This window comes from Sphingomonas sp. DMC8, from assembly GCF_056314185.1.
The window spans coordinates 1-227,751 of sequence record NZ_JBQUYV010000003.1 but is presented as its reverse complement, the minus strand read 5'-3'; the positions used below and the strand labels follow the sequence as shown (position 1 = coordinate 227,751).

Here is a 227,751-nt window from a genome sequence, read left to right as displayed (position 1 = left end):
GCACCGGAGCGTACCGCATGCCGAGTTCGCAAGGCTGCGTCGCGAATCCCCGGTTGCCTGGAACGAACGGCACGACGGCCATCGCGGCTTCTGGGCCGTGGCCGGCTATGAAGAGGTCACGGCCGTTTCTCGCGACACCACGCGCTTCACCTCGCGCGAGGGCGTGATCAGCCTTGACGATTTCGACGCGACGCAAAGCGATGCGCGGCGGACGCTGCTGGAAATGGACCCGCCGCAGCATGGCATCATGCGCGAGATCACGGCCAAGGGCTTCGGTCCCCGCGCCATTGCAAGGCTGGAAGACGACATCCGACGCCGCACTGTTGCGCTGCTGGACGAACTGGTCGGTTCAGGCCCGTTCGAAGCCGTCAGCCGTCTCACCAAGCAGATTCCGATTGCGACGCTGTGCAGCATCCTCGGTGTCGCGGACAGCCGCCGCGACGATATGATCCGCTGGAGCGATCTGCTGATCGGCTCGGATGATCCGGATTTTGACGATCCGGCCTATGCTGATTTTCCAGACGAGCAGCGCCGGCTTCTGCCGTTCGGGCATCCCGCCTCGCTCGATGCCTTTGCGCTTGGGCGTGAGCTTGCCGAGATGCGGCGGCGCGAACCGCAGGACGATATCGTCACGCTGCTGGTCCAGGGGCGCGTCGGCGATCGACCGCTCAACGACGACGAATATCTCAACTATTTCCTGATGCTGGTCGTCGCGGGGAACGAAACGACGCGGCACACCATGTCGCACCTGCTGGTCGCGCTGGCCGAGAATCCCGCTGAGTGGGAACGCTTCCGCCGCGATGGGCTCAATCCGCGCCTGGCCGTGGGTGAGGCGCTGCGCTGGGCCACGCCGGTCCATTTCGTCCGCCGGGTGGCGACACAGCCAATGGAACTGGGCGGCGCGCAGATCGCAGCGGGTGACAAGGTTGCGATGTATTTTGCGTCGGCCAATCGTGCCGAGCAGTGGTTCGACGATCCGTCCGTTTTTTGCATCGACCGCCAGAAGAACCCGCATCTGGCCTTTGGCGGTGGCGGCGCGCATTTCTGCCTCGGCAATTTCGCGGCGCAGTTGCAACTGCGCGTGCTGCTCGAAGAAATGGCGCAGCGGGTCGGGTCGATCGAACTGCACCAGGCGCCGGATCGCTTGCGCAGCAATCACGTGCACGGCATCAAATCGGTATCCTTGTCGCTGCACCCGGCCTGACCACAGGCTTGTCGGGTGGTCGCGCGGTTCGCGGACATGTTTTCAATGCGACTCTGCGACCAGCTCCCGCGCCGACTGTCCCAAAGGGCTGTTGACAATTCGAAACAGAAAAATATCCTGATCAAACATTGTTCACAAAAAGCGTCCTTGTCGCGATGCGGGAAGGGTGGCGCCGAACGTGAGAGGACGGTCACCATGCAGGTAGCGGTTGAAGCCATCTCGTCCTTCCCGGCCGCAGGGCTGCCTTCCCCAGAAGAGATCGTAGCTCGCGCTCGATCGCTCGTGCCGGTGCTGCGTGAGCGCGAGGCTGACGCCATTCGTAACCGGCAGGTCTCGGCCGAGACGATCGCTGCCTTCCAGGAAGCCGGATTCTTCAAGATCCTGCAGCCCGCGCGCTATGGCGGCTATGAAATGTCGCCGGCGGTCTATTGCGAGGTGGCGAAGACGCTGGCCGAGGGTTGCATGGGTAGTGCCTGGGTCTATGGTGTCGTCGCCGTCCACAACTGGCAGCTCGCCTTGTTCGATCCGCGGGCAGCGGAAGAGGTTTGGGGCGAGGATCCTTCCGTCCTGATCAGCTCGTCCTACATGCCGGCTGGCAAGGTCACCAAAGTCGATGGCGGCTATCGGTTGAGCGGGCGCTGGGCCTTTTCCAGTGGCTCGGCGCATTGCCATTGGGTCATCCTCGGTGCGAACATGGTCGCCGACGATGGGGATGGCCAGCCGGAGCCGTACAACTTCCTCCTGCCGCGGACCGACTATGCGATCGTCGATACCTGGCACACCATGGGCCTGTGTCCGACCGGTAGCAACGACATCGTCGTCGACGACGTGTTCGTGCCTGCCTATCGGGTGCTCCGCGAACGCGACATGTTCGAGCTGGACTGCCCAGGCCACGCCCTGAACGACGGGCTGCTCTACCGCATTCCGTTTGCCCAGCTGTTCAACCGCACCGTTTCCACCACGTCGCTCGGCGCGCTCCGACGTGCGCTTGACGCCTTCGTGACGACGACGCGGGAGAAGCGGACCACCTACACTGGGCTGCGAGTCGCGGAAGACAGCGCGATCCAGGAGGCGGTGGCGGACGTGATGCTGACGCTGAACGACCTCGAGCTTCGTCTGTCGGCAGATCTTGCCGAACTGGACCGCCGGGCCGCCACCGGCGACTGGCCGATCGAGCGGCGTGCCCAGCTAGGGCATCACACCACGGCGATGGTTTCCCGCTGTGTCAAGGCGATCGACACGCTGATGACCTTTGCGGGGGGGAAGGCGATCTATCTCGGCAATGCCATCCAACGCGCCTTCCTCGATCTGCATTGCGCGCGGGCGCATGTCGCGAACAATCCGGCGCCCTATGCGCGCAACCTGGGGGCAGTCGCCTTCGGGTTCGAGAATGGCTGCCTCGACCTCTGAGTAGCTTGATGCGTGTGGAGCTCAGCCAAGTCGCGCATCGCGCGGCGTGGCTGAGCGCGTTCCGGACTCAGATCGCAGTGGCGAGGCCCAGTACCGCTACGCCGCGGCCGGATTCCTGCTCGTCGCGCATTTCCTCGCGTACGAAATCAACAAAGGCACGTACCTTCGAGAGGCCGTAGCTCCCGCGCTGGAACATGATGTGCAGCGGAATGCTCTCGGTCACCACATCGGAAAGCAGCGCCACGAGGCGCTTCGCCGCAATGTCTTCCTCGACGAGGAAGCGCGGCAGATAGCTGACGCCCAGCCCCTCCAGCGTCGCCTCGCGCGCCATGCGCACCGAGTTGGTGGTTAGCGGCCCGCGATTGACAGCGATTGTTACATCCTCGGACAGCCGCCATTCGCCGACCTTCGACAGATGCGTCTCAACGATGCAAGTATGTTCCTTGAGGTCGTAGGGAGTCGAGGGAACGCCGGCACGCTCGAGATAGGCAGGCGCTGCAACCAGCACCATTGGGTAGGAGCGGAGCTGCACCGTTTCGAGATTCGCGTCGAAAGGATCGCCCATCCAGAAGGCCACGTCGAACCGGCCCTTGAGCATGTCCACCTTGCTGTCCGACAGGTTAAGGAACAGCCGCACATCGGGATAGCAGTGCAGGAATTTCGGCATGATAGAGGTCAGGTCGAAGAGCGACGAAACGACGGGCGCGTTCACGCGAAGGTCGCCGCGTGGCTTGGCGATCATGCCGGTGATGACCTGGTTCGCCTCGTTCACCTCGTCGACAATGCGGGCGCAGCGGGCATACATTTCTCGTCCCGCCGGCGTGAGCGCTACGGATCGGGTGGTGCGATCTAGCAGGCGAACGCCGATGCTCTGTTCCAGCTTGGCGATCTGCCGACTCACGGCGGCCTTGGAGTATCCCAGCATCTTCGCCGCGCTCGAAAAGCCCCCGGTGCTTACTACGGCGGCAAACGACATCATCGCCATGACGTTGCCCAGGTCCGGTCTGTCTTCCATGCTTGCTCCGTCCCGTATGTGCATAGGGATGTCAATTCAAACTGATCCCACTTGGTGGGCTTGTACGAGCCGTGACCGACACAATTGTTGCCCTAGAGCAAAAATGCGCCCCATTTAAACTGCACTGTTGCGTCTAAGTCGAGTTTGCTTCACAACCGCCGAATTGGATGCTGAGCCGCGGGAGCGCGGCGAAACAGGAGGTTCCATCTTGTCCACTCAGATTTCCGAGCGTGCCCGGCAGGACCAGCGCAGCCAGTTCCATCCCTTCACCTCGATCAACGACCTGAAGGCCGAGGGGCCGACCGTTATGGCGTCGGGATCCGGCGTGCGCGTGCGTGACATAGACGGCAAAGAGTATCTGGATGGCATGGCCGGGCTGTGGTGCGTGAACCTTGGCTATGGTCGCACCGAGATTACCCAGGCGATCGCGCGGCAGAGCGAAAGGCTCTCCTTCTTCCACACCTTCAACGGCATGAGCACCGACGTCGTCGCCGAATGTGCCGAGGCACTGCTGGCGCGTGCGCCAGTGCCGATGTCGCGCGTGTTCTTCGGCGCTTCGGGCAGCGATGCCAACGAAACCCAGCTCAAGCTGATCTGGGCGTACAACAATCTTCGCGGCCAGCCGCAGAAGAAGAAGATCATCGCGCGCCGCAACGCCTATCACGGTTCGGGCGTCGCGACGGCGAGCCTTACCGGTCTGGTCGGCATGCACACGCTGTTCGATCTGCCGCAGGGGCCGATCCACCATGTCAGCGCGCCGAACTATTATCGCAATGCCCCCGCCGGCATGTCAGAGCGCGACTTCTCGCGCATGCTCGCGAAGGAGCTCGAGGAGCTGATCGAGGCGGAAGGCCCCGAAACCATCGCTGCCTTCTTCGCCGAGGCCGTGATGGGCGCCGGCGGGCTGATACCGCCGCCCGAGGGCTATTTCGATGAGATCGGCCCGATCCTCAAGAAGCACGATATCCTGCTCGTCGCCGACGAGGTTGTGTCCGGCTTCGGCCGCCTCGGCACCTATTGGGGCAGCCAGACCTATGGCTATGAACCGGATCTGATCACGTCGGCCAAGGGCGTCACCTCGGGCTATTTCCCGATGTCGGTCGTGTTCATCTCGCCCAAGGTGTGGGATGTGCTGGAAGGCGGGGCCGATCAGGTCGGCGTGTTCGGCCATGGCTATACCTATTCCGCCCACCCGGTGGGTGCGGCGGCTGCGCTGGCTGCGCTGAAGCTCATCGACGAGCTTAAGGTAGTGGACAATGTCGCCGATGTCGGCCCGTACATGATGCAGGGGCTGCGCGATCGTCTGGGCCAGCATCCGCATGTCGGCGACATCCGCGGCAAGGGGCTGATGCTCGGCATCGAGTTGGTGAAGGACCGCGAGACCAAGGAAGCATTCCCGATGGCCAACCGCACCGGACGACAGGTGCTGAAGGCGTCGGCCGAGCGCGGGCTTATCACGCGCGCGCTGGGCGACACGCTGGTGTTCGCGCCCCCGCTCGTCATCAATCGCGCGGAAGTCGACGAAATCGTCGACAAGTTCGCACTGGCAGTGGACGATGTGCTCAAGGCGTGACGGGGCGGGGGACGCAGCGCCTGTGAAATGAACCAGAGAGGTCCGAAGGGGAGAGGGCGTGGAACTGAATACCGCGATCGCCGGCATGGCCGAAGCCGAAAAAGGCGCGTCCCGCCTCTCCCGAGGGGGGCTGGTCAGCGCCACGCTGGTGGGATTGGTGGGGGCGGTGGTGATCTTCATCACGCCCGGATTTCTCGCCCTCATCGCCCAGAAGACCGGGTTCAACGACGACCAGCTTGGCTATCTGGCGGCGTGGGACATCAATGCGATGGGCGTCGCCATCGGCCTGAGCACCTTTGCCCTGGCACGGGTGCGCTGGCGGCTCGCGGTCGGCGTGGCGCTCGGCCTGATCGTCGCGGGCAATCTCCTTACCGCTGCGGTCGCTAGCTTTCCGGCGCTGGCGGCTGCGCGCGTCCTCGCCGGGGCGGGCGAGGGCATCGCGATCGGCTTCAGCTTCGCGGCACTGGGCCGGGCGGCCAATGCGGATCGTGCCTTCGCCATCTATCTGGTGGTCGGTGCGCTGCTCAGCGCCGCGTTCCTCTATGCCCTGCCAGCAATCCAGGCGGCCATATCGCCCGAGCTGGCCTTTATCGCCTTCGCGGTGTTGACGGCGCTTGTCCTGCCGTCGCTGCGATACTTTCCGGACGGAAGCCGCGACGAACCTGATATTTTCGCCGGTGGCGGCAAGCTTGACTGGAAGCTAACGATCGGCGCGCTTTCGAGCGTGTTCCTGCTATTCTTCGCTATCAGCGCTGCGTGGAGCTATTCGGAGCGCATCGGGCAGGCCAGCGCGCTCGCCGGCACCGTGGTCGCCAAGGGGCTTTCGCTCGGCACCATGGCCGGCGTCGTGGGCGCCGGACTGGCGGGGGTGCTGCCGCGCCGCTGGGGGCGATCCTGGCCGTTGGCTATTTCGGGAGTGACCGGCGTGATCAGCTTCGTGCTGTTCATGGGGCATGTCTCGCCTGGCGCCTTCGTGCTGGCTGCGGCGCTGCTGATGTTCAGCTGGAACTTCGCGCAGCCGCTGATGTCGGGCATGTGCGCCGAGGCATGCAGCCGCGGACGTGTGGTGTGTGCGATGGGATCGATCCAGACCTTCGGAACCGGCCTTGGCCCCGCCGCCGGGGCCGCCACGCTCTTCACCGGGTCGTTCAACCTGATGCTCGGCATGAGCGCGGCGCTGCTCGTGCTCAGTGTTCTGATCGGCGTGTGGACGATCTTCGCCGAAGGGCAGCGGGCGGGGCACTGACGCGGTCTCGGCAGGCTGCGAGTTTTCCGGACCTTCGTTGAGCAGGCGCTATTTTGATCGCGCTAAATATCTAGCTTTAACGGCCGAACGAGCGGCGAAACCCGCGGTTTCGACGCTCGTCCAGCCCCTCAGCTTCAGAGGAAGACGGCGCGCGAAAGGCCGCCGTCGACCGCGATCGACTCACCGGTAATGCCGCTGCCAAGCTTCGAGCAGAGGAACACGATCGGATCCGCTACTTCCTCGACTTCCAGCATGCGCTTTACGGCCGCCGGGGCTGCCGCTTCGCGCTCGATGATGGCGTCGACACTGGTCCCTTCTTCGGCGGCGATTTCCGCGAACCATTCCTCGATATGCTCGGTGCGGGTCACGCCCGGGTGGATGATGTTCACGGTAATGCCGTCCTTGCCCACTTCGTCGGAAAGGGTCTTGGTGAAATGCACCAGCGCAGTGTTACGCATGCCCGACAGTGCCTCCGTGCACCGCGCAGTCAGACCGCCGACATTGACGATGCGCCCCCAGCCGGCCTTGCGCATGTGCGGCACGCAGGCCTTTGCCGTGCGGAAATAGCCGAACAGCTTGGTGTTGAGGTCGAGCATCAACATGTCTTCGTCGGCCAGTTCGATCGCGTTGCGCACCAGCCCGCCCGGCGCCGCCGCGCAATTGACGAGGATGTGGACGGCGCCGAATCGCTCCACGGTGGCAGCGACCAGCGCCTCCACTGATTCCTTCGAGGTGGTGTCGGTGCTGACCGCCAGGACTTCTCCGCCGGTCGCCGCCCGAAGCTCTTCCGCCGCGGCATCGAGCTTGGACTTGGTCCGCGCAGCGATCACCACCTTGGCGCCCGCCAGCAGGAGCTTGCGCGCCGTTTCCTTGCCGATCCCGACACCGCCGCCGGTGATGATGGCGACCTTGTCCTTCAATCCCAGTTCCAGAGACATTCCGCTTCTCCTATCAAAGTCGTGCATCGAGCATCACACGCGCCCCGTCCACATCGCCGAAGCGCACGCGGATCGTGTCGCCGCTGGCGATCTCCGTGGCACCGGTGCAGGTGCCCGAAGCGATCAACTGTTCCCGCTTGAGTGCGTAGCCCTCATGCTCCCGCAGCCAATTGGCGAGCCAGACCAGCGCGTCCAGCGGATCGTTCAGGACGGCGGCGGTGGAACCTTCGACCGGGGCATCGGCGTTGCGGAGCAGGCGGACGGGCATGTCCGCAAAGCGGTCTTCCCAAGTGTCGGCCAGCTTGCGCCCCCATACCAGGCCGTGCGCCATCACATTGTCCGCAACCAGCTGCTGCAGCGACAGCTCGCTCGACTCGAACCGCGTCCGGACGATCTCGATGCCCGCATAGATGCCCTTCAGGGCTCCGCTCAGATCGTCGCGCGTATAGGGCCTGTCTTGCTGGGGCAGGTCTTTACCGAGCTCGAAGACGAGTTCCGCCTCGGCATACATTTCGCCGCCGAGAGCGCGGATGGTGCTGCCGTCCGAGTAGATCGCGCTGGCCGGGAGGCGGCCGATTACGGGTTCATGGGTGCCGAACGCCGCCCGTGCGCCCGCGCTGGTGACGCCCAGCTTCCAAAGCATCACGGGAAGGCCGTTCCGCCCCGCAAGGCGGCGCTGCACCGCATAGGCGGCCGTAAGGTCTGGAACCAGCATCGCGTTCGACACCGGGCTGCCGGACGCGCCGTGCGCGGCGCGGAGCGCTTCTTCCAATGTCGTCAACTCATCCGCCACGCTGCGCCTCCTCTGCCTTTCTTATTGTCCATCCTGTGCAACAACGAAATATGAAAATCTAGTATTGTTTACACGAAGTGGATGCGTTAGGCAGAGATTGAAAGCGGCGGCGCATGCAATCGCGTCGCCCACGCAGCTAGTCGAGGGGTGAGGCCATGAACGATCTGTCTCCAGCATTCGCCAAGGCAGAGGCAATCGGTGCCAGGCTTGCGCAGCGGCCTCTGGGCCTCATCATCGATGGCAAGTCGGTGCAGGCCCAATCGGGCAAGACCTTCGCGACGGTCAATCCGGCGACAGGCAAGGAGCTCTGTCAGGTTGCCGAAGGCGGCGTTGCCGATGTCGACCTCGCGGTGCAGGCAGCGCGCCGGGCGCTGAACAACCCGGTGTGGCGTGACATGAGTGCGGTCGATCGTTCGGCGCTGCTCAACCGGCTGGCCGATCTGATCGAGCGGGACGCCGCTGAGCTGGCCGTGCTAGAATGCATGGACAATGGCAAGCCGGCGACGCTCACCCAGGCGGTGGAGATCGAGGGCTCGATCAAGACCTTTCGTTATTTTGCCGGCTGGCCGACCAAGTTCGGCGGGGAGACCCTGCCGGTGTCTCCGCGCAGCGGCGCCAAGATTCTCAACTACACGTTGCGCGAGCCGGTTGGGGTCTGCGGTCTGATCGTGCCGTGGAACTATCCGATGTCGATGGCGGCGTGGAAGGTTGCGCCGGCGCTCGCCGCTGGCTGCACGGTCATCCTCAAGCCCGCCGAGCAGACGCCGCTCACTGCGCTGCGGCTGGCCGAGCTTGCGCTGGAAGCTGGTGTGCCGGCTGGCGTATTCAACGTCATCACCGGCTTCGGTGAGGCGGGCGCGGCGCTGGTCGATCATCCGGGCGTGGACAAGGTTGCCTTCACCGGCTCGACCGAAGTCGGGAAAGCGATTGTCCGCGGCTCGACGGTCAACCTCAAGAAGGTCAGCCTGGAACTGGGCGGCAAGTCGCCGCAGATCGTGCTCCCCGATGCCGATCTCGATGCGGCGGCGGCGTCGATTGCAGCGGGCATTTTCTTCAATCAGGGGCAGACCTGCACGGCGGGCTCTCGGCTTTATGCCCATGCCTCGATCCATGACGACCTGCTGGCCCGGGTCGCCGATCATGCTGCGCGGCTGACGATCGGCAACGGCCTCGATCCGACGGTCAATTTCGGCCCGCTCGTCTCGCAGGAGCAATGGGACCGGGTGAGCTCCTATGTGGAGATCGGTCAGAATGAAGGGGCTGAACTGGTCACCGGCGGTGGCCGGCCGGCGGGGCTGGACGAGGGCTTCTTCTTTCAGCCGACGATTCTCGCCAATGCCGGGCGCGACATGCGCATCGTCAAGGAAGAGATTTTCGGCCCGGTACTGAGTGCGCTGTCCTGGAGCGACGTGGAGGATCTGGTCGATCAGGCCAATGATTCCGATTTTGGCCTCTCTGCCGGCATCTGGACCAACAACCTGAAGCAAGCGCATCGCATGGCTGCCGCGGTCAAGGCCGGCACCGTGTGGGTCAATTGCTTCAACATGGTCGACAACGCCACGCCGTTCGGCGGCTTCAAGCAATCCGGCTGGGGACGCGAGCATGGCCGCCAGGCGATGGAACTCTACAGCGAAATCAAGAGCGTGTGGGTGAACCTCAGCTAAGGCAGCACGCTGCCGCACGACCTCACGAAACGAACAGGAGCGGACATGAGCAGGACGATGATCGTCGCCACCGATGGCCAGGCGGTGATGCGCACCCATGATGACGGGAAGAGCTGGTATCGGATCAACATCCGGCAGGACCTGGAATATGATGATCGTGTCCGCTGCCTGCTGGTCGATCCTGCCAATCCGGAAGCGCTCTTCGCCGGCGCGGAGAAGGGACTGTTCTATAGTGCTGACCATGGCGTCCACTGGAAGCGGATCGACTGTGCGCTGAACGGCTATGCCGTTTGGAAGCTGGTGGCCAGTGAGAGCGACCCCAAGATCCTCTATGCTGGCACCGGCGCGCCCTCGCGATCGATCCTGTTCCGCTCGAAGGACGGTGGCCAGACCTGGGAGCGTACCCCGCTGGAAATGCCGGAGTTCTGTGCCGGCGTGAATCGGCCGCGGATGCTCGCGCTCGCTGTCGATCCCGACGATGCGATGGACGTTTGGGCCGGCGTGGAAGAGGGCGGCCTCCACCGCAGCCGCGACGGCGGCGACAGCTGGGAGCGGATCGACACCAGCTGGAGTGAGTTCGGCGGTAATTCCGACATCCACGATATCGTGATCCTGAAGCAGGACGATGGATCGCGCGTGCACCTCGCCCTTACGGTGATCGCGCTCTATCGTTCGACCGATGACGGCAAGACCTGGACCCGCACCGTCGCCAAGGAGGCATGGGGCCTGCGCTATTCGCGGCTGCTGATGCGCAAGCCGGGCAGCAATCGCGAGATCGCCGTGGGCATCGGCGACGGCACGCCGGGTACGACGGCAGCGATCCTTAACTCGGTGGATGCTGGCGAGACCTGGACGCGCGCCGAGCTGGACCGTCCGTCCAACTCGTGCATGTGGGCCTTTGGCAATAATCCCGCCGATCCCGATTTCCTGCTGGCCGCCAGCAAGTTCGGCTATCTCTATCGCTCCACCGATGGCGGTCGCACCTGGGCCAAGGAGTGGCGCGAGTTCAACGAGATCACCGATCTGGCCTGGGTGCCGGGTGTTCCCTCCGATCTGGGGCTGCCGCATGTCACAGCATGAGACCTCGCCGATCCACATCGACCGGATCGCCCATATCGTTCTGTTCGTGAAGGATCCCGAAGCCTCGGCCAAATGGTACGCCGAGGTGCTGAACATGAAGCTCGTCGCGCGTGCGGCGGACGGCCCTTACAAGGGTGGCGTGTTCATGAGCTTCGGCCTCAGCGATCACGACATCGCGCTGTTCCCCTCCGAGGAGGGTGCGAGCAAGGGCAAGGAGTTCGAGCATGTCGGCCTGATGCTGGCCGGCACGAGCATGGACGATCTGCGCCGCAACTATGAATTTTTCCGTGCGCGCGGGGTGGAGATTGCCGAGATCCTGGATCACGGCGTCTCGACCGGCATCTATTTCTATGACCCGGACGGCCACATGCTGGAGGTCATCTGCCAGCGCGTGCCGCAGGCGGATGGCGCTGCGCAGGCGGAACTCGGCCGGAATCAGGGCCAGGCCGATCCCGTCGATCCGGCCGCACTGTGAAATGCCCGCTGCGGCAGACATTCTAGGGAGAGTATCATGACGACCTATGCGCCGAATTTCGGCCCGTTCCACATTCGCAAATGGTTCAGCCAGGTCGAGGAAATCTGGGCCGGCGAAACGGGCGCGGCGGCGGACGGTTCACCGCTGTTCAAGTATATGATCGGTGCGTGCATCAAGAACCCCTATGCGGGCCAGTTTGTCGAGGATCTCTCCGCCTGGATCGAGGCATCGCCTGCGCTGGGCGTCGAGATCGGCCGGCGGCTGAATGCGCTGTCGGGCGGCGCGAAGATCGAAAGCTATGGCAAGGCGATTCTGGTCGGCATCGACGGCGAATATGAGCATGGCAATGCGCTGCTGACCAATCCGGCCGCCAATCCGGTGCGCGATGCGGTGGGGGGCGGTGCTTCCTGGGTGCCGTCGACCGGCAAACGCGGCGTGCCGGGGACCATCCTCGACATTCCGTTCGGCCACAAGGATGCGCTGTACGTACGCTCGCACTATGACACGATGAGCGTCTCGTTCGACGACGCGCCCAATCGCGATGAAGTGATCGTGTGCTGGGTGTTTGCCACCCGCGGTCGTCTCAATGCGCGGCTCGGCGGCCTGAAGGCCGAAGACGCCGAAGGCAACGGGCTGACCTGAGCCATGACCACCGGGCCTGCCGTCTCCGTTGCGCCGCCGCAGCCGATTCCCCTGCTGGAGGGGGAGAAGACGCAGCGGATCGCCAATGGATCGATCAGCCTCAATGTGCGCGTGTGGGGGGACGAGGCGGCGCCCGCCATCGTCCTCCTGCATGGCCTGCGCGGCTATTCCGGCACCTGGCGCGGCCTTGCTGCATCACTGTGGGATCGCCGCCTCATCGCCTTCGATGCGCGGGGGCGGGGGGAGAGCGACTGGGACCCGGATCGCAACTATTATACCGACGCCTATCTCTCCGACCTGGAGTGCGTGGTGGATACGCTGGGGCTGGAGCATTTTATCCTCCTTGGCCATTCGATGGGAGGGACGACCTCCTATTGTTACGCGGCGCGCCATCCCGATCGGCTCGATGGCCTGATCGTCGAAGACATTACTGCCGGTTCCTCCGCCTCGGGCGCGGGCGCGGAGCGGATCAAGCGCGAAATGGCCGCGCTGCCGATCCGTTTTGCCGATTGGGGTGAGGCGCGCGCCTATTGGCGGGCGCTGCGGCCCAATGTCGCCGATGCGGCGATCGAGGAGCGGCTGTTCGAATCGATGCGCGCCGATGCCGATGGCGGGGTCGTGTGGCGCTATGACGCGGAAGGCATCGCCGCCACGCGGGTGACGCCGGACCCGGCACGGGTGGTGGATCTCCAGCCGGTGATCGAAGCGATTCGTACGCCGACGCTGGTCATTCGCGGCGGACGATCGGATTTCTGCAATCTGGCGATGGTTCAGCAGCTTGAATCGCGTAACCCTGCCCTGACCCATGCCACCGTCGCTGAGGCATCGCACTATGTGCATGACGACGCGCCGACGGCGTTCGAACGCCTGGTGGAGGGTTTCCTGGCCGGGCTCGATGCCTGCCGCGGCGCCCCGTGCAGCTAGAAGAGGTATATCGTGAACAGCCAAACTGCCGTCGAAGCGCCGCCCGCCCAGCGGTTGGGCGCCGATCTCCTGATTGACAGCCTGTATCGCGGCGGCGCGCGCATCTGCTTCGCCAATCCCGGTACGACCGAACTCGGGCTGGTCAGCGCACTGGCCCGCGACGGACGGCTGCGCTGCGTGTTGAGCCTGTTCGAGGGCGTGTGCACGGGCGCGGCGGATGGTTATGCGCGCGTCTCCGGCGAGGTGCCGCTCACCCTGCTGCACCTGGGTCCGGGTTTCGCGAACGGCATCGCCAATCTCCACAATGCGCGCCGGGCGGGCTCGCGCATCGTCAACTTGATCGGCGACCACGCCACCTGGCATCTGGCCGCCGATGCGCCGCTCACGTCCGACATTCGCTCGCTGGCCTCGCCGGTGTCGAAGGAAGTGATCTATCTGGGCAAGGTCGCGGACATCGAGACCGGGGTGACCGCAGCCTTTGCCGCGACGCGCCGGGACGGCGGCGGCGCCGCGACGCTGGTGATCCCAACCGATGTCGTCGATGCGGCGGCGCCGAACGAGGTTGCACCTGCTGCGGAGGCCGTCGCAGGGCGGGCTGCGGTCGCGGACGCGGTGATCGAAAATGCCGCGACCGGGCTGGCCGGGGCGGGCGAGGTGCTGGTGCTCCTCGGTGCCGATGCGCTGTGCGAACGCGGCATCCGCGCCGGCGCGCGCATCGCGGCGAAGCTCGGCGGGCGGCTGCTCATGGAGCCCTATCCGCCCATCGTCACCCTGGGCGGCGATCTGCCGGTAGTGGAACGCCAAGCCTATTTCCCCGACGACGTCACCGCCCAGATGGGCAATGCGACGGTTCTCTTAGCCGGTGCGCGCGCGCCGATCAGCTATTTCGGCTATGAGGGCTGGCCGAGCCAACTGGTGCCGGACTCGCGCCTGGTGACGCTCGCCGCAGCCGGAGACGACGCCGTCGATGCGCTAGAGCGCCTTGTCGCGGCGATCGGCGCTACGGACGCAGTGATAGCGTCCGTGCCGGCAGCAAAGCCGGCCTCGAACCCGCAAGATGCGCTTTCCGCAGCGTCGGTCGTCGAGGAACTGATCGTCCAGCTGCCCGAAGACGCGATCATTTCGCTCGAGGGCTCGACGCTCGGCGGCCCATGGCTGCGCAACGCCCATCGCGCGCGGCAGCATCGGGTGATGACCAATACCGGCGGTGCGATTGGGCAGGGCCTGCCCTGCGCGGTCGGCGCGGCACTCGCGGCACCCAACCGGCGGATTGTGTCGCTCCAGTCCGATGGCAGCGCGCAATACACGCTCCAGTCGCTATGGACGATGGCGCGCGAGGGGCTGAAGGTGACGGTGATCATCGCCGCCAACCACCGCTATGCGATCCTCCAGACCGAGCTGACGCGCGCATCGGTGCCGCTCGACGACGCTGTCACTGCCGACCTTACCCGGCTCGACAAGCCGCGGATCGACTGGGTTGCGCTGGCGACGGGTTATGGCGTTGAGGCGATACGGGCGACCACCAATGCGGAGCTTGCGGCGGCGCTCGAAAAGGGGCTGGCGCTCGATGGCCCGCTGTTGATTCAGGCGGAGCTGCCATGAGCGACGCGCACCCCGTCGCCATCCTGACCGGCGCCAGCGGCGGCCTCGTTCCCGGCATCGCCGATGCGCTGGCGCGGGCTGGCTTCGCTCTGGTGCTGACCGCCCGTGGGCTCGACCGTCTGCAAACGGCGGCGGCGGCGCTTGCCGCCGCGCATGCGGTCCCGGTGACCGCGATCGCGTCTGATGCCTGCGACAGCGGCTCGATCCAGGCGCTTGTGCGCCAGGTGCTCGACCGTTTCGGCCGCATCGACGTGCTGGTGAACGCGGCGGCGAGTTCTACCCCGATCGGCGGACCGATCGAGGGAATCGATGTGGACCTGCTGATCGAGGCTATGGACGTCAAGGTCGGGGGCTATCTGCGCTATACCCAGGCGGTCGTTCCGGCCATGAAGGCGGCGGGTCGCGGGCACATCGTCAACATCGGCGGACTCACCGGCCGCTCGAGCGACACGCTGAGCGGGCTGCGCAACGCGGCGGTGTCGCACCTCACCAAGGTGCTGTCGGACCAACTCGCCCCGGCCGGCATTTCAGTCAACACGGTGAACCCCGGCATCGTGCGCACGCCGCATCTGGCGGAGCTGTTCCACGAAATGGCCGAGGAGCGCGGCCTTTCGGCGGCGGACATCGAGGGAGAATTTCTGGCGGACATTCCCGCCCGCACCATTCTCGAGCCGAGCGACATCGGCCGCATGGTGGCGTTCCTGGCGCTGGCCGAGGGGCCGCTGGTTACGGGCGAGTCGCTGACGGTGGACGGCGGCTATTCGCGCGGTGTCTATCTTTGAGGGGGAGCATGGCAATGCAGGACCGACAGGGACAAGCGACCGAGAAATACCCGCTTTCGATGCGCGTGCTGCACTGGCTTCGCGCAGCGATCATCCTCAGCTTGATTGCATCGGGCTGGTACATGACTCGCCTGCCCGAGAGCACCACGCCGCAATGGGTTTATCAAATTTTCTATCCCAATCACAAGCAGTTCGGCGTGCTGGTCTGGCTGCTGGCGATCGTCCACCTGCTGTTACGCTGGCGCTATCGCAAGCTGTTGCCGCACGAGCCCGAGGCACTGAAGCCGTGGGAAAAGATGCTGTCGCACATCGTCCACCGGCTGATCATGGCGTTCACCCTGCTGATCCCGATGCTCGGTTATGCGATGTCGTCGAGCTTTACCCAGAGCGACGGCGTGCCCTTCTTCTTTTTCGGGCAGGTGCCCGAGCTGCTGCCGAAGAACGACAAGGCATTCGCGGTGTTCGACACGCTGCATGCCTATAGCGCCTATATTCTGCTCGGACTGATCGCGTTGCACGTCGGTGGGGCCATCAAGCATCGACTGCAGGACCGCAACGGCCCCACCGATGTCCTGCGCCGCATGTTCTGAGGCCTACCACCCAACACCCACGGGGATTTGAGATGACCAAGGACGATGCCCTGCAGCTGCTGCGGCAGGACCATTTCGACGCAGCTGGCCTGCCGGTGCAAAATCCCGCCGACGGCAGCCTGGTCGCGACGGTCCGGCGCTATGATGTTTCCGCGTTGACTGGCATCATCGAGCGAGCCGACGCCGCCCGGGTGGAATGGGCAGCGCGCACGGCAAAGGCCCGTAGCGACGTGCTGCGCGCCTGGTACGACCTGATCGTCGAAAACACCGAAGCGCTGGCACTGCTGATGACGCTCGAAAGCGGCAAGCCGCTGGATGAGGCGCGGGGCGAGGTGCGCTACGGCGCGGCGTTCGTCGAATGGTTTTCGGAAGAAGCGCGCCGCGCCTATGGCGAGGTGATCCCCTCGCACGCGCCCGGCAAGCGCATCGTCACGCTGCGGCAGCCGGTGGGTACCTGCGCCGCGATCACGCCGTGGAACTTTCCCGTGGCCATGATCACGCGAAAGGTCGCGCCCGCCCTGGCGGCCGGCTGCTCGATCATCGTCAAGCCAGCCGAACTGACGCCGCTTTCGGCGCTGGCGCTGGAAACGCTGGCGCAGCGGGCAGGCGTGCCGCACGACCTGTTCCGCGTGGCGCCGGCGGTTCGTTCGGCCGATGCCGGCGACCTGTTCTGCACCCATCCGCTGGTGCGAAAGATCAGCTTCACAGGATCGACCCGGGTCGGCAAGATCATCATGGCCAAGGCAGCAGGCCAGGTGAAGCGGCTGAGCCTCGAACTCGGCGGCAATGCGCCCTTTATCGTGTTCGACGATGCCGATCTGGACAAGGCCGTGGACGGCGCAATCGCTTCGCGGTTCCGCAATGCCGGCCAGACCTGCGTCTGCGCGAACCGCTTCCTCGTCCAGCAGGGCGTGTATCAGCAGTTCATCGAGAAGCTTTCGGCGCGTGTCGACGCGATCCGGGTGGGCGACAGTGTGTCCTGTCCGGCGGCCATGGGCCCGCTGATCACCGAGGCCGAGGCGCAGCGCGTTGCCGAACTGGTGCGCCACGCCGAAAGCGAAGGGGCGGTCGTGGTCGGATCGCCGCCCGCGGTGCCGGCCGGTGGCGCGTTCCACCCGCCGGTCGTGCTCGCCGGTGTCACGCCCGGGATGACGATCGCGCACGAAGAGATATTCGGACCGGTCGCGCCGGTGCTTGCCTTTACCGACGAGCAGGAAGCGTTGCGCGTCGCCAACGATACGCCGTTCGGCCTGGCTGCCTATGTCTACACCGGCGATACCGCGCGGCAGTGGCGCATGATGGAGGGGCTGGAATATGGCATGGTCGGCGTGAACGACGGCCTGATTTCCACCGAAGTGGCACCCTTCGGTGGCGTGAAGGAATCAGGCTTCGGGCGCGAGGGCTCGCATCATGGGCTGGCCGACTATCTGTCGATCAAATACTGCCTCATCGGCAATCTCTAGAACCTGCGAAGAGGCGAGCCATGGCAAGCGATTCCGAACGGTTCGAACAGGGGCTGGCGCTGCGCAGTGAAGTGCTGGGCGCCGACTATGTGGCCACGTCGCTGGCCAATGCCGATGATTTCACCCGCCCGATGCAGGAGCTGTCGACCCGCTATTGCTGGGGTGACATCTGGTCGCGCGACGGCTTGTCGCGCCGCGATCGCAGCCTGCTCAATCTGGGCATGATCAGCGCGCTCAATCGTCCGCATGAGTTGAAGCTGCACGTCAAGGCTGCACTCCGCAACGGACTGACGCGCGAGGAAATCTGCGAGGCAATGCTGCAGGTCGCGGTCTATTGCGGCGTTCCGGCAGGCATGGATTCAACGCGCATCGCCCGCGCGGCGATCGCGGAGTTCGACGCCGAACAGGCCGGGAGCGGCACGGCGGAGTGACGATGGAGGGGGCGTAGGTGCCCCCTGCCTTACGCCGCTCTCGCATGTGGCCGGAAGGCGCAAGCAGCGAAATATCAGCCATCGCCCTGGCGGAAGCGGGGAAAAAAGAGGTCTTCGATCCGGCGCGATCGTCCTGCACTGACGCGGGCCGGGATCCTCGGCCTTGCCGGTCGCCGAAACGACGTCGTCGGCTGGGGTACACCCGGCCGAAGATGCGCCAGATACCGCATTGTGGCCGGCGCTGACCCCTGGGACGGGATCAGCGCCGAGCACTCAATATTTCCAGCCGAGGCTGGCGCCGATCCAGCGCGGCCGGGCATAGGTGCTCTGCGCCGAACCGAGCGACAGGCTATTGTCAAGGTCGTAGACCCGGTAGCGGCGATCGGTCAGGTTGTTGACAAAGCCTGCCACGGTCCAGCTTCCCCGCGTGAAGCTGATCCGCGCGTTGCCCACGACGTGGCTGCGCTCGAAGTCGATCGGCGCGTTGAACGTCGAGAAATAGGACCCGCCGTCATACCGCCAGTCGGTGTCGATCGAGGCCTGGCCGCCTGCGACGGCGAAGCTGTAGCCTGCGTTCCAGCCAACGCTCCATTCGGGCGCCTGCGGCATAACCCGGTCGGTGACGCGACCGGACGGCAAGGCTACGTTGCTGATCTTGGTGTCGAGATAGGTGACGAACGCACCGAGGCGCATTCCCTGTAGCGGGCGGGCGTTCAGCTCGAGCTCGGCTCCCGATACCTTGGCAGGCAGATTGGTGATCACCGCCGTCAGGCCCTGAATGATGAAGGCCTGATAGTCGCTATAGTCGTAATGGAACACGGCGCCGGACACATCCAGCTTGCGGTCGAGCGCCGAGATCTTGAAGCCGGCTTCGTAGCTGGTCAGCACTTCCTGGCGATAAGGGATCGTCTCGACCAGATAGCGGGCGTTGGCATCCTGGATCAGGAAGTTCGGAATGTCGAACCCGCCGCTCTTGGTGCCGCGGTTTGCCGAGGCGTAGAACAGCACGTCGGTCGCCGGACGGAACTCCAGGCCCGCCTTGCCGGACCAGTTCCGATAATATTGCACGGCCAGCGGGTTGTTGTCCGGATTGAAGGTGACGTCGACGCCATTCAGCGTAACCGGGCCGGTGGTATAGCCATAGCTGCCGACCACCGAGTGGCTGTACCAGTCACTCTTGCGATCCCAGCTGTAACGCGCGCCTAGCGTCAGCGTCAGCTTGGGTGTCAGCTTATAGTCGAGCTGGCCGAAGGGCGCGAAGGACTGGGTGTGCTGCGGCCCGCCGGCCTGCAGCCGGCCGACGAGGAAGCCGGGGATGTTGCCGTCGATCGTCGCGCGGGCATTCGCATCGATGTAGAGCCCGTACAGACCGGCAACCCAGGTCAGGCGGTCATATTTGCCGGTCAGCCGCAGCTCCTGCGACACCTGCCACTGCGTCTGGTTCTGGTAATAGTTGAAGATGTTCAACGGCGTGCCATCCGTGTCTTCGCCGTAGAATTTCTTCACGCGCTGATAGTCGCTGATCGAGGTCAGGTCGATGTGATCGGTCAGCGGTTGTTCGTAGCGCGCCGTCGCGCTCCAATAGGTGCGCCGGAAGCGCGGTACGTTGTTCAGCGCCTGGCTGAACGGACCGCCGGTATTGATATAGCCCAGATTGTCGGTGGAGCCCGGAGCGGGGACGCCGAGGCCGTCCGCGTTCGGCTGCGCTGCCAGCCAGGAATAGGGCGCGCTCGTCTCGCCGCGGTTCTGGAGATATTGCAGCTTCAGGCGGAACAGGCCGGCATCGCCGACATCGCTTTCGATCTGGAAGCGCCCGGCGAGGAAGTGGCGGCTGCCCACGTCGTCGCCGATGCGGTTCTCGATATAGCCGCCATAATGATCGGTGCTCACCGTCAGACGCGCGCGAACGCGATCGCTCAACGGACCGCTGACGAAGCCGTCGACGCCCACCTCGCCGAACGACCCAACGGTCACGGTGGCACCTGCCTGCAGATCGCGCGTCGGCTTGGCAGTGATATACTGCACAAGACCGCCCGTGGCGTTGCGGCCGAAGAGGGTGCCCTGCGGGCCGCGCAGCACTTCGATCCGTTCGAGGTCGAAATTCTGGCCGCTGATCGCCGAAAGGGCGGCGCCATAGACTTCGTCGTTATAGAAGGCGATCGGCGCCTCCTGACTGTCGGCAAAGTCGTTCTGCGAGACGCCGCGGATGTTGAACGAGACCGTCGTAGGGCTGAACTGTTGCACCTGGAAGCTGGGCACATGGTTGACCAGCGCGGTCACGTCCTGATGGCCGACCGCCTTCAGCCCTTCCTGCCCGATCGCGGAAATGGCGAGCGGCACGTCGCGCAGGCTCTGCTGGCGCTTTTGTGCAGTCACAATGATTTCGGAGTCGGGAGCCGGCGCGGGGGCTTCCTTGGCGGAGGTCTGCGCATTGTCTTGCGTGGAGGAGGCAGTTTGCGCGCGTGCTGTCGCCGTGAACGGCAGCAGAGAGACTGCGGCAAGCAACACAAGGCGAACACGGTGGGTTTGTTCGGACATAGCTCCCCTCTTCGCGAATAGGCGACTGCCGCGAACGTGCGGCGCGATTCCTGCTGCGGACTCCTCCGTTTACCCGGAGGCAATTATTACTGTTTGTGGGGCAGCATTGTTGCGATGATTCAATAAAAACGCAACGGGAAACTTGAGGGGGCGTATGCTGGTGTCGAAGACACCTCGCCTATCACGCGATTATCTATATTACATTGATATAAAACGAAATTATTCATTTTAATGAGTTGCAAATATGTAACAATGTCAAGAAAATGAGTGAGTGATGTGCACTAGGGGAACGGGGTGAGTGATGCCGCGCGAATCGGTTTTCACGACCTCGCCGCGCGGCATCGCGCCCGCTACGTGGCTGCGCCGGCAAGTCAGGCGCGTGCGGCCACCACATCGATTTCGACGAAATACTCCTCGCTTGCCAGGCGCGGCACGAACAGCATCGTAGCAGCCGGTTTGATATCGCCGAACACCGAGTGGCGCATGGTTCGCAGCGATACCGGATCGATCGGTTTGGTAACGTAGGTCGTGAGCTTGACGATATTCTCCGGCGACAGGCCTTCTGCCCGGAGGATTGTGGCAATCGTCGTGATCGTCTGCAGATATTGGTCGTCAATGGACGTGGAAACGGTGCCATCGGGCCGTTCACCGACCTGGCCGGACAGGAAAATCAACTCCGTCCCGGCGCGGACTGCGGCAACGTGCGAATAGGGCCCATAGGGCGGGGTAACGCCATCGGGACTGCTGAAGCGGATGCAATGAGGCAAAGTGGTTCTCCCTCGGAACTGAGCACGGAGGAAGGTGACATGGAATTGAACGATACGCAACAACGGAGGTTAAAACGCTATTATTGTTGCAAATGATCAATAATGTCCTTACTGGGGTCATCGCCAGCTAGGGATGGAGATGGTTGGCTTTCGCTTGACATCGGGGAGGTGAGTTTGCGCAGCACGCAGTACGACATTCTGTTCGAGCCGGTGCAGATCGGGCCGGTCACCGCACGCAACCGCTTTTACCAGGTGCCGCATTGCAACGGCATGGGCCACCGGGCGCCGTCGGGCATGGCGGCGATGCGGCGGGTCAAGGCGGAAGGCGGCTGGGCTGTCGTCTGTACCGAAGTGTGCGAAATCCATCCTTCGGCCGACATCTCTCCGCACAACGAGGCGCGGCTATGGGACGACCGTGACATTCCGGCGCTCGCGCGCGCCGCCGATGCCATTCACGAATTCGGCTCGCTGGCCGGCGTGGAGCTCGGCCATCACGGCTTTCGGGCGCAGAACCGCATTTCGCGCGAAGTGCCGCTGGGGCCGTCGTCGCAGCCGGTGGTTTCCTATGATCCCGTTCAGTCGCGCGCGATGGACAAGGAGGACATTCGCAATCTCCGGCGCTGGCATCGCGCTGCGGCGCTGCGCGCGAAGCAGGCGGGGTTCGACCTGATCTATGTGTACGCCGCCCACGGCCTGACCACGCCGATGCAGTTTCTGTCGCGCCGCTACAATCAGCGGATCGACGAATATGGCGGCTCGCTCGAGAACCGCGCGCGGTTGCTGCGCGAGCTTATCGAGGAGACGCGCGACGCGGTGGGTGGCCGCTGCGCGGTGCCGGTGCGAATTTGCGTCGACGAACTGATCGGTCCGGCCGGCCTCTGTTCGGACGGCGAAGGCCGCGATGTAATCGAGATGCTCGCCGAAATGCCGGACCTGTGGGACATCACCGTCGGCGACTGGTCCAACGATTCACGCCCGTCGCGCTTCGGGCCTGAAGCACTGCACGAAGACTATGTCGCCTTCGTCAAGAAGGTGACCAGCAAGCCGGTAGTGTCCGTCGGGCGCTTCACCTCGCCCGATACGATGGTATCGCAGGTGCGTCGCGGCGTACTCGACATGATCGGCGCGGCGCGGCCATCAATCGCCGATCCGTTCCTGCCGAAGAAGATCGAAGAAGGCCGGCTCGACGATATTCGTGAGTGCATCGGGTGTAATATCTGCGCGGCGGCCGACAACACGTACACGCCGATCCGCTGCACCCAGAATCCCACCATGGGTGAGGAGTGGCGCCGCGGCTGGCACCCCGAGCGCATCCCCACGCAGCAGAGCCAGGATCGGGTGCTCGTTATCGGCGCCGGCCCGGCAGGGCTGGAATGCGCGGTGTCGCTGGGCAAGCGCGGCTACGAGGTCGGCCTAGCCGAGGCGACCACCGAACTGGGCGGTCGCGTGCTGCGCGAATCGCAACTCCCCGGCCTTTCCGCCTGGGGGCGCGTGCGCGACTACCGCATTGCCCAGCTGCACCAGCTTCCCAATGTCGAAGTCTATCTCGACAGCCGGATGGCAGCGGGCGACCTGCTCGAAGCCGGTTTCGATCGTATCGTCGTCGCAACCGGCGCGCACTGGCGGCGCGACGGGGTCGGTCGGTACCATCGTCAGGCGCCCGGTGGCTGGGATGCGGGCGCAATCTATACCCCCGACGACATCATGGCCGGCAGAATTCCGGAAGGGCCGGTGCTGCTGTTCGATGACGACCATTATTACATGGGCGGAGTTATTGCCGAGCGACTGCGCGATTTGGGCCGGGAAGTAACGTTGGTTACGCCGGCGGCGTTGGTTTCGAGCTGGACCGCAAACACGCTAGAACAGCCCCGCATCCAGGCACGCCTGCTCGAGAAGGGTGTCGAAATTCTCGCCAACCAGGGCGTCACTGCATTTGCGGAGGGGGCCGTGACATTGGCCTGTACCTTTACCGGCCGCAGCCGGCAGTTGCCGGCACAGTCGCTCGTGCTGGTGACGTCGCGCACAGCGGACGACGCTATTTACAGCGAGCTGACTGCCGATCGCGATGCGCTGCACGCGGCGGGGATCAAGTCGGTATCGCGCATCGGCGATGCGCTGGCGCCCGGGACGATCGCCGCAGCGGTATTTGGTGGCCACCGCTATGCTCGCGAATTCGAGTTTCCCGAAAACGATGCGGTGCCCTTCCTGCGCGAAATCTCCGAACTGGGACCGTGGGAGGTCTGCAGTCCGCAGTAAAGAACGACACGCCAGGCCCCCTCCCTAGTCGGCGCCCTGGCACTCATCGGTTCAGCGAAGGGATCAAGCGGATGGTGGGAGAATTCAAGCAGGCGATGCGGCGGCTGGCCAGCTCCGTCGCAATCGTAACGGGGGGAACCGGCGACGCATGGGCAGGCATCGCTGCCACTGCGGTCATGTCCGTGGCGGCCGACCCGCCGACGATCGTCGTTTCCATCAACCGGGAGTCGTCGCTCTTCCGGGTATTGCAACGGGGCGAGCGCTTCTGCGTGAACCTTCTCGCGACCCGTCACCAGGAAATGGTTCAGGCCTTTGGCGGTGCTTTGAAGGGCCGGGAACGGTTTGCCATCGGCGATTGGCAGCCGTCGGAAACCGGGCTCCCCGTCCTGCAAGATGCCGCAGCCTCTCTGGAGGCGCGGATCATATCGCGGATCGATGTCGCAACCCACACGCTGTTCGTCGGCGAAGTGGAGGCGATCGTCAATCATCCGGCGATCGATCCCCTAATCTGGGCAGACGGCCGCTCGGCTGCGCCCGCCTTTCTGGGCTGAAGGGCGCTTTTCCGCTGATCAGTTACAGGGTTTCCGCATGTCCGTGGTCGACCTGATGTCTGTTTTCTAACGTTCGGAACGTGGTAACATTATCCCGAAAACGGAGCGGTTGCGATCGCGCGCGTAGGTCGCATCGCCGCAATGCGCGCGCGCGATAGCGCGTACGACTGCCAGACCCAGTCCCGTGCCCCCATGTGCGCGCGTGTCCCGGGCGAATGGATCAAAGGCGCGCCCTTGGAAATCCGCACGAAGTCCAGGGCCTTCGTCGATGACGCGGATGGCGGCAAATGTCTGGCTGAACGCAAGTTCAATCCGGAGCACACAGGGGTCTGCATGGCGCCGGGCGTTGTCGACGAGTGCGATCACGGCCTGGCGAAGGCGGGCCGGATCGGCCCGCACCGATCCAGGCAGCAGGTCCAGCGCCAGGTTGAAACCTGCGGGCGTCAGCATCGACGACAGGCTAGGGGCCAGCGCCTGCAGTTCGCCTGCAAGATCGACGTCCGTCAGCATCAGCTCTAGGCGGCCGCTTTCTGCCAGGCTGACGCTGCGCAAATCCTCGACGAGCCTGGTCAGACCGTCGACTTGCAGCAGCAGCCCACCGATCAGTTGCGCATCGAGGGGAAAGACACCGTCTTGCACGCCTTGCAGCCGCCCGCGCAGGATTGTCAGCGGGGTGCGCAGTTCATGGGCGATCTGGGCGTTCCATACCGACACGTCGTCCGACATGCCCTGCAGCCGCGCGGCCATGGAGTTGAAGTCGGCGATCAACGTTGCTGTCTCGCCATGCGCTTCGGGTATCGGGTCGATCCGGGTCGCGAGGTCGCCTCCGGCGATCCGCCCTGCCGCGTCGCCGAGGACGCGCAGTGGACGAACGATGCGTCGCGAAACCCAAAGTGCAATCGCCAGCGCGAGTAGCGCGCCGAACAGGCAGCCGGTGAGCGTTATAGCCAGATCGAGGCCCGTGAAGGCATTAACGCCGGGGGGCAGCGGCGTTAGGATATGCAGTCGCTCGAGCGCGGCGTAGACGATGTAGAAAATGGCCGAGGTGGCGACGATCGCCATGCTGGCCAGCACCGCCATCGCCAGCGCGAGCTGTCGTGCCAGGCTGATCCGTTTTTTCATCCCCGCGACCATAGCCGGTAGCCGACGCCGCGGACGCCCTCCGGCATGTCGGGTGCACCCGCTTGTTCCAGCTTGCGGCGAAGCTTGCTGATATGGCTGTCGACGGTGCGATCGAGCGCATCCGATCCGGGCAGGCAGGCATCAAGGAGTTCGCCTCGGCTGAACACCCGGGCAGGCGTGCGCGCCATATGGGTCAGCAGCCGAAATTCGGTGAGCGTCAGCGCCACATCACCGTGAAGGGTGCGAACGATGTGCGCGATCGTGTCGATTTCGACCGGGCCGACCCGCAGCACGCCGCCCGCGGCGCCTGGCCCCGCACGGCGCAGCACGGCCTTCACCCGCGCCACGACTTCCACCGGATTGAACGGTTTGACGACATAGTCGTCGGCGCCGATGCGCAGCGCCTGTAGCTTGTCGATATCCTGATCGAGCGCGGTGAGGACCAGAACCGGCGTGCTGCCGCGCCGCCGCAACTCGGCCAGCACTTCCCACCCATCGACCAGCGGCATCGAGATGTCGAGCAGCACGACGTCGGGCTTGAGCGCCAGATGCAAGTCGAGCGCGGTGCGGCCATCACCCGCCTGGACGGTGCGAAATCCCTCGCGCTCGAGATAGGCACGAAGGATGTCAGCGATGTCGCGGTCGTCCTCGGCGATCAGCGCGAGCGAGTTCATTGGATCAGCACTCCAACATGCATCCCCAGTCCTCTAACCGTGAACCCTGAACTGCCGCCAGTGCAACTCCACATAATCTCCACACAATCTCGACCTAGGTGCAACCGAAGGCGCGGATAGGCGCTGCCATGATACGCCGAACATTTTTCCGGGCCCTGCCGCCGGTTCTCCCCGCCATGCTGGCAACAGCTTTCGTGCTGGGCGGGTGCTCCAGTGAAATGGATTCTGAGCCACCGGCCCATACGGTTGAAGTACTGACGGTACGTGTTGCCCCGCGCGCGGTCATCGCGACCGACGAACTGCCCGGACGGGTGGTGGCGTTCCGCACAGCCGAGATTCGGCCGCAGGTCGGCGGCATTCTCCAGCGCCGGCTGTTCGATCAGGGAGCTGAAGTCCGCGCGGGTCAGCTTCTGTTCGAGATAAGCCCGGCGCCCTTCCATGCCGATGCCGATCTTGCCCGCGCGAGCTTGCAAAAAGCGGCCGCTGCCTATGCACGCGCTCGAACGCAGGCCGATCGGCTGAAGCCGCTGATGGCGGCCGACGCGATCAGCCGCCAGAGCTATGACGATGCCGTCGCCGCGCGCGATCAGGCGGCGGCCGAGCTTGCCGAGGCGCGCGCGACGCTGCGCCGTCGCCGGATCGACCTTGGCTTCGCCCGCGTCACGTCGCCGATCTCCGGCCGGATCGGCGCCGCGAACCTGACCGAAGGTGCGCTGGTTACGGCGGCGGACACCAGCGCGCTCGCCACCGTGCAGCAGATTGAGAAGGTGTATGTCGACATCCGCCAGCCGGCGGAGCGATATGCTGCCCTCCGGGCTGCGGGGGCAGCCGTGGGGCCGGTTGAGATCGTTTCCGCGTCTGGCGTGGTGCATCCGGCCAAGGGGCGCATTCTTTTCTCGGGTGTAGCAGTCGATCCCGGCACCGGCGATGCACTGGTCCGCGTTGAAGTTGCCAATCCAGGCGAGCGGCTTTTGCCAGGCATGTTCGTCCGCGCGCGTTTGCCGCGTGCGCCCATGCCTGCGGCTCTTGCCGTGCCGCAACAGGCCGTCACGCGCGCCGATGATGGCGCCGCCCGGCTGGCAGTGGTCGACTCCCAGAACCGGGTGCAATTCCGCCACGTCCAGTTGGGGCCGCTCGTGGACGGCCGCTATGTCGTCCTCTCCGGCCTTCGCGCCGGCGAGGTGGTGGTCGTAGTGGGGCAGGACCGCGTGCAGCCGAACACCCGTGTCCGGCAGCTTCGCTGGCGCGACCGCTAAGGGGCCCGCCATGCCGCAGTTCTTCATCGATCGTCCAGTCTTCGCCTGGGTCATTGCCATCGCCATCGTGTTGATGGGCGCGCTCGCCATTCCGCAGATGCCGGTCGCGCGCTTCCCCAATGTCGCACCACCCACTGTCAGCATTTATGCCAGCTATCCGGGCGCCACGCCGCAGACACTCAACGACAGTGTCGTGTCGTTGATCCAGCGCGAGCTTTCGAGCGTGAAGAACCTGCTTTACTTCGAGAGTTCGGCCGACACTTCCGGTTCCGCCACCGTCACCGCAACCTTCCGTCGCGGCACGAATCCGGAAATGGCGCAGGTCGACGTGCAGAACCGCCTCAAGGCAATCGAGGCTCGCTTGCCACAGGTGGTGCGTCAGACCGGTGTAACCGTAGAATCGGCATCTTCCGGCTTTCTGATGATCGTCAGCCTGCTTTCGGACGCGCAGCAGAACGAAGTGGCGCTATCCGATTATATGACGCGCAACATCGTCGATGAACTGAAGCGCGTGCCCGGCGTCGGCCGGGTCCAGAATTTCTCGACCGAGCGCGCCATGCGGATTTGGATCGACCCGGCAAAGCTTGCCGGTTTCGGTCTCACCGCGAGCGACGTAACGAGCGCCATCGCCGAGCAGAACGTACAGATCGCCCCCGGTGCGCTGGGGGCGGAGCCGACCGCTGCTGGGCAGCGCGTGCTGGTGCCGCTGACCGCGGACGGTCAGCTCAAGACGGTCGAAGATTTCGCCGGCGTGATCCTGAAGGCGAACACCGACGGATCGAGCGTAACACTCGACAAGGTCGCACGGATCGAGCTCGGTCGACAGAGCTTCGGCAATGCCACCCGCGAGAACGGCAAGGTCGCCGCCTCCGCCGCTATTCAGCTGAGCCCCGGAGCCAATGCCGTTGCAGTATCGCAGGGCGTGCGAGCGCGCATGGCCGAACTGGCGCGGGCTTTGCCAAACGGCATGAGCTGGTCGGTACCAGTCGACTCTGCTCCGTTCGTCCGCATTTCGATCGAGAAGGTGCTACACACGCTGGCCGAGGCGATGCTGCTCGTCTTCCTGGTGATGTACCTGTTCCTCCAGAAGATCCGCTACACGCTGATCCCGGCGATCGTCGCGCCTATCGCGCTGCTTGGTACGATCGCAGTCATGCTGGCGACCGGCTATTCGATCAACGTGCTGACCATGTTCGGCATGGTGTTGGCCATCGGCATCATCGTCGACGACGCGATTGTCGTTGTCGAGAATGTCGAGCGGCTGATGCACGAAGAAGGGCTGGCCCCCCGCGAGGCAACCCGCAAGGCGATGCGTGAGATCACGCCTGCGGTGATCGGCATCACCCTGGTTCTCTCGGCCGTATTCATTCCCATGGCGTTCGCCGCGGGCTCGGTCGGTACCATCTATCGCCAGTTCTCGATGGCGATGGCGGTCTCCATCCTGTTCTCCGCATTTTTGGCGCTCACGCTTACGCCCGCGCTTTGCGCCACGCTGCTCAAGCCGTTGGACAAGGAACCGCGCAAGAACCGCTTTTTTGCCTGGTTTGATCGGCAGTTCGATCGTGCGACGGCGCGCTACCAGGGCTGGGTTCGCGCGCTGCTGAAACGAAGCATGCGGATGATGCTGGTTTTCGCCGCGATTCTCGGTCTGCTCGGGGGCGCCTTCAACCAGCTGCCGTCCTCGTTTCTGCCGGAAGAAGATCAGGGTTATTTCATGACCAGCTTTCAGCTTCCCGCCGACGCCACGGCCAGCCGCACACAGGAAGCCGTAGAGGCGTTCGAACGACATATCGCCGGCCGGCCGGGCATTGAGCGGACGGAGGCGATCCTCGGCTTCGGCTTTTCGGGCTCCGGCCCCAACGCGGCGATGATTTATACCATGCTCAAGGATTGGGGCGCACGCGGCGGTACCGATGTGCGCAAGGAAGCCGCCGCCGCCGATGCAGCGATGCAGAAAGCGGTGCACGAAGGCCGGGTGATGAGCATGTTGCCGCCGGCGATCGATGAGCTGGGCACGTCTTCGGGTTTCGCCCTGCGGCTGGAGGATCGCGCGGGCAAGGGGCGCGACGCGCTGTTCGCCGCTCGCGATGCGCTGATCGCCACCGCTGCACGCAGTTCCAAGCTTGCGGGTGTGTATGCAGAGGGGCTTCCCGCCGGCACCAGCGTGCGGCTGGACGTGGACCGTGCCAAGGCTCGCGCACTCGGCGTATCGTTTAGCGCGGTGAGTGACATGATCGGTACCGCGCTCGGCAGCAGCTATGTCAACGATTTCCCGAACAAGGGCCGGCTTCAGCAGGTGATCGTTCAGGCTGACGCGAAGGACCGGATGAACCTCGATGATGTGCTGCGGCTGCGGGTGCGCGGTGCCGAGGGGAAAACGGTGGCGCTCGCTGAACTGGTGACGCCGGTCTGGAGCACCAGTCCGCTGCAGCTTTCGACCTATAACGGCTATCCTTCGGTCAGCATTACCGGCACGGCAGCGGCGGGCACATCGAGCGGCGAGGCGATGCGCGAGATGGAGCGTCTGGCGGCACAGTTGCCGCCGGGCTTCGCGATCGAGTGGACCGGCCAGTCCCGACAAGAGCGTGACGCGGGTGCCCAGACGCCGATGCTGCTTGTCCTGTCGATGCTGGTCGTCTTCCTCGTCCTGGCCGCCCTGTATGAGAGCTGGTCGATCCCGGTTGCGGTGATGCTGGTGGTGCCGCTGGGACTGATCGGCGCCGTTTCCGCCGTGGCGCTGCGCGGACTGACCAACGACATCTTCTTCAAGGTCGGGCTCATTACGATCATCGGGTTAAGCGCGAAGAATGCGATTCTGATCGTCGAATTCGCCAAACAGTATCGCGCGAACGGCAGTAGCTTGGTTGAGGCGGCGGTCGCGGCTGCTCGGGTACGGTTGCGACCGATCGTGATGACCAGCCTGGCCTTCACGCTCGGCGTACTGCCGCTCATGCTGGCAGTCGGGGCGAGCGCCGAAACGCAGCACGCGATCGGCACCGGCGTGTTCGGCGGGATGATCACCGGTACCATACTTGCCCTGTTGTTTGTGCCGGTGTTCTTCGTGGTGGTGGTGGGGCTAGCGGAAGGCTGGCAGACTCGCCGTACGGGGAAGGGGGCATGACGATGCGCCGACTTCCACTCGTGCTGCTGCTGGCAACCACCGCCTGTTCGATGACGCCCAAGCTCTCCCTGCCGGCGCCGCCGGTCGCCGACACCTATCCGGTCGCCGATGGAGGAGAGGGGATGCCGGAATGGCGCGGCATGTTCGGCGATCCTCGCCTGCAACGGCTGATCGCATTGTCGCTCGACGCCAATCGCGACCTGCGCATAGCGGTGCTGAATGCCGAGGCGACCTATGCGCAGTTGCGAGTGCAGCGGGCGCAGGCGCTTCCCGCGCTGAATGCCGAGGGGAGTTATACCCGTCAGCGCCAGCCTTCCTCAGTCGCTGGTGCGGGCGTCGGCCTGCAGCCCGGGGGTAGCGCCAGCGGGTTTGAGTTCGGCCAGTTTTCCACGCAATTAGCATTGACCAGCTTCGAGCTCGACCTGTTCGGTCGGGTGCGTGCGATGAACGAAGCGTCACTGCAACGCTGGCTGGCGTCGGTTGAAGCGCGGCGTGCGGCGCGGCTCGCGGTAATCGGGGCGGTGGCGGATGCCTATTGGAACGAGCGCTTGGCGGACGAGCAACTGGCGCTGACCCGCGCGACGCTGGATGACTGGCGAACCGCGCTCGAAATCACCCGCCAGCGGCGGACGGCAGGACAGGCGAGCGGCACCGATCTTGCCCAGGCGGAGGGCTCGGTCCGGCAGGCACAGGCCGATCTCGCGCAGCGCGAACGCGAGCGCGTGCAGGCGATGAACGCGCTGACGCTGGCAGTCGGCGCGCAGCTCCCGGGCGATCTGCCGCCCGCGATGCCGCTTCTTGATCAGCCGGTCCGCAGCGCACTCGCCGCTGGTGCACCGTCGGAGCTGCTTACCCGCCGTCCCGACATCGCCCAGGCGGAACACGAGCTGCGCGCCGCCAATGCGGATATCGGCGCGGCCCGAGCAGCCTTTTTCCCGCGCCTCTCGCTCACCGGCGCGTTCGGCTTTGCCAGTCTGGGTCTGGAGAGCCTGTTTCGCGGCGCGAACCGCAGCTGGTCCTATGCGCCGGCGATCAGCGTGCCGATCTTCCGCGGCGGCGAGTTGCGCGGCAATCTCGATCTTGCCCGGCTGCGCACCTCGACCGCGGTCGCGGGCTATGAGAAGGCGATCCAGATCGGCTTCCGCGAAGTCGCCGACGGGCTGGCTGCGCAAGCGACCTATACGGCGCAGCTCAGCGAACAGCAGGCCGCCGCCACCGAGGCCGAGCGCAGGCACACGCTGGCGGCAATGGCCTATCGCGCAGGGCAAACCAGTCGATTGGAACTGCTCGATGCGCAGCGTGCCGCATATGCCGCGCGGCAGGCCGTTTTGGCGGTGCGTCGTGAGCAGCTTGCAGCGGCAGCCGCACTGTATCGAGCACTAGGCGGGGATACGGGCCTCGAAAGGATCCCTTGAGTCGGCTTGGCTGCTGTCCGCCATCTGGAGCGGGTTTCGGCTGACGGTGTCGCGCAGACCGGCCGATCAGGCGAGCGCGGCCGGCTCGCGGAGTCGTTCGATCATCCAGCGCAGGCCTTCGTCGTTCTTGCGGCTGCTGTGATATTGGATCATTTCGCGCATCGGCTGAAACGGGAAAGGGATCGGCGCGGTGCGCAACGGGAAGGCGGTCAGCACACGCCGGGCGAGCCGTTCCTGCATCAGCGCCAGCCGCTGCGACCCGACCAGCAACCACGGAACGACCGTGAAGGAAGGGGCCTCCACCTCGATCCGGCGCTCTATTCCCAGTTGCCGGACCTGACGATCGGCGAAGGAATAGTCGCGTGGACCACCCAGCCGCACGGCGATGTGGCCGGCGCTGCTGAAATCTTCCAGCGTCAGCACATCGTCGAACAGGGGGTTTTCGGCCCAGCCGACCAGAACATAGCGCTCCTCGCACAGCAACTCGCTGGGGTGGTCGCTGAAAATGAATTGCTCGGGCGCAACGAACAGGTCGGCGCGGCCTTCGCGCAGTTCGATGCCGGCCTCGGACCCCGGCAGGGTGATCTCCAGCCGTATGCCGGGTGCCATCGTCGCTACGGTCTGCAGCGCGGGGGCGAGCACGGCGGTCATCACATAATCGGACAGGATCAGCCGGAAGCGCCGCTGGCTCGTCCCTGGATCGAACCGGCCGGAAGTGACCAGCATCGATTCCACCACATGGAGACATTCGCGCACCTGCGGCACCAGCGCCTCGGCATAGGCGGTGGGGTACATGCGCTTGCCTTGCGGGATGAGCAGCTCGTCGCCGAAAAATTGGCGCAGTCGCGTCAGTGCGGCGCTCATCGCAGGCTGGCTGAGGTTCATCTGGCGCGCGGCGGCCGAAACGCTGCGCGTTTCCAGCAGCACGTCGAACGCACCAAGCAGATTCAGATCGAGGCCCTTGAACCGCATGGCATTCCTCTTTGCAGGGTATTTTCGTCGTTTTGATCGATGCTATCGATAGATAGCTGTCCCTGCAAATCGCGGATCAGCCGCTCACGGCCTAAAGATGCTCTTTCCGGCCTCCCCGCGGATGGGGCCGCTGGCCGACGCCAAGCCGTCGTTCATTTACGCAACCCCAGGAGCTGGCGGTTGGCTTCGGCATCGACGCCGCTTGCCGCGAAATCGTCGAAGGCGCGTTCGGTGACGCGAATGATGTGGTCGCGGATGAAGGGCGCACCTTCGGCGGCACCCTGTTCAGGGTGTTTCAATGCGCATTCCCATTCGAGCACGGCCCAACCAGCAAAGTCATATTGGGCCATCTTCGAAAAGATCGCTCTGAAATCAACCTGACCATCTCCCAGCGAGCGGAAGCGGCCGGGACGGTCCTGCCAGCTCTGATAGCCGCCATAGACGCCGGATCGGCCATTCGGACGAAACTCAGCGTCCTTCACATGGAAGCATTTTACGCGTGAGTGATAATCGTCGAGAAATGCCAGATAATCGAGCTGCTGCAGCACGAAATGGCTGGGGTCGTAGAGAATGTTCGCCCGGGGATGCTGATCGATTGCGTCAAGGAAGCGCTCGAAGGTCACGCCATCGTGCAGATCCTCGCCCGGATGAAGTTCATACGCGCAATCGACGCCGGCGTCCTCGAACACGTCGAGGATGGGCCGCCAGCGGCGCGCCAGTTCGGCGAAAGCCTCTTCCACCAGGCCAGCCGGCCGTTGTGGCCAAGGGTAGACATAGGGCCAAGCGAGCGCACCGGAAAAGCTGGCATGCGCGCTGAGCCCAAGACGGGCGCTGGCGCGGGCGGCAAGCTTCACCTGCGCAATCGCCCATTCGGTTCGCGCAGCGGGGTTGCCTCGAACTTCGGGCGCAGCAAAGCCATCGAACAGCGCATCATAGGCAGGATGGACTGCGACGAGCTGGCCCTGAAGATGAGTCGAAAGTTCGGTGATCTCAACGCCGTGCGCGCGCACCCGACCAAGCAGGTCGTCGCAATAGGTACTGGAGGTGGCCGCCTGTTCCAGATCGATCAGCCGAGGGTCGCAGGGTAGCTGAATGCCCTTATAACCTAGCCCGCCGGCCCAGGCGGCCAGACTGTCCAGAGTGTTGAACGGAGCAGCCTCTCCGAGAAACTGGGCGAGGAAAATGGCCGGTCCCTTGATCGTCTTCATACGCAAGCCTCCGTCCCGTCGAGCGACACCCAGGCCATGCCTGCGCGGCTCGCTTCCACTGCACGCTCGACGAACAGCATCGAGCGAACGCCTTCCTCAATGTCGGGCAGTTCTGGTGCGGCGTCGCCGCGAAGGCACTTGGCGAAGTCGCGATACAGATTGGCAAATGCTTCAAGATACCCTTCCGGATGCCCCGCCGGCAGTCGGGTCGCCGCTGTCGCGGCAGGAAGCAGGCCGACGCCTCCCGCTGTCAGAATCTCGGTGCGGCCGGAAAGGTGATGGAGAAACAGTTGGTTGGGGGTTTCCTGGCGCCAGGCGATCGCCCCCTTGTCTCCATAGACGCGCAGGGACAGGCCGTTGGCCTCGCCAATCGCAACCTGCGACGCGAGCAGGGCGCCGCGCGCGCCACCGGCAAAACGCAGCAGCACGCTGCAATCATCGTCGAGCGCGCGCCCCGGTACGACTGCGGCAAGGTCGGCATTGATTGCCTCGACGCGCTGGCCGGTTACGAATTCCGCGAGGTGAAAGGCATGCACGCCGATGTCGCCGATGGCGCCGCCGACGCCGGACTTGCCGGCGTCCGTGCGCCATTCTGCCTGTTTGTTACCGGCGCGTTCGATCGGTGCAGCAAGCCATCCCTGAAGATACTCCACCAGCACCTTGCGCACCGTGCCGATGCCGCCCGAGGCGATCAATGCTCGCGCATGCCGCACCAGCGGATAGCCGCTATAGGTGTAACTCAGCGCATAGGGGCGCGACGTGTTTCGCACCGTGCCGGCCAGTTCCAGCGCCTGGGCGAGGGTCGCCGTCGCCGGTTTGTCGCTCATCACTGCGATACCCGCCTCCAGCGCTGCCTTGGCGATCGGCAGATGGGTGTCATTGGGCGTCGCGATTGTCAGGAAATCGATGCCGTCAGGCCTGGCGCACTCCTGCTCGATCATCTCCGACCAGCTTGCATAGCTGCGCTCAGGCGCGATGCCGTAATGGCGGCCCGCCTGGAAGGACCGTTCGGGCGCACGGCTGAAGGCCCCGGCAACAAGTTCGATCTGCCCATCCAGCGTTGCCGCAATGCGGTGGACCGGGCCGATGAAAGCGCCGAGCCCACCACCGACCATTCCCATCCGGAGGCGCCGCATCAGGCAATGCCTCTGTGAAGGTGCGTGTTTGAACGAGGCGGGTGGATCATGCCCTTGGTCTCTCCTTTGCCGGCCTCTTGCGGGCCCGGCTTCGTGATAGCCATTCGAGGAAATATTGGAAATTTATTATCCAGATTGATTTCCATCCAATTTGTAAATTATGGGTCCTTTGAAATCCATGCGGTCTATTTGAAACGATAGAAACAATCTATTTTTCATATCGCAGTTTATCGACGTAGATTTCTCCCAGAAGCGACAGGCCGTTTTGGGCGGCCCCAAGATCGCTCGATTGCGAGAGGAGTGTCGAAATGCAGCCAGCGATCCCGCGCCCACCGGCGCCGATAGACCTCTCTGCCAAAGGCGCTCGCGTCTCCATCCTATCCTTTGATGTCCGTCCTCGCGCCTGGGTTTTCACCATGGCGCAGGGCGTGGCCCTTTGTCGCCTGTAACTCACGGAGCCATCGTGTCGAAAATCCAGCGGGGCGTGAGCCTCTACAGCTACCAGGAAGAGATGTTCCTCGGCCAGATGACGGTCGAGGACGCGATCGCCCATGCGGTGTCGCTCGGCGCCAAGGGTATCGAAATCCTGCCCGAGCAGAACATGCCGACGTTCCCGAACATCGACGATGCGGAAGTCGTGCGCTGGCAGGAAATGCTTGCCCGCCACGGCGCGCATTTCACCTGCTACGACATGTTCCTTGATACCAAGCTGCGCAAGGGCGAACTGCTCTCGGACGACGAACAGGTCGCCAGCATCCGCCGCGACCTGGTGCTGTGCAACCGGCTCGGCATCAGGAACATGCGCGTGCTGGTGTTTGTGCGTCCCGATATCCTCGCGCGCTGCGTGCCGTACGCCGAGGAGCTGGACGTGCATATGGGGGTGGAGGTCCACGCGCCATGGCATCTGGAGCATGCCTGGATCCTGCGCACGATAGAGGTCGCGGATCGGCTGAACACCCGTCACCTCGGCATCCTGCCCGACATGGGCATCTTCATGAAGCACTTTTCGCCGGTCCATCGCGCGCGCTTCGAGCGTCAGGGCGCGCGGCCCGAGGTCGCCCAGTTCATCGTCGACCAGCACGAGGAAAAGGTGATGGCCGAATACACGATCTACGAAGTTGCGGTGAAGCGGGGGGGCAACAAGGCGGAAATTGCTATGGCCGAAACGCTGCGCCACTCGCCCTATGCCAATCCCAAGCGGCTGAAAGACTACGCCCCGTATTTCCGGCACATCCAGGCCAAGTTCTACGAGATGAACGAAGACTGCACCGATCCGGCGATCGCCTATGACGAGGTGATCCCGGAGCTGGTGAAGTGCGGCTGGGAGGGCACGCTTTCCAGCGAATATGAGGGCAATCGCTGGATCCAGGACGTGATGGAGGTGGACAGTCGCGAACAGGTCCGCCGCCAGCACGTGATGTTTGATCGCCTGATCGCCCAGGCCGAAGCCGCGCTCGGCGCCGAGAAGGAACCCGCCTGATGATGTTCGACAAGTATCTGATCGAAGCCGACAGCGTGCGTAACACCGGCCCGGCTGAAGCGCCGACCGGCTTCGCCTTCGAAGCCAAGCTCGGCTATTATCGCGGCCTGACCTTGTCGATGGTCGAGAAGCTCGACGTCGCGATCGACGGCAATCTGCTGCCACGCGAGGCGGTGCGGTTCGACGAGGGGCGGGGACCGCTAACCCTCGACGAAATGGAAACCGCCTATGACCGGCGCTGGGCGTTCGGCGCCAAGGCGACGATCCTGGTCGAGCGTCCCGGCGGCTTCCCGGCCGGCGAGCATGAGCTGTCGCTCACCGAGCAGCTGCGCATTTCTTATCTGCCCTTCCCCGCCGTCAACGGTGATACCAAGCGCGTGAAGCTGGCCGAGGCGGCCGATGCCGCCGCTTGATATCCTGATCGTCGGCGGCGGGATCGGCGGGCTTACCGCGGCGATTGCGCTGGCGCCGCAGGGCCACCGGCTCACGGTGATCGAGCGCGATCCGAAATGGTCTGTCTACGGCGTCGGTATCATCCAGCAGGCCAATGTGGTGCGCGCGGTGGCGCAGCTTGGGGTTCTGGACGAATATATCGCAGCCGGGGTCGGGTTTGACGCGGTCGAGATATTCGCGCCGGACGGTGCCAAGGTCGCGCGCGTGCCCTCGCCCAGACTGGCCGACGGCTTTCCCGCCAATGTCGGTATCGGTCGTCCGGCGCTGCACAAGGTACTGGGGGACCGCGTGCTCGCCGACGGCGCCGACGTTCGGCTGGGTATCACCGTCAAGACGATGGTCGATGACGGCGAGTGCGTCGCGGTGACTTTCTCCGACGGCACCAGTGGCATCTACGACATGGTGATCGGCGCCGACGGCGTCCATTCGCAAACGCGCGCCGCCATCCTGCCTGAGGCCGAGAAGCCCGAATATACCGGCCAGGCGGTTTGGCGGTACAATTTCCCGCGCCCGGCCGGCATGGACGCGCTCCAGGTCTATAACGGCCGCACGGGCCTGGGGCTGGTGCCGATCAGCGAAGACCTGATGTACATGTTCGTGACCACGCCGGAGCCGGGCAACCCCCGGTATCCACGCGAGGGCCTCGCCGCGACCATGCGCGCCAAGCTGGCCGACTGTGCGCCGGCAATCCGCGAGCTGGCCGAGCAGATCATCGACGATGACGGCATAGTCTATCGCCCGCTCGAAGGCATGCTAGTCACCGGGCCGTGGCACAAGGGCCGCATCGGCTTGCTGGGCGATGCGGTACACGCCACCACGCCGCATCTGGGGCAGGGCGCGGGCATGGCGATCGAAGACAGCCTCGTCCTCGCCGACGAGCTCGCCAAGGCCGACAGCGTGGAGGCCGCCTTCACCGCCTATCGCGCCCGCCGCTACGAGCGCTGCGCCTACATCGTCAACGCCAGCCTGGCGATCTGCATGGGGCAGCTCGGCAAGGGCCCGGCCATCGATAACCACAAGGCGACCGCCGAGATGTTCGCCGTCACCGCCCAGCCTATCTGAGGAAACCGAAATGAGCCGTGTTACTGAAATCCGCTATGTGGGCTACGGGGTGAAGGACCTCGAGGCCGAGCGCGCCTTTTATACCGAGCAATGGGGGCTTGAGCCGGTGCCGAGCGAGGACGGCATGGCCTGGTTCAAGACCCAGGGGCATGACGAACATCATGTCGTCCGCCTGCGCGCGGCCGACGAGAACCGTGTCGACGTGATTGCGCTTGCCGCCGACAGCCGCGCCGATGTCGATGCGCTCCACGCCAAGGTGAGCGAAGTCGGCTGCCGCACCGTCGGTGCGCCAGCCGACCTGACTAGCCCGGGTGGCGGCTATGGCTTCCGATTCTTCTCGCCCGACGGCCTGTTGTTCGAGGTGTCGAGCGACGTCGCGCGCAGCCCGAAGCGCGAGCTTGCGCGCTGGGAAGGTGTGCCGCTCAAGATCAGCCATATCGTGCTGCACTCGCCCGACCATCAGGCGGCGGTGAAGTTCTTCACTGACGTGCTGGGCTTCAAGGTGAGCGACTGGCTCGGCGACTTCATGTGCTTCCTGCGCTGCAACTCGGCGCATCACCGCATCGCGCTACTGCCCGGGCCGCCCTGCCTCAACCATGTCGCTTATGACATGCTGAGCGTGGACGACATGATGCGCGGCGCACACCGGCTGAAGCAGCACGGCACCGGCATCGGCTGGGGTCCCGGCCGCCATACCGCAGGTAACAACACCTTCAGCTATTTCGTGACGCCGAATGGCTTCGTCGCGGAGTACACTTCGGAGCTGGAGGAAGTCGATTTCGAGACTCACCAGCACAAGGTCCATGTGCCGGCACCGTTGGTGATGGACCAGTGGGGCATCGGCACCGGTGGCCCGCAGACGCTGCCGCATCCGGCGCCGAACCCCGGCCTATTCACGGCCGTGGAGGCCTGATCCATGGCGCTGTTCGAAGTCTTCCCCAATTATATCTGGAACCTCTCGGTCGCGATCGCGATGGAGAGCGGCGGGCAGATCGGCGAGATTGTCGACATGTGCCAGCCGATCAAGGATGCGGCGGCGAGCGGCGCGGATGCCGGCACGCCGCAGTTCATGGCGCAATGGGCGGCGATGGGCGACAAGCTGATCGACCTCGCCGCCGAGGACGAGGCGCGGGGCCGCGCCTTCTCCGCTGCGACCAAGCTGGAGCGCGCGGCGCTCTATCTGTTCACCGCCGAGCGGATGCAGGGTCATGGCCATCCTGGCCGCAAGGAGACCTATGCCAATGCACGCAGCGCCTTCGACAAGGCGACGGCGCTGGGCAAGATCAATCGCGAGCGGGTGGAAATTCCGCTCGAGAACGGTACCATGCCGGCGCTCTACACCCGCGCACCGGGCGACGGACCGAAGCCGGTCGTTGTCTATTGCAACGGCCTCGATAGCTGCAAGGAACTGCTCTACTGGTCGCGCCTGCCCGAGGCACTGGCCCGGCGCGGCGTCTCCACCCTCTGCGTCGACCAGCCCGGCTCGGGCGAGGCGCTGCGGCTGCAGAACTTGCCGGTCGATCCGCATTCGGAGCATTGGGCATCGAAAGCTGTTGATTGGCTGGAGCAGCAGGCGGATGTTGACCCCAAGCGGATCGGTATGACCGGCATTTCGCTTGGCGGCCATTTCGCGCCGCGAGCGGTGGCCTATGAACCCCGCTTCGCCTCGGGTGCCTGCTGGGGCGCCAACCACAATTGGGCCGAGGTGCAGCAAAAGCGCGTGAAGCGCGAGGGCGAAAACCCCGTGCCGCATTACTGGGCGCACGTCATGTGGGCGTTCGGCGCCAAGGACATGGACGACTTCTTCGCGCGCGCTGAGGCGATGAACCTCAACGGCCATATGGGCGGCGTGAAGGTGCCGTTCCTCGTTACCCACGGGGCGAACGACCGGCAGATCAGCGTTCAGTACGCGCATGACTGCTACGAGCAGCTGGTCAACAGCCCGAAGCGCGAGCTAAAGATCTTCACCGCGCGCGAAGGCGGGGTGGAGCATGTCGGCGCCGACAATATGGCGTACGGCCGCGACTATATCGCCGACTGGTTCGCCGAAACCCTCAGCGGCCACACGGCCTGATTTCCCGGAGACCTGCCATGGCCCGCCGCTTCATCGACCTGTCCATCACCCTCGAGAACGAGGTGATCACCGATCCGCCCTTCATGCGGCCCAAGATCACCTATCAGACGCACGCCGAAACGGTGGGCGAGCTAGGGCATTTCTTCCCCGGCGTCACCCAGGAGCAGACGCCCGACGGTGCCGGGTTTGCGGCCGCCGAATGGGTGACTCTCACCACGCATAACGGCACGCATCTCGACGCGCCGTGGCACTTCCATCCGACGATGGACGGCGGGAAACGTGCGATTACCATCGATGAGGTGCCGCTCGAATGGTGCTTCCAGCGCGGGGTGAAGCTCGATTTCCGCCATTTCCCCGACGGCTATGTCGTCACCGCGGCGGACGTCGAGGCGGAGCTGGCGCGGATCGGCCATGATCTCCAGCCGCTCGACATCGTGCTGGTCAACACCGCCGCCGGCGGCGCGGTGGGCAATCCCAACTTCGTCAATATCGGCTGCGGCATGGGCTATGAAGCGACCATGTACCTTACCGAGCGCGGCGTGCGGGTGACCGGCACCGACGCATGGAGCTGGGACGCGCCCTTCGCCTATACCGCGGAAAAGGTGAAGGAAACCGGCGATACCTCGCTGATCTGGGAAGGCCACAAGGCCGGCCGCGACATCGGCTATTGCCACCTGGAGAAGCTGCACAATCTGGAGGCGTTGCCGCCGCACGGCTTCACCGTCAGCTGCTTCCCGCACAAGATCAAGGGCGCCTCGGCCGGCTGGACGCGCGCCGTCGCGATCCTGGAGGACTGACGCGATGCGGCTCGCTACCCGCGCCAACGGCACGCCCGACGGCGAATTGATCGTCGTCTCGTCCGACAGCACCCGCTGCCTGTCGGCGGGGGGCGTCGCTCCAAACCTGCTGGCGGCGATCGAACGCTGGGACGCGGTCGCGCGCCCGCTCGCGGCGCTGGCCGAACGGCTGGCGGCGGGGCAGGGCGAAGCGATCGACCCCACCTTGCTGCGCGCACCGCTGCCGCGTTCCTGGCAATGGCTCGACGGTTCGGCCTTCGCCAATCACGGCGAGCTGATGCAGATCGCGTTCGGGCTCGACCCGATCGATAGCGACCGGCCCCTGATGTACCAGGGCATGTCCGATCGCTTCTACGGCCCCGGCGACCCGATCCCGTTTCCGGACGAGAGCCTGGGCATCGACTTCGAAGGCGAGTTCGGCGTGGTCGTCGATGCCGTGCCGATGGGCATATCCGCAGAAGCGGCAGCGCAGCACATCAAGCTGATCGTGCAGATCAACGACTGGTCGCTGCGCGCGGTCGCGCCGATCGAGATGAAGACCGGCTTCGGCTGGGTGCAGGCCAAGCCGGCGTGCAGCATGGCGCCGTTCGCGGTGACGCCGGCGGCGCTGGGGGACGGGTGGCAGGACGGCCGCGTCTGCATCGACCTGCTGGTCGAATGGAATGGCGAGCGCTTCGGCCGGGTCAACGGACGGGAGATGGCTTTTTCCTTCCCCGAACTGGTCGCCCACGCCGCCCGCACCCGTGATCTAGTCGCGGGGACGATCATCGGTTCGGGGACGGTTTCCAACCGCGACTATGCGACGCTGGGATCGGCCTGCATTTCGGAGCGCCGCGCCATCGAAATCATTGCGAAGGGCGCGCCGGAGACACCGTTCCTGAGCTTCGGTGACACGATCCGGATGGCCGGCATCGATGCGACCGGAGCGCAACCTTTCGGTGCGATCGAACAACGGGTGGCCCGAACGAGCTACTAGTTTCGACGAAGCGCGCCTTGCGCGGCAGGGATTTATACAAAGGTGCATGGGTGGCGACTCATCCCGCTTCCCTCCGTCAGCCCGGCGGAAGCCGGGATCCATTTGCCTCTCCTTCTCAGCAAGAGCCGATAGCGAGACCCCAATGGGCCCCGGCTTTCGCCGGGGTGACGCTTGGTGAAACAGCGATGGGTTCTTATCAACGCAACTAGGTATTAGTTATGCTCGCGCAGATAGGCGAGGCACATCGTGGCGAGCTCGCGCTTCAACAACTCCCAGTCGTAATTGCGTGCCGACTCCGCCGTTGAGCCGAGGCTCAGTTCGCGTGCGAGGGTCGCGAAGATGATGTGATAGGCCGAATTGGCCTTCAGCGCCGGGTCTCCGCCGATTTCGTCGACGAAGCGCAGCATCGCGCGTTGCGCACCCGCCGCAGAGCGATCGGCGACCTGTTTGCCCGGCGCCGAGATCAGCGGATCGAATGCGGCGCGGCGCATCGCCAGGCGCAGCAGGGGCGCATTGACGCGCAGCACCTCGGCATATTCCTCGACATAGCGCCGTACGAATACCCCGAGATTACCGGCATCGTCCGCCAGCCGTTCGAACATCGCCTCTTCGGACGAGACGATTTCCTCCAGCGCCTCGCAGATCACCGCGCGCACCAGATTGTCCTTCGACTCGAAGCGCAGATAGATCGAGCCGATCGAAACATTGCCGCGCTGGCTCACTTCGATCAGCGTGAATTCCTCGTCGCCACGCTCCAGCATCAGTGCGCGCGCGGCCGCGAACATGCGCTCATAGGAGGCCTTGCTGCGGCCCTGCTGCGGCACACGGCCCACCTGCTCCACGGCAAGGGGGGCACGCACTTTCTTCTTGGTCGACTGGGTTGACATTGCGTTCGCACAAACTCTATCAAAATAGGAACGTCAATTCTAATTGTCATGGGCGCGGAGTAATCGCCTGGACGGTGGGAGAGGGTAATGCGCTTCTCGGTTTTTCTGAATGCACGCTCGACGAGTCCTGAGCAGGATGGCCGGCTGATCACCGACCTTATCGACCATTCGGACCGGGCAGCCGCTGCCGGCTTCGAAGCGATTTTCATGCCGGACCATCACTTTAACGGCTATATGCCGGTGGCGAGCGACAGCTTCATCCTCGCCGGCTATCTCGCCGCCAAGCACCCCGATCTGCATTTCGGCTTCTCGGTGGTGTCGGTGCCGCTGCACCATCCGGTGCGCTTTGCCGAGCGGGTGAGCATTCTCGATCATTTGACCAAGGGCAAGCTGCTGGTCGGCGTCGGATCGGGCACCACGCCTGAGGAAATGATCGGCTTCGCGGTCAACTACAAGGATGCCGGCGCGATCGCCGAGAAGAACCTGGCGCTGGCCGAGGCGCTGTGGGCCAAACAGATGGACGATCCCGCGATCGAGATCGACAATGGGCCGCACCAGGGCCGCGTGCTCCAGCGGATCACGCCTTCGCCTTATGGCGAGAAGCACGCGCGGCTGATGCCGGTGGCGATGAAGGAATCGAGCGCGCGCCGGGCCGCGGTGAACGGCTGGCCGGCCTTTATCCCGGCCTTCACCCCGCCGCAGATCTACGGCACCGAGCCGTACACGCATGTGAAGAAGTATTTCGACACCTATAAGGGCATGCTGCTTGAGGCCGGGCATCCGGACGCGGTGGTGGCCGATGCGTTGAGCTGGAGCACGCACAGCTACCAGTGCGTCCATCTCGCCGAGACCGACGAGCAGGCGCGCGAGGAGCTGGAGATCATCCTGAAAGGCTATCAGGACGCGGTTGATCGTGAGAACGAGTTCAACCGCCGTGCCGAGACCGATGCGGCCAACAAGAAGACCGACATCAACATCAACGCGCTGGATGATGGCTGGATTGGCACCTGGTGCCTCTATGGCTCGCCCGAGACGGTGATCGAGCATCTGCGCCCCTATGCCGAACTCGGCATCGGCAACATCCTGTGCGGCACCACCACTGGTCCGCTGACAGAGCAGCGGCTGGCCTATGCCAACCAGACGCTCGACCTGATGTCGCGCAAGGTGATGCCCGCGTTCAAGGGGCGCTGAGCGATGGCGCGCAGGATCGTCGGCATCGGCGGCACCCTTCGTGCCAATTCGTCGAGCGAATTGCTGGCGCGTGCGGTGCTCGCCGAATGCGCGCGGCTGGGGGCGGAGACGCGGATGTTCGGCGGGCCTGCGCTCGCCGAATTGCCGCACTTCAACCCCGAGGAACCGACGCGCAGCCCGGCCCAGGCGGAGCTGGTCGCGGCGGTGCGCGCGGCCGATGCGCTGGTGATTACCACGCCCGGCTATCATGGCGGCGTTTCGGGCGTGGTGAAAAATGCGCTCGACCTGCTGGAGGACACGCGCGGCGATGCGCGGGTCTATTTCGACGGGATGCCGGTGGGGCTGATCGTCTCGGCCGCCGGTTGGCAGGCGGGCGGGGTGACGCTGGCGGCGCTGCGCGGCATCGTCCATGCGATGCGCGGCTGGCCGACGCCGGTAGGCATCGCGATCAATTCAATCGAGCAGAAGCCGTTCGGCCCCGATGGCACGATCGTCGATGCGGGTGTTGCCCAGATGGTGGCAGTGCAGGCGCAGCAGCTGATGGCGTTCGCGCTCGCCCCGATTGCCTAGAAAGAGGTACCAAAGGATGCGCGAACCCAGCTTCGAGGAGCGCTGTGCGCTAACCGCAGGCGCTGCGATGTGGCAGAGCGTCGCGGTGCCGGAGGCGGGCATTCCCGCCTTCACCATGGCCGATGGGCCGATGGGGGTGGCCAGCGGCAATGTCGACGAGCGGGACGTCTCGCTGCTGACGCCGTGCCCCACTTCGCTTGGCGCCAGCTGGGATCGCGAAACGGCCCGGGCGATGGGGCAGGTGGTCGGCAGTGACGCGGTGGCGCGCGGAGTGGATGCGCTGCTCGCGCCCAATCTCAACCTTGCCCGCAGCCCGCTCGCGGGGCGCGCCTTTGAATATTTCTCCGAAGACCCGCTGCTCGCCGGCGTGCTGGGCGTTGCCTGGATCGACGGGTTGCAATCGACCGGCACCGGATCGGTGGCCAAGCACCTCGTCTGCAACGACAGCGAGACGGCGCGCGACACGGTCGACGCACAGGTCGACGAGCGGACGCTCCGCGAAGTCTATCTGCTGCCGTTCGAACTGGCGGCGGCGGCCGGCTGCGCGGGGATGCTGGCGGCGTATAACAAGCTCAACGGTGCCTGGTGCTCCGAGCAGGCGCATGTCCTGACCGACATCGTAAAAGAAGAGTGGCGCTTCCCGTATCTCATCATGAGCGATTGGTTCGGCACCCATTCGACGGAAGGGACCATCGCTGCCGGGCTCGACCTGGAAATGCCGGGTCCGGCGCGGTTCATGGGGCCGAAGGTTGCCGCGGCGGTATCGTCGGGCGCCGTTTCCGCCGAGCGGGTTGCCGATGCAGCCGCGCGCGTCGCAGCGACGGCGAAGCGCGTGACCGGGGCGAAGGCCGAGCCGCTGCCTGCAAGCGCCGCCGCGGCGATGCTCGAGGACGCGGCGGCAGCGGGCTTCGTGCTGCTGCGCAACGAGGGCAACCTGCTGCCGCTGGCGCCGGGCAGCGTCCGCAGGATCGCAGTGATCGGGCCGAACGCCGCAGCGCCCTGTTATCAGGGCGGCACCTTCGCCAAGATCGCGGTGGCGCCCGACACGCCGACGCCGATCGAGGCGATCCGGGCCCGCTATGGCGATGCCTGCGAGATCGTCTATGAGCCCGGCGTCGATCCGCAGCCGCGGCTGCCCTCGATGCCGGTGCAGCCCGCGCGCGACCTGGGCGATGGCTGCACCAGCGGCATGACGCTCGACTATTTCCCCACCACCGATTGTTCGGGCGAGCCGCTGTCGAGCGAGACGCGGGCGACCAATTCGCTCGTCTGGTTCGTCGGGGTGCACAATCAGGGACGGTTCAACGAACCCGGCTCGATCCGCGCGAGCGGCCGTTTTACGCCGGTCAGCGACGGCGTGCACCGCTTCTATCTGGGCGGCACCGGCGTTGCGCGGATGCTGGTCGATGGCCGCGAGGTGCTGCGCGCCGGCCGTGAACTGGCAGCGGGCGACGTGATGGGCGTGCTCAAGGCCGGCGACGCGGATTCGGCCGAGGTCATGCTGGAGGCGGGGCGTGAGGTGCTGGTGACGGTGGAGTTCCACTATGTCGCCGCGCGCGTGCAGGGTCTGTGGTACGGCATCCGCACGCCCGACAGCCCGGAGGCGATGCTCGCCCGTGCCGTCGAGGCGGCACGGTCGGCCGATGCGGTGTTCCTGGTGATCGGCGAAACCTCCGATTCCAGCGTCGAGAGCAAGGATCGGCCCGATACGAGGCTCGCCCCCGAGCAGCTTCGGCTTATCGAGGCGGTGTGCGCCGCCAATCCGCGCACCGCGGCAATCGTGAATGTCGGCCACGCCTTCGACGCCGAATGGGGCGAGCAGGCGGCGGCGCTGCTGGTTGCCTGGTATCCGGGGCAGGGCTTTGCCCCCGCGCTGGCCAGCGTACTTGCCGGCGAGCGCGAGCCGGGTGGGCGGATGCCGGTGTCGATCGCCCGCGCCGAGGCCGATTATTGCGGCTACACCGTCACGCCTGCAGCCGACGGCAGGCTCGCCTATGCGGAAGGAACCACGCTCGGCTATCGCGGGCTGATCGCCAACGGTACGCCGGCGCGGCACGCGCTGGGCAGCGGTTTCGGCTATGCGCGGTTCGACTGGGCTGATGCGGCGGCTGCGGACGACGCGGTGACGGTCACCATCACCAACATTTCGGATCGCGCCGGCGCCGAGGTGGTGCAGGTCTATCGCGACGCGCCGGAATGCGCACTGGTCGGCTTCGCCAAGCTGCGGCTGGCTCCGGGCGAGCGGCGGGCAGTGACCGTGCCGATCGAGCCCCGCACGCTGCGCATCTGGCAGGAGGGGGAAGGGTGGCAGGCGCTACGTGGCGCAATCCCGCTCCGCGTGGCGCGTTCGGCGGAAGATCTGGGTATGGCGGTGACGCTGCACCGCTGAGGCGCTCCTGCACGCCATTTTCGCACCGAAGGCCGGGGGCATCCCGGGCTTGCGAAGTTTAGGAAGTTTAGGCTTGCGCGCGGTTTTCCGGCTTGCGTGCCGGGCTGCCGACGGCGTGCTAAGTTTAGGAAGTTTACGCTCAGGCGCGATTGCGCGCGTGTCGAAGGACCGCGCGCGATGCGAGAAATTGACCCGTTCAAAGAGCAGCCCTCGGTTTCACCGGGGATCGAAACATATAGGGAACATGGCGGCGGCCGCAAGGATGCGTCGCACGCCCGTGCAACGTGGACCGTCAGGGCGTTTACCGCGGCGCGCGGCAATGCGGCGCTTGCGCAGCGGACCAGTATGGTCATACGGCGACATGCCGACCGTCGTATAGGTATCTGCGCAGGTGGAGCGTCCGATAAGGGGCGTCGAAGATGCCAGGGGAGGAGGCGGGCGGGGCTTGCCGGGACCGGCCTGGACGGCTTTCCGGGGCGTCAGCACCTCACGACGGATAATGTTGGGTAATAGAGATGATCTGGGTTCCGATTTTATTGGGTACATTCAAGGTTGCCGTGTTCGGAACCGGCATGTTCTTTGCCATCAAATGGCATTACGATCAGGGCAAGAAGAAGAAGGAAGAGGACCGCGCGCGACAGGAAGCCGCCACGCAAGAGGCTGACGCCTCGGAATAGCAGCGCCTTCGACGATCGCTTCTCGGCGGCATCGGAGGACGGCGCGCGCCGATGGCTGCGCGCCTCTCCGGCTCAGGCCGCGGCTGCCCGCAACGGTGCGCGCGTGCCGAGGCCGAAGCCGATAGCCGCGGCGGCAACCGCAACCAGTCCCAGCGCCAGGAATGCCCCCTGCATTGATCCTACCCCGCCGGCCACGCTGCCGACGATGATCGGCGAGATCGCCTGACCGAGGAAGAAGGCGCTGGTCCAAACGCCCATGCCGCGGCCGCGATGGGCGAAGCCGAACTTGGTTTGTGCCCAGGCGATCAGCGCGGGTATCGCCATGCCGGCGCCGGTCTGCTGCAGCGTCATCGCGAGCTGCATCGAGCTCACCGAGCGGGCGAGGCCGATGCCTGCGAGCCCGATCCCGAGAATGCCCAGGAACGCCGCGATCTGCACTGCATTGTTGAAGCGCGAGACGATGCGGAACAGGACCGAGCCGACGACGATGAATAGCGCCGGGATCACGGTGAGCGTGCTTACCTGCAGCGGATCGGTGATGCCGATCTCCTTCCAGGCGATACTGCCGTTCACGATGAACACGTAATAGAGGATCGAAGCGAACAGCGTCACCGCGCCGACCAGCACCGCCGCGCCGATGGGGAACGGCCCCGGCGTTTCGATGGCCTGCGCGCCTTCCTGCGCCAGCACCTGTTCGCGCTTGGGCTCGAACAGGAAGAAATACATCGACAGGAAGATCGGGAAGGCAATGAGATAGACCAGGAAGCCGCCGTTCCAGCGTACGGCGGCGACGCTCGCCACCAGCACGAACACGCCGGGCTGCAGCGCCGGCCCGACAATTCCCTGTAGCATCAGCCAGTTGCGGCGGCTGCGATCGACCCAGTAATCGGCGATCAGCGTGTTGACGATCGTCAGAATGCCGGCTTCGCACACGCCCAGCGCCAGCCGGGTGGCGATGATCGCATCGAGGCTTTCAAGGAAGAAGGGTGCGGTCCCCGCTACGCCGTAGAAGAAGGTGCAGGCAAGCAGCAGCGGCCGCCGGCCAAAGCGATCGCACAGCACGCCCGCAAAGGGCGCGAGCAGCGCGATGGCGTAGCCCGGCGCAGTGACCATCGCGGGCACCTTCATCGGTGCATTGGGATCGTCATGGAAATGGCCGATGATCGCGGCGACCACCGGAAACATGGCGATGATCGCGAACACGGGCAGGAACCCTGCGATGATCATCGTGAAGCCCTGCGGCTTGAGCGTGAGCTCGTCCCAGAACGCGCGAATCGCCTTCATCATCTCTCCAATCGCTGGTGCGCCGATTTAGCGTGCGCTTCCTAGTCCTTGCGGAATATCAAAATAGAATGCGCGTTTCAAAATCAATTTTCCAGCCGATAGGGTGCGCGCGCAAAAAAAAAACGGGCGCCGCCGGCAAACCGGAGCGCCCTGAGGAGGAGATATGGACGCGCTTCAGGCGGCGAGCGCGAGTTCCTTGGTATCGCGGGTGGTCGGGACGAAGGGCAGGTAGCTGACCCGCATCCGCACCGCGAAGGTGATCTTGTGGGCCCCCGGGGCGAGGCCTCCCGGTTTCAGCGCGACGATCCGCGCCTTCTCGCCGAAGTTCCAGCGATCGTCATAGACGGTTTCCATCTCGTCGAGCGTGTAGGTCTTGCCGCGCACCGAGAAGCGGATTGCGTCGCGGGCGATTTCCTCGCCGTCGACGCTGACCTGGATGTCCTCGATCATCGACAGGCCGAGCCCGCGATAATAAGGCAGCCGCCCCAGAAAGGCGAAGCCCACCGTTTCGCCGCCTTCGACCACATTCTCGAACAGGTCGGTGCAGATCATCTTGTTGTCCATCATGGGGACGGCTCCTCAGGCAGCGATGGGGGTTTTGAGCGACGGCACGGTGGCTTCGCCGAGCAGCTTTGCCAGCATCACCTGCTGACGACGGACCTGTTCGACCGAGTCGGGTTCCTCGGCATCCTCAATCCAGCGATTGCCCTCATATTCGGAGCAGATATAGCCGGTGTAGCCGCCCTTCTGCAGCACCGCGACGATCTCGTCATAGGGGATCGACGGCTCCACATAGTCCGCGGTCATCTCGTAGAACTTGCCGTGGATGTTGTGGATGCGGGGCATATAGTCGAGCATGCGCTTCGGCTCGAACGCGGCATTGTGGCGCATCACTTCGGCCATGGCGATCGCCGGGCCGGTGCCGCCCATCTGCTGGACGTTGAGGATCACATATTCGGAGAGGACGCGATCCTCATAGGCCTTCACGATATAGTCGGCGATGTTATGCGGCACGCCGACGCGCAGGAACTTTTCCTTCCAGACGCGCGGATAGGCGTGGAGAAACATGCCCATGTCGGGGAGGAAGCCGAGCGCGTCCGAACCCGATTTCTCGAAGGCTTCGGCATGGCGGATGATCCAGGGATGGTCGAAGTGCAGCGGCGCGTGCACCTCGATCAGGATCTTGATGTTCTTTTCCTCGGCATAAGGCGCGGCGGCGACCAGCACCTCGGGCGCGATCGAGACGAGCGCACGGATATATTTCATGCCCAGGCGCGCGCCGAAATCGATGTCCTTCTTCACGCTCGCCACCTGCTCGTCGAAGGGCATTTCGCGGCCCTTGTAGCGCTTGTAGTCGAGCATGAAGTCGTGGCTGACCGGGGTGGTGCCATAGGCCTGCATCAGCCGGTGCCATTCGGCGACTGCGGCATCTTCCACGCCCACCTCGGGCCAGCCCCAGAAGGTCTGCTCGCCGATGATCTCGATACCGTTTGCGCCCAGTTCGGCGCAGGTCCGCACGCAATCCTCCAGGGACATCTTCCCCTGAAACGTCTCGTTCTGAAAACTGTAGAGGCTTACGCCCCGCTTGATGCTGCTCATCGCATTCACCTCTTCAAAAGCATCGGGTGCACTTTGGTGAAGCGGGGGAGGTGGCGAAACCCGACCGGGCGGCAAGCGCCGCGCCGTTCATGAACCTCTCCCCTGGGGCCTGAAAGCCCTAATTAGAATGTCCATTCTTCTTAAAGCGGTTTTTGGTCTGACGCAACGCCGGGCGGCTCATTTCGTCGGATAGTCCTTGGCATCTTCTGCCAGCGGCAGAGTAACGTTGCCCGATCCCGCCCATTCTGCTCCGCGCAAGATCAGCGACTGGAGCGGCTGGAAGTGCAGCGAGACTTCGTCATGGCCCAGCGTGATCGAGAAGACACGGCCCTTGCCATATTCCTGTGTCCAGACCTGCGGGTGATCGGCGTCCATGCCCTGCATCGCCTTCAGCTTTTCCGGCGTGTAGGCGGCGGCGGGATATTTGGGGCCGGCGAGCTTCGGATCATAGCTGGCAGACGAATCATGCGCAGTTGCCAGCACATGGATCTTCGCGTCGGGGGCGAAGCGCATGTTGGTGTACATGTCGTCATTGTAGGTCCAGATGAACTCGCGCATGCCCCGGGTGATCGGGTTGTCGCGGTCGACGATATGGACCGGGAACGCCCCGGGCGGTGAACGGCGGCTGGAGCCGGGATCCATCACTGCGCCGACCAGCGCGCGATAGGCTGGCCAGTTATAGCCCCAGGTGAAGGACGAGTGGTAGGCGACCAGCCCGCCGCCTTCGCGCACATAGTCGAACAGGGCCTGTTCCGCGTCCGGCGACCAGCGATGCTCGGTCTTGTCGTCATAGACCCAGCGGCTCGAATAATTGAGCAGCACGACGTCATAGGCCTTGAGCATCGCGAGGCTGCCATGGTCGAAATCCTCGGTCACGCGCACGTCGAACCGGCCGCTGTCCTGCATCAGCGTGCGCAGCAGGTTGTTCACGCCGGTCCAGTCGTGCTCGTAGCTGTTCTGGCCGCTGATGATCAGCACCTTCAGCCGCTTTTCCTGCGGGTCCACCGGAATGGCGACGCGCTGCACCGTCTCGGGCGGCCGATAGGCGGGGTGCACGATCACCTGGCCACGCGCCGGCAGCGCGCCGGCGGCGATGACCAGCAAAGCGCAACGACAGGCGAGCTTGAGCATTGATCCTCTCCGTGCGGTTTTTCGTTATACGGTGGCTACCTGCGAGGCAGGGCGGTCTTCCGGCCAGAACAGGATGCACAGCGCCTGCAGCGACAGCAGCAGCAGCGGGGCGCCATAATAGCTCCATCGTATCGTCTGGACCGCCAGCGGGGTCACGGCGCCGGGCGTGTAGGCGGTATAGGCAAGCGCATAGGCGATCGCAGCCGTGCCCAGCGCCATGCCGATCTTGGTCGCCAGGCTGACGCCGGCCGACAGCAGCCCTTCGTTACGGCTGCCGAACCGCGCCTCGTGATACTCGACGGACTCGGCGATCATCGTGAAGATGGCCGTGATCGTGACCGAGGTTGCTACCGAAGCGCTAAGATACAGCGCGAGAAAGGCGACCGGCGATGCCTCGGCCAAGGGCAGCAGCGCGAACAGCACGAGCGACAACCCGAGCGCGCCGAGCGAGCCGCCCCGGATACCGGTACGCGACAGGATCGGCGGCGCGATGAAGGCAGCGAGCAGCAGCATACCGGAGATGGCGGGTAACATCACCGAGATCATCCAAGGTCGCTTCAGCACCTCGATCGCGAAAAACGCCGCAACCGAGATCATCGCGCCGAACCGGACGAAATAGAGCAGCGTAAACAGGAAGCAGACCCACCAGGCGCGGTTGCGGAGCATCTCGCCCACCGCCGCGGCGGCCGGGGCGGGCGCGGCTGCATTGCTCCCGACATGGCGTTCGCGGCAGTTGCGGAACAGCGCCAGCATCGCCGCCAGCGCCAGCACGCCGAAGAGCAGCGCGGTAAGCAGGAAACCTTTGCGCTCGTTGCCGCCCCCGAACAGCCCGACCAGCGGCATCGTCGCGGCAGTGCCGAGGATCACCGAAACCGAGGTGCCGATCGAGCGCATCGAGCCGAGCTTCAGCCGCTGGTCGGTGTCCGCCGTCATCATCGGCAACAGCGCGGTATAGGGAATCGACCCGAAGGACATCAGCAGCCCGAGCAGGTTGAACGTAACGAAGGCCCAGGCGAGTTGCCCGTTCACGCCCCAGCCCGGCATCATGAAGATCGCGACGAACACTGCCGCATAAGGGATCGAAGTGAACAGGATGTAGGGGCGTGCGCGGCCCCAGCGGGTGCGCGTACGATCGAGCAGCACGCCGACGCCCAGATCGACCACGGCATCGAACAGCCGGGCGGTCAGAAAGATCGTGCCCACCGCCGCAGTCGGCAGGCGCAGTACGACGGTGTAGTAATAGAGGAGGAACGCGCCCACCATGTTGTACGGCAGGCTGTAGCCGAAGTCGCCGAAGCCGTAGCTCAGCCGTTCGACCAGCCCAAGCCGCGGTGCGGACGGGTTCGCGGCGGGGCGCATGCCGCCCTCAGAGCCCGAGCGCCGCCCGGGTCGCTGCGAGCGACTCGGCCGGCGGCAGGGTGGGGCGATATTCGAGCCCGATCGCGCCGGTATAACCAAGGTCGCGCAGTGTCTGCATCGCCTTGGCCCAGTCGATCGTGCCGGTGCCCGGCTCGTTACGGCCGGGCATATCGGCAACCTGGACGTGGTGGACCAGGTGCATGCGGCCGCGCAGCACCTCTGCCATATCCTCGCCCATCACCTGCGAGTGATAGACGTCGTAGAGCAGCCGCAGATGCTTGCTGCCGACCGCTTCGACCAGATCGAGCCCCTTGGTCGTCGAGACTAGCCACATGCCGGGATGCTCGACCCGGTCGTTGAGCGGCTCGAGCACCAGCATGACATCGGCGGCTTCGGCGAGCGCTGCGGCGCGCTTGAGCGCGGCGACGGCGGCGGCGAAATGCTCCTCCTCGCTCACCCCTTCGCGCGTGAAGCCGGAGGCGATGATCATCGGCGGCGAACCGATCGTCTTTGCTGCCGCCAGGCTTTCCTCGACGGCTTGAACGAATTCGTCGTGCTGTGCCGGGTCGACCAGGCTGCGCCGCGGATCGACACAGGCACCGGTCAGCCGGGCGCCAGTTTCGCGCAGGGCCGCAGCCACGGAGTCGAGGTTCTTGTCCCGCCACAAATGGAATTCGCCCGCTGCATATCCTGCCTGGGCAGCGGCGCGGATGCGGTCGCCCATGTCGGGATCGGAGTCGGCAAACATCCATTCGATGCAAGGGGATAGCTGCATATCATCCTCTCCGGTCCGGTGCGCTTCCGGGTTCTGTGTGCGCTGCGTGTGCCGCCGAATCGCGACGATTTGATATTAGAACAACAATTCTCTTTGTTCCAAGTCAACGCATTTTTCCGGAATTGCGAATGGCCATTCGAATCCGCTTGACAAAGATCAAAACCGAAGCTGTTTTAGAACGCAGATTTTACTTCAGGTGGCAACATAGCCATCGTTGTGGGAGAGTGATCATGAAGGGCAGGATCGTGCTTGCGTTGATGGCGAGCGCCAGCGGAATTGCAGGTGGTGCCGCGCAGGCGCAGACGGTGCAGCAGGCAGCGCCCGCAACAGGGCTGCAGGACCAGAGCGCCACGGATGAGATCATCGTCACCGCGCAAAATCGCGCGCAGAGCGTGCAGAACGTGCCGATCGCAATCTCGGTGATCTCTGGCGATGCACTGAAGGACAAGGGTGTTACCGATTTCACCTCGGTGCAGAAGGTTTCCCCCGCGCTGCAGGTGACCAACGACACCAACAACACGCGCGTCTCGGTGCGCGGCGTCGGTTCGCTGACCAACAACGAGGCACAGGACCAATCGATCGCGGTCAATATCGACGGCGAATATATCAACCGCCCGACCATCCTGAACGCGGCGATCTTCGACCTGGATCGCGTCGAGGTACTGCGCGGCCCGCAGGGCACGCTCTATGGCCGCAACTCGACCGGCGGCGCGGTGAACTTCATCACCCGCAAGCCGGGCGACACCTTCGCGGTGAATGCCTCGGCAACCCTTGGCAATTTCGCCCAGGTGCTACTCGATGGCGGCGTGGATCTGCCCTTCGGTGATGTAGGCGGCATCCGCGTCGCCGGTTTCTACCGCTCGCACGATGGCTACACCACCCATCCGAACACGCCGTTCAGTCCAAGCCCGGCTTTCACCCCCAGCAAAACGACCGAGAGCGACACCGATAATACCGGCGGCGGCCGCATCAGTTTGCGTCTCAAGCCGGCTGCGGGCTTCACGGTCGACGCGGCGGTGGAACATGTCGAGCAGACGCTGATTCCGGCCGCGCAGGCGTGGCAAGACATGAGCAGCGCCGCCAACAATCCGGGGTCGAGCACGACGAGCTGCGGCAATGGCTGGGCCACTGCCTATACCGTGCCGGGCGGCATCGGCTGCATCCCGCAGAATACCAATACGCTGTCGAAGATCGACCGCAGCAACTATGCCTCGCCGCTGATCGGTGTTGGCTCGCTACACCAGATTTCGACGGCGGTGCGCGGCCGCATTGCCTATGATTTCGGGCCGGCGACGCTGACCTATACCGGCGGCTATCGTACCACCAAAAACACGGGCGCCAATACGCTGTCGCCGGCATTCGAGTTCACCAATTTCGGCGGGCGGGTGAAGACGCAGAGCCACGAGCTGCGCCTGAACGGAAATGCCAATGGCATCGAATGGCAAACCGGCATGTTCTACTTCCGCGAGAAGCAGGACACCAATGGCGGTCTGTACAGCCCGTTCATCGGTCCCAACGGGTCGTATGTGAACTATTTCCGGCATCCGACCCTCAGCGAAAGCGTGTCGGGCTTTGCTCAGGTCGAAGTACCGTTGACCGCGCAGCTCACGGCGGTGGGCGGCGCGCGTTATACCCATGATGTGCGGAGCGCGGCCTTCCAGAACTATTTCTTCGCGTTCAACAGCGGCCCGATCGAGCTGACCAACCAGCCCTCTTCCAGCACGCCGCTCCATTATTCGGGCAGCAAATTCACCTGGCTGGCCGGCCTCAACTACAAGCCGAATGCCGACACGCTGCTCTACGCGAAGGTTTCGACCGGGTATAAGGCGGGTGGCTTCGACGGCACGGGCAAGACGTTCAATCCGGAGAACAACACGGCCTATGAAGGCGGTGCCAAGCTGCGGTTTGCCAGCAACAATACCCTGAACATCGCCGGCTTCTACTATGACTACAAGGATTTGCAGAACGACGTGCTGCTCAATCCGGCCGCGGGTGCGCAAACCTTCAACGCCGGTAGCGCGAAGATCTACGGCGTGGAGGCCGAAGCCAATCTGCACCCGTCGCGCGCGGATACGGTGTCGATCGCGGTGAACCTGATGCACGCCACCTATCGCAAGTTCGAGGCGAGCGTGGCGGCCTATACCAACGGCGTCGTCCCGACCACGCCGCAGACGTTGCAGCTGGGCGGCAACCGCCTGCCGCAGGCGCCGAACGCGATCATTTCGGTCGGCTGGGACCATGTATTCGATCTGGGCAGCGCGGGCACCATCACGGCTTCGGCCTTTTCGCGCTACAAGGGCAATTACTACCTCGATTTCTACAACTACAACGACTCGAAGCAGATCGGTCACACCCAGAGCGATTTCAGCCTGGAGTATAAGCCGGCCAACAAGCATTACAGCTTGCAAGCGTTCGTGCGGAACATCGAGAATTATCGCCTGATCGCCTATGCCGGCAACACCGTGGTCCCGGGTGTCGCCAATATCTACAACTGGCAGTTCTCCCCGCCCCGGACCTATGGTGTCCGGATCGGCGTCGATTTTTGACCCGTCTGGGGCGGCGCGGTGCGTCGCCCCATTTTTTGCGTGTGAGGGGTTCGCGTCATGGCGGAACAACAGGCGGCCGGGTGGAGCCGCCGCGACTTTTTCGGCGGTGCCGCGCTGTTCGCGATGGCGGTCGGGATACCGGTCGCCGCGCTCCATTATTCCAATCTCGATCCGTCGGACGAACCCACCGACCGCCAGCGGGCGATGATCGCCGGTGTTTCGCAACTGGTGATCCCGCGCACCGACACCGCCGGGGCGGGCGATGTGGGCGTCGGCGATTTCGTGATCCTCGCGCTCGCCCATGGGCTGGAGGGATCGCGCACGCCATCGGCCGCTGCGGCCATGCCGAACCTTGCGGCCTATCGCCGCGCGGACGGTTCGCTGCGCCATCTCGACTGGCTGGAAATGCAACTCGACGCGCGCGCTGGCGGGGATTTTCAGAAGGCCGATCCAGCCCGGCGCGTGGCAGCCTTGACGGCAATGGACGGTGAAGCCTTTGCCGACGGGGTGCGGGAGCATCCTTGGCGGACGATCAAGGCGCTGATCCTCACCGGCTATTACACGTCTGAAGTCGGCGGATCGAAGGAACTCAATTACGAACTGGTCCCCGGCCGTTGGGACCCGGACCTTCCGCTCAAGCCCAGCGACCGGGCCTATTCGAGCGACTGGACGGCAGTGGATTTCGGATGATGTCGGGGGAAACGGTGCAATTCGATGCGATCGTAGTCGGCTCCGGCATCACCGGTGGCTGGGCGGCCAAGGAACTCACCGAGGCGGGCCTGCGCGTGCTGATGGTCGAGCGCGGCCGCAACATCCGCCACCAGCAGGATTACGAGACCGAGACCAAGGCGCCATGGGAAATGCCGTTCCGCGGGCTGGGGGACACGGCGATGTACCAGCAGGAATATCCGGTGCAGATGCTCAACCGGCATTTCACCGAGTTCACCCAGGGCCATTTCGTCAACGATCGCGAGAATCCCTACGCGACTGCCGATGGCACCGATTTCACCTGGTTTCGCAGCTACCAGCTTGGCGGGCGGTCGCTTACCTGGGGGCGGCAATCCTATCGCTGGTCCGATTATGATTTCGGCGCCAACAAGCGCGACGGGCACGGTACCGACTGGCCGATCCGCTATGCCGATCTCGCGCCCTGGTACGACCATGTCGAAAGCTTCATCGGCGTCTCCGGCGCGGCGGAGGGGCTGAAGCAGCTGCCCGACGGCAAGTTCCAGCCGCCCATGGCGCTGAACGTCGTCGAGCAGCATGTCCGCGGCGTGCTCGCGGAGAAATTCCCTGGCCGCTGCCTGACCATCGGCCGCACCGCCAACCTGACCGAGGCGAAGCCCGAGCAGGGCAGGGCGCATTGCCAATATCGCAGCATCTGCGCGCGCGGCTGCTCCTATGGTGCCTATTTCTCCACCCAATCCTCCACGCTGCCCGCGGCGCAGAAGACCGGGCGGCTGACGGTGGTGACGGATGCGGTGGTGGAAAAGATCGACTATGATCCCGTCACCCGCCGCGTAACCGGGGTGCGCTGGATCGACACCGGTTCAAACCAGCGCCGGTCGGCGACGGCGCGGATCGTGTTCCTGAATGCAGGTGCGTTCAATTCGGTCCACCTGCTGCTCAATTCGGCCAGCGAGGCGATGCCGCACGGCCTCGCCAACGAGAGCGGCGTGCTTGGCACCCACATCATGGACCATGCCAACACCCTGTCGGCCATGGCGATCATGCCGGGGTTCGAGGCGCATACGACCTTCGGCAACCGCCCGACCGGTGTGATCGTGCCGCGCTATCGCAATATGGACGTGATGGACGGCGTGGGCCACACCCGCGGCTTCTCTTTCCAGGGCGGTGCGCTGCAATCGACCTGGACCGCCGGCAAACGCGAGGCGGGCATCGGCGCCGACTACAAGGCCAAGCTGCGTCAGGTGGGCCCGTGGAAGATGGTGCTGGTCGGCTTTGCGGACTGCGTGCCGCGCGCGACCAACCGGCTGACGATCGATTCGACCAAGACCGACGATCGCGGTATCCCGCTGCTCAACGTCGCCTTCGCCTTCGGCAAGGAGGAACAGGCCGCGCTTGCTCAGGCGAAGGCGGATGCGGCGGAGATGCTGACTGCCGCGGGCGGCCATGTGATCCTTGGTTTCGACCGGCCGGGGCCGGGCGGTACGGCCATCCACGAAATGGGCGGTGCACGGATGGGCTGGGACCCGGCGAGTTCGGTGCTCAACCGATTCAGCCAGGCGCACCACATTCCCAATTTGTTCGTTACCGACGGCGCGCAGATGAGCAGTTCGGCGTGTCAGAACCCGTCGCTCACCTATATGGCGCTCACCGCGCGGGCCTGTAACTACGCCGTCGAGCAGCTGCGTGCCGGCGCGATCTGATCACGCCTTGCTCTCCGAGCGGCAGAAGAGCCTCGCCTTCTTCACGCTGATCATCGCGCTGGTGCTGGAGATCGTCGATGTAACGATCGTCAACACCGCGCTGCCTTCGATCCAGGCCGAGTTCGGCGGGTCGGGGGCGTTCGCGCAGTGGGTCGTCGCAGGCTATGTATTGCCCTATGCGCTGTTGCTGATGCTGTCCGGCCGGCTGGGTGACCTGTTCGGCAGCCGGACCTTGTTCCTGATCGGCGTGGCCGGGTTCACTGCCGCCTCGATCGGTTGCGGCCTCGCCCCCAGCGGCAATGCGCTGATCGCGGCACGGGTGCTACAGGGTGCGGCGGGTGCACTGATGGCGCCGCAGGTGCTGGCGGTGATCCAGCAGCTCTACACGCCGGTCGAGCGGATCGGTCGGCTCGCCTGGTTCGGCGTGATCGGCGGGCTGTCCTCGATCGCCGGGCCGATCCTGGGCGGGTTTCTGATCGCGGCGAACATCGGCGGTCTCGGCTGGCGCACGGTGTTCCTGATCAACGGGCCGATCGGTCTCCTTGCGCTGCTAGCCGGATGGTGGCTGTTGCCGCGCAGCCGGGGCAATATCGCGACCCGCATCGATTGGCTGGGCACGCTCAGCTTCGGTGTCGCTATCCTCGCCTTGCTCTTCCCGCTGCTACAGGCCGAGAAGGGCGGACTGCAGGGGCTGTCGCTTGTCCTGCTGCTGGCCGGCGTACCGCTGTTGCTGACCGCCTGGTGGATGCTCAGGCGGCGTTCGGCGCAGGGCGGGGCGGTGCTGTTTCCGCCGCATTTGCTCGGCAATCGCGTCTTCCGCGCCGGTATCGTGCTGTTGCTCTTGTTCTCGGCTGCGAACACCGGCTTCCTCTTCCTGTTCGCCTATGCGTTGCAGCGCGTCGCGCATTTCTCGGCGTTTGAGACCGGGCTGATCCACATGCCGTTCAGCATGGGAGTGATGTTGGGGATGGGCGTGATCGGCCGGCGACTGGCGCGGCGGGCGGAGAAGTGGATTCTCGTCGCGGGCTATGTGTTGCTCGGCCTGTGCGCAGGGGGCGCGCTCGGTTGGATTGAGCGGGGTGGCCTGTCGCTTGCGTTGCTGGTGCCGGTACTGCTCGTCGCGGGGATGGGCATGGGGATGGGCGCCGGGCCGGCGACGCCGCTTATCCTGGCGCAGGTCGACCGTGCCGATGCGGGATCGGCGAGCGGCATCATCAAGACCGTACAGCAGGTAGGCGGCGTGACCGGCGTCGCAATGCTCGGCGCATCCTATTTCGGGCTCGCGGCCGGGCATAGCCTTATCGCACCCATCGCCCTGGTCGTGGCGCTTCTTGGCGGGGCGGCGCTTCTCGCAGCGCAGCTGCCCGCACGGATATATGCCGACTAAAGTGCTTCCTTGAGCTCGACGCGGTTGCCATCGGGATCGCGCAGATAGAGCGACCGGCCGGTTCCCTGCGCACCATAGCGGGAAGCGATCGGCGGCTCGATCGCCACGCCCAGCGCCGTAAGATGCGCGACCAGCGCGCCCTCGTCGAATGGCGCGATCTGCAGGCAGAAATGATCGACATTGCCTGCAGCGAGGAGGGGCGCGTCCGCGACGACAAGGTCGATCATCGCGGTTCCCGCGCGCAGATGCACGAGTCCGAATTCCGGCCGCCGCCTATCAACGCTGCAGCCAAGGGCGGCGCAGTAAAAGGCGATGCTGCGCTCCACATCGGTCACGCGCAGGACAACGTGATCGATTGCACGTAATTGGAAGGGGACAGGGGTGTCTGGCTGCATCGTCCAACTCCTCTCCAAGCCAATAAGGACGTAGTTCCTGATCGATACCCGTCCCTTCGGCCGTGTGGCAGCGGGGTGGGCCTGGACGAATGCGGCCGCGCCAAGCGGCCACGCGGCGTTATGCTGCGACGCACGTAGAAATCGGCGAGAGCGGAAGTGGCAGGGGAGCTCGGATTCGAACCGAGGGCCTTCGGTTTTGGAGACCGACGCTCTAACCAGCTGAGCTACACCCCTGTGCGGTGAGCGGCTTTAGCCGCTGGTTCGGCTGCGGGCAAGAGGGGGCGGTGCCATTTCTGCTTTGCGCCGCACACTTCCCTGAACGCCCGTGTCCCGTCGTTGGAAGAGAGCCTGATACGGTAAGGACAGGGTGTGGATCAGGCTGGGTTCGCGCTGCGCTCAGGCGGCGATGCTGTCGCGCTGACCGGTGAGTGCGCGGACTTCCTCCACCGGGAGAGGGCGGCCGAAATAATAGCCCTGTACCTTCGAGCAGCCGAGCTTCTGTACCATCTGATGCTGGTCTTCGGTCTCCACGCCTTCGGCGGTGGTCGCCATGCCCAGGCTGTCGGCAAGCGCCACCACGGCGCGAATGATGGCGATCGATTCCTTGTTGCCGCGGGCTGCGCTCTGCACGAAGCCGCGGTCGATCTTGATCGAGCTGAACCGGGTGTGCGCCAGATAGCCGAGCGAGGAATAGCCGGTACCGAAATCGTCCAGGCTCAGTCGCACGCCCAGATCCAGGATCTTCTCCAGCACACGCACCGCCATGGTGCCCTCGCGCATGAAGACGCTTTCGGTGACTTCCAGTTCAAGCCGCTCGGGCGGCAACCCCGACTTTGCCAGCGCATTGGCGACGACATTGACGAAGGCAGGATTGTGGAGCTGCTCCGGGCTTACATTCACGGCGATGCGGGCAGGGAACGCCCAGCGCGCTGCTTCGGCGCAGGCGGTGCGCAATACCCATTCGCCAATGGGCGCGATCAGTCGTGCTTCCTCGGCAAGCGGTACGAACTTCTCGGGCGAGATCGGCCCCAGTTCGGGGTGCGTCCAGCGCAGCAGCGCCTCGAACCCGGCGAGCGCGCCTGTGCTGGTATCGACCACCGGCTGGTAGGTGAGGTGCATCTGGCCCTGTTCGACGGCCGCGCGCAGGGCGATTTCGAGTACGCGCCGTTCTTCGGCCGCAAGGTGGAGCTGCGGTTCATAGGCGTGGAAAACGCCGCCGCCGACATCCTTGGAACGGTAAAGTGCCAGGTCGGCGGAGCGGATCAGCATTTCCGCCGTACGGCCGTCGCGCGGGCCGATCGCAAGACCGACCGAGGCGCCGATATAAAGCGTGTGCTGGTCGACCTCATAGGGGCGCGACAGGCTGTCGATGATGGTCTGGGCGAGCTGTTCGACACGCGAGGAATCACTGGCATCGCGCACCACGACGGCGAATTCGTCGCCGCCCAGCCGGCCGATGATCTCGTTTTCGCTCATCAACTGCTTCAGCCGTTCGGACACGCGGCTGAGAAGCCTGTCGCCCACCGGATGCCCCAGCGTATCGTTGACCGCCTTGAAGCGGTCGAGATCGATCATCATGAAGGCGCAGCGCGAGCCCCACTTCTCCGCCTCGGACATCGCGCGGGCCAGCCATTCGTTGATGTGCAGCCGATTGGGCAGGCCGGTCAGCGTGTCGAACCGCGCCATACGGTTAATCTTGTCGGCCGAACGGCGTTGTTCGGTTACGTCCGAGCCGACACCGCGGAAGCCGATGAAGATGTTGCTTTCGTCGAAGCGCGGGCTGGCGGAAATTTCCCACCAGCGCTCTTCACCTTCGACATAGACCGGCAACAGCACGTCGCGGAACGGCTCGCGCCCTTTCAGCTTTTCGGCAAGCTGGCGCAGGCCGGTCGCGAAGTTGCCGGTTTCCCAGGTGGGGCCTGCCAGTACCTGCAGGAAGGGCATGCCGTTGATCGTCTTCGGATCGACGCCCAGTGACAGGGCGAAACGGGGATTGGCTCGAACAACGCGGCGTTGCGCATCGATTTCCCACAGCCAGTCCGAACCGGCATCCTCGAATTCGCGGAGCAGCAGACTTACTGTATGGTCGCGTTCCGCCAGCGCCAGCTCCCCGGCGCGGATCACGACAAGCGCCTTGCCGCGCGCGAAGGTCGCCATGCCGAGCAGCAGCGTGAACAATCCTGCGGCGGCGGCAAGCACCGGCGAGGGGATCAGCGCAAGCGTTACCGCCACCGAGGTACCGATGATGCTGATGAATAAAATGGTGGCGAGTGGCAGCGCGGCCATCGCGACAGCGGAAGCCGTCATCAGCAGCGACAATACCACCCACAGCCCCAGCGCAGCTTCGTCTGTTGCGTTCACGCCGAAGGCGAGCGGCGCAATCGACCAGACGGTGCCGAGAGCGATGCCGTCGATTGCCGTCCCGCGGACTTCCTGGATGGTGGCGGTCACGGCATTGCCATAGCGCGTCGAAAGCCGGCGAAAGGCCACCGAAGTCGCGATGGCAGCGACCAGCGCACTCCAGCTTGCAAGCTGCCACAGCGGCACCAGTCGCGCGAGAGTCAGCGTCGTCATCGCGGCGCCGATCACATTGGCCGCCAGCATGAACAGCGCCAGTTGCCGTCCTGCATTGAGCTGGGCGGCGCGGATCGGTCCCCATTCGGCCGTGTCTGCGGGGTCGCGCAGGCCCAGCAGGGCGAGCACGTCGATATGGGGGCGATGAAACTGCGAGGTCGTCTGGCTGGTCACGCGCCGGCAATAGCCCGGCGGAAGTTAGCGACTGGTTAGAAGCCAAGCGATTTTGGTTAAATTCGTCCGTTTTGGACGGTGTTTCGTTCCGCCCCCGACTGGAACGGGGGCGGAACGGGTTCAGGCAGCGATCGCGTAGGGCTTGATCTCGCCGTTCAGATAGAGGTTGCGGGCCTTCGCACGGCTCAGCTTGCCCGAGCTGGTGCGCGGCAGGGTGCGGGGCGGCACCAGTTCGACCACGCAGTTCATGCCGGTGACCGAACGGACCCGCTCGCGGATCTCGTCGCGCAGCCGCAGCCGCTCCTGCTCATCGGAGGTGCGGCACTGGACCAGCACCGCCGGCGTTTCCTCACCACCGGGGGTGGTGATCGCGAAGGCGGCGATGTCGCCCTGCTTGAAGCCCGGCAGTTGCTCGACTGCCCATTCTATGTCCTGCGGCCAATGGTTCTTGCCATTGACGATGATCATGTCCTTGGCGCGGCCGACGATATACACGTAACCGTCTGAGATGTATCCCATATCGCCGGTGTCGAGCCAGCCGTCGACCAGGCAGGCGTCGGTCGCTTCCTGATCGCGGAAATAGCCGACCATTACCGACGGGCCCTTGCACCAGATCTTGCCGATCGCCTTTTCAGGAAGCGGCGTGCCGTCTTCCTCGCGGATTTCGATCTGCATGTCGCGCGCGGGCTTGCCGCAATTGACAACAGCGCGGAAACGCTGCGGGCGGTCGGCGCGCGAGGTGCCACCCGAAAGCTGCGTTTCCTCGACCAGCTCGACGACGATCCCTTCGCCCGGCGGCATGATCGACACCGCCAGCGTGGCTTCGGCCAGGCCATAGCTGGGCAGGAAGGCGCTGGCCTTGAAGCCGGCGTCGGCAAACGCATCGACGAAGCGCTGCATCACGTCCGGACGGATCATGTCGGCGCCGTTGCCGGCGATACGCCAGCGGCTGAGGTCGAAGCGGTCGCTCGCCTTGGTCTGGCTCGACATGCGGCGGGCGCAGATGTCGTAGCCGAAGGTCGGCGAATAGGAGATGCTGTTGCCCGGATTGCGGCTGATAAGATCAAGCCAGGCAAGCGGGCGACGCGCGAAATCCTCGGTCTTCAGATAGTCAGTCGAAACCTGGTTGGCGACGACCGACAGGAAGCAGCCGACCAGGCCCATGTCGTGGTACCAGGGCAGCCAGGAGACGCAGCGGTCGTCGGGGCCGACTTCCATGCCGTGGCTGTGCGCAGCAAGATTGTTGAGCAGCGCCTGGTGCGTAATCGCCACGCCATGCGGAAAGCGGGTCGAACCGCTGGAATATTGCAGATAGGCGATGTCACCTGGCTGCGCCTGGGGCAGCGGGGCCTCGGGAGCGGAGCGTTCGCTGAACACGGCCCAGTCGGTGGCATCTACGTCGGTAAGCCGTGCCGCTTCCGCGCACATTGCGCCGATTTCGGGCGGGTAGATCAGCAGCGCCGGATCGCAGCTTTGCAGCTGGACGCTGAGCTGGTCGATATAGGACTGCGCACCGCCAAAGCTGGTTGGCAGCGGCAGCGGCACGGGCCAGGCGCCAGCATAGACGACACCAAAAAACAGCGAGGCGAACTCCGGACCGGTTTCCGCGATCAGCGCAACGCGATCGAGCGGCTTGATACCGGCCGCGATCAGCCGATGTGCCTGGGCCAGCGCATCCTGGCGGAGTTGCGAAAAGCTGTAGGAGAGCGCGAGGTTGCCGCGTGCGTCATGAAAGTTCAGCCCGCGCGCGCCTTGGGCGGCATAATCCAGTGCAGCGCCAAGCGTTTCGAAATCGGCGAAGCGGCGCGGGAGCTGGTCGTCCGTGGGCGTGGGCGTGAGGAGTGCCTTGTCCACCGTTGCGAGTGATCCCGTTTCGTCCAATACCATTCTTTGTCTCGAGCCCCTATGAGGTAGCAGTTCGTCTTGCCCCCGTCACGCGTATGTTAGCGTCCGGCTCTGCTACGCAGTATCGTTCAAAATCGGTTGGCAGTGTGGCACAATCATGGCGCATGCCACCTAGCCATCGCCCCAAGCCGCCACTGGAGCCCGCCGACCTCGACCGTCTGGCCCTGCGTTATGTCGAGCGTTTCGCGACAACCCGTGCGCGGCTGACGGCCTATCTTGCCCGCAAGATACGCGAACGCGGCTGGGCAGGGGGGAGCGCTGCAGATCCCGAGGCAGTGGCCGAGCGGATGGCGGAACGCGGCTATATCGATGATCGTGCTTTTGCCGAGGCGCGCGTGCGCTCCATGGCGCGGCGGGGCCTAGGCGTTCGGCGGGTCCAGGCGACGCTGCGCCATGACGGCATCGAGGCGGAAGACAGCGCCGCGCTGGCCGAGGCCATCGCAGACGGTGCCACCGCGAGTGCGTTCGCCTTCGCCCGGCGCAAGCGGATCGGGCCGTATGCGGCGGAGGCGGCGGACCGGCCGCGGCGCGAAAAGCAGCTGGCGGCCATGCTGCGTGCCGGCCACCCGCTTGATCTGGCACGTAGAATTGTCGGGATGGCACCCGGCGAAGAGGTCGAAGACCTGCCCAATCCGGGACTCCGGTGACAATAACAAAGCAATTCCCAACTTCGACAATGCTGTGTTAATGTTACGTGGTTGGGGGAAATTGAAGAATGCGTGCTGAGCATCAGCTTGCGTCAAACCACTATGCGGTCGCACCAAAGGACGGGGCGCAGTTCGAAACCGTGGCCGAGGAAGAAGGCCAGGTTTATTGGGGCGTAATCAAGTGGTTCGACGTGACCCGGGGTTTCGGGTTCCTTGTCGCGGACGATAGTGCCGTCGGCGACATTTTGATACATTTTTCGGTGCTGCAGGATCATGGCCGGCGCAGCCTGCCGGAGGGTGCGCGGGTCGAGTGCGTCGCGGTGCAGCGGCAGCGGGGGCTGCAGGCGCGCGAAATCCTCTCCATTGACCTGAGTGAAGCAGTCGAACCGGTAAAGCGGAGCAGCGATCGCGGCGAGCGGCTGAAGCTGATCGAGGATGCGGGGCCGTTCGAGCCCGTGGCAGTGAAGTGGTTCAACCGGCTGAAGGGGTACGGATTTCTCGTGCGCGCCAGCGATACTGCGGATATATTCGTCCATATGGAGACGCTGCGTCGTGCCGGTATCGAGGAAGTCGAGTCCGGCCAGCCGCTTAAGGCACGCATCGTCGCGGGCGAAAAAGGGCCGCTGGCTGTAGCGGTCGAAAGGACCGATTGAAGCGATGATCTCTACTGGCATGTGGCGTGCGGCATTGGCCGCCGCGGGGTTGTTCGTCTCCACCGCATGCCAGGGGCAAGCCGAACGGCCCGCCAGTGCCGCGGCGGAATCGGTCAAGCCGAAACTGGCATTGACGATCGAGACGCATGGCGGTCCGCGCCAGTTCATGGTGGAGCGCGCCGAAACCCCCGCCGAGCAGGAGCGGGGGCTGATGTTCCGCACCAACATTCCGGCCGATGGCGGCATGTTGTTCTACCCCTATCCCGCTGATGGCGGTGGCCCGCGCGAGGCGAGCTTCTGGATGAAGAATACGCCCAGCGCGCTGGACCTGATCTTCATTCGGCGGGACGGGACGATTGCGCGCATCGCCGCCAATGCCGCCCCCTTTTCCGAGACGCCGATCAAGTCCGGCGAGCCGGTTGCCGCCGTGCTGGAGATCAATGGCGGCCGGGCGGCCGCGCTGGGTATTGCCGCCGGTGATCGCGTTACCTGGGAGGGCCGGGGCCGCTGAGCCCAAGTGTCTTGCGAAGCCCTTTGATTCGATATAATGATGATATCATCATTATGCGGAGGGTTTCGCGATGCGCGGATTTCGGGTTCTCGGCCTTGCGGCGGTTGCGCTGCTGATGGCCGCAGGCGCGGCGCACGCGCAGGGCGCTGCCGGTGCTGGCGTGACGATCGAGACGCCGGGGCCTTCGGGGCCGTTGGCCGGCACCTTTGTCGATGCCGGCAAGGGCAGCCCGGTGGTGCTGATCATCCCCGGTTCGGGGGCGATCGACCGCGACGGCGGTGTCCCGCAAAGCTATCGCCTGCTCGCGGAGGCACTGGCCGCGCGGGGAATCAGCAGCGTCCGGATCGACAAGCGCGGCATGTTCGGCAGCCATGCGGCGGTGCCCGACGCGAATGCCGTGACGATCGGCGCCTATGCCAGCGACGTGCACAACTGGGCGCGTACCATTCGCGCCCGCACCGGCGCGCCCTGCGTGTGGGTGGTGGGGCATAGCGAGGGTTCGCTGGTGGGCTTGCAGGCGGTGCAGACACCGGCCGACCTGTGCGGGCTGGTCTCGCTGGCAGGCATGGGGCGTCCGGTCGGCGTTCTGCTCCCTGAACAGCTCCGCGCTGCTGGACTAGGTGAGGCCGATCTCGCCGCGGCCGATGCCATCATCGCCTCGCTTAAGGCGGGGAAGCGAGTCGAGGCAAGCACTGTGCCGCCGAGGCTGATGAGCCTGTTTCATCCGGCGGTGCAGGCGTATCTGATCGATTTCCTCTCCTATGATCCCGCCCGTCTGGCGGCCGCATATCGCGGGCCGTTGCTGATCGTGCGCGGCACCCGCGACATTCAGGTGCTCCAGGCCGATGTCGATGCGCTCCACGCCGCTCGCCCCGACGCGCCGCTGCTGCAGCCCGAGGGGATGACGCATGTGTTGAAACACACCGACGGCGAAGATCGCGCATCGAACCTGAAAACCTATTTCGATCCCGGTTTGCCGCTTCAGGCCGGGCTGGCAGATGGCATCGCGGCCTTTGTGAAGGCGCATCCGTCGCACTGAATGCAGCAGACTGTTGCCCGGCGCCGCGCTTGGCGGTATCGGCGGGCCATGGGACTTCCTTTTCCGATCTTCACCTGGTGGAACGGCGCCACCTTCGGCACGCTCATGGGCCTGCGCGGCAAGAAGCGCGTAGGTGAGGATGCCGAGGGCAATGTCTATTATGAAGGCGGGCGTGACCCGAACGGGATTCCGCGCCGCTGGGTGATCTACAAGGGCGCGAACGACGCCAGCCGCATTCCGCCGGACTGGTTCAGCTGGCTGCACCATCAGATTGCCGATGTGCCCGATCAGGCCCTGCCGCCGGTCCGCGCATGGCAGAAGCCCTGGGAGCCCAATCAGACGGGCACCGAGCTGGCCTATCGTCCGCCCGGCGCGCTCGAAAAGGGTGCGCATCGTGCCCGCGCCACCGGCGATTACGAGGCGTGGACGCCCGACGCATGAAGCACGCCGCGGCGGCGCTGCTGGCGCTGGCGCTCGGCGCCTGCTCGGGCGGCGCCGGCAAGCCGCCGGGCGGCGATAATGCGGGCGATGAACTGGTAATCACCGGCGCGGCGGACAATGGTGCCGCCGGGGCAGAAGTGATTTCGGTCGGCCCCGATTCTGCCACTGCCAATGCCGCCGCCACGCCGATGAAAGATCGCGTGGCGGTGCTGGGCGTGCTCAACAAGCGCAACGGTGCCGAGCGCGAAATCCGCCTGAAGCCGGGCGAGGCCGCACGCATCGACGGTGACGTGACAGTGCGGCTGCGCGCCTGCGACCGCACGGCGCCCTGGGAGCAGGATCATCTGACCGGCGCCTTTGTGCAGGTGGATGTGCGGCGGCAGGACCGGCGCTGGTATCGCATCTTTTCGGGCTGGCTGTACAAGGAACAGCCGGCGTTGAACGTGGTGCAGCACCCAATCTACGATGTGTGGCCCAAGAGCTGCGAGATGACTTTCCGCGACAGCGGGCCGGATACGGTACCGGCCGGTACGCCGTCTGCGGGATCGTCGAGCGCGAAGAAGTCGCCATCGACCGAAGGCGACCCGAACGCCACACCCGCCGAAGAGGCGCCCAGCGCAGCGTCCAGCAACGCGACATAGTCGTCGCGGGGAATCTCGATCGCGCCCATCGAGGCGAGATGATCGGTGATGAACTGGCAGTCGAGCAGACGAAACCCGCCAGCCTTCAGCCGTGCCACCAGATAGGCCAGCGCGACCTTTGAGGCGTCGCGTACGCGCGTCACCATCGATTCGCCAAAAAAGGCGCGCCCCAACGCCAGGCCGTAGAGGCCGCCGGCCAGTCGATCGCCGTCCCAGCACTCGATCGAATGGGCAAAGCCCAGCCGGTGCAGTTCCAGAAACACGCGCTCGATCGGGCCGCTGATCCAGGTATCGGGCCGGTCGGGCACGCTTTCGGCGCACAGCCGCAGGATTTCGCCAAAGGCGGCGTCGGCCGTGACGCGGAAACGTTCCGACTGGATCGTCTTGCGCAGCGAACGCGAGAGGCGAAAACCGTCGAGCGGCAGCACGCCGCGCAGCTTGGGTTCCACCCAATAGACACTGCTGGCAGTGCGGTGATCGGCCATGGGAAAGACGCCCATCGCATAGGCGCGCAGCACCAGCCCAGGATCGAGCGCTTGTTCCGGTGCGTGCGGCCGGCTCACTTCGCTCCGCTGCGCCGCGCGAGGCGCTGCTCGATCGACTGCCAGATATCGGCAAATGCACGCGCGGCGGCGGTGCGCGGCGCGAAGGCGCCCACCGGCAGGCGCCGCGCGGCGACCGATTCGATCACACTCGCCATCGGAATGACCGGCCAGTCGGCGTGCCGCTCGACGGCCTCGACATGCAGGCGCCGGCGGCGATCGACCATGGCATGCACGGGCATCAGCGGCACTTTCGATCCCCTGGCAGCAAGATGTGCCTCCACTTCGGCAAAGGCACGTTCGGAAAGCGGGGAGGGAACGACCGGGACGACGATCAGGTCCGCAGCGCGCATCACCTGCTCGCTGGTCTCGGTCAGCCCCGGCGGGCAATCGAGCAGGATGCGATCATAGTCGGCGGCCAGATCGGCGAGCAGCTTCTGCAGCCGCTTCTTCTTGTCCAGATCGTGGAAGAACTGGTCGAGCCCGCGTAGCGAGGTATCGGCGGGCAGCAGTTCCAGCCGGGCGAAGTGTGTGGGCAGGATCAGCCGGTCGGCCGCCACATCGCGCGAGAAGATCGCTTGCGCCTGGCGCGAGGGGGCCTGGTCGTTGCCGAGCAGGAATGTGGAAGCTGCTTGCGGATCGAGATCCCAAAGCAAGGTGCGCCGCGCCGATCGTTCGGCGGATGCCCATGCCAGGTTCACCGCCAGGGTGGTTTTGCCCACACCACCCTTCAGGCTGTAGATCGCAATCGTGGCCACGCGCTGCTTCCTCCTCTGGCTGCAACGCATACAGCAAAAAGGCCCGACGGGAATCCCGCCGGGCCGATTTCTTGCAGCAAATTGCGAAAGGGGCCCGGTTCAGGCCTTGCAGGTGTGTGTCGAACCGTCGGCCAGCGTGATCGTTGCGGCCTTGGCATTGCCGGCCACCTTGTAGCCGCCTTCGCCGACATAGGGCTGGCCCGCTTCCGGCGCCTTGAGCAGGATGGACTTCATCGAGTCCTTCTTCTCGCGCAGGGTAGCCATCTTGTCGCCGTTGAAGAAGTCGACGAACAGCAGGGTGTTGCCCGGCTGGCAGCGGAAGGTGACGCTGGCAGCGATCGTGGGCGGCGCTTCCTTCGGCGCGGCGTTGGCGAGCTGCGAGGCCATCGGGTCCGGCGAGCGGCTGTCCACTACTTCGGGCTTGTTGTTGCAGGCGGCAAGCGCGAGCAGCGCTGCGGCGGAAAGGGCGAGGGGGAGGCGGTTGTTCATAGCGGGGTGTGCTTTTCCTTAGGACGCAACAATCGTCAAGGGGAATCCCGGATATAAGGTCACAGCTCTTTGTGCGCCGCAACGGGAATGTTATAATGTTGCCCTTTTGGGCATATCCAAGGCTATTCTGGGTTTCTCCGTTACGTAGAACGCAACAATTGCGAAACCTCCCGCGATGCGAAATGGCGAGCTACTGCTTGTCTCTGCCCGGTGAGTTGGCCGCCGGGGCCGACTTGACGTTGCCCGGTGCGCCCGTGCAGGGAGCGGCAGGGAGACTGGCGATGAAATCCGTGCTTTCGCTATTGGCGCCTTTGGTTCTGTTGGCCGGTTGTTCGTCGCACGATGAGGCGGACGAAGCGGACAATGCTGCCCGGCGCCTGACGATCAAGCCCGGGCCCGTCTTTGCTGGTTTCGACTTGTCGAAGCCGCTCCGGTTGCGTGGAAGTGACCCAAAATGGGAACTCGATCTGGCGCCCGGCCGCATTCAGTATCGCGCGGCGGGCGGAGCCGAGACGCCCTATTATCCGGTCTCCCCGCGGCTGGAACAGGGCAAGGCACTCTATCCCACCCAGACGCCGGCGGGCGAGCCGGTCACCATCACGCTGATGGCAAATGCCTGTCCGGGCGTGGCTGGCAAGTCGCTGTCCGCCGAGCTGCGGATAGGGGCGCGCCGTTTCGCAGGATGCGCAACTCCGCTCCCCATCGAACAAATCCGCTATGATATGTACAACGAGGCGGAAGCGGTGCCTTATAACGCTGCGCCCTGAATGGGGTTGAGGGATCGAAAATGACAAAGCGGGTCGTGCGAACTGCAATTGCTGGGCTGATGGCGTGTGCGGCGATGATGCCGGCCGCGAGCCATGCACAAGGCGTTACGCCGCCTGCGTCGCCGTGGCTGCCGGGCGGTGGGGAACAGATTGCGCTTTGGCCCAAGGGCCTCGCGATCCTGCGCCCCGAAGTGACCGGCCCGGAAAAGGTGATGGCGGGGACCAGTCCCGTTGCGGGACGGCCCTGGACCTATCTCACCAATGTGTCGCGGCCGACCATGACGATCTTTCCGCCCAAGGGAAAGAATAGCGGCGTCGCGGTAATGGTGTTTCCCGGCGGCGGCTATCAAGGGCTGGCGGTCGATCTGGAAGGGACCGAAGTCTGCGACTGGCTGACCGGCCAGGGCATTACCTGCGTGTTGCTCAAATATCGGACGCCGCAGGACTGGCACAAGGGCGGCAAGGAACGCGCGCCAAAGGTCCAGCTAGCGCTGCAGGACGCGCAGCGGGCGATGGGACTGTTGCGCCAGCGTGCATCGACGCTGCGGATCAATCCGCGCAAGATCGGTGTGATCGGTTTTTCCGCTGGCGGGCATCTGGTGGCGGCGGTCAGCAATGCCGAGACCCGCAGCTATGCTGCCATTGATGCGGCAGACCGGGAATCGTCGCGGCCGGATTTCGCGATCGCGCTCTATCCCGGCCATTTATGGGCGGGGCAGGGGCTGGGGCTGCAGCCTTGGAACGTGATCAGCCGCGCAGCGCCGCCGACCTTCCTGCTCCAGGCCATGAACGACCCGGTCGATGATGTGCATAACGCGGTAGCCTATGCGATGGCGCTCCGCGCCGCGAAGGTTCCGGTGGAGTTGCACCTCTATGCCGAAGGCGGCCATGCCTTCGGGGTGCGGCCGTCAAAATTCCCCGTCTCCGGCTGGCCCAGGCTGGTCGAGGCGTGGCTTCGCGCGATCCACATGCTGTAAAGCGTGCGGCGCCGGCGGCGTTAGCAGCTGATCGGTAGCGTGAAGGTGAAGGTGGCGCCGCCACCCGGCGTTTCGCTCACCCAGATCTGACCGCCATGGCCTTCCACCAGGCTGTGCGAAATGGCCAGCCCCAGCCCCATGCCGTGATGGGCGCTGGCAAGGCCGGGCTGGAACAGGATTTCGCGCAATTCAGACGCCACGCCGGGACCGTTGTCGGCAACGCTGATCTCTACTTCGCGCTCGCTATGGAGTGCGGTCTTGACCTTGACGCGCGCATGGGGCCGGCCATGCGTGGCCTGGGTGGCGTTGCGCAGCAGATTGGCGAGAACCTGGACGATCTGGATATGATCGAACTGGGCGTGCGTGGCACCGTCGCCGATTTCCACCTGAATATCGGGAAGGCGGATGCCGGATGCCGCGCGCACCAGGCTCACTGCCTCGCCGATTACCGGCGCAAGCTCACGATGTTCCAGCACCACATCGTTTTGGCGCACCATGCGCCGGATGCGGCGGATGATTTCGCCGGCGCGCTGCAATTGCGCCTCCGCAGCAACCGTCAGCTCGCGCGCCCGCCCCCCCGTTTCCGGGCTCAGGCGGATCGCGGCTAGATAATTGACCGCGGCCGATAGCGGCTGGTTGAGTTCGTGTGCGACGGTTGCGGCGATGGCGCCCAGCGCGCTGGCGCGGGTGAGTTCCAGCACCTGCCGCTCCATTTCCACGCGCTCCGCCAGCAGCCTTTCGCGCTCGGCGATGCGCGCGCGCAACTCCTGATCGACACCGATATGATGCTTCGCCAGTGCAACATAGCTGCACAGCGTTCGGAGGAATCCGACTTCCTCTTCCTCGAACTTTTCGGTCTGGCGTCGCCCGAAGCCCAGCGTTCCCAGCAATTCCCCGCCATGGAGCAGCGGCATGCAGACAAAGGCGTTGATGCCCATGCGCCGCACGAAGTCGTCGCGCGGATCGTCCGAATCCTGGATGTTGCGGGCAATGATCGGTTGCCGGCTGGCGGCGACATGGCCGCAAATCGCGTAGCCCAACGGGATATGCGCGCCGGCCTGGGCTTCTTCCGGGCTCAGCCCGCCATGCGCCACCAGCGCAAGTTCGGCGGCGTGGTGATAATCATAGTGAAAGAACACATCGAGGCGAAGCTCGGTCCGAATCATCACGAAAACCCGCTCGAGCGCGTCGGCCATCTCGTGCGCTTCAAGAAGATCAGCAGCGGAAGCAGATAGAAGTTCGAGCAGGCGCGGGTGGCGCACTTCTTCTACCACTGGCGTATAGCCCGAGACGGCCGGTTCGAGAGGTGCGACGCGGTGATCGGGCATCTTGTTCTTTGTGTAAAAGTTGGCGGAGGCTAGTTAGCGCTGATGCGCTGCAACATTACGTATTCCTCCTTAGGATGGTTGCACAAAAACCTGCAAACGCTTTGCATTAACATGCTAACGCAAAGCGTTAGCGCTTTTCCGTTACCTCGGCGAGCGCCGACCAGGCGGGCATTTTTCCTGTAATCCCCACCGTGTGCAGCGGGCTGGACGAGGGGAGCGCGATAATCCGGTATCGCTCGGTCAGCGAACCGAGCTGGCGCATGCCGTGGCGATGTGCCGTCGCGCCATTGAAGGCGATAGCGCGCAAGGCAGGCAGTTGCGCGGCCAGCCCGGCCAGATCGTGCGGTTCAATTTCGCGCAGTGCGGCGTCGGTGCTGCCCGGCCGGGTTGCGCTCGCGACCACGTCCCACAGGCCGATATGCGCGGCTAGCAGCGCGGCCAGGCGCTCCGGATAGGGCAGTGGTACCAGGTCGCGTCCGGCGGCGGGCGAGATCAGCTGCCAGAACTGGTTTTGCGGATGCGCATAATAGCGTTGTGCTGCCAGCGACCGTTCGCCCGGCAGCGAACCCAGCACCAGCAACCGGACCTCTGCATCGATTACGGGCGGAAAGCTGTATTTGCGGGGCTGTGGTTCGGCCATCGCCACGCCAGTAGCGCAGCTTGCGGCGCCGTGTAAGCGATGTATAGTTTTGCCATGGCCCGTACGATCACCCACTATCGGGATTTCTGGCCCTATTATCTTCGCGAGCATGCAAAGCCCGCGACACGGCGCCTGCATTATATCGGAACCGCGCTCACCTTTGCCGCGCTGGCGGCGGGACTGTTGCTCAACAGCTGGTGGTTCGCCGCGATCCCGCTGGCGGGATATGGCTTTGCCTGGGGTGCGCATTTCGGGGTCGAGCGCAACCGCCCGGCGACCTTCACCTATCCGCTGTGGTCGTTGGCCTCGGACTACCGGATGTTCTTCCTGTGGCTGACCGGGCGGCTGGGTCCGCACCTGAAGCAGGCAGGCCTCGCTCCCACTGTCGACCAATAGAACGCTCCGTCGCGAATGAGCGGCGATCGCCTACTATGCTGGAGTTTCGACGATGCCCGAGCTGAATGGCGTTACGCCCTATTTCGAGGTCTTTGACATGATCTCGTCGGTGTCGTTCTATCGGGATCAGCTCGGCTTCAACCTGCTATATGCGTCGCCGGAGGTCGAAACGAACGAAGGCCGTTTTTCGCATTTCGTGCGGCTGGACCGCGGGCGCGTGCAGATCATGCTGAATACGGCATATGACTCCAATGAGCGCCCGGCTGGCCGGCATGAGCCGCGTTGGCAAGGCGCCCGACATACGTGCCTCTACATCGACTGTGACGACGTATCGGCATTGTACGCCGAGATAACGGCACGGGGGGTGAAGGCCGCGCCGCCCGAAATAACCGGGTATGGAATGCTCGCATTTTCCGTGGCTGATCCGGATGGGTACGGGCTCACCTTCCTTCAACCCGTCTAAGCCGAGATGACGAGCGGAGCGGCGGGTTTCCTCGGGGACGGCGCTTCGAGCTACAGGGCAAGGATCGTCCCGGCGCAAACCCGGTCGAGCGCGCGGCGTAGCGGGCTGGCGGGGTAGGGCAATGCCTCCCCGAGCAGGATCAGGTCGGCCGCCCCGTCGTGTTCGGCGGCCAGCGCGCCGATCGGCTCCGCCAGTTCGAACACCAGTTCGGTGCTGGGGTGCTCCAGCATCGCGGCCGCTCGCCGGGCGTGGCGGATCAGGCGCGGTGCGACATCGACACCGCGCCCCTCGATCGACACGAAGCCGAGTTTGCGCGCGTGCCGCAGCGTCTCCATCAACTGCCGGCCGTCACCGCAGGCCAGATCGAGGATACGGATCGACCGATGCCCATGGGTGCGCCAGTCGACCAGCGCCTGCACGATCCGGCTCTGGGGCAGGGAAGTGGCGGGTCGATCGGCGCGTTCGGCGGTACGATGCAACAGCGTGCTGAAATAGTGGCCGGGAATCATGCGGAGCCTCATCATGCCGCGCATCGGCGCGGCTCATGGGCGGGATTTAGGGCGTGACAGCGTTAAGCTTCGAGAGGGGAAACAAGGCCGGCGCATAAAGTTTTCGCAAAGGCGAAGCCGCGCTTTCCCGGCGGCTATCAAGCGTTGCTTGCGCGGGACGGCCCCCAATGCCTATCTGGCGCACATGCATGGTACCAAGGACAGCCTCGCGCTGATCGGCAACACCCCGCTCGTGCGCCTGAAGGGCCCCAGCGAGGCGACCGGTTGCGACATCTTCGCCAAGTGCGAATTCGCCAACCCCGGCGCCTCGGTGAAGGATCGCGCGGCGCTGTATATCGTCAAGGATGCTGAAGAGCAGGGCACGCTAGCGCCCGGCGGCACGATCGTTGAGGGCACGGCGGGCAATACCGGCATCGGTCTCGCGCTGGTCGCCAATGCCAAGGGCTATCGCACGATCATCGTGATGCCGGAGACGCAGTCGCGCGAGAAGATGGATACGCTGCGCGCGCTGGGGGCCGAGCTCGTGCTGGTACCGGCCGCGCCCTACGCCAATCCTGGGCATTTCGTGCACACCAGCCGCCGGATCGCCGAGGAAACGCCGAACGCAATCTGGGCAAACCAGTTCGACAATATCGCCAATCGTCGCGCGCATATCTGCGGTACGGCTGAAGAGATATGGGAGCAGATGGAAGGCCGGATCGACGGTTTTACCTGCGCGGCCGGCACCGGTGGCACCATCGCGGGGGTCGGATTGGGCCTCAAGGCGAAGGACGAAAACGTCACTATCGCGCTCAGCGACCCGCATGGTGCCGCGCTATATGAATATTATGCGTGCGGCGAATTGCGCGCCGAAGGCTCGTCGGTTGCTGAAGGCATCGGCCAGGGCCGCATCACCGGCAATCTGGAGGGGGCGCCGATCGACACCCAGTTCCGCATCAGCGACGAAGAGGGGCTGGAGTGGGTGCGGCGGTTGCTGGCGGAGGAGGGGCTTTGCCTCGGTCTTTCGTCCGGCATCAACGTTGCGGGGGCGGTGCGCCTGGCGCGGATGCTGGGGCCGGGAAAGCGGATCGCGACAATCCTGTGCGACACCGGCTTTCGCTACCTCTCGACGCTCTACAACCCTGCATGGCTCAGGGAAAAGGGGCTCCCCGTTCCCGCCTGGATGGCGCGCGATTGAGCACACCCTCGACAAGCGGGGGCTTGCGCGTTACATTTATGCCACAGTGACCAAAATCGGATCGCATCAGGATCGTGGCCAGGCGATGCAGCGCGTGCAGGTCGGTGTGACCGGCCTGGCGGTTGTCGTGATGGTCATCGGCATCTTCTCGGTTGTCTACTCCTCCGCGAACCGGGAGGAGGCCGTGTCGGCTGTCGGCGCGGCCAACCAGTCGGTCGTCGCCAACCTTTCCGGTGCCGCCAATACCAGCATCGACAAGAGCAAGGACGAACCGCTTGCCGAACTGGGCGTTGCGCCCGGGACGGATGCGACTGCGCCGGCTGCGGCCGGGCAAAATTCGGGAAGCAAAGGCGCCCGTCCACGCTGATCCGCCAGCGCTGCGAAGCGCACCGGAAGCCGCCTAACCAAAGTCGTTAACGCACAGCCGCCGCGGGCCCGCGTGGGCCGCGGCCCCACCGCGTGCGGGCGTCGCCGGGATTTTCGGGGAAAAGCCCCCACCAGCTCAGGAAATGCACCTAAATGCTGCCGCAGCGCCGCTTCGGCCGGAAATCATATATAGAACAAATAGAGATCATATTGAGATTATACGTTGTGTTTGGGGCTAAGTGGGGCAAAATCCCGTTCTATCCCCTAACTTCCCGTTGCTTCCCGGGATCAATTGTGCTTAAAAGAATGCGTTAAAGGGGGGCACACCCTTTCTCTCTGTTTCAGCTTCAAAACTGGCGCGGGTGACCGCGATTCCGGTGGCGGGAGGGGTGTGTCCGGCTCGGGGTTGGGTGTGGCGGACAGGGAGCTCTTCGAAGGATTTGCGCTCCAGGCGGTCGACCAGAAAGGTCGCGTCGCCATACCCTCAGACCTGCGCGCTGCAGTTGAGCGCAATTCCGAAGTGCGTCAGATCGTCGTGGGCCTGCACGGCTTCGATGCATGCCTCTCTGCGCATGACCTTGGCTGGTCCAAGGAGAAGTACGAGCGGATCGACCGGCAGGAGCAGCAGGCAATCGACCGCGGCGATCAGCCCGACGGGCGCGCCAAGCGTCGTGCCTTTGGTCAGGTCGAGCGCGCGCCGTTCGACGATAGCGGCCGCTTCGTGATTCCGCCCTTCTTTCGCGCCAAGGCGAAGATCGGCAAGTTCGCCTTCTTCGTGGGCAATGCCGACACGTTCGACATCTGGGCGCCCGAGGTGCTGCTGGCCGATCCCGAGGCGGATCCGGGCCTGAAGGAAATCTGCGAGTTCCTGATGCAGTCGAAGGGGGTGAAGCTGTGAGCGACGCCCCGCACATTCCCGTGCTGCGCGACGAAGTGATCGATGCGCTCGCCATTGTGCCTGGCGAGCGGCATGTCGACGCGACGTTCGGGGCAGGTGGCTATACGCGCGCCATGCTGGGCAAAGGGGCGGCGGTCGTGGCGTTCGACCGCGATCCTACGGCGATTGCCGGCGGCCAGGCGCTGGTGGCGGAGGCGGCGGGTCGGCTGGAACTGGTCGAGGCGCCGTTCAGCCGGATGGCGCAGGAACTGGAAGCGCGTGCGCTTGCGCCGGTTGATGGCGTGACGATGGATATCGGTGTTTCGTCGATGCAACTCGATCAGGCTGAGCGCGGCTTCTCGTTTCAGCAGGATGGGCCGCTCGACATGCGGATGGCGGCTGACGGGGAGAGCGCGGCGGACTGGTTGAACAGCGCCGACGAAGGCGAGATCGCCGATGTGCTGTTCCACTATGGCGAGGAACCGCGTGCGCGTCGGGTGGCGAAGGCGATCGTCGCGGCGCGCCCGCTGACACGCACCGGCGAGCTGGCGGCGGTGGTTCGCAAGGCGCTGGGCTATCGCCCGCATGACAAGAAGGATCCTGCAACCCGCACCTTCCAGGCGGTGCGCATCCACATCAACCGCGAGCTGGACGAGCTGGCCGAAGGGCTGGCCGCGGCCGAGCGGCTGTTGAAGCCGGGCGGCCGGCTGGCGGTGGTGACGTTCCACAGCCTGGAGGACCGGCTGGTCAAGCGCTTCCTGCGCGAACGCAGCGGTGGCGAGCCTGCCGGTTCGCGCCATCGCCCTGCGGTTGGCCCGCGGGCGGAACCGAGTTTTGAAGCTCCCGCCAAGGCCGTGCGCCCGGGCGAGGAGGAAGTGGCGCGTAACCCGCGCGCCCGGTCTGCGACGCTGCGTGTTGCGCGGCGGACAGCCGCGGCGCCGTGGCCGAGTGAAGGAGTGGCGTGATGGCGGTACATGGCTTCAAGGGACTTGGCTGGTTCATTTGCGGCGTGATCGTGGCGCCGGCCTGCTACATGGTCACCTCGCACGGGGCGGCCGAGCGGGCGCGTCTGAAGGCCGTCGAAACGGCCATCATCCAGGCACGCCGCGATATTCGCGGGCTGGAGACCGAATTCGACACGCGCGCCAACCTCGCCCAGATCGAGCGCTGGAACGGCGATGTTCTGGCGATGAACGCCCCTGCGCCGCAGCAATATCTGGCGAGTGTCAGCGGTCTGGCCGCGCTCGACCATCAGCAGGCAGAGGGCGTAAAGGTCGAAACCGCCGCGCTGGTGATTCCGGCTGGCGCATCTCCGGTGCATGCTGTCGCACCGGTGGTGGCCCAGAATGTCACGAACGGGCAGGGGGCTGCTGCGCCGGCTCGTCATGTTGCTTCGGCGGATGACGGGCAGGGCAAGGAACTCCAGGGGCTGATGCATAAGGTTGCGCGTTCGAAGCTGGCAATGGCCGACCGGCCGGTGCTCAGCGCCTCGACGATCGACGATCTGCGCCGCGTCGCCCAGCGCGAGCAACTGGCCCTGCGTTGACGGTTGTCGTTGCCCCGCCGGCGCGCACCCGCGCCTCGGGCGGTGCCCGGCAGGCGATGGTCGCCGTGGCGCAACTGCGCCTGATGATCCTTGCGCTGCTCTTCGGTGCGGCAACCCTTGGCATCATGCTTAAGCTCGGGTTTCTGGCGCTTTCGGCCGGACCGGCGGCCGCGCGCGACCTGAGTGCCGCGCTGGTTCCCGCGCGCGGCGACATCGTCGATCGCAACGGGACGCCGCTTGCCCGCAGCATCGATGCATGGACGATCGCGATTCATCCCAACCAGGTGATCGGTGACAAGGGCCAGCTTGCCCAGAAGCTCGCCGAACTGATCCCGGAACGCAGCGCCAGCCAATATTATGCGCTGCTCAACTCGGGCAGCAGCTTTGCCTTTCTGAAGCGCCGGGCGCTGCCTGAACTGGTCAACGCCATGAACGCGCTGGGCGAGCCGGCGATCGAGTTCCAGCGCGAGACGGAGCGGCTCTATCCCCAGTCGGAGATGGCAGCGCATGTGCTCGGCTATCTCGACGGCAACGGACACGGCGTGGCGGGCATGGAAAAAGTGCTCGATGCGCAACTGAGCGATCCCGCACGGCGCGGCCAGCCGGTGACGTTGTCAATAGATTCCCGCGTGCAGGCGGCGCTTGAGAGCGAGCTGGGCCATGCGATGGCCGATCTGCAGGCGCGCGGCGCCGCCGGCATCGTGCTGGATGCGCAGACCGGCGAAGTGGTGGCGATGACGTCGCTGCCCAGCTTCAACCCCAATGCGCTCGACGGTCCCCCGCCGCGCAACAACGTGACGCAGAGCGTGTACGAGCTGGGATCGACCTTCAAGCCGATCGCCGTCGCTGCCGCGATCGATTCCGGCACCATCACTTCCATGTCGCGGCGGTTCGACGCGACCGAGCCGATGAAGATCGGCCGGTTCACCATCCATGACGATCCGGGCGACGAGCAGTTTCGCTGGCTCAACATCCCGGAAACGCTGATCTATTCGTCGAACATCGCCACCGCCCGGATCGCCGACGAACTCGGCGCGGCGAAGATTCAGGACATGTTCCGTCGTCTCGGTTTCGACCAGCGGCCGGACATTCAGATCCGCGCAGTGCGGCCGCTCTGGCCGAGCAGCTGGGGGCGCATTACCGTGATGACCACGGCCTATGGCCACGGCATCGCCGTCACGCCGCTGCACCTAGCCAACGCCTATGCTGCACTGGTGAACGGCGGCATCTGGCGCCCGGCGACGCTGATGAAAGTGGACCCGGCGCACCCTCCGGCTGGCAAGCGCGTGATCCAGGAATCGACCAGCTTCCGCATGCGGCAGCTGCTGCGCCTGATCGTGCTCAAGGGTACCGGCCGCAAGGGCGAGGCGCCCGGCTACCGCGTCGCGGGCAAGACCGGCACGGCCGAGGCGGCGAGCGAAGGCGGCTATGACAAGCATCGCAACGTCTCCACCTTCGCGGCGGCTTTCCCGATCGACGCACCGCGCTATGTGGTGGTTGCGATGCTCGACTCACCCAAGGCGAACGCCCATACCCCCCGAACCACTGCCGCGTGGACAGTGGCACCTGTCGTCTCGCGCGTGATTGCGCGCACCGGTGCGATCATGGGGATCGCCCCCGACAATGCCCGCGATATCGACGAGAGCGAACTGCTGCCGCTGCTCGCCGCGTCGCCCGAGCCGGGGGCTGGCACCGAATGAAGCTGGGAACCCTGACCGGCGGTGACGAAGGCGCGATCGTCACCGGCTTTGCCATTGATCACCGCAAGGTCGCGCCGGGTACGATTTTCGGCGCGTTCGAAGGCGCGCGCGTGAACGGCGAGGATTTCATTCCCGCCGCCGTGCAGGCGGGTGCAATTGCCGTCGTCGCGCGGCCCGAAGCAAAGGTGGAAGGCGCGGTGCATATCGCCGATGCCAATCCGCGCGAGCGCTTCGCCCGGCTGGCGGCGCAGTTCTTCGCGCCGTTTCCGCCGGTGACGGCAGCAGTCACCGGTACCAACGGCAAGACCTCGACCGTCGAGATGACACGCCAGCTCTGGCGCATGGCGGGCTTCCATGCGGCATCTATCGGCACGCTGGGCGTTACAACGGCGGACGAGCGCGTTTCGACCGGACTGACCACGCCCGATATCGTAACCTTTCTGTCGAACGTCGCCGGCCTGGCGCGCGAGGGCGTTAGCCATGTCGCGTTCGAGGCCTCTTCGCACGGCCTGTCGCAGTATCGGACGGAGGGGCTGCCGGTACGCGCGGCGGCGTTCACCAATCTCAGCCGCGATCACCTCGATTACCATGGCGACATGGCGGCCTATTTCTGCGCGAAGATGCGGCTCTTCGCCGATGTGCTCGATATGGACGGCACGGCGGTGGTGTGGGCCGATGATCCCTATGCGCCGCAGGTCGAGGAACTCGCGCGGATGCGCGGGAACCGGCTGATCACTGTGGGGGAGCATGGCAAGACGCTGCGGCTTGCTGGGCGCACCCCCTCGCTGCTCGGACAGGCGCTCGAAATCGAGGCCGAGGGCAAAACGCACAAGGTAATGCTCCCGCTGATCGGTGCCTATCAGGCAGCCAATGCGCTGACTGCAGCCGGGCTGGTGATTGCGACCGGCGGCGATGTCGCTGCGACGCTCGCCAATCTGGCGCGGTTGCAGCCGGTGCGCGGGCGGCTGGAACGCGCGGTGATTACGGCGGGGGGCGCGCCGGTCTATGTCGATTATGCCCACACCCCCGACGCGCTGGAGGCGGCGATCGCGGCGCTCAAGCCGCATACCGATGGGCGGCTGATCCTGGTGTTCGGCGCGGGCGGGGATCGCGACGCAGGCAAGCGCGAGCTGATGGGGCAGGTTGCGGCGGCGGGTGCCGATGTGGCGATCGTGACCGACGACAATCCGCGCACCGAGGATCCGGCGGCGATCCGCGCCGAAATCCTGAAGGGGGCGCCCGGCGCCACCGAGATCGGCGACCGCCGCGAAGCGATCCGCGCGGCGGTGCAGATGGCTGGCCCGCAGGACATCGTGCTGGTCGCCGGCAAGGGGCATGAACAAGGACAGATTGTGGGCGAACTGGTGCTGCCGTTCGACGATGTGACCGTGGCACGAGAATGCGCGGCGTGAGGGGGAGCGAATCGAAGTTCCCCTCCCGCTTGCGGGAGGGGCTAGGGGAGGGCATGGCAATGGCGCGTGCCTTTCTCTTGCCATTCCATCCCCTCCCCCGACCCCTCCCGCAAGCGGGAGGGGAGCGATGAGCCGAATTCTCTGGACCGCCGCCGAAATCGCCGCCGCGACGGGCGGCACCGCTTCGGCTGACTTTGCCGTTACCGGGGTCGCCTTCGACTCCCGTGAGGTCGGTCCCGGCGACCTGTTCCTCGCGCTGAAGGGCGAGAGCACCGACGGGCATCGCTTCCTCGATCAGGCCTTTGCACAGGGCGCGGCCGGCGCGGTGGTATCCGAGCCGACGGCGCATCCGCATGTGCTGGTTCCCGACACCATGGCCGCGCTCAACGCGCTCGGCGCGGCATCGCGGGCGCGGTCGGCGGCGAAAATCATCGGCGTCACGGGCTCCGTGGGCAAGACCGGCACCAAAGAGGCACTGTTCGCCGCGCTCGACCGGATCGATCCTGGCTGCGCGCATCGTTCGGTGAAAAGCTACAACAACCATACCGGCGTGCCGCTCAGCCTCGCCCGGATGCCGCGCGCGGCGCGCTTCGGCGTGTTGGAAATGGGTATGAACCATGCGGGCGAGCTGGCGCAGCTGACGCGGCTCGTGCGACCGCATGTCGCCATCGTGACCGCGATCGCGCCGGCGCATCTCGGCTTTTTCGACAGCGTCGAAGGGATCGCCGACGCCAAGGGCGAAATCTTTCAGGGGCTGGAGCCGGGCGGTACCGCGATCGTGCCGTTGGACAGCGCGCATCGCGACCGGTTGCTGGCGGCGGCGCGACCCTATGCGTCCCGGATCGTCACCTTCGGGCTGGGCGAGGGGGCGGACTATCGGGCGATGGACATTGTTCGCGCGCGCAACGGCGGCAATCATGTGCTCGCCCGCTTCGGTGACCGCGAGCTGAGCTTCACCTTGTCCCAGCCGGGTGACCATTGGGTTTCCAATGCGATGGCGATTCTGGCTGCGGTCGACGCGGTCGGCGGCGATCTGGAACTGGCCGGGCTCGCCATGGCCGAAATGGGCGGCCTTGCCGGGCGCGGCGCGCGGCTGACCGTGCCGGTGGGCGACGGCAGCGCGCTGGTGATCGACGAAAGCTATAATGCCAACCCGTCCTCGATGCGCGCCACGTTGGCGGTGCTGGCGCAGGAAACCGGTCGCAAGCTGGCGGTGCTGGGCGAGATGCGCGAACTGGGCGTGCATTCCGACGCGCTCCATGCCGAACTCGCCGATCCGGTGGTGGCGGCGGGCGTCTCGCGTGCCATTCTGGTCGGCGATGCGATGGCGCCGCTTGCACATGCGCTTGAGGGGCGGATCGATTTCGTCCATGTGCGCGATGCCGCATCTGCGAAGGCCGAGCTGGAGTCCATGCTCGCCGCCGGGGACGCGGTGCTCATAAAAGGGTCGAACGGCGTAGGATTGGCGGCCCTGGTCGCGGCGCTGGCGGAAAGGCAAACATGCTCTATCTGATCGCAGAGCAGCTGGGGTTCCCCGGCGTTCTGAATCTCTTCCGGTATCTGTCGTTCCGCACCGGCGGCGCGGTGGCGACGGCGTTGCTGATCGGCCTGCTGATCGGGCCGAAATTCATCGGCTGGCTGCGGCTGCGACAGGGCAAGGGCCAGCCGATCCGCACCGACGGGCCGCAGAGCCACCTCGCCAAGCGCGGCACGCCGACGATGGGCGGGCTGATGATCCTGACCAGCCTGACGCTGTCGCTGCTGATCTGGATGGATCTGCGTAACGCCTTTGTGTGGGCGTGCATGTTCGTGACGCTCGGCTTCGGCATGATCGGTTTCCTTGACGATTACGACAAGGTGCGGAAGCAGAAGACCGCCGGCGTATCGGGCAAGGTGCGGCTGCTGGGCGAGTTCATCATCGCCGGCATTGCCAGTGGCATCATCATCTTCGCGCAGGGCAATACCCAGCTCTACGTGCCCTTCTTCAGCTGGGTGCACCCCAATCTCGGCTATTTCTACATTGCCTTTGCCGCCTTCACGATCGTGGCGTTCGGCAATGCCGTGAACCTGACCGACGGGCTCGACGGTCTGGCGACGATGCCGGTGGTGATCGCAGGCATGGCGTTCATGCTGATCGCCTATCTGGCCGGCAACAAGATCTACGCCACCTATCTGGGCATTCCGCACGTGCCGGGCGCGGGCGACCTCGCCATCTTCTGCGGTGCGATGATCGGGGCGGGACTCGCCTTTCTGTGGTTCAATGCGCCGCCCGCAGCCGTGTTCATGGGCGATACCGGCAGCCTGGCGCTGGGCGGGGCGATCGGCACCATTGCTGTCACCACTCACCATGAGCTGGTGCTGGGCATCATCGGCGGCCTGTTCGTGATGGAGGCGCTGAGCGTCATCATCCAGGTGTTCTTCTACAAGCGCACCGGCAAGCGCGTGTTCAAGATGGCGCCGATCCACCATCATTTCGAACAGCTTGGCTGGTCGGAGCCGACCGTGGTGATCCGCTTCTGGATCATCGCCTTCGTGCTGGCGCTGGCCGGCCTGGCGACGCTCAAGCTGCGGTGATCACCAGCCCCGCCTGGCGCGGCAAACGCTTCGCGGTACTCGGGCTCGCACGCTCGGGCGCCGCTGCCGTGCGCGCGCTGCTGGCGAGCGGGGCGGAAGTGCTGGCGTGGGACGCGAACGAGGCGGCGCGGGAGGCTCTGTCTCCCTCTCCCCGCTTGCGGGGAGAGGGTCGGGGAGAGGGGCCTGTCGACGGCGCTTCCGACATGCCCCTCTCCCCGCCCCTCTCCCCTGAAGGGGGGAGGGAGCTGGTGCTTGCCGATCCCCTCGAATCCGATCTCACCGGCTATGCCGGCATGGTCGTGTCCCCTGGCGTGCCGCTGAACCGGCACCCGATCGCGCCGCATGCCCGCGCGGCCGGCGTGCCGCTGATCGGCGACATCGAGCTGTTCGCGCAGGCGCGCGCCGATCTGCCGGCACACCGCGTGGTCGGCATCACCGGCACCAACGGCAAGTCGACCACCACCGCGCTGATCCACCACATCATCGAAACGGCGGGCATTCCGACGCGGCTCGGCGGCAATATCGGCCTGCCGATCCTGGGGCAGGCGCCGCTGCCCGCGGGCGGCATCTATGTGCTCGAACTGTCGAGCTATCAGATCGACCTGACCCACAGTCTAGACTGCGACGTTGCGGTGCTGCTCAACATCACGCCGGACCATCTCGATCGCTATGATGGCTTCGCAGGCTATGCAGCGTCCAAGGCGCGGCTGTTCGCGATGCAGTCGAAGGGTCATGCGGCGATCATCGGTATCGCCGATGCAGCCTCTGCCAATATCGCGCGCGACGTGGCGCTTTCCGGCCGCAGCGAAGACTTGACCAAAATCGCGCCCGGTGTGTGCATGGACCAGTCGCGCTGGCCGGCGCTGCAGGGGCCGCATAATGCCCAGAATGCGCTTGCCGCGATTGCCGCGTGCGAGGCGCTCGGGATTGGCCGCGCGGCGATCGACAAGGGACTCGAGACCTTCCCCGGTCTGCCGCACCGGATGGAGCGCGTCGGAACCCGAAACGGCGTCACCTTCGTCAACGACAGCAAGGCGACCAACCCGGAATCGACCGCCCCGGCGCTGGCGGCATTTTCGCGCATCCACTGGATTCTGGGCGGCGTCGCCAAGACGGACAATCTGGAGGCGTGCCGTCCCGGTTTCGGCCATGTCGTGCGCGCCTATACGATCGGCGAGGCGGGGCCGCTGTTCGCACGGCTGCTCGAAGGTGAAATGCCGGTCGACCAATCGGGAACCCTGGAAATGGCAGTGCGCGCGGCGGCGGCGCAGGCCGCGCCCGGCGACACGATACTGCTCTCACCGGCTTGTGCCTCGTTCGACCAGTTCCGCGACTTCGAGGCGCGGGGTGATACTTTCCGCGCCGCCGTGGAGGCGCTCGGGTGAGCCGGGCGGCCGAAGACGCGGGTGAGATCAAGGGCGGCCTACCGCGCATTCCCAGCCAATTGAACCGTGCCAGCCGCTCACGCGCGGGCATGTGGTTCTGGGAAGTCGACCGCGTGCTGCTGCTGCTTGCGATGCTGCTGATCGCGATCGGGCTGGTGGCGGTGGCGGCGGCGTCGCCCGCGACCGCGCGCCGTTATTCCGACGCGACGCATATCATGCAGCCGATGTATTATTTCTGGCGCCAGCTGATGTGGGTGTGCGTGTGTGTGCCCGTGCTGATCGTCGTGTCGATGCTGCCGACCACGCTGGCGCGGCGGCTGTCGCTGGCGGGGGCGGTGTTCTTTCTGGTGCTGATGGCGCTGCTGCCCTTTGTCGGGCACGAAGTGAACGGTGCCAAACGTTGGATCAACATGGGCATTTCGGACTTGCAACCGTCCGAATTCCTGAAGCCGCTGTTCATCGTTTCGACGGCCTGGATACTGTCGTTCCGGGCCAAGGATCCGCAATTGCCGGTGATGATCGTCACCGGCGTGCTGACCGCGCTGATCGGCGTGCTCCTGATGCTCCAGCCCGATTTCGGGCAGACGATCGTGTTCGGCGTCGTCTGGGTGATCCTGCTGATGATCTCGGGCATCTCGCCCGGGGCGATCGCCAGCCTGGGCGGGGTCGCGGTGGCCGGGGTGGTGACCGCCTATATCTTCTATGGCACCGCCCGCACCCGCATCGACAATTTCCTGTTCCCGACCAAGGAAGCGGCGCTCGCCGACCGGTATCAGGTGGAAATGGCGCATGACACGCTGACCGCTGGCGGACTGTTCGGCGCGGGGCCGGGCAGCGGCCAGGCCAAGTTCCGGCTGCCGGAAGGGCATACCGACTATATCTTCGCGGTGATCGGCGAGGAATTCGGGCTGATCGCCTGTGCGGTGATCCTGTTGCTCTACCTCGCCATTGTTATCCGTGTGCTGATGAAACTACTGGACGAGGAAGACCCCTTCCGACTGCTGGCGGCAGCGGGGCTGGCGGCGCAGTTCGGTGTGCAGGCGCTGATCAACATGGCGGTGAACACCGGCATCGCGCCTTCCAAGGGTATGACGCTGCCCTTCATCAGCTATGGCGGCTCGTCGATGATCGCGCTTTCGATCGGCTATGGCCTGCTGCTCGCTTTCACGCGGCGAAACCCGTATCTGAAGCGCTCGCCCTATTCAGGCCGCTGGAGCAAAGCATGACCGAACCGCGCAGTTACGTCCTCGCAGCCGGTGGCACCGGCGGGCATATGGTGCCCGCAGCCGCGCTGGCGGCGGAGCTGGCCGCCCGTGGCCATCATGTCGCGCTGGTCAGCGACGATCGCGGCGTGCGCTTCCCCGGCCTGTTCGAGGATGTCGAGACGCACGTGCTTCCCGCCGGCCGTCTGGGCGGCGGTTTGCTCGGCTATGTCAAGGCCGCGCGCAAGATGGTGGCCGGTCGGGCGATGGCGCTGAAGCTCTATCGCGAGATGCTGCCCTCGGCCGTGATCGGCTTTGGCGGCTATCCTGCCTTCCCGGCGCTGGTGGCCGCGTTCCGCGCGGGCATCCCGACGATTATCCACGAACAGAATGCGGTGCTGGGCCGTGTGAACCGGCTGGTGGCAAGCCGCGTCCATGCCATCGCAACTTCCTATGAACAGACCGAGCGGATGAAGCCCGGCTGGGAGGCCAAGACGCATCTCGTCGGCAATCCGGTGCGCGAGGCGGTGCTGGCGCTGCGCAGCCGGCCCTATCCGATCCTGGAGGAAGACGGCATCTTCCGCGTGCTGGTGACCGGCGGCAGCCAGGGCGCCTCGATCCTCAGCCAGGTGGTGCCCGACGGGCTCGCGCTGCTGCCGGTGCATTTCCGCCGCCGGCTGCAGGTGACGCACCAGGCGCGCGTCGAGGATGTCGATGCGGTCCGCGCCAAATATGCGGCGCACGAAATCCCGGCGGAGATCGCCACCTATCTGCCCGACCTGCCCGAGCGGCTGGCCTGGGCGCATCTGGTGATCGCGCGGGCAGGGGCCTCGACCATCTCGGAGCTGACCGCCGCCGGGCGCCCCGCGATCCTGGTGCCGCTGCCCACCGCCACCGACGATCACCAGACCGCCAATGCGCGCGAGATCACCGCCGCCGGTGGCGCGCGGACGATCCCGCAGCGCAGCTTCACCGCGACCGAACTGGCCAAGCAGATGCAGAAGCTGGGCCTTGAGCCGCAGGCGCTGGAAAATGCCGCCGCCCGCGCGCGCGGTTGCGGTCGGCCCAATGCGGCCAGCGACCTCGCCGATCTCGTCGAATCGATCCACGCGCCGCAGGCCCCCGCCGGGCTGCGCCGCACCGTACTCCAGGGAAGGCCAGCTTACGCATGAAGGGCGTCGCCACCGACATCGGGACCATTCACTTCGTCGGCATCGGCGGCATCGGCATGTCGGGCATTGCCGAGGTGATGCACAATCTCGGCTACAAGGTGCAGGGTTCGGACGTCGCGGACAGCTATGTGGTGCAGGGCCTGCGCGACCGCGGCATTCCGGTGGCCATCGGCCATGACGCGGACAATCTGGGCGACGCCGCGGTAGTGGTGGTCTCCACCGCGATCGTGCGGACCAACCCAGAAGTCGAGGCCGCCTATCAGCGCCGCATCCCGGTGGTGCGCCGGGCGGAGATGCTCGCCGAACTGATGCGGTTGAAATCGACGGTGGCGGTGGCCGGCACGCACGGCAAGACTACGACGACCTCGATGGTCGCGGCGCTGCTCGATGCGGGGGGCGTGGACCCCACCGTCATCAACGGCGGCATCATCAACCAATATGGCTCGAACGCCCGGCTGGGCGACAGCGACTGGATGGTCGTGGAAGCGGACGAGAGCGACGGCAGCTTCCTGCGGCTCGACGGCACCTATGCGATCGTCACCAATATCGATCCCGAGCATCTCGATCACTACGGCTCGTTCGAAAAGGTGAAGGCGGCGTTCGTCGAGTTTGTCGAGAATGTGCCCTTCTATGGCGCGGCATTGCTGTGCCTCGACCATCCGGAAGTGCAGGCGATCATCCCGCGCGTGCGCGACCGGCGGATTGTCACCTATGGCTTCGCTGCCAGCGCCGATGTGCGCGGGGTGAACGTGACGCCGCATGCCGGGGGCAATCGCTTCGAGGCGATCATCCGCAACCGCGACGGCACGACCCGCTCGATCGAGAATATCGAGCTGCCGATGCCCGGCCGCCACAATGTGCAGAACGCGCTCGCCGCGATCGGCGTGGCGCTGGAGCTGGGGATTCCCGACGCGACGATCCAGCAGGGCTTTGCGAAGTTCGGCGGCGTCAAGCGGCGCTTCACCAAGGTCGGTGACGTCGCGGGCGCGGCGGTGATCGACGATTATGGTCACCACCCGGTGGAAATCCGCGCGGTGCTGGCGGCGGCGCGCGAAAGCACGCGCGGCCGGGTGATCGCGGTGGTGCAGCCGCATCGCTATACCCGCCTCGGCAATCTGATGGACGAGTTCGCCCAGGCGTTCAACGACGCCGACATGGTCTATGTCGCGCCGGTCTACCCGGCGGGCGAGGCGCCGATCGAGGGCGTGCATGCCGATGCGCTGGTCGAGAATATCTCGCGGCGCGGTCACCGGGCGGTGGCATCGACGGCCGACGCGACGGCGCTGGCACAGTCACTGGCCGGTGTCGTGCGCGAAGGCGACATGGTCGTGTGCCTGGGGGCCGGCGATATAACCAAATGGGCGGCGGGATTGGCGCCTGCCATTGCGGCTGCGCGGGGGGATGCGTGAGCCTGCGCGTCGTTTCTTTTCTTAAGCCCCTCCTCCTGGGAGGAGGGGTTTGGGGGTGGAGGGATTCCAGACCAGAAGTTGGTCTCTGTGAGACACTGCCCCACTCCAACCCCTCCCCTGAAGGGGAGGGGCTATGAACTTGCCTGAAACGCGCGGCAAACTCACCCCCGACGCCCCGCTGGCGCCGCTCGTCTGGTTCAAGAGTGGCGGCGCGGCGGAGTGGCTGTTCGAGCCTGCCGATACCGATGATCTTGCCGCGTTCCTCGCCGCGCTCGATCCCGCCACGCCGGTAATGGGGCTGGGGCTCGGCTCGAACATGATCGTGCGCGACGGCGGAGTGCCGGGCGTGGTGATCCGCCTCGGCAAGGCGTTCGCTGCAGTCGAGCAGGTCGACGAAACCACCCTGCGTTGCGGCGGGGGGGCGTCGGGCATCCTCGTTTCGTCCAGGGCGCGCGACTGGGGCATCGGCGGTGTCGAGTTCCTGCGCTCGATCCCCGGGACCGTGGGCGGCTTCGTGCGGATGAACGGCGGCGCCTATGGCCGCGAGACCTGCGACATACTGGTCGAATGCGAAGTCGTGCTGCGCTCGGGCGAGCGACGGGTGCTGGCCAATGCCGATCTCGGCTACACCTATCGCCACAGCAGCCTGCCCGAGGGCGCGATCGTGGTGAGCGCCACCTTTCGCGGCTTCCCCAAGGCGCCCGAAGACATCCAGGTCGAGATGGACCGCATCGCCGCCGCGCGCGAGGAATCGCAGCCGCTGCGATCGAAGACCGGCGGCTCGACCTTCAAGAATCCGGAGGGCCACAAGGCCTGGGCGCTGGTCGATGCGGCCGGCTGCCGGGGCCTGCGTCGCGGCGATGCGCAGGTGAGCGAGAAGCATTGCAACTTCCTCCTCAATCTGGGGGAAGCCACCAGCGCCGACATCGAGGCGCTGGGCGAGGACGTCCGCGCGCGGGTGAAGGCGCAGTCGGGCGTGGAACTGGAGTGGGAGATTCAGCGCGTGGGAGTGGCGAAGTGATGACGTCTGCAAGGTTCCGCACGCAGCCGTCTGCGTTCCCCTCCCGCTTGCGGGAGGGGCCAGGGGAGGGGCTGTGCCGCCTCCGCGCTCCTTCCACGTCATTCCCTCCCCCGACCCCTCCCGCAAGCGGGAGGGGAGCGCAGGCGCCGAAATGTGTCGGTCTGGAAGGAACCCGGTGGTGACCCCCCTCCACATTGCCGTGCTGATGGGCGGCTGGTCGGCCGAGCGCGAGGTCTCGCTGATGTCGGGCAACGGCGTCGCGGATGCGCTGGAGAGCCTCGGCCACCGCGTCACCCGGATCGACATGGGCCGCGACGTCGCCGCACGCCTCGCCGAGGCGAAGCCGGACGTGGTGTTCAACGCACTCCACGGCACGCCGGGCGAGGATGGCAGCGTGCAGGGCATGCTCGACCTGATGGGCATCCGCTACACCCATAGCGGTATGGTCACCTCGGTCATCGCGATCGACAAGCAACTGACCAAGCAGGCGCTGGTGCCGCACGGCATCCCGATGCCCGGCGGGCGGATGGTGTCGCGCGAGGAGCTGTACCGGCACGATCCGCTGCCGCGCCCCTACGTCCTGAAGCCGGTGAACGAAGGCTCGTCGGTCGGCGTGGCGATCGTCACGGACGAAGGCAATTACGGCAACCCGATCAGCCCGGATGCGCGCGGCCCCTGGCAGGAGTTCGACGAACTGCTCGCCGAGCCGTTCATTCGTGGGCGCGAGCTGACCACCGCCGTGCTCGGCGATCAGGCATTGGGCGTGACCGAGTTGAAGCCCAAGAGCGGCTTCTACGACTATGACGCCAAATATACCGACGGCCTGACCGAGCATGTCTTTCCGGCGCAAATCCCGGACGAGATCGCCGAGGCGTGCAAGCAGATCGCGCTCGATGCCCACCGGCTGCTCGGCTGCAAGGGTGCCTCGCGCGCCGATTTCCGCTGGGATGATACGCAGGGCGTCGACGGCCTGTTCCTGCTCGAGGTGAATACCCAGCCCGGCATGACGCCGCTGAGCCTGGTGCCCGAACAGGCGCGCCATCTGGGCATCGACTATGCTACGCTGGTGCAGCGTATCGTCGAGGAGGCATTGTGAGCCGCAGGCCCGTCCAGCAACAGCGTACGACTAGCCGGCGCGGCGCCAAGCCGAAGCCGCGCGGCGGCAATGCGCGGCGGGCAAAGCGGTCGAGCGTGCTCGATCAGGCAATGGCGGGCCTGCCGTTCAGCCCGGCGACGCTGCACCGTATCGTCACCTGGAGCATCGTCGGTACGGTGGGCGCCGGGGTGCTGGTGCTCGCAACCATGGCCGGCATTCCCCAGATGATCGGCGTCGGCTTTGCCCAGGCGGTGGGCGATGCCGGGCTGAAGGTCGACGAGATCCAGATCGACGGCCTGAAACGGATGGACCGCGCGACCGTCTATGAGCAGGTGCTCGATCAGGATTCGCGGGCGATGCCGCTGGTCAATCTGGCCGATGTGCGCCAGCGGCTGCTGAAATTCCCCTGGGTGCAGGACGCGCGCGTGTCGCGGCGGCTGCCCAATACGCTGCATATCTACATCGTCGAGCGCCAGCCGGCGGCGGTTTGGCAGAACCACGGGCAGTTGATGCTGATCGACCCGACCGGCGTGCCGCTGGAACCGGTCTCGCCGGATGCCATGCCGGACCTTCCGCTGCTGATCGGCGATGGCGCGAACACGCAGGAGCCTGCGCGCAAGCGACTGCTGGAGACGCAGCCGGCGCTGAAGCCGCTCGTCAAGGCGGCGACCTGGGTGGGAAATCGCCGCTGGGACATCGTGTTCAATTCAGGCGAGAAGCTGCAATTGCCCGAAGGCGACGATGAAGCGGCAGCGGCGCTGAAGAAATTCGTGAATATCGACGCGCGTGACCGGTTGCTCGGCAAGGGCTATCTGGGGTTTGACATGCGCGATCCGAGCAAGTTGGTAGTACGGCGTCAGGGCGTGGTGGGAACGCCCGTGCCGGCAGCGTCGCCCGCGCCATCGCCAGTGCCCGAAAGCGGCGCGGCGACGGCAGCGGGAACACAGGGGTAAAGAGGGGCAGGGAAATGGCCAAGGTTGCACCGGAAGGACTGATCACCGCCCTGGATGTTGGATCGTCTAAGGTATCGGCGCTGATCGCGCAGCGCGGCGATGACGGCGAACTCATCGTGCTCGGCACCGGCCAGCGCGAGAGCCGCGGCGTCAAGCGCGGCTATGTCGCCGACATGCACGCCACCGAAATCGCCATCCGTGAGGCCGTGGAACAGGCGGAGCGGATTGCCGGCTTCAACATCGAGGATGTGTGGGTCAGCTTCTCCGCAGGCGGTCTGGTCTCCAGCGTCGTCAAACTGGAAGCTGATCTGGGCGGCCACCGCGTCGAGCAGGCGGACATCGACGAACTGCTCAAGGCGGGGCGCGAAGCGATCGATCCGCAAGGCAAGATGGTGCTCCACGCCCAGCCGACCCGCTACACGGTCGATGGCCTGTCGGGCGTGAAGCGGCCGCTGGGGCTGCATGCCGATCGGCTGGGCGTCGATATCCATGTCGTGTCGACCGACGGGTCGCCGGTGCGCAATCTCGACCTTTGCGTACGCTCGGCGCATCTGGAAGTGCGCTCGATCATCGCGGCACCGGTTGCGACCGGACTTGCCTGTCTGACCGACGAGGAGCGCGAACTGGGGGTGGCGCTGGTCGAAATCGGCGCGGCGGTCACCAACGTGTCGGTGTTCGTGCAGGGCGTGCTGGCTGGGCTGGCGTCGATTTCGATGGGGTCGGCCGACATTACCGATGATATCGCTTCGGCTTTTGGCACGCCGCGCGCCTGGGCGGAGCGGACCAAATGCTTCCACGGCTCGGCGAATCTCAGCCCGCGCGACAATCACGAGATGATCGAAGTCGTGCCGATCGCGCCCGAAGAGGGCACCGACGGTCCGCGCATCACCCGCGCCGCGCTGAACACGGTGATCCGTCAGCGACTGGAGCGGCTGGTCGGCGAAATCCAGAAAGAGCTGAAGAAGCTGGGCTTTCACGAGCCGGTCGGTCGCCAGATTGTGCTGACCGGTGGTGGCGCCGAACTGGCGGGAATCGCGGATTATGCCCAGCAGGCGCTGGGTGCTGCGGTGCGTGTCGGCAAGCCCAAGGGCCTGGTCGCGTTGCCGAATGCGCATAGCGGCCCGGCCTTTTCGACGCTCGCCGGTCTCGCACGCTTCGCTGCCGCAGACCCCATCGACCTGCGCGCGCTGGAGCCGAGTCGTCACCAGATGGTGATGAAGGCCAGCGCCGGCGCGCTGATGCAGCGGTTGATGGCAGCGTTTCGGGCGAATTATTAAAGAAATGCGTCTGCCCGGTTGCTTTTGGCTAGAGTCGTGGCCTTGGTTCGTGCAGATAAGGTTTGAAGAAGGGGGGCGCGTCGCCGCGGTCGCGTCGCCACGGGAGAATTTAGAATGAGTATCGACTTCCTTCCGCCCGACGTGGACGAACTGACGCCCAAGATCACCGTGATCGGCGTTGGCGGCGCAGGCGGCAACGCCATCGCCAACATGATCCGCGCCGAGGTGCAGGGTGTGGAATTTCTGGTCGCGAACACCGACGCGCAGGCGCTGAAGCAATCGAGCGCCCCGCAGCGCATTCAGCTCGGTGCCAAAATCACCCAGGGTCTCGGTGCAGGCTCGCGTCCCGAAATCGGCCGCGCTGCTGCCGAAGAGACGATCGAGCAGGTGCAGAAGGCGCTGGAAGGCGCGCATATGTGCTTCATTGCGGCCGGCATGGGCGGCGGCACCGGCACTGGCGCGGCGCCGGTAATCGCCAAGGCGGCGCGCGACATGGGCATCCTGACCGTGGGCGTGGTGACCAAGCCGTTCGCCTTTGAAGGCAAGCGCCGCTCGCAATCGGCTGAAGCCGGCATCGACGAGCTGCAGAAGTACGTTGATACGCTGATCGTCATCCCGAACCAGAACCTGTTCCTGATCGCCAATGCGAACACGACCTTCAAGGAAGCGTTCGAAATGGCGGACGAGGTGCTGCAGCAGGGCGTGCGCGGCATCACCGACCTGATGGTCATGCCCGGCCTCATCAACCTGGACTTCGCCGACGTGCGTTCGGTGATGCAGGAAATGGGCAAGGCGATGATGGGCACCGGCGAAGCGGAAGGTGACGACCGCGCGCTGATCGCTGCCCAGAAGGCGATCGCCAACCCGCTGCTCGACGGCGTTTCGATGAACGGCGCCAAGGGCGTGATTGTCTCGATCACCGGCGGCGAAGATATGCGCCTGCTCGAAGTTGACGAAGCGGCGAATCACATCCGCGAGCTGGTCGATCCCGATGCCAACATCATCTGGGGTTCGGCGTTCAATCCCGAGCTGGAAGGCCGCATTCGCGTGTCGGTGGTCGCCACCGGCATCGACGCGACCGCAGAGAATCGCGCGACGCCGATCGAACAGCCGCGCGTCTTCTCCTTCGCGACGCCGCGCCGCACGGCGGCCGATCCCGTGGCACCCGCTGCCCCGGCCGCGCCGCTGCCCGAGCCCGAGCCGGTCGCGATCGCGCCGATCGAGGAACCTGTTCTCGCGCCGGAGCCCGAGCCGGTTCTGCATGCACCCGAACCGGAAGCTGATCTGGGCGGTGACGAACTGCTGCTCGGCACCGACACGATCATGCCCGAACCGGCGCCTGCGCCGGCCGCCGCGCCCGCGCCCGAGGCGCCGGCAGGGCGTCGCCGCTGGCTGACGGGTGCCGATGAAGAGCCGGAGTCGCGCCCGCGGGGCCGCACCGGCGGCACGTTGTTCGAACGGATGGCTGCTTCGCGCGGCGCCAAGAGCGGCGACGATGACGACAAGGATCCGCTGGACATCCCGCGGTTCCTGCGCAGCCAGAATAATCAGTAACAGGTTCGTCGACCGGGTGTCTCGCTTTGGCGAACACCCGGCGGCGGTGCATTGGTGGTTCAGCGCCGCAGTGCGCAAAACTGGACCTGCATGACCCCGATTCGATTTTTGGCGCTCGGCGCCGCCGCATCCGCTTTTTCCCTGGCCGCAGGGCCGGCCGTCGCTCAGACGGAAATCGTCCAGCAAATCAACCCCGATGCCGATGCGCTGGCGACGCAGATCCGCGTCCTTGCCGAAAATCCGCGCGACATCGACGCGCTGCTTGCGGCGGGCCAGCTTTCCAACCGGCTGGGGGACACCGCAGGCGCGCTTGCATTTTTCCAGCGCGCTGAGAGTGTCGACCCGTCCAATCCGCGCATTCTGAACGGACGCGCATCGGTGCTGGTGCGCATGGAACGGCCCGGCGAGGCGCTGCGGCTGTTCGGCCAGGCCGAGGCGCGCGGCGTCGATCCCCGCGAATATGCCGCGGATCGCGGCTTCGCCTATGACCTGATCGGCCAACCCTTGCTGGCCCAGCGCGACTATCGGCTCGCGCTGTCGCAGCGGCGCGACGAGGAAGTGATCCGCCGCTATGCGCTGTCACTGGGCATCAGCGGCGATGTCGAGGAATCTGCGCGCCAGCTCGATCCGCTGCTTCGCGCGCAGGACCGCGCGGCATGGCGCGCGCGCGCCTTCGTCCTGGCGATGAATGGCGATCTTGCCGGTGCCGAGAAAATTGCGGCGACGGTGATGCCCGGATCGATGGGCAAGGACATGCTGCCCTTTTTCCGACGGCTGCAGACCTTGTCGCCGGCTGATCGTGCCTTTGCAGTGCATTTCGGCGAATTGTCGCCCACCCAGGCGCGGCTGGCCGACGCGCGGCTGGCGCCTGCCTTGCCGCCCTATGTTCCCGCGCAGCGACCGGTGCAGGTCGCGCAGGCGGCGCCTCACAGCACGGCACCGACGCGCGGCAGCGAGCGCGAGGCCCGCGGGCGGCACCGCGCGGCACCGGTGGCAGCGCCGGCGGTCGCTCCCCCGGCCGCGCGTTCGCCCGCGCCGGAGCCGGTTGCGCCGCGTGCCCCCGCTCTGGTTGCCGCCGCGCCGCCGCCGCCGGAGCGGAATACGGTGGTGCCGGCGGCAACGCAGGTTGTGGCCGCTCCGCTGCCTGTGCCACAGAGCGCGCCGGCCCCCGTGGTGGTGGCGGCAACCGCGCCGGTGGTGCAACCCGCACCCGTCGCCGCTGCGCCTCGCCCGAGCGCGCCGGTCCGCGTCGGCCGCGAAGATGCGCATCTTGCGTCGATCATCGCGGGCATCACCATTCCCGCCAGCGAACTCGACGCAGTCAATCGCCCGAACGAGGAAGTGGTGCCTGCCGCGCAGGTAGCGGTGCCGGTGCATGCGAAGCCAAAGCCGGAGCCGACTGCCGAGGCCGAGGCGAAGAAGCCCGAGCCGCGCAAACCCGAGCCCAAAAAACCCGAGCCGAAAAAGCCGGAACCGAAGAAGCCTGAGCCCAAAAAGCCTGAACCCAAGAAGCCCGATCCGGCCAAGGCCGAGCCCAAGCGCATCTGGGTGCAGGTGGCGGGCGGTGCGAATGAAGAAACGCTGCCGCGCGCGTGGAAGGCGATGGTCGCCAAGGCCCCCGCCTTGTTCAAGGGGCATTTGGGCTGGTGGACGCCGCTGCGCGCCACCAACCGGGTGCTGACCGGCCCGTTCAAGACCACCGAGGCGGCGCAGGCGTTCGTCAACAGCCTCGCCAAGGAAGGCGTGTCCGGGTTCGTCTTCACCAGCGAACCCGGCCAGAAGGTGACCAAACTCGCGCCCTAGGCGGGAATTTCAGCGATCGGGCTTCGACAAGCGGTGGTGAAGCGGATAGAGGCGCGCCCGTGAAACTGCATTCCCCCTGGGCCTGTATGCCAGGCCAGACGCGCGGCCGTCGCCATCCTGAAGCGGGCGGCGGTGCGCGCGGTCCCCGCGATGCGTTCCAGCGCGACCGCGACCGCATCATTCATTCGATCAGCTTCCGCCGCCTGCGCCACAAGACTCAGGTTTTCATGGCGCCGGACGGCGACCATTTTCGCGTGCGTCTGACCCACAGCCTGGAAGTCGCCCAGATTGGCCGCGCCGTCGCACGCGCGCTCGGCCTGAATGAAGACCTTACGGAGGCGCTGTGCCTGGCGCACGACATCGGCCATCCCCCCTTCGGCCATGCCGGTGAGGATGCGCTGGAAACGGCGCTGGCGGGGAAGGGCGGCTTTGATCACAATGGTCATACCCTGCGCACGCTGACGTTTCTGGAACGCCCCTATCCCGGCTGGGACGGGCTGAACCTGACCTGGGACACGCTGGAAGGGCTGGCCAAGCATAACGGACCGATCGCTGAACCCGAATGGGCACTGGCGGAGGCCGACGCCGCATTTCCGCTGGAGCTCGACAGCTGGCCCTCGCTGGAGGCGCAGGTCGCGGCAATCGCCGACGACATCGCCTATGACAATCACGATATCGACGATGGCCTGCGCGCAGGGTTGCTGACGTTCGACCAGCTGATGGAAGTGCCAATGATCGCCGCCGGCTGGCGCGATGTCGAGGCACGCTTTCCAGGCGTCAGCGCCAAGCGCCTGACCGGTGAGCTGATCCGCTCGCAGATCGGCGCCATGGTCAACGACCTGATGGCGGAGACGCGCGCGCGGGTGGCCGATGCGGGTGTCGAGACCGTGGCGGATGTGCGCGCGGCAGGGCGTTGCCTCGCCGGCTTCTCCGATGCGATGCGCGAGGCGGAACGCGGGCTCAAACGCTTCATGTACGCCAATCTCTATCATCACCCCAGCCAGCTTGCCGCCGCCGATTCGGCGCGTACCGTGGTCGCCGGGCTATTCGCCGCCTATGCCGCCGATCCGATGCTGATGCCTCCGGAATGGCGTGACGCGCTGCATGTCGAGGAGCCGGATCGCAGTCGCCACATCGCCGATTTCATCGCCGGCATGACCGATCGTTACGCGATCGCGCGATACCGGGAGATTTGTGGGACGATCGACCTGCCCGACGGTTTTTGACCGCCTTGGTGCGGGACACAATTCGTTACCAATGCGCAAGCGACCTGAAAACTTGCCTCGCTATCTGCGACAGCCATCCACCGTCAAAGAAAATAAGGACTGTCCGTAATGTTGAAGTATCTCGCCCTTGCGCCGGTGCTGTTGGTTTCCGTGCCGTCCAACGCTCAGTCGCTTCACGAAACGCATGAGCGCGTTTGGATGCCTTCGGGAAAGAGCCCGGTCGTTACCTGGCGGATGCGCGATCGTGCACCGCAGCTGGCGCAGTCGCATCATCAGGCGGGGAAAGGCATGATGCCCGCCCGCCCCCAGCAGGTTAGCGCTGACGCACCGCATCAGCCAGGCGCAAAGGCGGCAGCGGGTACCGACTGACCGATACCTTCGCAGAGAAGCAGAAACGGAAAACCCCGCAGCTGCACGGGCAGCTGCGGGGTTTCTTATGCCGGGAAGGCGAAGCTTAGCGCTGAGCCAGTTCGACCTGGCTGGTCTTCGGCACGCGGAACGACACGCGCACGCCGCCGGTGTTGCCATCGACCCAGCCGTTGCGCACGACCAGATGGAACTTCTGGTTGGTCTGCTTCACGACGCCTTCGAGAATCTGGGCGTCGCCCTTGACCGTCGAGGTATAGACATAGGTCATGCCGTCGCGCGTGAAGCTGCGCTCGGCCTGGTCAGCGGCAATGGCGGGTGCGGCAACAAACAGCGAGGCCGCGAGTGCGATAGTGAAACGGGTCACGATCTTTCTCCTTCGAGTTCGAAAAGAGCCAGATCAGCATCCTTCTTGTGTTCTTGGAGCCGCAATGTTGCATCGCAGCATGAGGGGCAATCGCAAAAAACGGACGCAGTAATTGCAGTTTTTGCAACTGTGCGCTCAACAGGCGTTCAGCTGCGGTCAACCGACTCTGTGAAAAATTCCTGCGACAAATGGAAGCTATGCGTTCGTCGCAGCCATGAGGGTCGTAATGACGGAAAAGAGCATCGCGCTGAATCGCTTTGGATATGGAGCAAGACCGGGAGAAGATCCCGGCGCTGATCCCAAGCAATGGCTGCTTCGCCAACTGGACCATTATGTCGCGCAACCGCCGGCCATCGCGGCCTTGCCGGGCTCTTCGGCGACAGTCGTACAATTGCTGGAATATCGCGCGCAGGCAGAGGCGCTGCGCAAGGCTGCTGCCTCGGCGGCTGTTGCTGCCAAACCGGTGCAGCCCGCCCAGCCAGTTGTATCGCCTGGAACTCCGGCATCACCCGCATCTTCAGGGTCGGCGCCGATGGCGACTGCGCCAACCCAGCCCCCACCGCAGCCCGCTAATGGTAGCGAGGCAGCCGAGACACTGCGCAAACAGATCAGCAAGCAGGTAAGCGACGGGCATAGCCAGGCGGTGACCGCCCGCGCCGTTGCCGCCATCGACTCCCCGGCCCCCTTTGCCGAGCGGCTGGTGCATTTCTGGGCCAATCATTTCGCGATCTCGGCCGACAAAATGGAATTGATCGCGCTGGCGGGCACGCTGGAATTCGAAGCGATCCGCCCAAACCTGATGGGCAGTTTCCGTGATATGCTTTTCGCCGTGGAGCGGCATCCGGCGATGCTTCTCTATCTCGACCAGTCGGTGTCGGTGGGGCCGAACAGTCCGCTCGCCTCGCGTCAGCGGCCCAACCAGCGTCGGTCGCTGGGCCTCAATGAAAATCTCGCGCGCGAAATCATGGAGCTCCACACGCTCGGCGTGCGCAGCGGCTATACCCAGGCCGATGTCACCGAGTTCGCCCGCGCAATGACCGGGTGGACGATCGCCGGCTTCGGTCGCGGCCCGCTCGGCAAATGGACGCCGGCGGACGGGGCGCCCGGCCAGTTCGTCTTCGGCGCAGAGATGCACGAGCCAGGCACGCGCACGATTCTCGGCAAGAAATGGCCCCAGCCGGGCGAGACGCAGGCGAGCGCGGTGCTCGCCACGCTCGCCACGCATCCGGCCACGGCGCGGCACATCGCCACCAAACTTGCCCGCCATTTCGCCGGTGACGATCCGCCCCCCAGGCTGGTGGCGCGGCTAGAGTCTTCGTTCCTGAAGACTGGCGGTGACTTGCCCAGCCTGTATCGCACGCTGGTCGCCTCGCCCGAATGCTGGACGCCGGCGCCGGTCAAGTTCAAATCGCCCTGGGAATGGACGGTCTCGGCGTTGCGCGTGCTAGACGCGCAGCAACTGCCGCTCAATTTCGTCCCGGGAATGATGGTGCAACTGGGGCAGCCGGTGTGGAAACCAGGATCGCCTGCGGGTTGGGACGATATTGCCCCGGCCTGGGCGGCGCCGGACGCCGTGCTGCGCCGTGTGGAAGCCGCACAGCGGATTGCGCAGCGGGCGCGCGACGTCGTCGATCCCCGCCAGCGCGCCGAACTGATTTTCCCTGCCTCGCTTAGCCAGAGCACCGAGCAGGCCATCGCCCGTGCCGAAAGCCCGGCGCAGGGTGTGGCGCTGATGCTCGTATCGCCCGAATTTCTGCGGAGATAATCCCATGTATCTCAACCGCCGCAATTTTCTGAGCGTCGGCGCTACCGGCCTGATGCTGTCGCCGCTGGGCGCCCGCATGGCCTTTGCCGCCGCGCCGACGGAGCGCCGCTTCATCTTCATCATCCAGCGTGGGGCGGCCGACGGCCTGCATACTGTCGCGCCGGTGGGCGACCCCGCCTATGCCGGCCAGCGCGGCGATCTCGCCGCAGATTTCGCAACCGCGCCGAAGCTCGATTCGATGTTCGCGCTGCACCCCTCGCTGCAGAATGTCTGGGGCCTGTATCGGGCGAAGCAGGCGTTGTTCGTCCATGCCGTGGCGTCGCCCTATCGCGACCGCTCGCATTTCGACGGCCAGAATGTGCTCGAGACCGGCGGCGTCTCTGCCTATCAGTTGCACGACGGCTGGATGAACCGGCTGTTGCGGCTGTTGCCGGCAGACGACAAGGCGATCGCGATTTCGGCGTCGGTGCCGATGGCGCTGCGCGGGCCGGTGGAAGTGGCGAGCTATGCACCCTCGTCGCTGCCCGGCGCATCGCCCGACCTGATCGCACGGGTTTCGGCAATGTATCAGGGCGACAAGCAGCTCCACCCGCTGTGGCAGGAAGTTATGGCGACGCGCTCGCTCACCGACGAACTCGCCGCCGAGAACGGCAAGAAGGCCGTCGATACCGGCACGCTTGCCGCCAAAATGCTGTCGGCACCGGGCGGCGCGCGGATCGCGATGATCGAGACCAATGGCTGGGACACGCACTCCGGCCAGCGCGGCCGCCTCGGCAACCAGCTCAAGGCGCTCGACGGCATGATCGCGGCGATGAAGGCTGGCCTTGGACCGCTTTGGGACAACACGCTGGTGGTGGTCGCAACGGAGTTTGGCCGCACAGTGAAGGAAAACGGCACCGGCGGAACGGACCACGGCACGGGTTCGGTGGCGATGCTGCTCGGCGGCGCCGTTCGGGGCGGGCGCGTGCAGGCCGACTGGCCGGGGCTGGCTGACGCCGCACTCTATGAGGCGCGCGACCTGAAGCCGACGACGGCGCTGGACACTCTCATCAACAGCGCCGTCGCCCAGCATTTTGCCCTGCCGCCCGAACGCAGCGCCAAGGCGCTGTTCCCGGCGATGGACAAGGTGGCGGTGCTCGATGGGCTGGTGCGGGTGTAGGCTGACGCCGGTCCCGACGGGATCGGGCGCTTCGCCTTCTCGAAGAGCGATCGGCAGGGTTGGAGCAAACGATACATTTTGCTTGACATTGTTCTCTTTTTGTTCTAGTCTGCCGGCATTGCGGACATGGGGGAGTGCGCATGCAGACAGCATCGCAAGAGCGACGGGCATTTTCTACCTGGTTACGTACCGGAAGGCGGGCTTCGCCCACCGACGAAGGTCCCGTTGAAGTAAAATTCAACCCCTGGCACGATCCATCCAACGGTAGATTCACCTTTGCTGGTCAGGGGCAGGGCTCGGCTGCGGGCACAGGTGACGCCAAGCGATCAGCGCAAAAGCGAAAGCCGCAATATGGTGATGATTGGCGGTTAAAGCCGATGGCGTCGCTCGAAGAGGCGAAGGCTTGGCGTGCGCGAGAATTGGCCAAACATCGAGGCGATCCGGAATGGCGGAAAGCTATAGAGGAACGCTATCAAGCCTATCAGAACTACTTCCTCCGCGCTCGGCCGACTGACGCGTTCCGCCCCGGCGGAGGCTCATCCGGTGGTGGAGGGGCGAGTGGTAGTTGGGAGCGGGCTGGCGAAAACATCGGCCGCCGGGCCGATTTCAGGGGAGGTGGCGGCAGTTCTGGAGGTGGTGGTGCTAGCGGGAGTTGGGATCCGCCAACCCGCGATGAGGCTCCCAAAGTCACTGGTGGAGGGGCTTATCAAGCAGACAGGGCGCCGAAGGAGGGCAGCGAGAGCCGTTCGTGGCGACACATTGTACGTAATGGCTATGATTATGAGGTCGACGAGCGCGGACGGACGCGCCGCGTTACCGGGGAACTGGTTCTGGGGACGCAGCCTCGCTCCCGAAGTCTGCAACGTAGTGCAGGCGGTGCCGATCGGTTGCCGAGGGATGATGGCGGACATTATGTGGCGCCCCGGTTCAACGGGCCGACCGAGGCATTCAATCATTTTGCGCAGGATGCGAACGTCAACCGGGGCCGGTATCGCGTCCTTGAGGATCAATGGGCGCGGGAGAAGCGTGCCGGCCACAAGGTTACGGTGAAGATTGTGCCGCATTTTCGAGGAGGCTCCCAGCGTCCTTCGAGTCTTAGCGTCCGCTTTGAAATCAATGGCAGGAAGCAGAGCGTCGAATTGCCCAATGAAAAGAAAGGGGCTTGGCATGGCCAAAGATGAGACGGAGCGCCTGTTACTGCAGATTGGGCAGATGCTGGCGGAAGATGACTCATATCCGCTAGAGCACACGCTTCTCCAAGCGGAGGTCGACCCGGAGATGGTTGGCCCCTCGATCTTCAAGGATGCGGGGGATCATGTCGTCTATCGCAGCCCGGATCTGCAGCGTTGGAGCGACGTGCTGCTCGATCTTTGGTATGCGCAAGAGGGGCCTTCGCATTGGTCGGAGATTGAGTATTTTGTCCGCAACGGACGGTTTGAAGTGCAGTATTTCTATCCCGATGATCCAAGGCGGGAAGAAGGCTTCATCGAGCGACGTGACGGATTGATTCGCCGCTATTACGGAGACAAGCCCGTTATATACCCGCCTTGGGACGATGATGAGTATCCGAGCTACGACTTATAAGACCGGCGTTTCTGGGCGCGTCAGATGTTGATATGACTCAATCCCCGTGCCGGGGCGGGGGCCTGTGAGGATGCCCGCATCCCATGGGGATGACGCAGGCGTCGGCTTCGGCTACAGCGCCGCCTTTCCGTCAACCTCTGGAACGCACATGACGCTCTACGCACGTTTCGCCGCGCATCTGAACCTTGCCCTGGATGCGCTTGTCCTCGCCGGCGATCTGCCCGCGGGGCTGGAGCGACGTGCGATCACCGTCGAGCCGCCGCGTGACGCCAGCCATGGCGATCTCGCCACCAATGCCGCGATGGTGCTCGCCAAGCCCGCCGGCACCAATCCGCGCGCCCTTGCCGAAAAGCTGGTCGCCGAGCTGGAGAAGCTGGACGAGGTCTCGGCCGTTTCGGTCGCCGGCCCCGGCTTCATCAACCTGACACTGACCGAGGATACGTGGCGCGGCGAAGTCGCCGAAATCCTGAAGGCAGGCGCCGATTATGGTCGTTCGACGCTCGGCGAGGGGACGACCGTCAACGTCGAATATGTCTCGGCGAATCCGACGGGCCCGATGCATATGGGCCATTGCCGCGGCGCGGTGGTGGGCGATGCGCTGGCCAGCCTGCTCGAATATGTCGGGCACAAGGTTGTTCGCGAATATTATGTCAACGACGCGGGTGGTCAGGTCGATGTGCTCGCGCGGTCGGCGCATCTGCGCTACCGCGAGGCGCTGGGCGCGACGATCGAGATCCCCGAGGGGCTCTATCCGGGCGACTATCTGAAGCCGGTCGGCCAGCAGCTCGCCGCCGAGTTCGGCGACAAATATGTCGACGCGCCCGAGAGCGAATGGCTGGCGCTGTTCCGCAAGACGGCGGTTGCGGCGATGCTCGTCATGATCAAGGACGATCTGGCGCTGCTCGGCATCCATCACGACCTGTTCTCGTCCGAGGCCGAGCTGCAGGCCGCCGGCAAGCCCGAACAGGCCGAGGCATGGCTGCGCGAGCGCGGGCTCGTCTATGACGGCGTGCTGGAAGCCCCGAAAGGCGAGACGCCCGAGGATTGGGAACCGGTCGAACTGCCGCTGTTCCGCTCGACGCAGTTCGGGGATGACCAGGATCGCCCGATCAAGAAGTCGAACGGGCAATGGACCTATTTCGGCGCCGATCTCGCCTATCACTTCCAGAAGGCGCAGTCGGCCGACCAGCTGATCGACATCTGGGGCGCCGACCATGCCGGTACGGTGAAGCGGATCGTCGCTGCCGTGCAGGCGCTTACCGGCGGCAAAACGCGGTTCGACGTCAAGCTGGTCCAGATGGTCCGCCTGCTCCGCGCCGGCGAGCCGGTGAAGATGTCGAAGCGGGCGGGTAATTTCGTCACGCTCGCCGATGTCGTGCGCGAAGTGGGCAAGGACGTGGTGCGCTTCACCATGCTCACCCGCAAGGCCGATGCGCAGATGGACTTCGACTTCGCCAAGGTGCTCGAGACGTCCAAGGAAAACCCTGTCTTCTACGTGCAATACGCCCATGCCCGCGTCGCGTCGGTGCATCGCCGTGCCGCAGAGGCCGGTATTAGCACGGAAGAAGCAGCCGATCTGTCCCTGCTTGATACACGCGAGCTGGTGGTGGCGAAGCTTGCCGCCCAGTTCCCGCGGGTGGTGGAAGCGGCGGCAAGTGCTCGTGAGCCGCATAGAATCGCCTTTTATCTCTATGACTTGGCCGCGGAGTTCCACGCGCTCTACAATCTCGGCAACGATTCTGCGGAGCGGCGCTTTCTCATCGTGGAACAGCCGGCGCTTACCCGCGCGCGGCTTTTCCTCGGGCGCGCGATCGGGCAGGTTATCCGAAACGGTCTCGCCCTGATGGGCGTGGAGGCCGTCGAGGAGATGTGAGGCGATGGGCAGCGCTGCCGAAGACGGGTACGATCATGACGAGCGTCTCCCCTGGCTGGAGACGGTGGAGGACGAGTATCACGAGCCGCGCCGCGGCCGTATTGCGTTGCTCGTTCTTCTCGCCCTTCTCGTGCTCGCTGCCGTCGCCGGCGCGCTGTATTGGCAGCGCTATCACGGGCTGCAGGGCGGCGATGGCGCGCTGATCAACGCCGAGGAAGGCGATTACAAGGTTCGCCCGGACGACCCCGGCGGCATGAAGGTGGATGGCGAGGGCGATACCGTCTTCCGCACCAGCCAGGGCGCGTCGAGCAACGCCAGCATCAACGTCGCTGCCTTGCCCGAGGCACCGGTCGACGCCAAACATGCGCCCAAGCCCGCCGCGAGCCCGACCAGCGCCAGCAAGGCCGCCACCCTGGCGCTGCCCGCGGCGAGCCCTACGCTCGCGGCAAAGCCGGCTCCCGCGGCCAATAGCAGTGCGCCCGCAGTCGCGGCCAATGGCGGCGCAGGCTCACTGGTCCAGCTGGGGGCCTTCCCCAGCGAAGGCGGCGCGAACGTCGCATGGCTGCGCCTGTCGAAGCGGTTTGCCTATCTCGCCCCCCTCGGCAAGTCGGTCGAGCGGTTCGTCACGCCCGACGGCAAGACCGTCTATCGCCTGCGCGTCAACGCCGGCAGCAACGGGCAGGCGCGCGAGATTTGCGGCAAGCTGAAGGTGGCGGGCGAGAACTGCTTCGTCGCAAGCTGATACGCTTTCGGCGTCGGCGGCTTCCCCGCGCGGGTGGCGTCGGCTAGGCAGGCGGCATGAAGCCCGTCATTTTTGGCGTCTCCGGCCTGCAGCTTACGGCCGAAGAGCGCGATTTCTTCCGCGATGCCGATCCGCTCGGCTATATCCTGTTCAAGCGCAATTGCGACAGCGTGGCCCAGATGCGCGCGCTGACCGACAGCCTGCGCGATCTTTCCGGTCGCGCCGATCTGCCGATCCTGATCGATCAGGAGGGCGGCCGCGTCGCGCGGATGCAGCCGCCCGTCTGGCCGTCCTTTCCGGCAGGGGCGGCGTTCGACGCACTCTACGAAAAGGCACCGATCACCGCGATCGAGGCGGCGCGTGCCAATGGCCAGGCGCTGGGTCTGATGCTCACCGAAGTGGGCGTGAACGTCGATTGCGCGCCGCTGCTCGACGTGCGCCAGCCTGATGTGACGGAGGCGATCGGCGATCGCGCGCTGGGCGGCGAGCCGATGCGCGTCGCCGCGCTGGGACGGGCGATCCTCGACGGCTTGCGGCGCGGCGGCGTGGTCGGCGTGGTGAAGCACATGCCGGGCCATGGCCGGGCGCTGGTCGACAGCCACCTGACCCTGCCGCGCGTGGCTGCCGATGCGGCCGCCCTGGAAAGCGACATCGCGCCGTTCCTCCGGCTCGCGGATGCGCCGATGGGGATGACCGCGCATGTCGTCTATGAGGCCTGGGATGCCGAGCATCCCGCGACGCTGTCGGCCAAGGTGATCGGCGAAGTCATTCGCGGCCGGATCGGCTTTGACGGGCTGTTGTTCAGCGATGATATCGACATGAAGGCGCTGTCCGGAACGCCCGGCGAAAAGGCGCTGGGCGCGCTGGCAGCGGGCTGCGATGTGGTGCTCGATTGCTGGGCGCGCATGCCGGAAATGGTGGAGATCGTCAGCCTGCTGCCCGACGCGGGCGAGGCTTGCCTGCGTCGGCTGGAACGGGCGATGGCCACGATCGCCGGCGGCCCCGAACCCGCCGACCGTGCGGCGCTGATCGCCGAACGGGATGCGTTGCTGGCACTGGCGTGACGCACGGGGGCATGACAGCCGCGCGCGGCTCTGCTTAACTCCCGTCGATGGGCGAGGGGGAAGAGATACTCAAGGTCGAGGTCGAGGGCTGGGAAGGGCCGCTCGACCTGTTGCTCGCGCTTGCCCGCAACCAGAAGGTCGATCTGCGCCAGATTTCGATCCTGCAACTGGTCGAGCAATATCTCGCCTATGTGAACGAGGCGCGGGCGCTGCGGCTGGAACTCGCCGCCGATTATCTGGTGATGGCGGCGTGGCTTGCCTATCTGAAGTCCGCACTCCTTCTGCCGCGCAATCCCGAAGAGACGCCCAGCCCCGAGGAACTGGCGCTGCGGCTGCAATTGCGGCTGGAGCGACTGAACGCGATGCGCGAGGCGGGGGCACGGCTGGTGGCACGCGACAGGCTGGGCCGCGACGTGTTCTTTCGCGGCGCGCCTGAAGGGCTGCGTGTCGTCCGGCAGGCCCGGTGGGAAGCCGAAATCTATGACCTGATCGCCGCCTATGGCCGGATCAGCGCGCGCACCCGCCCGGTCATGCATGTCGTCGCCCAGCGCGACGTGATGACGCTGGAAGAGGCGATCGAGCGCGTGTCGGAACTGATCGGCACGACGATCGAGTGGAGCACGATCGAGAGTTTTCTGCCCGAGGGTGCCAGCGGCACCTATCGCAAGTCGGCCCTGGCATCGTCCTTTGTCGCGGCGCTCGAACTGGCGCGGCAGGGGCGGTTGGAGTTGCGGCAGAAATCGCCCTTCGCGCCCCTGTATCTCAAGGCGGCGGAAGTATGAGCGCCATCGCGCCTGACGATCCTGTTCGCGCCGTAGAGGCCGTGCTGTTCGCGGCCGAAGCACCGATGACGGTCGACGAAATCCGCGCCCATGTCGGCCCGGGGCTCGATGTTCGCGCGGCGCTTGCCAGTCTGGAGGAGCATTATGGCGGGCGCGGCGTCGAGCTCGTGCGGCGCGGCGAACGCTGGCATTTCCAGACGGCTGCCGATCTTGCCCATCTGCTGCGTCGCGACCGGGAAGAGAGCCGCAAGCTAAGCCGCGCGGGTATCGAGACGCTCGCGATCATCGCCTATCACGAGCCGGTGACACGCGCCGAGATCGAGGCGATTCGCGGCGTACAGATTTCCAAGGGCACGATCGACGTGCTGATGGAGGCAGGGTGGGTGCGGCCCGCCGGGCGACGCGAAGTGCCGGGGCGGCCGCTGATGTATGCCACGACGCCGGGTTTCCTCAGCCATTTCGGGCTGGCCAGCCGACGCGACCTGCCCGGGATCGACGACCTTAAGGCGGCGGGTCTGCTCGATCCCGTGGATCTCGCGTTCGAGGCGCTGGAGACCGAAGGCAGCGAAGAGCGCGGTGCCGAACCGGAAGGCGAGGAAGAATAAGCGTTTTCATCCGCAGGGTTCGGCCGGAGGCGATCAAACCGTTGCCGTTGATGCCTGCGAAGCCTAGATAGGCCGGGATACAAGGAGAATTCTCATGGGTAGCTTCAGCCTGATGCACTGGCTGGTGTTCGGCGTCATCGCGATCCTGGTGCTTGGTGGCGGCCGCTTCTCGAACATGATGGGCGACGTCGCCAAGGGCATCAAGAATTTCAAGAAGGGCATGGCGGAGGACGACGACAAGCCCGTCCAGCCGACCCGGATCGAAGGCAAGGCAGCACCCGAACCGGGCTATACTGCCGAGCAGGAACGCGCGCACGAAGAGAAGCGCTGAGCGATAACCGGCGCGGACCGCAGGGGTACCGCGCCGCTGCATGAACCGGCCGGGATCGGCCGCTGCGCGCCGGTTAGCCGGCAGCATGGTTGCGAATGGGTACGCCGAAGGAATGTTCGACATTGCGCCGAGCGAGCTTCTGCTCGTGGCCATCGTAGCGCTGGTTTTCATTGGCCCGAAGGATCTTCCGCGGGCGATGCAGTTCGTGGGCAAATGGGTCGGACGGGCAAGGGGCGTTGCGCGTCAGTTCCGTTCGGGCCTCGACGCGGTGGTGCGCGAAGCCGAACTTGCCGAGCTGGAAAAGCAGTGGGCGGCCGAGAATGAGCGCATCATGCGGCAATATCCGCCCCAGCCGCTGCCGGCGCCGGAGGAGCATCCGGTCCTGCCCGCTGCCGATGCCGTTACACATACAGTGCCGCATGACGAGGCCGCACCGGTCATGACGCCCCAGCCCGTGCTGCGCAGCGATCCCGCACCGAATGATCCCGCGCAGCATGATCCTGCGACGCACGATTCGGTGCCGCATTCCACCGAACCCAAGGCCGCGCCGCTGCCGCCGACCGACGAAGCCAAGCCGTGAACGATATTGACGATACCCAGGCGCCCTTGCTCGAGCATCTTATCGAGCTGCGCCGGCGGCTGATCTGGTCGATTCTGGCGCTGCTGGTGGCGTTCGGCGGCTGCCTTTATTTCGCGCGCCATATCCTTGGTTTCCTGGTCGCGCCGCTGAAGGTCGCGGGACAGGCGAAGATTATCAACACCGATGTGTTCGGCGGCTTTCTGGTCGAAGTGAAGGTGGCGTTCTTCGCGGGGCTGATGATCGCCTTTCCGATCATCGCCAACCAGTTGTGGCGGTTCGTCGCGCCCGGCCTCTATCGCCGCGAGAAGCAGGCGCTGCTGCCGTTCCTGCTGGCTACGCCGCTGTTGTTCACCGCAGGCGCGGCAATGGCCTATTTCGTTGCGGTGCCGGTGGCACTGAAATTCCTGCTCGGCTTCCAGGGCGATCTGGGCGGCGTGACGCAGGAAGCACTGCCCGATGTGAACAGCTACCTGAAGTTCATCATGCAGTTCATCTTCGGCTTCGGGATTTCGTTCCTGTTGCCGATTTTGCTGATGCTGCTCGAACATGCCGGCATCGTCACCTATGAACAGCTGAAGGGCGCGTGGCGCTATGCGATTGTCGGTGCCGTGGGCATCGGCGCAATTCTGGCGCCGCCCGATGTCGGCTCGCAGCTGCTGCTCGCAGGCCCGCTGATCGTGCTCTATTTCCTGTCGCTGGTGGCGATCTGGTTCACCCGCCGCCGGCGTGAAAGGGCGGCTCCGGAAGAAGCCGAAGCCGCCTGATTTTCCCTGTGCCTGATCGGGCGTTACTTGGATTCGTTCGCGGCGTTGGCGACGGTATCGCCTGCTGACGCCACGTCCTTGCCGGCGCCTTCAATGGTGTTGCACGCCGCGACCAGGAACATACCCGTCAGCGCTGCACATGCGATGATCTTGCGCATTGGAACTCCTCTATTCTTCGCCCGCTGCGGGGCCGCCGGATCAATGCGCGGCGGCGCAGAAACGTTCCTTGCGCGCTCGCGCAGACGGACCGGTCACGAAGAGAGAAGTTGCTGATTCTGAAAAGATTTAGGCCCGGAAGCGCCACCGGGGGGGGAGGGTTGACGCTTCCGGGCCCATGTCTTGGACAGCGAGAGCGGGGGGGCAAAAGGTCGCTATCCGGGGGTGAAAACGCTGGCCACACGGCGGGGTTCCGCCCGCGGCACGAAAATTTTTCGGAATTACGGGCGACCGCTCACCGCGATCGTCGCCTCATAGACGCCGATCAGAGGATCGTGGTGGAGCTGCGTTCGCAACTGTCGCGCCAGACCGGTCAGAACCCGGCCATAGCGCTTTTCGAGCAGCGCCTCCAGCGCGGGACCGCCGGTCAGGGCCGGGGAAGAGGCGCGCAGAACCGCCCGGCTCGCATCTTCGGATGCCTTGATCGAAATGCGAATCTGCGCACTCTCATTGCAGGTCATCGCCAGTTCAACGAGCTCGGTAAGCAGGAAGGCGACGGCAATCGCCACATCCTGCGTCACCAGCAGCGATTCGATTTCCAGCGTGATGCCCAGCCCTGCGGCACGATCGGGCGCCGTCGCGCGGAGGTTGGCGGCAAGTTCGCCGATCACCGAGCGCAGTTCCAGCCCGCGTGTCTCTTCCATCTCGGCATAATGGTGGCGGTGGACGACTGCGAGGGCGTCTACGCGGCGCTGGATCGAGGCATAGGCGTCGGCAGCTTCGGCGCCCTTCGCCGCGCGGGCGTGGAAGTTGATGAGGCTGGAGATGACCTGCAGATTGTTTTTCACCCGGTGGTGAACTTCGCGCGTCAGCTTGGTCTGGCGCACCAGCCCCTGGGCAAGGTCTGCCTCATGGGCCTGGACGGTGCGGCTGATCTGGCTGAAGGTGTCGCCCAGTTCGCGGATTTCCTGCGCCGGGATCGCGCCGAAGCGGCGCGTGTCGATCACTTCACCCGGCCGGTAATTGGCGACGTTGCTGCGCAGCTGGCGGAGCGGCCGGATCAGCAGGATGTCGACCACGAACCAGCCGATTGCCGCGGCCGCGATCCACATCAGGACCAAGAGGACGGTGGCGATCATCAGCGGGGAGGTGATCGGCGTGCCCGGCATTGCCATTTCCAGCCGCAGCCCGTCGATGCCGAGGGCGTTGACGACCGTTTCGCGCCGCTCCAGTGGGCCACCGTTCGACAGGCTGCGCAGCGTCAGCCGCTCGCTGTCATGCACCAGCGCGGCGCCATAATCGGGCACGAAGCCACTGGGGCGCGCGACGGTGGCGAGCAGGTCACGCGGATAGAGCGCAATTGCGCGCATGCCGCCGATCCCATCGATCCGCAGCAGCAGCGCGTCGCCCGCAAAGGCGACCAGCGTCTGTCCGGGCTTGGCGACGATGCGCGGCTCCGGACGGTCGAAGCGCTGACCGCACAGCGTCTGCCCCCGCGCATTCAGGATGACGAACCGGGCCTGGGGCTGGGTGGCATAGGTGCCCGCCAGCCGCGTGCAGCTGGGGGCATCGTGCGGATCGCGTTCCAGCGCGACCAGCGCCTCGCCCAGTTGCGACAGATGGTTCGCGAGCAGGTTTTCAAGAACGCTGGTGCTTTCGCGCGCGACCACCTGCAGGCGTTCGCGCGCCTCCGAATCGGCGTTACGGGCAGTTTGCAGCGTCGTGAACAGCGCAATCAGGGCAAGCGGAAGCAGGGCACCGACCAGGATGAAGAAAACCTTGGCACCGGTGGGCATGCGAGCCATCGCAACCGACAAACCCCGGCTGCGCGGCGCTGAGTCCGTGCTGTCCATGCAGTGTGGATTAGTCGAGCTTTTTCAGCAGGTCGAGCAAATCGTCGGGCACGACTTCATGAAGCGTTTCGTCATAGGCCTGGCGTAAGGCATCGCCCAGGTTGCGGACGGGGCGACCCGCCTCCGCATCTCCGTTCGACTTCGGCGACTTGCGAGGATCGTCTTTTTCGGAACGCACCAATTCCCCCCTGAAGGCCCGGAGTGTCCGGGGCCCCGGACCATGAACGACACATCAACCGCGTTCGCCGAATACCGACAACCCCGCCGAGCGCAAGCGCCCGGCAATTCCCGCGATTGGACGATGAAACAAAAAAGCCGCTCGATTGTTCCACAGCCGATGCGAAATCCGGGGAGGGGTTCCTTCGGGTGACGGAATCGATTGAAACAAGGCTGCGCGGGGGTGAAACAGGTTCCCGCACTCGATGGAGAAAAAACAGGTCATGTCGCTTGGTCAGCAACTCGCGCCCCATCTTCCACTCCTGCGTCGTTATGCCCGTGCCCTGAACGGCAGCCAGGCAGAAGGCGATCGCTATGTTCGTGCGGCGCTCGAAGCCATCGTCGCGGCGCCCGACCAGTTTCCGCGCGAAGTCGATCCCCGGCTGGGCCTGTACCGCACCTTTCAGGCGATCTGGCAATCCACGCAGGTCGATGAGAATGCGGGCGCCGACGATTCGGTCAATGAAAGCGAAGCCATCGCCCGCAAGCGGCTGGCGCGGCTGACGCCGCTGTCGCGGCAGGCACTGCTGCTGACCACGGTTGAGGGCTTTACCCCCGAAGATACGGCTTATCTGATCGGCGAGGAGACTGGGCGCGTGACCGAACTGGTGGCGGAAGCCGTGAGCGAAATCGAGCGCCAGACGCGCACCCGCGTGATGATCATCGAGGACGAGCCGCTGATCGCGATGGACCTCGAGCAGATCGTCCGCGATCTGGGCCATGACGTCACGGGCGTGGCGGTCACTCGCGACGAGGCAGTGGCGCTGGCGATGGAGGACCGGCCGGGGCTGGTGCTCGCAGACATCCAGCTGGCCGACGACAGTTCGGGCATCGATGCGGTAAAGGACATCCTTGCCGAATTCAGCGTGCCGGTGATCTTCATCACCGCTTTCCCGGAGCGGTTGCTGACCGGCGAACGCCCGGAGCCGACCTTCCTGATCACCAAGCCTTTCCAGCGCGAAACGGTGAAGGCGACGATCAGCCAGGCGCTGTTTTTTGACGAAGCGACAGTCCCCGCCTGAAAAAAGTTCAGGCGGGTTCCACCTGATACGGAGCCAAAACGGTACTCAGCTGTTGTTCATGCATGGCTGAGCAAAACGAACCCGCCCCCATCTCCACGGATCGGGCCCGTGCCGGCACCACGCCGCACGTTGCACGCTATGTGCTGGGGGGCGGTTTGTTGCTCGTGATCGTGGCCTTCGCGATCATCCTGTTGGTTTGATTACATGTATTCGGGGGGACGCTTGGTTGAAAATTTGGCGGCGGCCCCCAGCTCTGATTCACCTCGCGTATCCGTGCGCGCAAAAGAACGGGACCGCATGACTGACTCCAATCCGTCGGAAGAAGAAGGCGTCGCGACCAGCGCGGTGCCGGCGGAGCATGTTTCGCTGTCGGACCCCGAGTTCAAGACGCAGCTTGCCCAGGTCATTCCGCACCTCCGCGCCTTCGGGCGCTCGCTTTCGGGCAGCCGCGATCTCGCGGACGATCTGGTACAGGAAACGCTGCTGAAGGCCTGGGCGGCGCGCAAGCGGTTTCAGGCCGGCACCAACATGCGCGCCTGGACCTTCATCATCCTGCGCAACTTGTATCTCAGCCAGATGCGCCGCGCGCGCTTCAAGGGTGAGTGGGACGATCTGGTGGCCGACCGGCTGCTGGCAGCCCCCGCCAGCCAGGATCGTCATGTCGAGCTCTCCGACATGCAGCGCGCGCTGCTCCATTTGCCGCAGCCGCAGCGCGAGGCGCTGATTCTCGTCGGTGCCGGCGGCTTCGCCTATGAGGAAGCAGCCGAAATCTGCCAGGTGGCGGTGGGCACGATCAAGAGCCGCGTGGCACGCGGGCGCGTCGCGCTGGAGGCGTTGCTATCGGAAGGTCAGTTGCCCTCTCGCCGCGACAGCCATATCAACGAGGACGGCCGCAGCGCGCTCGATACGATCATGGGCGAGGTAGACGATCTGAGCCGCGACCGCTGATCGAACGGTTTCGACCTGTGGCCCTTCGCCGAAAGGCGAGGGGCCATTTTTTTATCGCGATTTCAGTATCGGCGGTCGCTCGCTTGCTCGCCCAGCTGCGCCAGCAACTGCACCATGTCCTCGGGCAGTCTCAATTCGCGCGCATAGGCATCGCGCAAGGCGGAGCCGACCGCGTCGCCCGCGCGTGGTGCTTCGATGCGGAACATCGTCGCAGCTTGTGCCTCGGGGGCGTCGTTTCGCGCAGGGCGTGTCACATCGCTGAAACGGCCCTGCATTGCTTTCGTTGCCCGTTTCGTCGCAATTGTGCCGCGCCCTGAGACTGATGGAAGGTCGTTTGCCCTTGTCTTCCCCTTCGCTGGACGCAGCGCTGGCGCGCGCAGATGCGCATTCGCCCTTCCTCGCGATGGTAATGGCGCGCGAGGCCGCCTTGCTGGGGCGGCTGGATGTCGCCCTTGCCGATCCGATGGCCGCCGCGGCAGCCGATCTGCCGGAGGACATGCCGGTCGGGCAGCGGCTGCGCATCGAACGGCGTCGGCTGGCGCTGTTGGCTGCGCTGGGTGATCTGGCCGGCCTGTACGACTTTGGGCGCGTCACGCGGCTGCTCAGCGACTTTGCCGATGGCGCTGTGGATCGCGCCATTGCTGCAGCCATTGCGGAGCGCACCCCCGGCGCCGAACCGCGCGGGTTTGCCGCCATTGCACTGGGCAAGCAGGGCAGCCGCGAACTCAACTATTCCTCGGACATCGATCCGATTCTTTTGTTCGATCCGGCCACGCTGCCATGCCGGCCCCGCGAGGCGCCGGAGGAAGCGGCGGTGCGGATCGGGCGGCGGGTGGTCGAACTGCTGCAGGCCCGTGACGGCGACGGTTATGTGCTGCGCGTCGACCTGCGGCTGCGGCCCTCACCGGAAGCGACTCCAATCGTGTTGCCGGTCGAGGCGGCGATTTCCTACTATGAGAGTCAGGCGCTGCCCTGGGAGCGGGCAGCTTTCATCCGGGCCCGCGCCTGCGCTGGCGATCTGGCGCTGGGCGAAGGCTTTCTGTCCGCTATCCGCCCGTTCGTGTGGCGCCGCGCGCTCGATTTCGGGGCGATCCGCGAAATACGCGAAATCTCGCGTCGCATTCGCGACCATTACAGCCAGGGCCAGCGCTTCGGCCCGGGCTATGATTTGAAGCGCGGACGTGGAGGCATCCGCGAAGTCGAGTTCTTCGCGCAGGTCCATCAGCTAATCCATGGCGGCCGCGACGCCACGTTGCGCGTCCCCGCAACGCGCGACGCGCTGGCGGCGCTCGCGCAGGCAGAGCGGATCGACCCCGTCGACGCTGCCGCACTCGACCAGGCCTATGTGCAGCTCCGCACGATCGAACATCGCCTGCAGATGGTCGATGATCGCCAGACGCATATGCTCCCGGCCGATCCGGCTGCGCTTGCCAATGTCGCGCAGTTGCACGGGCTGTCGGACGGCGATGCGGTGATTGCGCTGCTCCGGCCGCATGTCGAACGGGTGGGGGCTATTTATGACTCGCTGGCGGGGGAAGGGGAGGGGACTGTTCCCGGCGATCCCGATCGGCTCGCTACATGCCTGGCCGAAGCGGGATTCGCCGATACGGACACGCCGCGCCGGCTGATCGAGAGTTGGCGTGGCGGTGCCTTTCCGGCTTTGCGCAGTCCTGCTTCGCGTGAGGCGCTGGAGGCGGTGTTGCCGGGGCTGGTGGCAGCGTTCGGCAGTGCGCCCGATCCGCAGCACGCCATCACCCGCTTCGATGCGATGCTGTCGCGTCTGCCCAGTGCCATCAACATCTTCCGTCTGCTGGAGGCGCAGCCGCCGCTGGCCCGGCTGTTGAGCGCGATCCTCAGCCACGCGCCGACACTTGCCGAGCAATTGGGGCGGCGCGCAGAACTGCTCGATGGGTTGATCGATGCGACGGCGCTCGCACCGGTTGCCAGCGTCGCGGACCTGGCCGCCGAAATGGGCGTTGCCGAACGGGACGCAGATTATCAGTGGCGGCTGGAGTTTGTCCGGCGGCTGGTAGGCGAGAAGCGCTTCGCACTGGGGGCGCAGATCATTGCCGGGGTTAGCGACCCGCTGGAAGTCTCAACCGGCTATGCCTGCGTTGCAGAGGCGGCGATCGAGGTCTTGGCATCGGCCACCATCGCCGAATTCGCGGAAGCGCATGGGCGTGTTCCTGATAGCGAGATGGTGATTCTGGCGCTCGGCCGGATGGGGGGGCAGGCGCTTACCCATGCCTCGGACCTCGACCTGATCTACCTCTTCACCGGCGAATATGGCGCGGAATCGGACGGGCGGCGACCGCTTGGTGCCGTCACCTATTACAACCGGCTGGCACAGCGGATAACGGCTGCGCTTTCGGTGCCGACGGCGGCAGGGCCGCTGTACGAGGTGGATACGCGGCTGCGGCCTTCGGGCACGCAGGGCCCCTTGTCGGTCTCGCTGGAAGGATTCCGTCGCTATCAGGAGGAGGAGGCCTGGACCTGGGAGCATATGGCGCTCACGCGCGCGCGTCCGGTGTTCGGTTCGCCGGCGGCGCGGGCGGCCGTTTCGCAAGTGGTGGCGGAGGTGCTGCAAGGCGCGCGGCCGGTGCGCGACATTGCCGCCGATGCGGCGCACATGCGGACGGAAATGGCGACGCACAAGCCGCCGGCGGGGCCGCTTGATGCCAAGCTGCTGGACGGCGGTCTGGTCGATCTGGAATTCGCCACCCATGTGCTGCAGCTGGTGCATCGCACCGGCTTCGATCCCCATCTCGGCCGCGCGATCGACGCGCTGATCGGCGCGGGGCTGATGCCGAAGACGATGCGGCCGGCGCATGACTTTCTCAGTCGCCTGCTGGTGACGATGCGGCTGGTCGCACCCGATGCGCAGCCGCCGGGCCCGACCAGCCGGGCCCTCATCGCCCGCGCGGTCGGCCTTCCCGAATGGGAAGCGGTGGTTGCGACGCTCGATCAGACGCGGCAGGAGGTCCGCCAATGCTGGGCCGACATCCAGGCCCGTAGCTGACGGAGGCGAACATGGCACTGGAAGAAGGGGGCAAGCTGCCCAAGGCGGAACTGGTGGCTGCGGACGGCAGCACGATTGCGCTGCCCGAATGGGCGGCGGGCAAGCCGTTCGTGCTCTATTTCTACCCCAAGGACGATACCTCGGGTTGCACGCGCGAGGCGCAGGATTTCTCAGGTTTGATGGGCGACTTCACCGCCGCCGGCGCGCTGGTGCTCGGCGTATCGAAGGACCCGCCCGGCAAGCACCAGAAGTTTACCGCCAAATATGATCTGACCGTGCCGCTCGCCACCGACGAGAGCGGCGCGCTGATGGAGGCGCTTGGCGCCTGGGTCGAAAAGTCGATGTACGGCAAGAAATATATGGGCATCGAGCGCTCTACCTTCCTGTTCGGTGCGGATGGCACGCTGGTGCGCGCCTGGCGCAAGGTGAAGGTGCCGGGCCATGCCGAGGAAGTGCTGGATGCCGTGAAGGGGCTGGCCTGACCGCCATGCGCAGCGTTGCCGAAGCCGCGCGGGACGTGCTCGACGCGGGCGACCCCATCGCCAAGGTGATGGCCGCCCGTGCCGCCGCGCGCGACTGGCGGCTGGGGCGGCTGGCGCATCGCTTCGATGTGGCGATGCCCGATCGGCCGGCGCGGCCGGCCCGGCCGGAGCTGTTGCCGCCCAACCGCATGCCCAAGCGCGGGCGGGGGGGATCAGAGCGGGGGCGGATCGCGCTGATCCATGCGCTGGCCCATATCGAGTTCGTCGCGATTGACCTGGCCTTCGATATGGCGGGGCGTTTCGGTGGCCAGTTCCCGCGCGGCTTTGTCGACGACTGGATGCGCGTCGGGGCGGACGAGGCAATGCATTTTGCGTTGCTAGAACGGCGGCTGCGCGGTCTGGGCAGCCATTATGGCGCTTTGCCTGCGCATGACGGGCTATGGGACGCGGCAGCCGCGACGATGCACGATCCGCTCGCCCGGCTGGCGGTGGTGCCGATGGTTCTGGAGGCGCGGGGCCTCGACGTCACGCCAGCGACCATCGCCCGATTCGATGCCTCCGGCGACGCCGTAACGACCCGCATTCTGCAACGGATTCTGGATGACGAGGTCCGTCATGTGCGGGCGGGGACGCGCTGGTTCGAATCGGCTTGCAAGCAACACAATTTCGCACCCGCAACGACCTGGCAGGAATTGGTGCGAACCTATTTCCGGGGGCTCATTAAGCCGCCGTTCAACGACTCGGCGCGCGACTCAGCCGGTTTGACGCGGGAATATTACCAAGCGCTTGTCGGCGGCTGATAATCGTCCAAAAGGCAAGGAAATGTTCCGGACGCGAAGGGGCTGTCGCTTCGGGACGTCTTCCATCTCGAAGCCAACGCCGGGTCGCACGGTGTAGCTTCATGACTTGCCGGGGACTCATGAGCGAACCGTTCAAGGCCGAAAACGTGAAGCTTGCGCAGAAGTTCCGTTCGTTCTTCACCACGCGCGATTTCATTTTTCACGACGGGCAGGCGCTGCGCCGGTTCAGTGTCGGTGGGCGCAATCAGGCGCTGTTTGCGGGTGTCGCGGCTGTCACCGTGCTGTTCTCGGGTTATGGCGTGTCGCAGGCGATGGCTGGCGCGATCACGTTGGCCGGCGCTGTCGCCAAGCCCGGCTCGCCGGCGGAGCAGGTCGCCCGCATGCGCGCCGAAGTGGCGAAGCTGCAGGCCGATGTCGCCGCCGCCAAGGAAGCCGCAAAGCTCCATGCCGCCAAGGTCGAACAGCGTCAGGCGCTGCTGAACGCGGTCGTGTCCGGCAAGGGCGACCGCTCGCTCATCGAGCGTGACCTTCCCGACGCGGCGCCGCGCACGAGCGCGCTGGGCGAGGAAGTCACCGCACCGCTGCGCCGGGTCGAGGCGCGCCAGCTTGCGCTTGCCTCCAAGGCGATTGCTGCGGGTGAGGCGCGCTATCGTCTGGTTGCCGGTCATCTGAAGCGCCTCGGCATTACGCCGGACCGTTTCGTCCGGACCAAGGTGGCGATGGGCGGTCCCTATGAGCCGGTAAGCGATGACGACAGCTCCACCGCTTCGGCGGCCACTGCCGATGCCGATGCGCAGTTCCGCGCGCTGTTCCTTACCTGGAAGAAGCTCGATTCGCTGGAGCAGACGGTGATTTCGATCCCGTCGATGCAGCCCGTGCAGCATGTTACCTTCACGTCGCTGTTCGGCGTGCGCTCCGATCCTTTCCGTGGAACGGCGGCTATGCATCCGGGCGTCGATATTCCGGGCGCCATGGGCACGCCGATCTATGCTACGGCCGACGGCGTGGTGTCGCATGCAGGTCGGCAGGGCGGCTATGGCAATCTGGTTGAAATCAACCATGGCCGCGGCCTTGAAACGCGCTACGGCCATCTCTCGAAGATCCTCGTTGCTGATAGCACGCGGGTCCATCGCGGCCAGATCATCGGCCTGATGGGGTCGACTGGCCGCTCGACCGGCACGCATCTGCACTATGAAGTGCGGATCGACGGCCGCGCCGTAAACCCGATCCCGTTCCTCCAGACGGGCGAATATGTGGCCCAGAATCAGGTCAATGCGCAGGGTGGTGTTGGCGGTCCGCGCTGACGCATTGCCTGGCGGTGCGGGGCGCACTATCTCCGCACCATGACTGTGGTTAGCGCTTCCGAGATCGGCTTTTCGCCTGCAGCCGCCGCGCGCGTTGCGGCCATCGCTGCCAAACAGGGCAAGCCGGCAATCCTCCGCCTTTCGGTGGAAGGCGGAGGCTGTTCCGGTTTCCAATATCGTTTCGGACTGGCTGAAGCAGTCGATAGCGATGACCAGGTGACGGAAACCGATGGTGTGCGACTGGTTGTCGATTCAGTCACTCTCGATTTTGTGCGCGGCGCTACGGTCGACTTTGTCGACAATCTGGGTGGCGCCCATTTCAGTGTCGCCAATCCGAACGCTGCATCCGGCTGCGGCTGCGGCACAAGCTTCTCGGTCTGAGCGCGCGCCTTGAAAATCGTCACTTACAACGTCAACGGCATCAAGGCCCGTCTCGAGCGCCTGCTCGAATATCTGGACGAGGAGAAGCCGGACATCGTCTGCCTTCAGGAGCTGAAGGGCGCCGACGAGACGCTACCTGTCGCGGCGATCGAAGGCGCCGGCTATGGTGGCGTGTTCCACGGGCAGAAGGGCTTTAATGGCGTCGCCGTGCTCGCGCGCGGGCAGCAGCCCGTAGAACGACAGCGCGGCCTGGCGGGCGATCCTGAGGACGCGCACAGCCGCTATGTCGAAGTCGCAGTGGGCGACCTGATCGTCGCCTCGATCTATCTGCCCAACGGCAATCCTCAACCGGGGCCGAAATTCGACTATAAGTTGCGCTGGATGGAGCGGCTGCAGGACCGCGCCCGCGCGCTGCTCGCTGAAGAGCGGGCGGTGGTGCTCGCCGGTGACTATAATGTCATCCCGAACGATGACGACACCTTCTCGGTCCGTGCCATGGCCGAGGACGCGCTAATGCAGCCGGAATCACGCGAGCGATACCGTGCGCTGCTGGCCCAGGGGTGGACCGATGCGCTGCGCACCCGCTATCCGGCCGGCGGCATCTGGACTTTCTGGGACTATCAGGCGGGCGCCTGGCAACGCGATGCGGGCTTTCGCATCGATCATCTGCTGATGAGTCCGCAAGCAGCCGATCGTTTTACCGGTGCGGGCGTCGACAAGGCATATCGCGGTCGCGAAAAGGCGAGCGACCACGCGCCGACCTGGATCACGCTACGCTGAACCGCGCCGGGGGCGGCGTTGCTTCCCGTATACGATGCCGCGAAGTGGCGCGCTGTGCCACGCCTTGGTGTGTATTGCTGATATAATACGGTATGCTTGAGGTGATACTTCCTGTAACGCGTTGTATGTAAACAAAAAAGATTTTTGGCACGATGGCTGCAATGCCGGAGTTGCCGGCGAAAACGAAGGAGCGTCGGCTTGATCCGCTAACAAGGGAATCCAGCCATGACTGCTATTCGACACAAGTCTCCCCGTCTCACCATCGCTTTTGTTGCCTGTGCGATGACGATTTCGGCACTGGGCGCGGCGCCCGCCAGCGCTGCCGCCTTCGATCCTGACGTTACTCAACCCGCCGCGAAGCCCGTCAAGAAGAATATCGCCACGCTCAGTTTGCCGGAGCGGAAGTTAGTCTGGTGTGTTAGCCGGCGCCCGGTCGGCGAAAAGACCGCATGGAAAACGCGGTGCAAATCCCGCGAAGCCTGGATCAAGGAAGGGCAGGACCCGTTCCGCCAATATTGAGCAGTTGAAGCTCCCGCAGCGCAATGCCGCGGGAGCCTTTCCGGATCAAAGCGCCTTTTGGTAGATCAGATATTCCCGATTGATGCGGCTTTCGATTGCGTCGGCAATCGCGACCATTCCCTGATTGTCTTCGAGGATCCAGCCTATTTCGCCGCGCGAAGCGCCGTAGTGCGCGACCGAGGCGCGACGGATATATTCGATCATCATGAAGGCCAACTGGCTGGCCATCCGCGACGATTGCAGCCGCTTCACCACGCCCATCAGCGGCACGCGCATCGTGCGCGAGCGCGGCTTGCGCAACCACAGCAGCAGCTTGGCCCACCCGAACGGCAGCAGCGATCCCTTGAGCGGCTTCAGCGGTTCGTTGAGGTCGGGCAGGGTGACCATGAAGGCGACCGGCTCACCATCATATTCAGCAATGCGGATCAGGTCGTTGAATACGAGAGGTTTTAGCTTCTTGCCGACATCGTCGACTTCGGGTTGGGTTAGGGGTACGAAACCCCAGTTATCGGACCATGCGTCGTTGAGGATGGCGAGGATGATCGCTGCTTCCTCGGCGAATTTTGCCTTGTTTACCTCGCGGATACGGATCCGCGGGTTCTTTTCGCCGCTTGCGACGATGCGCTGCACGATCGGCGGAAATTCCTTCGTGATGTCGAGTTCATAGGTGACGATCTTCTTCGCCGGGCCATAGCCCTGCGCCTCGATCCAGCCCTGATAGCGTGCCGGGTGATGGCCCATCAGCACGGTCGGCGAATGGTCATGCCCCTTCACCAGCAGGCCGGGTTCTTCCCAGATCGACAGGCTGACCGGGCCGATCGCCCGCGTCATGCCCTTGGCGCGCAGCCAGTCCTCGGCCTGGGCGATGACCGCGGCGCCGACTTCGGCATCCTCCGCCTCGAACATCCCCCAGAAACCGGTGCCGGGGCCAAAGCCCTGCTCGGCCGGCATTTCCAGCGCCAGCCGGTCGATATGCGCTGAGATACGGCCAACCACCCGGCCCGCCCGCTCGGCGAGGAACAGCTGGCCCTCGGCATGGCTAAACCAGCCATTCTTCTTCGGACTGATCGTGCCCGCCACTTCGTCGCGCAGCGGCGCAACCCAGTGGGGATCGTCGCCGTTCAGGCGATAGGCGAGTTCGATGAATGCCTTGGTATCGGCCTTGCCCGAAACCGGGCGGACCGTGAGGTCGGTATTGGCCATGCTGCGGATCCCCAGAAAAACTTGATACGGAGCAATGCAGTCTTGCGTCCGAAGGCGCCTGTCAAGCGACAGGTGTGCACCGCAGCGACTTGCCTCCCATGGGCCCTGTATTGCCACCGTATAGCCACTATCTAAGGCCAATGGCAGAACCTATGACCCAATCGCTAGCCTTCGATCTTCCGGACGCCGACGTCTCGGCGACGATCGCACGCATCCGGCTTTCGGGCGTTCCGGACGACCGCGCGATGTTGCGCGCCGCCGCGGAGCTGACCCGCGATCTGCACACCCCCAAGCAATGGCTCTACTGGACCGACTGCCTGCTTTCCGCGGCTATCGGCTATGCCGGCATGGCGGCGGCGATGTTCGCCGCCTCGCCCTGGGTGGCGGTGATCGGCGGCATCATCGCGGTGCTGGCGCTCTATCGTGCCGAGCTGTTCATTCACGAAATCACCCATGTGAAGCACTCGCTGCTGCCGGGTTTCCGGCTGGGGTGGAACATGGTGGTAGGGGTGCCGCTGCTGCTCCCCTCGTTCATGTATGAAGGCATCCACAGCCTGCATCATGCCCGCACCCGCTATGGCACGGATCTGGATCCGGAATATCTGCCGCTCGCGCGGATGAAGCCGTGGACGCTGCCGCTGTTTCTGCTCGTCTCGGTGCTGATGCCGATCGGCCTGCTGATCCGCTTTGCGGTGCTGGCGCCGCTGTCGCTGCTCTTTCCGAAGCTGCGCCGGCTGGTGGTTGCGCGCTATTCGGGTCTGCAGATCAATCCGTCGTTCGAGCGGCGTATGCCCGAGGGCGCGTTCCGCCGCCAGTGGTTCTGGCAGGAACTGGGTGCCAGCCTGTTTGCGATCACGCTGATCGGCATCACCGTGGCGGGCATCCTGCCGCTGCGCGCTTTCCTTGCCTATATCGCCATCGTGGCTGCGTCGGCCGTGATCAATCAGGTGCGCACGCTGGTTGCCCATCTCTGGGAAAATGAAGGCGAGCCGCTGACCGTCACCGGCCAGTATCTGGATAGCGTCAACGTGCCCGAGCCCGGCTTCCTCCCTTATCTCTGGGCGCCGGTGGGCTTGCGCTATCACGCGCTGCACCATCTGCTTCCGGCCGTGCCCTATCATTCGCTGGGCGAGGCGCATCGGCGGCTGGTCGCGGCGCTTGATCCGGATTCGGCCTATCACAAGGCCAATTATCCCACGCTGTCCGGGCTGGTGGTGAAGCTGGCACAGGGAACGCTGCGCCAGCGCTGATCGCCCCGCAAATGCGGTCGACAAGGGCCGGGGCAGGGATGCTCCGGCCTTTTGTTTGGGTGCGTCGCGTTCCTGCTTTGCGAAAGCCACCCCGGCAGTGCCTGCCCGGCGATTGTCAAAGGCAAGCCCGTCCTGTAGCGATGGCCAGTCGCGAAAACGGCTGCTTGGATGAGCAATCCTCCTCCACAAGCCGCAGCGTACACGCCTTTCCGTGCACTCGCACGGAGGGCCGGCGTCTCCCCCTGCAATTGCCAGCATCGAAGGATGCCGCGAACCAAGGAGCGCTTTCATGCGACCAATCGCCATTATCGGCGCCGGCCTTGGCAGCGATATTTTCCTACCTGCACGAACGGCAAAGTTTAGGAAGTTTAGGCTCGGGCGCGTATGTGCCGGAGGCGAGTGGCTTGATCCGTCAATTCAAAGAGCGGCGCACCTTTTGGGGTGTTGTTGAACATATGGGGAACAAGTGGCGTTTGGCAAGAGGGTGAGAGGATCGGTAGAAAGCTAGCGGTGCAACAGGCCCCGGCTATTCCTCCGTTCGCAGCAACACCGCTTCGCCGATCATCAGGAACAGCAGAAACGGTGCCCAGGCGGCGAGGAAGGGCGGGTAGGCGCCCAGATTGCCCATTGCCAGCGCGAAATTGTCGGCGACGAAATAGAGGAAGCCCAGCGCCATGCCGATAACGATGCGGATGAACAACTTGCCCGACCGGGCAAGGCCGAATGCCGATACGGCCCCCAGCAATGGCATCAGCAGCGCGGAGAGTGGCCCCGACAGTTTGTGCCACAGCGAACCTTCGAGCGCCTTGGTCGGGCGCCCGGCGGCCTTCAGCTCGCCGATCGCTTCGCGGAGCGCGCCGAAGGACATGGTGTCGGCATCGACGTGCGACAGGGTGAACTGGTCCGGCCGTACGCCGCGGCCCATGATTGCCGGCGGCAGCGGGGTAAGCGTGCCAGTGGCGACATCGAAGCGCTGGGCACCATCGACCTGCCAGCCATCGCCGGAGCGCTGGCCATGTTTGGCGGTAAGGATCGAGATCAGCGAGCCGCCCTTGCGCTCATAGACGGTGATGCCGAACAGCTGCGTTGCGGCGCCCTTGCCCTTGATCTGACGCACTTCGGCAAGGTGGGTTCCATCGCGCACCCACACATTGGTGCGGTCGCCCCGATCGATCGGCAGCGGAGCGAAATCGACCTTCTTCCATTGCTCCAGCGTGGCGGTCGCGCGGCTGACGATGCGGTCGTTGAAGCCGAAAGAAAACAGCGCGATGCCGAAGCCGACAACGAGCAGCGGCGCCAGCACCTGATGTGCCGAAAGGCCGCCCGCCTTGAGCGCGATGACTTCGCTGTTCTGGTTGAGCTGCGCCATGGTCAGGATCGCGCCGCCCAGTACCGAATAGGGCAGGAACGTCGCCATGATCTGCGGCGCACGCATGCCGACATAGCGCCATATCTCCGCGCTGCCATTGCCCGGATAGGCAAGGATGTTGGCGGATTCGGTCAGCAGGTCCAGCGACTGCAGCACCAGCACCAGAGCCCCCAGAATCGCAAAGGTGCGAAGCAGGAACATGCGGCCCATATAGACCGACATGGTGGGTGAGGGGAAAAAGGCCGACAAGTTCATTCGGCCGGCTCCGGTTTCGGCCGGCGGCGGCCGGGCAGCAACTTGCCCAGCAGCTTGCCGGCTTTGGCGAACACCCGCTCCAGCGCGCCGATCGGCTGGCCGCCGGGCACATAGGCGACGGTGTGATACATCCAGATCGTCATGCCGGCGAAAATGGCAAAGGGAACCCAAAGTGCGATGATGGGGTCGATCCGTCCCAGGCTGCCGAACCCCTGCGCATATTCGTTCACCTTGTGATAGGTCACGATGATGAAGATGGAGAGGAAGACACCCAGCGCCGAGGTGGAGCGCTTCGGCGGAATCCCCAGCGCCACCGCCAGCATCGGCAGCAGGAACATCGAAGTAACTTCCGCCATGCGGTAATGGAAAGCAGAGCGGCTGGTTTCGCGCTCTTCCTCATTCGAATGCGGATCGTGGCCGGTCACCACCAGCTCGGGCAGGGTGCGCTCGACATTCTTGTCCCCGCGCTTGCGGAACTGCTCATATTTGGGGAGCGGGATCGGCAGGTTGTGGGTGCTGAAGGTGAGCACGCGCGGCACCGGCGAGCTCTTGTCGTAATGGACCAGCGTGCCGTTGGTCAGGTGGAAGATGATCGTGTCCGGATCGTCGGCGCGCAGGAACTGGCCGCGCTCCGCCGTCACCGCCAGCGGCGTGCCGTCCTTGGTCATCATCTGCACGAAAATGCCGCGCAGGTCGCGCCCTTCATTCTGGCTCGATTCGATGCGCATCGTCATCTTCGAGCCGAAATTGGTGAACTCGCCCACCTTGATCGAAGCGCCCAACGCACCCGAGCGCAGCTCGAACCGCAACTGCTCGTAATTGTAGCGCGAGGTGGGCTGGAGGAAGCCGACGATGCCGAAATTGATGACTGCCAGCACGATGGCGTACATGTAGGGCACGCGCAGCAGGCGGGTATAGCCGATGCCCACGGCGCGCAGCACGTCCAGTTCCGATGTCGTGGCCAGCTTGCGGAAGGCGAGCAGCACGCCCAGCATCAGCCCGATCGGAATGCCGAGGCCCAGATATTCGGGCAGCAGGTTGGCGAGCATGCGCCACACCACGCTGACCGGCCCGCCCTCGGTCGCGACGAATTCGAACAGCCGCAGCATGCGGTCGAGCACGAGCAGCATGGCCGAAATGATGAGCGTCGAGATCAGCGGAACCGCGATCAGCCGCGCCATATAGCGATCGATCGAATTCATGCGTCCGCCGAAGGCCCTCAATCCTGTCATCGCGCCTTGCCATTCATCGTTACGGCGCGAACGATCGACCGCCTATAGCCGTGCTGAACGCCGATGCCACCCGGAAAGTGGCATGTATTGCGCAACATGCCGCAGTGCAGGGCAACTGGGGGTGACGGAATCGCTGCAACGGTTTATGGGCCCGCGATGCATTTCCTCGATCAAGCCAAGATTTTCGTCCGTTCCGGCACGGGCGGCCCGGGTGCGGTTAGCTTCCGGCGCGAAAAGTACATCGAATATGGTGGCCCCGACGGCGGCGACGGCGGCAAGGGCGGCGACATCATTTTCGAAGCCGTGCCGGGCCTGAACACGCTGATCGATTTCCGCTACACCCAGCATTTCCGGGCACCGCGCGGCACTGGCGGAGCGGGATCGAACCGGACGGGCGCGGGCGGCAAGGATCTGGTGATCCAGGTACCGGTCGGCACGCAGGTGCTGGCCGATGACGAGGAGCGGACGCTGCTGCTCGATCTGACCAAGGAAGGTGAGCGGGTGGTGTTCCTGCGCGGCGGCGACGGCGGTCGCGGCAATGCCAGCTACAAGACCTCCACCAACCGCACGCCGCGCCAGCACGGCACCGGCTGGCCGGGCGATGAGGCATGGGTCTGGCTGCGGCTGAAGCTGCTGGCCGATGCCGGGCTGGTGGGGCTGCCCAATGCCGGCAAGTCCACCTTCATCAATGCCGTAACCAATGCGCAGGCCAAGGTGGGCGAATATGCCTTCACCACCACCCGGCCGCAGCTGGGCGTGGTGCGGCACAAGGGCAGCGAATTTGTCATCGCCGACATTCCCGGCCTGATCGAAGGCGCCGCCGAAGGGGCGGGCATCGGTGACCGTTTCCTGGGGCATATCGAACGCTGCCGGGTGCTGCTCCATCTGGTCGACGCGAATGATGAGGATGTTGCCACCAGCTACCGCATCGTCCGCGACGAGCTGGAGGCCTATGGCGCCGGGCTGATCGACAAGCCGGTGGTTGTCGCGCTCAACAAGATCGACATGCTCGACGACGAACTGATCGCCGCGCTGTCCGCGGAACTGGAAGAAGCGAGCGGGGCGCCGGTAATCCCCATTTCGGGTGCGGCGGGCACGGGCGTCGACTGGGTGCTCGATCAGTTGCTGGAAGCCATTGGCCCTGCCGAACAGCGGGCGCGGGCAGATAGTACCGATGAGGATGAAGAACCCGTGGAATGGTCGCCGCTCTGACGCATTTCTAGGGCAAGGCAGCGCTCCTGATTCGTGATGGGAGAGTGCCATGGGTGCGTTCGGCTGGGTTCGGGGACTGTTCGGGGGCAAGGCTTCGCCCGAGCCGGCGCCGATCCTGCCGGTGGCGGAACCCGGCGTCATCGAGCGTTCCGCGCTGGCACGCGCGCGCTTCTGGGCGGCGCTGGGGCAGGCCGGCGACCGCATCCTCTCCTCGGCGCCTGCGGCATCGATGTGGCCGGGCGGGCACGAGGCCTATCGCCTTGTCCATCGCGACAGCGCCATCCTGCTCGCCACCGACGGGCTTTCCGACCCGCTCGACGAATCGGCGGGCGTCAACGGCTTTGAGATCGAACTGTTCGTCGAAGGCGCGGGCGAGGGCACGCCCTCGCCGGTGGCCGGCGACGGCTGGATGCTGGAGGTCCTGCGCCGCGTCGCCGCGATCGTGGTGGAAGAGGGCGGCATCCTGCGCACGCTCGATCGCCATGGTCCGATTCCGCTTGAGCTGACGAATGTGTCCAGTTCGGCTGCGATTACCGCACGCCTGCCCGAACATTTCATCACTGCCGATGATGTGCTGGGCGTGATGATCGGCGCACCCGAGCCTGATTTCGACACCCGTATCAGCGACATGCCGCTGTCGCCGGTGCGCGTCGTGCCGGTGGTGCTGCTGACGGCCGCAGAGCTGGGCGAGATCCGCGCCGGCGACAGCGAGACGCGCGATGCGGTGGTGGCGCGGCTTGCCCAGTCGGGTTCGGGCCATCGCAGCGACCTGCAGCGGGAATCGCTCGTCTGAGCGCTTGGCATAACCCGACAGCGGCCGCTAAGAGCGCGACCATGTCTGCGCCCGCCCCTGCTGCCGATGCGATCGGCTTTCTGCCCGCGCAATGCGCGCGGCTGGTGGTCAAGGTCGGGTCGTCGCTGCTCGTCGATCCCGAAGGCAGCGTGCGTCGCGACTGGCTGGCGGGGCTGGTCGCTGACCTGGGCGAGCGCGCCCGTGCCGGGCAGCAACTCGTTATCGTATCCTCCGGCGCGATTGCGCTGGGGGCGCGGCGTCTGAAATTGCCCAAGGGCGGCCGCGCCAGTCTGGAGGACGCGCAGGCCGCCGCAGCGACCGGGCAAATCGCACTGTCGAGCATCTGGGCGGAACTGCTCCATGGCGAGGGGCTGACGGCCGCGCAGATGCTGGTGACGCTCGACGATCTGGAGGATCGCCGCCGCTATCTGAACGTGTCTGCCACGCTGGACCGGTTGCTGCGGCTGGGGGTGGTGCCGGTGATCAACGAGAATGACTCGGTCGCCACTGAGGAAATTCGCTTTGGCGATAACGACCGGCTCGCTGCCCGCGTCGCCAGCGCGGCCAATGCCGATGGCGTGGTGCTGCTGTCGGATGTCGACGGGCTGTACACCGCCAATCCCAATAGCAATCCCGACGCGGCGCTGATCCCGCTGGTCCACAATATCGACGACCGCATCGAGAATATGGCCGATCGCGAATCGCGTTCCGGCATGGGATCGGGCGGCATGGTGTCGAAGGTGGAAGCGGCGCGAATCGCGACCAGTGCCGGGGCGCATCTCGCCATCGCCGATGGCCGGGTGGCGAACCCTCTGGCGCGACTGGCGCAGACGCTGCACGGCACCTTGTTCCTGGCGCAGAGGAGCGGGGCGGCGCGCAAGGCGTGGTTGCGCGGCGGGCTGACTGCCAAGGGTACGATCCATATCGATGCCGGTGCGGCGCAGGCACTGCGCGAAGGGCGCAGCCTGCTATCGGCCGGGGCAACCCGCGTCGAAGGGCGCTTCGCCCGCGGCGATCTGGTGGTAATCGTCGCGCCGGACGGCAAGCATCTCGCCCGCGGGCTGGCCGAATATGGCCATGTCGACGCTTCGCGCATCGTCGGCCGGCGCAGCGAGGAACTGGTGGAAATTCTGGGCTATGCGCCGCGCGCGGCCCTGGTCCATCGCAGCCACATGGCGCTGCTGTGAGCGTGCTTGCGATCACCGGCGGCACCGGCTTTGTCGGGTCGCGGCTGATAACGCTGGCGGTGGAGGCGGGCCATCAGGTGCGGGCGCTCGCCCGGCGCGACCAGCCGGCGCGCGAAGGCGTTACCTGGGTGCGCGGCGATCTCGATGCGGCGGATGCGCTGGCGGCACTGTGCGCCGGCGCCGATGCGGTGATTCATGTGGCGGGAGTGGTGAACGCGCCCGACCGCGAAGGCTTCGCGCATGGCAATATCACCGGCACGGCGAACATGCTGGCGGCGGCGAAGCGGGCTGGCATCCGCCGTTTCGTCCATGTCTCTTCGCTTGCCGCGCGGGAGCCGGCGCTGTCGGCCTATGGCTGGTCGAAAGCAGAGGCGGACAAGCTGGTCGAAGCATCCGGGCTCGACTGGACGATCGTATGCCCGCCGGCCATTTACGGCCCCGGCGACAAGGAATTGCTCGAGCTGTTCCGGCTGGCGCAGCGTGGGCTGGCGATAGGCCCCGCCGGCGGGCGTTTCTCGGTTATCGAGGTCGGTGATCTCGGCCGGCTGTTGCTGGCACTTGCCGCGACCGATGCGCTGCCCGGCTATCTCGATCCCGATGATGGCGCTCCCGGCGGCTGGAGCCATGGCGATTTCGGCCGAGCGATCGGCAAGGCCGTGGGCAAGCGCGTCGCCGCGATCGGCCTGCCCAAGGCGGTGCTGATGCTGGTCGCCTGGGGCGACAAGCTGGTGCGCGGCAAGGGCGCCAAGCTGACGCCCGATCGCGTATCCTATTTCTGCCACCCCGACTGGGTCTCCGATCCGGCGCGACGGCCGCCGACCAATTTGTGGGTGCCGGAGGTTGAGACCGGCGAGGGGCTGGCACACACCGCCGCCTGGTATCGCGCGAACGGGCTGCTGTAGCCTCCGCCATCCTACAATAGGGGCATGTGGAACGCCCCGATCAAGCTGATCATCTGGGATCTAGACGACACGCTGTGGCGTGGCACGCTGGCCGATGGCGAGGCGGTAGTGCTGGATGCTGGCCGTGCCGAGCTGATCCGTGCGTTCAACGCGCGTGGTGTGGTGTCGTCGATCTGTTCGAAGAACGATTTCGCCGCCGCCCGGGCGCAGCTCGAGGCGTTCGGTCTGTGGGATGCCTTCGTGTTCCCGCACATTGCCTTCACGCCCAAGCCGGATGCGGTGCGGGCGATCATCGACGACATGCAGTTGCGCCCCGCCAATGTGCTGTTCGTCGACGATAATCCGCAGAACCTCCACGGCGTGCGCCATTCGCTGCCCGACATCCACACGCTCGACGCCGCTGCCCCGGATGCCGACGAGCAGCTCGCCGGGCTGCTCGCGCTGCAGACCGGTCGGCGCAACCGCGTGGAGGAATATCGCATCCTGGAGCGCAAGCGCGCCGATCGCAGCGCGGCGCCGGCCGCTTCTCACCAGGATTTCCTGCGCGCGTCGGAACTGCGAGCCTGTGCGCCGTTCCTGATGGACAATCTGGAATTCGCGCCGCGCATTGCCGAGCTGATCAACCGCGCCAACCAGCTCAACTACACCAGCTCGCGTGTTGAGACCGAAGCGCTGGAGCGGGCGATCATCGACGTGAAGCGGCACGAATGCTGGTCGATCTTCGCCTGGGACAAATATGGCCGATATGGGCTGGTCGGCTTCGTCATGGTCGACCGGCTGGAGAAGCGCTTCGTCCATTTCACCTTTTCCTGCCGGGCGATGCACATGGGGCTGGAGGCCTGGGCGCTCGACAAGGTCCGCGTGCTGCATCCGGAACTGGACGGCAGCGCGTGGGCAGGGCGGTTCGATGCCGGTCCCCCCGACTGGATCACCGATTGCGACTTCCACGATCCCGCAATCCGTGCCGCAGTCCGCGCCGATCTCGCCGTAGAACCGGTCGCCGATCCGGCGATCCGCATCATGTTCGATTGCCAGTCGGGCGGCATCGCCCATTACAGCCGCTTCCGCACCGTTACCGAGTTCGACAACCGGCCCCGCGTGTTCCGGCTGGGGATGATGGAAGACGGCAGCCACGCCGGGCAGCATTTCCCGCCGTTCCTCGTCTATGGCGCGACGGTCGACTATCTCGATGTGCAGTGGCCCGACCGGTGGCACCTGCTCGAACGCGGCGTGTACGAGAAATGCGTGCTGCGGCTGTGCATCCACCTGATCGAGCATGACCTGAAGATGCTGGTGGTGCTGCCGCCCGAGGACGCGCCGGACGCGAAATATCGCCACGGCCTGAACCACACGCCCGAACGTGCCCGGCTGTTCAATGCGCTGTGGCGGCGGATCGCACGCGAGAACCCCCGGCATGTCTGGATACTGGAAGTCGCGCACCTGCTCGACGATCCCGACGAGATGGCCGATGTGACGCATTATCGTCCCGCGCTGCTCCAGAAGATCGCCGATCAGGTGGACCTGTGGGTGCATCAGGTGCTGGCTGAAGCCGATCTTGCCAGCACGGGCTGACCGGGCGGGCCCGCGTCGCCCCGTCTTGGGCCTGTTTCCGCCGCATTCGCTTGGCACTCGGGCGCGATCACTCTATGGACCGCTCGCATGACTGATCGTGCAGAAATCTTCGAAGCCGTCACCGCCCAGATTGCCCCGTTCAACAAAAAGGGCGTCGCGCTGACCGATACCACCACCTTCGCCGGCGACCTGGAGTGGGACAGCCTGACGGTGATGGATTTCGTCGCCGCCATCGAGGACGAATTCGACATCCTCATCACGATGAACATGCAGGCCGAGATCGAAAATGTCGGTCAGCTCGTCGATGCCGTGCAGAAGCTGAAGGGCTGAGCGCGATGACCGACCTGATGAGCAAGTTCGACGGCCTGATCGCCGAGCGGCAGAAGCTGCTCGACAGCGGTGTCACCGATCCGTTCGCGATCGTGATGGATCAGGTCAAGTCGCCGACCGAGGCAGTGATCAAGGGCAAGGACACGATCCTGCTCGGCACTTACAACTATATGGGCATGACGTTCGATCCGGACGTGATCCAGGCCGGCAAGGACGCGCTCGACCAGTTCGGTTCGGGTACCAATGGCAGCCGGATGCTCAACGGCACCTTCCGCGACCATATGGAAGTCGAACAGGCGCTGCGCGACTTCTACGGCGTGTCGGGCGCTATCGTGTTCTCGACCGGCTATATGGCCAATCTGGGCATGATCTCCACGCTTGCCGGCAAGGGCGAGTACATCATCCTCGACGCCGACAGCCACGCCTCGATCTATGACGGCTGCAAGCAGGGCTATGCCGAGATCGTCCGCTTCCGCCACAATGACGTGGCCGATCTCGACAAGCGGCTCGGTCGCCTGCCGGCCGATGCGGGCAAGCTGGTGGTGCTGGAGGGCGTCTATTCGATGCTCGGTGACATCGCCCCGCTGAAGGAAATGGTTGCCGTTGCCAAGAAGCACGGCGCGATGGTGCTGGTCGACGAAGCGCATTCGATGGGCTTTTTCGGCCCCAACGGCCGCGGCGTGTACGAGGATCAGGGCCTGGAGGATCAGGTCGATTTCGTCGTCGGCACCTTCTCCAAGTCGGTCGGCACGGTCGGCGGCTTCTGCATTTCGAACCACCCGAAGTTCGAGGCGATCCGGCTCGCCTGCCGCCCGTACATCTTCACTGCCTCGCTGCCCCCCAGCGTGGTGGCGACCGCCGCAACCTCGATCCGCAAGCTGATGCACGCGCATAACAAGCGCGCGCATCTGTGGGAAAATGCCCGCAAGCTGCATGGCGGCCTGACCGAAATGGGCTTCAAGCTCGGCACCGCCACGCCGGAAAGCGCGATCGTCGCGGTGATCCTGGAGGATCAGGAGCAGGCGGTGGCAATGTGGCAGGCGCTGCTCGACGGCGGCCTGTACGTCAACATGGCCCGTCCGCCGGCAACCCCGGCCGGAACCTTTCTGCTGCGTTGTTCGCTTTGTGCCGAGCACACCGCTGAACAGATCGACCGGGTTCTCGCGATGTTCCGCGCCGCGGGACAGGCCGTGGGCGTGCTCGGCTGAGAGCGCTTTAAAAGCGCGGCGCGGTCGCATAGACTCGCGACCCGATGAGCGAGGCAAACCCAGCCCTGGAGCGGTCAGTTCACCTGAAGAACTGGCGCTTTCTGGTTCTCGGCGCCCTGGCGTTGCTGGGCGTCGTGGTGCTGGGTGCGCTGATCCTGATCCAGCAGCGCACCGACAGCGCGCGCGACCGGGCGCTGGTGCTGCAGCAGCACAGCTTTGAAGTCATTCTGCGCGCCAACCAGCTCTCCGGCGCGATTTCGGCGGCGGAAGCGGCGCTGGGCCGCTATGTCGTCAGCGCCGACCGCAATCTCGGCCAGGAATTTTCCGAACAATGGGGCAAGGCCGGTGAGCAGTTGCAGCGGCTGCGGCAACTCACCGCCGACAATCCCGACCAGCAGCGCCAGATCGAGCGCCTGCAACGCGCCTTTGAAAAGCGCGGCGCCGAACTGAACGAAACGGCGCTCTATTCGACCTACAAGCGCCACCGCGACGCCTGGGGCAGCTATTATCAGGTGCGCCAGAGCGAGGCGCGCAGCCGGGTCGAACGCCTTCTCGACGCGATCGCCGAGCAGGAACGCGGCATCCTGAACACCCGCACCCAGGCGGCGGCGCGGCTGGTCGAAAACTCCAGCTTCGCCTCGCATGTGCTGAGCGGCTTCGGCCTGGTGATTGCGCTGGCCGCCGGCGTGCTGGGCTGGCTGGCGATCGAGGCGCAGGGCGAGCGCGCGGCGGCCGCCGCCGATGCGCTGGCGGAGCGTGAGCGCGCGGCCGAATTGCGCGCGGCGGTGGAAGCGGCGACGGCGCAGCTTCGCCAGGAAGCACGCGAACGCGAAGAGGCCGAGGCCAGGCTCCGCCAGGCGCAGAAGATGGACGCCGTGGGTCAGCTTACCGGCGGCATCGCGCATGATTTCAACAATATGCTGGCGGTAGTGCTGGGCGGTATCGAACTTGCCCGCCGCCAGATCGGCAGCGATGAGGGTGAGGCTGCGCGTCATCTCGACAACGCACTGGAAGGCGCCAACCGTGCGGCGGCGCTGACACGCCAGTTGCTCGCCTTTTCCCGGTCCGAGGCGCTGGAGCCCGAGGCGGTGGAGGCCGGCGCTCTGATCCGTGGCATGCGCGACCTGCTCGACCGCACGCTGGGCGACGGCATCGTCGTCACCGCGCAGGACCAGGGGGCGGGCTGGCGCATCTGGGCGGACCGCCACCAGCTCGAAAACGCGGTGCTCAATCTTGCGGTGAACGCGCGCGATGCGATGAACGGCCGCGGCGCGCTGGTCATCACCACGGGCGCGGCGTCGCTCGCCTCGTGCGAAGTGGGTAGCTGCGCGCCGGGTGAATATGTCACCATCGCGGTCTGTGACGACGGCTGCGGCATGACGCCCGATGTGCTGGAGCGTGTGTTCGAACCCTTTTTCACGACCAAGCCGGTCGGCAAGGGGACGGGGCTGGGGCTCAGCCAGATTTTCGGCTTCGTCCGCCAGTCGGGTGGCGAGATCGCTATCGACACTGTGCCGGACAAGGGCACGACGGTTACGCTGTACTTGCCGCGCCACGCCGAATCGGCCCGGTCCGCGCCTGCGGCGGTCGTGCATGCCGCCGCGCCCGAGCCCGTAACGGGTGGCCAGTACGACATCCTCGTCGTCGAGGACGATCCGCGGGTGCTCACCGCCACGCTCGCCGCGTTGCACGAACTTGGCCACCGCGCCACCGGTTGTGGCGATCCGCTCGCTGCCCCTGCGGCGATTGCCGCCATGCCGTCGCTCGACCTCATCATGACCGACGTGCTGATGCCCGGCCAGACCGGCCCGGAAATGATCGCCGCAGTCGAAGAAAGCATTCGCGGCGTGGGCGTATTGTTCGTCACCGGTTTTGCCGGCGAGGCAAGCGCCGAACTGCTCCGCGACCGCCCGGTACTGCGCAAACCCTTCACCATCGCCGCGCTGGAGCGCGCGGTGCGTGAGGCCGTCGACGAAGAAGGGCGGCGGGTGGCGCAGGCGGCGGAGTAGGGGCGCGCCGGCATACGCGGCCTCCGACGCGGTGTGCGAAGTTTAGGAAGTTTAGGGTATGGCGCGTTTCGCGTGCCGGCGCATGCGGCCCCCCGATGTCGTGTGCGAAGTTTAGGAAGTTTAGGGTGCGGCGCGTTTCGCGTACCGGCGGATGCGGCCTCCGACGCGGCGTGTGAAGTTTTGGAAGTTTAGGGTGGGGGCGCATGGATGCGGACTCATACCAAGCTGCGTTGATGTGGACTCACCCGCGTATCGCAATCCTTTCCACCAGCCGTCGCCCCAGCGAACGCTGGGGTCTCCGGGAGGCTGGGCGACAACGGAACAACGCTACTACAAGAGATACCAGCGTGCGCTGGCATGACGATGGGGGATGGCGCGCCACGCAGCGCAGTATCAGACCGGGGCGCAATGACCCGGACTCATCCCGCTTCCCGTCGTCATCCCGGCGGACGCCGGGATCCATTCGCCTCTCGTTTTCAGCAAGAGCCGATGGCGAAGCCCCAATGGACCCCGGCTTTCGCCGGGGTGACGGCTTGCGGAGCAGCGATGGGTTCTTATCGACGCAGCGCGGTATCAGACCGTCGGCCGCGTTTCGTGTGATGGATCTACATGTTCAAAGAGCACCCCCCTGCGGGAGGACGTCAGGAACATGTAGTGAACAATGCTGTCTGCGCAAGGTGGCGGGAAGCTGACCTCGAAAGCGGCGCGTTTTGGCCACTCGGTGAAAATTACGCGCTGAGTTCGATCCGCGCCTTCAGCATCTGCACGCCCAGCGCGCGCGCCTTGTCGCGCGGCAGGCCGAGCGCGCGGGCCATGGGGGCGCCGAGCAGCGCATCGCCCAGCGCCATCAGCGTCAGTTGCAGCGTTTCCTCGCGCAGCGATTGCTGCTCGTCCTCGCCTTCGCTGATCCGGTCGACCAGCCGGTGGATCGCCTCCAGGATCGGGTCCAGCGCATCCTGATTGCCGGTCAGGATCATCCAGCTGGCCAGCGCGCCGGCGCCGCCGCTGTCAAAGGCGTCGAAGGCCATGTCGACCACTTCGCGCGGATCATGGTCGCCGCTGCGGGCGCGCAGCACCGCCTCGCCGATGCGCGTGGTGACGCCTTCGGCAATGCTGGCCGCCAGCGCCTTTTGCAGCCCCGCCGCCGAGCCGAAATGGTGGAGCAGATTGGCGTGCGTGCGACCAATCCGCGCCGCGACGGCCTTCAGCGTCACGGCCTGCGGGCCGGCTTCGATCAGCAGGGCACGCGCGGCTTCGAGCGCCGCATCGCGCGATTCTTCGGGAGACAGACGCTTGCGCGCCACTTTTGTCGTCAACGGTTCGGCCTTGTTGCTATTCCGTGACGGCTTAGTCGAGCTTCGTCGCGGGGGGAAGCGGGTGCGCGCGTCTGCGCGCTCCCGGGTGGGGGCAGGGCGATCGGATTTGGCTGTTTCACTCCCCTCCCTGAAAGGGAGGGGTAATCGCATTTGATCTTCCATCCCCCTCACCCTTCCCTCTCCCACAGGGGGAGAGGGAGGGAGCCGCGAAGCGGCGGAAGGGTGAGGGGGACTCGGGCTCAAATGCGATAACCCCTCCCTGCGCGCAGGGAGGGGAATAGTTGTCTTCCAGTCGCGTATCGGGAGCAGCGGGTCAGGCCGCCAGGCGCGGCTCCGGACGCGGTCGGCAGTCCACCGCGTCGAGATCGAGCTCGAACCGCGCGCTTGCCACTTCGCAGCCGCGCCCCTTCGACCAGATCGGTTCGACCCGGCCGGTCGGGCGGAAGCCCAGCTTGCGCAGCACCCGGCCCGATGCGGGGTTGTCGACGAAATGCCCCGCCGTCACCCGGCGGATGCCGCGCGCGCGTGCAGCGTGCAGCGCACCGCGCGCGGCTTCGGTGGCATAGCCCTTGCCCCAGGCATCGGGCGTGAACCAGTAGCCCAGCTCATGCGGCTCATCGCGCGCCGCATCGATGCCGACGCAGCCGATCAGCGCGATCCGCGGCCCCTGATGCTCGAACACCAGGAACCGCGTGTCGAGCGGGTTCGACCAGCTCGCCAGAAAGGTCTCGGCCGCCTCGACCGGATAGGGCCAGGGCGCGCGCGACAGGTTGCGCACCACGGCTTCGTGCCCGATCGCCTGGGCAAGGGCAGGGGCGTCCTCCGGCCAGCCGGGACGTAACGTCAATCTTTGGGTCCGCACGAACATGACCACTCTCCTCGGTCCTGCGGCTTTTCTGGCCATGCGCCTATTGCATGGCTGTTTCACCGCGGTGTCAGGGAGCACGAAAAAAGGGAGACCGGGGCGACCCGTCTCCCTTTTGCGTTGGTTCGTTCGCCGAACCCGGGTCGCCCTGGTGGGCAACCCGTACGGTCACCCGATGTTACTCGGCCGCCTCGGCAATCATGTCTACGGAGCAGAACTTGCGACCAAGCTTGCCTTCCTTGAACGACACGCGGCCGTCGGTGAGCGCGAAAAGGGTATGGTCCTTGCCCATGCCCACGTTCACGCCCGGGTAGAATTTGGTGCCGCGCTGACGCACGAGAATGTTGCCGGCGACCACTGCTTCGCCGCCGAACTTCTTCACGCCAAGACGACGGCCAGCAGAGTCGCGACCGTTGCGGGACGAGCCGCCTGCCTTCTTATGTGCCATTGTCTATACTCCTCGTGTCTCGTCAGTCGCTTACTTGGCCGCGCCGATCGCAGTGATCTTCAGGATCGTGTGCTGCTGGCGATGGCCGTTCTTGCGGCGATAGTTGTGACGACGACGCTTCTTGAAGACGATGACCTTCTCGCCCTTCGCCTGCGCGAGGATCTCGGCAGAAACGGTCAGGCCGTCGGTCGGCTTCAGCTCACCGCCTTCGCCGGCCAGCAGGACGTCGCCCAGCGTCACCGTCGAACCGGCTTCGCCGTCGAGCTTCTCGACGACGATCTTGTCTCCTGCGGCAACGCGATACTGCTTGCCGCCCGTGCGCACGATAGCGAACATCGGTCTCTTCTCTGGTTCAAATGCATGTGCCCGCCAGGGTGTACCCCGGCAGGAGGAAGGGCGCAGCTATGCGATACGGGGGCGGATGTCAACTACCGCGAGCGGGTTTCCGGCAGGTAAATTCGGCAGGAAACCTCACCCGGGCCGGTCAGTGCCGATGGGTCGGCTTCAACTGATAGCGGCCGCCGGCGAATCCTTCGAACAGCCCGCTGATTCCGGGATGGTCGACCGGCTCCTCGCTGTCATCTGCCACCAGATTCTGCTGGCTGACATAAGCGATGTAGCTCGATTCGGCATTTTCCGCGAGCAGATGGTAGAAAGGCTGGTCCTTGCGCGGGCGCGCGTCTTCGGGAATCGAATCGTACCATTCGTCGCTATTGGCGAAGACAGGGTCGACATCGAAGATCACGCCGCGGAAATCGAACATCCGGTGGCGAACGACATCGCCGATCGCGAAACGCGCCTGTGCAACGGGAGGCAGCGGCACGCCGGCAGGGAAGGGAAGGGTGACGCCTTTGGCTTCTGACATGCTTCCCAATTTAATGCGGCGCACAAACTGTACAAGGCCGCTTGCAGTCCGCCAAACCTTGGGCTAATGGCCGCGCCTCACATCGACCGGCATGTGGTTCGGGGGCTTCCCCGATGCATGTCGCCCCCCATGCGGAGAGGTGCCGGAGTGGTCGATCGGGGCGGTCTCGAAAACCGTTGTGCGGGTAACCGTACCGAGGGTTCGAATCCCTCCCTCTCCGCCACGGGCCTTTCCGGACACGTCCGCAAAAGTCCGATGGGATCGACTTTTTTCTCCTGAAAACCAACGCTTAGCAGACCGGTTCGGCCTTGGCCGTCCGTACCCGTGCGTGCCTGTCCGAAATGCTCGGCATGGTATTTCACATGGTACGCGCGGTCGAAAAACATGGTATTTTTTTGGAGACCGGTCGATGCTCACCGATGCCAGGATCCGGGCGGCGAAACCCCGCCCCAAGCCGTACAAGCTAACCGACGCCAACTGCCTGTTCCTGCTCGTCACGCCCGCCGGCGGCAAACTCTGGCGGTGGAGCTATGTCTTCGATGGCAAGCAGAAGGGCATGGCGTTTGGGGCATGGCCCAAGGTCTCGCTCGCCGAGGCCCGGCTCTTGCGCGATGAGGCCAGCGCGCTCCTGGAAAACCTTCGCGATCCCGCCGTTGCGAAGAAGCTCAAGAAGGAAGAAGCGCTCGAGGCCAGCCGCCAGACATTCGAACGCGTCGCGCGCGACTGGTTCGCCAACAACAAGTGCAGATGGGCGGTCGTGCATCAAAACGACGTGATCCGCAGCCTTGCTGAAGCCGCTTCGCAAAGGCCGCCAGCCCGCAATCACCGACCTGGTGCCACTCCGAAACATGATCCGGGTTACCGAAGAAGACCCGGCCCGACCCGTTACGCGGCTCGCGCTACGATTGCTCGCCCTCACGGCCGTTCGGCCAAGCGAATTGCGCGGCGCGCGCTGGGATGAGTTCGAGGATCTGAACGGCAAGCTCCCGCTCTGGCGCATTCCCGCCACGCGCATGAAGGACGATCTCGACCGCAAGGAAGAGTTCGGCGGCGATCATCTCGTACCGCTTCCCCCGCAGGCGATCGCGGTCCTGCGTGCGCTTTGGCCGCTCACCGGCGACGGGCCGTTGCTCTTTCCCTGCAACCGCCATTTCCACAAGCCGATGAGCGAGAATGCCATCGGCTATCTCCTTAACCGGGCAGGCTATCATGGCCATCATGTGCCGCACGGCTTCCGCGCCGCATTCTCGACGATCATGAACGAGTGGGCCGAGCGCGAAGGCAAGGAGCATGACCGCAAGGTCATCGATCTGATGCTCGCCCATGTCCCCAGGGAAAAGGTCGAGGGGGTCTATAACCGCGCCGCCTATATGCCGCGGCGGCTATGCCGCGGCGGCGGGAACTGGCCTGCGTCTGGGCAGAGATGCTGTCCGAAGGCCTGCCCGATCCGGTGGTGCTGGTCGGACGTCCGGCCAAGGAAACGGCGCGTTATACGCGCAGGCGCGTGCCGGATCCGGTCGACGCGGACTTCCGGTTCCGGTTCCGCGCGCGACCCATTCGTCCGCTTCTCAGACCCGGGTTGCTTCTCGTTCGCGTCGCGCTAGTCTGGCTCCGCGCCACGAGGGTGGCGCCGAGGCGTGAGAACCTCGCTTGAGCGACGAGACCCGCACCCCTACGGCCGGGTGGCCGATGCGCATGTCCAAGCCGCTTGCGGCCAAAGGCATCGGCGCATGACTCAAGCATGTTCTCAACACCCGGCTTTCGCCCGCAAGCGCTCACCATTGTGGGTCGTACGGGCATGGTCATTGGAGTTGGAGCATCGGTTTATGGGGAGGCGGTCTGTATGGGCCGTCCCTGGCGGCGCGGATGATCGGCGGCTTCCGGCGGCTCGCTGCCTTTCCCCGGCTGCGCGAGGACGACCCGTTGCCGCCGGAGGACCGCGTCGTCCGGGTGTCGGTGGCATTCGACGATCTCTACCGTGCCCATGGCCCGCGTCTACTGCGGTACTTCGCCCGCCGGGCGGACCGTCAGGATGCTGGCGACCTCGTGCAGGAAAGCTTCCTGCGCTTCGCCAACGCCGACGCCTGCCGCGAGGGCACCGTCGAATGCCCGGAAGCCTATCTCAACCAGATCGCCACGAACCTTCTGCGTGATCGCGCGAAATCGGCGTTGCAGCGATCGCTCGCCCATCATGTCCCCGCCGACGAGGTTCCTCTGACAGGAGCCGATCTGACCGCCGCGCTAGAGGCACGCGACAAGCTCAACCGGCTCCAGACGGCGATGATGCGCCTGAAACCGAAAACCCGAGATATTCCTCGCGCACCGCCTCGACGGATTGAGCTACAAGCAGATCGCGGAGCAGACCGGGTTGAGCGTGAAAGGCGTCGAATGGCACATGACGAAGGCGATCGACTATCTTGATCGGGCCCTGAAACGCGCATGAAAGGGCAGGGAGATGGCGTGGGCGCTCCGCCTACGGTGCGCGATCAGGCGATTGCGTGGCTCGTCCGCTTGCGGGGAGAGCCTTCCGAGGGCGACATCACCGACTTCGAAAACTGGTATGCCGCCGATCCCTTGCACGCCGATACCTACGATGCCTTGCTCGATAGCTGGGACGACACGCGTCTGGTGCGCGGGGCACCGGCGGCGCGACCCTCTCGCCTGATGCCGCGAAGGGAATGGCACAAGGCGGCGGCTGTTGCTGCAGCCGTGCTGCTGGTGGTCGCTGGCACATTCGCGCTCACCTTCCACGATGGCAGCGCGGACGCGTCCGTTCTGGCGAGCCGCGTCGGCGAGATCCGGACGGTGACGCTTGTCGATGGATCGCGGGTGACGCTCGATACGAACACGACGGTCGAGATACGCTACGCGAAGGACGCGCGCCGTCTGCGGCTCGCGCGCGGGCGGGCGCGGTTCGAGGTCGCCCGTGACGTGCGTCGTCCTTTCGTGGTTGCCGCCGGATCGAGCGAGGTCGTCGCGCATGGAACGGTGTTCGACGTCGATCTGCGTCCCGCGCGCGTTGTTGTCGCGCTGCTCGATGGAGTGGTCCAGGTTCGCCGACCTGCGGCGGGCCCGACACCTGCCTGCACCACCATGCTGAAGGCCGGGCAGCAACTCGTCCTTGCGGATGCGGGCCCGCCCGGCGAGCCGGTTCCGATGCGTCGCTCGGACACGCGTTGGCCCTCGGGTATGCTTGCCTTCGAGGACGCGCCGCTGGGCGATGTTCTGGCCATGGCCAACCGCTATAGCCAGGTCCAGATCATGCTCGGCGAACCTGCCACCGGTACGCTTCGTTTCAGTGGCACGGTCAAGGCCGGTGAGCCGACCCAGCTTGCTGCCCTGCTGGGCGCGATGTTCGGCTTGCGGGTCGAACGGGGCCAGGCAGGCAATCTCATACTCGCGCCCGAAAAATAATTTCCCAGGGTAGGCGCGCAGCCCTCCGTCGAAGCCCCTCAAGCATTGCCGCGATGGCATGCGTGAAGGGGAGATACGAATGCCGAGGGTTTCGAAGGTCGCACTTGCTCTGTCCGTTTCCGCCGTAACGCTGTCTGTGTCGCTGATCCCTGTCGCGCTCGCGCAGGTGCAGCGACAGACTTACGATTTTCCTGCCCAGTCGCTCGCGCAATCGCTGCGCGAGGTGTCTCTCCAATCCGGTCAAAGCATCGCCGCACCTGCGGACCTGCTTCGAGACAGACACGGACCAGCGGTGCATGGTGCCTATACCGTTCGCGAAGTTGTCGACATGCTCCTCGCGGGTTCGGGGCTGGCTGTGCGCCGCGTAGGCGACGGCCTGCTGGTCGAGCGTGCTGTGCCCGGCGCGGGCGCCTCGGTGCATCAGGATGCGCCGTCCGGCGAGATCATCGTTACCGGCACGCGCATTCGCGGGTCTGGTCCGGTGGGTTCGATCGTGACCGTGATCGACCGGCGCGCGATCGAGCGCAGCGGATACGCCACCACACAGGATATCGCCCAGACCATTCCCCAGAATTTCGGCGGATCGCCCAACGAAGGCGCGGGCGCCGGTTCGTTCAACGGCGATTCCGGTTTCAACACCGCTGCCGGTTCGAGCATTAACCTGCGCGGCCTCGGCACCGGCTCGACGCTCGTGCTGCTGAACGGCGACAGGCCGCCGCTCGGCGGCTTTTCGGGTGTGTTCAGCGACATTTCTATGATTCCCGCATCCGCGATCGAGCGGATCGAGATCGTCGCCGATGGTGCCTCGGCCATTTACGGATCGGACGCGGTTGCGGGCGTCGTGAACCTTGTGCCGCGGCTCGATTTCACTGGGGCTGAAACCCGGTTCCGGATCGGCACGGCGGGCGGTGACTCCCAGGATGTCGTCGCTAGCCAGCTTCTCGGGACACGCTGGTCGGGCGGGCAGGCAATGCTCGCCTATGAATATTATCATCGCACCCGATTGGCTGCGGCCGACCGGGCCTATGCCACCGATGACCTGCGCGCCTATGGCGGCACCGACAACCGAACGCCCTACGCGAACCCGGGCACGATCCTCGCCGCAAATGGCCAGAGCTTCGCGATCCCGCGCGGTCAGAATGGCCGCGCTCTCGCGCCGGGTGATCTTGTGGCGGGCACGGTCAATCTCGGCAACGACTGGTCCGAGGCCGACCTGCTCCCTGACCAGCAGCGGCACTCGCTCTTTGCCGCAGCCAGCCAGGAGCTCACGCCCCATGTCCGCCTATATGTCCGTGGCCTCTATTCCTCACGCAGCTTCAGCCAGCGCGACCGGCCGATCAGCAATGCCGCCCGCACCGTGCCGGTCACCAATCCCTTCTATGTCGACCCGATCGGGACCGGGCAGCCGGTGCGGGTAGAGTATAGCTTCGTGCGCGACCTTGGTCCGGAGACGACCAGCGGCCGTGTCGAAGCCTATGGCACCAGCCTTGGCATGGATGCCGATCTGGAGCGCTGGAAGTTCGACCTGCACGGCACTTGGGGGCGGCAGACCGAGCGCACCACCATCTCCAACCGGGTGAACACCGCCCGGCTCAATGCCGCGCTCGCCGACACCGATCCGGCGACTGCCTATAATCTGTTCGGCGATGGCCCCTCGACCAACCCTGCGACGATCGCCAAGGTTCGCGGTTCCACCCGCTCGGGCGACCGCGGGACGGTGTGGTCCGCAGCCCTCCGGGCCGATGGCCCGCTCGTCACGCTTCCCGGCGGCGACATCCGGCTGGCCCTGGGCGGCGAATATCGCGAGGAACGCTATGCGGCTGCCGCGACGATCAGCGACGTAAATACGTTGATACCTGTGACTCTCGCACCGATCGCCTTGCCCGGACCGCGCCGCGTCGGCGCGCTTTATGGTGAAATGCACGTCCCGGTGTTCGGGGAGGCGTTCACGCTGCCGGCAATCCGCCGGCTCGATCTGTCGGCGGCAGTGCGGACCGAGCATTACAGCGACTTCGGAAGCACCACCAATCCCAAATTCGGGTTCGCCTGGGAGCCGGTTGCGGGGCTGACGGTGCGCGGCACCTGGGGCAAGTCGTTCCGTGCGCCCAGCTTCAACAATATGCGCCAGGATCCGGCCAATTCGCTCTACTTCACCTATATTTTGCCCGACCCTGCGTCGCCGACCGGCCAGACCAACGTGCTGGTCCTGCGTGGCAACGATCCGGACCTGCGGCCCGAGCGTGCCACCAGCTGGACGCTGGGTGTCGATGTGCGGCCGCCGTCGATCCCTGGCCTGCACCTCAGTCTCACCTATTATGATATCCGTTACCGCGACCGGATCGCATCGCCAGCGGCGAACCTGTTCAATTTCCTCGTCAATCGCACGACCTATGCCGGCATCATCGATGCCCATCCGTCGCTCGCGACGATCCAGGGCTATTATGCGTCGCCAGTCTTCGTGAATCCGTTCAATCTTGCACCCGGCCAGATTTCGCTGCTGATCGACGCGCGGCTGCAAAACCTCTCGACCGTAAAGCAAAGCGGCCTCGATCTCGATCTCGGCTATGGCTTCGACCTTCTCGGGGGCAAGGCGGATCTTGGTCTGACCGGCGCCTATATCTTCCATATCGACCAGGCGCTTACCGCGACCGCCCCCGCAACCAATGTGGTCGATCAGCTTGGCAACCCGGTCGATCTGCGTCTGCGCGGCCGCGCGGGCTGGTCCGACGATCGCTGGAGCCTTTTCGCGTTCGGCAACTATCTCGACAGCTACACCAACTTGACCAACGCCGTGCCGCAAACGGGATGCTGTCGCCCGTCCAGTTCGAACGGCAGCAGCTTTTGAAGGCGGAAGGCGTCTAGAAAACTAGGGGCTACTCAGTCGGACGGTTGCGGATGCCTGTTGCCGGATCGGCGTCACCGAACAGAGCTACTACCGTTGGCGCAAGGAGTATGGCGGCCTGAAGATGGATCAGGCGCGGCGGATGAAGGAGCTGGAGCGGGAGAACGCCCGGCTTCGACAGGCGGTATCGGACCAGACGCTCGACAAGCTGATCCTGCAGGAGGCCGCCAGGGGAAACTACTGAGCCCCGAGCGCCGACGGCGCTGTATCGATCACACCAGAGGGATAATGCCGAGGCCCATCAGCGGCGGAACCGGGCGATACGTAAGCGTGTTCAGCAGGCCGCCTTGCGGCATCGTCGATAGCCGGGATGCTTGCCGCCTTTGACGAGGGCGGTGGTGGTGCAGGAAGTTTCGAGGTCTACGACCAGTCATACGAGCACTCGTATGACTGGTCGCATGGAGGTCGTGGGCCGTTTGTCTGGCCGGCGGCGATGGTCTGACGCGGAGAAGCTGGAGATTCTCGCCGAGGCGTTCCGGCCTGGCGCCAGGGTCTGCGAGGTCATCGCCCGGCGCGAGGTGTCGAGCAGCCTGATCTACACGTGGCGCAAGCAACTGCGCGAAGGCAGGCTGGCCGGGGCTGCGCCTTCGCTGCCGGTGTTCGCCGAGGTTCGGCTCGCCGAGCCGGCAGTGCCGGCGTCGCCGCCGGTGCCGTGTTCGTCTGGGCGCATCGATATCGAGCTGCCCGGCGGTGTTCGGATCAGTGTCGACGGTGGGGTGGATGCGGGTGCGCTGGCACGGGTGTTATCGGTGCTGCGGTGAACCCGGCGCCGTTGCCGACGCGGGTATATCTGGCGTGCGGCGTGACAGATATGCGCAAGGGCTTCGACGGGCTGGCGGTGCTGGTGCAGCAGGTGTTGGCGGAAAACCCGCATTCGGGCGCGCTGTTCGCATTTCGGGGCAAGCGCGGGCATCTGGTCAAGCTGCTGTGGTTCGACGGGCAAGGCCTGTGCCTGTTTTCGAAGCGGCTCGACCGGGGCCGTTTCGTCTGGCCGGTGACGGCGAGTGGCACGGTGGTGCTGACGCCCGCGCAATTGTCGATGCTGCTGGAGGGCATCGACTGGCGTCGCCCGGAGCGCACCTGCACGCCGACGCTGGCGGGCTGAAACGTGCGGTTTTGCGTCGCTTTTTCTCGCCTGAGCCCCCGCGATCTGCTAGTAAATCCGGGTGTCGGAAGCGCCCGTTTCCCCTGCTGATGCCACCGCGCGGATCGCCGCGCTGGAGGCGTTGCTGGCCCGGGCCAATGCCGCGCTTGCCGCCCGCGATCTGCTCATCGACAGCTTGCGCGGGCAGATCGCCCGGCTGCGGCGGATGCAGTTCGGGGCCTCGTCCGAGAAGCTGGGGCGCGAGATCGAGCAGCTCGAACTGGCGCTGGAAGAGCTGGAAGCCGAGCGCGACGCGGCGCCGGTAGAGGATAGCCCATCGGAGGCGACGGCGCGGCCGGCACCGGTCCGCAGCCTGCCGGCGCACCTGCCGCGCGAAGAGGTCGTCCACGAACCTGCCTCGGGCGCCTGCACCTGCCCGGATTGCGGCGGCGTGCTGCGCCGGCTGGGCATGGATGCGCATGAGATGCTCGACGTGGTGCCGGTGCGTTGGCGGGTGGTGCGCAACGTCCGCCCAAAATATAGCTGCCGGGTCTGCGAAAAGATCGTCCAGGCGCCTGCGCCGGCCAGCGCAATCGCGCGCGGCAAGGCCAGCTTCGCCACGCTCGCGCATGTCGTGGTGTCGAAGTTCGAGCACCATCTGCCGCTGTACCGTCAGGCGGAGATGATGGCAGCGCAGGGGCTCGACATCGATCGCTCGACGCTGGCCGGCTGAGCCGGACAGGCCACTGCGTTGCTCGATCCGGTCGTCGCCCGCATCCGCGACGAAGTCCTGCACGCCGACAAGATCCACGCCGACGACACCCCGGTGCCGGTGCTCGACCCCGGCCGCGGCAAGACCGCAACCGGGCGGCTATGGGTGTACGCGGCCGACGACCAGGCCTCGGGCAGCACGGCGCCGCGCGCGACCTGGTATCGCTTCACGCCGGACCGCACCGCCGCGCACCCGCTGGCGCATCTCGCCGGCTTTCGCGGATTCCTCCAGGCCGATGCCTATGCCGGCTATGACGGGCTTTACCGGCGTGGTGTGACCGAGGTGGCCTGCTGGGCGCATTTCAGGCGCAAGATCTTCGACTTGCACGAACGCACGCCCACGCCGCTGACCATCGACATCCTCGAGCGGATCGGCGCGCTCTATGCCGTGGAGGCGGAAGTGCGCGGCCAGCCACCAGATATCCGGCACCGGGCACGGCAGGAACGCACCAAACCGCTGGTCGGCGCCTTGCACGAAGTGCTCGACACCGCGCTGCGCCGCCTGTCGCCCAAATCCGACATGGCGAAGGCGATTGCGTATGGCACCAAGCGCTGGCCGGCACTGTCGCGCTTCCTCGACGACGGCCGGCTGGAGATCGACAACAACATCGCCGAACGCGCGCTACGCGGCGTCGCCATCGGCCGCCGCAACTGGCTGTTCGCCGGCTCGCGCGTGGGCGGTGAACGCGCCGCCGCCATCTACACCGTCATCCAGACCTGCAAGGCCAACGGTGTCGACCCGCAGGCCTATATCGCCGACGTCATTGCCAGGATCGCCGATGACTGGCCCGCAAGCCGCTGGGATGAACTCCTCCCGTGGAACTGGAATCGGCCAGCTGATCAGCCAACCGCCCAAGCCGCATAACCTGCGGCCTGCAGACCGCGCTTACGGCGATACCACCGGTTCGGAAGCAATTGCGGTCGAAGCCGCTCTCCATTCCCTCTCGGTGGCCGCCTGGCGAGGGTCGCACCGGGCGGGAATGTCGAATGCTCATCTCAGGCGAGCACGGCCGCCACGGATTCGACAAAGAGATCCGCATCCTCATCGGACAGGTTGAGGGGAGGTGTCACGCGGATCGAGCACGGCGCGTGCGCCACGCCCGTCACCAATATGCCGCTTCGGATCAGGTCCACGCATTTGCCGTTGGCGATTTGGGGATCCTGGCCCATCTCCATCGCGAGAAGACACCCTCGCCCATAGACGCGGACCGGGCGTTCCGGGGTTGCGCGCGCGATTCCCTCGATGATTCGTTCACCGATTCTTGTGGCGCGATCGATGAGCCCATCGTCGTTGATCATGTCGAGCATCGTCAGGCCGCAGGTCATGGCAAGGCGATTGCCGGCGAACGTGCTTCCGTGGATTTTGGCATGGCCGGGCCGACCATAGGTGGCGGCGAATACTTCCTCCGACATAAGGACGGCGGATAGCGGCACCGTGCCCCCTGTGAGCGCTTTGGAAACTAACACGATATCAGGTTGGAAACCGGGGCCTCCGGCGTGAAACGCAAACCAGCTGCCCGTTCGTCCCAGCCCCGTCTGCACCTCGTCGATGACGAGCAATGTGCCAAAGGTTCGACAAAGTTCGGCGGCGCGTTTCAGCGCGCCGCGCGACCAGCCATTGCCCGCATCCGAGCCAGGGACGATTTCGAGGACGAGCGCCGCGATCTCTCGGGACTGGAGGTTCGCTTCGAGGCCATCGAGATCCTCGGGCGCGATTTCTGCGGCGCCGACCCAGATGTCAGGGAAAGGTGCGCGCCACCAGTCTGATCCGGCAAGCGACGTCGCGCCAACCGAAAGACCATGGAAACCGCCGCGCACCCGAAGAAATCTGCGGCGCCGGGTTTGAGCGGCTGCCAATTTCAGACCAGTGTCAATCGCCTCGGCACCGGTGCTGCCGAACTGGACTTTTGTGAGATGGCCACCGGCCAGCGCGAGTAACCGCGCGGCCAGCTCGCCCGCTTCGGGGATGACACTGAGCGGCGCGATCATGGGTGTCCCCAGCTCCAAAGCGTCATGAAGCGCGGTGATCAGCCTCGGCGGATTATGACCCAGAGCCGCAGCGCCAAAGCCTGCGACCATGTCGAGCAGGCCCGTGCCGTCATCTCGTTTCAGCCAGCTTCCGTGCGCGCGAAATCCATCGACGGGCAGACCAACTGCTTTCAGAATTTCCGCCCAGCCGGGGTTTGCCACGCGCGCGTGAAGGTCGAGTATCTCTCTCGTGCGGTCGATCACGCCAGTTCGGGCGCGTTGTGTCGGCAAGCGAGTGCGAAATCGAACGCTTGCGGCAGCCGGAGCTCCGTCTGGCTTCCGTAGAAGTCCAACAGTGCCTCCCATGCCCTGAAGTTTAATTCGAAGACTAAGGCCAGCGCATCCAGGGCCTGCTGCTGCTCGGCAACATCGATCGCCGGAATGAGCGCGAGAGCCAATCGGGGAATGCTGGCGTGATTGAGGCCTAGGTTAAGGGTTTCGTGCTGGCGATAGATGGAACGGACTTCTGCATCCTCGGGCATCAGCGCGTCGACGCGCTCGTTTAGCGGAGAGGTCTCCCCGAGCATCCCCTCGGTAATGGCGACAGCGGCTAGGAATCCGATGGGTCCGCGCCGCGAGAGCATCGTGAAGACATCGACAAAGATCAGATGCAGTGGCAGCGGACACGCCGCATCCAGAGACGCTCCCGCGACTCCGAAGGCCGCACAGGTCGCCCGTTCGAAGCTTTCGTGGCCAACTTCCTCCGCGAAATAGCGGTAGATCAGGGCGCGTAAGGGGGCGTCGAGGTCTGCAGCCATCAGCGGCGTGATCATCTCCACGAAACGCCGCGTGACATGATATTCCTCGACGTGGCAGCCAATCGCGAGCGGCGCGTCCGCGGCAGCGAGATTGGACCATGCCTGCGCAAAGGCGCCGCTGCCCAGCGTATCGGCATGGCTGCGCATCGATCGTTCGGTCAGTTTGGCGAAGGCTGTACCCGAGAGTGGCGCTTGTGCGCGCGTCGGCTTGCAGCGACGCATCTCATCAGGCCCGAGGCTGTGCACCAACAGGGTTGCGATTGCGCTCACATGCGCGCGCATTTCGGCGAGCGAGTAGCCAGCGATCCCGTGGGCCGGCGCCGAAACGGCGCGCGGACGCATGCCGGCAAGTTCGCGCAGAACGTTTATCGCGACCTCAAACGCAGCGGGGTGGCTGGTCCGAAGGCGTGCCATGCTCAGACGCGCCACGGCACGATGGAACCTCTCGTCGTGCCAGGCATCGACCGCCTCGTCGCCGTCGCGGTCGATGCGCTCGAGCCAATCCTGCGCCGCCCCTGCGACCGCGGAGTCCCTCCCTCGACCCGTTAGCCGCCGGACATGCGCAATTGCAGCGGTAGCACATTCCACGGCCTCCCCATGCCACCGATGCAGATAGGGGGCCGGGTCGTCGTCGGCATCATCAATAAATGCCCAGGCGTCGAGATGTTCGATGAGCGCTCGCCAGCTGCCTTCGCCTTGCGCGCCCATCCGCGCCCATCGTTCGTCGGCGGGATCCCGCAGCGCTTCGAGATCCGACGCGATCGCGCTCGCAGCAGCGGCGGAGTCAACGCCGATGGTCCTGCATTCATCCGCGCGCAGCAACTCGACGAAGTCGCCCGATGTGCGGACCTCGACATCGGGCGCCAGCCGCGGCCGACGATATCTGGCGGTTTTCCAAGCGTCCATGGGCTAGTCAAACACGCGTGGGGACCGGTTCGACGGCTCCCCATAATAGGTCAGGATCTCGTGCTCCTGCAGGAGCATGGTCTCCGCCAGCACCGAAACGTTGCGCAAGACCACGACGCGCTCTTCTGCCGATACCGCAGGCACCAGCCCGAGGAGCTGCATCGAAATGCTCCCGTGATCGGCATCCTCGTTGACCCCGGAGTGCTGGCGGAGCGGCAGGTAAAAATCCTCCGCCAGGCCGAGGGCGACACATCGCATCTCAAACGCCTCGATGAACGCGGGCTGGGGCTGTTCGAAGAGGAAGAGGGCGGCCTGGAAGCTAAGCGGATGCTGCTGTGCATAGGCACCGAGCGAGGCGCAGATCTGGAAGGTTGTCGGAAGCGGCTGGAGCCCTTCCAGGCTGGCAGCGACGCCAACGGCGCGAAGCGCCTTCAGGAGAAATCGGTCGTGATCGAGTTCAGACACTAAAAACGCCTGCAATGCTGCGCGCATTGCCGGGCTGGTGGCGGTTGCCAGCGAAGGTGCAACGAGCGCCGGGGCCGCGCGGACAAGCCAGTAATATTCGAGTGCGTAGCCGACGAGTTGACGGCGGGTGGCGGTTCCATCGACCAATGCGCTGTGGAATCGCGAGGAGGAAAGTCGCTCGTGTAGCCGGCGGACCATGCGCCGAATGTCCCGGTTCAGCTGCGCACCGGAGATCACGCCTTCGGGCAGGGCGAACGCACTTTCCGTCAACAGATGGAGATTATCGAGCTGCTCGAGCAGCCCGGCAAGTTCGTCGATCTCGTCATGTTCCTCGGAAAGCGCTGATATCGATGCGCCGCCGCGACGAAGATCGCTGATCAAGCGCGCCATGGCGGGACGTCCGTCGACAGGAAACCGCAGCGTGTGGATCCCGGACGCGCCACGGAAGACCGCGTGATCCAGCGCCAGATCGACCTGCACCGACGTCCGCAGGCGGGGGGCTACAAGGGAGACCCTCTCCACGCTAGAGATCCGACACACGCCGGAGAAGCGCGGGCGCACGCGAATAATGGTCCCATACGCCCCGATAGAATGCGTCATAAAGTTCGACGAACAGATGCGTTTGCGCGCGTAGCCGCTGGCGGGTTGCACGGTCTACAAAGCCCAGGCTCGCGAAAATGGTTCGGGTCAGGCTGCCATGATCGGCATCGATGTTGATGTTCGAATGAAGGCGGAGCGGATGCACGAAAGCCGGATCGATCTTCATGCGCTCGCAGGCGTCGATGAAGGAGTCGGTTTTCATTCCCTGACCTTCGAGCAGACCGAGTGTTGTGAAGAAGAATATCGGGTCGGTCAGTGACCAGAACGCCAGCGCATTGCAGAGGCCCAGCGTCTGCGGCAGCGGAATGGAGTCGGCGAGATCTGCTCGGGTCAGGCCAAGCGTCTCAAGCGCGCGAAGCAGTATCTCGTCATGGCCATATTCTTCGGCGAAAAACGCGTTCAGCGCGAGGCGAACCGAGCGATTGGGCACGTACGACAAGACGGGCGCGTCGAAATAGCTCTCGCGGACGAGGAACTGCCAGTTTTCGATCACCATTCCGTGCACGACGTGTAACGGCATGTCGCCCGGACCACGCGCATCAAGGCAGGCCTGCCAGAAGGGATTGTGGTCTATCATCGATGCGCTGAGGTGATCTACGAGCTCTTCAAGCTCGATCAGAAACTCCAGCGCCGGGATAACGTCCGGTGTCGCGCTATCGTCGATCAGGTCGGCGTCGTCGAGCTCGGCAACGATAGCGCCGCAAAGCGAACGGAGCTCTGGCGCGAGACCTGTCTCGAGCTCTTCGATCGAAAGCGTGCCGTCCATCTGGCCGATCAATTCGACCAAACCCGGCGCGCCGATGTCTCCGGCGGCGAACTTGCGTCCGTCGTCATCAACGAGAATCGCGTCGGCTTCGGCAACGATCCGCCCTCGAAACCGAGGGCGGATCATATGGGCCACTTCCGACATCGCTTACAGGTGAAGCGCAATCAGTGTCGGCTTTGCACCCTCGTGCTCGACGCTGACGAGGAAGCGGCGATTACCTGTCAGGCCTGTTTTGACGAAAAGGTCCGCGCGATGGGCGTCCTTGGCCGCCTTTATTGAGTCATCGGAATGAACTTCGACGATTTTTGCGGGTGCTTTGCTTTCCGACATGGTGATCTCCTATGTCTTGGATAGTCAACGTGGATAATGTCTTATAAGAATGGAAATTTTGCAAGGAGGTTGCCGCCAATTCGGTTGAGATTTATTTCGTGATTCTGCCGTTTCTGGGATATTTTGCCTGAGGAGGGGTTCGTTGCACATGTGATTATATGCATTCTTTTGAATTGGCGTTTGTTTGAAGTTCTGTGTGGCAAATGGCTGGCCGCTTCCCACTGGCTTCGTGCTTCCGGAGTCGGCGCGCGGTCCGTTGCTCGCCGTGGCGTCGGACAGGGGCGGTTTCGACGGAGAGGTCGCCGGTCCAGCACATTGTCGTCAACCGCGAGTCGAGCGCGGTTTTTTTCTCCGAAGCCGGTTCGGCGGGGGATGGCGGCTGTACGGTTCAGGCGCAGCGAAAGTTGCAAGCACTCGCACTGTGATCGCGTGCAATATGTCGAGGTTGTGCTGTAATTTTCGTTGAATGTATTATAAATTGTTCGTGAGATTTATTCTTGTTTCGATGAAATTAGATTGTATAATTTGTAGCAATCAGTCGAAAACTAATATTTTATCTGGCGATGAATTTGTTAATTTTCAGTATTATTTAAATTGGTGATGAGAAGTGGTGCTTTCAGGAGTTTTTTCTTCTGGAGATGTTGATATTGCTTGCGGAGGGATAAGCAATGAAACTGGCAGTGGTGAAACACGATTTGGTGGATTGCCGTGCAGCCCATCGACGCGTCTATGCAGTCGAGCGGCTGGATGGGGAGACATGGCGCCCTTTTCAGCAGCTCGTAGTCACCAGTGAGGGCGCGACGCTCGGCGGCGAGTTGATCGACGCGATCGGCTATCAGGGCGCGAGCCACGCGCTCGTGCTACGCGGCCGGCAGAGCGATGGAAGTTTTAGCGCGCGTCTCGATCTCACCGAGTGCGGTCACGGCTTTGTCGGTTCGATGTCGACCGGCACTTCCGACCCGATCTCGATCCGCGGGGCCGCGATCGAATCGGTGTACCACACGCAGCGCCAGCCAGCCGACCAGCCCGCCGCACCCTGGGTCGATTGGGACAATTTTACCATCAAGACCGAGTGGCAGGATGGCGAGCTGCAGGTCCTCTACTTTCTCGGCGCCACCGATGTCAGCGATCGCGTGCGGGTAACCAAGGTTGATCGGCGCAAGGGCGAGACGACGCTCGAAATGCCGCCCGATTTCCTCAACCCGCCCTTCGCGCAGAACCAGTTTCTGATCGTGCTCTCCTCCGGTAGCCATTCGTTCCTCGGCACCTATGCCGATGACGCGGATACGTCGTTCCAATGGCGCGGCTCGCTCGCCCCGGCCCAGCTGGCGGAGCGGACGCCGCTTTTTGCCGCGACGGCAGTGGCGCGACGGGTCATTCGCTCGGCGGTTGCAGCCGAACCGGACCCCACGCGGCTGCAGGAACTGGACAACATCTCCTCGATCGAGATCGTGACCGGCGAGGACGGCAAGCAAATCACCGTCGATTACGCGCAGACGACGTGCGGTGGCTATTTCAGCCGTTGCCTCGCGAACGGTCTTGAGCAGAAGTGGATTGAAGGCATTTACGGCCATGGTTTCTCCGTGCCCGACGGCGTTCAGCGGATCTTCGACGAGAAGAAGCTGTTCTTCTCGTCCAATTCGGTGCTCAGCACCGGACAGATGCTCTATGACAATTTCTCCCGCGATGAACATTACAAGGATTTGATCAAGCGGATTAAGCCCGACGCGCTGAAGACCGCGTGGGAGGAAATGGGCAAGACCACCAAAGAAGGCCCGAGCTACCAGGACGTCAGCAGCGCGCTCTACATCGAGGGATATCGCGACGGTGTCGCGGCGATGCGCCCCTTCCTCAAGGATGATCCCGAGCGGTGGGCCGAGGCCTATTTCAACTGGCTGTGCGCACCCGAACGGATCCAGACCTGGCAAATCCAGGTTGCAAGCAAGATGTTCGACAATGTCCGGCAGCGCATGTACGAATGGTATGTCAAGCTTCAGGTGCTGGCGCCCCATCGCGATTTCGGCGAACGCTTCCTTACCATCGCCTATGCTGCGCTGATCGGGGTCAATTATTCAAAGTCGCAATGGTCTGAGGATTTGCGACCCTTTCTTGAGGCGACGCTGCAAAACGCCCGGGACGGCACGACCGACCCTGCCATCATGGATGAAGCGCAGCGCCACGCCGCCGAGGAGATTCAGGAGCAGATCCGCACGCTTATCCAGACCGCCGATCATATTCAGTCGCTGGTGACCGGCATCGCCGACGCGATCACCATCTGGCAGAACAAGCATGGCACCAGACCGTTGCAGCAGCTGGCCCAGGATGGCGAGTTGCAAAGGCTGGTTGGCGATCAGCTGCAAGGGCAGCAGTACCAGGCCTGGTCAGACCTGTCGCGCAAGGGCAAGGTTGGCGGGATACTCCAGACCATGTTCTATGGGGCCAGCGCCGCCTTCCTGATCTACTCCATCGCCGACAGTGCGGAAAAGCCCTTGACGCCGCGGCAGATTGTCGCGGACGTCAGTATGGGCATTCTCGCGATGGCCTTGCTGGTCAAAGGCGCCCAGAAGATGTTTTCGCTGGGCGTCGGCCGCTTCCTCGAGAATTTCTCGCGCGCTGGTCAGGGTGGCGCCTTTCGAACCTTCGCGGGCGACATTGCAACGTGGTTCAAGCAAGGCGGCAAGATCGTCCCCGAAGGCAAGATGGGCAAGGCCTTCGTCGCGATCTTCGGGGAAAACGCAACCGAGTTCATGGCGAAACGGATCGGACCAGCAATGGCGGTGGTCGGGCTGGTCCTGTCCTCCTTCATGCTGGCGGATGCGATCCGCTCGGGCGTCATCCGCGATATTGTCTTCGAAGCGCTCAACACCTTTTTCGCCCTCGCCGATCTGGTCTTTATCGGGCTGGAGCTGTTCAGCTTCGCCTGGGCCGGCCCGGTCGGGTTGGCGGTGGCCGCCGTCGGCATTATCGTGGTGCTCGTCCAGCTGATCTGGAACTGGATCGATCCGCCGCCACCGCCGCCGGACCCCATTACCGATTTCGTCAACGGTCCGATGGTGCAGAAGGGCTTCGCTCGCGCCTGACGCGGCACCGGCGCCGGACCAGTTCGGCCGGCGCTGGCCTTTCCTGCCCGATCTTCCTGTGGAGGCCGCGACATGCGATTGCTAACTCCCGCCACCCCGCGGGTGGCGCTCCTCGGCAACCCCGATCCGCTGATCGAGGACTTGGTCAACGTGCTGCCGGACTACAGCACAGGCGATCGCTTGCACGGCCTGTTCGTAAACAAGCTTATGGGCCGGTTGCCAGGCAATTACTCGCAGCTGATCGGAACGGGGCCGAGCTTCCTGAGCATCTTCTATCCGGGCTATCAGGCATCGCCGCTGCTGCCACTTCTCGACAGTCTGGGGCTCGACGACAATTGGTGGAGTGACTTTTCGATCGCGGTGCTCTGCCAGGCGATCGCCGACATGGCTTCGTCGATCCGTGGGCAGATGCTTGTCGACAGCATCAATGCCGATATTGCCAGCCGCAACGGCGCAATCCGCACCCGATGCGCGCGCGCCTATGCCGGTATGCTGAACGCGACCTTCTCCCCCGTTTCCGACATCGTGCGCCGGCTCGATCCCGCAACCGCCAAACGTAAGTTCCACGATTCGCTGCTGCAGAACGTACAGAGCCGTCAGCTCTGGTATCAGGCGGGGCAATGGACCAGCCCGGACTGGGAAGTGTTCAATCAATACGCCAAATATATGATCCTCGGCGCTTCGGACGCGGAGGTGGACGCACTCGCCAACGAGCTGCTCGCCGCCGGTCTGCCTTTGCCGGATGTGGTGAAGGCCAATGCCTGGCGTAGCTATTCCGAGCAGTTGCGCAACAAGCGTTCGGTCGACCAGAACGACATTCGCGACGCTGCTGCGGCAGCGATCCAGAAGACGACCTATCTGCCGAATTTCGGCGGCGGCGTGCCCGCCCAGATGCCCAATGGCAACTGCTACGAGTTCACCGCCAACAGCCAGCCGGGCAATCGTTTTCGCCAGCCGCCGTCCGGTTCCTGCTTCACCGGTGATACCGAAATACTGGCCGGCGACGGCACGCCGATCCGCCTCGCCGATCTGCGCCCGGGGCAGACCGTCGCGACGCGCAGCGGCGTCGCGACGGTCGGCTATATTCCGCGCCCGCCGCGGGCGGGGCGGACGCTTTACCGGCTGAACGATGGTGGCCCCGTTTTCACCGCAACGCATCCGTTCGTGAACGGCGTCGCCGAGAATGCCGGTGAGGCCAGACCGGCAGTGCTGGCCATCGATCCCGTTTGGCTGGGCTGGCAGCTGCCCAGCCTGGCGCCGGAAGGCATCGGCACGCTTGCGGAGGGGGCGACCGTGCTCGGTCGGATCGGCGGCGGTGCTGCGAGCGCGGTCAAGGTGGCGGGCGCCGCCGCCTTGCCACCGGACGCAGACGATACGCCGCTGTACGATGTCAACCTCAGTCCCGGAGGAGCCCAGGAATTCTGGGCCGGAAAGGATGGGGTCTTCTATCTGGTTGCGCCTGAATTCCCCGTCTTCGGCGCGGACGACGCCTGGGCCGTCGCCGCGGTCGCACTGTTCGAGGGGATGCTCGCTGGCGGCGCGCCCCTGATTACGGAGCGTGCGGAAGACGTCGTCGCCACGATCCAGCAGTTCGGGGCGGGACTCTATACGCGCGCACTCGATGCCGCGCTCGCTGCTACGCCTGCGTTTCCCAGTCCGGCGCCGCCATCCTCGCCGGTTGCGACGCGGATCGAAAGGATCTTCGCTGCCCTTTCGGCGCTTCCGCCCGGCCCGGCGAGTGCGGTCGCGACATTGTTCGATTCGGCAATGGCGACGATCGGCGCGCGGCTCGCCGCCTCAGTCGCGCTCGGCTGGCGCGACTGTCAGACCCTGGGCGGCAGTGTCTTGTCGATCACCATCTTCGATCTCGCCTTGACGCCGTCCACGCCGATCCCGGCGGACACGCTGGTCCGTCTGGAGCTCCGTGCGAGCGGCGGGGAAGCGACGCTCGACACCCGAATGTGGGATCGGCGCGGCCGGACCAACACGCGTTTCCACCACTATTTCGATCAGGTCGTGCACGTCGCGATGCGCCCGGATCAAGCGCTCGAGCAGCTCGCCTTCGCTGTCGCAATCGACGACGCGCCCGTCGCCACGCTGGTCGGCCAGGTCCCGATCGGTGCGCCCGACGCGAGACATGTTTTCCAGTCGGCGCCGATGACCGACGCCTTCGGCAACGCAATCGGCAACGTGATGTTCGACTGGCGGATCATCAGCGAGGATGTGGCGACCCGCGAACTCGGCAATAGCGGACTATGGACGCCGACAGCGGCTGCCGCCTATGCCGACGCGCTCGGATCGGGAATGGTGCAACCGGTTCTTACGGGACTAGAGGCGCTGCTGCCGAAACGCTGAGCGCCCGCATCCGCTCTTGAAATTGCCCTTGCCAGGCGCGTCGCGCAGGCCGTTCACGAGAGAGGTTTCGCGCGGCCGATGCCGTGCGGGTCGGCATCAACGTCAGTTGCGGGGCGGGGCACTCAGGCGGGTGATGAGAATGGCGGCGCGTTTGGCCTGGCGGCGGATGCTGGCAAGGTCGACCGTCTCGCCCGGGGCATGGTCGCCGGTGCTGTAAGTGCCGAGCCCTGCCAGGCTGTCGACATCATGTGCCACGAACGAAATGTCGCCGGCTCCGCGCTTCAGCGGATCGAGCGCGGGCATTTCTGCAAGACCGAGATCGCGATTGACGCCGTTCAGTGCCGCCAGCAGCGCCCTGTTGCCCGCGGTCGGCGCCATGGCGGGATAGCCTTCACCGAACTCGATCTTCGCATCGGTGCCGGGCGCATGGGCGGCAACGATCGCTTCCATCTTCGCCCGTACCCGCGCGGTCTGCTCGACGCTGAGCGTTCGGAAGTCACCGGCGGCGATCGCCGTTGCCGGAATGATGTTCGTCTTGCCTGCGGCCGTCGCCACGCCGCTATCGTCGATCTGCGCACGCGCGCCGCCGGCGACGATGCCCGCATTGAAGGTGAGATTGGGCTCGGGCAGCTCCTCGCGGAAGCGCGCCAGGATTCGTACCAGCTCGTTGGTCGCGCCATCGCCGAACTCGGGCGTGAAAATTAGCGAACTATGGCCGGTTTTTCCGGTCGCTGTGATTCGCCAGTCGGTGACCGAGCGGCGCGCGATCGATCCCATGTCGCGGCCATCCTCGATCACCAGCCCCTCGAAATCGAGTGCCACATCCGCGCGTCTGCCCGCCGCGATCAGGTCGGCGCGGGACAGCGTTTGCGGGGTGCCGGCATCTTCCTCGTCGCCTGTCAGCACGATCTCGATATTCGCGTTCTTGAGCGTGCCGGCGGCCTGCATCGCGCGCAGTGCGGCAACGATCACCACCATGCCGCCCTTGTCGTCGCCGGCCCCGGGGCCTTGCGCCTTGTCGCCGGTACGCACGAATTTCTGGAAGGGCGAGCTCGGCTCGAAGACGGTATCAAGATGGCCGATCAACAGGATGCGCTTGCCGCCCGGGCTGCCCCGATGCTCGGCAATCAGATGGCCGGCGCGGTGCACTTCCGCCATCGGCTTCCAGGTAACCGTGAAGCCGAGGGGCTCCAGCTCGGCGCGCATCATCGCGCCTATCCTGGTCACGCCTTCGAGGTTGAGCGTGCCACTGTTCTGATCCACCAGCCGCTGGAGCAGCGATACCGAGCGTTCATATTCGGCATCGACCGTACGGGCGATCACCGCCTCAGAGGTGGAAAGCTGCTGCGCTTTCACCGGCATCGCCGCGAGCGCCAGTGCGGCGACCAGCAGACCCCGCCCGATCACAGCCGCGCCCCGCCGAGCTTGTAGGTGAGTTGCACGTAGAAGCTGCGTCCGACCCCGTCGAACCACGAGATGTCATAATAGGGGTAGGAGCCGTAGGTGCGGTCCTTGATCGGGGCCTGATCGAACAGGTTGTTGATCGTCCCCGACAACCGGATGCGATCGGTGAGGCTATACTGTGCGGAAAGATTGAACAGATAGCTCGCCTTGATCCGTCCCGTCTGGGCGTAGTTGGGCAGTTCGCCCAGCCGCTGGCCGGTAAGAGTGGTCGAGAATTTGCCCAGATCCCAGGTGAGGCTCGCGGTGCCCTTGTCGCGGGGGATGTCGTAGCCGCTGTCATAGGCCAGCTTGCTGATCACCGGATCGCCCGGATACTGGCGGATACGGTGCGTGAACACATAAGTGTAGCTGGTGCTCAGCGCGAAGCTGCCTAGCGCCGCGGTCGGCACCCGGACATGCGCAGCGATGTCGATGCCGTCGGTCGTTTCCTCGGCGACGTTGATCGGGTTGATCGCGACGCTTTGCAATTGTCCGTCGAGCGCGCCGCCGACGTAACGCTGGACGCGGGCGAGCGCATCGACGCAGGTGGGCGAGGTGATGTCGACCGAAGTGCCCGCCACCGTCTTGCCGATCCGGCAATCGGCCTCGTCGCGCAGCAGCGTGTCGATGTTCATGTCGAGCACCTGGTTCTTCATTGCGACGCGGAAATAATCGGCCGAGACGTCGAAATGGCGCGAGGGCTGCCACACCACCCCGGCGTTGACCGAGGTGGAGGTTTCCGGGCGGAGCTTGCGGTTGCCGGTGCGACGCGAGACGATGCCTTCGTCGGCATAGCTGCAATCGGTGATGTCGCTCGGCTGGCCGGGATCGGTGCGGCAGAGATAATAGTCCGTGGCCGAAGGATGGGTGTTCCCGGGGCCGCGGAACACATAGTTGAGGTCGGGCGCGCGGAAGCCGGTGCCATAGGCGGCGCGCAGCATCAGCTTGCTGGTCGGCCGCACGATTGCGCCGAGATTATAGGTGAAGCGGCCGAACCCATTGCCGGCAAAGGCATAATGATCGTAGCGGCCGGCAGCGTCGATTTCGAGGAACGACAAGGCAGGCAGGCGCAGTTCGCCGCCCAGACCCCAGTGGCGGCGGGTTCCCTTGCCGTCCGAATCGATCAGGCCGACATAATATTGGGTCAGCGCCAGCGGATCCGGCTGCAGGTCATAGCCCTGGTTGCCTGCCTCGGCCGCGATCGCGAGGCCCGCCGTGCCGCCGGGCAGCCGGAACAGATCGGTGGTGCTCACCGTCGCGGCGACATTGTTGACCCAGCTTTTCGGGTGATAGACCGAGGTCGCGGTAATCGAGCGATATTCCGCCGGGGTCAGCGGCTTGTACAGTCGGGCGGGATCGGCATCGAACTCAGGATAGCCCGAGGACGGGTCAACGCCCACCTGCGGCCCGAGGAAGAAGTCGTTCGCCTTGGAAATGACGACGTGCGGGAAAGCGACGCGCGCGCTGTATTCGGCGTGATTGACGTTGACCTCGTAGCTCCAGCTATCCCCGAACCGGCCCTTGATGCCCGGCGTGACATCGTAGCTGGTCGACCGGTTGCGCGTCAGCCCCTGGTCCAGTCCGCCCATTTCCTCGGGGGTGAACTGGCGGGTCCAGTTGTCGAGCTGGGCGCCGCTGTCGGTCTGGCCGGGTGACAGATATTTGGGGTTGTAGAAGGTGCCCTCTTCATTGCCGTTCGGCGCGATATAGTTCCAGCTCAGCACGTCGCGGAACAGCTTGAGGTTCGATCGGCTCACCTGCACGTCGAGGAACAGCTCGGCATGGTCGCTGATTGTGTAGCCGAGCGCGCCATAGCCGCTGATTGACTGACGCTCCGAAATCATCGTGCCATAGGCAACCGAGGTGTTGCTGCCGCAGAAATGGCCGTCGCCGCTGATCGTGTCGCGGCGGGGGCGCGAGGCATAATAGGTCGAACCACCGTTGAGCGAGGATAGCGCGTCGCAGGTCGCCTTGCCGGGGTCGATATAGTAGAGATATTCGTCGGCGCGCAGAAAGGTGCGCCGGGCGAGCGCCGGGCCGGTAGGATCGTCGGTGGTCGAATCCTGATTGCGCCGCTGGTATTGCCAGAGCGGCCGCTGATCGAGCAGTTCGACGCCGACCACGCCGTGAAAGCCGCCCGTCTCCCAGCCGGTGGTGACGCTCAGCCGGTGCGATGATCCGCCGCCATGTTCGGTATCACCGAAGCGATAGTCGATCCGGGTGCCGTCCGGCTTCGACTTGAGCTGGAAATTGACGACGCCCGAAATCGCATCCGAGCCATAGATGGCCGAGGCGCTGCCGCTCAGCACCTCGATCCGCTCGATCAGGCCTACGGGAATATTCGAGATGTCGGTGAAGTTGCTGTTGCCGTTGAAGGGCAGGGGGAAGTCGGCGATCCGGCGACCGTTCACCAGCACCAGCGTGTGATTGGGCCCCAGCCCGCGCAGATCGACCTGCTGGGCGCCGGGGGTGAAGTCGGCGCCGGCGAAGCTCTGCTGGCTCTGCGTCTCGCCGCCATTCTGGGTGATCGCGCGCAGTACATCGGGCACGCTCTGATAGCCGTTGCGCAGGATGTCGTCGGCGGTGATCGTCGTCACCGGTGCCGGACCTTCCTTCTGAATGCGCGGGATGCGCGAGCCGAGTACGACGACCTCGGGGTCGCTCGCATCGCTTTGCGGTGCTGATGGCACCGTCTGCGCAAACGCCGCCGCAGGAAGCACCCAAAGGCTGCATCCCGCCAGAAATATCGCTGCCCGCCGCTGTTGCATGAACTCGACCCCCCCGAGAGAATGTGACATATTGATACTGGAAATCGTCAAAGTGGAATAACAAAAATGCAATATGATGGCTTGTGGGGCACGATTTGCACAGGGTGATGGCAAGGAAGCCACTGGTCGCCTGTGCCTTGGCGCTGCTCTCGCTGCTCACGCTCGGGGAGCGCGCGCTTTCGCGTCCCGGGCCTGCCTATAGCTATTATGTCGTCGGCGACACGCAGGCTAAGCGCCCGGCGCCCACCGCGCCGGCGCTGATGCTGGTGGGCGGCGGCGACTGGGACTATTCCGCGTTTCGCTGGTTCGCCGCGCATGCCGGACATGGCCATATCGTCGTGCTGCGCGCGTCGGGAGAGGGCCAGGCGGGCGAAGAGATCTACCACCAGGTCGGCGGCGTGGCCTCGGTCGAGACCATCGTCTTCCATGACCGCAGCGCGTCGAGCGATCCGCGCGTCTTGGCCATTCTGCGCGAAGCCGACGGTATCTTCCTGGCCGGCGGCGACCAGGCCAATTATGTCCGCTACTGGAAGGACAGTCCCGTGGCCGACGCGCTCGACGCGCATGTCCGCTCGGGGCGCCCGCTCGGCGGGACCAGCGCCGGGCTCGCAATTCTGGGCGGCACCGCCTATGGTGCAATGGATGGCGGCAGCATCGAAAGCCCTGTGGCGCTCGCCGATCCGGCCGGGCCTGCGGTGACACTGGTCACCGGCTTCCTGCATCTGCCGCGCATGGCGCATATCGTTACCGACACCCATTTCACGGTGCGCGACCGGCTGGGGCGGCTGATCGCCTTCGTCGCCAAGGCCAGGCAGACGGATCCGCAGGCGATCGGCCTCGGCATCGACGAGGGCGCGGCCCTGTGTGTCGAGGCGGACGGGACGGCGCGGCTGCACACTCCGCCGGGCGGTCATGCCTGGCTGGTGCAGCCGGAAGGCCCGGCGTCGCTCAGCCCGGGGACGCCGCTGGACTGGAGCGGGGTACGGATCACCGGCATCGGCCCGGAGGGGCGGATCGATCTCAACACCTTGCGGGTTACCCGCCCGGCGTTCACGGGCGTCGCCCGGGTCGTCGCGGGCAGGCTCATCGACGCGCCGAAGCCGGGATGACGGCGCGGGCAGAGGAGTTCGACCAGCAGTTGCTGGCGCTGCTGCGCGACGATGCGCGCCGCAACGTTTCCGAACTAGCCCATCTGCTCGGGGTATCGCGCACTGCGGTGTACAGCAGCATCGAACGCCTCGAGCGTCAGGGTACCATCGCCGGCTATACCGTTCGGCTGGGCGACAGCTATGACCGCAGCCTGATCCGCGCCCATGTGATGATCAAGGTCTATCCCAAGGCTACGCAAGCGACGCAGGACAAGCTGGCAACGATGCCGCCGGTGGCGGCACTCCACGCGATCTCGGGTGAATATGACCTGATCGCGATGCTGGAGGCCCAGTCCGTAGGCCAGTTGAACGACCTGCTCGATGCCATCGGCGCTTTGGAAGGCGTCGAGCGGACAACTTCATCGGTCATTCTCGCGACCAAGTTACAGCGCTAAGGGCGCCGCATTATCGCGTGGCAGACGACGCGGTCGTCACCACAAAAATCGAGAATATTGCCGCTGCAAGCCGCGCAACGTGCAACGGCAGATACTTCTTGTCGCGTTCGAGCTTCTGGAGGGCATCGAAAAGGTGCCGCAGGCTGGGCGTAACTACGCGTACTTGTCCAGCAAAATCCGCTCGCGTCTGCGCAAAGAGGCGTGTGCGTGTCATGCAGTGGCGGTGATGATCTCCACACGCGCCGGCATCCAGACCGTGCCATCGCGCACATTCGCGGCGCAGATTGCCGCCAGTCGCGCGCGTGCCCTGGCCTGTTCGGAGGCGCCGGCGTCGGCCAGCGGCGCGGCTGCCGACGAGGCTGCGAGCAGGAATTCGGCTGCCGCGTCTGGCGCCATACCCCCGCCGATTTGCAGATCGCCGCGCCAGGTCCGGGCCGCGCCATTGCGGAACCCAGCTGCTTGTAGCAACCCGAGCAGGCGGGATGGATCGCCATATCGACAGGGCCCGGGCGCATCGGGATCGGGCTGCGGCAGATCGATCACCGCGCCCACTGCCTCTCGTACGCTGGCCATGAAAGCAACATCCTTGCCCGGCCCCCAGACCGCGAAGGCCAACGACCCGCCGGGGCGTAGCCATTGGTGCAAATTGGCGAAGGCAGCTTCCGGATCTTCGAAAAACATCACCCCGAAGCGCGAGGCAAGGCGATCAAATCGTTCTGCCGGGCGGAAATCAGCGACATTGGCAAGGGTGAAGCCTGCGAGCCTCCCTACGCGAGCCTTGGCAGCCGCGATCAGCGCAGGCGAGATGTCGAACCCCTCGATCGTGCACGCTGGCGCGGCAGCTGCAATCGCGCGCGTCGTGGGGCCGCCGCCGGCGCCGATTTCCGCGATCCGCAAGCGACCGGAGAGGTTCAGCGCGGCGATCAGCGGGGCATCGACCGGTGACAGCATCGCCTCCATCGGGTCGAGCTGATCGCGCCATTGGGCCCCGCGGGACTCGGCCCAAGTTTGGCTCGATGGGGATTGGGTGTTGGCCATCGCATAAACTCCTCGGCGTTGGTGCCTGATATTTCCCGCGCCGCGCCCCGTCCATGCCGGTGATCGTTCGTCCCGGGCCAATCGCCGAAACGAGGAAGTCGTTTTCCTCGAACGAGCTGGCGATCAGCCACTCAGCTGGAGGCGTTGTCGCCTTCGCATACCGCGGTTCCCGTGCTCGGGTTGCTTCTGCTCGGCTTGGGTTTAACCTGTTGCTGCGCCACGAGGGTGGCGCCCAGGCGTGAGAACCTCGCTTGAGCGATGAAGCCCGCACCCTTTCGGCCGGGTGGCCGGTGCGCATGTCCAAGCCGCTTGCGGCCAAAGGCCTCGGCGCCGGGAAATAGGCCTGGATGCCGACCAGCGTCTGCCCGCGGGCCATGTCGATCTGCGGGGTTTTTGACCATGTCCGGCAAATGCTTGGCGAGCACCGCGGGCAGCAGGGTCGTCGAGCATCGTGCGCAGTGGAGTGGTAAGGCTGTTTACTTGCCCGAAGCGAGCGCCGCCTTGGTCCGCGCCTGGAGATCGTCGATCTCCGCTCCACAGGGGTCGCGCGACGCCACCGCCTTGCCGTCAGCAGAGAAGTCGAGGATCTCGTCGCCCGCTGCGGTGAAGCGCGGCCATGCCGGCAGGCCGCCGCCATTGGGATCCCCGGTCTTGGCGAAGTTTACCAGATAGGCGCTGATCGTCGCCGGTGTGATATGGGCCGGATCAGGTCCGCAGGCTCCAGCCCGTATCGCCCTTGTTACGGCAGGTGGGGCGCGAAAATGTCGAGGAGCTGCTGGTAGAGCGCGCGCTTGAAGGGCACGATCAGCTCGGGGAGTTCCGCCGGCTCGGCCCAGCGCCAGGCGCGGAATTCGGGTTCGGCGGTGACGATGTTGACCTGCTCGTCCTCGCCCAGAAAGCGGAACAGGAACCAGCGCTGCCGCTGGCCGCGCCATTTGCCCTTCCAGATCTTGCCGATCAGATCGTCGGGCAGGTCGTAGAATAGTTCGTCGGGTGCCTCCGCGACCAGTTCCACCAGATCGCGCACCACGCCGGTTTCTTCCCACAGCTCGCGAAAGGCGGCTTCCAGCGGGTCTTCGCCCGGATCGATCCCACCCTGCGGCATCTGCCAGGCCTCGACCACCGAATCGAGCCGCTGGCCGACAAACACGCGGCCGTGGCGGTTGAGCAGCATCACGCCGGCACAGGGGCGATAGGGAAGTGAAGCGATGTCGGTCATGGCCGCTCCTCTATCCGGCTTCGCGGGGCGGCGGAAGAGTGCGGCCGCAGGGGCAGCTTTATCGCGGACGTGGACCGCCCTAGCTTGGGGACGTGATCCCCGTCGTCCACCACCCCAGCTATGTCGCCCCGGCGCCCGCGCGCAGCACCTATCAGTGGAACAAGAACGGCCTGGTCCGCGACCTGCTCCGCGAACAGGCGGACGCCCTCGTCTGGCACGAACCCGATCCGATGCCCCGGCACTGGATCGAGGCGGTGCACGACCCCGATTATGTCGCCGAAGTGGTCGAGGCGCGGGTGCCGCCGGAAAAGACGCGGCGGATCGGTTTTCCGGTGACGCCGGAAGTGGCGCTGCGGGCCAGCTATGTGCCCGGCGGCACCTGGCTGGCGGCGCAACTGGCGCTACGGCATGGCTATGCGGCGAACAGCGCGGGCGGCAGCCACCATGCGCTGGCCGATACCGGCGCCGGCTATTGCGTGTTCAACGATCTGGCGATCACGGCAGTGCGACTGGTGGAGGAAGGCGATGTATCGCGCGTGCTGATCGTCGATTGCGATGTGCATCAGGGGGATGGGACGGCAGCGCTCACCGCCGGCTGGCCGGAGATCGCGACCTATTCGATCCATGCCGAGAAGAACTTCCCGGTCCGCAAGGCGCGCTCGACGCTGGACGTCGGCCTGCCGGACGGCACGGGCGATGCGGCATATCTCGCCGCGCTGGAGGAAAGTCTGGTGCCGTTGCTCGACCAATTCGCACCCGATCTGGTGCTATATCAGGCTGGCGTCGATCCGTTCGGCGGCGACCGGCTGGGGCGGCTGGCGCTGAGCGGGGAGGGGCTGGAGGCGCGTGACCGCTGGATCGCCCGCACGCTGCGCAGCCGGGGCATTCCCTTCGCCAGTGCGCTGGGCGGCGGCTATGGCGAAGATGCGATGGAAGTATCGCGCCGCCACCTCACCTCGATTCTGGCGCTGGGGCGCGAGGCGGCGCGCTTTTCATCGCCCGCCTGACCTGTCCCAGCGTACAGGTGGCGGCGTGGGTCGCCGATGCGTTTCTGATCGCATGGCTGCACCCGTCCTGCTCTGGTTTCGTCGCGATTTGCGCCTGGCCGACCAGCAGGCCCTGATCGCGGCAGCGGCGGAAGGGCCGGTGATCCCGGTCTATGTTCTCGACGACGAAACGGCGAAGCACCGGGCAATGGGCGCCGCTTCGCGCTGGTGGCTGCACCACAGTCTGGAGGCGCTGGACGACCGGCTGCGCGAAAAGGGCTCACGGCTGGTGCTGCGGCGGGGGTCTTCGGATGTCGCACTTGCCGCGCTGGCGGAGGAAACGGGGGCGACCCGCGTGCATTGCCTCCGCCATTACGAGCCCTGGTGGCGCAATGCCGAGCGGGCCGTGGCGAAGCGGCTGGATCTGGTCGCCCATGACGGCAATTACCTGATGCCGCCGGGCAGTGTGCGATCGGGCAGCGGGACGCCCTACCGGGTCTTCACCCCCTTCTGGAAGGCGTTGCGCGGTTCCTTGCCACCGGCGGCACCGGCCCCCGCGCCGCGCATCATCCCACCGCCCGCGCACTGGCCGAAGAGCGATGCGCTGGAGGATTGGGGGCTGCTGCCCCGTTCGCCCGACTGGGCGGGCGGCCTGCGCGCGGAATGGGAGCCCGGGGAAGAGGGGGCGCAGGCCCGGCTCGACGCCTTTCGCCGCCAGGCCGCGCGCTATGACGACACGCGCAACCTTCCGTCGATCGACGGAAGTTCGCGCCTGTCGCCGCACCTCCATTTCGGCGAGCTGTCGCCGGCGCAGGTGTGGCATGGCGTCGCGGGAGCCGGCGGGCAGGTGGAGGAATTTCTGCGCGAGTTGGGCTGGCGCGATTTCGCCCAGAACCTGATCTGCCAGTTCCCCGATTATGGCACCCGCAACGGCCGCGATGCCTGGGACGGTATGGCGTGGCGGGGTGGACCGGAGGCGAGGGACGATCTGCGCGCCTGGCAGCGGGGAGAGACCGGCTACCCGATTGTCGACGCCGGGATGCGTCAGCTCTGGGCGAGCGGCTGGATGCACAATCGGGTGCGGATGATCGCGGCGAGCTTTCTGGTGAAGCACCTGCTGATCGACTGGCGCGAAGGGGAGCGCTGGTTCTGGGACACGCTGGTCGATGCCGATTATGGCAACAATGCCGTCAACTGGCAGTGGGTGTCCGGCACCGGTGTCGATGCGAGCCAGTGGAGCCGGGTGATGGCGCCGCTGGTGCAGTCCGAGAAGTTCGACGCCGCCGGCTATATACGCCGCTGGGTGCCGGAACTCGCGCATCTGCCCGATGCGGCGATCCACGATCCGGAGGCGGCCGGGTGCCGCCCGTCTGGCTATCCGCCCAAGCGGATCGGCCACCGCGAAGGCCGCGAGCGGGCGCTGGCTGCCGGGCGCGTGCTGGCCTGAGGGGTTGCCCGATCCGGGATTGCGTGCATTTAGCCGGGGTATGAACGCTCCCGCCCAGGATGGCGCACGAGTCGCCTACCCCGCCGGCAAGGGCCTGCTCGGCCTGTTCGGCGGCTTCTTTCATCGCCAGCTCGATGGGCTGGACCGAGGGATCGCCGAAGGGCAGCTGGAAGTGCGGACCCCGGATGGCAGCACCCGCCTGCTCGGCGGGCGGGCGCCGGGGCATGCCGCAGTGGTCGATCTGCAGAGCTGGCGCGCGTTGGTGCGGCTGGCGACGGGCGGCTCGGCCGGCTGGTACGAGGCGTGGGAGAAAGGCGAGTGGGCCAGCCCCGATCCGGTGCAGCTTTTCGCGCTGTTCGGTCGCAACCGTGCCGGGCTGGCGGCGCAAGCGCGTTCGCGGGGGCTGGCGCTTGCGGCGAAGCGGCTGCTGCACTGGATGCGGCGCAACCATCGCAGCGGATCGCGCAAGAACATCGCCTTCCACTATGATCTGGGGAACGACTTCTACGCACCCTGGCTCGATCCCTCGATGAGCTATTCCAGTGCCCTGTTTCGCGACCCGGCCGAGACGCTGGAGGCGGCGCAGGCGAACAAGTTGCAGGCGATCCTAGACCGGACAGCGACCGGGCCGGGCGACACCATTCTCGAGATCGGTTGCGGCTGGGGCTCCTTCGCCGAAATCGCTCTGCGCGGCGGGCGGCGGGTGCACGGCATAACGCTTTCGACCGAACAAAAGGCCTGGGCAGAGCGGCGTACCGCAGGCATGGATGGGGCGGCGTTCTCGCTCACAGACTATCGCGACGTGACCGGCACCTATGATGCGGTCGCCAGCATAGAGATGGCCGAGGCGGTGGGGCGCGAATATTGGCCCGCCTATGCCGCCGCCATCGCCCGCGCGCTGAAACCGGGCGGCCGGGCCGCGCTTCAGATCATCACCTTCGACGATGCGCTGTTCGACGGCTATGCGAGCAATGTCGACTTCATCCAGACCTATATCTTCCCGGGCGGCATGTTGCTGCGCGAAAGCGAGTTCCGCGCGCTGACGGCGCGCGAGGGGCTGCGCTGGCAGGACCAGGTCCATTTCGGCCTGGATTATGCCGAAACGCTGCGGCTGTGGCGCGAACGGTTCGACGCCGCGGCTGCTGCCGGGCTGCTGCCCTCCCAATTCGATGAACGTTTCCTTCGCCTTTGGCGCTATTATCTGATGTACTGCGAAGGCGGATTTCGCGGTGGCGGCATAGACGTCATACAAATGACGCTGGTCAAAGAGGGGAAGTGATGTCGAAATTCTGGTGCCTTGCGCTCGCCTTGCTTGCGAGCCCCCCTGCGGCTGCGCAGGCTGTTGTTTCACCTGACGTGCCGCTGGCCGCGAATGACACGGGGGGACTACGCAAGATCGGCGCCGAGGTGCTGTTCTGGAGCCAGGCCCAGCGCGACGCCAACTTCCCGCACATGGAAAAGCTGTTCCCGGGACATGTCGTGAAGGCTGGTGGTGCAGTCCGCCCGTTACCGGCGGGCAAGCCGTTGCCGGTGCCGGCGGCAGAGGTCGATTCTTATATCGCGGCGAACAATGTCGCGGGGCTGATCGTGGTGCAGGACGGCAAGATTCGTCTGGAGCGCTATGCCCGCGGCTATTCCGCCGACGGGCGCTGGACGAGTTTTTCGGTCGCCAAGTCCTTCACCTCGACGCTGGTCGGCGCAGCGATCCGCGACGGCTATATCAAGTCCGTCGAGGAGCCGGTGACCAAATACATCCCCGATCTGGCCGGCAGCGGCTATGACGGGGTGACGATCCGCCAGCTGCTCACCATGACTTCGGGCGTGCGCTGGAACGAGGATTATACCGATCCCAAGTCCGACGTGGCGCGGATGTTTCTGGAGCCGGTCCCGGCGGGACAGGATCCGGCCGTCTGGTACATGAAGAACCTGCCGCGAGAGAGCCCGCCGGGTACGAAATGGGTGTACAAGACCGGTGAGACCAATCTGATCGGCGTGCTGGTGCAGCGCGCGACCGGCAAGCCGCTCGCGACCTATCTCAGCGAAAAGGTGTGGCAGCCATGGGGCATGGAGCGGGATGCGTTCTGGATGGTCGATCCGGCGGGGCACGAGGTAAGCGGCTGCTGCCTGTCCGTCAGCCTGCGCGACTATGCGCGAATGGGGATGTTCGCGCTGGCCGGCGGCAAGGGCGTGGTGCCCGATGGTTGGTTCGCCGAGGCTACCCGCGCGCAGGCCGAAATCGGACGGCCCGGCTATGGCTATGGCTTTCAATGGTGGACCTACCCGCAGGGGCGGTTCGGGGCTGTCGGCATTTTCGGGCAGGCGATCCGGGTGGACCCGAAGACCCGCACCGTGATCGCCATTTCCAGCGCCTGGCCGAAGGCGACCGACCCGGAACTGGGCAAGGCGCGGGAAGAGTTTCTTGACCGGTTGCTCGCGGCAGCCGCGGCGAAATAACTCAGCCGACCCGTTCGAAATGGCCGGGGGCGAAGCCTTCGGCCATCAGCGCGGTTATCCGTGCGGCGACGACTTCCGGGGCCTTCACGCTGGCAGGGTCTTCGCCAGGAAAGGCGCGGGCGCGCATCTTGGTGCGGGTGGCGCCGGGATCGAGAATGCCGACGCAGACGCGGCTGATATTCTCGACTTCCTCGCCATAGGTCAGCACCAGATTTTCGAACGCGGCCTTGGACGCACCATAGACGCCCCAATAGGCGCGCGGTGTCCGCGCCACGCTGGAACTGACCCCCAGCACCCGTGCCGCCGGTGCGTGCCGGAGCAGCGGATCGAAGGCCGCGAGCAATGCCGCTTGCGCCGTGACGTTGAGCGTCAGCACCTTGGCGAATTCCTGAAAGTCGATCGCGCTAACGGCGCTCAACGTACCCAGCGATGCGGCGTTGAGCACCAGCATGTCGAGCGCCGGCCAGCGCTCGCCGATCGCCCCGGCCAGTCGGGCTATGGCGTCATTCTCGGCGAGGTCCAGCGGCGCGATCGTCGCGCTGCCGCCGGCTTCGAAGATCGCCTCTTCGACTTCCTCCAGCCCGCCTGCAGTGCGGGCGGTGAGGATGACATGCGCGCCCGCCGCGCCCAGGGCGGCGGCGGTCGCCGCGCCGATGCCGCGGCTGGCGCCGGTGACAAGGGCAGTCTGGCCGGAAAGCGGGCGCTCCGTCATGCAGTCTCCGTAATTGCAGTCGTGAAAGGCTCAGCCGACCTTTTCGGCCAGAAGGGCAAGCTGGTCAGGCGGCGGCGCCAGCTCGTCCTGGTCGGTGAGTGTCGTCGGATAGTCGCCGGTAAAGCAGGCGTCGCAATATTTCGGATGGATGTCCGCACGCTGCGCCTCGCCAAGAGCCTTGTACAGGCCGTCGATGGATACAAAGGCCAGACTGTCGGCGTGGATGAAATCGGTCATCCCGCCCACGTCCATCTTGGCTGCGAGTAGCTTCGCGCGCTCCGGCGTGTCGACGCCGTAGAAGCAGCTGTGTCGCGTTGGCGGGGAGGCGATGCGCATATGCACCTCCTTGGCGCCCGCCTCGTGCATCATCTGCACGATCTTCAGGCTCGTGGTGCCACGCACGATCGAATCGTCGATCAGCACGATGCGCTTGCCGGCGATCAGGTCGCGATTGGCATTGTGCTTCAGCTTCACGCCGAGGTGGCGGACCTTGTCGCCCGGCTGGATGAAGGTGCGGCCGACATAGTGCGAGCGGATGATGCCCAGCTCGAACGGAATGCCCGACTGCTGGGCATAGCCGATCGCCGCCGGCACGCCCGAATCGGGCACTGGCACGACGAGATCGGCCTCGACCGGGGATTCGATCGCCAGCTGCGCGCCGATCGCCTTGCGCACCGAATAGACCGAGCGACCGTCGCTGATCGAATCAGGGCGCGAGAAATAGACATATTCGAAGATGCAGGGGCGGGCCGCCTGCGGTGCGAACGGCTTGTGGCTCGAAAGCTCGCCATTGGCCTTCACGATCACCAGTTCGCCCGGTTCGACATCGCGGACATAATCGGCTCCGACCACGTCGAGCGCGACGGTTTCCGAGGCGAAGATGAACGAGTCGCCCAGCTTGCCCATCACCAGCGGGCGGATGCCGAGCGGATCGCGGCAGGCGATCATCCCCTCCGGCGTCATCACGATCAGCGAATAGGCGCCCTCGACCTGCTTCAGCGCGTCGATGAACCGGTCGATCAGCGTCCGGTATTGCGAGGTTGCAACGAGGTGGATGATCACCTCGGTGTCCGAGGTCGACTGGAAGATCGCGCCACGCCGGACAAGGTCACGCCGCAGCCGCATCGCGTTCGAGATATTGCCGTTATGCGCCACGGCAAAGCCGCCGCTAGCCAGCTCTGCATAGAGCGGCTGGACATTGCGGATCGCCGTCTCGCCGGTGGTCGAATAGCGGACATGGCCGCAGGCGGTGAGGCCGGGGAGGGCGCGGATCACATCGTCGCGGTCGAAATTGCCCGCAACATGACCCATCGCGCGATGGGTGTGGAACTGATGGCCGTCCCAACTGGTGATACCGGCGGCTTCCTGGCCACGGTGCTGCAGCGCGTGCAGCCCAAGGGCGACGAGCGCAGCAGCGCCTTCGCCATTGGAAACACCGAAAATGCCGCACTCTTCGCGCAGCTTGTCGTCATCGAACGGGTGTGTGGTAAGCATTTGCCCTCGGGGGGATCAGCGACTGTTGCGGGCCATATAGGCGCTTCGTCTCGCTTTGTCTCCGGTCTGTCACACGGAAAAGGAGCGTTTACCGATTTCCTCTGTTGATAGCGGGGAAAGGAGACGGTGCATGGCGCGCGATCATGGTTCCCAGATCAAGGATGACAGCCTCTATGAGAAGCTGCGCAGCGAGGGCAATTCCAAGGAAAAGGCGGCGCGGATCGCCAATGCCCAGGCCAATGGCAGCCTTGATTCGGGCGGCGGGCGGCTGGAGGATCGCAGCAAGGCCGATCTCTATGCCGAGGCGAAGGAGATCGGGATCGAGGGGCGGTCGAAGATGACCAAGGACGAACTGGTGAAGGCGATCCGCGAGCATTGAAGGGCTGTCCGCGGGAGGCGACCCATGAGCCTGTTTTGCAAGGCTTCGGGAGCGAATGGGCCGGGCGAAGTTTAGGAAGTTTAGGGTCTCGCGCGGTTGCGAAGTTTAGGAAGTTTAGGCTTTCGCGCGGCGCGAGATTTGTGAAGTTTACAGCCTGACGCATGCGCAGCGGCGCGAGGCGCAGCGCGCAGCGGTCTTGGGTCGCGTTCACGGTGCAAAGAGCGGCGCCTTGTGGGAGGGGCGACGCTAAAACATATAGTGAACATATTCCGTTCTGCCAGCACCGGTGTGGGACCGCGCCATCCGTTGCTGGCTTCCGTCTATGGGAGAGGCGATAAGGCGCCCGCCTAGTCAATCGTCATGGTTAGTTCCCTATTGGCGGGGCCGGTGATTACAACATTTGCGCCGGCATTTGTCGTGTAATTGCTTTCATCTGGATAATAATATGTTGCCTGGTACGTCACAGACTGAAGGCTTAAATTGCACCCTGTGAGCGTTTTGCCTGAATCCAGGCTGGTGGACGTGTTGTTTGAGAATGTGATTGTGATGGGGTTGGCGGTGGAGTTGGTAATGTTGGCGTTTGTCATTTTTACTTTGTAGGCATTGTTGGTCTGTATGAGGTGGATTATTCTAGGCATGTTCGGTCCTATCTATTGAAATTTATTTGGGTATTTCTGGTATAATATTCATGGGACGGCAATGCGTATCGGAGCCGAAGCTGACTATGTTTCCGTTGGATAGGTCCGGATTGGATGCAGCGTTGGGCGCTTTGTCCGATCGGCGCTCCGGTGGGTGGTCAACACTGTCCGTGACGCCCGGCCTTCCCTGCGCTAAACCATCCCCGTGACCGACAACCGCGAAACGGGCGCCACGCTCGACCCCAAATATGATGCAAACGGCCTGATCACCGCCGTTGCCACCCACGCCGCCACCGGCGAGGTGCTGATGCTCGCCCATATGAATGCCGAGGCGCTGGCGGTGACGCTGGAGACCGGCAAGGCGACTTTCTGGTCGCGCAGCCGGGGGCGGTTGTGGACCAAGGGCGAGACATCGGGCCATTTCCTGAAGCTGGTCGAGGCGCGGATCGACTGCGATCAGGATGCCGTGTGGTTGCGCGTCGAGCCGGAAGGGCCCGCCTGCCACACTGGCGCGCCGAGCTGCTTTTATCGCCGCATCGAGGACGGAAAGCTGGTGCGCGACGCGTGAGGTGGGTGCTGGCCGCAGGGCTGCTTGCGACGTTGGCTGCCTGTGGTGGCGGCGGAGCGCCCGCGCCTTCGTCTGCACCCTCCGCTGATCTGGAGCAGGCGGCGAAGGCACGGGGGCTCCTCCACGACCCCGCCGACCGAGCGATTGCCGGCGTGTTCGCGCGTGACACCGACCGCGCCTGTCTTGTGCCTGGCGAGGCCGGACACAGGATCGGAGTCGCGATCGACTATGGCGACGGTATCGCGTGCAGCGCCACGGGTACGGCAACGCGCGCCGGGGAGGCGCTGCACCTTCGTTTGGGCAGCGGGGAGGCGTGCACCTTCGATGCCCGTTATGACGGCGAGCATATCGTGTTTCCCGGTGCGCTTCCCGCAGGTTGTGCGCGCTTCTGCAGCGGACGGGCGTCGCTGGCTGGCGCGCAACTGGTTCGGCTGAGTGACTCGGTCGCCGAGGCGAGGGCGATGCGCGATTCGCGCGGCCGGCGGCTCTGCGGCGATTGAGCGGAAGCATCAGGCGCATCCTGCTGCCCCGGCAGATCGGCCCGATGCAGTGTAGCTTCAGTGGTCGTGGTTCATTCGTCTGCGAAGGCGGCGAGCAGTTCGTCCCGCCGCCTGTCCCAATCCGGCAGCCGCCAGTTGGCGGGCGCTTCGAGCCCGAGGATGGGATCGTCCCGAACGCTGATCCGCTGGGGCGGCAGTTCGCGTTGATTGTCGCCGCACAGGAACACGCAGACGTCCGGCGTGAAAGGGTCATCGGTCGGCGCGTTGAGCACGACTGCCAGGCGGTTGCTCTGCAGGCGGACCAGCGATCCGATCGGAAAGGCGCCCAGCATGCCGCGAAAGGCGTGCAGCACGCGGCGGTCGAAATGGCCCTGGGTGTTCCCCATCCATTCGATCGCCTGACCCGGCGACCAGCGCTTCTTGTACGAACGGGTCGAGGTGACGGCGTCATAAACGTCGCAGACCGCACCCATCCGCGCGAAGATGCTCATCGTTTCGGCTGAAATGCCGGTGGGATAGCCGGTGCCGTCGATCTTTTCATGGTGGTGCAGGCACACATCCAGTGCGATGTCCGAACCGATGTTCGATGCGCGTAGCAATTCGTAGCCACGGGTCGTGTGCTCCTGCACCAGCGCATATTCGTCGAGATCCAGCGGCCCCGGCTTGTCGAGCAGTTCGACGGGAATGGCCGCCTTGCCGACATCGTGCAGAAGACCGGCCAGCCCGATCTCGCTGGTCAGCTTCGGTTCCAGTTCAAGCTCCTGTGCCAGCCCGATCATCAAGCCGCATACAGAAACCGAATGGAGATACGTGTATTCGTGCTGTTCCTTGATGCGCGTTACGCTGGGCAGCGCGAGTGGATTACGTTCCACCGAAGCGGCGATGGCCGAAACGATGGGTTTCAGCGAAATGGTGCGAAGCCGTCGTCCGAAACGGATGTCCGAAAACGCTTCTTCTACTGCATCCCGTGCCAGCGCAACGACTTGCCGTGCGCGCTCGCACTCCTCGCCGAACGAACCTTTGGGGCTGTTCAGGAAGAAGCCGTCGTTCGCTTTGCCGGCTCGTTTCGTTGCTGGCTGTCGCACCGGTGCGGGAGAGCTTGGGCCTCGCCAGTCATCGGCGTTCAGAACACCACTTTGTTCGCGGGGTGGTTCGGCGATTCGCTGCGACATCCATTCCTCTTTTGTGGGGCTAGGTAAATCTACCTAGGCGCCTAAATTGATGTATGTTAAAAATATGTGTCCATGAAGGGCTTGATCCCTGAAGTTGAGAAGGTGCGCGCTAGCTGCGTGGGCCTCGTATGCATGCAAAAGTGATGCGACTGAGGTGCGTGCACGTGCTTGACGTTCACGTAAGGGGAAAGTAAATTTGCAGCATGACCGCTGCTGCCTTTCCGCTTGAGGCCCTTGCGCCGATCGAACCGCGACCGGATCGCGACTCCTTCTCGATTTCAGACCTTTGCGCCGAATTCGGCGTCACGCCCCGCGCGCTGCGCTTCTATGAAGACGAGGGGCTGATCGGTCCCGAACGGCGCGGCACGCAGCGCATCTATTCGCATCGCGACCGCGCCCGGCTGGCCTGGATCCTGCGCGGCAAGCGCGTCGGCTTCAGCCTGGCCGAGATCAAGGAAATGATCGACCTCTATGATCTCGGCGACGGCCGGCGGGTGCAGCGGCAGGTTACGCTGGAACGTTGCCTGGACCGCATCCGCCATCTGGAGGCCCAGAAGCGCGACATCGATGCGCATATCGCCGAGCTCGCCCAGTTCGTCGACCTGATCAAAAGCAAAGAAAACGAGCACTGAGGAACCCTGAAATGCCGCACTATACGCCGCCGTCGCGCGATACGCGCTTCATCCTCGATCGGGTCATCGGGCTCGATCGCTATACCAACCTCCCGCATTTCCAGGCCGCCACCGCCGATGTGGTCGATGCGGTGCTGGACGAGGGCGGCAAGTTCGTCGCCGAGGTGCTGTTCCCGATCAATCATAGCGGCGACCGGCAGGGCTGTACCCGCCATGCCGATGGCAGCGTGACGACGCCCGAGGGCTTCAAGGAAGCGTACAAGCAGTTCGTTGAAAGCGGCTGGGGTACGCTCAGCGCGCCGGAGGAATTTGGCGGGCAGGGGATGCCGCATGTCGTGGCGACGGCGTTCGAGGAGTTCATGATCTCCTCGAACATGGCATTCGCCATGTATCCGGGCCTGACGCACGGCGCGATTGCTGCCCTGCTGGTCAAGGGATCGGACGAGCAGAAGGCCAAGTACGTGCCGAAGATGGTCTCCGGCGAATGGGGGGGCACGATGAACCTGACCGAGCCGCAGTGCGGCACGGACCTGGGCCTCATCAAAACCCGCGCCGAACCGAATGCCGACGGATCGTACAGCATCACCGGCACCAAGATCTTCATCTCGTCGGGCGAGCACGACCTGACCAGCAACATCATCCATCTGGTGCTGGCCAAGACGCCGGGTGCGCCGGACAGCACCAAGGGCATTTCGCTGTTCGTGGTGCCGAAGTTCCTGGTGAACGACGACGGCTCGCTGGGCGCGCGCAACGCGGTGTCGTGCGGCTCGATCGAGCACAAGATGGGCATCCACGCCAATTCGACCTGCGTGATGAACTATGACGGCGCCAAGGGCTGGCTGGTCGGCGAGGAAATGAAGGGCCTCGCCGCGATGTTCATCATGATGAACGCCGCACGCCTCGGCGTGGGCCTGCAGGGGCTGGGCATTGCCGAAGTGGCGATGCAGAACGCCGTGCAATATGCCGGCGACCGTCGCCAGGGCCGCGCGCTGACCGGTCCGCAGGAGCCGGCCGAGAATGCTGACACGCTGTTCGTCCACCCCGATGTCCGCCGCATGCTGATGGAGGCAAAGGCGCAGATCGAGGGCATGCGCGCCTTGTGCCTGTGGGGCGCGCTGCAGGTCGATCTGGAACATGCCGCGCCGACCGAGGAGGAGCGCCAGTTGGCCGGCGACCTGATCGGGCTGCTGACCCCGGTGATCAAGGGCGTGGGCACCGATATCGGCTACAAGGTCGCGACCGATTGCCAGCAGGTCTATGGCGGCCATGGCTACATCGCCGAATGGGGCATGGAGCAATATGTCCGCGATGCCCGGATCGCGATGATCTATGAAGGCACCAACGGCGTGCAGGCGATGGACCTGGTCGGCCGCAAGCTGGCGCTGAACGGCGGCCGGGCGATCCAGGCCTTCTTCCGCGTGGTGACCGAGGAAGTCGGCGCGGCCAAGGGGCACGAGAAGCTGAAGGACTTTGCCGAGGCGCTGGAAAAGGCGCTGGGGCATCTGCAGGGCGCGACGATGTGGCTGGCGGCGAACGGGTTCAAGAACCCCAACGATGTCGGCGCGGGCGCCTATCCCTATATGCAACTGACCGGCACGGTGGCGCTGGGCCTGATGTGGCTGCGCATGGCGAAAGCGGCCACCGACGCGCTGGAAGGCGGGGCCCAGGACGTGAAGTTCCTCGAAGCCAAGCTGGTGACGGCACGCTTCTATGCCGAACGTTTCCTGCCCGACGCGAGCGGCCTGCGCCGCAAGATCGAGGCGGGCAGCGCCGCGGTTATGGCGCTCGACCCGGAGATGTTCCGGGCGGCGTAAGGGGGCAGTCAACTTGTCCCCTCCCTGGCAGGGAGGGGATTAAGGGGCGGGCGTAGCGCTGGCCACCGGCGCGGGCATATCCGACTTGCGCCGTACGCCCCCGAGCAATGCCGGTCCCGGCTGCGACGTGGGCGAAGGGGACGGCGTGGCGACGGGTGTCGGCGTTGCGGCGGGTTGCGGATAATATTGGCGACGCATGCACTGCGCCGGGCTCGGGCGGCGATACTGGTCGCAGTTCCACAGCGCCTTGGCATAGCCCGCGCCGGCGTCTCGCAGATAGCTGAACGACATCGCCCCCGCCTGGTCACCGGTCGGTGGCAAGCGGGCGGGTTTCTTCGTGGCATCCTCCCACGCCATGAACTTGCAATAGCGCCGCTCGCCGCAGGTTTTGATCGCCAGCGCGGGGTAGAGGTCCGGGATCATGTCCGGATCGAGGGTGGCCAGAAACACGTTCGGGTCGCCGGCGGCCGGCTGCGGCACGGCACTGGCGGGAATGCTCGCTACCGCCGCGTTCATGTCGACGATCAAATCGCGCCCGGTGGCGGGCGCCGCCGCGTTGCCATCGCCCTGGTGCGCGGACGACAGGCGCGCCAGCAGGGGTATGTTGGGCTCGTCGGCGATATAGTCGCGGTTGAAGGCGGGTGGCGTGCCCCACCAGCCGGCCCAGCGGAAGAACAGGTGTGTGTGAACCGCCACGATCTTGTCGAGGCTCGCGCTCCAATAGGGCACCACCCAGTCGGTATGGTAATGCGTCGCGTGGCCGACCGGGCGATAGACGGTGCCGGACAGTGCGGCCCGGGCGATCTCTCTCGCGCGCGCCCAGGCTGCGGGTGTCGGCGAATAGCGCAGCAGCGCGCCGTCGCAGGTGAAGGTGAACTGGCAGCCGGTGCTGCGCTCCGATCCCTGAAAGACGACGCCGCAGATCGTTTTGGGGAAGGCAGGGTGGCGGGTGCGGTTGACGACCACCTGCGCGACGGCGCGCTCGCCCACCGCATCGTCTCCGGCTTCGTAATAGGCAGCGGCGGCAAGGCAGTCGATCGCGCGCGCCTGGCTCAGTGCCGCGCCATAGAGGTGAAAGGGCCGTGCCGCCGGATTGGGCGCCGTGGAGAAGGGGATCGATTCGTTGAACGCGCGCGCGTCGTCCGGCGACAGGTCGGCGATGGCGACGGGCTCTACGGAGGGCAGTTCTTCCTTCGGCACCACCCGATTGGGCAGCGCGACCGGAGGACGGCGATGTTTCGGCACAACCCGGGGCGCGTTGATCACCATCAGCGCAGGTACGACAATCGCGGCGAGCGCAATCACGCCCAGCACGATGCGCAGCCATGCGGGAACAGGAGGGTTCGGGGTAGCGGGTGTCACGGGCGGTTGCGGGGTCTCGATCTCGGCTGGCCGGCCATATCCGAAGCCTGAAGCGGTGAAAACCGCTGTGAGCGGGAAGGTTTCACGCAAGACATGCGCAGCCGGCGCACGCCTGAGGGATGGCAGGGCGGCCCGGGGGGACCGCCCTGCATGCAGATCAGCTTTCCGGCAGGAAATCGGGCACGCTCAGATAGCGCTCGCCGGTGTCATAGTTGAAGCCGAGCACGCGCGTGCCGTCGGGCAGGTCGGGCAGCTTCTGCAGGATCGCCGCCAGCGTCGCGCCCGAGGAAATGCCGACCAGCAGCCCCTCTTCGCGCGCCGAACGGCGCGCCATGTCCTTGGCGACCGCAGCATCGACCTTGATGACACCGTCGATCGCATCCGTGTGCAGATTCTTCGGCACGAATCCCGCGCCGATGCCCTGGATGGGGTGCGGTGCCGGCTGGCCGCCGGAAATGACCGGTGAGGCTTCCGGCTCAACCGCGAACACCTTCAGGTTCGGCCACGCCTTCTTCAGCGCCTCGGCCACACCGGTGATATGGCCGCCGGTGCCGACGCCGGTGATGATCACGTCGATCGGCGAGTCGCGGAAGTCATTCAGGATTTCCTGTGCGGTCGTGCGGACATGCACGTCGATGTTCGCCGGGTTTTCGAACTGTTGCGGCATCCAGGCGCCGGGCGTCGTCTCAACGATTTCCAGCGCGCGTTCGATCGCGCCCTTCATGCCCTTTTCGCGCGGCGTCAGGTCGAAGCTGGCGCCATAAGCGAGCATCAGCCGTCGGCGTTCGACCGACATGCTCTCCGGCATCACCAGGATCAGCTTGTAGCCCTTGACCGCCGCCACCATGGCCAGGCCGACGCCGGTATTGCCGCTGGTCGGCTCGACGATGGTGCCGCCGGGCTTCAGGCTGCCATCGGCTTCCGCCGCCTCGATCATCGCCAGCGCGATACGGTCCTTGATCGAGCCGCCGGGGTTCGCGCGTTCGGACTTTATCCAGACTTCGGCGCCGGGAAACAGCTTGTTGATGCGGATGTGCGGTGTGTTGCCGATCGTCTCGAGGATCGTGTTGGCCTTCATGACTGCATCTCCTTGGGAGGGATTTCGAGTGTGGCCGGAGGATCGAAGGTACGAGCCCGCTTGAGTTCGGGAAATAGCTTGGCCCACAGCGCCGTGACAAGGACCGCGCCGATACCCCCGCCGATCACGGCGGCAACCGGGCCGATCAGCGCGGCGAGGAAGCCTGATTCGGCCTCGCCCAGTTCGTTCGATCCGGAAATGAAGAGAGTCGATACCGCACCCACACGGCCGCGCATGGCATCGGGCGTATAGAGCTGAATCAGCGACTGGCGGACATAGACCGAAACCATGTCTGCCGCCCCCAGCACGAACAGTGCGGCAAGCGAGATCAGCACGGCAGGGGCGAAATCGCTGCCGACGGCGCGTGAACCCAATAGCGGCACCAGCAGAGGAGCGGCGGCGCCGAAGACGATGGTGGCGACGCCGAAAGCGGCGACCGCCAGCAGCATCTTCACGCCGACCTGCGTCTTGAGCGGGCGCCATGAGAAGAACAGCGCGGTCATCACTGCACCCAACGCGGGAGCGGCGCGCAAATGTCCCAGCCCGGCCGATCCGACCTGCAATATGTCGCGCGCATAGACCGGCAGCATCGCCGTCGCGCCGCCCAGCAGCACCGCGAACAGGTCGAGCGAAATCGCGCCGAGCACCAGCCGGTTGCGACGGACATAATGGAGTCCGTCGACCATCTGGGCCCAGGGGCTGCCGGTGAACTTCATCGCGTCGCGCGGAATAGGGCCGATGAGGAACAGCATCAGCAGCGACAGCAGGAACAGCCCGCCCGACACGGCATAGGCCAGCCACGAGGCTGCGGCGTAGAGATAACCGCCCAGCGCCGGCCCGATTACGGTGCCGGTCTGCCAGGCGAGCGAACTGAGCGCGATCGCGGTCGGCAGGATCGCCTTGGGCACAAGATTGGGGGCGAGGGCGCCCAGTGCCGGGCTCGCAAAGGCGCGTGCGACGCCCAGCAATGCGGCGATGCCGAACAGATGGGGCAGGGTGATGGTGTGCCGCCAGGTCAGCCAGGCGAGGCTCAGTGCGCAGAAGGCCTCCAGCGCCACCGCCCCCCGGGCGATCCAGCGCCGGTCGACGCGGTCTGCGGCCCAGCCGGCGAAAAGCGACAGGAAAAGCAGCGGCAGGAACTGCGCCACCCCGATCATGCCGAGCTGGAACGAAGCGGCACGGATGCTCATCGAATGGCGAGCGAGGTCATACACCTGCCAGCCGATCACGATGACCATCGCCATCTGCCCCAACGTCGCGGCAAGGCGGGCAATGAAATAGGCGCGGAAATGCGGGACGGCGAGCGGATGGGGTGCCATGGCCTGCCTCTTGGCGCGTCCCGCTTTGCGCCGCAACGATCGTTTCGCTTGGGGCGACTAAAGCATCAGCGCACGTCGGCGGGCTGTGCGGCGCGCGATTCACCCCGTGCCGGGTTGCGGATCGAGGGGCGCAGCCGCGCGAGGCTGCACACACCAGCCACGGCGGCGAGCCCTGCCGCGACCAGCGGCGGCACGGCGCCGCTGCCGATGCCCAGCGCGAGCAGCGCTGCCGCCAGCGTCGCGCCGGTGGTTTGCCCCAGCATCCGGGTGGAGGCGATCAGCCCGCCCGCTGCAGCGGCCCGCTCGACCGGCGCCGAGCCGATGATCAGCCGCGCATTGGGCGAGAGGAACATGCCGAACCCCGCCCCGGTGAGTGACATGCGCCAGGCGACGTCAAACCAGTCGGGATGCGCGGGCAGCAGACCAAGCAGGACGAGGCCGACAATGGCGATGCCCATGCCCATGCCGCCCAATATGCCCGCCGGATAGCGGTCCGAAAGCGCACCGGCGAGCGGCGCCACGATCATCGTGGTGAGCGGCCAGGGAGCCATGACCGCGCCGACTTCCGAGGGGGAGAAGCCATAGCTATGCTCCAGCCGGAACGGCAGCGACAGCAGCAGCGTCATCGACGCGAGGAAGGCCGTGAACGCGCCGAGCACCGAGAGGGCGAGTACGGGGCGCGCGAGCAGGTCAATCGGCAGGATCGGTTCGGGTTCGTCCTTCTCACGACGCACGAACACCACGCCGATCGCAATGCCCGCGATGACGATTGCCGCCGAGACAATCGGGCTGTCGCCATGGACGCCACTTTCCAGCCCGCCGATTACCAGCCCGAACATGCCCGCGCAGAGCAGGGCGCCGATGACGTCGAACGGCGCGTTCGAGCGCGGGCTGTCCGGCAGTGCGCGGCCCAGCAGCAGGCTGGCGATCGCGAAGGGCACGGCAGAGGCGAACACCCAGGGCCAGGGGCCGAGCCCCAGCACCAGCCCGCCCAGCGTGGGCGCAAGCGCGGCGGAGCTCGACACCACAACCGAATTGACGCCGAGACCACGGCCCAGCTGGGTTCGCGGGTAGATCTGACGAAGCAGCGCCGACGAAACGCTGAGCGCCGCTGCCGCTCCCGCTGCCTGGGCTGCGCGCACGATCAGCAGGAAGGGCAGGCTCTTGGCGAAGAAGCAAAGCACGGTGGCGATGGTGAAGACCAGCTGACCGCCTTGGTAGAGGCGTTTGAGCCCGATCCGGCTGCCCAGTCCCGCAAAGGGCAGCAACAGCATGACCAGCACGAGCTGGTACACCGTCACCACCGCGACTGCTGCCGAGGGGGCGACGTGCAGGTCGCGGGCGATGGTGGGAAGCGCGACGGTGGCGATGGCGCCGTCGATCACCACCAGGGCGGTGCCGAAGGAAATAGCGGCGATGGCGTAGATGCGGCGCGGGAGCGGCAGACCGTTGGGAATCATGCTGCCGTTAGTGCACCAGCTTCGCCTCTGTTCCCAGCCGGAACCGTAACAGTGTCTGCCGGGTTCTTCCGGATGCGAAATCGATTCGCGGGAGAGAGCCGATGGGTAAGGGTATCTTGTTGTGGTTGCTGGGGATTCCGATCCCCGTGATTCTGCTGATCCTGTTGTTCTGGCATTGAGCGCCTGACCTGCGGCGTAGCCTTCTTGCTAAGCTAATTGCATTTGCAGTCCGCGCTCCCCTCCCTGCAAAGCAGGGAGGGGCAGGGGGTGGGTCCGCCGCCAACAGGCGGCGGGGCGCGAGGTAAGCGGGGGGCGGAGTCTTTGTAGCGCGCAGACGCGCGTACCCACCCCAGCCCCTCCCTTTCAGGGAGGGGGCGCAAGGAGACTGAGTCAGGGACCGGACCGTCAGTGCGCCGACCGGGCCAGCGCGAGCCGCGCTGCCGGTTCAGGCATATGCTGGTAGAGCCGATCCTTCACCGCCAGCTTGTGTCTCTTGAGCTGCATGACGCGAAAGGCGTCGGGCAGGCGGCGTGCGCATTCGGCGCGCAACTCCCGCTCCAGCTTGCGGTGGGTGGCGATCAGTCGTTCGACAAGCGTTTTCATAGGCCTCTTCCTATCGATGGTTGCATCGATCGAGTGGCCCGGCGGTGGAGGGTGGTTTGGGACAGCCACCGAACCTGCACCGAGCGCACTCGATGCGGTCCGACATCACGGGGCTTCAGGTGAAGCCGCCGCCAGAGGGGCCCGGTCCCGCAGTCTTCAATCTAGGGCAGGAAAAGCGGTGTGCAAGGGGTGCCCGCGTGATTTTCGCACGGGCACCCGGTACCGGGATCAGCGGCAGCGCACGTCCTGATTGTTCATCTGATTGTTCCGGTCCACCGAAGCACCGATCGCACCGCCGGCAATGGCGCCCAGCAGCGTGCCGACCGTGCTCGAATGACGGCTGGAGATAACGTTGCCGAACAGGCCGCCGGCCGCAGCGCCGACGATCAGGCCGGTCGTGCCGTCGGGGCGCTTGCAATAATAGCGACCGTCCTGGCCGCGATAGACGCGATCGTTCGGGCTGAGCACGCGCTCGCTGTCGCCCGGGCGATAATAGCGGGCGGGATCATAATCGCCTTCGTCGCGGCTGTCGAAACGCGGCGGCGGGGGCGGGGCGTGCGCCAGCCAGTCGCTATACTGGGCGTAGCGCTCGGACGCCTGCTGGAACAGGCGATATTCGCGGTCGAACCGATCGCGTGCCGCTTCGAAGCGGGCGCGCTCCTGATCCGGCGTCGAGAAATTCTGCGCCGATGCCGGCGCGGCGACCGACAGCCCGGCCGCAGCGAAGGCGGCGAGGGCGAGGAAATGTTTCATGCGGTTCTCCTTTGCGAACGACGGCGATGGCTATCGCCGGAAACGGATGCTTCTTCCAGTCTTGCGCGTGAAGCGTGCCTGAACGAAGCTGGCAGTGTAACGATCGAGGTAGGAAAACGGCACAATGGTGCTTGCGCTTTGTGGTTGCTGCGATGCAACATTGGCATCATATTGGTCGGATGAACGCTCGTGTCGCCGTGGCTGAAGAACCTGTGAATAACACGCCCGCCGTGCTGGAAGGGATCGTTCGGCAGCTTTGCCTGTCGATCACCTATAACCGCACGCGCATGATCGTCGCGCCGCACATTCTCTATACGCGCAACGAATCGCTCTACACCGATGCGGCGATCGTCTCCCGGGAAGGCATGCTGCCGCGCGAGCCGAAGATTGCGACGTTCAAGGTCGACGGGCTGAGGGACGTGACGGTGCTGGAGCGCCCGTTCGACATCAGCGAGCTGTTCGATCCGGAGCTGGACAAATATGCCGGTGTCACGTTGATGCAGGTGGAATCGGGCGCGCAGGGCTGAGAGGGACTCAGCCCAGGCTGACGAAACTGTCCATCACGCGCTTGCGGCCGGCCTGTTCGAAGTCGATTTCCAGCTTGTTGCCTTCGATCTCGGCAATCGTGCCATAGCCGAACTTCTGGTGGAACACGCGCATGCCGATCGCGAGGTCGGCGCGGGGCTTGGCGCCGAAGCTGACCGCCGAAGCGCGGCTTTCCAACACCCGCGCCGGCTCGCGACTGAAGGTCCGTGCCGCGAAACTGCCGCCGGGATTCTTGGGATCGACACCGGCGGCGCGTTGCCAGCCGGGGCCGCGCCCAGTGCCGCGGGACGTGTCGGCAAAGGGATCGCTGCGCTCGCTCCAGTTGGCGCGCCACAGGCTTTCGCCGCCGCTCATGCTGTTTTCCGATTCGACATGCTCGGGCGGCAGCTCGGCGATGAAGCGGCTCGGCAGGCTGGAAGTCCACTGGCCGTAGATGCGGCGATTGGCCGCGTGAAGGATCGTCGCCTGCCGCCGCGCGCGGGTAATCGCGACATAGGCCAGGCGCCGCTCTTCCTCCAGGCTGGCGAGCCCGCCTTCGTCGAGTGCGCGCTGCGAGGGGAAAATGCCTTCTTCCCAGCCGGCGAGAAACACCGTGTCGAACTCCAGCCCCTTGGCGGCGTGGATGGTCATGATGGTGACCTTGGGTTCCTCCGCACTCGCCTCATTGTCCATGACCAGGCTGACATGTTCGAGGAAGGCCGACAGGCTTTCATATTCCTCCATCGCCCGGACGAGTTCGTTCAGGTTTTCGAGCCGGCCGGCGGCCTCGGCGGTGCGGTCGGCCTGCCACATCGCGGTATAGCCGCTCTCGTCGAGGATGATGCGGGCGAGATCGGGGTGCTGCAGGTCGTTCCCCATGCTCCGCCAGCGCGCCATGTCGCCGACCAGATTGCCGAGCGCGCGGCGTGCCTGCGGGGTCAGTTCGTCGGTATCGAGAATGCGCGCGGCGGCGGTGGTGAGCGGAATATCCTGTGCGCGGGCGAACTGATGGACCTTGGCCAGCGCCTTGTCGCCGAGGCCGCGCTTGGGGACATTGACGATACGCTCGAACGCCAGATCGTCGGCCGGCTGCGCGACGACGCGCAGATAGGCGAGCGCATCGCGGATTTCCTGCCGCTCATAGAAGCGGAAGCCGCCGATGATGCGGTAGGGCAGGCCGATCGCGATGAAGCGGTCTTCGAACTCGCGGGTCTGGTGCTGGGCGCGGACGAGGATCGCGGTGGCATCGAGGCTAAGGCCGCCGCGTTGCAGCGCCTCGATCTCGTCGCCCACGCGGCGGGCCTCCTCGGGTCCGTCCCAGACGCCGAGCACCTTCACCTTTTCGCCGACATCCTTTTCGGTCCACAGCGTTTTGCCGAGCCGTCCGCCATTGTTGGCGATCACGCCGGAGGCCGCGCCCAGAATGTGCGGGGTGGAGCGATAATTCTGTTCCAGCCGGATCACCCGCGCGCCGGGGAAGTCCTTCTCGAACTTCAGGATATTTTCCACCTGCGCGCCGCGCCAGCTATAGATCGACTGGTCGTCGTCGCCCACGCAGCAGATGTTCTTGCGCTCCTGGGCGAGCAGCCGCAGCCACAGATACTGGACGGCGTTGGTATCCTGATACTCGTCGACCATGATGTACCGGAAACGCTGCTGATACTGCGCCAGCACCTCGCGATCGGTCTTGAGGATGGTCAGCATGTGGAGCAGCAGGTCGCCAAAGTCACAGGCGTTCAGCAGCCGCAACCGTTCCTGATATTGCGCGTAGAGCGATTGGCCGCGTCCGTTTGCATACGCCTCGGATTCGCCGGCATCGAGATCGGCGGGGGTGAGTCCGCGATTCTTCCAGCCGTCGATCAGCCCGGCGAGCTGGCGCGCAGGCCAGCGTTTCTCGTCCAGCTCGTTGGCGACGATCAGTTGCTTCAGCAGCCGCAACTGGTCGTCAGTGTCGAGGATGGTGAAGTTGCTCTGCAGCCCGACCAGTTCGGCATGGCGACGCAGCATCTTCGCGCCGATCGCGTGAAAAGTGCCCAGCCACGGCATGCCCTCCACCGCCTCGCCGACCAGGCGGCCGACGCGCTCCTTCATTTCCCGCGCAGCCCGGTTGGTGAAGGTTACGGCCAGGATTTCAGAGGGATAGGCGCGCCGCGTCCACAGCAGATGCGCCAGCCGCGCAGTCAGCGCTGCCGTCTTGCCCGTTCCCGCGCCGGCCAACACCAGCACCGGCCCGTCGGTGGTGAGCACGGCTTCGCGCTGGGGGTCGTTCAGGCCCGAAAGATAGGGGGCGTCCGGCAAGGGCGTGGGATGCGACATTCGCGAACAACTAGGGAACGAAGCGGCGCCCCGCAAGCGCCAGCGCGCTGCGACGAGCGGCCCAAGTCCTCGATTGCGCGACCCGCCCTCGATCGGTATGAGGCGCCGCAGGAAATCCCGATGGCAACTCCGAAACTATCTCGCCGGCTCAAGGTGCGGCTCGCGGCGGTGCTTACGCTCGCCATCGTCGCAGCCTTTGTTGCGTGGCGGGAGGGGGACCATGCGCGGGCGCCGGCCTGTCAGGCAGGCCGGCATGAGGAGAAGGATGCCAGCGGAAAGGTCGTGCAAATTACGCACACCGAATGCCTTCGCTGACATCTATGTATCCCGCGTCACCAAACCGTCATCATCCTGTCACAAGCTACAGCCAGAGGCGCTAACATCATGGCGACGCTCGCAATGGAACAAGGTTCGCAGGCGGAATCGCCGCGAAGTCCCCGATTCTCTGAGAAAACGCATCCCGTTGCACGGTTGCTGTTTGGCCTCCTTCTGGTCGGCGGTCTGGCCTTTGCCGGCTGGAGCATTTTCGTCGACACGCGCGAGGCGGGCGAACAGCTTGCGCTGGGCGTTTTCGCGTTTCTGGGGCTCGCGCTGATCATCGCGCTTGGCTTCGAGTTCGTAAACGGCTTCCACGACACGGCCAACGCCGTTGCGACGGTGATCTACACCAATTCGATGCCGGCCCAGCTGGCGGTGGTGTGGTCCGGTTTCTTCAATTTCCTGGGCGTGATGGTGTCGAGCGGCGCCGTTGCCTATTCGATCATCACCCTGCTGCCGGTCGATCTGATTCTGAACGTCGGCTCCTCCGCCGGCTTTGCGATGATCTTCTCGCTGCTGCTGGCGGCGGTGCTATGGAACCTGGCAACCTGGTATGTCGGGCTCCCCAATTCTTCCAGCCACGCGCTGATCGGTTCGGTACTCGGCGTCGGTTTTGCCAACCAGATCATCCTCAGTGGATCGCGCGGCGGCACCGCCGGCGTCGACTGGAGCCAGGCGATGAAGGTCTTCTCGGCGCTGTTCTGGAGCCCGCTGATGGGCTTTGCGGGCGCGCTGCTGCTGATCCTGTTGATGCGCGTGCTGTTCATGAAGCGGCCGCAGCTCTTTCAGGCGCCCGCCGGCAATGCGCCGCCGCCGCGCGGCATTCGCGCGCTGCTGATCGGCACCTGCACCGCCGTTTCGTTCTTCCACGGCTCGAATGACGGTCAGAAGGGCATGGGGCTCATCATGCTGATCCTGATCGGCTGCGCCCCTACCGCCTATGCGCTCAACCGCACGCTGCCCGCCAGTGCGACCGCCGCATTCGTGCAGACTTCGGAGGCAGCAACTGCCGTGTTCGACGCGCGCAGCGGTGGGCTCACCATGACTCCGGTCGATGCACGCGCGACGCTGACGGACGCGCTGCAGCACCGCAAGGCCGAAGGCCCCAAGGTCTATGCCGCGCTGGAAACGCTGTCGAAGAACCTTGTTGAGCGCGTCTCCGGTTACGGGTCGCTGAGCAAGGTGCCGGCGCGCGCGACCTCGAACGTCCGCAACGACATGTATCTGGTGCTCGACACCACCAAGCTCGCGACCAAGAAGCCCGACGGTTTCAAGCCCGAGGAGCTGAAGGTCGTGAAAGCATATCAGGACGGGCTGGAAACCGGCACGCGCTTCATTCCGCTGTGGGTGAAGATCGTCGTCGCGATCGCGCTAGGCCTCGGGACGATGATTGGCTGGAAGCGCATCGTCGTCACCGTCGGCGAGAAGATCGGCAAGCAGCACATGACCTATGGCATGGGCGCCGCCGCCGAAATCGTCGCCGCTGCGACGATCATGGGCGCGGACCATCTTGGCGTGCCGGTATCGACGACGCACATCCTGTCTTCGGGTGTGGCGGGTGCTTCGGTGGGCAGCGGTGCGGGACTGCAGGCGCGGACGATCCGCAATATGGCGCTGGCATGGCTGATGACGTTGCCGGCGGCGATGCTGCTGTCGGGCAGTCTTTACTGGCTGATGCTCACCGCGGTCCGCACCTTCGGGCTGCACTGAGCGACGCGGCGGGGCCGCCGGCCCCGCCTTCCAGCCTACAGGCTGACACTTTCGCGTTGCAGGTCGTGCACGGCAAGGTGGAGGCTTTGCCCCACGCCCTGCGTATCGGCGCGCAGATTGGCTTTCAAATGGTCCATCGGGTTGTAGCAAGCAACCAGCAGGCCCGCCGAAGCGGCGAACAGGGTTGCGTAGACCAGACGCTTCACAGGCGATTCGCGCATTATCCGTCTCCCTAAATCCGGTGCAGCGAGTGCAGGTGTTCGCTACCGAAACAAAGGTGACCGCTCGCTGAACGAGATGGCGTGACGTTCCGGCGAACCCCGCAAAAGCGCGTGCTTGACCCGCGCGCGCGCTGCGCCGAGTTAAGGGGCGGGGAGGAAGACGCATGAACTCAGCACCCGCCGCATCGCACCGGCGCATCCTGTTCGCGAGCCTGGTTGGCACCTCGGTCGAATTCTACGACTTCTATATTTACGCCACCGCGACGGCGCTGGTGTTCGGACCACTCTTCTTTCCTGCGCAGGAACCCTGGCTGCAGCAGGTTGCGGCCTATGCCAGCTTCAGCGTCGCGTTCTTCGCACGACCGCTCGGCGGGCTGGTGTTCGGCCATTTCGGCGACCGGCTGGGGCGCAAGTCCACGCTCGTCGCGTCGCTGATGCTGATGGGGCTCTCGACCGTGCTGATCGGCTGTCTGCCGACGCATGCGCTGATCGGGTGGGTGGCGCCGCTGCTGCTGTGCCTGTTGCGGTTCGGACAGGGCTTCGGCCTGGGCGGCGAATGGGGCGGGGCGAGCCTGCTCGCCGTGGAATATGCGCCCAAGGGCTGGGCCTATCGCTATGGCAGCTTTCCCCCGCTCGGCGCGCCGGTTGGGTTCATCGCCGCCAATGGCCTGTTCCTGATCCTCGGCACGTTCCTCGATGATGCCGCATTTCGCGACTGGGGATGGCGGCTGCCCTTCATCGCCAGCGCGGTGCTGGTGGGCCTGGGCCTGTGGGTGCGACTGCGCATTGCCGAGACCCCGGCCTTCAAGGAAGTGGTCGAACACGGCCACCCGCCGCAGGTGCCGCTGGGCGAACTCGTCCGCCGCCATCTGGGGCCGACGATTGCCGGCACGCTGGGTACGATCGCCTGCTTCGCGCTCTTCTATGTCGCTACGCTGTTCGCGATCGGCTTCGGTACCAAGAGCCTGCACTATCCGCGCGAGGCGTTTCTGGGCGTCGAACTGGCGGCGATCCTGTTCATGGCGCTCGGCATCGGGCTGGCCGGCTGGCTGGCTGATCGGCGGGGGCCGGGGCTGGCGCTGACACTTGGCTGTGTCGCGATGATCCCGCTGGGCGTCGCGATGCCCTGGCTGCTGGTGCCGGGCGCGCTGGGCACCGTGTTCGTGTGGCTTGCCGCAGGGCTGTTCGTGATGGGTTTCGTCTACGGCCCGCTTGGGGGCTGGCTGCCGAGCCTGTTCCCGGCGCGCGTGCGCTATACCGGCGTGTCGGTCACCTTCAATCTTGGCGGCATATTGGGCGGCGGGCTGACGCCGCTGATCGCCGAAACGCTGGTGCAGCGGGGCGGAATCGGCATGGTCGGCTGGTATCTGGCGGGCGCGGCACTGCTCAGCCTCGCCGGGCTGGCGCTGGTGCGGCGGGTTTATTCGGCGGAGATAGAGGCAGTGGTGTAATATCCGGGCGCAGGGAGGTTGCCCCAGCCCAACACTGTCATCCCAGCGAATCCTGGGATCTCGAGCGGTAGCGGTCCAACGGCACAACTAAGGCTCCGAGAGACCCCAGCGTTCGCTGGGGTGACGGCGAGCAAGCCGCTGGTGGCAGCCGGTAGCCTAAGGCGCGACGTCCAGCATCCCGGTCATCCCGCCCGCAGCAGTGTCAGCCGTGCCTTGCCGTGGATGCGGTCGGCATCGACCACGAAGCCTTCCACCGCCACGGCCTCGTCGCGCGCGGTTTCAATGCTGATCCAGGTGCCGGGGCTGGTCCAGCCTAGCCGCGCCAGCTTGTCGAGCGCGACGGCGCCCGCGCCGGTGCCATAGGGCGGGTCCATCAGGATCAGGTCCAGCGGTGCGCGGGCCGGGCCGAGCGCGAGGACCGATCCGGGGCGCACATCCGCGCCCTTGGCTCCCAGCTTGGCGATATTGGCCTTCAGTATATCGAGCGCGGCGCGGTCCTGTTCGACGAACAGGCACGAAGCGGCGCCGCGCGACAGTGCCTCCAGCCCGAGTGCCCCCGATCCGGCGAAGAAGTCGCCCACGGCCAGCCCCTCGAAACTACCGAGGCGCGAGGCGAGCATCGAGAACAGCGCCTCGCGGGTACGGTCGGCGGTCGGGCGAGTCGTGTCCCCCTTGGGTGCGGCAAGCGGGCGGCCGCGCCATTCCCCGGCGATGATCCGCATCAGCTACGCCCCCGCGGCGGGCGGGGCGAGGCGCCGGGGCGACCGGGTCTGCCACCGCCACTCGAACGCGGCGGACGCGGACCACGCGGCCGCTCGTCGCCATTGCCGGCGGAACGGGGCGGGCGGCCGCGTTCGATGCCGTGTTCCCCACCGCGGGGCGAGCGGGCGCGTTCTCCGGACTGTTCGCCGCGGGCGTCGCGGCGGCCGCGCGGCCGATCGACCAGATCGCCGGGGCGCGGATCTTGCGCATCGCGAAATGCCTTGGCGCGGGCAGCACGCGCGGGTTTGGCTACGCCGCCTTCCAATGCGCGCGCGGAGAGTTTTCCGGCGGTCCGGGCGCGCTCCTCGCCGGCTACGGGCTTTGCCTTGGCCTTCGGGGTGGTTCGGGCGGTGAAGGTTGGCCCCTTGGGCGCCGCGGGCGCTGGGCGCGCGATGCGACGGCGCCCTTCCGGTTCCACTTTAGCCGCGGGCTTTTCGGCCGGCTCCACCACGCGCTGGCGCACCGCAAATTGCAGGTTCGACGCCGCTTTTCCGCCGCCGGGCTTGGACAGCACGGTGCGGAAGGTGATGAGGTCGGCCTGGCGGATCTCGTCCACATCGCCCGCCGGAAGGTCGCCCAGGTAGAAGGGGCCGTAGCGGGTGCGGATCAGCCGGCTGACCTGCAGGCCGAGATATTCGAGCACGCGGCGCACTTCGCGGTTCTTGCCCTCGGTCAGGGTCATTTCGATCCACAGATTGGCGCCGGTCCGCCGCTCGATATTGGCGTTGATCGGGCCGTAGCGGACGCCTTCGATCTCGACTCCGAGCATCAGATCTTCAAGCTGTTCCTGACTCACCTGGCCATAGGCGCGGGCGCGATAGGTCCGCTCCACCCCGCTCGACGGCAGTTCGAGCTGGCGTTTCAGCTCGCCGTCCGTGGTCAGCAGCAGCAGTCCCTCGGTATTGAGGTCGAGCCGGCCGACCGGCATCACGCGCGGCAGCCCCTCCGGCATCCGGTCGTAAATGGTCGGGCGGCCGGTAAAATCGCGTTCTGCGGTAAGTAGTCCGGCGGCTTTGTGATAACGGAACAGGCGTGCGGGTGCCGGCTGGGCGACCGGCTTCCCATCAACAGTGACGCCGTGCAGCGAGGTAAGGATGGTTGCTGGCGTATCGAGGACGGCGCCATTCAGGGCGATCCGCCCCTCGGCAATCATCCGTTCGATCTCGCGACGCGAGGCGATGCCGGCGCGGGCGAGCAGCTTGGCGATACGCTGCGGCGTACCGCCCGATTTGGGAGGCTTGGTTTCAGACACTGCGGCGATATAGCGATTATGACTGCGCGGGCAAAAATTTATACGGCGCAGAGACGCTTTTCGCGCGTTAGGCGCCTGGAAAGCAGCAGAATATGGATGCGAAACGAATGCGGTTCGGCAGGAAGAAGCGGCGTATCGAACAGCTTCTCGTCGTGGAGGACGAGCCGCTGGTGGCGTTTGATACCGAACATTTCCTGCGCGAGTCGGGCTTTCGCATTGTGGCCACGGTCGATTCGGTCAGCGATGCGACTCGCGTGATCGGCGGCGGGGGCGGGCTCGATCTCGTCCTGGCCGACATCAATCTGGCCGATGGCAGCGGGGTGGAGGTGGCGCAGGCGGCGCAGGAGCGCGGCGTACCGGTACTGTTCGTGACGGGAAGCTGCCCGGCGGACGCGCGGGCGCTGGCAGCGGGGTGTCTCGCCAAGCCCTATGCCCAGCGCGATCTGCTTGCGGCGATCGAAGCCATCGAAGCGGCGCTGACGGGCAGCGCGCTGCCGCGGCGCCTGCCACCCAGCTTCAGCCTGTTTTTCGGCCAGAGCGAGGATCAGCGGCCGGGCTAAAAACCTTTCGCGATCAATGCCAGAAAAGCGCCACGACGACACCTGCCCAACTGAACACCGACGCCAATACCGCCAGTTTTGCCACGATCGCGGCGGGCGAGGCCGGCTGGGGGCGAGCGATGCTGCGGGCAGTGGGACGCGACGGGGAGCGCGGCATTGGCGGTTCTCCTGTTATCTACTTCCTACGTTATAGATGCGCTTCCTGAACGGCAGCCTGAACAAAGGGGGTTAGCAACAGGTTTTTTTGCATGCGGGCGCAGTCCGGCGGCTGCACGGCGCGGTGGAGGCTATTCTCCCCCGAAAATTCGGCTAGTTTCCGCCGCGAATGTCGAACCAAACCACTCCGCAATCCGCGCCTTCCGCTTCGCGCGGCGCCGATCTCCTCGCCCTTGCTGCGCTGATCGCTGCCCTGGGGGCGCTTGCGTTGCCCTGGATCACCATCGCGTTGCCGGGCGCAGCGCCGGTGCCGGTGCGCGGGCTTGCCTTCGTTACCGGCTGGCAGGGGACGGGCAAGGCGGTGCTTGCCCCGTCGATGACGTTCCTGCTGGGGCTGATCGCGCTTGCCGCCACGCTGGTGCTGGGCGTGTTGTGGCGGCGTCGCGGCGGCGCGAGCCTGATCGTCGGCGGCAGTCTGGTGAGCGCCGTGCTGATCGCGCTGGCGGTGCTGTTTACGCTGTTCTCGCCGCCCAAGGGGCTCGCGGGGGCGGCGCTGGCGCCCGCGCTGGGCTTCCCACTCGCGCTGGCGGCTTTGGTCATCGCATTCTTCGCCGCGCGTGCCGGGGCGCCGGCGGACTGGCGGGCAGACCTGCCTGAAGGTGTGCGGCCCTATTTCGAGCGCGGGCCGCTTGCGTCCTTCGCGCTGGGGCTGTCGTCGGGCTTTCCCTTCGCGATGATCGGGGCGACGCTGACCAGCCGGCTTGCGCAGGGCGGCATCGACAAGTCGACGGTGACGGCGTTCACGCTTGCCATCCTCGTCTATAACCTGAAGCCTTTCTGGGCCTGGATCGTCGACGGCGTGCCGATCCCGCTGCTGGGGCGGCTGGGGCAGCGGGTTTCCTGGCTGATCCTCGCCGGCGCGCTGGTGGTGGCGGCGACGGCGAACCTTGCACTGGTGCATCCCGACCCGGTCAATATCTGGTCCACCGTCTATGCCGCCATCCTGATGGGCGTGGCGGGCGCGACGTTCGACATCGTGATCGATGGCTATCGCATCGAAATCCTGAAGCCGAGCGAGTTGGGTTATGGTTCGGGCATGGGCCAATATGGCTGGCGCATCGGTTCAGCCGGCGCCGGCGCGCTGGCGCTGGTGATCGCCGGCCGCGCAGGGTGGAGCGCGGGCTATCTCTTCTGCGCCCTGTTCGCCGTGCCGGCAGTCGTGACCGGCCTGCTGATCGGCGAGCCGGAGCGCCACCGCCCGCCGGCCGAGCGCCGCAGCGTCGAAACCGTCGTCCGCGCCATCTGGGGGCCGTTCGTGCAGTTCTTCGCGCGGGAAGGCGCATGGATCGTCCTGGCCTTCATCCTGGTCCACAAGATCGGCGACACGCTGGCGAACCTGACCTTCCGGCTGTTGTTCAACGATCTTGGCTTCAGCAACGACGAGATTGCGTTCTACGACGTATCGCTCGGCTTTCTCGCCTTCATGATCGGCGTGTTTCTGGGCGGCGTGATGTATGCGCGGATGGGCATGAAGCGATCGGTGATGCTCAGCCTGATCCTGATGGCGGTTTCCAACCTCAGCTTCGCCATTCTCGCCGCGATGGGCCATTCCAACATCGTCATGGCGGGGGCGATCGGGTTCGAGAATATCTCCAGCGGGATTGGCGGCGTGGTGGTGATCGCCTATTTCTCGGCGCTGACCGACCTGCGCTTCACGGCCGCGCAATATGCGCTGATTTCGGCGGGCGCCAGCATCCTGGGTCGTTTCATCACCGGCACGACTGCGGGTGCGCTGATCAAGGCGATGGGCTATATCGACTTCTACATCTTCACCACGATCATCGCGCTGCCCGGCGTGGCGATCTACTGGTGGATGATGCGGACCGGCCTGGTCGATCGATCGATCGGCAGTGCGGGGACGACGGGGGAGCACTGACCGAACATGCCGTATCTGGTGATACTGGGAATCCAGGTGCTGTGCATTGTCCACCTGATGCGGCACAGCCGGAACCCGATGTGGTTCGGCGCGCTGATTTTCCTGCCGATGGTCAGCGCCATTGCCTATCTGATCGTCGAGATACTGCCCGGCATGGGCACCAACCGCCACGTTCGCACCGTCCGCGCCCGAGCCGTTGCGGCGCTGGACCCCGAGCGCGAGTTGCGCGCCGCCCGTGAAGCGCTGGAACTCGCCGATACCGCCGCCAACCGGCTGCGGATGGCCGATGCGCTGGTGGCGCTGGGGCGCTGGAGCGAGGCGGTGCCGCTATACCGCCACGCGTTGGCGCTGCTGCACGGCAGCGGCGATCCGCGCATCGAAGCGAAGCTTGCGGCGGCGCTGCACGAGACAGGGCAGAGCGAAGAGGCGCTGCTGATACTCGACGCGCTGCCCGACCCGGGCGGCCAGAGCGAGCGCGACCGGCTGGGTCTGCTCCGCGCCAAGATCTACGAACATCTCGGGCGCACGGGCGACGCGCTAGCGCTCTATGCCGATGTGTCGACCCGCTACACCGGGGAAGAGGCGCGGTGCCGCTATGCGGCGCTGCTGATCGAGACCGGCGACACGGTAACGGCACGCGCGGTGCTCGAAGAAGTCGAGTTCCGCATGAAGCGGATGGATCGCCAGCAGCGCGCCGCCGAGGCCGACATGTATCGCTGGGCGAGCGACACGCTGGCGCGGCTGCGGCGGGGTTAGGCGTCCAGCGGCAGCGCCAGGTCCGCAAAACTCTCGGCCAGGGCGTGGGCGGTAGGGATCAGCCCGCGCGCATCGCGGATGCCGAGCAGGTCGCCCAGCAATAATGCCGTCGCTTGCGGGTTGGTCTGCACCTTGGCCAGTGCCGCCAGCAGCGCCGCTTCGCTGGCCGTCATCCGCGGGCAGCACCAGGGCGCGATCTGCACCGGCCCCGCGGCCGCCGCGGACATTTCCTGCATCAGCGCGCGCAGCAGCACCAGCGGACGGCGGAACTGTTTGCCAAAGGCAACCATGAAGGCGTGCGCCGCGCTTGCATCCTGCAAGCCGTGTGCGCCGGTCTGGCGGATGCCGAACAGCAACAGCCGCGCGCCCGGATCCTCCGGCTGGAACTGGGGCAGGGCAGTGGCAAGGCTCTGGACGGACACGGGCATGGGACTCTCCGGCTGGCTACCGGAAGCATCATGCAAATTCGCTATTGATAGTCAATCGCAATAACTGCGGGTTGCGCGCTGCGTCAGTCCGGCAGTTCGCCATTGGCCTCCAGCACGGTCCCCGCGAGATAGAGCGAGCCCAGAATCAGCACGGCGGGCGATGCTTGTTGCGAGTGTTGCACAATAAGCGACAGCGCCTCGGCGACATCGTTCGCCGTTGCGGTCGTCGGAATCGAAAGGTCGTGGCCGAGGGCTGCAAGCGTCTCAGGTGCGTGATGGGCATGGCCCGGCACGGGGACGGCCGTAATGCTGGCAAGGCGGTGCGCGATCGGGCCAAGCAGCCCCAGCGGATCCTTGTTCGCGAGCATGCCCAGAACGAGGTGGCAGGGGCGTCCCGGCGCCACCAGTGTCGCCACGCTGCCGGCAATCGCCTCGCCGGCAGCGGCATTATGCCCGCCGTCGAGCCAGCAATCGCTGCCCGGCGGTAGCAGCGCCGTCAGCGGACCGGCACCGAGCTTTTGCATGCGTGCAGGCCAGCGCGCGCCCGTGGCGGCAGCGGCAAGGGCGGTATCGGGAATGCCGAGCGCGGTCTGGTGGCGCAGCACGGCAAGGGCCAGCGCGAGGTTACCCGGCTGGTGCGGGCCGGCCAGCTGCGGCAGCGGCGTTTCTACCGTACCGCGGGAATCGCGATAGATCAGGCGGTCGCTTGCGACCGTGAAGTCCCACGCCGTGCCCTGCGCCAGCACCGGCGCGCCGGCTGCGGCAATCACAGCAGCAATCTCGGGATCGTAGCGCATCGTCACCAGCGGCACGCCGGGCTTGGCGATGCCAGCCTTTTCGCGGGCGATTTGCGGCAGCGTGTCGCCCAGAAACGCCTGATGGTCGATGCCGAGCTGGGCAATGGCCGTAGCGGCGGGGCGGGGCACGACGTTGGTCGCATCAAGCCGCCCGCCGAGCCCCACTTCCAGCACGCACGCATCTGCCGGTGTGCGGGAAAAGGCGAGAAAGGCGGCGGCCGTCGTCACTTCGAAGAAGCTCGCGCCGATGTCGCCGCCGGCATCGAGCACTTCCTCCAGCAGCGGCGCGAGGGTGTCGTCCTCGATCAGCCGACCGGCGAGGCGGATCCGCTCGTTGAAGCGGACGAGATGCGGGCTGGAATAGACATGCACGCGCAGTCCTGCCGCTTCCAGCGCCGCGCGTAGAAAGGCGCAGGTTGAGCCCTTGCCGTTGGTGCCGGCGACGTGGAGGACCGGCGGCAGGTGCAGATGCGGATTGCCGACACGTTCGAGCAGCCGGGTGATGCGCTCCAGGCCGAGAATGTCGGCGCCGGGGGAGAGCGCAGTCAGGCGATCGAGCTGGTGCTGGACGGATGGATCGGCGGAAATAGCGAAGTCAGGCATCGTTCCCCTCCCGCTTGCGGGAGGGGCTAGGGGAGGGGCCGACCTCGAAAGGGTAATCCGAAGCCAAGACCATTCCCTCCCCCGACCCCTCCCGCAAGCGGGAGGGGAGCGCATACGTCCAGCGCGTCGCTTGCATTACGCCGCGGCCTTGGCCTCGCACAGCAGGCCGATCAACCGGCCCAGCGTGTCGCGCAGTTCTTTGCGGTGCGTGACCATGTCGACCAGGCCGTGGTCGCGATAATATTCGCTGGTCTGGAAATCGTCGGGCAGTTTTTCGCGGATCGTGTTCTCGATCACGCGGCGGCCGGTGAAGGCGAGCGTGGCGCCCGGCTCGGCGATCTGGACGTCGCCCAGCATCGCATAGGCCGCCATCACGCCGCCCGAGGTCGGATCGGTCAGCACGACGATATAGGGAAGCCCCGCATCGTGCAGCATCTCGATCGCGACCGTGGTGCGCGGCATCTGCATCAGGCTGAGAATGCCTTCCTGCATCCGCGCGCCGCCCGAGGCGGTGAAGACGATGTACGGCGCGCGAGCGGCAATCGCGGCTTCGACACCGGCGATGAACGCCTCGCCCACTGCCTGGCCCATCGATCCGCCCATGAAGGCGAAATCCTGCACGCCGATCACGGCCTTGTGGCCCAGGATCGTGCCGCTGGCGTTCTGGAACGCATCCTGCTCGCCGGTGCTGGCGCGGGCGGCCTTCAGGCGTGCCGGATAGGGCTTGGAATCGCGGAACTTCAGCGGGTCTTCGCCCACCTTGGGGCTGGGCAGCAGCTTGAAACTGCCCTGGTCGAACAGGTGCTCGAACCGCTTTGCTGCGCCGATCCGGTCATGGTGCTGGCAGTGCGGGCAAACGTTCAGGTTCGCCTCGAACTCCTTCATGAAGACCATCTGCCCGCATCCCTTGCACTTGTGCCAGAGATTGTCGGGGCTCTCGGACCCGCGGGTGGTGACATAGGCGAGCGCGTTACGGACGCGCGAAATCCAGCTCATGCGACTTCCTTGCGTGCGGCGACCAGCGCCGTCTTCAATGTTTCGATATAGGTACGGACCGGTTCCGCCGCATCGGCGCCGTGACGGCCGACCAGCTCGACAATCGCCGACCCGACAACCACCCCGTCGGCAACGCGGCCGATCGCTGCCGCCTGTTCCGGGGTGCGGACGCCGAAACCGACTGCAATCGGCAAATCCGTGGCGGCCTTGAGCCGCGCAACCGCCGTCTCGATCGAACCCTGCGCCGCCTGTTGCAGGCCGGTGATGCCCGCGACCGAGACATAATAGAGGAAGCCCGAGGCACCTTCGAGCACCGCCGGCAGGCGGGCGGCGTCGGTGGTCGGCGTGGCAAGGCGGATATTGGCGATGCCGGCGGCGCGGAGTGCCTCGCCCAGGCTGTCGTCTTCCTCGGCGGGAATGTCGACGCAGATCACGCCGTCGGCACCGGCATCGCGCGCGGCGCTCGCGAACCATTCGGGGCCGCGCCGCGTCATCGGGTTGGCATAGCCCATCAGCACCAGCGGCACCTCCGGATGGCGCGCGCGGAATGCGGTGGCGATGGCGAGCACGTCGGCGGTGGTGGTGCCGGCGGCAAGGCTGCGCAGGTTCGCGGCCTGGATCGCCGGACCGTCGGCCATCGGATCGGTGAACGGCATGCCCAGCTCGATCACATCCGCGCCGCCCGCGACGAGCGCGTCGAGGATCGCGGCGGTGGCGCCCGGCGCGGGATCGCCGGCGGTGACGAAGGTGACCAGCGCGGCGCGGCCCTGATCGGCGGCACGGGCAAAGGCGTTGGCGAGGCGGGTCATTGCTCCCCTCCCGCTTGCGGGAGGGGCTGGGGGAGGGGATGGCAATTCGAGGTGAGGTCGGTCAGGCCCTCCCCCGACCCCTCCCGCAAGCGGAAGGGGAGCGCAGGCTGATAGCGCTTCATCATCACATCTTTACTCCCAGCGCTTCCGCGACGGTGAAGATGTCCTTGTCGCCGCGACCGCAGAGGTTGGCGAGGATCACCTTGTCGCGCGGCATGGTGCGGGCGACCTTGGCCACCGCCGCGATCGCATGGCTGGGCTCGAGCGCCGGAATGATGCCCTCGGTGCGGCAGAGCAGCTGGAAGGCGTCGAGTGCCTCGGTGTCGGTTACCGCCGTGTATTCCACGCGGCCGATGTCGCGCAGCCAGGCATGCTCGGGGCCGATGCCCGGATAGTCGAGCCCCGCCGAGATCGAGTGCGCCTCGGTGATCTGGCCGTCCTCGTCCTGCAACAGATAGGTACGGTTGCCGTGGAGGATGCCCGGCGCGCCGCCGGCGAGGCTGGCGGCATGGCGCTTGTCGAGCCCTTCGCCCGCCGCCTCGACACCCAGCATCTTCACGCTCGCATCGTCGAGGAACGGGTGGAACAGGCCGATCGCGTTGGAGCCGCCGCCGATCGCGGCGACCAGCAGGTCGGGCAGCTTGCCGGTGCGCTTCAGCATCTGTTCGCGCGCCTCGCGGCCGATCACCGACTGGAAATCGCGGACCAGCTCCGGATAGGGGTGCGGGCCGGCGGCGGTGCCGATGATGTAGAAGGTGTCGTGGACGTTCGCGACCCAGTCGCGCAGGCCCTCGTTCATCGCATCCTTCAGGGTCGCCGCGCCGCTGGTGACCGGCACCACTTCGGCGCCGAGCAGCTTCATGCGGAACACATTGGGCTGCTGCCGCGCCACGTCGGTCGCGCCCATATAGATGACGCAGGGCAGGCCGAAGCGGGCGCAGACCGTCGCGGTCGCCACGCCGTGCTGGCCGGCGCCGGTTTCGGCGATGATCCGCGTCTTGCCCATGCGCCGGGCAAGCAGGATCTGGCCGATGCAGTTGTTGATCTTGTGCGCGCCGGTGTGGTTGAGCTCGTCGCGCTTGAACCACACCTCTGCGCCCATGCCCTCGGGCGCACCTTCGCGCAGCGCCTCGGTCAGCCGCTCGGCATAATAAAGCGGGCTGGGGCGGCCGACATAATGTTCGAGTAGATCGTCGAATTCGGCCTGGAAAGCGGGATCGGCCTTGGCGGCTTCATACTCGCGCTCCAGGTCGAGGATCAGCGGCATCAGCGTTTCGGCGACGAAGCGTCCGCCGAACTGGCCGAAATGCCCGCGTTCGTCGGGCTGGGCGCGGAAGGAGTTAGGTGTGCTCATGATCGGGCCACGGCTTTAAGGAAAGCGGCGATCTTGTCCACATCCTTGACGCCCGGAGCGGCCTCTATGCCCGAAGAGACATCCACCAGCCGGGCACCGGTGGTGGCGATCGCCTCGCGGACATTGCCGGCATCGAGCCCGCCGGACAGGATCCAGGGCAGGGGATGGGCAAAGCCGTCGAGCAGCTTCCAGTCGAAGCGCAGCCCGGTGCCGCCGGGCACCTTGGCGCCTTCCGGGGCCTTGGCGTCGTAGAGCAGCCGGTCGGCGGCGCCGCGGAATGCGGCGGCCGGGATCAGGTCGGCGCGGGTCTTCACTGCCAGCGCCGCCCAGGTCTCGCGGCCGGTGCGGGCCTTTACCGCTGCTGCGCGCTCCGGCGTGACCTTGTGGAGCTGGATCACATCCAGCCGGCCGGCGGCGATGGCGGCGTCGAGCAGCGCATCGTCGGGATCGACGAACACGCCGACGCGCGCGACATGGGCGGGTACCTGCGCCGCCAGCCCGGCTGCCCGGTCGAAGCCGATATGGCGGGGGCTGGGGGGGAAGAAGACGAAACCGATATGGCTCGCCCCGCCGGCAATCGCGGCGGCAAGCGTCTCGGGCGTGGACAGGCCACAGATTTTGGCAGTCGCGGGCATGGCGATGCCCTTAGGCGCTAGACGAGCGGCTTGGCCAGCACTTGCATGAACAGCGGTGGATCGAGCGCGATCGGAAAGTCGCGCCGCTCGCCGGTGCGGGCATAGCCACGCCGTTCGTAATAGGCGATCAGTTTGAGGCGCTTCTCGATCACCGTCATCTCAATGCGGGTGCATCCAAAGGCGGTGCGGGCATGGTCTTCCGCCGCAGCAATCAACTGGCGCCCGAACCCGCCCGCCTGGCGCAGCGGTTCGATGCAAAGCAGCCCCAGATAGGCGAGCCGGTTGCCACGATCGGCGACATTGACGCAGCCGATGATTGTGGTTCCCTCCAGTCCAACCAGCAGCACCTGCGCCGGGTCGGCGATGATCGCTTCCAGCGTGGCGCGATCGGTGCGTTGGCCGGAAAGCAGATCGGCCTCGTGCGTCCAGCCGAGCCGTGCGGTCTCCCCCCGATACGCGCGCTCGATCACCGGATGGAGTGCGGCGAGATCGGCCAGGGCAGCAGGGCGAATGGAAAAGGGCATGATGGACCGGGAAACTGTCGGGCGTCTTTACGACCATTCCGCGGCCAGGGCCAGCCCGCGCCACTATGGGCGAACCTTTGGTGGGGCGTGGTGGTGGGCGGGCGCCGGCCTTCCTGCATAGAAGCCGATCGACGAGGCTGCGGATCAAGCAAGAAGCGCGATCGATGCAAGCCCAGGTGTGCCGCATTCGTTTCGAAGGTGAAAAGAAGAGTCTTCGAAATTTTGCGCTTGTGTCGTGGTTGTGGTTTGCGGTGTGTTCTGCGTGCTAAATAAAACAGCCATTTTGGCTGGTTTTTTACTAAGGGTATGTCCGGCTACGCAAATACCCGTATTTTTCATCATTAATGTCGTGGCTTGTCACATATATCCTAAAATAGGTAGTGTATTAACTACATGAAGTTCACCTGCGGCACCTTTATGGGGTTGGCGCGGGTGCTGTTGGGGCAATCACCCTATGTACTCACCGCCACATTAGTTTCGCTACCGAATTGACGTGAAATGAATGTCTCGGGTGTCGTGGAAGCGTGACTGGCTTCCGCGAGCGATCGGCCTTTGCTTTTCGGATCGGGGCGTTCCCGACGACTCTGTCCTCTCGATTTCTAATCCACTCCCTCCCCGGGGACGGCAAGTCGTTTCCTGGACCATCTGAAGCGAGACTGTCATGCGACTTACCATCAAGCTAAAGCTGGCCGCGGCCTTCGGCACGCTGCTCGTTATACTAAGCGGCGTCATTGCATTCGGGGTGGCCCGGCTCGGCTCCCTCAATGACGATTTCAACCGCGTGATCGACGGTCCCGCCGCTCAGCTGGACCGCGCGCGAGCGGTCGATAGTGCGATCAGCATGGTCCTCCGGGCCGAAAAGAATCTTGTCCTTGCCGAAGACTCCGAAGCGCGTCAGCAGTTTCTGACCATGCATTCGACGTGGAAAGACAAAATCGATGCGTTGCTGGATGCTGGTGTTGCGCACGCTACCGAGCGCGGTCGCCCGAACTGGCGCAAGCTGGCGGGGCAGTGGACCGACTTCCGTACGGTCACCGACCGGGTCGTGGCGATGAGCGATCACGACAAGGCGGGCGCGGCGGCACTTACCATGGGCGAGAGTCGCATGAAGGGCACGGCGATGTCGGGGACGGCCGAAGAGCTTACCAAGATCAACGAAGCGTTGCTCAAGGAGGCCCAGGCGCAGTCCGCTGCCAATTATATGAGTGCGCGCAATACCCTTTTCTCGATCGGCGGCATCGCGCTCGCCATGACGCTGGCAGCTGCGGTCTGGCTCGCCTGGACGATCAACAAGGGGCTCGCCGCTGCCGGCCATGCCATGCGACAAGTGGCCGAGGGCGATCTGACGGCCAATGTCGCGGTGCACGGCAATGACGAGATCGCCGAGCTGCTGGGCCACGCCAACCGAATGATCGAGCGCCTGCGCGGCGTGGTGGGCGACGCGACCACCGCCTCCCAGAACGTGGCCTCGGGCAGCCAGGAACTCTCGGCGAGCTCCGAGCAGGTATCGCAGGGCGCGACGCAACAGGCCGCTGCCGCCGAAGAGGCTTCGGCATCCATGGAGCAGATGGCGGCCAACATCCGGCAGAATGCCGACAACGCCGCACAGACCGAAAAGATTGCTCGTCAGTCTTCCAAGGACGCCGAAGCGAGCGGTCTTGCTGTAGCGCGGGCAGTAGAAGCGATGCGCACGATCGCCGAGAAGATCAATATCGTGCAGGAGATCGCCCGCCAGACCGATCTGCTCGCGCTGAACGCGGCAGTCGAGGCGGCACGCGCCGGCGAATATGGTCGCGGCTTTGCAGTCGTCGCATCCGAGGTGCGCAAGCTCGCCGAACGCAGCCAGACGGCAGCGGCCGAGATCGGTGCCGTTTCTTCGGATACCGTCCGTGCGGCTGCCGAGGCGGGGGACATGCTCACCAAGCTGGTGCCGGACATCCGCCGCACGGCAGAACTGGTTTCGGAGATCAGCTCCGCATGTCGCGAACAGGACATCGGCGCGTCGCAGATCAACGAGGCACTCCAGCAACTTGACCAGGTCATCCAGCAGAATGCCGGCGCATCGGAAGCCATGTCGACGACTTCCGAACAACTCGCCGCGCAAGCCGAGGAGCTGCAATCGAGCATTGCCTTCTTCCGCGTCTCGGAAATGGCGGCGAGCCGCAAGCCGGCGGCCGTCGCGGGACCGGCGCGCAAGCCCGCGTCGCGTACCTCGGGGCGTTCCAAGCCCAAACGCGGTCCGAGCGCCGATCGCTTTGCACAATCGAACGGCTTTGCCCTGGATCTCCATACCGGCGGCAGCGATGTGGAAGACCGCAATTTCGGACAAGCGGCATGAGCGCCGATACCCGCATGCAGGTGGTGACCTTCGGGCTTGGCGCTGAGGTTTTCGCCGTGCCGGTCGATCAGGTTCGCGAGATTCTCGATTATCGCGAACAGTTCAAGATCCCGAAGGGGCCGGAGTATCTGATCGGCCTGACGGATCTGCGGGGCGACGGGGTCACGACTGTCGATTTCCGCCGCCGACTGGGGCTTTCGCCCGTCGAGCCGGGGCCCGGCACGCGGATACTGGTAGTAGAAGTGCCGCTAACCGACCGGGTGCTGACACTGGGCCTGGTGGTTGATCGGGTACTGGACGTCTGGAGCTTCGACAGTGCCGACATCGGCGGCGCGCCCGACATCGGCATCGCCTGGTCGTCCGACTATATTCAGGGCGTAGTCCGCTGCGGGCAAGGGTTCGTCGTCCTGGTGGACCTTGCGCACATCTTCGCGGAAGATGCGGTGGTCGCTCTTAGCGAGGCATGTGCCTGACGAATGGGATAGGGTGAACCCGGGGGGCGTGCGCGTCCCCCTTTTTTAGTTATGCGTCCTTCGCCGCGTGCCGATCACCGGTCCCGACGGCGGCTGCTAGTGCCTTGAATAGAGACCTTTACCCGGACATTCCGGTTCGCGGGCGCAACTTCCTCGTCGCGGGTCATATCCAGTATCGGCCGGCCGTCTGCCGCCCAATGGACTCGTCGAATGCGGGCGTCCCGGCCGTTGCCACCCACGCCGTCACCCCAGCTGTGATAGACGTAGAGAAGGTTCCCGTCGTCGTCGCTGGTGAAGGCGCCGTGGCCGGGGCCTTGCTCATAGCGCAGATAGTCGGTGACTTCCGCGGGCATCGGCACGCTGTGCTGGAGCGGTCGCCCCCATTTGTGCCAGCTCGCAATCGACAGGAGATCGGAGTCGAGCGCGGCCTGGGCCCCGCCGACGATGTAGCTCGGGCTCACGCCGGAGCTGGAATAGAGCAGGGTAGCGGTCTGACCGCGCACCACGACGAACCCGCCTTCGGCCAGGCCTTCTTCGAAGGAGCGTTCGGGTGCGATGATGGGCACGGGCGCAGAGGTCAGGCGCGTCGGGCGGGATGGATCGACCTTGGCGATCCAGGTGAGTGGATCGCCGAGCGGGCCGTCCGTTTCCTTTGTCGGCAGATAGCGCTGGGACCAGATATAATAAGCCTGACCAGCGGCTTCGAAATAGGACATGTCCAGGCTGATGTTCTGTGCCCGGTCCGCACGCCCGAGCGGCGCGCCGTCGGCCTGGAGAATGGCTGCCGGCGCAGACCAGTCGGCCGGGTTGGCAGGATCGCCACCCAGGCGCAGTTGCATGATGTGCGCTTGGACCGTCGTCCACGAACCGCCCTGGTTCGCGCGCGGATCATCGGGATTGAAGCAGGGCGCGAACAGGATCGACAGACGACCGCCAATCTCGTGCAGTTCCGGCGCCCAGTAACAGCCGGCAATCACCCGGCCATCGGCGGTACGGTCCGCGCGCGTGCGACGGTTGAGCAGGTCAACCTCGCGTTTGCGCCCTCCATTTGCGTCGGCCAGCCCGGCAATCGTGTCGGCCACCCGGATCGGCAGGTGCACCGATCCGACATTGTCGTTGTTGCTGTCATCAGTCGCAACGAATAGATAGCGGACATGGCCGCCCTGTTCGTAGCGGTAGATCATCGGATCGGCGCGATTATAGGCCATGATCTGCGGATAGATCGGCTGGCGGACGATCCCGCGAACCCAGAGGCTTCCGCCGCGTGCACTGGCAAGCCGCCGGAGGTCGGCGGGGTTCCAGTCCACGGCGCGTGTGGCGCGCGAGCCATCCGAATAGGCCAGTTGTACCTTTGCCCGGGAAAGCGAAGCGATGTCGCCCGGTGCGATCTTCTGTGGCGCAATCCAGACGCGGGTGTTCACCACCCGGCTGAGGCTGGTGATCAGCCTCGCGGCCATTCGGGTATCGACGGGGACCGTGGTGGCATCCGGCGCGCCGAGCGAACCGGGGGCATCGGAGGCACCGGCATCGGTCGCGATGGTGGCGATGTCGCCGGCGTGCGGCGTCCCGACATTGCGGGCAGAGGCGATCTCTCGCTGGCCGGCCGGATTGGGGGACAGCGGGGCAGGCTTCGCCACCTTGCGCGCGAGATCGTCGACGCTGTTCCACCATGGCTTGCCCGTGCGATCCTTCCACCAGACGATGTAGCGGTGGGCGGCGGAGTCCCACACGGCGCAAGGGCGCACTACACCCTGCGTCGTCGCCAGATCGACGATGCCGAGTTCGTCAAACTCACCGGGCTTTGCGGGGTCAGCCTTGAACACCAGCGCGCCGGATGTCGCGGACGCATCGGGCTCGCCTGCCAGCGTCACGCGCGTCGCGATGGCGCCCAGGCTGCCATCTGCAAAATAGAAGAGGCAGGGATCGGCCAGCCCGCGCCGCCCGACGCGATCGACGTCGACATAGTCGCCCGTGGCAAAGGCGACGCCGGCATTGCCGTTCAGCGCGCGGGGCGATTGGCCCGGGCCACCCAGCGCGAGATGCAGGCTGCGCGCGACCGCGGGCGGGTTCGCGTCGTGCGGCCCGGTGGGCGTCCGCGCATAGCCGAATACACGGCCGGCATCCTTGCCGAGCAGCCGGACCGTGAAGCGCTTCTCGACAATGGCCTCGCCAACGCCCCCGATCCTCCCGGTAAGCGCAATCACCAGATCCCGGTTGCCATCGTTGAACAAGCGGCCGCCGAGCAGCCTTCCGCCACCTTCGACCGTCCAATGCACCTGCGCGCCCGCCGGTGCGGGCAATATAGTGCCCGAGGCCAGCACGGGCGGCACGACCCAGCTGTCGCCCGGCGTCGTAACGGCGGCAGCTGCGCTCGGGGGCGTGGGTCCGCGGGCGGGGATAGGGGAAGCGCCCCATCGTGCGACTAGCGCGTCGCGTTCGGCGGCGGTGATCGAAAGCACCGATCCGTGGCGGGGCGATGCAGGAAGGCGAAAGTCCGCCGGATAGGTCCAGTGGATGGGCGCCGCCAAGGAATTGGTCGCGAGCGGGATGTAGCCCGTGCGCTCGAAATTATCGACCCATAGGAAGTAGCGGAAGCCGGTCACGTCTCCGGGATTGGCGGCGAAGCCGCTCGGCCCCTCTACTTCGGGTGTGCCGGCCTTGCGCCCGATGCAGCGATCCAGCACCTGCCACGCACCCGAACCCACCGTCGCGCGCAAGCTGGTCGAGCGGTCGAGCATGATGTCGGGCGAGGGGCATCCCTCGGCCTGCGTTACCTTGGTGAAGCGGTAATAATAAGGGCCATCCCGCATTACGGTCGTATCGATCATGCCCTTGGACCGGACGAGTTCAGGACGGTCGGACGTCCGGAACCAGGGCTGGGGCGGCGTGAAGCTGCGAAAGTCGCGGGTGATCGATGTAAGGATCTGTGGGCCTTCACCGTCCTGGTGGCGGTGCGCCGGATCCGTGTAGCGCGTGGACGTCCAGTAGACGAGATAGGCGTCGATCGTCGGATCGTACATTGCCTCGGGCGCCCAGGTCATACCGGCATCCGGGGTGTTGACCTTCACATGTCGCTGCGCGCTCCAATGGACCAGATCGGTCGATTCCCAGATTTCGAGGTGGAGGCTGCCATGCTCGGTACTGCCTTGCCAGCCAGTGCGGGCGGTCGACAGATCGGTGGCGAGTAGAAAGAAGCGGTCCCCTTCCGCCGAACGCAGGATGAAAGGATCGCGAAGCCCCCGCGTGCCGAACGACGACTCCAGGACCGGCTGCGCTGCGTTGAGATTCTTCCAATGCAGGGCATCGTTTCCGTCCGAGATAGCGAAACGCAGCTTCTCCCCCTCGATCGAATCGCCGGTGAAATAGACGAAGAGATAGGCTTCCCGTGGCGGCTGGATACGCGCGGGCCGCGGCAGAATGGTGGTTTCGATCGGAACGGTGACGGGTGCCGCACCGGATACGGTGATGGTCGCGGTGAGCCGTACCGCCGCCGGCTTCGCGCCTCGGACGATTGCGCCGCTGCGAATTCTGTTTCCACTTATGACCCGGTCGCGGTCGGAGAGTATCGACGGGTTCGAGGATCGCCATCGAATGCGTGCCGCCGCCGCATCTGACCGCTCCGCAAGCGAGGGGATTTCGGCGCCGTTAGCGGGCAGCGTCACGCTGCCGCGAAGCGGGGCGTGCAGGACCGCATCGTTTTCGAGCGCGCGCGCCACGGCTTGCGCGAGCGCCGCTGGGGAGTGCGAGGCGCCGGGCGCAGGCGCCGATTTCTGGGCCTGGGACGGGGCGGCTGTACACAGTGCCGCCAAAGTCAGCGCCGCTGCGTGGAGCCGCAGCGACGCCATGCCATGACGCAACCATATAAGCGGGAGCCTGCCGGCTCGGGTCATCCGTATTCCTATCCAGTCTGCGTGCACCGCGGCGGAGTGGCCGTAGCGGTAGACAGCCAGAGTGCCGCGAGGTTTCGGATCGGACAAGGAATTTGTATGAGTATTTGTTGGTGGAGACGTCAGAACTACCCTTGTCCGCCGAACCGGAAAGGTGCGCAAAGGCTCAACGCCCGAAACCGCCGCCCAGCGCCTGATATAGCGTGACTTGGTTCTGGAGCTGCGCAAGCTGGTTCGATGATAGGGCCAGGTCTGCGGCGCGACGGCGTTCCTGCGCATCGAGCCAGGCACGAAGCGCCACCGCCCCGGCGCGGTAGCGGACTTCGTACAGGCGCTCTGCATCGGCGGCAGCGTCACGGGCGCGGCGCAGGGCCACGCCCTGGGTCGCCAGCTCGCTGCGGGCGGAGAGCGTCGTCTCCACCTCCGCCAACGCGGTGTACAGCGACTTGCGGAACTGGATCACCGCTTCCTCGTAGCGGGTGCGGGCGATCTGTGTTTCGAAGCGCATGCCACGCAGGTTCAGGAACGGCAGCGTGAGACCCGCTCCGAGCGTTGCAACGGGGTTGGCCAGCAGATTGAGCAGGCCGCTGCTCGACGTCCCGAGGCCGCCGGTCAGGGTCAGTGCAGGGTAAAAGCTGGCCTTGGTTGCATCGGCGCTCGCTAGAACGCTCCGCAGCCGCAGCTCGGCGGCGCGCAGATCGGGGCGGCGCCCTAGCAGATCGGCGGGCAAGCCGGCCGCAACCACCGGCAGCGGGGCCATCTTCAACGCCTGCGGCTCTGCGCCGGGTGCGGGCGCGCCGTCGAGCAGCACCATCAGCGCCTCGCGCGCGCGGACGCGGGCCTGTCGGATTTCGGTCAGTGCGGCTTCTTGCGCGGTGACACTTTGCTCGACCTCTCGGCGCTCGAGCGCCGAGACCGCGCCGGCCCCGAATTGCGCTTCCACCAGCGTCTGTGTTTGGCGCGCATAGGCCAGGCTTTGCTCACCCAGCGCGATCCGCTCGTTCGCCAGCGCGATCTGCCAGTAGAGCGACGCCGTTGTGCCGACCAGCGTCAGGAACACGCCGTCGCGATCCTCGGCGGTCGCTTCCGCCTCCAGTCGCGCCGCGTCCCGGCGTGCGCCAAGGCGACCGAACAGATCGGCCTCCCAGGCGAGCCCAACCGATCCCGCGGCGCTTTCGCTTGATTGGCGTGCGTTGCCGGACAGCGGGCGGGACAGGCCACTGCTGAGCGACCCGTTCGGAATCGGCGCCAGCGCATTCCCGGCGAGCCGCGCTTCGAGCTGGGCGCGACGCACCCGAACTGCTGCCGCGGCAAGGTCCGGATTGCGCGCCACCGCAAGGTCCACCAGCGCATCCAGCGCCGGGTCGCCGAAGCTCCGCCACCACGTGTCGGTGCGCGGGCTTTGCTGCGCGGCGCCGGACTGGTGGAGGAACGCGCCAGGCAAGGGCGCGGCCGGGCGCACATAGGGGGTGCGGGTAGCGCAGCCGGCCAGCAGCGCGCCGGTGACGATCAGGGTAAGGACAGGTTTCATCATCAATCTCGTGCCAGTGCCTCGACCGGATCGAGCCGGGCGGCGTTACGGGCGGGAAGGAAGCCGAACAGGATGCCGATCGCCGTAGAGCAGGCGAAGGCGAGCAGGATCGACGACAGCGAGAAGACCATCGTAAAGCCGCTGCCGCTGAGGCTGACGAGAAGGCCGAGCAACAGGGCAAGCAGCACGCCCACCGCGCCGCCGATCAGGCATACCAGCACCGCTTCTATCAGGAACTGCTGCAGGATATCGCTCTGCCGTGCGCCGACGGCCATGCGCACGCCGATTTCCCGCGTGCGTTCGGTCACCGAGACGAGCATGATGTTCATCACGCCAATCCCCCCGACAACCAGTGCGATGACCGCGATCGACGAAATCAGCAGGGCCATCGTCTGGCTGGTCTGGGTGATCGCCTTGCGGATCTGATCGGAGTTGAAGATGAAGAAGTCCTTGGTGCCGTGCCGCCGGGTGAGCAGTGCCGTCACCGCCTGCTGGGCGGCGTTGCTCGTCACCCGGTCGGCGACACGCACGGTGATGCTCTCCAGCTTGGTCCGCCCGGTCATGCGCGCCGCGGCTGTGCGGTAAGGGATGTAGACATTCGCGCTCGATCCGCCGCCGCCGGCCTGCGACGGGCGCAGCACGCCGATCACCCGCACCGGCACTTGGCCGAGCAGCACCGTCGCGCCGATCGGGTTCGCACCGTGCGGGAACAGGCTGGTGCGTGCCTTGGTGTCGATCACCGCCACCTGCGCGGCGTGCGCCACGTCCGCCTGCTTGAACAGCGCGCCCTGGGCCACCTTCAATCCCCGGACCCGGAAATAGCCTGCCCCGACTCCGTTGATTTGGGCGGTGGCGGCGATGTTATCGCGCCGCGCGGTGACGCTGGTGGAGATGTTGGGCGACACGCTGTCGACATAGCTCTGGTTGCCCAGAACGCGCGCGTCGCTCTCGCTCAGCGTCTGGATCGAAGCGGCGCGCAGGTCGCCGAAATCCTTGCCGGGGAAGATGTCGATCGTATTGGTGCCGAGATCGCTGATCTGCGCCATCACCTTCGATTGCGCGCCGTTGCCCAGCGCCACGACCGACACGACCGACGCGATGCCGATGATGATGCCGAGCATGGTCAGGAAGGTCCGTACCCGATGCGCGGCCATGGCCAGCAGCGCCATGCGGAAGGCTTCGCTGAACCGGTCGGCAGCCGCCCGCCACCGCCCTGCCGAGGATTGCGCCGCCGGGGCAAGGGCTTGCCGCGGGGCAGGTTCGCGATTGCAGCGGTCGGCGACGATCATGCCGTCACTGATTTCGATGACGCGGTCGGCATGGGCCGCGACGGCCATGTCGTGGGTCACGAGGATGATCGTGTGCCCCTCCGCATTCAGCTCTTTCAGGATGCGCATCACCTCTTCGCCGCTCGCCTTGTCGAGAGCGCCGGTGGGTTCGTCGGCGAGGATGATCGCGCCGCCGTTCATCAGAGCTCGGGCGATGGAAACGCGCTGCTGCTGTCCGCCGGAAAGCTGGCTGGGCAGGTGGCGGGTGCGATCGCCCAGACCGAGGCGGGCCAGCAGGGCCGTCGCCCGCGCGCGCCGCGCGCCGGATTCGTGCCCGGCATATACCGATGGCACCTCGACATTTCCCACGGCCGACAGGTCCGAGAGCAGATGATAGCGCTGGAAGATGAAGCCGAAATGCTCCCGGCGCAGCGCAGCAAGCTCGTCGGGTGCCAGCGTGCCGGTATCGCGGCCCTGCACGCGATAGGCTCCGGCGGTGGGGCGATCGAGGCAACCCAGGATGTTCATCAGGGTCGACTTGCCCGACCCGGACGCGCCGACGATCGCCACCAGTTCTCCGGCATGGATCGTCAGGTCTACGTCCTTGAGGACGGCTATGGTGCCTTCCCCCGCCGGGAATTCGCGGCGCAGCCCCTTGGTTTCGATGATCGGCGGCGTGGCCATCAGAACCCGATCCCCATGCCGCCATCGGTCGTGGGCTCGGCGCTTTCCTGCGCGATGACCACCTTTTCCCCGGGCTTGAGGCCGGAAAGCACGACGGCATTGCTGTCGTCGGCGATGCCGGTGCGGACCTGCCGCGTCTCGATCCCGCCCTTGGCGTTGACGACGCGCACCTGATAGCGGCCATCGGCGCCGCGCTCGCCAAGTGCTGCCAGCGGAACCAGCACCGCGTGACGGGCGCTCGCGAGGAGGACGGACACCTGCGCGGTCATCGACGGGCGCAGCCGGCCTTCGGGATTGGGCACGTCAAACAGGGCATTGTAATAGATTGCCGTGGTGCCGGCCGAAGCGCCGCTTGCGCTTGTCGCGCTGGCCGTGCCTTCGGTCGCGATCGATTCCGGCGCGGGTTCGATCCGGTCGATCCGGGCCTGGTAGCGGCGGTCGGGCGCGCCCAGCGTCGTAAAGCGCACCGTCTGGCCGACCCGAACCTTTTGCACATCGGCTTCCGAGATTTCGGCGCGCACGGTCATCACGTCGAGTCGGGCGAGCATGACTATGGTCGGCGCCGACTGGAACGAGTTCACTGTCTGGCCCTGCTTCGTGACGATAGAGACAATGGTGCCGTCCATAGGCGCCACGATGCGGGTAAAGCCCAGGTTCAACCGCGCCGTCTCTACCTGGGTACGCGCTTGGACGATCTGGGCGTCGAGCGAGCGAAGTTCGCCACGCAGTGTGGTCAGGGAAGCTTGGGCAGCCTCATAGTCGGCGCGCGCTGTAGCCTGGGCAGCCAGCATGGTCTTTTGACGAAGATAGGCGAGCTCTGCCTGCACCAGCGCACCCTGCCGCGACGCCTTTTGTGCGATCAGCGCTCCGACCGCGGCCTCAGCGTTGCGCAGTGCCAGCCGTTGCGGGGCCGCGTCGATATCCGCGATCGGATCCCCGGCGCGGACGCGCTGCCCGAGCTGCACGTACAACTTCTTGACCTGACCCGAGACCTGGGCGCCGACGCTCACCAGTTCCTTTGGTCGAAGCTTGCCCGTCGCCAGCACATTCTGTTCGATGTCGCCCAAGGCAACCTCGGCCGTCGCAAGCCCGTCTGTGGGCGACGGGCGCATGGCGAACCACCAGGCAAGCGTGGCAAGGACAAAAGCGGCGGGAAGGCCAACGAAAAGAAGGATGCGGCGTTTTGACATGCCGGCGCTTATGCCAAGCACCGGCGTCCCCTTGGGTAAGACCATCGCAAGCGAAGCGAAAAGATTGCGTAAAGAAGGGCTGACATCGCGCGCCCGACACCCCAGCATCCTGCGCAACAGAGGACGAGATGTGACCAACCTGCTGCTGATCGACGACGATGCCGAGCTGAGCGCCATGCTGCGCGAGTATCTGGCCGAAGAGGGCTTCGTGCTCACCGTTGCCGGCAGCGGCGAAGAGGGCGTGCAGCAGGCATTGACCGGCCGGTTCGAGGCCGTGATCCTGGACATCATGCTGCCGCGGATGAACGGCATCGAAGTGCTGCGCCGCATCCGCGAGACGAGCACGCTGCCGGTCGTGATGCTCACGGCGCGGGGCGACGATGTCGATCGGGTGATCGGCCTGGAACTTGGTGCCGACGATTATGTCGCCAAGCCCTATTATCCGCGGGAACTGCTTGCGCGGCTGCGCGCGGTCCTGCGGCGGACCAGCGGCACCGGCCCAGCCGGCCCCTTGGCGACGGGGTTGCTGACGCTCGATCCCGCCCGGCGCGATGCCCGCTGGGACGGTCGCCTGATCGAATTGACCGCCACCGAATTCAGCCTGCTGGAAGCGCTGATGCGGGCGGGCGACATCGTCTCCACCAAGGATGATCTCTCGCTTGCAGCCCTGCGACGCCAGCGGCTGCGATATGACCGCAGCATCGACGTGCATGTCAGCAACCTGCGCCAGAAGCTGCGCCAGGCAAGCGCGGACGCAGCGGAGATCGAGACCATTCGCGGTGTCGGCTATCGCCTGCGGGTAGCGCCGTGAAGCGGCGCCTGTTCTGGAAGATCTGGCTGGGTTTCTGGGCGGCCTATCTGGTGCTGGCCACCGGCCTCTGGTCCTATTGGTCGCTCCAGCCTGCCCCGTCGCGACCGGACTGGGACCCGGCCTATGCCACCGGCACGGTGCTGGTCGAGACGGCGGCGACGGCGCTGGAGCGTGGCGGCCCGCAGGGGCTGGCGCAGCAGATCGTGAACTGGCCGGCAGTGCAGCGCACCCGCCTGACGCTGGCGCCACTGGCGCAGGACGCCTGTGCGCGGCCGGCGGCCCCCCGGGCGATCGCGCGCCGGGCGGGCGGCCATTGCCTGCGCTATGCCACGCCGCCGTTGTCCCATGCCGGCGAGGACTGGGTCTCCACCGTCATCCCGCCCGACGAGCTGATCGCCATCGCGCTCGCCGGCCTTGCGTTCAGCGCCATGCTGGCCGCCTATCTTTCTTCGCCGATCCACCGCCTCCAGCTGGGATTCGGCCGGCTGGCGCAGGGCGACCTGAGCGTGCGGCTCGGGCCTACCATGGGGCGCCGCAAGGACGAGGTCGCCGATCTCGCGCGCGATTTCGACGCCATGGCGGAACGGCTTCAGGAACTGGTCGCCGCCCGCGACCGGCTGCTCCACGACGTTTCGCACGAGCTACGATCGCCGCTCGCGCGAATGCGGCTCGCGGCCGACCTGCTACGCCGCGACCCGGCCCGGCTCGAAGCCTCGCTCGACCGGATCGATCGCGAGGCGGAGAATCTCGACGTGCTGGTCGGCGAATTGCTGACGCTGGCGCGGCTGGAGAGCGATGCCGGTTCGAGCGAGGAATATTTCGATCTGCACGAGGTGCTGCAGCTCGTCGCCGACAATGCGCGGTTCGAGGCCGAGGCGCAGGGGGTGATCCTGGCCGTCGACCTGCCGGCGGACAGTGGCGAGGACGACTGGTTGATCCTGGGCAGCGGCCAGCTGGTTCATCGTGCCTTTGAGAACATCCTGCGCAACGCCCTTCGCTTCTCGCCCTCAGGCGCGGTCGTGAGCCTATTGCTGGCGCGGAACGGCATGTCGCACTGCATCGTCACCATCGACGATGAAGGGCCGGGCATCGCCGAGGGCGAGGCGACCCGGCTCCTCGAGCCATTTGTGCAAGGAGCGAACCAGAGCGGTGCGGGCTTTGGTCTCGGGCTCGGAATCGCCCGCCGCGCCATCGCGGCCAGCGGCGGATCGGTCGCGTTGGCGAACCGGCGAACGGGCGGTCTCAGCGTCAGCGTCGTATTGCCGCTGGCGTGCGGCAGCTGGATCAGACGAGTACCGAAGAGCGCTAGCGCGACGACGTGGACCGCCACACGTGGCGGCGGCGCATTCTTGCTAGTTGGAAGAGTGGAAGAGTGAAAGCGTGATGTCAGACGACCAACCCCAGACCGATTGGGAGGAAGAGGAAGGCGAGGGCGTTCAAGTCTCGCTGCGGCGCGTGCTTGCACTCTTCGGCCCCTATCGCGGCCGGATTGCCCTCGTCGGGCTGTTGATCATTCTGGGTGCAGCGGTGGGCCTCACCACGCCGTTCCTGCTGCGCGCGATCATCGACCAGGCGCTGCCGCGGGTCGACATGCGCCTGTTGACTCTGCTGGTGGTGGCGCTGATCGGCGCCGGTGCGCTGGCGTCCGCGATCAACGCCGCCCATGCCATCCTGTCGGCGCGGATCGGCCAGTCGATCCTGCACGACCTGCGCGTCCGCGTATACGGGCACCTCCAGTCGCTTTCGCTCGGCTTCTTCACCAAGACGCGGACCGGCGAGATCCAGTCGCGCATTGCCAACGACATTGGCGGGCTGCAATCGCTCGTCACCAACACCGCGCACGAGCTGGCCCGCAATGTCAGCCTCGTTCTGATGACGGCGATCGCGATGCTGCTGCTCGACTGGCGGCTTGCGCTCTTTTCGATGATCATCATTCCGGCGGTCGTGTATCTCAGCGACCGCGTTGGAGAAAAGCGCGAGGCCTATACCGATCGCCAGCAGGCGCGTATGGCTGACCTGTCGTCGGCCGTGCAGGAAACGCTGTCGATTTCCGGCATCATCCTTGCCAGGACCATGGGGCGCAACGCGCATCTCGTCCGCCGTTTCGCGCGCACCTCGGCCGATGTAAGCGCGCTGGAAGTGCGCTCCAGCACTGCGGGCGAATGGCAGTGGCAGCTGATCCATCTGCTGCTCGATGCGCTGCCGGCGCTGACGCTGTTTCTCGGCGGCTGGCTGATCAGCCGGGACGTGTCGATCTCCATCGGCACGCTGGTGGCGATGATCGCGCTGCAGGAGCAACTGCTCTGGCCGCTGCAGGAGCTGCTGCGCACCGGGCTGGAGATACGGACGACCCGCGCCCTGTTCGCCCGCGTGTTCGACTATCTCGATCGACCGGTGGAAATCGTGGAGCGCCCCGATGCCGTCACCGTGGCGCCCGCCGACATGCGCGGTGCCGTCAGCATCGACAAAGTGAGCTTCGCTTATGAAAAGGGCGGCGAACCGACGTTACGCAACGTCTCGATCGACATTCCCGCAGGCGCGCATGTCGCCATCGTCGGGTCGACCGGTTCGGGCAAGACGACGCTCGGCTATCTGCTGGCGCGGCTGTACGATGTCGATGAAGGCGCGATACGCTTCGACGGTATCGATATCCGCGACCTGACCTTTGCGTCGCTCACCGACATGCTCGGCGTGGTTACGCAGGAACCCTATCTGCTTCATGCGAGCATCGCCGATAATCTGCGCTTCGCGCGGCCCGATGCCACCGATGCGGAGCTGGCGGCTGCCGCCCGTGCGGCGCAGATTGCCGATTATATCGAGGCACTGCCGGAAGGATACGACACCATTGTCGGTGAGCGCGGCTATCGATTCTCCGGCGGCGAGAAGCAGCGCCTGGCACTTGCCCGCACCATCTTGCGCGATCCGCCGATCCTGCTGCTCGACGAGGCGACCAGCGCCCTCGACACACGCACCGAGCAGGCGATGAGCGAGGCTCTGGCGGATCTCTCCAAGAACCGGACGACAATCACCATCGCGCATCGGCTGTCGACTGTGCGTTCGGCGGACCTGATCGTCGTGATGCAACAGGGTGCTGTGGTGGAATCGGGCACCCATGACGCGCTGATTGCCAGGGGCGGCGCGTATGCGGCCCTGCTGGAACCTGATCGCGCCTGAGGCCGCACGCCGGGGCTGGGAAGGGAGGCGAGATGGCGGCTCGCCCCCGCGGCACCGCTATTTGGTATTGACCGAATAGCCGCCGCCAAGCGCCTGAAACAGGGCAACGGTATCGGCGAGGCGCATGGACCGGGCGGCGATCAGCTCGGTTTGCGCTTCGGTGCTGGCGGTAGCGGCGTTCATCACTTCCAGCGTACCGGACGCACCGAGGCGCACCTGCTGGGATATTAGCGCCAGCGTATTTTCTGCCGCTTCGTGGGCGGTGAGTGCGGCGCGGACCGCCTCACCATCCTCGCGCACCGCAAGAAGGGCATCGGACACGTCGGCTAGCGCAGCGAGGACGACCCCACGATACTGCGCCTTGGTTGCGTCGAACGCGGCCTGGGCATCCTCCTGCTGGCGCCGTAGCGCTCCGCCGCGGAAGATTGGCTGGGTCAGTCCGCCGATGATCGTCCAGAAGGGATTGCCGCCGGCAAACATCCGGTCAAACGCGATCGCGCGTCCGCCGACATTGCCGCTGAGCGTGATGGCGGGCAGTCTCGCAGCGATGGCAACACCGACATCGGCGCTGGCCGCGTGAAGCTGGGCCTGTGCGGCCAGAACATCGGGGCGCTGCCGGACGATCTCGGCTGGCAAGGTGAGCGGCAGGTCCTGCGGCAGGTGCAGAGCGTTGATCGCGATCGTCGGTAAGGGAACAGCACCGGGCTCCCTGCCGAGCAGAATGTCGATCGTCGCCCGCTCGTGCGCTTCGGCCTTGCGCAGGGGCGGCAACGCGCTTTCCGCGCGGGCCAGCGCGGTCCGCTGGGCCTCGATCTCCGCGGTACCCACCTCGCCAAGCGCCTGGCGGCGGCGGAACAGGTCGAGCAGCTGCCGACGCAGGCCGATCGAGCGGCCGAGCGCCTCGATGCGGTTCTGGATGGATGCCAGACGGATGACCGCCAGCGCAGTGTTGGTTGCTACCGTCAGGCGCGCAGCCGCCAGCCGGTGCGCCTGGACCTCCGCCGTCGCCCGCGCGGATTCGCCACGCCGCTTGAGCCCGCCAAACAGATCGAGCGGATAGTTGACTGAAAGTTGCGTCGTGCTGAGCGAGTAGAGGTAGCGCTTGTCGTCAGCGAGGACGCCGGACAGCGCGCGCGAGGTGTGGGTCTTTTCGCCCTGGAGGCTGAGATCGATCGCGGGCAGGCGCGCACCCTCGGCGACGGCGGCCTGGGCTCGCGCTTGCCGGAGCCTTGCCTCAGCGGTCGCGACATCCGGGTTGGCGCGCAGCGCTTCCTCGACCAAGCCGTCGAGTGCGGGGTTGCCGAACAAGGTCCACCAGCGTTGCGGTACCGCGGTCCCCACCACGAAGCGCTGCCCGTCCGCGGGAGTTCCCTCTGTCTTGGCAAGTGGATAGCCTTGGCTGGCCGGCGGGGAGGGTACACGGAAATCGGTGCCGGCGGTGGCGCAAGCGGCGAGGGGGAGGGCGAGCAGCGAGAGAAACGACAAGCGCATCATGGCAGGACGACTTCCGACGGGGAGTACGGGCCCGCGCGGCGGCCGCGCGGGGAGACGAGGTCGATTAGAACCGGCAGGACGAGCAGGATCAGGATGGGTGCGAGCATCATCCCGCCGACCACGACCAGCGCGAGCGGCTTCTGCACCTGACTGCCGATTCCGCTCGACATGGCGGCCGGTAGCAGCCCGATCGCGGCGACGATGCAGGTCATCATCACCGGCCGCAGGCTGGTCTCGCAGGCCTCTGCGAGGGCAGCGGCGCGTTCCATCCCCTCGTCCACGGCCTGGTTGAACGCCGTCAGCACGATGATCCCGTCCATCGCCGAAATCCCGAGCAGCGCGACGAAGCCGATCGCGGCCGAGATGCTGAACGGCGTGCCGGTCAGGGTCAGTGTCAGCACGCCGCCGATCAGCGCCATGGGCATGACGGAGGCCGCCAGCAGCATGTCGATCGCCGAGCCGAAATTGACGAACAGCAGCAGCAGGATGAGCGCGAGGCTGACCGGAACGACGACTTTTAGCCGGGCGACGGCGCTGTCGAGATTGCCCATCTCGCCGGCCCATTCGATATGGTAGCCCGGCGGCAGCGCCACTTCGGCGGCGACGCGGCGCTGGGCCTCCGCCACCGTGCTGCCCAGGTCGCGGCCGCGCACCGCGAACTTGACCGGAATGTACCGCTCCTGGTGCTGGCGATAGATGAACGAGGCGCCGGAGGTCAGGCGGACGTCGGCGATTTCGGACAACGGCACCTGGCGCAAGCCGCCGCCCGGCGCTGGCGCGCCGATGGTGATCCGGCGGATGGTTTCCAGGCAGTCGCGCTGCTCGGGCTTGAGGCGCACGACGATCGGGAAATTTCGGTCCGTGGTGCGTTCGTAGAGGCGGCCGGCTTCCTGCCCGCCGATTGCGGCACGAACGACGTCGTTCACGTCGTCGGTATCCAGACCATAGCGGGCTGCGCGATCGCGATCGACCTCGACCTTGACGGTGGGCTGGCCGAGTAGCGGGAACGCGCCCAGATCCGCGATGCCGTCCACCTTCGCCAGCACGTCGCGTACGCGGTTGCCCAGCCGCTGGAGCGTTTCCAGATCGGGCCCGAACAGCTTGACCGCGTTCGCGCCCTTTACGCCGGAGGCGGACTCGCTGACATTGTCCTCGATATATTGGGAGAAGGAGAACTCGACGCCGGGGAAGCGGTCGTTCAGCGCCTTAGTCATCCGCTTGGTCAGTTCCTCCTTGCTGATATGCTGTGGCCAGTCGGCGGCCGGCTTGAGCGGCGCGAAATATTCTACGTTGGAGAAGCCCGAGGGATCGGTGCCGTCATCGGGGCGGCCCTGATGCGACACGACCGTCTCCACCGCCCCAAAGGCCTGGATGGTACGTCGGATGTCGTTCACCACATGCTGTCCTTCCTCGATCGAGATCGAGGAGGGCAGGCTTGCGCGGATCCACATATTGCCTTCTTCGAGATGCGGCAGGAACTCGACCCCTAGCGATCGCACGCCCAGTCCGGCCGCGACGAAGAGCAGCGCGGCCATGCCGAGCGTGAGCACCCGGTTGGCGAGCGCGAAGCCGACCGCCGGTCGATAGAGGCGGCGCAGCAGCTGCACCACGCGGGTCTCAACCTCAGAGAGATGCTCCGGCAGCAGGATGGCCGAGAGTACGGGCGAGACCGTGAAGGTCGCGATCAGGCCGCCGATGATGGCATAGGCATAGGTCTTGGCCATCGGCCCGAAGATGTGGCCTTCGACCCCCGACAGGGTGAACAGCGGGATGAAGCTGGCGATGATGATCGCGGCGGCGAAAAAGATGCCGCGATTTACTTCGCCTGCCGCAGCCTGGATTGTGCCCAGTCGAGCGCTTGGCATGGCTCTGGCCTGGGCTTTCCCGGCGAGGTGCGAGCGCTCGGCCAGCCGGCGATAGATGTTCTCGACCATGATGACGGTCGCGTCGACGATTAGCCCGAAATCGAGCGCCCCGACCGACAGCAAATTGGCACTTTCGCCGTTCGCAATCAGGATCAATACCGCAAAGGACAAGGCGAAGGGGATCGTCATCGCCACGATCACGGCAGATCTGAGATTGCCGAGGAACAGCCACTGGATCACGAAGATCAGCAGCATGCCCTCAACCATATTGTGCACCACGGTTCGCGTCGTCAGCGCGATCAGGCCGGCGCGATCATAGATGCGCTCCAGCGTCACGCCCGGCGGCAGGGCGCCAGACGCATTGATCTCGTCGACCTTCGCCTTCACCGCAGCAATCGTCGGGGTGGATTGCGCCCCACGGTGCATCAGTACGATGCCCTGGACGATGTCGTCGTCGCCGTCCTGGCCCGAAATGCCTGTGCGCGCGACATGGCCGACCTGTATGTTGGCTACGTCGCGTACCATCACTGGTGCGCCATTCCGGGTTCCGACCAGCACGGCGCCGATCTGTTCGGGAGAGTGGATCAGGCCGATGCCGCGTACGATAGCAGACTGGGGACCGAAATTGATCGTCTGTGCGCCGACATTGGCATTGCTTTTGCCCAATGCGGCAAGCACCTGCTGTACTGTCATGCCGTGGGCGACCAGCCGATTGTTGTCGATGACAACCTCGTAATTGCGGGTCTTGCCGCCCCAGCTGATCACGTCGATGACGCCGGGGACAGACTTCATCCGCCGTTCGACAACCCAATCCTGCAGGGTCTTCAGGTCCATCGTCGAATAGCCGGGCGGCCCCTTGACCCGGTACCGGAAGACATCGCCGATCGGCGAGGTGGGGGAGATGGCTGGCTTGGCACCATAGGGCAGCGCCGCCATCTGCGACAGGCGGTTGATGATCCGCTGCTGCGCTTCGTCATAGCTGAAGTCGTAGCTGAACTGGACCCGGATGTCCGACAGGCCGAACAGCGTCGATGCGCGAACGGCCGTAACGTGCGGTATGCCTGCGAGCTGTACCTCGATCGGAATCGTGATGTTCCGCTCGATTTCTTCCGCCGATAGACCCGGGGCCTGCGTGACGATCTCGACCATCGGCGGGACCGGGTCGGGATAGGCTTCGATGTTCAGCTTGCTGAATGCGACCCCGCCGGCGCCGAGCAGCGCGATCAGCAGGATGACGATAAGGGTGCGCTGATGCAACGCGAAGGCGACAATGCGGTTCATGGAGCTTTCGCTGAAAGGAGGCCGGCGGGAGGGATCGGGGGCTGGCGAGCGCTCAGCCTTGGGTCCCCGCTTCGTTCACGAACAGGGCGCCGCCGGTCACGATGCGCTCGCCCGGGCGTAGCCCGCTGGTGATGTGGACTTTGCCGTTTGCGCGTTCGCCGGTCGTGACGACGCGGGGGACCAGCGCCCCGTCGGGGCGTGCGATCCACACCCGCGACTCTTCACCTTCGCGGATTAGCGCGCTGGCCGGAATCACCAAGGCGGAAGCGGCGGTGCGGGCGCCCCCAGGGGCGCCTGGTTGAATGGAGAAGCTGGCGAACATGTCCGGTTTCAGCGCGCCGTCGGGGTTCGCGATCGTTGCGCGCACCGGCAGCCGGTGCGATTCCGGGTCCAGGCCGGCGCCAACCTGCTCGACGCGGGCAGTGAACCGCCGGCCCGGCCAGGCAGGAGTCGTTACCGTCACCGCATCGCCGACGCTGACCTGCGCGGCATCGCTCTCCGCAATCTGCGCGATCAGCCACACGGTGGAAGGGTCGGTGATGACGAACGCGGCCGCTCCCTTGCCGTCGATGAACTGGCCCGCAGCCACATCCCGGCGCGCGATCACGCCGGCGATGGGAGCACGGACGACCGCCTGGGTGGCGGAGGCGGCACGGCCTGCTGTCAGTGTCTGCATCGTCGGCGTCGCCATGCCATAGACCGCCAGCTTGCCGCGCGCTGCGGAGACGCTCGCCTGTGCAGTCTGCACGGCACCCTGGGCGGCGGCGACGGCGCTCAACGCTTGCTGGTAATCCTTCAGCGCGCCGCCTGCGGTTCGGTAAAGCGCCTCATAGCGGTCGGCGTTTTGTTGGGCGAGCCGCAACTGGGCTGTGGCGGCGCGATACTGCGCACTTGCCGAGACCAGCGCATCGCGCGCCTCGACATATTCCACCGACTCGATCAGCATCAGCGGCTGCCCCTTGGCCACTCGCTGGCCTGGTTCAACGAGTAGCCGCGTGACCAGCCCGCTAAAGGGGGGCGATACCGGCGTGCTGCGATTGCCGTCCACGGCGATCGTGCCGGTCGCTTCGATGGCCGACCCGGAAAGCGCAGAGCGGCCCACCGTTTCGAAAGTGAGTGACTTCCTTTGTTGGGGTGTCGGGTAAAATCCTGCGCGCCGGGCGGTCGCTGGAGCGGCAACCTTGGCGGCGCGCAGACTGGATATTGCAGAGGCGCCTGTGCCGGTGGCCAGCAGCCCCGCGGCGACGGCAAGCACCACAATCTGGGTGCGGGGAGACAGGCTTCGGGTGATGCCGGACTGAATTTTCTGCATGAGATGAATTCTGACCATGAACGAAGGGGTTGTGCCCGACCACGGTGCCAGCTCCGACTTCCCTGAGCTTGCCGATGGGGGCGTGGGTAAGGGTGGAAGGGGCGCGATCACCGTGACGGAGCCGGTTGCCAGCGCCAGCTTTCACACGCGCGAGCGCGTATCGGCGATCGTGGCGCGGGGGGGGGGCTTTGACATCGAGGGTGATCCGGATTGAAGTTCTGCGTGGACCGAATGTCCACCGAACCATCGACGTAGCCAGGCTGAGCGCACCTCAAGCTAAAATGTCGTGGTCCGCTGATGAAATAGCGACGGCGCCAGAGTCAGCGTTTCGGTCGGCCGGATTTCCACTGCCAGGCGGGCGGTGAGAGACTGTTTGGGATCCGGCGGGCAGCAATGTGCCTTCGACTGCGTCGATCCAGCCACCCGTCGAGGACAAACTCGCCTTCAGCCTGCGCACCGGCGGCGAGCATCTTCGTGCTACCTTCCGACGGCGTGCAGTCTCGCGGGCGGGGAACAGGAAAGTCGATCAAAGCATCTCCAA

203 protein-coding genes, 2 tRNA genes and 4 pseudogenes (1 of these 209 only partly in view) are annotated in these 227,751 nt (G+C 65.4%); 132 read left to right on the top strand and 77 right to left on the bottom strand.

The window, feature by feature from the left end; genetic code table 11:
• Both ACT53K_RS08700 and ACT53K_RS08695 read left to right on the top strand, forming a co-directional pair.
• Nucleotides 1-1,204 carry the 3' portion of a cytochrome P450 gene (locus ACT53K_RS08700; RefSeq protein WP_476228202.1) on the top strand. It extends 65 nt beyond the left edge of the window, so 1,204 of the gene's 1,269 nt are visible here — the last part of the coding sequence; its start codon lies off the left edge, out of view; it ends in the stop codon at nt 1,202-1,204.
• A gap of 195 nt (nt 1,205-1,399) precedes the next feature.
• A complete protein-coding gene (locus tag ACT53K_RS08695; RefSeq protein ID WP_476228201.1) occupies nt 1,400-2,614 on the top strand; it encodes an acyl-CoA dehydrogenase family protein in 1,215 nt (404 codons plus the stop codon).
• A 67-nt stretch (nt 2,615-2,681) separates the two neighbouring features.
• On the opposite strand, the gene ACT53K_RS08690 is transcribed toward ACT53K_RS08695, so the two are convergent.
• On the bottom strand, nt 2,682-3,629 hold the full coding sequence (locus tag ACT53K_RS08690) for a LysR family transcriptional regulator (RefSeq protein ID WP_476228200.1): 948 nt from the start codon (nt 3,627-3,629) through the stop codon (nt 2,682-2,684).
• A gap of 208 nt (nt 3,630-3,837) precedes the next feature.
• Between ACT53K_RS08690 and ACT53K_RS08685 the strand changes: the two genes are divergently transcribed.
• Together ACT53K_RS08685 and ACT53K_RS08680 are read left to right on the top strand one after the other, a co-directional pair.
• A complete protein-coding gene (locus ACT53K_RS08685) occupies nt 3,838-5,202 on the top strand; it encodes an aminotransferase (protein WP_476228199.1) in 1,365 nt (454 codons plus the stop codon).
• A 58-nt stretch (nt 5,203-5,260) separates the two neighbouring features.
• Nucleotides 5,261-6,448 (top strand): MFS transporter, encoded by a 1,188-nt coding sequence (locus tag ACT53K_RS08680; protein ID WP_476228198.1) that lies wholly within the window; start codon nt 5,261-5,263, stop codon nt 6,446-6,448.
• Nucleotides 6,449-6,582: 134 nt separating this feature from the next.
• Here ACT53K_RS08680 and ACT53K_RS08675 read toward each other — a convergent pair whose 3' ends face one another.
• Entirely contained in the window at nt 6,583-7,386 is an 804-nt protein-coding gene (locus ACT53K_RS08675; RefSeq protein ID WP_476228197.1) for an SDR family NAD(P)-dependent oxidoreductase, read from the bottom strand.
• Nucleotides 7,387-7,399: 13 nt separating this feature from the next.
• Nucleotides 7,400-8,179: a 2-keto-4-pentenoate hydratase gene (locus ACT53K_RS08670; protein ID WP_476228196.1), complete on the bottom strand. Its 780-nt coding sequence runs from the start codon at nt 8,177-8,179 to the stop codon at nt 7,400-7,402.
• Between the two features lie 155 nt (nt 8,180-8,334).
• Between ACT53K_RS08670 and ACT53K_RS08665 the strand changes: the two genes are divergently transcribed.
• The 10 genes from ACT53K_RS08665 to ACT53K_RS08620 are packed head-to-tail and all read left to right on the top strand — an operon-like array spanning nt 8,335 to nt 17,832.
• Nucleotides 8,335-9,843: an aldehyde dehydrogenase family protein gene (locus ACT53K_RS08665; RefSeq protein WP_476228195.1), complete on the top strand. Its 1,509-nt coding sequence runs from the start codon at nt 8,335-8,337 to the stop codon at nt 9,841-9,843.
• A 45-nt stretch (nt 9,844-9,888) separates the two neighbouring features.
• Nucleotides 9,889-10,923: a WD40/YVTN/BNR-like repeat-containing protein gene (locus ACT53K_RS08660; protein ID WP_476228194.1), complete on the top strand. Its 1,035-nt coding sequence runs from the start codon at nt 9,889-9,891 to the stop codon at nt 10,921-10,923.
• Complete coding sequence (locus ACT53K_RS08655; RefSeq protein ID WP_476228193.1) at nt 10,910-11,398, top strand: VOC family protein; 489 nt, start codon at nt 10,910-10,912, stop codon at nt 11,396-11,398. The genes ACT53K_RS08660 and ACT53K_RS08655 overlap by 14 nt, the downstream gene beginning before the upstream one ends.
• A 36-nt stretch (nt 11,399-11,434) precedes the next feature.
• On the top strand, nt 11,435-12,040 hold the full coding sequence (locus ACT53K_RS08650) for an amino acid synthesis family protein (RefSeq protein ID WP_476228192.1): 606 nt from the start codon (nt 11,435-11,437) through the stop codon (nt 12,038-12,040).
• Nucleotides 12,041-12,043: 3 nt separating this feature from the next.
• A complete protein-coding gene (locus tag ACT53K_RS08645) occupies nt 12,044-12,964 on the top strand; it encodes an alpha/beta fold hydrolase (protein WP_476228191.1) in 921 nt (306 codons plus the stop codon).
• Between the two features lie 12 nt (nt 12,965-12,976).
• Nucleotides 12,977-14,566 (top strand): acetolactate synthase large subunit, encoded by a 1,590-nt coding sequence (locus tag ACT53K_RS08640; protein WP_476228190.1) that lies wholly within the window; start codon nt 12,977-12,979, stop codon nt 14,564-14,566.
• Complete coding sequence (locus tag ACT53K_RS08635) at nt 14,563-15,348, top strand: SDR family oxidoreductase (RefSeq protein ID WP_476228189.1); 786 nt, start codon at nt 14,563-14,565, stop codon at nt 15,346-15,348. The genes ACT53K_RS08640 and ACT53K_RS08635 overlap by 4 nt, the downstream gene beginning before the upstream one ends.
• 14 nt (nt 15,349-15,362) lie before the next feature.
• The gene (locus tag ACT53K_RS08630) at nt 15,363-15,938 is read left to right on the top strand and encodes a cytochrome b (RefSeq protein ID WP_476228188.1); all 576 of its coding nucleotides are present in this window, start codon (nt 15,363-15,365) and stop codon (nt 15,936-15,938) included.
• A gap of 32 nt (nt 15,939-15,970) precedes the next feature.
• Nucleotides 15,971-17,401, top strand: a complete 1,431-nt coding sequence (locus ACT53K_RS08625) for an NAD-dependent succinate-semialdehyde dehydrogenase (RefSeq protein WP_476228187.1) — start codon at nt 15,971-15,973, stop codon at nt 17,399-17,401.
• Between the two features lie 20 nt (nt 17,402-17,421).
• Nucleotides 17,422-17,832 (top strand): carboxymuconolactone decarboxylase family protein, encoded by a 411-nt coding sequence (locus ACT53K_RS08620; protein ID WP_476228186.1) that lies wholly within the window; start codon nt 17,422-17,424, stop codon nt 17,830-17,832.
• A 273-nt stretch (nt 17,833-18,105) separates the two neighbouring features.
• Here ACT53K_RS08620 and ACT53K_RS08615 read toward each other — a convergent pair whose 3' ends face one another.
• On the bottom strand, nt 18,106-20,370 hold the full coding sequence (locus ACT53K_RS08615) for a TonB-dependent receptor (protein ID WP_476228185.1): 2,265 nt from the start codon (nt 20,368-20,370) through the stop codon (nt 18,106-18,108).
• Between the two features lie 371 nt (nt 20,371-20,741).
• Nucleotides 20,742-21,137: a RidA family protein gene (locus ACT53K_RS08610; protein ID WP_476228184.1), complete on the bottom strand. Its 396-nt coding sequence runs from the start codon at nt 21,135-21,137 to the stop codon at nt 20,742-20,744.
• Nucleotides 21,138-21,311: 174 nt separating this feature from the next.
• On the opposite strand from ACT53K_RS08610, the gene ACT53K_RS08605 reads away from it, so the two are divergent.
• Entirely contained in the window at nt 21,312-23,393 is a 2,082-nt protein-coding gene (locus ACT53K_RS08605) for an oxidoreductase (RefSeq protein WP_476228183.1), read from the top strand.
• A 71-nt stretch (nt 23,394-23,464) separates the two neighbouring features.
• Nucleotides 23,465-23,944, top strand: a complete 480-nt coding sequence (locus tag ACT53K_RS08600) for a flavin reductase family protein (RefSeq protein ID WP_476228182.1) — start codon at nt 23,465-23,467, stop codon at nt 23,942-23,944.
• Between the two features lie 66 nt (nt 23,945-24,010).
• Here the strand turns inward: ACT53K_RS08600 and ACT53K_RS08595 are convergent, their stop codons facing one another.
• Nucleotides 24,011-25,078, bottom strand: coding sequence for an ATP-binding protein (locus ACT53K_RS08595; protein WP_476228181.1), 1,068 nt, complete (start codon nt 25,076-25,078; stop codon nt 24,011-24,013).
• Nucleotides 25,063-25,740, bottom strand: coding sequence for a response regulator (locus ACT53K_RS08590; RefSeq protein ID WP_476228180.1), 678 nt, complete (start codon nt 25,738-25,740; stop codon nt 25,063-25,065). The genes ACT53K_RS08595 and ACT53K_RS08590 overlap by 16 nt, the downstream gene beginning before the upstream one ends.
• 218 nt (nt 25,741-25,958) lie before the next feature.
• Here ACT53K_RS08590 and ACT53K_RS08585 point away from each other — a divergent pair, with 218 nt between their 5' ends.
• The 3 genes from ACT53K_RS08585 to ACT53K_RS08575 are packed head-to-tail and all read left to right on the top strand — an operon-like array spanning nt 25,959 to nt 31,532.
• Entirely contained in the window at nt 25,959-26,996 is a 1,038-nt protein-coding gene (locus ACT53K_RS08585; protein WP_476228179.1) for an efflux RND transporter periplasmic adaptor subunit, read from the top strand.
• A gap of 10 nt (nt 26,997-27,006) precedes the next feature.
• A complete protein-coding gene (locus ACT53K_RS08580; RefSeq protein WP_476228178.1) occupies nt 27,007-30,117 on the top strand; it encodes a multidrug efflux RND transporter permease subunit in 3,111 nt (1,036 codons plus the stop codon).
• Complete coding sequence (locus ACT53K_RS08575) at nt 30,114-31,532, top strand: efflux transporter outer membrane subunit (RefSeq protein ID WP_476228177.1); 1,419 nt, start codon at nt 30,114-30,116, stop codon at nt 31,530-31,532. Before ACT53K_RS08580 ends, ACT53K_RS08575 begins: the two co-directional genes overlap by 4 nt.
• 66 nt (nt 31,533-31,598) lie before the next feature.
• Here the strand turns inward: ACT53K_RS08575 and ACT53K_RS08570 are convergent, their stop codons facing one another.
• The 3 genes from ACT53K_RS08570 to ACT53K_RS08560 all read right to left on the bottom strand — a co-directional run bounded on the left by ACT53K_RS08570 (nt 31,599) and on the right by ACT53K_RS08560 (nt 34,848).
• Nucleotides 31,599-32,504, bottom strand: coding sequence for a LysR family transcriptional regulator (locus ACT53K_RS08570; protein ID WP_476228176.1), 906 nt, complete (start codon nt 32,502-32,504; stop codon nt 31,599-31,601).
• Nucleotides 32,505-32,656: 152 nt separating this feature from the next.
• Nucleotides 32,657-33,712, bottom strand: a complete 1,056-nt coding sequence (locus tag ACT53K_RS08565; protein WP_476228175.1) for a sugar phosphate isomerase/epimerase family protein — start codon at nt 33,710-33,712, stop codon at nt 32,657-32,659.
• Nucleotides 33,709-34,848, bottom strand: coding sequence for a Gfo/Idh/MocA family protein (locus tag ACT53K_RS08560; RefSeq protein ID WP_476228174.1), 1,140 nt, complete (start codon nt 34,846-34,848; stop codon nt 33,709-33,711). The genes ACT53K_RS08565 and ACT53K_RS08560 overlap by 4 nt, the downstream gene beginning before the upstream one ends.
• A gap of 463 nt (nt 34,849-35,311) precedes the next feature.
• Here ACT53K_RS08560 and ACT53K_RS08555 point away from each other — a divergent pair, with 463 nt between their 5' ends.
• The 7 genes from ACT53K_RS08555 to ACT53K_RS08525 are packed head-to-tail and all read left to right on the top strand — an operon-like array spanning nt 35,312 to nt 41,690.
• Nucleotides 35,312-36,328 (top strand): sugar phosphate isomerase/epimerase family protein, encoded by a 1,017-nt coding sequence (locus ACT53K_RS08555; RefSeq protein ID WP_476228173.1) that lies wholly within the window; start codon nt 35,312-35,314, stop codon nt 36,326-36,328.
• Nucleotides 36,328-36,741, top strand: a complete 414-nt coding sequence (locus tag ACT53K_RS08550; RefSeq protein ID WP_476228172.1) for a C-glycoside deglycosidase beta subunit domain-containing protein — start codon at nt 36,328-36,330, stop codon at nt 36,739-36,741. The genes ACT53K_RS08555 and ACT53K_RS08550 overlap by 1 nt, the downstream gene beginning before the upstream one ends.
• Entirely contained in the window at nt 36,728-37,843 is a 1,116-nt protein-coding gene (locus tag ACT53K_RS08545; RefSeq protein WP_476228171.1) for an FAD-dependent oxidoreductase, read from the top strand. The genes ACT53K_RS08550 and ACT53K_RS08545 overlap by 14 nt, the downstream gene beginning before the upstream one ends.
• A 10-nt stretch (nt 37,844-37,853) precedes the next feature.
• Nucleotides 37,854-38,756: a VOC family protein gene (locus ACT53K_RS08540; protein ID WP_476228170.1), complete on the top strand. Its 903-nt coding sequence runs from the start codon at nt 37,854-37,856 to the stop codon at nt 38,754-38,756.
• A 3-nt stretch (nt 38,757-38,759) separates the two neighbouring features.
• Nucleotides 38,760-39,917 (top strand): alpha/beta hydrolase family protein, encoded by a 1,158-nt coding sequence (locus tag ACT53K_RS08535; RefSeq protein ID WP_476228169.1) that lies wholly within the window; start codon nt 38,760-38,762, stop codon nt 39,915-39,917.
• 17 nt (nt 39,918-39,934) lie between these two features.
• Nucleotides 39,935-40,714 (top strand): cyclase family protein, encoded by a 780-nt coding sequence (locus ACT53K_RS08530; protein WP_476228168.1) that lies wholly within the window; start codon nt 39,935-39,937, stop codon nt 40,712-40,714.
• Between the two features lie 4 nt (nt 40,715-40,718).
• Nucleotides 40,719-41,690, top strand: coding sequence for a fumarylacetoacetate hydrolase family protein (locus ACT53K_RS08525; RefSeq protein WP_476228167.1), 972 nt, complete (start codon nt 40,719-40,721; stop codon nt 41,688-41,690).
• 212 nt (nt 41,691-41,902) lie between these two features.
• On the opposite strand, the gene ACT53K_RS08520 is transcribed toward ACT53K_RS08525, so the two are convergent.
• Entirely contained in the window at nt 41,903-42,577 is a 675-nt protein-coding gene (locus ACT53K_RS08520; RefSeq protein ID WP_476228166.1) for a TetR/AcrR family transcriptional regulator, read from the bottom strand.
• An 87-nt stretch (nt 42,578-42,664) separates the two neighbouring features.
• On the opposite strand from ACT53K_RS08520, the gene ACT53K_RS08515 reads away from it, so the two are divergent.
• The 4 genes from ACT53K_RS08515 (at nt 42,665) to ACT53K_RS08500 (ending at nt 47,404) form a co-directional block, all read left to right on the top strand.
• Entirely contained in the window at nt 42,665-43,768 is a 1,104-nt protein-coding gene (locus ACT53K_RS08515) for an LLM class flavin-dependent oxidoreductase (protein WP_476228165.1), read from the top strand.
• A gap of 3 nt (nt 43,769-43,771) precedes the next feature.
• Nucleotides 43,772-44,338 carry an NADPH-dependent FMN reductase gene (locus tag ACT53K_RS08510; RefSeq protein ID WP_476228164.1) on the top strand — a complete coding sequence of 189 codons (567 nt, stop codon included), beginning with the start codon at nt 43,772-43,774 and terminating at the stop codon, nt 44,336-44,338.
• A 16-nt stretch (nt 44,339-44,354) separates the two neighbouring features.
• Nucleotides 44,355-46,727, top strand: a complete 2,373-nt coding sequence (locus ACT53K_RS08505; protein WP_476228163.1) for a glycoside hydrolase family 3 protein — start codon at nt 44,355-44,357, stop codon at nt 46,725-46,727.
• Between the two features lie 515 nt (nt 46,728-47,242).
• Entirely contained in the window at nt 47,243-47,404 is a 162-nt protein-coding gene (locus ACT53K_RS08500) for a hypothetical protein (RefSeq protein WP_476228162.1), read from the top strand.
• A 72-nt stretch (nt 47,405-47,476) separates the two neighbouring features.
• Here ACT53K_RS08500 and ACT53K_RS08495 read toward each other — a convergent pair whose 3' ends face one another.
• The 6 genes from ACT53K_RS08495 to ACT53K_RS08470 all read right to left on the bottom strand — a co-directional run bounded on the left by ACT53K_RS08495 (nt 47,477) and on the right by ACT53K_RS08470 (nt 53,552).
• On the bottom strand, nt 47,477-48,691 hold the full coding sequence (locus ACT53K_RS08495; protein WP_476228161.1) for an MFS transporter: 1,215 nt from the start codon (nt 48,689-48,691) through the stop codon (nt 47,477-47,479).
• Between the two features lie 171 nt (nt 48,692-48,862).
• Nucleotides 48,863-49,255: a C-glycoside deglycosidase beta subunit domain-containing protein gene (locus ACT53K_RS08490; RefSeq protein WP_476228160.1), complete on the bottom strand. Its 393-nt coding sequence runs from the start codon at nt 49,253-49,255 to the stop codon at nt 48,863-48,865.
• Nucleotides 49,256-49,267: 12 nt separating this feature from the next.
• Entirely contained in the window at nt 49,268-50,287 is a 1,020-nt protein-coding gene (locus ACT53K_RS08485) for a sugar phosphate isomerase/epimerase family protein (protein ID WP_476228159.1), read from the bottom strand.
• A 177-nt stretch (nt 50,288-50,464) separates the two neighbouring features.
• On the bottom strand, nt 50,465-51,418 hold the full coding sequence (locus ACT53K_RS08480) for a ThuA domain-containing protein (RefSeq protein WP_476228158.1): 954 nt from the start codon (nt 51,416-51,418) through the stop codon (nt 50,465-50,467).
• A 24-nt stretch (nt 51,419-51,442) separates the two neighbouring features.
• Complete coding sequence (locus ACT53K_RS08475) at nt 51,443-52,777, bottom strand: MFS transporter (RefSeq protein ID WP_476228157.1); 1,335 nt, start codon at nt 52,775-52,777, stop codon at nt 51,443-51,445.
• A 7-nt stretch (nt 52,778-52,784) separates the two neighbouring features.
• Nucleotides 52,785-53,552: a TIM barrel protein gene (locus ACT53K_RS08470; RefSeq protein WP_476228156.1), complete on the bottom strand. Its 768-nt coding sequence runs from the start codon at nt 53,550-53,552 to the stop codon at nt 52,785-52,787.
• Between the two features lie 230 nt (nt 53,553-53,782).
• On the opposite strand from ACT53K_RS08470, the gene ACT53K_RS08465 reads away from it, so the two are divergent.
• Genes ACT53K_RS08465 through ACT53K_RS08450 form a run of 4 tightly spaced genes read left to right on the top strand, consistent with a single transcriptional unit; the run spans nt 53,783 to nt 59,875 of the window.
• On the top strand, nt 53,783-56,098 hold the full coding sequence (locus ACT53K_RS08465) for a TonB-dependent receptor (protein WP_476228155.1): 2,316 nt from the start codon (nt 53,783-53,785) through the stop codon (nt 56,096-56,098).
• Between the two features lie 57 nt (nt 56,099-56,155).
• Nucleotides 56,156-56,788, top strand: a complete 633-nt coding sequence (locus tag ACT53K_RS08460) for a gluconate 2-dehydrogenase subunit 3 family protein (protein ID WP_476228154.1) — start codon at nt 56,156-56,158, stop codon at nt 56,786-56,788.
• Nucleotides 56,788-58,488 carry a GMC oxidoreductase gene (locus tag ACT53K_RS08455; RefSeq protein ID WP_476228363.1) on the top strand — a complete coding sequence of 567 codons (1,701 nt, stop codon included), beginning with the start codon at nt 56,788-56,790 and terminating at the stop codon, nt 58,486-58,488. The genes ACT53K_RS08460 and ACT53K_RS08455 overlap by 1 nt, the downstream gene beginning before the upstream one ends.
• Nucleotides 58,472-59,875, top strand: coding sequence for an MFS transporter (locus ACT53K_RS08450; protein WP_476228153.1), 1,404 nt, complete (start codon nt 58,472-58,474; stop codon nt 59,873-59,875). The genes ACT53K_RS08455 and ACT53K_RS08450 overlap by 17 nt, the downstream gene beginning before the upstream one ends.
• Here ACT53K_RS08450 and ACT53K_RS08445 read toward each other — a convergent pair.
• The 4 genes from ACT53K_RS08445 to ACT53K_RS08430 all read right to left on the bottom strand — a co-directional run bounded on the left by ACT53K_RS08445 (nt 59,872) and on the right by ACT53K_RS08430 (nt 64,905).
• Nucleotides 59,872-60,270, bottom strand: a complete 399-nt coding sequence (locus tag ACT53K_RS08445) for a VOC family protein (RefSeq protein ID WP_476228152.1) — start codon at nt 60,268-60,270, stop codon at nt 59,872-59,874. The genes ACT53K_RS08450 and ACT53K_RS08445 overlap by 4 nt on opposite strands.
• A 157-nt stretch (nt 60,271-60,427) precedes the next feature.
• Nucleotides 60,428-60,504: transfer RNA gene (locus ACT53K_RS08440), tRNA-Trp, on the bottom strand.
• 162 nt (nt 60,505-60,666) lie between these two features.
• Nucleotides 60,667-63,018, bottom strand: a complete 2,352-nt coding sequence (locus ACT53K_RS08435; protein WP_476228151.1) for a putative bifunctional diguanylate cyclase/phosphodiesterase — start codon at nt 63,016-63,018, stop codon at nt 60,667-60,669.
• A 120-nt stretch (nt 63,019-63,138) separates the two neighbouring features.
• Nucleotides 63,139-64,905, bottom strand: coding sequence for a fatty acyl-AMP ligase (locus tag ACT53K_RS08430; protein ID WP_476228150.1), 1,767 nt, complete (start codon nt 64,903-64,905; stop codon nt 63,139-63,141).
• A gap of 122 nt (nt 64,906-65,027) precedes the next feature.
• On the opposite strand from ACT53K_RS08430, the gene ACT53K_RS08425 reads away from it, so the two are divergent.
• The 6 genes and pseudogenes from ACT53K_RS08425 to ACT53K_RS08400 form a co-directional block, all read left to right on the top strand.
• Nucleotides 65,028-65,570 (top strand): regulatory protein RecX, encoded by a 543-nt coding sequence (locus ACT53K_RS08425; protein ID WP_476228149.1) that lies wholly within the window; start codon nt 65,028-65,030, stop codon nt 65,568-65,570.
• Between the two features lie 68 nt (nt 65,571-65,638).
• On the top strand, nt 65,639-66,223 hold the full coding sequence (locus ACT53K_RS08420; RefSeq protein ID WP_476228148.1) for a cold-shock protein: 585 nt from the start codon (nt 65,639-65,641) through the stop codon (nt 66,221-66,223).
• 4 nt (nt 66,224-66,227) lie between these two features.
• On the top strand, nt 66,228-66,734 hold the full coding sequence (locus ACT53K_RS08415) for a DUF192 domain-containing protein (RefSeq protein WP_476228147.1): 507 nt from the start codon (nt 66,228-66,230) through the stop codon (nt 66,732-66,734).
• 70 nt (nt 66,735-66,804) lie between these two features.
• Complete coding sequence (locus ACT53K_RS08410) at nt 66,805-67,773, top strand: alpha/beta hydrolase (protein WP_476228146.1); 969 nt, start codon at nt 66,805-66,807, stop codon at nt 67,771-67,773.
• 48 nt (nt 67,774-67,821) lie between these two features.
• Nucleotides 67,822-68,214, top strand: a complete 393-nt coding sequence (locus tag ACT53K_RS08405; RefSeq protein WP_476228145.1) for an NADH:ubiquinone oxidoreductase subunit NDUFA12 — start codon at nt 67,822-67,824, stop codon at nt 68,212-68,214.
• Nucleotides 68,211-68,639 (top strand): annotated as a pseudogene (locus tag ACT53K_RS08400) (DUF2155 domain-containing protein); the annotation flags it as partial. The gene ACT53K_RS08405 and the pseudogene ACT53K_RS08400, both read left to right, overlap by 4 nt.
• Nucleotides 68,640-68,674: 35 nt before the next feature.
• On the opposite strand, the gene aat reads toward ACT53K_RS08400, so the two are convergent.
• The 3 genes from aat to ACT53K_RS08385 form a co-directional block, all read right to left on the bottom strand.
• Nucleotides 68,675-69,355, bottom strand: a complete 681-nt coding sequence (gene aat / locus ACT53K_RS08395; protein ID WP_476228362.1) for a leucyl/phenylalanyl-tRNA--protein transferase — start codon at nt 69,353-69,355, stop codon at nt 68,675-68,677.
• 59 nt (nt 69,356-69,414) lie between these two features.
• Entirely contained in the window at nt 69,415-70,155 is a 741-nt protein-coding gene (locus ACT53K_RS08390; protein WP_476228144.1) for a ParA family protein, read from the bottom strand.
• 99 nt (nt 70,156-70,254) lie between these two features.
• The gene (locus ACT53K_RS08385; RefSeq protein ID WP_476228143.1) at nt 70,255-70,644 is read right to left on the bottom strand and encodes a hypothetical protein; all 390 of its coding nucleotides are present in this window, start codon (nt 70,642-70,644) and stop codon (nt 70,255-70,257) included.
• 281 nt (nt 70,645-70,925) lie between these two features.
• Here ACT53K_RS08385 and ACT53K_RS08380 point away from each other — a divergent pair, with 281 nt between their 5' ends.
• Both ACT53K_RS08380 and ACT53K_RS08375 read left to right on the top strand, forming a co-directional pair.
• Nucleotides 70,926-71,411, top strand: coding sequence for a hypothetical protein (locus ACT53K_RS08380; RefSeq protein ID WP_476228142.1), 486 nt, complete (start codon nt 70,926-70,928; stop codon nt 71,409-71,411).
• Between the two features lie 20 nt (nt 71,412-71,431).
• Nucleotides 71,432-72,388, top strand: coding sequence for an alpha/beta hydrolase (locus ACT53K_RS08375; protein ID WP_476228141.1), 957 nt, complete (start codon nt 71,432-71,434; stop codon nt 72,386-72,388).
• Nucleotides 72,389-72,408: 20 nt separating this feature from the next.
• On the opposite strand, the gene ACT53K_RS08370 is transcribed toward ACT53K_RS08375, so the two are convergent.
• Nucleotides 72,409-73,716, bottom strand: coding sequence for a sensor histidine kinase (locus ACT53K_RS08370; RefSeq protein WP_476228140.1), 1,308 nt, complete (start codon nt 73,714-73,716; stop codon nt 72,409-72,411).
• A gap of 127 nt (nt 73,717-73,843) precedes the next feature.
• Complete coding sequence (locus ACT53K_RS08365) at nt 73,844-74,356, bottom strand: DNA-deoxyinosine glycosylase (RefSeq protein WP_476228139.1); 513 nt, start codon at nt 74,354-74,356, stop codon at nt 73,844-73,846.
• A 54-nt stretch (nt 74,357-74,410) separates the two neighbouring features.
• Between ACT53K_RS08365 and ACT53K_RS08360 the strand changes: the two genes are divergently transcribed.
• Together ACT53K_RS08360 and ACT53K_RS08355 are read left to right on the top strand one after the other, a co-directional pair.
• Complete coding sequence (locus tag ACT53K_RS08360; protein WP_476228138.1) at nt 74,411-74,752, top strand: Mpo1-like protein; 342 nt, start codon at nt 74,411-74,413, stop codon at nt 74,750-74,752.
• A 52-nt stretch (nt 74,753-74,804) separates the two neighbouring features.
• Nucleotides 74,805-75,215: a VOC family protein gene (locus ACT53K_RS08355; protein ID WP_476228137.1), complete on the top strand. Its 411-nt coding sequence runs from the start codon at nt 74,805-74,807 to the stop codon at nt 75,213-75,215.
• A 50-nt stretch (nt 75,216-75,265) separates the two neighbouring features.
• Here ACT53K_RS08355 and ACT53K_RS08350 read toward each other — a convergent pair whose 3' ends face one another.
• Nucleotides 75,266-75,724 (bottom strand): class I SAM-dependent methyltransferase, encoded by a 459-nt coding sequence (locus ACT53K_RS08350; RefSeq protein ID WP_476228136.1) that lies wholly within the window; start codon nt 75,722-75,724, stop codon nt 75,266-75,268.
• 184 nt (nt 75,725-75,908) lie between these two features.
• On the opposite strand from ACT53K_RS08350, the gene ACT53K_RS08345 reads away from it, so the two are divergent.
• The 20 genes from ACT53K_RS08345 (at nt 75,909) to ACT53K_RS08250 (ending at nt 99,474) form a co-directional block, all read left to right on the top strand.
• Nucleotides 75,909-76,901 carry a cysteine synthase A gene (locus ACT53K_RS08345; RefSeq protein WP_476228361.1) on the top strand — a complete coding sequence of 331 codons (993 nt, stop codon included), beginning with the start codon at nt 75,909-75,911 and terminating at the stop codon, nt 76,899-76,901.
• A gap of 46 nt (nt 76,902-76,947) precedes the next feature.
• Entirely contained in the window at nt 76,948-77,268 is a 321-nt protein-coding gene (locus ACT53K_RS08340; RefSeq protein ID WP_476228135.1) for a hypothetical protein, read from the top strand.
• A 411-nt stretch (nt 77,269-77,679) separates the two neighbouring features.
• On the top strand, nt 77,680-78,165 hold the full coding sequence (locus tag ACT53K_RS08335) for a division/cell wall cluster transcriptional repressor MraZ (RefSeq protein ID WP_476228134.1): 486 nt from the start codon (nt 77,680-77,682) through the stop codon (nt 78,163-78,165).
• On the top strand, nt 78,162-79,109 hold the full coding sequence (gene rsmH, locus ACT53K_RS08330; protein ID WP_476228133.1) for a 16S rRNA (cytosine(1402)-N(4))-methyltransferase RsmH: 948 nt from the start codon (nt 78,162-78,164) through the stop codon (nt 79,107-79,109). The genes ACT53K_RS08335 and rsmH overlap by 4 nt, the downstream gene beginning before the upstream one ends.
• Entirely contained in the window at nt 79,109-79,690 is a 582-nt protein-coding gene (locus ACT53K_RS08325) for a hypothetical protein (RefSeq protein ID WP_476228132.1), read from the top strand. Before rsmH ends, ACT53K_RS08325 begins: the two co-directional genes overlap by 1 nt.
• Nucleotides 79,687-81,390, top strand: a complete 1,704-nt coding sequence (locus ACT53K_RS08320; protein ID WP_476228131.1) for a peptidoglycan D,D-transpeptidase FtsI family protein — start codon at nt 79,687-79,689, stop codon at nt 81,388-81,390. The genes ACT53K_RS08325 and ACT53K_RS08320 overlap by 4 nt, the downstream gene beginning before the upstream one ends.
• A complete protein-coding gene (locus tag ACT53K_RS08315) occupies nt 81,387-82,802 on the top strand; it encodes a UDP-N-acetylmuramoyl-L-alanyl-D-glutamate--2,6-diaminopimelate ligase (protein WP_476228130.1) in 1,416 nt (471 codons plus the stop codon). Before ACT53K_RS08320 ends, ACT53K_RS08315 begins: the two co-directional genes overlap by 4 nt.
• 127 nt (nt 82,803-82,929) lie before the next feature.
• A complete protein-coding gene (locus ACT53K_RS08310; protein ID WP_476228129.1) occupies nt 82,930-84,315 on the top strand; it encodes a UDP-N-acetylmuramoyl-tripeptide--D-alanyl-D-alanine ligase in 1,386 nt (461 codons plus the stop codon).
• Entirely contained in the window at nt 84,303-85,376 is a 1,074-nt protein-coding gene (gene mraY, locus ACT53K_RS08305) for a phospho-N-acetylmuramoyl-pentapeptide-transferase (protein WP_476228128.1), read from the top strand. Before ACT53K_RS08310 ends, mraY begins: the two co-directional genes overlap by 13 nt.
• On the top strand, nt 85,373-86,761 hold the full coding sequence (gene murD, locus ACT53K_RS08300; protein WP_476228127.1) for a UDP-N-acetylmuramoyl-L-alanine--D-glutamate ligase: 1,389 nt from the start codon (nt 85,373-85,375) through the stop codon (nt 86,759-86,761). The genes mraY and murD overlap by 4 nt, the downstream gene beginning before the upstream one ends.
• Before the next feature lie 89 nt (nt 86,762-86,850).
• Entirely contained in the window at nt 86,851-87,987 is a 1,137-nt protein-coding gene (locus ACT53K_RS08295) for an FtsW/RodA/SpoVE family cell cycle protein (protein ID WP_476228360.1), read from the top strand.
• On the top strand, nt 87,984-89,135 hold the full coding sequence (gene murG / locus ACT53K_RS08290; RefSeq protein WP_476228126.1) for an undecaprenyldiphospho-muramoylpentapeptide beta-N-acetylglucosaminyltransferase: 1,152 nt from the start codon (nt 87,984-87,986) through the stop codon (nt 89,133-89,135). Before ACT53K_RS08295 ends, murG begins: the two co-directional genes overlap by 4 nt.
• Nucleotides 89,132-90,544: a UDP-N-acetylmuramate--L-alanine ligase gene (murC, locus tag ACT53K_RS08285; RefSeq protein WP_476228125.1), complete on the top strand. Its 1,413-nt coding sequence runs from the start codon at nt 89,132-89,134 to the stop codon at nt 90,542-90,544. Before murG ends, murC begins: the two co-directional genes overlap by 4 nt.
• Nucleotides 90,545-90,677: 133 nt before the next feature.
• Nucleotides 90,678-91,565: a UDP-N-acetylmuramate dehydrogenase gene (murB, locus tag ACT53K_RS08280; RefSeq protein WP_476228124.1), complete on the top strand. Its 888-nt coding sequence runs from the start codon at nt 90,678-90,680 to the stop codon at nt 91,563-91,565.
• A 151-nt stretch (nt 91,566-91,716) separates the two neighbouring features.
• Nucleotides 91,717-92,661, top strand: a complete 945-nt coding sequence (locus ACT53K_RS08275; protein ID WP_476228123.1) for a D-alanine--D-alanine ligase — start codon at nt 91,717-91,719, stop codon at nt 92,659-92,661.
• Nucleotides 92,658-93,614, top strand: a complete 957-nt coding sequence (locus tag ACT53K_RS08270; protein WP_476228122.1) for a cell division protein FtsQ/DivIB — start codon at nt 92,658-92,660, stop codon at nt 93,612-93,614. Before ACT53K_RS08275 ends, ACT53K_RS08270 begins: the two co-directional genes overlap by 4 nt.
• A gap of 14 nt (nt 93,615-93,628) precedes the next feature.
• Nucleotides 93,629-94,891, top strand: coding sequence for a cell division protein FtsA (gene ftsA, locus ACT53K_RS08265; protein ID WP_476228121.1), 1,263 nt, complete (start codon nt 93,629-93,631; stop codon nt 94,889-94,891).
• A 114-nt stretch (nt 94,892-95,005) separates the two neighbouring features.
• On the top strand, nt 95,006-96,445 hold the full coding sequence (gene ftsZ / locus ACT53K_RS08260) for a cell division protein FtsZ (protein ID WP_476228120.1): 1,440 nt from the start codon (nt 95,006-95,008) through the stop codon (nt 96,443-96,445).
• A gap of 90 nt (nt 96,446-96,535) precedes the next feature.
• The gene (locus ACT53K_RS08255) at nt 96,536-98,248 is read left to right on the top strand and encodes a tetratricopeptide repeat protein (RefSeq protein WP_476228119.1); all 1,713 of its coding nucleotides are present in this window, start codon (nt 96,536-96,538) and stop codon (nt 98,246-98,248) included.
• A 59-nt stretch (nt 98,249-98,307) separates the two neighbouring features.
• Nucleotides 98,308-99,474 (top strand): deoxyguanosinetriphosphate triphosphohydrolase, encoded by a 1,167-nt coding sequence (locus tag ACT53K_RS08250; protein ID WP_476228118.1) that lies wholly within the window; start codon nt 98,308-98,310, stop codon nt 99,472-99,474.
• A 454-nt stretch (nt 99,475-99,928) separates the two neighbouring features.
• On the opposite strand, the gene ACT53K_RS08245 is transcribed toward ACT53K_RS08250, so the two are convergent.
• Complete coding sequence (locus tag ACT53K_RS08245) at nt 99,929-100,207, bottom strand: hypothetical protein (protein WP_476228117.1); 279 nt, start codon at nt 100,205-100,207, stop codon at nt 99,929-99,931.
• A gap of 226 nt (nt 100,208-100,433) precedes the next feature.
• On the opposite strand from ACT53K_RS08245, the gene ACT53K_RS08240 reads away from it, so the two are divergent.
• The 12 genes from ACT53K_RS08240 (at nt 100,434) to tatC (ending at nt 111,456) form a co-directional block, all read left to right on the top strand.
• Complete coding sequence (locus ACT53K_RS08240) at nt 100,434-101,972, top strand: DUF1800 domain-containing protein (RefSeq protein WP_476228116.1); 1,539 nt, start codon at nt 100,434-100,436, stop codon at nt 101,970-101,972.
• 4 nt (nt 101,973-101,976) lie between these two features.
• The gene (locus ACT53K_RS08235) at nt 101,977-103,131 is read left to right on the top strand and encodes a DUF1501 domain-containing protein (protein WP_476228115.1); all 1,155 of its coding nucleotides are present in this window, start codon (nt 101,977-101,979) and stop codon (nt 103,129-103,131) included.
• A 140-nt stretch (nt 103,132-103,271) separates the two neighbouring features.
• Nucleotides 103,272-104,312: a DNA/RNA non-specific endonuclease gene (locus tag ACT53K_RS08230; protein WP_476228114.1), complete on the top strand. Its 1,041-nt coding sequence runs from the start codon at nt 103,272-103,274 to the stop codon at nt 104,310-104,312.
• Nucleotides 104,299-104,715, top strand: a complete 417-nt coding sequence (locus tag ACT53K_RS08225; RefSeq protein ID WP_476228113.1) for a hypothetical protein — start codon at nt 104,299-104,301, stop codon at nt 104,713-104,715. The genes ACT53K_RS08230 and ACT53K_RS08225 overlap by 14 nt, the downstream gene beginning before the upstream one ends.
• A gap of 148 nt (nt 104,716-104,863) precedes the next feature.
• Nucleotides 104,864-106,588 (top strand): arginine--tRNA ligase, encoded by a 1,725-nt coding sequence (argS, locus tag ACT53K_RS08220; protein ID WP_476228112.1) that lies wholly within the window; start codon nt 104,864-104,866, stop codon nt 106,586-106,588.
• A 4-nt stretch (nt 106,589-106,592) separates the two neighbouring features.
• Nucleotides 106,593-107,330, top strand: a complete 738-nt coding sequence (locus ACT53K_RS08215) for an SPOR domain-containing protein (protein ID WP_476228111.1) — start codon at nt 106,593-106,595, stop codon at nt 107,328-107,330.
• Between the two features lie 56 nt (nt 107,331-107,386).
• On the top strand, nt 107,387-108,394 hold the full coding sequence (gene nagZ, locus ACT53K_RS08210; protein ID WP_476228110.1) for a beta-N-acetylhexosaminidase: 1,008 nt from the start codon (nt 107,387-107,389) through the stop codon (nt 108,392-108,394).
• A 47-nt stretch (nt 108,395-108,441) separates the two neighbouring features.
• Entirely contained in the window at nt 108,442-109,176 is a 735-nt protein-coding gene (locus ACT53K_RS08205; RefSeq protein ID WP_476228109.1) for a segregation and condensation protein A, read from the top strand.
• Nucleotides 109,173-109,781, top strand: coding sequence for an SMC-Scp complex subunit ScpB (scpB, locus tag ACT53K_RS08200; RefSeq protein WP_476228108.1), 609 nt, complete (start codon nt 109,173-109,175; stop codon nt 109,779-109,781). The genes ACT53K_RS08205 and scpB overlap by 4 nt, the downstream gene beginning before the upstream one ends.
• Before the next feature lie 94 nt (nt 109,782-109,875).
• Nucleotides 109,876-110,112 carry a twin-arginine translocase TatA/TatE family subunit gene (locus ACT53K_RS08195; RefSeq protein ID WP_476228107.1) on the top strand — a complete coding sequence of 79 codons (237 nt, stop codon included), beginning with the start codon at nt 109,876-109,878 and terminating at the stop codon, nt 110,110-110,112.
• 112 nt (nt 110,113-110,224) lie between these two features.
• Nucleotides 110,225-110,692: a Sec-independent protein translocase protein TatB gene (gene tatB / locus ACT53K_RS08190; RefSeq protein WP_476228106.1), complete on the top strand. Its 468-nt coding sequence runs from the start codon at nt 110,225-110,227 to the stop codon at nt 110,690-110,692.
• Entirely contained in the window at nt 110,689-111,456 is a 768-nt protein-coding gene (tatC, locus tag ACT53K_RS08185; protein WP_476228105.1) for a twin-arginine translocase subunit TatC, read from the top strand. Before tatB ends, tatC begins: the two co-directional genes overlap by 4 nt.
• Nucleotides 111,457-111,479: 23 nt before the next feature.
• On the opposite strand, the gene ACT53K_RS08180 is transcribed toward tatC, so the two are convergent.
• The 3 genes from ACT53K_RS08180 to ACT53K_RS08170 all read right to left on the bottom strand — a co-directional run bounded on the left by ACT53K_RS08180 (nt 111,480) and on the right by ACT53K_RS08170 (nt 113,643).
• Nucleotides 111,480-111,614, bottom strand: a complete 135-nt coding sequence (locus ACT53K_RS08180; protein WP_476228104.1) for an entericidin A/B family lipoprotein — start codon at nt 111,612-111,614, stop codon at nt 111,480-111,482.
• A gap of 279 nt (nt 111,615-111,893) precedes the next feature.
• Nucleotides 111,894-113,408, bottom strand: coding sequence for a sensor histidine kinase (locus tag ACT53K_RS08175; RefSeq protein WP_476228359.1), 1,515 nt, complete (start codon nt 113,406-113,408; stop codon nt 111,894-111,896).
• Nucleotides 113,409-113,475: 67 nt separating this feature from the next.
• On the bottom strand, nt 113,476-113,643 hold the full coding sequence (locus ACT53K_RS08170) for a NepR family anti-sigma factor (protein WP_476228103.1): 168 nt from the start codon (nt 113,641-113,643) through the stop codon (nt 113,476-113,478).
• Nucleotides 113,644-113,905: 262 nt separating this feature from the next.
• Between ACT53K_RS08170 and ACT53K_RS08165 the strand changes: the two genes are divergently transcribed.
• The 3 genes from ACT53K_RS08165 (at nt 113,906) to ACT53K_RS08155 (ending at nt 115,651) form a co-directional block, all read left to right on the top strand.
• Nucleotides 113,906-114,703: a response regulator gene (locus ACT53K_RS08165; protein ID WP_476228102.1), complete on the top strand. Its 798-nt coding sequence runs from the start codon at nt 113,906-113,908 to the stop codon at nt 114,701-114,703.
• Nucleotides 114,704-114,765: 62 nt separating this feature from the next.
• Nucleotides 114,766-114,903, top strand: a complete 138-nt coding sequence (locus ACT53K_RS08160; protein WP_476228101.1) for a hypothetical protein — start codon at nt 114,766-114,768, stop codon at nt 114,901-114,903.
• Between the two features lie 97 nt (nt 114,904-115,000).
• Nucleotides 115,001-115,651, top strand: a complete 651-nt coding sequence (locus ACT53K_RS08155; RefSeq protein WP_476228100.1) for a sigma-70 family RNA polymerase sigma factor — start codon at nt 115,001-115,003, stop codon at nt 115,649-115,651.
• A gap of 62 nt (nt 115,652-115,713) precedes the next feature.
• Here the strand turns inward: ACT53K_RS08155 and ACT53K_RS08150 are convergent, their stop codons facing one another.
• Complete coding sequence (locus ACT53K_RS08150) at nt 115,714-115,926, bottom strand: hypothetical protein (protein ID WP_476228099.1); 213 nt, start codon at nt 115,924-115,926, stop codon at nt 115,714-115,716.
• Between the two features lie 47 nt (nt 115,927-115,973).
• Here ACT53K_RS08150 and ACT53K_RS08145 point away from each other — a divergent pair, with 47 nt between their 5' ends.
• From ACT53K_RS08145 to ACT53K_RS08115, 7 genes are all read left to right on the top strand, one after another.
• A complete protein-coding gene (locus tag ACT53K_RS08145; protein ID WP_476228098.1) occupies nt 115,974-118,670 on the top strand; it encodes a bifunctional [glutamine synthetase] adenylyltransferase/[glutamine synthetase]-adenylyl-L-tyrosine phosphorylase in 2,697 nt (898 codons plus the stop codon).
• A gap of 11 nt (nt 118,671-118,681) precedes the next feature.
• Entirely contained in the window at nt 118,682-119,152 is a 471-nt protein-coding gene (locus ACT53K_RS08140) for a peroxiredoxin (protein WP_476228097.1), read from the top strand.
• A 5-nt stretch (nt 119,153-119,157) separates the two neighbouring features.
• Complete coding sequence (locus ACT53K_RS08135) at nt 119,158-119,952, top strand: ferritin-like domain-containing protein (RefSeq protein ID WP_476228096.1); 795 nt, start codon at nt 119,158-119,160, stop codon at nt 119,950-119,952.
• A 119-nt stretch (nt 119,953-120,071) separates the two neighbouring features.
• The gene (locus tag ACT53K_RS08130) at nt 120,072-121,256 is read left to right on the top strand and encodes a M23 family metallopeptidase (protein WP_476228095.1); all 1,185 of its coding nucleotides are present in this window, start codon (nt 120,072-120,074) and stop codon (nt 121,254-121,256) included.
• A 39-nt stretch (nt 121,257-121,295) separates the two neighbouring features.
• A complete protein-coding gene (erpA, locus tag ACT53K_RS08125; RefSeq protein WP_476228094.1) occupies nt 121,296-121,637 on the top strand; it encodes an iron-sulfur cluster insertion protein ErpA in 342 nt (113 codons plus the stop codon).
• Nucleotides 121,638-121,646: 9 nt separating this feature from the next.
• The gene (xth, locus tag ACT53K_RS08120) at nt 121,647-122,417 is read left to right on the top strand and encodes an exodeoxyribonuclease III (protein WP_476228093.1); all 771 of its coding nucleotides are present in this window, start codon (nt 121,647-121,649) and stop codon (nt 122,415-122,417) included.
• A 225-nt stretch (nt 122,418-122,642) separates the two neighbouring features.
• The gene (locus ACT53K_RS08115) at nt 122,643-122,936 is read left to right on the top strand and encodes a hypothetical protein (protein WP_476228092.1); all 294 of its coding nucleotides are present in this window, start codon (nt 122,643-122,645) and stop codon (nt 122,934-122,936) included.
• Nucleotides 122,937-122,981: 45 nt separating this feature from the next.
• Here the strand turns inward: ACT53K_RS08115 and ACT53K_RS08110 are convergent, their stop codons facing one another.
• Nucleotides 122,982-124,139 (bottom strand): N-acetyltransferase, encoded by a 1,158-nt coding sequence (locus ACT53K_RS08110; RefSeq protein WP_476228091.1) that lies wholly within the window; start codon nt 124,137-124,139, stop codon nt 122,982-122,984.
• Between the two features lie 152 nt (nt 124,140-124,291).
• Between ACT53K_RS08110 and ACT53K_RS08105 the strand changes: the two genes are divergently transcribed.
• The gene (locus ACT53K_RS08105) at nt 124,292-125,389 is read left to right on the top strand and encodes a fatty acid desaturase family protein (RefSeq protein ID WP_476228090.1); all 1,098 of its coding nucleotides are present in this window, start codon (nt 124,292-124,294) and stop codon (nt 125,387-125,389) included.
• Between the two features lie 526 nt (nt 125,390-125,915).
• Here ACT53K_RS08105 and lptG read toward each other — a convergent pair.
• Together lptG and lptF are read right to left on the bottom strand one after the other, a co-directional pair.
• Nucleotides 125,916-127,013 carry an LPS export ABC transporter permease LptG gene (gene lptG, locus ACT53K_RS08100; protein WP_476228089.1) on the bottom strand — a complete coding sequence of 366 codons (1,098 nt, stop codon included), beginning with the start codon at nt 127,011-127,013 and terminating at the stop codon, nt 125,916-125,918.
• The gene (gene lptF, locus ACT53K_RS08095; RefSeq protein ID WP_476228088.1) at nt 127,010-128,215 is read right to left on the bottom strand and encodes an LPS export ABC transporter permease LptF; all 1,206 of its coding nucleotides are present in this window, start codon (nt 128,213-128,215) and stop codon (nt 127,010-127,012) included. Before lptF ends, lptG begins: the two co-directional genes overlap by 4 nt.
• A 186-nt stretch (nt 128,216-128,401) precedes the next feature.
• Between lptF and obgE the strand changes: the two genes are divergently transcribed.
• The 8 genes from obgE to ACT53K_RS08055 all read left to right on the top strand — a co-directional run bounded on the left by obgE (nt 128,402) and on the right by ACT53K_RS08055 (nt 137,458).
• On the top strand, nt 128,402-129,457 hold the full coding sequence (obgE, locus tag ACT53K_RS08090) for a GTPase ObgE (RefSeq protein ID WP_476228087.1): 1,056 nt from the start codon (nt 128,402-128,404) through the stop codon (nt 129,455-129,457).
• 49 nt (nt 129,458-129,506) lie between these two features.
• On the top strand, nt 129,507-130,250 hold the full coding sequence (locus ACT53K_RS08085) for a hypothetical protein (protein WP_476228086.1): 744 nt from the start codon (nt 129,507-129,509) through the stop codon (nt 130,248-130,250).
• Nucleotides 130,251-130,291: 41 nt separating this feature from the next.
• Complete coding sequence (proB, locus tag ACT53K_RS08080; protein ID WP_476228085.1) at nt 130,292-131,437, top strand: glutamate 5-kinase; 1,146 nt, start codon at nt 130,292-130,294, stop codon at nt 131,435-131,437.
• Nucleotides 131,434-132,339 (top strand): NAD-dependent epimerase/dehydratase family protein, encoded by a 906-nt coding sequence (locus ACT53K_RS08075; protein WP_476228084.1) that lies wholly within the window; start codon nt 131,434-131,436, stop codon nt 132,337-132,339. The genes proB and ACT53K_RS08075 overlap by 4 nt, the downstream gene beginning before the upstream one ends.
• A gap of 24 nt (nt 132,340-132,363) precedes the next feature.
• Nucleotides 132,364-133,911, top strand: coding sequence for an HAD-IIIC family phosphatase (locus ACT53K_RS08070; protein WP_476228083.1), 1,548 nt, complete (start codon nt 132,364-132,366; stop codon nt 133,909-133,911).
• Nucleotides 133,912-133,998: 87 nt separating this feature from the next.
• Nucleotides 133,999-134,241 carry an acyl carrier protein gene (locus tag ACT53K_RS08065; RefSeq protein ID WP_476228082.1) on the top strand — a complete coding sequence of 81 codons (243 nt, stop codon included), beginning with the start codon at nt 133,999-134,001 and terminating at the stop codon, nt 134,239-134,241.
• 5 nt (nt 134,242-134,246) lie between these two features.
• On the top strand, nt 134,247-135,449 hold the full coding sequence (spt, locus tag ACT53K_RS08060) for a serine palmitoyltransferase (protein ID WP_476228081.1): 1,203 nt from the start codon (nt 134,247-134,249) through the stop codon (nt 135,447-135,449).
• A gap of 44 nt (nt 135,450-135,493) precedes the next feature.
• Nucleotides 135,494-137,458: an ATP-binding protein gene (locus ACT53K_RS08055; RefSeq protein WP_476228080.1), complete on the top strand. Its 1,965-nt coding sequence runs from the start codon at nt 135,494-135,496 to the stop codon at nt 137,456-137,458.
• Between the two features lie 728 nt (nt 137,459-138,186).
• Here the strand turns inward: ACT53K_RS08055 and ACT53K_RS08050 are convergent.
• The 5 genes from ACT53K_RS08050 to hspQ all read right to left on the bottom strand — a co-directional run bounded on the left by ACT53K_RS08050 (nt 138,187) and on the right by hspQ (nt 140,952).
• A complete protein-coding gene (locus tag ACT53K_RS08050) occupies nt 138,187-138,762 on the bottom strand; it encodes a TetR/AcrR family transcriptional regulator (protein ID WP_476228079.1) in 576 nt (191 codons plus the stop codon).
• 325 nt (nt 138,763-139,087) lie between these two features.
• Nucleotides 139,088-139,642: a GNAT family N-acetyltransferase gene (locus tag ACT53K_RS08045; protein ID WP_476228078.1), complete on the bottom strand. Its 555-nt coding sequence runs from the start codon at nt 139,640-139,642 to the stop codon at nt 139,088-139,090.
• Between the two features lie 175 nt (nt 139,643-139,817).
• Nucleotides 139,818-140,087 carry a 50S ribosomal protein L27 gene (rpmA, locus tag ACT53K_RS08040; RefSeq protein WP_476228077.1) on the bottom strand — a complete coding sequence of 90 codons (270 nt, stop codon included), beginning with the start codon at nt 140,085-140,087 and terminating at the stop codon, nt 139,818-139,820.
• 30 nt (nt 140,088-140,117) lie between these two features.
• Nucleotides 140,118-140,423 (bottom strand): 50S ribosomal protein L21, encoded by a 306-nt coding sequence (rplU, locus tag ACT53K_RS08035; protein WP_476228076.1) that lies wholly within the window; start codon nt 140,421-140,423, stop codon nt 140,118-140,120.
• Nucleotides 140,424-140,571: 148 nt separating this feature from the next.
• Nucleotides 140,572-140,952 carry a heat shock protein HspQ gene (gene hspQ, locus ACT53K_RS08030; protein WP_476228075.1) on the bottom strand — a complete coding sequence of 127 codons (381 nt, stop codon included), beginning with the start codon at nt 140,950-140,952 and terminating at the stop codon, nt 140,572-140,574.
• 133 nt (nt 140,953-141,085) lie between these two features.
• Here hspQ and ACT53K_RS08025 point away from each other — a divergent pair.
• The 11 genes and pseudogenes from ACT53K_RS08025 (at nt 141,086) to tnpC (ending at nt 149,988) form a co-directional block, all read left to right on the top strand.
• Nucleotides 141,086-141,175, top strand: a tRNA-Ser gene (locus ACT53K_RS08025).
• Nucleotides 141,176-141,361: 186 nt separating this feature from the next.
• Nucleotides 141,362-141,913 (top strand): tyrosine-type recombinase/integrase, encoded by a 552-nt coding sequence (locus ACT53K_RS08020; protein WP_476228074.1) that lies wholly within the window; start codon nt 141,362-141,364, stop codon nt 141,911-141,913.
• Nucleotides 141,801-142,556 carry a tyrosine-type recombinase/integrase gene (locus ACT53K_RS08015; RefSeq protein ID WP_476228073.1) on the top strand — a complete coding sequence of 252 codons (756 nt, stop codon included), beginning with the start codon at nt 141,801-141,803 and terminating at the stop codon, nt 142,554-142,556. The genes ACT53K_RS08020 and ACT53K_RS08015 overlap by 113 nt, the downstream gene beginning before the upstream one ends.
• Before the next feature lie 262 nt (nt 142,557-142,818).
• Nucleotides 142,819-143,058, top strand: a pseudogene (locus ACT53K_RS08010) (RNA polymerase sigma factor); the annotation flags it as partial.
• A gap of 229 nt (nt 143,059-143,287) precedes the next feature.
• On the top strand, nt 143,288-143,395 hold the full coding sequence (locus ACT53K_RS08005) for a hypothetical protein (protein ID WP_476228072.1): 108 nt from the start codon (nt 143,288-143,290) through the stop codon (nt 143,393-143,395).
• Nucleotides 143,396-143,412: 17 nt separating this feature from the next.
• On the top strand, nt 143,413-144,366 hold the full coding sequence (locus ACT53K_RS08000; RefSeq protein ID WP_476228071.1) for a FecR family protein: 954 nt from the start codon (nt 143,413-143,415) through the stop codon (nt 144,364-144,366).
• Nucleotides 144,367-144,445: 79 nt separating this feature from the next.
• Nucleotides 144,446-147,211, top strand: a complete 2,766-nt coding sequence (locus tag ACT53K_RS07995) for a TonB-dependent receptor domain-containing protein (protein WP_476228070.1) — start codon at nt 144,446-144,448, stop codon at nt 147,209-147,211.
• Nucleotides 147,212-147,251: 40 nt separating this feature from the next.
• A pseudogene (locus ACT53K_RS07990) lies at nt 147,252-147,491 on the top strand (transposase); the annotation flags it as partial.
• A gap of 163 nt (nt 147,492-147,654) precedes the next feature.
• Nucleotides 147,655-148,029: an IS66-like element accessory protein TnpA gene (tnpA, locus tag ACT53K_RS07985; RefSeq protein ID WP_476228069.1), complete on the top strand. Its 375-nt coding sequence runs from the start codon at nt 147,655-147,657 to the stop codon at nt 148,027-148,029.
• Complete coding sequence (gene tnpB, locus ACT53K_RS07980) at nt 148,026-148,373, top strand: IS66 family insertion sequence element accessory protein TnpB (protein ID WP_476228068.1); 348 nt, start codon at nt 148,026-148,028, stop codon at nt 148,371-148,373. Before tnpA ends, tnpB begins: the two co-directional genes overlap by 4 nt.
• Nucleotides 148,374-148,434: 61 nt before the next feature.
• Nucleotides 148,435-149,988: pseudogene (gene tnpC, locus ACT53K_RS07975) on the top strand (IS66 family transposase).
• Nucleotides 149,989-150,119: 131 nt separating this feature from the next.
• Here tnpC and ACT53K_RS07970 read toward each other — a convergent pair.
• From ACT53K_RS07970 to ACT53K_RS07950, 5 genes are read right to left on the bottom strand one after another with little or no spacing between them, the layout of a single operon-like run.
• On the bottom strand, nt 150,120-151,355 hold the full coding sequence (locus ACT53K_RS07970) for an aminotransferase class III-fold pyridoxal phosphate-dependent enzyme (RefSeq protein ID WP_476228067.1): 1,236 nt from the start codon (nt 151,353-151,355) through the stop codon (nt 150,120-150,122).
• On the bottom strand, nt 151,352-152,815 hold the full coding sequence (locus ACT53K_RS07965; RefSeq protein WP_476228066.1) for a hypothetical protein: 1,464 nt from the start codon (nt 152,813-152,815) through the stop codon (nt 151,352-151,354). The genes ACT53K_RS07970 and ACT53K_RS07965 overlap by 4 nt, the downstream gene beginning before the upstream one ends.
• Nucleotides 152,816-152,818: 3 nt before the next feature.
• Nucleotides 152,819-153,760: a hypothetical protein gene (locus tag ACT53K_RS07960; RefSeq protein ID WP_476228065.1), complete on the bottom strand. Its 942-nt coding sequence runs from the start codon at nt 153,758-153,760 to the stop codon at nt 152,819-152,821.
• 43 nt (nt 153,761-153,803) lie between these two features.
• The gene (locus ACT53K_RS07955; protein ID WP_476228358.1) at nt 153,804-154,772 is read right to left on the bottom strand and encodes an iron-containing redox enzyme family protein; all 969 of its coding nucleotides are present in this window, start codon (nt 154,770-154,772) and stop codon (nt 153,804-153,806) included.
• 21 nt (nt 154,773-154,793) lie between these two features.
• Nucleotides 154,794-154,976 (bottom strand): hypothetical protein, encoded by a 183-nt coding sequence (locus tag ACT53K_RS07950; protein ID WP_476228064.1) that lies wholly within the window; start codon nt 154,974-154,976, stop codon nt 154,794-154,796.
• A 668-nt stretch (nt 154,977-155,644) separates the two neighbouring features.
• Here ACT53K_RS07950 and ACT53K_RS07945 point away from each other — a divergent pair.
• Nucleotides 155,645-158,056, top strand: coding sequence for a hypothetical protein (locus ACT53K_RS07945; RefSeq protein ID WP_476228063.1), 2,412 nt, complete (start codon nt 155,645-155,647; stop codon nt 158,054-158,056).
• A 72-nt stretch (nt 158,057-158,128) separates the two neighbouring features.
• On the top strand, nt 158,129-160,411 hold the full coding sequence (locus ACT53K_RS07940; protein WP_476228062.1) for a Hint domain-containing protein: 2,283 nt from the start codon (nt 158,129-158,131) through the stop codon (nt 160,409-160,411).
• A 102-nt stretch (nt 160,412-160,513) separates the two neighbouring features.
• Here the strand turns inward: ACT53K_RS07940 and ACT53K_RS07935 are convergent, their stop codons facing one another.
• Together ACT53K_RS07935 and ACT53K_RS07930 are read right to left on the bottom strand one after the other, a co-directional pair.
• A complete protein-coding gene (locus ACT53K_RS07935) occupies nt 160,514-161,773 on the bottom strand; it encodes a M20/M25/M40 family metallo-hydrolase (RefSeq protein ID WP_476228357.1) in 1,260 nt (419 codons plus the stop codon).
• Between the two features lie 41 nt (nt 161,774-161,814).
• The gene (locus ACT53K_RS07930; RefSeq protein ID WP_476228061.1) at nt 161,815-164,622 is read right to left on the bottom strand and encodes a TonB-dependent receptor plug domain-containing protein; all 2,808 of its coding nucleotides are present in this window, start codon (nt 164,620-164,622) and stop codon (nt 161,815-161,817) included.
• Nucleotides 164,623-164,729: 107 nt separating this feature from the next.
• Here ACT53K_RS07930 and ACT53K_RS07925 point away from each other — a divergent pair, with 107 nt between their 5' ends.
• Entirely contained in the window at nt 164,730-165,731 is a 1,002-nt protein-coding gene (locus tag ACT53K_RS07925) for a cyanophycinase (protein ID WP_476228060.1), read from the top strand.
• Nucleotides 165,728-166,165, top strand: coding sequence for an Lrp/AsnC family transcriptional regulator (locus ACT53K_RS07920; protein WP_476228059.1), 438 nt, complete (start codon nt 165,728-165,730; stop codon nt 166,163-166,165). The genes ACT53K_RS07925 and ACT53K_RS07920 overlap by 4 nt, the downstream gene beginning before the upstream one ends.
• Before the next feature lie 210 nt (nt 166,166-166,375).
• Here the strand turns inward: ACT53K_RS07920 and ACT53K_RS07915 are convergent, their stop codons facing one another.
• Entirely contained in the window at nt 166,376-167,203 is an 828-nt protein-coding gene (locus ACT53K_RS07915) for a class I SAM-dependent methyltransferase (RefSeq protein ID WP_476228058.1), read from the bottom strand.
• 739 nt (nt 167,204-167,942) lie between these two features.
• Nucleotides 167,943-168,422 (bottom strand): RNA pyrophosphohydrolase, encoded by a 480-nt coding sequence (locus tag ACT53K_RS07910; RefSeq protein WP_476228057.1) that lies wholly within the window; start codon nt 168,420-168,422, stop codon nt 167,943-167,945.
• Between the two features lie 92 nt (nt 168,423-168,514).
• Between ACT53K_RS07910 and ACT53K_RS07905 the strand changes: the two genes are divergently transcribed.
• From ACT53K_RS07905 to ACT53K_RS07890, 4 genes are read left to right on the top strand one after another with little or no spacing between them, the layout of a single operon-like run.
• On the top strand, nt 168,515-169,429 hold the full coding sequence (locus ACT53K_RS07905; RefSeq protein WP_476228056.1) for a histone deacetylase family protein: 915 nt from the start codon (nt 168,515-168,517) through the stop codon (nt 169,427-169,429).
• A gap of 52 nt (nt 169,430-169,481) precedes the next feature.
• On the top strand, nt 169,482-170,855 hold the full coding sequence (locus ACT53K_RS07900) for a cryptochrome/photolyase family protein (protein WP_476228055.1): 1,374 nt from the start codon (nt 169,482-169,484) through the stop codon (nt 170,853-170,855).
• Between the two features lie 40 nt (nt 170,856-170,895).
• Nucleotides 170,896-172,134, top strand: a complete 1,239-nt coding sequence (locus ACT53K_RS07895; protein ID WP_476228054.1) for a class I SAM-dependent methyltransferase — start codon at nt 170,896-170,898, stop codon at nt 172,132-172,134.
• Nucleotides 172,134-173,309 carry a serine hydrolase domain-containing protein gene (locus ACT53K_RS07890; protein WP_476228053.1) on the top strand — a complete coding sequence of 392 codons (1,176 nt, stop codon included), beginning with the start codon at nt 172,134-172,136 and terminating at the stop codon, nt 173,307-173,309. Before ACT53K_RS07895 ends, ACT53K_RS07890 begins: the two co-directional genes overlap by 1 nt.
• A 1-nt stretch (nt 173,310) precedes the next feature.
• Here ACT53K_RS07890 and ACT53K_RS07885 read toward each other — a convergent pair whose 3' ends face one another.
• Nucleotides 173,311-174,021 carry an SDR family NAD(P)-dependent oxidoreductase gene (locus ACT53K_RS07885; protein ID WP_476228052.1) on the bottom strand — a complete coding sequence of 237 codons (711 nt, stop codon included), beginning with the start codon at nt 174,019-174,021 and terminating at the stop codon, nt 173,311-173,313.
• 30 nt (nt 174,022-174,051) lie between these two features.
• Nucleotides 174,052-175,515, bottom strand: coding sequence for an amidophosphoribosyltransferase (gene purF / locus ACT53K_RS07880; RefSeq protein ID WP_476228051.1), 1,464 nt, complete (start codon nt 175,513-175,515; stop codon nt 174,052-174,054).
• A 130-nt stretch (nt 175,516-175,645) separates the two neighbouring features.
• Between purF and ACT53K_RS07875 the strand changes: the two genes are divergently transcribed.
• The 3 genes from ACT53K_RS07875 to ACT53K_RS07865 all read left to right on the top strand — a co-directional run bounded on the left by ACT53K_RS07875 (nt 175,646) and on the right by ACT53K_RS07865 (nt 177,600).
• On the top strand, nt 175,646-175,894 hold the full coding sequence (locus ACT53K_RS07875) for a DUF7218 family protein (RefSeq protein ID WP_476228050.1): 249 nt from the start codon (nt 175,646-175,648) through the stop codon (nt 175,892-175,894).
• 843 nt (nt 175,895-176,737) lie between these two features.
• Complete coding sequence (gene hisI / locus ACT53K_RS07870) at nt 176,738-177,100, top strand: phosphoribosyl-AMP cyclohydrolase (protein WP_476228049.1); 363 nt, start codon at nt 176,738-176,740, stop codon at nt 177,098-177,100.
• On the top strand, nt 177,097-177,600 hold the full coding sequence (locus ACT53K_RS07865) for a hypothetical protein (RefSeq protein WP_476228048.1): 504 nt from the start codon (nt 177,097-177,099) through the stop codon (nt 177,598-177,600). Before hisI ends, ACT53K_RS07865 begins: the two co-directional genes overlap by 4 nt.
• A gap of 71 nt (nt 177,601-177,671) precedes the next feature.
• Here the strand turns inward: ACT53K_RS07865 and ACT53K_RS07860 are convergent, their stop codons facing one another.
• Nucleotides 177,672-178,772: an HD-GYP domain-containing protein gene (locus tag ACT53K_RS07860; RefSeq protein WP_476228047.1), complete on the bottom strand. Its 1,101-nt coding sequence runs from the start codon at nt 178,770-178,772 to the stop codon at nt 177,672-177,674.
• Between the two features lie 203 nt (nt 178,773-178,975).
• On the opposite strand from ACT53K_RS07860, the gene ACT53K_RS07855 reads away from it, so the two are divergent.
• Entirely contained in the window at nt 178,976-179,404 is a 429-nt protein-coding gene (locus tag ACT53K_RS07855) for a MerR family transcriptional regulator (protein ID WP_476228046.1), read from the top strand.
• Between the two features lie 11 nt (nt 179,405-179,415).
• Nucleotides 179,416-181,218 carry an acyl-CoA dehydrogenase C-terminal domain-containing protein gene (locus ACT53K_RS07850; protein ID WP_476228045.1) on the top strand — a complete coding sequence of 601 codons (1,803 nt, stop codon included), beginning with the start codon at nt 179,416-179,418 and terminating at the stop codon, nt 181,216-181,218.
• 39 nt (nt 181,219-181,257) lie between these two features.
• Here ACT53K_RS07850 and ACT53K_RS07845 read toward each other — a convergent pair whose 3' ends face one another.
• From ACT53K_RS07845 to ACT53K_RS07820, 6 genes are all read right to left on the bottom strand, one after another.
• Complete coding sequence (locus tag ACT53K_RS07845) at nt 181,258-182,580, bottom strand: cell wall hydrolase (protein ID WP_476228044.1); 1,323 nt, start codon at nt 182,578-182,580, stop codon at nt 181,258-181,260.
• A gap of 157 nt (nt 182,581-182,737) precedes the next feature.
• Nucleotides 182,738-183,658: a cysteine synthase A gene (gene cysK, locus ACT53K_RS07840; protein ID WP_476228043.1), complete on the bottom strand. Its 921-nt coding sequence runs from the start codon at nt 183,656-183,658 to the stop codon at nt 182,738-182,740.
• Nucleotides 183,655-184,977 carry an MFS transporter gene (locus ACT53K_RS07835; RefSeq protein WP_476228042.1) on the bottom strand — a complete coding sequence of 441 codons (1,323 nt, stop codon included), beginning with the start codon at nt 184,975-184,977 and terminating at the stop codon, nt 183,655-183,657. Before ACT53K_RS07835 ends, cysK begins: the two co-directional genes overlap by 4 nt.
• Before the next feature lie 65 nt (nt 184,978-185,042).
• Nucleotides 185,043-186,437, bottom strand: coding sequence for an MFS transporter (locus ACT53K_RS07830; RefSeq protein WP_476228041.1), 1,395 nt, complete (start codon nt 186,435-186,437; stop codon nt 185,043-185,045).
• A gap of 405 nt (nt 186,438-186,842) precedes the next feature.
• A complete protein-coding gene (locus ACT53K_RS07825; protein WP_476228040.1) occupies nt 186,843-187,040 on the bottom strand; it encodes a DUF465 domain-containing protein in 198 nt (65 codons plus the stop codon).
• A 228-nt stretch (nt 187,041-187,268) separates the two neighbouring features.
• A complete protein-coding gene (locus ACT53K_RS07820; protein WP_476228039.1) occupies nt 187,269-187,793 on the bottom strand; it encodes a glycine zipper 2TM domain-containing protein in 525 nt (174 codons plus the stop codon).
• Between the two features lie 197 nt (nt 187,794-187,990).
• On the opposite strand from ACT53K_RS07820, the gene ACT53K_RS07815 reads away from it, so the two are divergent.
• The gene (locus ACT53K_RS07815) at nt 187,991-188,320 is read left to right on the top strand and encodes a hypothetical protein (RefSeq protein WP_476228038.1); all 330 of its coding nucleotides are present in this window, start codon (nt 187,991-187,993) and stop codon (nt 188,318-188,320) included.
• 7 nt (nt 188,321-188,327) lie between these two features.
• Here the strand turns inward: ACT53K_RS07815 and ACT53K_RS07810 are convergent, their stop codons facing one another.
• Complete coding sequence (locus ACT53K_RS07810; protein ID WP_476228037.1) at nt 188,328-190,634, bottom strand: ATP-dependent helicase; 2,307 nt, start codon at nt 190,632-190,634, stop codon at nt 188,328-188,330.
• Between the two features lie 120 nt (nt 190,635-190,754).
• Here ACT53K_RS07810 and ACT53K_RS07805 point away from each other — a divergent pair, with 120 nt between their 5' ends.
• Nucleotides 190,755-190,949, top strand: coding sequence for a hypothetical protein (locus tag ACT53K_RS07805; RefSeq protein WP_476228036.1), 195 nt, complete (start codon nt 190,755-190,757; stop codon nt 190,947-190,949).
• A 69-nt stretch (nt 190,950-191,018) separates the two neighbouring features.
• Nucleotides 191,019-192,662 carry an inorganic phosphate transporter gene (locus tag ACT53K_RS07800; protein WP_476228035.1) on the top strand — a complete coding sequence of 548 codons (1,644 nt, stop codon included), beginning with the start codon at nt 191,019-191,021 and terminating at the stop codon, nt 192,660-192,662.
• Nucleotides 192,663-192,697: 35 nt separating this feature from the next.
• Here ACT53K_RS07800 and ACT53K_RS07795 read toward each other — a convergent pair whose 3' ends face one another.
• Nucleotides 192,698-192,883: a hypothetical protein gene (locus tag ACT53K_RS07795; protein ID WP_476228034.1), complete on the bottom strand. Its 186-nt coding sequence runs from the start codon at nt 192,881-192,883 to the stop codon at nt 192,698-192,700.
• A gap of 164 nt (nt 192,884-193,047) precedes the next feature.
• Between ACT53K_RS07795 and ACT53K_RS07790 the strand changes: the two genes are divergently transcribed.
• Nucleotides 193,048-194,334, top strand: a complete 1,287-nt coding sequence (locus ACT53K_RS07790; RefSeq protein WP_476228033.1) for an MFS transporter — start codon at nt 193,048-193,050, stop codon at nt 194,332-194,334.
• A 182-nt stretch (nt 194,335-194,516) separates the two neighbouring features.
• Here ACT53K_RS07790 and rsmD read toward each other — a convergent pair whose 3' ends face one another.
• Both rsmD and ACT53K_RS07780 read right to left on the bottom strand, forming a co-directional pair.
• Nucleotides 194,517-195,056 carry a 16S rRNA (guanine(966)-N(2))-methyltransferase RsmD gene (gene rsmD, locus ACT53K_RS07785; RefSeq protein WP_476228032.1) on the bottom strand — a complete coding sequence of 180 codons (540 nt, stop codon included), beginning with the start codon at nt 195,054-195,056 and terminating at the stop codon, nt 194,517-194,519.
• A complete protein-coding gene (locus ACT53K_RS07780) occupies nt 195,056-196,348 on the bottom strand; it encodes a pseudouridine synthase (protein WP_476228031.1) in 1,293 nt (430 codons plus the stop codon). Before ACT53K_RS07780 ends, rsmD begins: the two co-directional genes overlap by 1 nt.
• Nucleotides 196,349-196,455: 107 nt before the next feature.
• On the opposite strand from ACT53K_RS07780, the gene ACT53K_RS07775 reads away from it, so the two are divergent.
• Nucleotides 196,456-196,908: a response regulator gene (locus ACT53K_RS07775; RefSeq protein WP_476228356.1), complete on the top strand. Its 453-nt coding sequence runs from the start codon at nt 196,456-196,458 to the stop codon at nt 196,906-196,908.
• Between the two features lie 13 nt (nt 196,909-196,921).
• On the opposite strand, the gene ACT53K_RS07770 is transcribed toward ACT53K_RS07775, so the two are convergent.
• Nucleotides 196,922-197,065 (bottom strand): hypothetical protein, encoded by a 144-nt coding sequence (locus ACT53K_RS07770; protein ID WP_476228030.1) that lies wholly within the window; start codon nt 197,063-197,065, stop codon nt 196,922-196,924.
• 648 nt (nt 197,066-197,713) lie between these two features.
• Here ACT53K_RS07770 and ACT53K_RS07765 point away from each other — a divergent pair.
• A complete protein-coding gene (locus ACT53K_RS07765) occupies nt 197,714-199,000 on the top strand; it encodes an MFS transporter (RefSeq protein WP_476228355.1) in 1,287 nt (428 codons plus the stop codon).
• A 6-nt stretch (nt 199,001-199,006) separates the two neighbouring features.
• Nucleotides 199,007-199,756: a tetratricopeptide repeat protein gene (locus ACT53K_RS07760; RefSeq protein ID WP_476228029.1), complete on the top strand. Its 750-nt coding sequence runs from the start codon at nt 199,007-199,009 to the stop codon at nt 199,754-199,756.
• Here ACT53K_RS07760 and ACT53K_RS07755 read toward each other — a convergent pair.
• From ACT53K_RS07755 to ACT53K_RS07725, 7 genes are all read right to left on the bottom strand, one after another.
• Nucleotides 199,753-200,184, bottom strand: coding sequence for a DUF6628 family protein (locus ACT53K_RS07755; protein WP_476228028.1), 432 nt, complete (start codon nt 200,182-200,184; stop codon nt 199,753-199,755). The genes ACT53K_RS07760 and ACT53K_RS07755 overlap by 4 nt on opposite strands.
• Nucleotides 200,185-200,267: 83 nt before the next feature.
• Nucleotides 200,268-201,584 (bottom strand): bifunctional folylpolyglutamate synthase/dihydrofolate synthase, encoded by a 1,317-nt coding sequence (locus tag ACT53K_RS07750; protein WP_476228027.1) that lies wholly within the window; start codon nt 201,582-201,584, stop codon nt 200,268-200,270.
• 135 nt (nt 201,585-201,719) lie between these two features.
• Complete coding sequence (gene accD, locus ACT53K_RS07745; RefSeq protein ID WP_476228026.1) at nt 201,720-202,580, bottom strand: acetyl-CoA carboxylase, carboxyltransferase subunit beta; 861 nt, start codon at nt 202,578-202,580, stop codon at nt 201,720-201,722.
• The gene (trpA, locus tag ACT53K_RS07740) at nt 202,577-203,389 is read right to left on the bottom strand and encodes a tryptophan synthase subunit alpha (RefSeq protein ID WP_476228025.1); all 813 of its coding nucleotides are present in this window, start codon (nt 203,387-203,389) and stop codon (nt 202,577-202,579) included. Before trpA ends, accD begins: the two co-directional genes overlap by 4 nt.
• A gap of 124 nt (nt 203,390-203,513) precedes the next feature.
• Complete coding sequence (trpB, locus tag ACT53K_RS07735; RefSeq protein WP_476228024.1) at nt 203,514-204,743, bottom strand: tryptophan synthase subunit beta; 1,230 nt, start codon at nt 204,741-204,743, stop codon at nt 203,514-203,516.
• The gene (locus tag ACT53K_RS07730; RefSeq protein ID WP_476228023.1) at nt 204,740-205,378 is read right to left on the bottom strand and encodes a phosphoribosylanthranilate isomerase; all 639 of its coding nucleotides are present in this window, start codon (nt 205,376-205,378) and stop codon (nt 204,740-204,742) included. Before ACT53K_RS07730 ends, trpB begins: the two co-directional genes overlap by 4 nt.
• A gap of 17 nt (nt 205,379-205,395) precedes the next feature.
• Complete coding sequence (locus ACT53K_RS07725; RefSeq protein WP_476228022.1) at nt 205,396-205,902, bottom strand: GNAT family N-acetyltransferase; 507 nt, start codon at nt 205,900-205,902, stop codon at nt 205,396-205,398.
• Nucleotides 205,903-206,563: 661 nt separating this feature from the next.
• On the opposite strand from ACT53K_RS07725, the gene ACT53K_RS07720 reads away from it, so the two are divergent.
• Together ACT53K_RS07720 and ACT53K_RS07715 are read left to right on the top strand one after the other, a co-directional pair.
• A complete protein-coding gene (locus ACT53K_RS07720) occupies nt 206,564-208,240 on the top strand; it encodes a methyl-accepting chemotaxis protein (protein WP_476228021.1) in 1,677 nt (558 codons plus the stop codon).
• Entirely contained in the window at nt 208,237-208,713 is a 477-nt protein-coding gene (locus ACT53K_RS07715) for a chemotaxis protein CheW (RefSeq protein ID WP_476228020.1), read from the top strand. The genes ACT53K_RS07720 and ACT53K_RS07715 overlap by 4 nt, the downstream gene beginning before the upstream one ends.
• A gap of 74 nt (nt 208,714-208,787) precedes the next feature.
• Here the strand turns inward: ACT53K_RS07715 and ACT53K_RS07710 are convergent, their stop codons facing one another.
• From ACT53K_RS07710 to ACT53K_RS07695, 4 genes are all read right to left on the bottom strand, one after another.
• Entirely contained in the window at nt 208,788-212,558 is a 3,771-nt protein-coding gene (locus ACT53K_RS07710; RefSeq protein WP_476228019.1) for a family 43 glycosylhydrolase, read from the bottom strand.
• Nucleotides 212,559-212,766: 208 nt separating this feature from the next.
• Nucleotides 212,767-214,134, bottom strand: a complete 1,368-nt coding sequence (locus ACT53K_RS07705) for an efflux transporter outer membrane subunit (RefSeq protein ID WP_476228018.1) — start codon at nt 214,132-214,134, stop codon at nt 212,767-212,769.
• Entirely contained in the window at nt 214,134-216,083 is a 1,950-nt protein-coding gene (locus ACT53K_RS07700; RefSeq protein ID WP_476228017.1) for a MacB family efflux pump subunit, read from the bottom strand. The genes ACT53K_RS07705 and ACT53K_RS07700 overlap by 1 nt, the downstream gene beginning before the upstream one ends.
• Nucleotides 216,083-217,273 carry an efflux RND transporter periplasmic adaptor subunit gene (locus tag ACT53K_RS07695; RefSeq protein ID WP_476228016.1) on the bottom strand — a complete coding sequence of 397 codons (1,191 nt, stop codon included), beginning with the start codon at nt 217,271-217,273 and terminating at the stop codon, nt 216,083-216,085. Before ACT53K_RS07695 ends, ACT53K_RS07700 begins: the two co-directional genes overlap by 1 nt.
• Nucleotides 217,274-217,403: 130 nt before the next feature.
• Here ACT53K_RS07695 and ACT53K_RS07690 point away from each other — a divergent pair, with 130 nt between their 5' ends.
• Genes ACT53K_RS07690 through ACT53K_RS07680 form a run of 3 tightly spaced genes read left to right on the top strand, consistent with a single transcriptional unit; the run spans nt 217,404 to nt 221,258 of the window.
• A complete protein-coding gene (locus ACT53K_RS07690) occupies nt 217,404-218,084 on the top strand; it encodes a response regulator transcription factor (protein ID WP_476228015.1) in 681 nt (226 codons plus the stop codon).
• Entirely contained in the window at nt 218,081-219,460 is a 1,380-nt protein-coding gene (locus ACT53K_RS07685) for a HAMP domain-containing sensor histidine kinase (protein ID WP_476228014.1), read from the top strand. The genes ACT53K_RS07690 and ACT53K_RS07685 overlap by 4 nt, the downstream gene beginning before the upstream one ends.
• Nucleotides 219,461-219,467: 7 nt before the next feature.
• The gene (locus ACT53K_RS07680) at nt 219,468-221,258 is read left to right on the top strand and encodes an ABC transporter ATP-binding protein (RefSeq protein ID WP_476228013.1); all 1,791 of its coding nucleotides are present in this window, start codon (nt 219,468-219,470) and stop codon (nt 221,256-221,258) included.
• A gap of 57 nt (nt 221,259-221,315) precedes the next feature.
• Here ACT53K_RS07680 and ACT53K_RS07675 read toward each other — a convergent pair whose 3' ends face one another.
• From ACT53K_RS07675 to ACT53K_RS07665, 3 genes are read right to left on the bottom strand one after another with little or no spacing between them, the layout of a single operon-like run.
• The gene (locus ACT53K_RS07675) at nt 221,316-222,752 is read right to left on the bottom strand and encodes an efflux transporter outer membrane subunit (RefSeq protein WP_476228012.1); all 1,437 of its coding nucleotides are present in this window, start codon (nt 222,750-222,752) and stop codon (nt 221,316-221,318) included.
• On the bottom strand, nt 222,749-225,898 hold the full coding sequence (locus ACT53K_RS07670) for an efflux RND transporter permease subunit (protein WP_476228011.1): 3,150 nt from the start codon (nt 225,896-225,898) through the stop codon (nt 222,749-222,751). Before ACT53K_RS07670 ends, ACT53K_RS07675 begins: the two co-directional genes overlap by 4 nt.
• 52 nt (nt 225,899-225,950) lie before the next feature.
• Nucleotides 225,951-227,210 carry an efflux RND transporter periplasmic adaptor subunit gene (locus ACT53K_RS07665; RefSeq protein WP_476228010.1) on the bottom strand — a complete coding sequence of 420 codons (1,260 nt, stop codon included), beginning with the start codon at nt 227,208-227,210 and terminating at the stop codon, nt 225,951-225,953.
• Nucleotides 227,211-227,226: 16 nt separating this feature from the next.
• Here ACT53K_RS07665 and ACT53K_RS07660 point away from each other — a divergent pair, with 16 nt between their 5' ends.
• Nucleotides 227,227-227,424 (top strand): hypothetical protein, encoded by a 198-nt coding sequence (locus ACT53K_RS07660; protein WP_476228009.1) that lies wholly within the window; start codon nt 227,227-227,229, stop codon nt 227,422-227,424.
• Nucleotides 227,425-227,751 lie beyond the last annotated feature (327 nt).

Coding starts and splice junctions, on each gene's coding strand:
- ACT53K_RS08695 (WP_476228201.1), top strand. CDS start 1,400: ATGCAGGTAGCGGTTGAAGCCATCTCGTCCTTCCCGGCCGCAGGGCTG.
- ACT53K_RS08690 (WP_476228200.1), bottom strand. CDS start 3,629: ATGGAAGACAGACCGGACCTGGGCAACGTCATGGCGATGATGTCGTTT.
- ACT53K_RS08675 (WP_476228197.1), bottom strand. CDS start 7,386: ATGTCTCTGGAACTGGGATTGAAGGACAAGGTCGCCATCATCACCGGC.
- ACT53K_RS08665 (WP_476228195.1), top strand. CDS start 8,335: ATGAACGATCTGTCTCCAGCATTCGCCAAGGCAGAGGCAATCGGTGCC.
- ACT53K_RS08660 (WP_476228194.1), top strand. CDS start 9,889: ATGAGCAGGACGATGATCGTCGCCACCGATGGCCAGGCGGTGATGCGC.
- ACT53K_RS08655 (WP_476228193.1), top strand. CDS start 10,910: ATGTCACAGCATGAGACCTCGCCGATCCACATCGACCGGATCGCCCAT.
- ACT53K_RS08650 (WP_476228192.1), top strand. CDS start 11,435: ATGACGACCTATGCGCCGAATTTCGGCCCGTTCCACATTCGCAAATGG.
- ACT53K_RS08645 (WP_476228191.1), top strand. CDS start 12,044: ATGACCACCGGGCCTGCCGTCTCCGTTGCGCCGCCGCAGCCGATTCCC.
- ACT53K_RS08635 (WP_476228189.1), top strand. CDS start 14,563: ATGAGCGACGCGCACCCCGTCGCCATCCTGACCGGCGCCAGCGGCGGC.
- ACT53K_RS08630 (WP_476228188.1), top strand. CDS start 15,363: ATGCAGGACCGACAGGGACAAGCGACCGAGAAATACCCGCTTTCGATG.
- ACT53K_RS08625 (WP_476228187.1), top strand. CDS start 15,971: ATGACCAAGGACGATGCCCTGCAGCTGCTGCGGCAGGACCATTTCGAC.
- ACT53K_RS08620 (WP_476228186.1), top strand. CDS start 17,422: ATGGCAAGCGATTCCGAACGGTTCGAACAGGGGCTGGCGCTGCGCAGT.
- ACT53K_RS08615 (WP_476228185.1), bottom strand. CDS start 20,370: ATGTCCGAACAAACCCACCGTGTTCGCCTTGTGTTGCTTGCCGCAGTC.
- ACT53K_RS08600 (WP_476228182.1), top strand. CDS start 23,465: ATGGTGGGAGAATTCAAGCAGGCGATGCGGCGGCTGGCCAGCTCCGTC.
- ACT53K_RS08595 (WP_476228181.1), bottom strand. CDS start 25,078: ATGGTCGCGGGGATGAAAAAACGGATCAGCCTGGCACGACAGCTCGCG.
- ACT53K_RS08590 (WP_476228180.1), bottom strand. CDS start 25,740: ATGAACTCGCTCGCGCTGATCGCCGAGGACGACCGCGACATCGCTGAC.
- ACT53K_RS08585 (WP_476228179.1), top strand. CDS start 25,959: ATGGATTCTGAGCCACCGGCCCATACGGTTGAAGTACTGACGGTACGT.
- ACT53K_RS08580 (WP_476228178.1), top strand. CDS start 27,007: ATGCCGCAGTTCTTCATCGATCGTCCAGTCTTCGCCTGGGTCATTGCC.
- ACT53K_RS08575 (WP_476228177.1), top strand. CDS start 30,114: ATGACGATGCGCCGACTTCCACTCGTGCTGCTGCTGGCAACCACCGCC.
- ACT53K_RS08570 (WP_476228176.1), bottom strand. CDS start 32,504: ATGCGGTTCAAGGGCCTCGATCTGAATCTGCTTGGTGCGTTCGACGTG.
- ACT53K_RS08565 (WP_476228175.1), bottom strand. CDS start 33,712: ATGAAGACGATCAAGGGACCGGCCATTTTCCTCGCCCAGTTTCTCGGA.
- ACT53K_RS08560 (WP_476228174.1), bottom strand. CDS start 34,848: ATGCGGCGCCTCCGGATGGGAATGGTCGGTGGTGGGCTCGGCGCTTTC.
- ACT53K_RS08550 (WP_476228172.1), top strand. CDS start 36,328: ATGATGTTCGACAAGTATCTGATCGAAGCCGACAGCGTGCGTAACACC.
- ACT53K_RS08545 (WP_476228171.1), top strand. CDS start 36,728: ATGCCGCCGCTTGATATCCTGATCGTCGGCGGCGGGATCGGCGGGCTT.
- ACT53K_RS08540 (WP_476228170.1), top strand. CDS start 37,854: ATGAGCCGTGTTACTGAAATCCGCTATGTGGGCTACGGGGTGAAGGAC.
- ACT53K_RS08535 (WP_476228169.1), top strand. CDS start 38,760: ATGGCGCTGTTCGAAGTCTTCCCCAATTATATCTGGAACCTCTCGGTC.
- ACT53K_RS08530 (WP_476228168.1), top strand. CDS start 39,935: ATGGCCCGCCGCTTCATCGACCTGTCCATCACCCTCGAGAACGAGGTG.
- ACT53K_RS08525 (WP_476228167.1), top strand. CDS start 40,719: ATGCGGCTCGCTACCCGCGCCAACGGCACGCCCGACGGCGAATTGATC.
- ACT53K_RS08520 (WP_476228166.1), bottom strand. CDS start 42,577: ATGTCAACCCAGTCGACCAAGAAGAAAGTGCGTGCCCCCCTTGCCGTG.
- ACT53K_RS08515 (WP_476228165.1), top strand. CDS start 42,665: ATGCGCTTCTCGGTTTTTCTGAATGCACGCTCGACGAGTCCTGAGCAG.
- ACT53K_RS08510 (WP_476228164.1), top strand. CDS start 43,772: ATGGCGCGCAGGATCGTCGGCATCGGCGGCACCCTTCGTGCCAATTCG.
- ACT53K_RS08505 (WP_476228163.1), top strand. CDS start 44,355: ATGCGCGAACCCAGCTTCGAGGAGCGCTGTGCGCTAACCGCAGGCGCT.
- ACT53K_RS08500 (WP_476228162.1), top strand. CDS start 47,243: ATGATCTGGGTTCCGATTTTATTGGGTACATTCAAGGTTGCCGTGTTC.
- ACT53K_RS08495 (WP_476228161.1), bottom strand. CDS start 48,691: ATGATGAAGGCGATTCGCGCGTTCTGGGACGAGCTCACGCTCAAGCCG.
- ACT53K_RS08490 (WP_476228160.1), bottom strand. CDS start 49,255: ATGATGGACAACAAGATGATCTGCACCGACCTGTTCGAGAATGTGGTC.
- ACT53K_RS08485 (WP_476228159.1), bottom strand. CDS start 50,287: ATGAGCAGCATCAAGCGGGGCGTAAGCCTCTACAGTTTTCAGAACGAG.
- ACT53K_RS08480 (WP_476228158.1), bottom strand. CDS start 51,418: ATGCTCAAGCTCGCCTGTCGTTGCGCTTTGCTGGTCATCGCCGCCGGC.
- ACT53K_RS08475 (WP_476228157.1), bottom strand. CDS start 52,777: ATGCGCCCCGCCGCGAACCCGTCCGCACCGCGGCTTGGGCTGGTCGAA.
- ACT53K_RS08470 (WP_476228156.1), bottom strand. CDS start 53,552: ATGCAGCTATCCCCTTGCATCGAATGGATGTTTGCCGACTCCGATCCC.
- ACT53K_RS08465 (WP_476228155.1), top strand. CDS start 53,783: ATGAAGGGCAGGATCGTGCTTGCGTTGATGGCGAGCGCCAGCGGAATT.
- ACT53K_RS08460 (WP_476228154.1), top strand. CDS start 56,156: ATGGCGGAACAACAGGCGGCCGGGTGGAGCCGCCGCGACTTTTTCGGC.
- ACT53K_RS08455 (WP_476228363.1), top strand. CDS start 56,788: ATGTCGGGGGAAACGGTGCAATTCGATGCGATCGTAGTCGGCTCCGGC.
- ACT53K_RS08445 (WP_476228152.1), bottom strand. CDS start 60,270: ATGCAGCCAGACACCCCTGTCCCCTTCCAATTACGTGCAATCGATCAC.
- ACT53K_RS08430 (WP_476228150.1), bottom strand. CDS start 64,905: ATGGTATTGGACGAAACGGGATCACTCGCAACGGTGGACAAGGCACTC.
- ACT53K_RS08425 (WP_476228149.1), top strand. CDS start 65,028: ATGCCACCTAGCCATCGCCCCAAGCCGCCACTGGAGCCCGCCGACCTC.
- ACT53K_RS08420 (WP_476228148.1), top strand. CDS start 65,639: ATGCGTGCTGAGCATCAGCTTGCGTCAAACCACTATGCGGTCGCACCA.
- ACT53K_RS08415 (WP_476228147.1), top strand. CDS start 66,228: ATGATCTCTACTGGCATGTGGCGTGCGGCATTGGCCGCCGCGGGGTTG.
- ACT53K_RS08410 (WP_476228146.1), top strand. CDS start 66,805: ATGCGCGGATTTCGGGTTCTCGGCCTTGCGGCGGTTGCGCTGCTGATG.
- ACT53K_RS08405 (WP_476228145.1), top strand. CDS start 67,822: ATGGGACTTCCTTTTCCGATCTTCACCTGGTGGAACGGCGCCACCTTC.
- aat (WP_476228362.1), bottom strand. CDS start 69,355: ATGGGCGTCTTTCCCATGGCCGATCACCGCACTGCCAGCAGTGTCTAT.
- ACT53K_RS08385 (WP_476228143.1), bottom strand. CDS start 70,644: ATGAACAACCGCCTCCCCCTCGCCCTTTCCGCCGCAGCGCTGCTCGCG.
- ACT53K_RS08380 (WP_476228142.1), top strand. CDS start 70,926: ATGAAATCCGTGCTTTCGCTATTGGCGCCTTTGGTTCTGTTGGCCGGT.
- ACT53K_RS08375 (WP_476228141.1), top strand. CDS start 71,432: ATGACAAAGCGGGTCGTGCGAACTGCAATTGCTGGGCTGATGGCGTGT.
- ACT53K_RS08370 (WP_476228140.1), bottom strand. CDS start 73,716: ATGCCCGATCACCGCGTCGCACCTCTCGAACCGGCCGTCTCGGGCTAT.
- ACT53K_RS08365 (WP_476228139.1), bottom strand. CDS start 74,356: ATGGCCGAACCACAGCCCCGCAAATACAGCTTTCCGCCCGTAATCGAT.
- ACT53K_RS08360 (WP_476228138.1), top strand. CDS start 74,411: ATGGCCCGTACGATCACCCACTATCGGGATTTCTGGCCCTATTATCTT.
- ACT53K_RS08355 (WP_476228137.1), top strand. CDS start 74,805: ATGCCCGAGCTGAATGGCGTTACGCCCTATTTCGAGGTCTTTGACATG.
- ACT53K_RS08350 (WP_476228136.1), bottom strand. CDS start 75,724: ATGATTCCCGGCCACTATTTCAGCACGCTGTTGCATCGTACCGCCGAA.
- ACT53K_RS08345 (WP_476228361.1), top strand. CDS start 75,909: ATGCATGGTACCAAGGACAGCCTCGCGCTGATCGGCAACACCCCGCTC.
- ACT53K_RS08325 (WP_476228132.1), top strand. CDS start 79,109: ATGGCGGTACATGGCTTCAAGGGACTTGGCTGGTTCATTTGCGGCGTG.
- ACT53K_RS08315 (WP_476228130.1), top strand. CDS start 81,387: ATGAAGCTGGGAACCCTGACCGGCGGTGACGAAGGCGCGATCGTCACC.
- ACT53K_RS08310 (WP_476228129.1), top strand. CDS start 82,930: ATGAGCCGAATTCTCTGGACCGCCGCCGAAATCGCCGCCGCGACGGGC.
- mraY (WP_476228128.1), top strand. CDS start 84,303: ATGCTCTATCTGATCGCAGAGCAGCTGGGGTTCCCCGGCGTTCTGAAT.
- ACT53K_RS08295 (WP_476228360.1), top strand. CDS start 86,851: ATGTGGTTCTGGGAAGTCGACCGCGTGCTGCTGCTGCTTGCGATGCTG.
- murG (WP_476228126.1), top strand. CDS start 87,984: ATGACCGAACCGCGCAGTTACGTCCTCGCAGCCGGTGGCACCGGCGGG.
- murC (WP_476228125.1), top strand. CDS start 89,132: ATGAAGGGCGTCGCCACCGACATCGGGACCATTCACTTCGTCGGCATC.
- murB (WP_476228124.1), top strand. CDS start 90,678: ATGAACTTGCCTGAAACGCGCGGCAAACTCACCCCCGACGCCCCGCTG.
- ACT53K_RS08275 (WP_476228123.1), top strand. CDS start 91,717: ATGTGTCGGTCTGGAAGGAACCCGGTGGTGACCCCCCTCCACATTGCC.
- ftsA (WP_476228121.1), top strand. CDS start 93,629: ATGGCCAAGGTTGCACCGGAAGGACTGATCACCGCCCTGGATGTTGGA.
- ftsZ (WP_476228120.1), top strand. CDS start 95,006: ATGAGTATCGACTTCCTTCCGCCCGACGTGGACGAACTGACGCCCAAG.
- ACT53K_RS08255 (WP_476228119.1), top strand. CDS start 96,536: ATGACCCCGATTCGATTTTTGGCGCTCGGCGCCGCCGCATCCGCTTTT.
- ACT53K_RS08240 (WP_476228116.1), top strand. CDS start 100,434: ATGACGGAAAAGAGCATCGCGCTGAATCGCTTTGGATATGGAGCAAGA.
- ACT53K_RS08235 (WP_476228115.1), top strand. CDS start 101,977: ATGTATCTCAACCGCCGCAATTTTCTGAGCGTCGGCGCTACCGGCCTG.
- ACT53K_RS08230 (WP_476228114.1), top strand. CDS start 103,272: ATGCAGACAGCATCGCAAGAGCGACGGGCATTTTCTACCTGGTTACGT.
- ACT53K_RS08225 (WP_476228113.1), top strand. CDS start 104,299: ATGGCCAAAGATGAGACGGAGCGCCTGTTACTGCAGATTGGGCAGATG.
- argS (WP_476228112.1), top strand. CDS start 104,864: ATGACGCTCTACGCACGTTTCGCCGCGCATCTGAACCTTGCCCTGGAT.
- ACT53K_RS08215 (WP_476228111.1), top strand. CDS start 106,593: ATGGGCAGCGCTGCCGAAGACGGGTACGATCATGACGAGCGTCTCCCC.
- nagZ (WP_476228110.1), top strand. CDS start 107,387: ATGAAGCCCGTCATTTTTGGCGTCTCCGGCCTGCAGCTTACGGCCGAA.
- ACT53K_RS08205 (WP_476228109.1), top strand. CDS start 108,442: ATGGGCGAGGGGGAAGAGATACTCAAGGTCGAGGTCGAGGGCTGGGAA.
- scpB (WP_476228108.1), top strand. CDS start 109,173: ATGAGCGCCATCGCGCCTGACGATCCTGTTCGCGCCGTAGAGGCCGTG.
- ACT53K_RS08195 (WP_476228107.1), top strand. CDS start 109,876: ATGGGTAGCTTCAGCCTGATGCACTGGCTGGTGTTCGGCGTCATCGCG.
- tatB (WP_476228106.1), top strand. CDS start 110,225: ATGTTCGACATTGCGCCGAGCGAGCTTCTGCTCGTGGCCATCGTAGCG.
- ACT53K_RS08180 (WP_476228104.1), bottom strand. CDS start 111,614: ATGCGCAAGATCATCGCATGTGCAGCGCTGACGGGTATGTTCCTGGTC.
- ACT53K_RS08175 (WP_476228359.1), bottom strand. CDS start 113,408: ATGCCCACCGGTGCCAAGGTTTTCTTCATCCTGGTCGGTGCCCTGCTT.
- ACT53K_RS08165 (WP_476228102.1), top strand. CDS start 113,906: ATGTCGCTTGGTCAGCAACTCGCGCCCCATCTTCCACTCCTGCGTCGT.
- ACT53K_RS08160 (WP_476228101.1), top strand. CDS start 114,766: ATGGCTGAGCAAAACGAACCCGCCCCCATCTCCACGGATCGGGCCCGT.
- ACT53K_RS08155 (WP_476228100.1), top strand. CDS start 115,001: ATGACTGACTCCAATCCGTCGGAAGAAGAAGGCGTCGCGACCAGCGCG.
- ACT53K_RS08150 (WP_476228099.1), bottom strand. CDS start 115,926: ATGCAGGGCCGTTTCAGCGATGTGACACGCCCTGCGCGAAACGACGCC.
- ACT53K_RS08145 (WP_476228098.1), top strand. CDS start 115,974: ATGGAAGGTCGTTTGCCCTTGTCTTCCCCTTCGCTGGACGCAGCGCTG.
- ACT53K_RS08140 (WP_476228097.1), top strand. CDS start 118,682: ATGGCACTGGAAGAAGGGGGCAAGCTGCCCAAGGCGGAACTGGTGGCT.
- ACT53K_RS08135 (WP_476228096.1), top strand. CDS start 119,158: ATGCGCAGCGTTGCCGAAGCCGCGCGGGACGTGCTCGACGCGGGCGAC.
- ACT53K_RS08130 (WP_476228095.1), top strand. CDS start 120,072: ATGAGCGAACCGTTCAAGGCCGAAAACGTGAAGCTTGCGCAGAAGTTC.
- erpA (WP_476228094.1), top strand. CDS start 121,296: ATGACTGTGGTTAGCGCTTCCGAGATCGGCTTTTCGCCTGCAGCCGCC.
- ACT53K_RS08115 (WP_476228092.1), top strand. CDS start 122,643: ATGACTGCTATTCGACACAAGTCTCCCCGTCTCACCATCGCTTTTGTT.
- ACT53K_RS08110 (WP_476228091.1), bottom strand. CDS start 124,139: ATGGCCAATACCGACCTCACGGTCCGCCCGGTTTCGGGCAAGGCCGAT.
- ACT53K_RS08105 (WP_476228090.1), top strand. CDS start 124,292: ATGACCCAATCGCTAGCCTTCGATCTTCCGGACGCCGACGTCTCGGCG.
- lptG (WP_476228089.1), bottom strand. CDS start 127,013: ATGAACTTGTCGGCCTTTTTCCCCTCACCCACCATGTCGGTCTATATG.
- lptF (WP_476228088.1), bottom strand. CDS start 128,215: ATGAATTCGATCGATCGCTATATGGCGCGGCTGATCGCGGTTCCGCTG.
- obgE (WP_476228087.1), top strand. CDS start 128,402: ATGCATTTCCTCGATCAAGCCAAGATTTTCGTCCGTTCCGGCACGGGC.
- ACT53K_RS08085 (WP_476228086.1), top strand. CDS start 129,507: ATGGGTGCGTTCGGCTGGGTTCGGGGACTGTTCGGGGGCAAGGCTTCG.
- proB (WP_476228085.1), top strand. CDS start 130,292: ATGTCTGCGCCCGCCCCTGCTGCCGATGCGATCGGCTTTCTGCCCGCG.
- ACT53K_RS08070 (WP_476228083.1), top strand. CDS start 132,364: ATGTGGAACGCCCCGATCAAGCTGATCATCTGGGATCTAGACGACACG.
- ACT53K_RS08065 (WP_476228082.1), top strand. CDS start 133,999: ATGACTGATCGTGCAGAAATCTTCGAAGCCGTCACCGCCCAGATTGCC.
- spt (WP_476228081.1), top strand. CDS start 134,247: ATGACCGACCTGATGAGCAAGTTCGACGGCCTGATCGCCGAGCGGCAG.
- ACT53K_RS08055 (WP_476228080.1), top strand. CDS start 135,494: ATGAGCGAGGCAAACCCAGCCCTGGAGCGGTCAGTTCACCTGAAGAAC.
- ACT53K_RS08045 (WP_476228078.1), bottom strand. CDS start 139,642: ATGTTCGTGCGGACCCAAAGATTGACGTTACGTCCCGGCTGGCCGGAG.
- rpmA (WP_476228077.1), bottom strand. CDS start 140,087: ATGGCACATAAGAAGGCAGGCGGCTCGTCCCGCAACGGTCGCGACTCT.
- rplU (WP_476228076.1), bottom strand. CDS start 140,423: ATGTTCGCTATCGTGCGCACGGGCGGCAAGCAGTATCGCGTTGCCGCA.
- hspQ (WP_476228075.1), bottom strand. CDS start 140,952: ATGTCAGAAGCCAAAGGCGTCACCCTTCCCTTCCCTGCCGGCGTGCCG.
- ACT53K_RS08020 (WP_476228074.1), top strand. CDS start 141,362: ATGCTCACCGATGCCAGGATCCGGGCGGCGAAACCCCGCCCCAAGCCG.
- ACT53K_RS08015 (WP_476228073.1), top strand. CDS start 141,801: ATGATCCGGGTTACCGAAGAAGACCCGGCCCGACCCGTTACGCGGCTC.
- ACT53K_RS07995 (WP_476228070.1), top strand. CDS start 144,446: ATGCCGAGGGTTTCGAAGGTCGCACTTGCTCTGTCCGTTTCCGCCGTA.
- tnpA (WP_476228069.1), top strand. CDS start 147,655: ATGACTGGTCGCATGGAGGTCGTGGGCCGTTTGTCTGGCCGGCGGCGA.
- ACT53K_RS07965 (WP_476228066.1), bottom strand. CDS start 152,815: ATGGACGCTTGGAAAACCGCCAGATATCGTCGGCCGCGGCTGGCGCCC.
- ACT53K_RS07955 (WP_476228358.1), bottom strand. CDS start 154,772: ATGATCCGCCCTCGGTTTCGAGGGCGGATCGTTGCCGAAGCCGACGCG.
- ACT53K_RS07950 (WP_476228064.1), bottom strand. CDS start 154,976: ATGTCGGAAAGCAAAGCACCCGCAAAAATCGTCGAAGTTCATTCCGAT.
- ACT53K_RS07945 (WP_476228063.1), top strand. CDS start 155,645: ATGAAACTGGCAGTGGTGAAACACGATTTGGTGGATTGCCGTGCAGCC.
- ACT53K_RS07940 (WP_476228062.1), top strand. CDS start 158,129: ATGCGATTGCTAACTCCCGCCACCCCGCGGGTGGCGCTCCTCGGCAAC.
- ACT53K_RS07935 (WP_476228357.1), bottom strand. CDS start 161,773: ATGCCGGTGAAAGCGCAGCAGCTTTCCACCTCTGAGGCGGTGATCGCC.
- ACT53K_RS07930 (WP_476228061.1), bottom strand. CDS start 164,622: ATGCAACAGCGGCGGGCAGCGATATTTCTGGCGGGATGCAGCCTTTGG.
- ACT53K_RS07925 (WP_476228060.1), top strand. CDS start 164,730: ATGGCAAGGAAGCCACTGGTCGCCTGTGCCTTGGCGCTGCTCTCGCTG.
- ACT53K_RS07920 (WP_476228059.1), top strand. CDS start 165,728: ATGACGGCGCGGGCAGAGGAGTTCGACCAGCAGTTGCTGGCGCTGCTG.
- ACT53K_RS07915 (WP_476228058.1), bottom strand. CDS start 167,203: ATGGCCAACACCCAATCCCCATCGAGCCAAACTTGGGCCGAGTCCCGC.
- ACT53K_RS07910 (WP_476228057.1), bottom strand. CDS start 168,422: ATGACCGACATCGCTTCACTTCCCTATCGCCCCTGTGCCGGCGTGATG.
- ACT53K_RS07900 (WP_476228055.1), top strand. CDS start 169,482: ATGGCTGCACCCGTCCTGCTCTGGTTTCGTCGCGATTTGCGCCTGGCC.
- ACT53K_RS07895 (WP_476228054.1), top strand. CDS start 170,896: ATGAACGCTCCCGCCCAGGATGGCGCACGAGTCGCCTACCCCGCCGGC.
- ACT53K_RS07890 (WP_476228053.1), top strand. CDS start 172,134: ATGTCGAAATTCTGGTGCCTTGCGCTCGCCTTGCTTGCGAGCCCCCCT.
- ACT53K_RS07885 (WP_476228052.1), bottom strand. CDS start 174,021: ATGACGGAGCGCCCGCTTTCCGGCCAGACTGCCCTTGTCACCGGCGCC.
- purF (WP_476228051.1), bottom strand. CDS start 175,515: ATGCTTACCACACACCCGTTCGATGACGACAAGCTGCGCGAAGAGTGC.
- ACT53K_RS07875 (WP_476228050.1), top strand. CDS start 175,646: ATGGCGCGCGATCATGGTTCCCAGATCAAGGATGACAGCCTCTATGAG.
- ACT53K_RS07860 (WP_476228047.1), bottom strand. CDS start 178,772: ATGTCGCAGCGAATCGCCGAACCACCCCGCGAACAAAGTGGTGTTCTG.
- ACT53K_RS07855 (WP_476228046.1), top strand. CDS start 178,976: ATGACCGCTGCTGCCTTTCCGCTTGAGGCCCTTGCGCCGATCGAACCG.
- ACT53K_RS07850 (WP_476228045.1), top strand. CDS start 179,416: ATGCCGCACTATACGCCGCCGTCGCGCGATACGCGCTTCATCCTCGAT.
- cysK (WP_476228043.1), bottom strand. CDS start 183,658: ATGAAGGCCAACACGATCCTCGAGACGATCGGCAACACACCGCACATC.
- ACT53K_RS07835 (WP_476228042.1), bottom strand. CDS start 184,977: ATGGCACCCCATCCGCTCGCCGTCCCGCATTTCCGCGCCTATTTCATT.
- ACT53K_RS07830 (WP_476228041.1), bottom strand. CDS start 186,437: ATGATTCCCAACGGTCTGCCGCTCCCGCGCCGCATCTACGCCATCGCC.
- ACT53K_RS07825 (WP_476228040.1), bottom strand. CDS start 187,040: ATGAAAACGCTTGTCGAACGACTGATCGCCACCCACCGCAAGCTGGAG.
- ACT53K_RS07820 (WP_476228039.1), bottom strand. CDS start 187,793: ATGAAACATTTCCTCGCCCTCGCCGCCTTCGCTGCGGCCGGGCTGTCG.
- ACT53K_RS07810 (WP_476228037.1), bottom strand. CDS start 190,634: ATGTCGCATCCCACGCCCTTGCCGGACGCCCCCTATCTTTCGGGCCTG.
- ACT53K_RS07805 (WP_476228036.1), top strand. CDS start 190,755: ATGGCAACTCCGAAACTATCTCGCCGGCTCAAGGTGCGGCTCGCGGCG.
- ACT53K_RS07800 (WP_476228035.1), top strand. CDS start 191,019: ATGGCGACGCTCGCAATGGAACAAGGTTCGCAGGCGGAATCGCCGCGA.
- ACT53K_RS07795 (WP_476228034.1), bottom strand. CDS start 192,883: ATGCGCGAATCGCCTGTGAAGCGTCTGGTCTACGCAACCCTGTTCGCC.
- ACT53K_RS07790 (WP_476228033.1), top strand. CDS start 193,048: ATGAACTCAGCACCCGCCGCATCGCACCGGCGCATCCTGTTCGCGAGC.
- rsmD (WP_476228032.1), bottom strand. CDS start 195,056: ATGCGGATCATCGCCGGGGAATGGCGCGGCCGCCCGCTTGCCGCACCC.
- ACT53K_RS07775 (WP_476228356.1), top strand. CDS start 196,456: ATGCGGTTCGGCAGGAAGAAGCGGCGTATCGAACAGCTTCTCGTCGTG.
- ACT53K_RS07770 (WP_476228030.1), bottom strand. CDS start 197,065: ATGCCGCGCTCCCCGTCGCGTCCCACTGCCCGCAGCATCGCTCGCCCC.
- ACT53K_RS07760 (WP_476228029.1), top strand. CDS start 199,007: ATGCCGTATCTGGTGATACTGGGAATCCAGGTGCTGTGCATTGTCCAC.
- ACT53K_RS07755 (WP_476228028.1), bottom strand. CDS start 200,184: ATGCCCGTGTCCGTCCAGAGCCTTGCCACTGCCCTGCCCCAGTTCCAG.
- ACT53K_RS07750 (WP_476228027.1), bottom strand. CDS start 201,584: ATGCCTGACTTCGCTATTTCCGCCGATCCATCCGTCCAGCACCAGCTC.
- accD (WP_476228026.1), bottom strand. CDS start 202,580: ATGAGCTGGATTTCGCGCGTCCGTAACGCGCTCGCCTATGTCACCACC.
- trpA (WP_476228025.1), bottom strand. CDS start 203,389: ATGACCCGCCTCGCCAACGCCTTTGCCCGTGCCGCCGATCAGGGCCGC.
- trpB (WP_476228024.1), bottom strand. CDS start 204,743: ATGAGCACACCTAACTCCTTCCGCGCCCAGCCCGACGAACGCGGGCAT.
- ACT53K_RS07730 (WP_476228023.1), bottom strand. CDS start 205,378: ATGCCCGCGACTGCCAAAATCTGTGGCCTGTCCACGCCCGAGACGCTT.
- ACT53K_RS07725 (WP_476228022.1), bottom strand. CDS start 205,902: ATGCCCTTTTCCATTCGCCCTGCTGCCCTGGCCGATCTCGCCGCACTC.
- ACT53K_RS07720 (WP_476228021.1), top strand. CDS start 206,564: ATGCGACTTACCATCAAGCTAAAGCTGGCCGCGGCCTTCGGCACGCTG.
- ACT53K_RS07715 (WP_476228020.1), top strand. CDS start 208,237: ATGAGCGCCGATACCCGCATGCAGGTGGTGACCTTCGGGCTTGGCGCT.
- ACT53K_RS07710 (WP_476228019.1), bottom strand. CDS start 212,558: ATGGCGTCGCTGCGGCTCCACGCAGCGGCGCTGACTTTGGCGGCACTG.
- ACT53K_RS07705 (WP_476228018.1), bottom strand. CDS start 214,134: ATGATGAAACCTGTCCTTACCCTGATCGTCACCGGCGCGCTGCTGGCC.
- ACT53K_RS07700 (WP_476228017.1), bottom strand. CDS start 216,083: ATGGCCACGCCGCCGATCATCGAAACCAAGGGGCTGCGCCGCGAATTC.
- ACT53K_RS07695 (WP_476228016.1), bottom strand. CDS start 217,273: ATGTCAAAACGCCGCATCCTTCTTTTCGTTGGCCTTCCCGCCGCTTTT.
- ACT53K_RS07680 (WP_476228013.1), top strand. CDS start 219,468: ATGTCAGACGACCAACCCCAGACCGATTGGGAGGAAGAGGAAGGCGAG.
- ACT53K_RS07675 (WP_476228012.1), bottom strand. CDS start 222,752: ATGATGCGCTTGTCGTTTCTCTCGCTGCTCGCCCTCCCCCTCGCCGCT.
- ACT53K_RS07670 (WP_476228011.1), bottom strand. CDS start 225,898: ATGAACCGCATTGTCGCCTTCGCGTTGCATCAGCGCACCCTTATCGTC.
- ACT53K_RS07665 (WP_476228010.1), bottom strand. CDS start 227,210: ATGCAGAAAATTCAGTCCGGCATCACCCGAAGCCTGTCTCCCCGCACC.
- ACT53K_RS07660 (WP_476228009.1), top strand. CDS start 227,227: ATGAACGAAGGGGTTGTGCCCGACCACGGTGCCAGCTCCGACTTCCCT.